The sequence below is a fragment of the Fulvivirga ligni genome (assembly GCF_021389935.1).
In the GTDB taxonomy this organism is placed as follows: Bacteria; Bacteroidota; Bacteroidia; order Cytophagales; family Cyclobacteriaceae; genus Fulvivirga; species Fulvivirga ligni.
In genome coordinates, this window is sequence record NZ_CP089979.1 from 57,672 (window position 1) to 288,357 (window position 230,686).

210 protein-coding genes, 6 tRNA genes, 2 pseudogenes and 1 riboswitch (2 of these 219 only partly in view) are annotated in these 230,686 nt (G+C 38.3%); of the genes and pseudogenes, 92 read left to right on the forward strand and 126 right to left on the reverse strand.

From position 1 onward, the window contains the following. On the reverse strand, positions 1-221 hold the 5' end (the start) of the coding sequence (locus LVD16_RS00235; protein WP_233771579.1) for an RNA polymerase sigma factor. 562 nt of this gene lie to the left of the window's left edge; only the first 221 of its 783 coding nucleotides appear in the window; it begins with the start codon at positions 219-221; its stop codon lies off the left edge, out of view. A gap of 131 nt (positions 222-352) precedes the next feature. Here LVD16_RS00235 and LVD16_RS00240 point away from each other — a divergent pair, with 131 nt between their 5' ends. From LVD16_RS00240 to LVD16_RS00250, 3 genes are all read left to right on the forward strand, one after another. Next, on the forward strand, positions 353-586 hold the full coding sequence (locus tag LVD16_RS00240) for a helix-turn-helix domain-containing protein (RefSeq protein ID WP_233771580.1): 234 nt from the start codon (positions 353-355) through the stop codon (positions 584-586). 238 nt (positions 587-824) lie between these two features. Beyond that, the gene (locus LVD16_RS00245; protein WP_233771581.1) at positions 825-2,021 is read left to right on the forward strand and encodes a hypothetical protein; all 1,197 of its coding nucleotides are present in this window, start codon (positions 825-827) and stop codon (positions 2,019-2,021) included. Positions 2,022-2,149: 128 nt separating this feature from the next. Continuing rightward, positions 2,150-2,776 carry a hypothetical protein gene (locus LVD16_RS00250; RefSeq protein WP_233771582.1) on the forward strand — a complete coding sequence of 209 codons (627 nt, stop codon included), beginning with the start codon at positions 2,150-2,152 and terminating at the stop codon, positions 2,774-2,776. Between the two features lie 76 nt (positions 2,777-2,852). Here the strand turns inward: LVD16_RS00250 and LVD16_RS00255 are convergent, their stop codons facing one another. The 3 genes from LVD16_RS00255 to LVD16_RS00265 form a co-directional block, all read right to left on the reverse strand. Continuing rightward, positions 2,853-4,079, reverse strand: a complete 1,227-nt coding sequence (locus LVD16_RS00255; RefSeq protein ID WP_233771583.1) for a site-specific integrase — start codon at positions 4,077-4,079, stop codon at positions 2,853-2,855. Positions 4,080-4,355: 276 nt separating this feature from the next. Beyond that, positions 4,356-4,430 (reverse strand) — tRNA-Pro (locus tag LVD16_RS00260). Between the two features lie 71 nt (positions 4,431-4,501). Further along, on the reverse strand, positions 4,502-5,152 hold the full coding sequence (locus tag LVD16_RS00265) for a carboxypeptidase-like regulatory domain-containing protein (protein ID WP_233771584.1): 651 nt from the start codon (positions 5,150-5,152) through the stop codon (positions 4,502-4,504). Positions 5,153-5,264: 112 nt separating this feature from the next. Here LVD16_RS00265 and LVD16_RS00270 point away from each other — a divergent pair, with 112 nt between their 5' ends. From LVD16_RS00270 to LVD16_RS00300, 7 genes are all read left to right on the forward strand, one after another. Next, a complete protein-coding gene (locus LVD16_RS00270) occupies positions 5,265-5,648 on the forward strand; it encodes an ArsR/SmtB family transcription factor (RefSeq protein WP_233771585.1) in 384 nt (127 codons plus the stop codon). 2 nt (positions 5,649-5,650) lie between these two features. After that, positions 5,651-6,343 carry a YjjG family noncanonical pyrimidine nucleotidase gene (locus LVD16_RS00275; RefSeq protein ID WP_233771586.1) on the forward strand — a complete coding sequence of 231 codons (693 nt, stop codon included), beginning with the start codon at positions 5,651-5,653 and terminating at the stop codon, positions 6,341-6,343. A 75-nt stretch (positions 6,344-6,418) separates the two neighbouring features. Continuing rightward, a complete protein-coding gene (pruA, locus tag LVD16_RS00280) occupies positions 6,419-8,053 on the forward strand; it encodes an L-glutamate gamma-semialdehyde dehydrogenase (RefSeq protein ID WP_233771587.1) in 1,635 nt (544 codons plus the stop codon). Between the two features lie 212 nt (positions 8,054-8,265). Then, a complete protein-coding gene (locus LVD16_RS00285; protein ID WP_233771588.1) occupies positions 8,266-8,817 on the forward strand; it encodes a response regulator in 552 nt (183 codons plus the stop codon). 70 nt (positions 8,818-8,887) lie between these two features. Then, positions 8,888-10,846: a KUP/HAK/KT family potassium transporter gene (locus LVD16_RS00290; protein WP_306309378.1), complete on the forward strand. Its 1,959-nt coding sequence runs from the start codon at positions 8,888-8,890 to the stop codon at positions 10,844-10,846. Next, positions 10,843-11,766 carry a M90 family metallopeptidase gene (locus LVD16_RS00295; RefSeq protein WP_233771589.1) on the forward strand — a complete coding sequence of 308 codons (924 nt, stop codon included), beginning with the start codon at positions 10,843-10,845 and terminating at the stop codon, positions 11,764-11,766. The genes LVD16_RS00290 and LVD16_RS00295 overlap by 4 nt, the downstream gene beginning before the upstream one ends. Before the next feature lies 1 nt (position 11,767). Next, the gene (locus LVD16_RS00300) at positions 11,768-13,285 is read left to right on the forward strand and encodes an FMN-binding glutamate synthase family protein (protein WP_233771590.1); all 1,518 of its coding nucleotides are present in this window, start codon (positions 11,768-11,770) and stop codon (positions 13,283-13,285) included. Here LVD16_RS00300 and LVD16_RS00305 read toward each other — a convergent pair. Further along, positions 13,282-13,578 carry a hypothetical protein gene (locus tag LVD16_RS00305; protein WP_233771591.1) on the reverse strand — a complete coding sequence of 99 codons (297 nt, stop codon included), beginning with the start codon at positions 13,576-13,578 and terminating at the stop codon, positions 13,282-13,284. The genes LVD16_RS00300 and LVD16_RS00305 overlap by 4 nt on opposite strands. A gap of 179 nt (positions 13,579-13,757) precedes the next feature. Between LVD16_RS00305 and LVD16_RS00310 the strand changes: the two genes are divergently transcribed. Next, the gene (locus LVD16_RS00310; protein ID WP_233771592.1) at positions 13,758-14,696 is read left to right on the forward strand and encodes a hydrogen peroxide-inducible genes activator; all 939 of its coding nucleotides are present in this window, start codon (positions 13,758-13,760) and stop codon (positions 14,694-14,696) included. Here the strand turns inward: LVD16_RS00310 and LVD16_RS00315 are convergent, their stop codons facing one another. The 5 genes from LVD16_RS00315 to LVD16_RS00335 all read right to left on the reverse strand — a co-directional run bounded on the left by LVD16_RS00315 (position 14,697) and on the right by LVD16_RS00335 (position 19,091). Further along, a complete protein-coding gene (locus tag LVD16_RS00315; RefSeq protein WP_233771593.1) occupies positions 14,697-15,110 on the reverse strand; it encodes a nuclear transport factor 2 family protein in 414 nt (137 codons plus the stop codon). A 59-nt stretch (positions 15,111-15,169) separates the two neighbouring features. Continuing rightward, on the reverse strand, positions 15,170-16,981 hold the full coding sequence (locus LVD16_RS00320; RefSeq protein WP_233771594.1) for a glycoside hydrolase family 2 protein: 1,812 nt from the start codon (positions 16,979-16,981) through the stop codon (positions 15,170-15,172). A gap of 66 nt (positions 16,982-17,047) precedes the next feature. Next, positions 17,048-17,530: a hypothetical protein gene (locus tag LVD16_RS00325; RefSeq protein WP_233771595.1), complete on the reverse strand. Its 483-nt coding sequence runs from the start codon at positions 17,528-17,530 to the stop codon at positions 17,048-17,050. Positions 17,531-17,591: 61 nt separating this feature from the next. Beyond that, positions 17,592-18,224 (reverse strand): NAD(P)-dependent oxidoreductase, encoded by a 633-nt coding sequence (locus LVD16_RS00330; RefSeq protein ID WP_233771596.1) that lies wholly within the window; start codon positions 18,222-18,224, stop codon positions 17,592-17,594. 75 nt (positions 18,225-18,299) lie between these two features. Continuing rightward, positions 18,300-19,091, reverse strand: a complete 792-nt coding sequence (locus LVD16_RS00335; RefSeq protein ID WP_233771597.1) for a helix-turn-helix domain-containing protein — start codon at positions 19,089-19,091, stop codon at positions 18,300-18,302. A 134-nt stretch (positions 19,092-19,225) separates the two neighbouring features. Between LVD16_RS00335 and LVD16_RS00340 the strand changes: the two genes are divergently transcribed. Together LVD16_RS00340 and LVD16_RS00345 are read left to right on the forward strand one after the other, a co-directional pair. Then, entirely contained in the window at positions 19,226-20,404 is a 1,179-nt protein-coding gene (locus LVD16_RS00340; RefSeq protein ID WP_233771598.1) for a TlpA family protein disulfide reductase, read from the forward strand. A gap of 141 nt (positions 20,405-20,545) precedes the next feature. Further along, a complete protein-coding gene (locus tag LVD16_RS00345; RefSeq protein WP_233771599.1) occupies positions 20,546-22,924 on the forward strand; it encodes an ABC transporter permease in 2,379 nt (792 codons plus the stop codon). A gap of 165 nt (positions 22,925-23,089) precedes the next feature. Here LVD16_RS00345 and LVD16_RS00350 read toward each other — a convergent pair whose 3' ends face one another. The 9 genes from LVD16_RS00350 to LVD16_RS00390 form a co-directional block, all read right to left on the reverse strand. After that, positions 23,090-23,482, reverse strand: a complete 393-nt coding sequence (locus LVD16_RS00350) for a hypothetical protein (RefSeq protein ID WP_233771600.1) — start codon at positions 23,480-23,482, stop codon at positions 23,090-23,092. Positions 23,483-23,811: 329 nt separating this feature from the next. Continuing rightward, entirely contained in the window at positions 23,812-23,967 is a 156-nt protein-coding gene (locus LVD16_RS00355) for a hypothetical protein (protein ID WP_233771601.1), read from the reverse strand. Positions 23,968-24,430: 463 nt separating this feature from the next. Next, positions 24,431-24,709 (reverse strand): PASTA domain-containing protein, encoded by a 279-nt coding sequence (locus LVD16_RS00360; protein WP_233771602.1) that lies wholly within the window; start codon positions 24,707-24,709, stop codon positions 24,431-24,433. 52 nt (positions 24,710-24,761) lie between these two features. Next, positions 24,762-25,016 carry a Txe/YoeB family addiction module toxin gene (locus LVD16_RS00365; protein WP_233771603.1) on the reverse strand — a complete coding sequence of 85 codons (255 nt, stop codon included), beginning with the start codon at positions 25,014-25,016 and terminating at the stop codon, positions 24,762-24,764. Beyond that, positions 25,016-25,270, reverse strand: coding sequence for a type II toxin-antitoxin system Phd/YefM family antitoxin (locus LVD16_RS00370; protein ID WP_233771604.1), 255 nt, complete (start codon positions 25,268-25,270; stop codon positions 25,016-25,018). The genes LVD16_RS00365 and LVD16_RS00370 overlap by 1 nt, the downstream gene beginning before the upstream one ends. Before the next feature lie 189 nt (positions 25,271-25,459). Continuing rightward, positions 25,460-26,779, reverse strand: coding sequence for an IS110 family RNA-guided transposase (locus LVD16_RS00375; RefSeq protein WP_233770635.1), 1,320 nt, complete (start codon positions 26,777-26,779; stop codon positions 25,460-25,462). Positions 26,780-27,469: 690 nt separating this feature from the next. Beyond that, entirely contained in the window at positions 27,470-27,736 is a 267-nt protein-coding gene (locus tag LVD16_RS00380; protein WP_233769533.1) for a hypothetical protein, read from the reverse strand. After that, the gene (locus LVD16_RS00385; RefSeq protein ID WP_233769731.1) at positions 27,714-28,793 is read right to left on the reverse strand and encodes an IS110 family RNA-guided transposase; all 1,080 of its coding nucleotides are present in this window, start codon (positions 28,791-28,793) and stop codon (positions 27,714-27,716) included. Before LVD16_RS00385 ends, LVD16_RS00380 begins: the two co-directional genes overlap by 23 nt. Before the next feature lie 572 nt (positions 28,794-29,365). After that, positions 29,366-30,709, reverse strand: coding sequence for a serine hydrolase (locus LVD16_RS00390; protein WP_233771605.1), 1,344 nt, complete (start codon positions 30,707-30,709; stop codon positions 29,366-29,368). A 136-nt stretch (positions 30,710-30,845) separates the two neighbouring features. Between LVD16_RS00390 and LVD16_RS00395 the strand changes: the two genes are divergently transcribed. Further along, positions 30,846-31,400 carry a hypothetical protein gene (locus LVD16_RS00395; RefSeq protein ID WP_233771606.1) on the forward strand — a complete coding sequence of 185 codons (555 nt, stop codon included), beginning with the start codon at positions 30,846-30,848 and terminating at the stop codon, positions 31,398-31,400. A 58-nt stretch (positions 31,401-31,458) separates the two neighbouring features. On the opposite strand, the gene LVD16_RS00400 is transcribed toward LVD16_RS00395, so the two are convergent. Further along, entirely contained in the window at positions 31,459-31,905 is a 447-nt protein-coding gene (locus LVD16_RS00400) for a DUF1572 family protein (protein WP_233771607.1), read from the reverse strand. A gap of 1 nt (position 31,906) precedes the next feature. Next, entirely contained in the window at positions 31,907-32,470 is a 564-nt protein-coding gene (locus tag LVD16_RS00405; RefSeq protein ID WP_233771608.1) for a sugar O-acetyltransferase, read from the reverse strand. A gap of 72 nt (positions 32,471-32,542) precedes the next feature. On the opposite strand from LVD16_RS00405, the gene LVD16_RS00410 reads away from it, so the two are divergent. Together LVD16_RS00410 and LVD16_RS00415 are read left to right on the forward strand one after the other, a co-directional pair. Next, positions 32,543-33,142: a pentapeptide repeat-containing protein gene (locus LVD16_RS00410; RefSeq protein WP_233771609.1), complete on the forward strand. Its 600-nt coding sequence runs from the start codon at positions 32,543-32,545 to the stop codon at positions 33,140-33,142. Positions 33,143-33,337: 195 nt separating this feature from the next. Then, complete coding sequence (locus tag LVD16_RS00415; RefSeq protein WP_233771610.1) at positions 33,338-33,703, forward strand: hypothetical protein; 366 nt, start codon at positions 33,338-33,340, stop codon at positions 33,701-33,703. Between the two features lie 19 nt (positions 33,704-33,722). Here LVD16_RS00415 and LVD16_RS00420 read toward each other — a convergent pair whose 3' ends face one another. The 6 genes from LVD16_RS00420 to LVD16_RS00445 form a co-directional block, all read right to left on the reverse strand. Then, positions 33,723-34,532 (reverse strand): TraB/GumN family protein, encoded by an 810-nt coding sequence (locus LVD16_RS00420; protein WP_233771611.1) that lies wholly within the window; start codon positions 34,530-34,532, stop codon positions 33,723-33,725. Positions 34,533-34,541: 9 nt separating this feature from the next. Further along, the gene (locus tag LVD16_RS00425) at positions 34,542-34,991 is read right to left on the reverse strand and encodes a hypothetical protein (protein WP_233771612.1); all 450 of its coding nucleotides are present in this window, start codon (positions 34,989-34,991) and stop codon (positions 34,542-34,544) included. Between the two features lie 73 nt (positions 34,992-35,064). Continuing rightward, complete coding sequence (locus LVD16_RS00430) at positions 35,065-35,283, reverse strand: DUF4287 domain-containing protein (RefSeq protein WP_233771613.1); 219 nt, start codon at positions 35,281-35,283, stop codon at positions 35,065-35,067. A gap of 89 nt (positions 35,284-35,372) precedes the next feature. Next, positions 35,373-35,861, reverse strand: coding sequence for a DUF3592 domain-containing protein (locus tag LVD16_RS00435; protein ID WP_233771614.1), 489 nt, complete (start codon positions 35,859-35,861; stop codon positions 35,373-35,375). Positions 35,862-35,997: 136 nt separating this feature from the next. After that, positions 35,998-36,555, reverse strand: a complete 558-nt coding sequence (locus LVD16_RS00440) for a hypothetical protein (RefSeq protein WP_233771615.1) — start codon at positions 36,553-36,555, stop codon at positions 35,998-36,000. Positions 36,556-36,685: 130 nt separating this feature from the next. Then, the gene (locus LVD16_RS00445; protein ID WP_233771616.1) at positions 36,686-37,243 is read right to left on the reverse strand and encodes a hypothetical protein; all 558 of its coding nucleotides are present in this window, start codon (positions 37,241-37,243) and stop codon (positions 36,686-36,688) included. A gap of 420 nt (positions 37,244-37,663) precedes the next feature. On the opposite strand from LVD16_RS00445, the gene LVD16_RS00450 reads away from it, so the two are divergent. Then, positions 37,664-38,215 (forward strand): hypothetical protein, encoded by a 552-nt coding sequence (locus tag LVD16_RS00450; RefSeq protein WP_233771617.1) that lies wholly within the window; start codon positions 37,664-37,666, stop codon positions 38,213-38,215. A gap of 107 nt (positions 38,216-38,322) precedes the next feature. On the opposite strand, the gene LVD16_RS00455 is transcribed toward LVD16_RS00450, so the two are convergent. Together LVD16_RS00455 and LVD16_RS00460 are read right to left on the reverse strand one after the other, a co-directional pair. Continuing rightward, entirely contained in the window at positions 38,323-38,694 is a 372-nt protein-coding gene (locus tag LVD16_RS00455) for a hypothetical protein (RefSeq protein WP_233771618.1), read from the reverse strand. A 35-nt stretch (positions 38,695-38,729) separates the two neighbouring features. Beyond that, positions 38,730-38,882, reverse strand: coding sequence for a hypothetical protein (locus LVD16_RS00460; protein ID WP_233771619.1), 153 nt, complete (start codon positions 38,880-38,882; stop codon positions 38,730-38,732). 181 nt (positions 38,883-39,063) lie between these two features. On the opposite strand from LVD16_RS00460, the gene LVD16_RS00465 reads away from it, so the two are divergent. Then, positions 39,064-39,783 (forward strand): VIT1/CCC1 transporter family protein, encoded by a 720-nt coding sequence (locus tag LVD16_RS00465; protein ID WP_233771620.1) that lies wholly within the window; start codon positions 39,064-39,066, stop codon positions 39,781-39,783. Between the two features lie 103 nt (positions 39,784-39,886). After that, positions 39,887-41,347, forward strand: a complete 1,461-nt coding sequence (locus LVD16_RS00470; RefSeq protein ID WP_233771621.1) for a TlpA family protein disulfide reductase — start codon at positions 39,887-39,889, stop codon at positions 41,345-41,347. A 79-nt stretch (positions 41,348-41,426) separates the two neighbouring features. On the opposite strand, the gene LVD16_RS00475 is transcribed toward LVD16_RS00470, so the two are convergent. Next, positions 41,427-41,900, reverse strand: a complete 474-nt coding sequence (locus tag LVD16_RS00475) for a hypothetical protein (protein ID WP_233771622.1) — start codon at positions 41,898-41,900, stop codon at positions 41,427-41,429. A 269-nt stretch (positions 41,901-42,169) separates the two neighbouring features. Between LVD16_RS00475 and LVD16_RS00480 the strand changes: the two genes are divergently transcribed. The 3 genes from LVD16_RS00480 (at position 42,170) to LVD16_RS00490 (ending at position 44,177) form a co-directional block, all read left to right on the forward strand. Continuing rightward, the gene (locus LVD16_RS00480; RefSeq protein ID WP_233771623.1) at positions 42,170-42,823 is read left to right on the forward strand and encodes a class I SAM-dependent methyltransferase; all 654 of its coding nucleotides are present in this window, start codon (positions 42,170-42,172) and stop codon (positions 42,821-42,823) included. Between the two features lie 77 nt (positions 42,824-42,900). Further along, positions 42,901-43,659 carry a helix-turn-helix transcriptional regulator gene (locus tag LVD16_RS00485; RefSeq protein ID WP_233771624.1) on the forward strand — a complete coding sequence of 253 codons (759 nt, stop codon included), beginning with the start codon at positions 42,901-42,903 and terminating at the stop codon, positions 43,657-43,659. 44 nt (positions 43,660-43,703) lie between these two features. Beyond that, entirely contained in the window at positions 43,704-44,177 is a 474-nt protein-coding gene (locus LVD16_RS00490) for a YybH family protein (protein WP_233771625.1), read from the forward strand. Between the two features lie 38 nt (positions 44,178-44,215). Here LVD16_RS00490 and LVD16_RS00495 read toward each other — a convergent pair whose 3' ends face one another. The 3 genes from LVD16_RS00495 to LVD16_RS00505 all read right to left on the reverse strand — a co-directional run bounded on the left by LVD16_RS00495 (position 44,216) and on the right by LVD16_RS00505 (position 46,007). Then, the gene (locus tag LVD16_RS00495; RefSeq protein ID WP_233771626.1) at positions 44,216-44,497 is read right to left on the reverse strand and encodes a GIY-YIG nuclease family protein; all 282 of its coding nucleotides are present in this window, start codon (positions 44,495-44,497) and stop codon (positions 44,216-44,218) included. A 100-nt stretch (positions 44,498-44,597) separates the two neighbouring features. Further along, positions 44,598-44,671 (reverse strand) — tRNA-Asn (locus LVD16_RS00500). Positions 44,672-44,768: 97 nt separating this feature from the next. Beyond that, a complete protein-coding gene (locus LVD16_RS00505; protein WP_233771627.1) occupies positions 44,769-46,007 on the reverse strand; it encodes an Nramp family divalent metal transporter in 1,239 nt (412 codons plus the stop codon). 208 nt (positions 46,008-46,215) lie between these two features. Here LVD16_RS00505 and LVD16_RS00510 point away from each other — a divergent pair, with 208 nt between their 5' ends. After that, positions 46,216-46,632: an Hsp20/alpha crystallin family protein gene (locus LVD16_RS00510; RefSeq protein ID WP_233771628.1), complete on the forward strand. Its 417-nt coding sequence runs from the start codon at positions 46,216-46,218 to the stop codon at positions 46,630-46,632. Between the two features lie 77 nt (positions 46,633-46,709). Here the strand turns inward: LVD16_RS00510 and LVD16_RS00515 are convergent, their stop codons facing one another. Then, positions 46,710-47,597 (reverse strand): hypothetical protein, encoded by an 888-nt coding sequence (locus LVD16_RS00515; RefSeq protein WP_233771629.1) that lies wholly within the window; start codon positions 47,595-47,597, stop codon positions 46,710-46,712. 62 nt (positions 47,598-47,659) lie between these two features. Further along, positions 47,660-48,937, reverse strand: coding sequence for a CHASE2 domain-containing protein (locus tag LVD16_RS00520; RefSeq protein WP_233771630.1), 1,278 nt, complete (start codon positions 48,935-48,937; stop codon positions 47,660-47,662). Positions 48,938-49,049: 112 nt separating this feature from the next. Here LVD16_RS00520 and meaB point away from each other — a divergent pair, with 112 nt between their 5' ends. After that, complete coding sequence (gene meaB, locus LVD16_RS00525) at positions 49,050-50,027, forward strand: methylmalonyl Co-A mutase-associated GTPase MeaB (protein WP_233771631.1); 978 nt, start codon at positions 49,050-49,052, stop codon at positions 50,025-50,027. A 46-nt stretch (positions 50,028-50,073) separates the two neighbouring features. Then, on the forward strand, positions 50,074-50,832 hold the full coding sequence (locus LVD16_RS00530; protein WP_233771632.1) for a sterol desaturase family protein: 759 nt from the start codon (positions 50,074-50,076) through the stop codon (positions 50,830-50,832). On the opposite strand, the gene LVD16_RS00535 is transcribed toward LVD16_RS00530, so the two are convergent. The 7 genes from LVD16_RS00535 to LVD16_RS00565 all read right to left on the reverse strand — a co-directional run bounded on the left by LVD16_RS00535 (position 50,825) and on the right by LVD16_RS00565 (position 56,737). Continuing rightward, the gene (locus LVD16_RS00535) at positions 50,825-51,532 is read right to left on the reverse strand and encodes a Dph6-related ATP pyrophosphatase (RefSeq protein WP_233771633.1); all 708 of its coding nucleotides are present in this window, start codon (positions 51,530-51,532) and stop codon (positions 50,825-50,827) included. The two genes, LVD16_RS00530 and LVD16_RS00535, sit on opposite strands and share 8 nt — an antisense overlap. A 128-nt stretch (positions 51,533-51,660) precedes the next feature. Further along, positions 51,661-52,050: a four helix bundle protein gene (locus tag LVD16_RS00540; protein ID WP_233771634.1), complete on the reverse strand. Its 390-nt coding sequence runs from the start codon at positions 52,048-52,050 to the stop codon at positions 51,661-51,663. A gap of 246 nt (positions 52,051-52,296) precedes the next feature. Next, entirely contained in the window at positions 52,297-52,443 is a 147-nt protein-coding gene (locus tag LVD16_RS00545; protein WP_233771635.1) for a C1orf53 family protein, read from the reverse strand. 9 nt (positions 52,444-52,452) lie between these two features. Beyond that, complete coding sequence (locus tag LVD16_RS00550; protein WP_233771636.1) at positions 52,453-52,845, reverse strand: acyl-CoA thioesterase; 393 nt, start codon at positions 52,843-52,845, stop codon at positions 52,453-52,455. Positions 52,846-52,849: 4 nt separating this feature from the next. Then, positions 52,850-53,764: a BtuF-related (seleno)protein gene (locus tag LVD16_RS00555; RefSeq protein ID WP_233771637.1), complete on the reverse strand. Its 915-nt coding sequence runs from the start codon at positions 53,762-53,764 to the stop codon at positions 52,850-52,852. A gap of 6 nt (positions 53,765-53,770) precedes the next feature. Beyond that, entirely contained in the window at positions 53,771-54,868 is a 1,098-nt protein-coding gene (locus tag LVD16_RS00560) for a YncE family protein (RefSeq protein ID WP_233771638.1), read from the reverse strand. A 6-nt stretch (positions 54,869-54,874) separates the two neighbouring features. Next, positions 54,875-56,737: a TonB-dependent receptor gene (locus LVD16_RS00565; protein ID WP_233771639.1), complete on the reverse strand. Its 1,863-nt coding sequence runs from the start codon at positions 56,735-56,737 to the stop codon at positions 54,875-54,877. Between the two features lie 129 nt (positions 56,738-56,866). After that, positions 56,867-57,076: riboswitch (cobalamin riboswitch) on the reverse strand. Positions 57,077-57,172: 96 nt separating this feature from the next. Here LVD16_RS00565 and LVD16_RS00570 point away from each other — a divergent pair. The 3 genes from LVD16_RS00570 to LVD16_RS00580 are packed head-to-tail and all read left to right on the forward strand — an operon-like array spanning position 57,173 to position 60,392. Next, positions 57,173-58,321, forward strand: a complete 1,149-nt coding sequence (locus tag LVD16_RS00570; RefSeq protein WP_233771640.1) for an ABC transporter substrate-binding protein — start codon at positions 57,173-57,175, stop codon at positions 58,319-58,321. A 2-nt stretch (positions 58,322-58,323) separates the two neighbouring features. Then, positions 58,324-59,379, forward strand: a complete 1,056-nt coding sequence (locus LVD16_RS00575; RefSeq protein WP_233771641.1) for a FecCD family ABC transporter permease — start codon at positions 58,324-58,326, stop codon at positions 59,377-59,379. After that, positions 59,376-60,392, forward strand: coding sequence for an ABC transporter ATP-binding protein (locus LVD16_RS00580; RefSeq protein ID WP_233771642.1), 1,017 nt, complete (start codon positions 59,376-59,378; stop codon positions 60,390-60,392). The genes LVD16_RS00575 and LVD16_RS00580 overlap by 4 nt, the downstream gene beginning before the upstream one ends. Here LVD16_RS00580 and LVD16_RS00585 read toward each other — a convergent pair. The 4 genes from LVD16_RS00585 to LVD16_RS00600 all read right to left on the reverse strand — a co-directional run bounded on the left by LVD16_RS00585 (position 60,389) and on the right by LVD16_RS00600 (position 65,475). Beyond that, the gene (locus LVD16_RS00585; protein WP_233771643.1) at positions 60,389-61,108 is read right to left on the reverse strand and encodes a DUF547 domain-containing protein; all 720 of its coding nucleotides are present in this window, start codon (positions 61,106-61,108) and stop codon (positions 60,389-60,391) included. The genes LVD16_RS00580 and LVD16_RS00585 overlap by 4 nt on opposite strands. 211 nt (positions 61,109-61,319) lie before the next feature. Beyond that, entirely contained in the window at positions 61,320-62,729 is a 1,410-nt protein-coding gene (locus tag LVD16_RS00590; protein ID WP_233771644.1) for a BspA family leucine-rich repeat surface protein, read from the reverse strand. Between the two features lie 69 nt (positions 62,730-62,798). Continuing rightward, entirely contained in the window at positions 62,799-64,169 is a 1,371-nt protein-coding gene (locus LVD16_RS00595; RefSeq protein WP_233771645.1) for a BspA family leucine-rich repeat surface protein, read from the reverse strand. Between the two features lie 67 nt (positions 64,170-64,236). Beyond that, the gene (locus LVD16_RS00600) at positions 64,237-65,475 is read right to left on the reverse strand and encodes a BspA family leucine-rich repeat surface protein (protein ID WP_233771646.1); all 1,239 of its coding nucleotides are present in this window, start codon (positions 65,473-65,475) and stop codon (positions 64,237-64,239) included. Positions 65,476-65,710: 235 nt separating this feature from the next. Between LVD16_RS00600 and LVD16_RS00605 the strand changes: the two genes are divergently transcribed. The 3 genes from LVD16_RS00605 to LVD16_RS00615 are packed head-to-tail and all read left to right on the forward strand — an operon-like array spanning position 65,711 to position 69,172. Beyond that, a complete protein-coding gene (locus LVD16_RS00605) occupies positions 65,711-67,039 on the forward strand; it encodes an NAD(P)/FAD-dependent oxidoreductase (RefSeq protein ID WP_233771647.1) in 1,329 nt (442 codons plus the stop codon). 7 nt (positions 67,040-67,046) lie between these two features. Continuing rightward, positions 67,047-68,837, forward strand: a complete 1,791-nt coding sequence (locus LVD16_RS00610; RefSeq protein WP_370687633.1) for a 4Fe-4S binding protein — start codon at positions 67,047-67,049, stop codon at positions 68,835-68,837. 38 nt (positions 68,838-68,875) lie between these two features. Next, positions 68,876-69,172, forward strand: coding sequence for a hypothetical protein (locus tag LVD16_RS00615; RefSeq protein WP_233771648.1), 297 nt, complete (start codon positions 68,876-68,878; stop codon positions 69,170-69,172). A 5-nt stretch (positions 69,173-69,177) separates the two neighbouring features. On the opposite strand, the gene LVD16_RS00620 is transcribed toward LVD16_RS00615, so the two are convergent. The 5 genes from LVD16_RS00620 to LVD16_RS00640 all read right to left on the reverse strand — a co-directional run bounded on the left by LVD16_RS00620 (position 69,178) and on the right by LVD16_RS00640 (position 75,491). Further along, a complete protein-coding gene (locus tag LVD16_RS00620) occupies positions 69,178-71,106 on the reverse strand; it encodes a tetratricopeptide repeat-containing sensor histidine kinase (protein ID WP_233771649.1) in 1,929 nt (642 codons plus the stop codon). Between the two features lie 171 nt (positions 71,107-71,277). Next, positions 71,278-72,276: a flotillin-like protein FloA gene (floA, locus tag LVD16_RS00625; protein ID WP_233771650.1), complete on the reverse strand. Its 999-nt coding sequence runs from the start codon at positions 72,274-72,276 to the stop codon at positions 71,278-71,280. Between the two features lie 2 nt (positions 72,277-72,278). Then, positions 72,279-72,749 carry an NfeD family protein gene (locus tag LVD16_RS00630; protein ID WP_233771651.1) on the reverse strand — a complete coding sequence of 157 codons (471 nt, stop codon included), beginning with the start codon at positions 72,747-72,749 and terminating at the stop codon, positions 72,279-72,281. A gap of 33 nt (positions 72,750-72,782) precedes the next feature. Then, entirely contained in the window at positions 72,783-74,918 is a 2,136-nt protein-coding gene (locus tag LVD16_RS00635) for a WG repeat-containing protein (protein WP_233771652.1), read from the reverse strand. A 267-nt stretch (positions 74,919-75,185) separates the two neighbouring features. After that, positions 75,186-75,491 (reverse strand): hypothetical protein, encoded by a 306-nt coding sequence (locus LVD16_RS00640; RefSeq protein ID WP_233771653.1) that lies wholly within the window; start codon positions 75,489-75,491, stop codon positions 75,186-75,188. Positions 75,492-75,869: 378 nt separating this feature from the next. Here LVD16_RS00640 and LVD16_RS00645 point away from each other — a divergent pair, with 378 nt between their 5' ends. The 3 genes from LVD16_RS00645 (at position 75,870) to LVD16_RS00655 (ending at position 79,364) form a co-directional block, all read left to right on the forward strand. After that, the gene (locus LVD16_RS00645; protein ID WP_233771654.1) at positions 75,870-76,697 is read left to right on the forward strand and encodes a DUF817 domain-containing protein; all 828 of its coding nucleotides are present in this window, start codon (positions 75,870-75,872) and stop codon (positions 76,695-76,697) included. A 161-nt stretch (positions 76,698-76,858) separates the two neighbouring features. After that, positions 76,859-78,994, forward strand: coding sequence for a glycoside hydrolase family 97 protein (locus tag LVD16_RS00650; RefSeq protein ID WP_233771655.1), 2,136 nt, complete (start codon positions 76,859-76,861; stop codon positions 78,992-78,994). 7 nt (positions 78,995-79,001) lie between these two features. Then, a complete protein-coding gene (locus LVD16_RS00655; RefSeq protein WP_233771656.1) occupies positions 79,002-79,364 on the forward strand; it encodes a hypothetical protein in 363 nt (120 codons plus the stop codon). 79 nt (positions 79,365-79,443) lie between these two features. Here LVD16_RS00655 and LVD16_RS00660 read toward each other — a convergent pair whose 3' ends face one another. The 4 genes from LVD16_RS00660 to LVD16_RS00675 are packed head-to-tail and all read right to left on the reverse strand — an operon-like array spanning position 79,444 to position 81,915. Beyond that, positions 79,444-79,896 carry a c-type cytochrome gene (locus tag LVD16_RS00660; protein WP_233771657.1) on the reverse strand — a complete coding sequence of 151 codons (453 nt, stop codon included), beginning with the start codon at positions 79,894-79,896 and terminating at the stop codon, positions 79,444-79,446. Beyond that, positions 79,896-80,537 (reverse strand): SCO family protein, encoded by a 642-nt coding sequence (locus LVD16_RS00665; protein WP_233771658.1) that lies wholly within the window; start codon positions 80,535-80,537, stop codon positions 79,896-79,898. Before LVD16_RS00665 ends, LVD16_RS00660 begins: the two co-directional genes overlap by 1 nt. After that, the gene (locus tag LVD16_RS00670; protein ID WP_233771659.1) at positions 80,524-81,063 is read right to left on the reverse strand and encodes a CopD family protein; all 540 of its coding nucleotides are present in this window, start codon (positions 81,061-81,063) and stop codon (positions 80,524-80,526) included. The genes LVD16_RS00665 and LVD16_RS00670 overlap by 14 nt, the downstream gene beginning before the upstream one ends. 30 nt (positions 81,064-81,093) lie before the next feature. Then, positions 81,094-81,915: an MOSC domain-containing protein gene (locus LVD16_RS00675; protein WP_233771660.1), complete on the reverse strand. Its 822-nt coding sequence runs from the start codon at positions 81,913-81,915 to the stop codon at positions 81,094-81,096. A gap of 56 nt (positions 81,916-81,971) precedes the next feature. Here LVD16_RS00675 and LVD16_RS00680 point away from each other — a divergent pair, with 56 nt between their 5' ends. Beyond that, complete coding sequence (locus LVD16_RS00680; RefSeq protein WP_233771661.1) at positions 81,972-82,652, forward strand: Crp/Fnr family transcriptional regulator; 681 nt, start codon at positions 81,972-81,974, stop codon at positions 82,650-82,652. Here the strand turns inward: LVD16_RS00680 and LVD16_RS00685 are convergent. From LVD16_RS00685 to proS, 5 genes are all read right to left on the reverse strand, one after another. Beyond that, entirely contained in the window at positions 82,647-83,249 is a 603-nt protein-coding gene (locus LVD16_RS00685; RefSeq protein ID WP_233771662.1) for a TIGR04282 family arsenosugar biosynthesis glycosyltransferase, read from the reverse strand. The genes LVD16_RS00680 and LVD16_RS00685 overlap by 6 nt on opposite strands. Continuing rightward, positions 83,221-84,591 (reverse strand): MptA/MptB family glycosyltransferase, encoded by a 1,371-nt coding sequence (locus LVD16_RS00690; RefSeq protein WP_233771663.1) that lies wholly within the window; start codon positions 84,589-84,591, stop codon positions 83,221-83,223. The genes LVD16_RS00685 and LVD16_RS00690 overlap by 29 nt, the downstream gene beginning before the upstream one ends. Next, positions 84,584-86,038: a cellulose synthase family protein gene (locus tag LVD16_RS00695; RefSeq protein WP_233771664.1), complete on the reverse strand. Its 1,455-nt coding sequence runs from the start codon at positions 86,036-86,038 to the stop codon at positions 84,584-84,586. The genes LVD16_RS00690 and LVD16_RS00695 overlap by 8 nt, the downstream gene beginning before the upstream one ends. Then, entirely contained in the window at positions 86,035-86,727 is a 693-nt protein-coding gene (locus tag LVD16_RS00700) for a glycosyltransferase family 2 protein (RefSeq protein WP_233771665.1), read from the reverse strand. The genes LVD16_RS00695 and LVD16_RS00700 overlap by 4 nt, the downstream gene beginning before the upstream one ends. 137 nt (positions 86,728-86,864) lie before the next feature. Next, complete coding sequence (proS, locus tag LVD16_RS00705) at positions 86,865-88,340, reverse strand: proline--tRNA ligase (protein ID WP_233771666.1); 1,476 nt, start codon at positions 88,338-88,340, stop codon at positions 86,865-86,867. Between the two features lie 146 nt (positions 88,341-88,486). Between proS and LVD16_RS00710 the strand changes: the two genes are divergently transcribed. Both LVD16_RS00710 and LVD16_RS00715 read left to right on the forward strand, forming a co-directional pair. Further along, complete coding sequence (locus LVD16_RS00710) at positions 88,487-89,848, forward strand: hypothetical protein (RefSeq protein ID WP_233771667.1); 1,362 nt, start codon at positions 88,487-88,489, stop codon at positions 89,846-89,848. 35 nt (positions 89,849-89,883) lie between these two features. Continuing rightward, positions 89,884-91,527: an OmpP1/FadL family transporter gene (locus LVD16_RS00715; RefSeq protein ID WP_233771668.1), complete on the forward strand. Its 1,644-nt coding sequence runs from the start codon at positions 89,884-89,886 to the stop codon at positions 91,525-91,527. Positions 91,528-91,566: 39 nt separating this feature from the next. Here the strand turns inward: LVD16_RS00715 and LVD16_RS00720 are convergent, their stop codons facing one another. From LVD16_RS00720 to LVD16_RS00730, 3 genes are read right to left on the reverse strand one after another with little or no spacing between them, the layout of a single operon-like run. After that, complete coding sequence (locus LVD16_RS00720; RefSeq protein ID WP_233771669.1) at positions 91,567-92,073, reverse strand: shikimate kinase; 507 nt, start codon at positions 92,071-92,073, stop codon at positions 91,567-91,569. Next, entirely contained in the window at positions 92,063-93,181 is a 1,119-nt protein-coding gene (locus LVD16_RS00725) for a BT_3928 family protein (protein ID WP_233771670.1), read from the reverse strand. The genes LVD16_RS00720 and LVD16_RS00725 overlap by 11 nt, the downstream gene beginning before the upstream one ends. Next, the gene (locus LVD16_RS00730) at positions 93,165-93,719 is read right to left on the reverse strand and encodes a DUF1599 domain-containing protein (protein ID WP_233771671.1); all 555 of its coding nucleotides are present in this window, start codon (positions 93,717-93,719) and stop codon (positions 93,165-93,167) included. Before LVD16_RS00730 ends, LVD16_RS00725 begins: the two co-directional genes overlap by 17 nt. Positions 93,720-93,757: 38 nt before the next feature. Between LVD16_RS00730 and folP the strand changes: the two genes are divergently transcribed. Together folP and cdaA are read left to right on the forward strand one after the other, a co-directional pair. Further along, a complete protein-coding gene (gene folP / locus LVD16_RS00735) occupies positions 93,758-94,612 on the forward strand; it encodes a dihydropteroate synthase (RefSeq protein WP_233771672.1) in 855 nt (284 codons plus the stop codon). A gap of 6 nt (positions 94,613-94,618) precedes the next feature. Continuing rightward, positions 94,619-95,503, forward strand: a complete 885-nt coding sequence (gene cdaA, locus LVD16_RS00740; protein WP_233771673.1) for a diadenylate cyclase CdaA — start codon at positions 94,619-94,621, stop codon at positions 95,501-95,503. Positions 95,504-95,539: 36 nt separating this feature from the next. Here the strand turns inward: cdaA and kbl are convergent, their stop codons facing one another. Together kbl and LVD16_RS00750 are read right to left on the reverse strand one after the other, a co-directional pair. Next, positions 95,540-96,736, reverse strand: coding sequence for a glycine C-acetyltransferase (kbl, locus tag LVD16_RS00745; RefSeq protein ID WP_233771674.1), 1,197 nt, complete (start codon positions 96,734-96,736; stop codon positions 95,540-95,542). 3 nt (positions 96,737-96,739) lie between these two features. Next, positions 96,740-97,549, reverse strand: coding sequence for a hypothetical protein (locus tag LVD16_RS00750; RefSeq protein WP_233771675.1), 810 nt, complete (start codon positions 97,547-97,549; stop codon positions 96,740-96,742). Between the two features lie 77 nt (positions 97,550-97,626). Between LVD16_RS00750 and LVD16_RS00755 the strand changes: the two genes are divergently transcribed. Continuing rightward, the gene (locus tag LVD16_RS00755; RefSeq protein ID WP_233771676.1) at positions 97,627-98,574 is read left to right on the forward strand and encodes an NAD-dependent epimerase/dehydratase family protein; all 948 of its coding nucleotides are present in this window, start codon (positions 97,627-97,629) and stop codon (positions 98,572-98,574) included. Here the strand turns inward: LVD16_RS00755 and LVD16_RS00760 are convergent. Beyond that, a complete protein-coding gene (locus LVD16_RS00760) occupies positions 98,560-99,699 on the reverse strand; it encodes a T9SS type A sorting domain-containing protein (RefSeq protein ID WP_233771677.1) in 1,140 nt (379 codons plus the stop codon). The genes LVD16_RS00755 and LVD16_RS00760 overlap by 15 nt on opposite strands. A 279-nt stretch (positions 99,700-99,978) precedes the next feature. Here LVD16_RS00760 and LVD16_RS00765 point away from each other — a divergent pair, with 279 nt between their 5' ends. The 16 genes and pseudogenes from LVD16_RS00765 (at position 99,979) to LVD16_RS00840 (ending at position 123,465) form a co-directional block, all read left to right on the forward strand. Beyond that, positions 99,979-100,761, forward strand: a complete 783-nt coding sequence (locus tag LVD16_RS00765; protein ID WP_233771678.1) for an enoyl-CoA hydratase/isomerase family protein — start codon at positions 99,979-99,981, stop codon at positions 100,759-100,761. A gap of 18 nt (positions 100,762-100,779) precedes the next feature. Continuing rightward, complete coding sequence (locus tag LVD16_RS00770) at positions 100,780-102,261, forward strand: lipopolysaccharide biosynthesis protein (protein WP_233771679.1); 1,482 nt, start codon at positions 100,780-100,782, stop codon at positions 102,259-102,261. Between the two features lie 43 nt (positions 102,262-102,304). Then, on the forward strand, positions 102,305-103,312 hold the full coding sequence (locus LVD16_RS00775) for a sugar phosphate nucleotidyltransferase (protein WP_233771680.1): 1,008 nt from the start codon (positions 102,305-102,307) through the stop codon (positions 103,310-103,312). A gap of 8 nt (positions 103,313-103,320) precedes the next feature. Beyond that, complete coding sequence (locus tag LVD16_RS00780; protein WP_233771681.1) at positions 103,321-105,051, forward strand: tetratricopeptide repeat protein; 1,731 nt, start codon at positions 103,321-103,323, stop codon at positions 105,049-105,051. Continuing rightward, on the forward strand, positions 105,044-105,799 hold the full coding sequence (gene lolB1, locus LVD16_RS00785) for a lipoprotein insertase outer membrane protein LolB1 (protein WP_233771682.1): 756 nt from the start codon (positions 105,044-105,046) through the stop codon (positions 105,797-105,799). The genes LVD16_RS00780 and lolB1 overlap by 8 nt, the downstream gene beginning before the upstream one ends. Further along, positions 105,771-106,979, forward strand: a complete 1,209-nt coding sequence (locus tag LVD16_RS00790; protein WP_233771683.1) for a murein hydrolase activator EnvC family protein — start codon at positions 105,771-105,773, stop codon at positions 106,977-106,979. Before lolB1 ends, LVD16_RS00790 begins: the two co-directional genes overlap by 29 nt. Positions 106,980-107,157: 178 nt before the next feature. Then, positions 107,158-107,448 (forward strand): Sec-independent protein translocase subunit TatA/TatB, encoded by a 291-nt coding sequence (locus tag LVD16_RS00795; RefSeq protein WP_233771684.1) that lies wholly within the window; start codon positions 107,158-107,160, stop codon positions 107,446-107,448. Positions 107,449-107,496: 48 nt separating this feature from the next. Next, positions 107,497-108,921 (forward strand): Asp-tRNA(Asn)/Glu-tRNA(Gln) amidotransferase subunit GatA, encoded by a 1,425-nt coding sequence (gene gatA, locus LVD16_RS00800; protein ID WP_233771685.1) that lies wholly within the window; start codon positions 107,497-107,499, stop codon positions 108,919-108,921. Beyond that, entirely contained in the window at positions 108,918-110,387 is a 1,470-nt protein-coding gene (locus LVD16_RS00805) for a lytic transglycosylase domain-containing protein (protein ID WP_233771686.1), read from the forward strand. Before gatA ends, LVD16_RS00805 begins: the two co-directional genes overlap by 4 nt. Positions 110,388-110,555: 168 nt before the next feature. After that, the gene (locus tag LVD16_RS00810) at positions 110,556-111,647 is read left to right on the forward strand and encodes a DUF4837 family protein (RefSeq protein ID WP_233771687.1); all 1,092 of its coding nucleotides are present in this window, start codon (positions 110,556-110,558) and stop codon (positions 111,645-111,647) included. Between the two features lie 122 nt (positions 111,648-111,769). Beyond that, on the forward strand, positions 111,770-114,052 hold the full coding sequence (locus LVD16_RS00815; RefSeq protein ID WP_233771688.1) for an NADP-dependent malic enzyme: 2,283 nt from the start codon (positions 111,770-111,772) through the stop codon (positions 114,050-114,052). Next, positions 114,049-114,643: pseudogene (gene ruvA / locus LVD16_RS00820) on the forward strand (Holliday junction branch migration protein RuvA). Before LVD16_RS00815 ends, ruvA begins: the two are co-directional and overlap by 4 nt. A gap of 18 nt (positions 114,644-114,661) precedes the next feature. Next, complete coding sequence (gene sov / locus LVD16_RS00825; RefSeq protein WP_233771689.1) at positions 114,662-121,906, forward strand: T9SS outer membrane translocon Sov/SprA; 7,245 nt, start codon at positions 114,662-114,664, stop codon at positions 121,904-121,906. A 58-nt stretch (positions 121,907-121,964) separates the two neighbouring features. Then, on the forward strand, positions 121,965-122,342 hold the full coding sequence (gene gcvH / locus LVD16_RS00830; RefSeq protein WP_233771690.1) for a glycine cleavage system protein GcvH: 378 nt from the start codon (positions 121,965-121,967) through the stop codon (positions 122,340-122,342). Next, on the forward strand, positions 122,343-122,708 hold the full coding sequence (locus tag LVD16_RS00835; RefSeq protein WP_233771691.1) for a VanZ family protein: 366 nt from the start codon (positions 122,343-122,345) through the stop codon (positions 122,706-122,708). It begins immediately after the preceding gene. 82 nt (positions 122,709-122,790) lie between these two features. Continuing rightward, positions 122,791-123,465 (forward strand): energy transducer TonB, encoded by a 675-nt coding sequence (locus LVD16_RS00840; protein WP_233771692.1) that lies wholly within the window; start codon positions 122,791-122,793, stop codon positions 123,463-123,465. A gap of 93 nt (positions 123,466-123,558) precedes the next feature. On the opposite strand, the gene chrA is transcribed toward LVD16_RS00840, so the two are convergent. The 7 genes from chrA to LVD16_RS00875 form a co-directional block, all read right to left on the reverse strand. Next, a complete protein-coding gene (gene chrA / locus LVD16_RS00845) occupies positions 123,559-124,728 on the reverse strand; it encodes a chromate efflux transporter (protein ID WP_233771693.1) in 1,170 nt (389 codons plus the stop codon). Between the two features lie 10 nt (positions 124,729-124,738). Beyond that, a complete protein-coding gene (locus LVD16_RS00850; RefSeq protein WP_233771694.1) occupies positions 124,739-125,710 on the reverse strand; it encodes an isopenicillin N synthase family dioxygenase in 972 nt (323 codons plus the stop codon). Between the two features lie 75 nt (positions 125,711-125,785). Further along, on the reverse strand, positions 125,786-126,418 hold the full coding sequence (locus LVD16_RS00855; protein ID WP_233771695.1) for a chemotaxis protein CheC: 633 nt from the start codon (positions 126,416-126,418) through the stop codon (positions 125,786-125,788). Positions 126,419-126,423: 5 nt separating this feature from the next. Continuing rightward, positions 126,424-128,064, reverse strand: a complete 1,641-nt coding sequence (locus LVD16_RS00860) for a chemotaxis protein CheA (RefSeq protein ID WP_233771696.1) — start codon at positions 128,062-128,064, stop codon at positions 126,424-126,426. Positions 128,065-128,068: 4 nt separating this feature from the next. Continuing rightward, a complete protein-coding gene (locus LVD16_RS00865; RefSeq protein WP_233771697.1) occupies positions 128,069-128,431 on the reverse strand; it encodes a response regulator in 363 nt (120 codons plus the stop codon). 21 nt (positions 128,432-128,452) lie between these two features. Then, positions 128,453-128,968: a chemotaxis protein CheW gene (locus tag LVD16_RS00870; protein WP_233771698.1), complete on the reverse strand. Its 516-nt coding sequence runs from the start codon at positions 128,966-128,968 to the stop codon at positions 128,453-128,455. Positions 128,969-128,970: 2 nt separating this feature from the next. Further along, positions 128,971-133,905: a HAMP domain-containing protein gene (locus tag LVD16_RS00875; protein ID WP_233771699.1), complete on the reverse strand. Its 4,935-nt coding sequence runs from the start codon at positions 133,903-133,905 to the stop codon at positions 128,971-128,973. Between the two features lie 118 nt (positions 133,906-134,023). Here LVD16_RS00875 and LVD16_RS00880 point away from each other — a divergent pair, with 118 nt between their 5' ends. Then, positions 134,024-135,721, forward strand: a complete 1,698-nt coding sequence (locus LVD16_RS00880; protein ID WP_233771700.1) for a PAS domain-containing sensor histidine kinase — start codon at positions 134,024-134,026, stop codon at positions 135,719-135,721. A gap of 3 nt (positions 135,722-135,724) precedes the next feature. Next, positions 135,725-136,075, forward strand: coding sequence for an Hpt domain-containing protein (locus LVD16_RS00885; RefSeq protein ID WP_233771701.1), 351 nt, complete (start codon positions 135,725-135,727; stop codon positions 136,073-136,075). Between the two features lie 74 nt (positions 136,076-136,149). On the opposite strand, the gene rpsJ is transcribed toward LVD16_RS00885, so the two are convergent. The 20 genes from rpsJ to recF all read right to left on the reverse strand — a co-directional run bounded on the left by rpsJ (position 136,150) and on the right by recF (position 154,791). Continuing rightward, complete coding sequence (rpsJ, locus tag LVD16_RS00890) at positions 136,150-136,455, reverse strand: 30S ribosomal protein S10 (RefSeq protein ID WP_009581876.1); 306 nt, start codon at positions 136,453-136,455, stop codon at positions 136,150-136,152. 11 nt (positions 136,456-136,466) lie between these two features. Then, a complete protein-coding gene (gene fusA, locus LVD16_RS00895; protein WP_233771702.1) occupies positions 136,467-138,581 on the reverse strand; it encodes an elongation factor G in 2,115 nt (704 codons plus the stop codon). A gap of 12 nt (positions 138,582-138,593) precedes the next feature. Continuing rightward, a complete protein-coding gene (rpsG, locus tag LVD16_RS00900) occupies positions 138,594-139,061 on the reverse strand; it encodes a 30S ribosomal protein S7 (protein WP_233771703.1) in 468 nt (155 codons plus the stop codon). 14 nt (positions 139,062-139,075) lie between these two features. Continuing rightward, positions 139,076-139,450, reverse strand: coding sequence for a 30S ribosomal protein S12 (gene rpsL / locus LVD16_RS00905; RefSeq protein WP_202242120.1), 375 nt, complete (start codon positions 139,448-139,450; stop codon positions 139,076-139,078). Between the two features lie 165 nt (positions 139,451-139,615). Then, positions 139,616-139,945 (reverse strand): DUF3467 domain-containing protein, encoded by a 330-nt coding sequence (locus LVD16_RS00910; RefSeq protein WP_233771704.1) that lies wholly within the window; start codon positions 139,943-139,945, stop codon positions 139,616-139,618. 3 nt (positions 139,946-139,948) lie between these two features. Then, complete coding sequence (gene rpoC, locus LVD16_RS00915) at positions 139,949-144,250, reverse strand: DNA-directed RNA polymerase subunit beta' (RefSeq protein WP_233771705.1); 4,302 nt, start codon at positions 144,248-144,250, stop codon at positions 139,949-139,951. A 64-nt stretch (positions 144,251-144,314) separates the two neighbouring features. Beyond that, complete coding sequence (rpoB, locus tag LVD16_RS00920) at positions 144,315-148,187, reverse strand: DNA-directed RNA polymerase subunit beta (RefSeq protein WP_233771706.1); 3,873 nt, start codon at positions 148,185-148,187, stop codon at positions 144,315-144,317. A 166-nt stretch (positions 148,188-148,353) separates the two neighbouring features. Next, a complete protein-coding gene (gene rplL / locus LVD16_RS00925; protein ID WP_233771707.1) occupies positions 148,354-148,731 on the reverse strand; it encodes a 50S ribosomal protein L7/L12 in 378 nt (125 codons plus the stop codon). 33 nt (positions 148,732-148,764) lie between these two features. Beyond that, complete coding sequence (rplJ, locus tag LVD16_RS00930; RefSeq protein WP_233771708.1) at positions 148,765-149,295, reverse strand: 50S ribosomal protein L10; 531 nt, start codon at positions 149,293-149,295, stop codon at positions 148,765-148,767. Continuing rightward, on the reverse strand, positions 149,292-149,996 hold the full coding sequence (rplA, locus tag LVD16_RS00935; protein WP_233771709.1) for a 50S ribosomal protein L1: 705 nt from the start codon (positions 149,994-149,996) through the stop codon (positions 149,292-149,294). Before rplA ends, rplJ begins: the two co-directional genes overlap by 4 nt. A gap of 14 nt (positions 149,997-150,010) precedes the next feature. Then, a complete protein-coding gene (gene rplK / locus LVD16_RS00940) occupies positions 150,011-150,451 on the reverse strand; it encodes a 50S ribosomal protein L11 (RefSeq protein ID WP_233771710.1) in 441 nt (146 codons plus the stop codon). A 4-nt stretch (positions 150,452-150,455) separates the two neighbouring features. After that, positions 150,456-151,013: a transcription termination/antitermination protein NusG gene (gene nusG, locus LVD16_RS00945; protein WP_233771711.1), complete on the reverse strand. Its 558-nt coding sequence runs from the start codon at positions 151,011-151,013 to the stop codon at positions 150,456-150,458. Between the two features lie 12 nt (positions 151,014-151,025). Next, on the reverse strand, positions 151,026-151,217 hold the full coding sequence (gene secE, locus LVD16_RS00950) for a preprotein translocase subunit SecE (protein WP_233771712.1): 192 nt from the start codon (positions 151,215-151,217) through the stop codon (positions 151,026-151,028). A 19-nt stretch (positions 151,218-151,236) separates the two neighbouring features. After that, positions 151,237-151,309, reverse strand: a tRNA-Trp gene (locus LVD16_RS00955). A gap of 156 nt (positions 151,310-151,465) precedes the next feature. Continuing rightward, a complete protein-coding gene (tuf, locus tag LVD16_RS00960) occupies positions 151,466-152,653 on the reverse strand; it encodes an elongation factor Tu (protein WP_233771713.1) in 1,188 nt (395 codons plus the stop codon). A gap of 170 nt (positions 152,654-152,823) precedes the next feature. Then, a tRNA-Thr gene (locus LVD16_RS00965) sits at positions 152,824-152,895 on the reverse strand. A gap of 126 nt (positions 152,896-153,021) precedes the next feature. Continuing rightward, positions 153,022-153,094, reverse strand: a tRNA-Gly gene (locus LVD16_RS00970). Between the two features lie 44 nt (positions 153,095-153,138). Continuing rightward, positions 153,139-153,221 (reverse strand) — tRNA-Tyr (locus LVD16_RS00975). A gap of 165 nt (positions 153,222-153,386) precedes the next feature. After that, a complete protein-coding gene (locus tag LVD16_RS00980; RefSeq protein ID WP_233771714.1) occupies positions 153,387-153,695 on the reverse strand; it encodes a DciA family protein in 309 nt (102 codons plus the stop codon). Continuing rightward, positions 153,676-154,791 (reverse strand): DNA replication/repair protein RecF, encoded by a 1,116-nt coding sequence (gene recF / locus LVD16_RS00985; RefSeq protein ID WP_233771715.1) that lies wholly within the window; start codon positions 154,789-154,791, stop codon positions 153,676-153,678. The genes LVD16_RS00980 and recF overlap by 20 nt, the downstream gene beginning before the upstream one ends. A 51-nt stretch (positions 154,792-154,842) precedes the next feature. Here recF and pdhA point away from each other — a divergent pair, with 51 nt between their 5' ends. The 3 genes from pdhA (at position 154,843) to ribH (ending at position 157,236) form a co-directional block, all read left to right on the forward strand. Further along, positions 154,843-155,877, forward strand: coding sequence for a pyruvate dehydrogenase (acetyl-transferring) E1 component subunit alpha (pdhA, locus tag LVD16_RS00990; protein WP_233771716.1), 1,035 nt, complete (start codon positions 154,843-154,845; stop codon positions 155,875-155,877). A gap of 94 nt (positions 155,878-155,971) precedes the next feature. Further along, complete coding sequence (locus LVD16_RS00995) at positions 155,972-156,685, forward strand: tetratricopeptide repeat protein (protein WP_233771717.1); 714 nt, start codon at positions 155,972-155,974, stop codon at positions 156,683-156,685. A 74-nt stretch (positions 156,686-156,759) separates the two neighbouring features. Next, complete coding sequence (gene ribH, locus LVD16_RS01000) at positions 156,760-157,236, forward strand: 6,7-dimethyl-8-ribityllumazine synthase (RefSeq protein WP_233771718.1); 477 nt, start codon at positions 156,760-156,762, stop codon at positions 157,234-157,236. Positions 157,237-157,303: 67 nt separating this feature from the next. On the opposite strand, the gene LVD16_RS01005 is transcribed toward ribH, so the two are convergent. Together LVD16_RS01005 and LVD16_RS01010 are read right to left on the reverse strand one after the other, a co-directional pair. Continuing rightward, the gene (locus LVD16_RS01005) at positions 157,304-160,390 is read right to left on the reverse strand and encodes a TonB-dependent receptor (protein ID WP_233771719.1); all 3,087 of its coding nucleotides are present in this window, start codon (positions 160,388-160,390) and stop codon (positions 157,304-157,306) included. A gap of 212 nt (positions 160,391-160,602) precedes the next feature. Beyond that, complete coding sequence (locus tag LVD16_RS01010) at positions 160,603-162,834, reverse strand: NADP-dependent isocitrate dehydrogenase (protein WP_233771720.1); 2,232 nt, start codon at positions 162,832-162,834, stop codon at positions 160,603-160,605. A 178-nt stretch (positions 162,835-163,012) separates the two neighbouring features. Between LVD16_RS01010 and LVD16_RS01015 the strand changes: the two genes are divergently transcribed. Next, positions 163,013-163,591, forward strand: a complete 579-nt coding sequence (locus LVD16_RS01015; RefSeq protein WP_233771721.1) for a CAP domain-containing protein — start codon at positions 163,013-163,015, stop codon at positions 163,589-163,591. A gap of 52 nt (positions 163,592-163,643) precedes the next feature. On the opposite strand, the gene panB is transcribed toward LVD16_RS01015, so the two are convergent. The 19 genes from panB to LVD16_RS01110 all read right to left on the reverse strand — a co-directional run bounded on the left by panB (position 163,644) and on the right by LVD16_RS01110 (position 183,618). Beyond that, positions 163,644-164,462, reverse strand: coding sequence for a 3-methyl-2-oxobutanoate hydroxymethyltransferase (gene panB / locus LVD16_RS01020; protein ID WP_233771722.1), 819 nt, complete (start codon positions 164,460-164,462; stop codon positions 163,644-163,646). 6 nt (positions 164,463-164,468) lie between these two features. Continuing rightward, positions 164,469-165,935 carry an ATP-binding protein gene (locus LVD16_RS01025; protein WP_233771723.1) on the reverse strand — a complete coding sequence of 489 codons (1,467 nt, stop codon included), beginning with the start codon at positions 165,933-165,935 and terminating at the stop codon, positions 164,469-164,471. Between the two features lie 78 nt (positions 165,936-166,013). After that, positions 166,014-166,517, reverse strand: coding sequence for a phosphoribosyltransferase family protein (locus LVD16_RS01030; protein WP_233771724.1), 504 nt, complete (start codon positions 166,515-166,517; stop codon positions 166,014-166,016). 3 nt (positions 166,518-166,520) lie between these two features. Then, a complete protein-coding gene (locus LVD16_RS01035; RefSeq protein WP_233771725.1) occupies positions 166,521-166,997 on the reverse strand; it encodes an Lrp/AsnC family transcriptional regulator in 477 nt (158 codons plus the stop codon). Positions 166,998-167,079: 82 nt separating this feature from the next. Next, complete coding sequence (locus LVD16_RS01040) at positions 167,080-170,625, reverse strand: PKD domain-containing protein (protein WP_233771726.1); 3,546 nt, start codon at positions 170,623-170,625, stop codon at positions 167,080-167,082. Continuing rightward, positions 170,594-171,550 (reverse strand): glycosyltransferase family 2 protein, encoded by a 957-nt coding sequence (locus tag LVD16_RS01045; RefSeq protein WP_233771727.1) that lies wholly within the window; start codon positions 171,548-171,550, stop codon positions 170,594-170,596. Before LVD16_RS01045 ends, LVD16_RS01040 begins: the two co-directional genes overlap by 32 nt. Further along, on the reverse strand, positions 171,547-172,377 hold the full coding sequence (locus LVD16_RS01050) for a sulfotransferase (protein WP_233771728.1): 831 nt from the start codon (positions 172,375-172,377) through the stop codon (positions 171,547-171,549). Before LVD16_RS01050 ends, LVD16_RS01045 begins: the two co-directional genes overlap by 4 nt. Continuing rightward, the gene (locus LVD16_RS01055) at positions 172,374-173,561 is read right to left on the reverse strand and encodes a glycosyltransferase (protein ID WP_233771729.1); all 1,188 of its coding nucleotides are present in this window, start codon (positions 173,559-173,561) and stop codon (positions 172,374-172,376) included. Before LVD16_RS01055 ends, LVD16_RS01050 begins: the two co-directional genes overlap by 4 nt. After that, positions 173,558-174,370, reverse strand: coding sequence for a glycosyltransferase family A protein (locus LVD16_RS01060; protein ID WP_233771730.1), 813 nt, complete (start codon positions 174,368-174,370; stop codon positions 173,558-173,560). The genes LVD16_RS01055 and LVD16_RS01060 overlap by 4 nt, the downstream gene beginning before the upstream one ends. Continuing rightward, positions 174,349-175,419: a glycosyltransferase family protein gene (locus LVD16_RS01065; protein WP_233771731.1), complete on the reverse strand. Its 1,071-nt coding sequence runs from the start codon at positions 175,417-175,419 to the stop codon at positions 174,349-174,351. The genes LVD16_RS01060 and LVD16_RS01065 overlap by 22 nt, the downstream gene beginning before the upstream one ends. Before the next feature lie 5 nt (positions 175,420-175,424). Beyond that, positions 175,425-176,534, reverse strand: a complete 1,110-nt coding sequence (locus LVD16_RS01070) for a glycosyltransferase family 4 protein (RefSeq protein WP_233771732.1) — start codon at positions 176,532-176,534, stop codon at positions 175,425-175,427. A 2-nt stretch (positions 176,535-176,536) separates the two neighbouring features. Then, positions 176,537-177,487, reverse strand: coding sequence for a glycosyltransferase family 2 protein (locus tag LVD16_RS01075; protein ID WP_233771733.1), 951 nt, complete (start codon positions 177,485-177,487; stop codon positions 176,537-176,539). Further along, on the reverse strand, positions 177,472-178,254 hold the full coding sequence (locus LVD16_RS01080) for an FkbM family methyltransferase (protein ID WP_233771734.1): 783 nt from the start codon (positions 178,252-178,254) through the stop codon (positions 177,472-177,474). The genes LVD16_RS01075 and LVD16_RS01080 overlap by 16 nt, the downstream gene beginning before the upstream one ends. Further along, positions 178,251-179,225 carry a glycosyltransferase family 2 protein gene (locus LVD16_RS01085; RefSeq protein WP_233771735.1) on the reverse strand — a complete coding sequence of 325 codons (975 nt, stop codon included), beginning with the start codon at positions 179,223-179,225 and terminating at the stop codon, positions 178,251-178,253. Before LVD16_RS01085 ends, LVD16_RS01080 begins: the two co-directional genes overlap by 4 nt. Before the next feature lie 103 nt (positions 179,226-179,328). Further along, positions 179,329-180,264, reverse strand: coding sequence for a glycosyltransferase family 2 protein (locus LVD16_RS01090; RefSeq protein ID WP_233771736.1), 936 nt, complete (start codon positions 180,262-180,264; stop codon positions 179,329-179,331). Further along, positions 180,264-181,028 (reverse strand): class I SAM-dependent methyltransferase, encoded by a 765-nt coding sequence (locus LVD16_RS01095; RefSeq protein ID WP_233771737.1) that lies wholly within the window; start codon positions 181,026-181,028, stop codon positions 180,264-180,266. Before LVD16_RS01095 ends, LVD16_RS01090 begins: the two co-directional genes overlap by 1 nt. Beyond that, positions 181,025-181,561, reverse strand: a complete 537-nt coding sequence (locus LVD16_RS01100; RefSeq protein WP_233771738.1) for a CatB-related O-acetyltransferase — start codon at positions 181,559-181,561, stop codon at positions 181,025-181,027. The genes LVD16_RS01095 and LVD16_RS01100 overlap by 4 nt, the downstream gene beginning before the upstream one ends. Before the next feature lie 46 nt (positions 181,562-181,607). After that, positions 181,608-182,789: an ABC transporter ATP-binding protein gene (locus tag LVD16_RS01105; protein WP_233771739.1), complete on the reverse strand. Its 1,182-nt coding sequence runs from the start codon at positions 182,787-182,789 to the stop codon at positions 181,608-181,610. Between the two features lies 1 nt (position 182,790). Continuing rightward, a complete protein-coding gene (locus LVD16_RS01110; RefSeq protein WP_233771740.1) occupies positions 182,791-183,618 on the reverse strand; it encodes an ABC transporter permease in 828 nt (275 codons plus the stop codon). Here LVD16_RS01110 and LVD16_RS01115 point away from each other — a divergent pair. Next, positions 183,613-184,701: a glycosyltransferase gene (locus LVD16_RS01115; protein ID WP_233771741.1), complete on the forward strand. Its 1,089-nt coding sequence runs from the start codon at positions 183,613-183,615 to the stop codon at positions 184,699-184,701. The two genes, LVD16_RS01110 and LVD16_RS01115, sit on opposite strands and share 6 nt — an antisense overlap. Here LVD16_RS01115 and LVD16_RS01120 read toward each other — a convergent pair. Both LVD16_RS01120 and LVD16_RS01125 read right to left on the reverse strand, forming a co-directional pair. Then, positions 184,647-185,990 (reverse strand): hypothetical protein, encoded by a 1,344-nt coding sequence (locus LVD16_RS01120; protein ID WP_233771742.1) that lies wholly within the window; start codon positions 185,988-185,990, stop codon positions 184,647-184,649. The genes LVD16_RS01115 and LVD16_RS01120 overlap by 55 nt on opposite strands. A gap of 8 nt (positions 185,991-185,998) precedes the next feature. Continuing rightward, on the reverse strand, positions 185,999-187,174 hold the full coding sequence (locus tag LVD16_RS01125; RefSeq protein ID WP_233771743.1) for a tetratricopeptide repeat protein: 1,176 nt from the start codon (positions 187,172-187,174) through the stop codon (positions 185,999-186,001). A 135-nt stretch (positions 187,175-187,309) separates the two neighbouring features. Between LVD16_RS01125 and LVD16_RS01130 the strand changes: the two genes are divergently transcribed. Both LVD16_RS01130 and LVD16_RS01135 read left to right on the forward strand, forming a co-directional pair. Next, positions 187,310-187,945 carry a sulfate ABC transporter permease gene (locus LVD16_RS01130; RefSeq protein WP_233771744.1) on the forward strand — a complete coding sequence of 212 codons (636 nt, stop codon included), beginning with the start codon at positions 187,310-187,312 and terminating at the stop codon, positions 187,943-187,945. Positions 187,946-188,064: 119 nt separating this feature from the next. Next, positions 188,065-191,025 carry a glycosyltransferase family 117 protein gene (locus LVD16_RS01135; protein WP_233771745.1) on the forward strand — a complete coding sequence of 987 codons (2,961 nt, stop codon included), beginning with the start codon at positions 188,065-188,067 and terminating at the stop codon, positions 191,023-191,025. A 67-nt stretch (positions 191,026-191,092) separates the two neighbouring features. On the opposite strand, the gene LVD16_RS01140 is transcribed toward LVD16_RS01135, so the two are convergent. Next, a complete protein-coding gene (locus LVD16_RS01140; protein WP_233771746.1) occupies positions 191,093-191,866 on the reverse strand; it encodes a class I SAM-dependent methyltransferase in 774 nt (257 codons plus the stop codon). Positions 191,867-191,997: 131 nt separating this feature from the next. Here LVD16_RS01140 and LVD16_RS01145 point away from each other — a divergent pair, with 131 nt between their 5' ends. Both LVD16_RS01145 and rlmB read left to right on the forward strand, forming a co-directional pair. Beyond that, a complete protein-coding gene (locus LVD16_RS01145; protein WP_233771747.1) occupies positions 191,998-193,167 on the forward strand; it encodes a GWxTD domain-containing protein in 1,170 nt (389 codons plus the stop codon). 4 nt (positions 193,168-193,171) lie between these two features. Continuing rightward, positions 193,172-193,915, forward strand: a complete 744-nt coding sequence (gene rlmB, locus LVD16_RS01150; RefSeq protein ID WP_233771748.1) for a 23S rRNA (guanosine(2251)-2'-O)-methyltransferase RlmB — start codon at positions 193,172-193,174, stop codon at positions 193,913-193,915. Positions 193,916-193,917: 2 nt separating this feature from the next. Here rlmB and LVD16_RS01155 read toward each other — a convergent pair whose 3' ends face one another. Together LVD16_RS01155 and LVD16_RS01160 are read right to left on the reverse strand one after the other, a co-directional pair. Next, complete coding sequence (locus LVD16_RS01155; RefSeq protein ID WP_233771749.1) at positions 193,918-194,988, reverse strand: mannose-1-phosphate guanylyltransferase; 1,071 nt, start codon at positions 194,986-194,988, stop codon at positions 193,918-193,920. 24 nt (positions 194,989-195,012) lie between these two features. Then, complete coding sequence (locus LVD16_RS01160) at positions 195,013-195,981, reverse strand: KpsF/GutQ family sugar-phosphate isomerase (RefSeq protein ID WP_233771750.1); 969 nt, start codon at positions 195,979-195,981, stop codon at positions 195,013-195,015. A 161-nt stretch (positions 195,982-196,142) separates the two neighbouring features. Between LVD16_RS01160 and recQ the strand changes: the two are divergent. From recQ to sdaAA, 7 genes and pseudogenes are all read left to right on the forward strand, one after another. Next, positions 196,143-198,336: pseudogene (gene recQ, locus LVD16_RS01165) on the forward strand (DNA helicase RecQ). Positions 198,337-198,464: 128 nt separating this feature from the next. Then, on the forward strand, positions 198,465-199,754 hold the full coding sequence (gene purD / locus LVD16_RS01170) for a phosphoribosylamine--glycine ligase (RefSeq protein ID WP_233771751.1): 1,290 nt from the start codon (positions 198,465-198,467) through the stop codon (positions 199,752-199,754). A 52-nt stretch (positions 199,755-199,806) separates the two neighbouring features. Then, positions 199,807-200,976, forward strand: a complete 1,170-nt coding sequence (locus tag LVD16_RS01175) for a PSP1 domain-containing protein (protein WP_233771752.1) — start codon at positions 199,807-199,809, stop codon at positions 200,974-200,976. Further along, positions 200,973-201,452 carry a gliding motility lipoprotein GldH gene (locus LVD16_RS01180; protein ID WP_233771753.1) on the forward strand — a complete coding sequence of 160 codons (480 nt, stop codon included), beginning with the start codon at positions 200,973-200,975 and terminating at the stop codon, positions 201,450-201,452. The genes LVD16_RS01175 and LVD16_RS01180 overlap by 4 nt, the downstream gene beginning before the upstream one ends. A 6-nt stretch (positions 201,453-201,458) precedes the next feature. Further along, complete coding sequence (gene trkA, locus LVD16_RS01185) at positions 201,459-202,799, forward strand: Trk system potassium transporter TrkA (RefSeq protein WP_233771754.1); 1,341 nt, start codon at positions 201,459-201,461, stop codon at positions 202,797-202,799. A gap of 31 nt (positions 202,800-202,830) precedes the next feature. Then, positions 202,831-204,285, forward strand: a complete 1,455-nt coding sequence (locus LVD16_RS01190) for a TrkH family potassium uptake protein (protein WP_233771755.1) — start codon at positions 202,831-202,833, stop codon at positions 204,283-204,285. Between the two features lie 88 nt (positions 204,286-204,373). Then, positions 204,374-205,282, forward strand: a complete 909-nt coding sequence (gene sdaAA, locus LVD16_RS01195; protein ID WP_233771756.1) for an L-serine ammonia-lyase, iron-sulfur-dependent, subunit alpha — start codon at positions 204,374-204,376, stop codon at positions 205,280-205,282. 2 nt (positions 205,283-205,284) lie between these two features. Here the strand turns inward: sdaAA and LVD16_RS01200 are convergent, their stop codons facing one another. From LVD16_RS01200 to upp, 3 genes are read right to left on the reverse strand one after another with little or no spacing between them, the layout of a single operon-like run. After that, the gene (locus LVD16_RS01200; RefSeq protein ID WP_233771757.1) at positions 205,285-205,740 is read right to left on the reverse strand and encodes a hypothetical protein; all 456 of its coding nucleotides are present in this window, start codon (positions 205,738-205,740) and stop codon (positions 205,285-205,287) included. A gap of 1 nt (position 205,741) precedes the next feature. Then, positions 205,742-206,698, reverse strand: a complete 957-nt coding sequence (locus LVD16_RS01205) for a calcium/sodium antiporter (RefSeq protein ID WP_233771758.1) — start codon at positions 206,696-206,698, stop codon at positions 205,742-205,744. Positions 206,699-206,707: 9 nt separating this feature from the next. Beyond that, entirely contained in the window at positions 206,708-207,352 is a 645-nt protein-coding gene (gene upp, locus LVD16_RS01210) for a uracil phosphoribosyltransferase (RefSeq protein ID WP_255697939.1), read from the reverse strand. A gap of 118 nt (positions 207,353-207,470) precedes the next feature. Between upp and LVD16_RS01215 the strand changes: the two genes are divergently transcribed. From LVD16_RS01215 to atpC, 12 genes are all read left to right on the forward strand, one after another. Then, positions 207,471-208,385, forward strand: a complete 915-nt coding sequence (locus LVD16_RS01215; protein WP_233771760.1) for a M20/M25/M40 family metallo-hydrolase — start codon at positions 207,471-207,473, stop codon at positions 208,383-208,385. A gap of 87 nt (positions 208,386-208,472) precedes the next feature. Continuing rightward, entirely contained in the window at positions 208,473-209,000 is a 528-nt protein-coding gene (hpt, locus tag LVD16_RS01220; RefSeq protein ID WP_233771761.1) for a hypoxanthine phosphoribosyltransferase, read from the forward strand. 39 nt (positions 209,001-209,039) lie between these two features. Continuing rightward, a complete protein-coding gene (locus tag LVD16_RS01225) occupies positions 209,040-209,624 on the forward strand; it encodes an adenylate kinase (protein WP_233771762.1) in 585 nt (194 codons plus the stop codon). A 6-nt stretch (positions 209,625-209,630) separates the two neighbouring features. Next, positions 209,631-210,623 carry a GTPase ObgE gene (gene obgE, locus LVD16_RS01230; RefSeq protein ID WP_233771763.1) on the forward strand — a complete coding sequence of 331 codons (993 nt, stop codon included), beginning with the start codon at positions 209,631-209,633 and terminating at the stop codon, positions 210,621-210,623. Positions 210,624-210,706: 83 nt separating this feature from the next. Next, positions 210,707-211,303, forward strand: coding sequence for a nucleotide exchange factor GrpE (locus tag LVD16_RS01235; RefSeq protein WP_233771764.1), 597 nt, complete (start codon positions 210,707-210,709; stop codon positions 211,301-211,303). Between the two features lie 27 nt (positions 211,304-211,330). Next, positions 211,331-212,458, forward strand: a complete 1,128-nt coding sequence (gene dnaJ / locus LVD16_RS01240; RefSeq protein WP_233771765.1) for a molecular chaperone DnaJ — start codon at positions 211,331-211,333, stop codon at positions 212,456-212,458. 109 nt (positions 212,459-212,567) lie between these two features. Continuing rightward, entirely contained in the window at positions 212,568-213,458 is an 891-nt protein-coding gene (locus tag LVD16_RS01245; protein ID WP_233771766.1) for a toast rack family protein, read from the forward strand. 174 nt (positions 213,459-213,632) lie between these two features. Beyond that, complete coding sequence (locus LVD16_RS01250; protein WP_233771767.1) at positions 213,633-214,547, forward strand: ABC transporter ATP-binding protein; 915 nt, start codon at positions 213,633-213,635, stop codon at positions 214,545-214,547. After that, complete coding sequence (locus LVD16_RS01255) at positions 214,540-215,832, forward strand: ABC transporter permease (protein ID WP_233771768.1); 1,293 nt, start codon at positions 214,540-214,542, stop codon at positions 215,830-215,832. Before LVD16_RS01250 ends, LVD16_RS01255 begins: the two co-directional genes overlap by 8 nt. A gap of 77 nt (positions 215,833-215,909) precedes the next feature. Then, positions 215,910-217,133 carry a sensor histidine kinase gene (locus LVD16_RS01260; protein WP_233771769.1) on the forward strand — a complete coding sequence of 408 codons (1,224 nt, stop codon included), beginning with the start codon at positions 215,910-215,912 and terminating at the stop codon, positions 217,131-217,133. A gap of 118 nt (positions 217,134-217,251) precedes the next feature. Continuing rightward, entirely contained in the window at positions 217,252-218,757 is a 1,506-nt protein-coding gene (gene atpD, locus LVD16_RS01265; protein ID WP_233771770.1) for a F0F1 ATP synthase subunit beta, read from the forward strand. 59 nt (positions 218,758-218,816) lie between these two features. Beyond that, positions 218,817-219,074 (forward strand): ATP synthase F1 subunit epsilon, encoded by a 258-nt coding sequence (gene atpC / locus LVD16_RS01270; RefSeq protein WP_233771771.1) that lies wholly within the window; start codon positions 218,817-218,819, stop codon positions 219,072-219,074. Positions 219,075-219,127: 53 nt separating this feature from the next. Here atpC and LVD16_RS01275 read toward each other — a convergent pair whose 3' ends face one another. The 3 genes from LVD16_RS01275 to LVD16_RS01285 are packed head-to-tail and all read right to left on the reverse strand — an operon-like array spanning position 219,128 to position 221,693. Then, positions 219,128-219,430, reverse strand: a complete 303-nt coding sequence (locus LVD16_RS01275; protein WP_233771772.1) for a DUF6787 family protein — start codon at positions 219,428-219,430, stop codon at positions 219,128-219,130. Beyond that, positions 219,427-220,107: an RluA family pseudouridine synthase gene (locus LVD16_RS01280; protein WP_233771773.1), complete on the reverse strand. Its 681-nt coding sequence runs from the start codon at positions 220,105-220,107 to the stop codon at positions 219,427-219,429. The genes LVD16_RS01275 and LVD16_RS01280 overlap by 4 nt, the downstream gene beginning before the upstream one ends. Positions 220,108-220,112: 5 nt before the next feature. Further along, positions 220,113-221,693 carry a peptide chain release factor 3 gene (locus LVD16_RS01285; protein WP_233771774.1) on the reverse strand — a complete coding sequence of 527 codons (1,581 nt, stop codon included), beginning with the start codon at positions 221,691-221,693 and terminating at the stop codon, positions 220,113-220,115. Between the two features lie 330 nt (positions 221,694-222,023). Here LVD16_RS01285 and LVD16_RS01290 point away from each other — a divergent pair, with 330 nt between their 5' ends. The 6 genes from LVD16_RS01290 (at position 222,024) to LVD16_RS01315 (ending at position 229,106) form a co-directional block, all read left to right on the forward strand. Next, complete coding sequence (locus LVD16_RS01290) at positions 222,024-222,704, forward strand: hypothetical protein (RefSeq protein WP_233771775.1); 681 nt, start codon at positions 222,024-222,026, stop codon at positions 222,702-222,704. A gap of 408 nt (positions 222,705-223,112) precedes the next feature. Continuing rightward, positions 223,113-223,772, forward strand: coding sequence for a hypothetical protein (locus tag LVD16_RS01295; protein WP_233771776.1), 660 nt, complete (start codon positions 223,113-223,115; stop codon positions 223,770-223,772). A 55-nt stretch (positions 223,773-223,827) separates the two neighbouring features. Next, the gene (locus LVD16_RS01300) at positions 223,828-224,496 is read left to right on the forward strand and encodes a hypothetical protein (RefSeq protein ID WP_233771777.1); all 669 of its coding nucleotides are present in this window, start codon (positions 223,828-223,830) and stop codon (positions 224,494-224,496) included. A 178-nt stretch (positions 224,497-224,674) separates the two neighbouring features. After that, positions 224,675-226,606, forward strand: coding sequence for a molecular chaperone DnaK (dnaK, locus tag LVD16_RS01305; RefSeq protein WP_233771778.1), 1,932 nt, complete (start codon positions 224,675-224,677; stop codon positions 226,604-226,606). Positions 226,607-226,780: 174 nt separating this feature from the next. Next, positions 226,781-227,671, forward strand: a complete 891-nt coding sequence (locus tag LVD16_RS01310) for a DUF4382 domain-containing protein (protein ID WP_233771779.1) — start codon at positions 226,781-226,783, stop codon at positions 227,669-227,671. A 118-nt stretch (positions 227,672-227,789) separates the two neighbouring features. Further along, entirely contained in the window at positions 227,790-229,106 is a 1,317-nt protein-coding gene (locus LVD16_RS01315) for an aspartate kinase (RefSeq protein ID WP_233771780.1), read from the forward strand. A 78-nt stretch (positions 229,107-229,184) separates the two neighbouring features. Here the strand turns inward: LVD16_RS01315 and LVD16_RS01320 are convergent, their stop codons facing one another. Continuing rightward, positions 229,185-230,686, reverse strand: the 3' portion of a protein-coding gene (locus tag LVD16_RS01320) for a sodium:proton antiporter (protein ID WP_233771781.1). Its footprint extends 19 nt past the window's final position; 1,502 of the gene's 1,521 nt are visible here — the last part of the coding sequence; the start codon falls outside the window, past its right edge; its stop codon occupies positions 229,185-229,187.

The following is a 230,686-nucleotide window of genomic DNA, read 5'->3' on the forward strand; positions in this document are numbered from 1 at the left end:
AACCTCAAGAAAAAGAAAATATGCTCAGGAGATTGAATATTCTCTCTGTTTACCCACAACCTCAAAAAAGCATCCTGCAATAATGAATCTACAATAAAGCTATCATTGATTAGGTTCATGCCGATCCAGAAGATGCGGCGACTGTATTGAGAGTAGATTTTATCTAAGGCGGAAATGTGACCCTTTATAAAGCTCGAATAAGATGTGCTTAAATGACTCAAATTTTAATTCTTATTATTAAAAATTGAAAACAAGAAACTTATAAACTAAACGATTAGTTCTACTTTAAACTTATTTGCTTAGTTATAACTAAGCATAAATGTAATGATCTTTTCCCTAATTGCAAAAGGTCATGAATAAAAAAAGCGATTTTGAAATGGCTGTGGTCAGCAGGGTAAAAGATCTACGGGTAGCAAGGAATCTGTCTCAGGATGATTTAGCTATTTTTCTGGATCTTTCTCGTGGTTTTATTGGTCAGATTGAAAGCCCGAGATACCCTAGTAAATACAACCTAAACCATCTTAATACCCTCGCTAAACATTTTGGATGTTCACCAAAAGATTTTCTTCCAGAAAATCCTCTATAAAACTATTTTCTTTTATCTCAATAGTAATAGGATCTAATCTCAAAAATGCCTGAAAAAGCATTTAATCAACTAATATTATGGAGAAATCTTCAAAAATACCCAATGTTGGGTATTGATTTCCTTTATCAATAGACTTAATTTTTCAAGTATAAAATTCAATAAATACTTTATTGATTTCATTATCCAGGCAATAAAGCCACATCAAAATTTTTATTCCTGCACATACAATGATTCAATTATGAAAAACTATTTATTCTTTCTTTACCTCATTATCCTTATTGTTTCCAACGAAACAGAACTTGTGGCACAAGAACCAATATCTGAAAAAATAAATCAGTTTCTGACCGAACTTGCAAATGAGTCAAATACGTTAGATTCTTTACTTAAAGAACATAATTCTAAAAAACCAACACCTATTCGAGAAAAACTGAACAAAACGTATGACTCTATAGCTAATCTGATAATTGACCACAAATTTCAAATTACAGATTCCGTAGCCCTATATAGCAAGAGAAATGAACTATTAGCCATTTTGAATTCATTAACAAAATGGGAAACAGAACGTGCTAGATTATTAAGTAGAAAACAAAATATATCTAAGCAAATAATTCAATATTCAGCGATAATTGATTTAAGTAACGCTACTGAAGCATTAAGAAATGAAATTGACAGTGCTGGAATTTATAATAAAAAATACAGCCAAGATGTTCTTGTATCATTTGCAGCATCTGTTCGACATATTAGAGATCAGGCATATTCAGAATCGGCCTATCATTCCTTGGCAGAATCTATGGTCATCTTTGAGCCAGGAACAAATGAAAAGGCACACGACTGGATTAGAAATGGTATGAATATTCTTGGGATAGCAGGTGGAGTTACAGCATATTCAGGATTTAGCAATAACAACCAAATTGCTGGTTTATCTTCGATTGCTATTACCTCCTTAATTTATGTAGTAGGTCAAAAAATAATTACAAAAAACAAAGACAATGACACTGAAATAAAAAGATCTTTCGAAGCTTTATCAAGAAATGTACTTTACGGAAATATTATAAGAGAAGACTCGTCAAATTTGATTAAATTCAGAGTCATTGCGGATACCTTATTTAATCTTATTGATTATGTTCCAAATACTGAGGCCGGAGAGATAATAGGAGATTGGCAACCTAATTCAAAAATTATTGATCATGGATATCTTTTACTGTCTTGTATGGAGAATAGTTTAGTTTTTTGGAATAAAATAATATTAGCATCTAATGAGATGTTATTCAGTACTGACACCTTTTTAACTGGCGATGGCAGACAGAACCTTGAGAATAATAAACTAAGAGCTCAAACTTTGATATCAGTAAGAGAGGACAATATAATTAGGTTTCGGTCAAAGTTATATTACCTGCAAAAACAATTCGGTGACAATAATATAGGAGAAAACTAAATATATCATCAAATTAGACCTTTAGCCTTGGCATAATATAAATATACACGGACGAATACAGGCTGTAACTACCTAAAGTGCTATGAGGGAAATTACCAAGATTAATAATTATAAAAAATTACCAACCAGTGTATTATTTAATAAATAAGGATGAAACTCAACGGTTTCCGACAAATGATGATAGTTTTTTTATCGAAAATGGCGATAACGATGAAATTGCTCTATTGCATAAAGCTTTTCAAGAATTTGGTGGATATGCTGACAGTTACCAATCTGGTGCTTTATGCTTATTGGATTCTACTCTATCATTAAATAAAAGCTTAAGAGATTACAATGTTTATCCAATAATCTTTCTTATGAGGCATTATATTGAGTTAAGATTAAAAGAATTAATTATAGGTATAAACTATTGCCGTGATCAAACCAATGTTTTTCCATTACATCATAACATACTTGAGCTTTGGAAGGACTTTAAAATTAAGTATGAGTCTATTGGCGAGAATATAGATGATTCTCGTTTCTTAGTGATCGAAGGGTTATTAAAAGAAGTTAATTCAAATGATCCAAATTCAATGATTTTTAGATACCCTATGGATAAAAAAGGAATAAGGACTCAAAAGTTGCGGAATATCAATCTTAAAAATTTAAGAGAAACATTCGTAAGAGTATGTTTTGTCCTCGATGGAATTGCTGCTCAAATTGAATCTTATGTAGATTGGACGGAAGATGCTCTAAGTAACTTGTATGGCGGATAATATAAAAATTAAATTAATTAATTTTTATATTATCCTATTTCTAATAAGGTGATAATTTCAAAGTACGCCTAATTCATTATGCTTGGAACAACTTCTCGCGAAGCATCCCCATATCTTCACTCACCTTATGTTCTACCACTTTAGCATAAATCTGGGTTGTAGTAATTTTAGTATGACCTAACATTTTACTAACTGATTCTATTGGTACCCCATTACTTAAAGTGACTGTAGTAGCAAAGGTATGTCTGGCTAGGTGAAAGGTGAGGTTTTTCCGTATTCTACACAAATCAGCTATTTCCTTTAAATATGAGTTAAGCTTCTGGTTTGATATGACAGGAAATAGGGTTCCATTAATTTCAGCTCTGGGATGTTCTTTGTATTTACTTATAATATCCATCGCCTTGGGTAAAATCGGAATACTTACTTTCTGCTGCGTCTTTTGCCTAGTGGTCATTATCCATAATTTACCATCTACCCCCTTACCTAGATTTTCTGGTGCTAACTTCATTACATCAATATAAGCTAAGCCGGTATAACAGCTAAAAACGAATAAATCCCTAACCCAATCTAACCTGGCTATCTCGAACTTCTTATCCTGCAACCTTATCAACTCATCCTGATCGAGAAAACCTCTCTCAACTTTATTAAACTTCAGCTGATATCTTTCGAACGGGTCTTTTGCCATCCACTCTAACCGTACTGCCAACCGTATCAACTTCCTTAATCTTTCAAGGTGCTTCATCACACCATTATTTGATAAGGGTTTCTGATGATCTGTTGGCTGATATGCCCTCAAATAAAGCTCAAACTCTGTAATAAACTTGTAAGTAAGCTCAGACAAATACATATCTGATTTTCTGTAACGCTTCTTGAGGTAGCGTAGAATATATTTCTTGGTAGTAAAATAATTCTTTAAGGTGCCATCAGACAAAACATTTTTGAAATTGGTATTATGATAATCAACTAACCGAGTAATAGTATGTCCATCTTCATCCAGACCAAGAGCCATGTTCTTGAGAGCTTCTGCCGTAATCAATTTTTTCTCAATCTGCATTTGCTGATAGCTATTAGTAATGCCAGATCTAAATTGTTCCAGATAATGATTTAGTTTCTTTACTTCCATAGCATTACCTTTCGCCCGACCACCTAATTCATTCCAATTGGTGACTTTAATTCTTTTTTTCATGGAGATCTCTACTCTTTCAGAATCTACAGTAATACGGGCATAAATAGGCACCAGACCATTTTTAAGCTTATTCCTTCTGATAATAAATTGTACTCCGAATGTTTTTGAACTTCTCATAATGACTTCTTTTAGTTGTATTTGATAAATAGTTCACCAGAAAGTGGTGAATTCACTAAAAAATCGAGTCAAATGCCTTTAAATAAAATGATCACTATTATCTGAATATCAGATAGTTAACGCCTTTCTGGTGACCTAAATATAAAAAATAAAAAAGGTCACCGTATAGGTCTCATTTTCATTGATAATAAACGTATTACATTGGAGAGATAAAATTAAAAAACCCTCCAAATCGTGAAATTTGGAGGGTTTTGTACTTAGATGGTTATCTAATCGTCGGGATGACTGGATTCGAACCAGCGGCCCCCACTACCCTAAAGTGGTGCGCTAACCGGGCTGCGCCACATCCCGAGCCCTAAATTTGGGTTGCAATTATAATAAAATTTTTATTTTCTAACACAAAAGAACGGTATTCCTTGTGCTTACTTTTTCTTACTTTTCAAGCTTTTAAAGAAACGAGCCCAGTTAAATGGATTCAGCAACGGATTGGGTCTTGGGCCAAAGCGATCGTTTTGATAGGTAGCCCAGTTATCCATGTAAAACCTGTAGTTAGCATAGCCGTCCATCGGGGTGGTTTGCACCATCAGAGCCAGTAGCTCGTCATTCAGATTTTGTGAATTTACATCTTCATCTACCGGCAAGTTCAACGCCAGCACAGCTTCTTTAAATATCTCTTCTGTGGGAAACGGCATAATCTCCACTGTCTCCAGGAAGGTGGTGTCAGATACCAGCTCAACCAAAATAGTGAGGTTATCTGTCTCTGTATCTGGTATGGTGTAGTACTGCTTTCTATAACCTACCGCACTGATTACTATCTCATCTCCTACCAGCGTGGGCATAGAAAAATAGCCTAAACGATTAGTGGATGTCCCTCTTCCGGCCTTAGGCACATATACGTTTACCCCTGGCACTCCTGCTACACTGTCTTCTCCTAATACGATACCTGAAAGCTGAATAACCTTCTTTTTACCCTGAGCCTGAGCCTGGCTGGAAACCATGATGGCCACTACACTTAGCAAAACACATAGGATAAAAGGTGATAATCGTTTATAGAAGGCTTTCTCTTTTGTCATCTAAACACACATTGTCGAAATTCCGAAGTTATCAATTGAACGGCAAATTTCCTTATAATGTTCACTAATTATTTTTAAATTTGGTTTTATACTTTTCCATTATTCTGATATTATGAGGTTAAAAAATTTTAGTTTGTCTTTCGGCTCACAAATCTTCAAAGCCTGCTCAGATGAGTCAAGAGTAAGAATTCTTCACCTCATATTTCAAAACAAGGAAATGTGCATCTCAGACCTGGAGCAGATTCTGGATTTCACTCAAACCAAAACGTCGCGGCACCTTATTTATTTGAAAAACTCAGGAATTCTCAGTACCCGAAAACATGATCAGTGGGTTTTTTATTATCTAAAGGATGAAGTATATGATATCATTAATCAGATATTTCAGTTTTTACAAAAAGATCAGGTGCTCCGCGGTGACTTACAGACCTACAAAACCATGTATTCTAACCGTGAGCTTGCTCTTAACAAGTTAGAAACCAGAAACTGGCAGCGCTAAACATGAAGTACAACACCATTTTCTTTGATCTGGACCACACGCTGTGGGACTATGAGAAAAATTCTTCTGAAGCTCTTACTGAGCTTTATGATAAATATAACCTCTATAAATTAGGAGGCTTTTCATGCACTGCCTTTATCAAACGATTCTCCATCATCAACTATGGTTTGTGGGATCAGTTTAACCATGGCATTATCGGCAAAGAAGAGATCAGAAGAAATAGGTTTACTAATATCTTTAAGCATTTTAAGGTAACAGAGCCGAGCTTGTCATTAGAAATATCTGATGAGTACCTAAAGCTTTGTCCTACCAAAACCAATTTGTTTCCCCACGCTCATGATGTGCTTACTTACCTTCAAGGTAAATACAAGCTCTACATCCTGACTAACGGCTTTAATGAGGTGCAGCAAATAAAGGTTAGCAGCAGCAACATTGGCAACTACTTTCAGGGTATGATTACCTCAGACACCACTGGCCATAAAAAGCCAAACCGAGAAATTTTTGACCACGCTCTGCAGGTAGCTGGAATAAAATGTAGCGAAGGTGTTATGATTGGCGACAGTCTTAATGCTGACATCGTAGGTGCCCAAAATGCTGAGATAGACGGCATCTTTTTCAACCCCGCCAGGGTAAAGCATAAGGAAAAACCCAGCGCAGAGATCAATTGCCTTAGTGAGCTCATGAATATTCTGTAACAGCCGGCTTATTAGCTCAGTATTACCTAAATTTGCAGCCTCAAACGAATTGTAATACTAAAAATATTAATAAGCATGCCTAAAGGAATATACAATATACCTACTCCTGTTAATGAGCCGGTATTATCTTATGCTCCGGGATCTGCCGAAAGAGCAGCTGTACAACAAGCGCTTAAAGAGGCCAGAGCCGAGGAAATAGATGTACCTATGTACATTGGTAGTGAAGAGGTGACTACAGGAAACAAAATATCTTTAAACCCTCCACATGATCACCAGCATGTTCTTGGTTATTTCCACGAGGGAGATACTACGCACGTAGAGCAGGCAGTAAATGCCGCTTTAGGAGCAAAAGAAGCTTGGGCTAGCCTAAGCTGGGAGCACAGAGCCAGTATTTTCTTAAAAGCTGCTGATCTGATTGCCGGCCCTTACAGAGCGAAGATCAACGCGGCTACTATGCTAGGACAATCTAAAAATGCTTTCCAGGCTGAAATTGATGCCGCTTGTGAGTTTATCGATTTCCTTAGATTTAATGCTTACTTTATGTCTCAGATCTATGCTGAGCAACCACAATCTTCACCAGGTATCTGGAATAGAACAGAATACAGACCATTAGAAGGATTCATATTCGCTATTACTCCATTTAACTTCACTGCTATTGCTGGTAATTTACCTGCATGTGCTGCCTTAATGGGCAACACCGTGGTTTGGAAGCCTGCATACACTCAAATTTATGCGGCTAACGTAATCATGAAGGTGTTCAAAGAAGCCGGTCTTCCTGACGGTGTAATTAACCTTATTTATGTTGATGGTCCTGTAGCCGGAGACGTGATCTTTAACCACCCTGATTTTGCTGGCCTTCACTTTACTGGTAGCACAGGCGTGTTCAAGCAACTTTGGAAAACTATCGGTCAGAATATCGATAAGTATAAAACTTACCCTAGAATAGTGGGTGAAACCGGAGGTAAAGACTTTATCATGGCGCATAAATCAGCTAATGCCAAGCAACTGGCTACCGCCATTGTAAGAGGGTCTTTCGAATATCAAGGACAGAAGTGTTCTGCAGCATCTAGAGTATATGTGCCTTCTAACCTTTGGGAAGAGGTGAAAGGATACATTCAAGAAGATGTGAAGACCTTGAAAATGGGTGGCACTGAAGACTTTACTAACTTCGTAAACGCAGTTATTGACGAGCGTGCTTTCGATAAGATTGCAGGATTCATTGATAAGGCTAAAGCCAACGATATGAATGAAATCGTAACTGGTGGTGGATATGATAAGTCTAAAGGATACTTCATAGAGCCTACAGTGATCGAAACTAAAGATCCACAGTCATTAACTATGTGCGAAGAGATCTTCGGACCAGTAGTGACTATCTATGTGTATCATGAAGAAAACTTCGAAGATACTTTAGAATTAGTAAACAGCACTTCACCATACGCGCTTACTGGATCTATTTTCTCTACTGACAGATATGCTATAGACCTGGCAGCCAAGAAATTAGTACATGCCGCTGGTAACTTCTACATCAACGATAAGCCAACAGGCGCCGTAGTAGGACAGCAACCGTTCGGTGGAGCCAGGGGTTCTGGAACTAACGATAAAGCAGGATCTGCTATGAACCTATTGAGATGGGTTTCTGCCAGAACTATCAAAGAAACATTTGTACCACCAGTAGATTATCGCTATCCTTTTTTAGCAGAAGATAACTAGTACTGAGTACAGAATATTCCCATGTTAGGGGCTGTATTGAAAGTGAGCTTTTAAACCACTTTTAATGCAGCCCCTTTTTTATTCCACTAGGTTACATTACTTCACCATTCAAATAAAATCTTATAGATAATTAATGAATTCTATTATTTTTGTGTTAACCTAAGATTAATTAACAACCTGCCCATTATCATAACTTAAACCTACTATAGCAAATGTCTGGCTTCACCTTTAGTAAAGTGGATCATTACAGAATCAACAGGAAATCTACAGAAGATATTATCGATCTGAAATTCCCTTCTGAAATTGATGACTCCACCGAAGAAACTCCTAGTAAACCACTGCTTGTCTTCATCATTGAAGATGACCCTCATTTCCTTCAAATTCTCAACACCCACTTTAGCAAACTGAAATTAAAAACATCTGGTGAAGCGCCTTTACTGGAGTTTAAAATCAGAAATTTTGCCACCGGCATGAGCGCCATTCAAAACCTGGAGTTGGAACCGGATATCATTTTGCTTAATTATTACATCAATCATGGCTTACCGAATGCACTTAGTGGCAGAGACACTTTGGAGCAGATACAGGAAAAGCGCCCGCACCAAAAAGTGATTGTGCTCAATGATCTTTCCTTTGATATTTCCCATGCCTTTGTAGAAAATGGCCTTAGGGATTATATCATTCAAGATCAGGATGCGCTAAATCATTTGAATGCTCTTATCACTGACATCTTAAAAGATGTTAAAAACACCGAAGATTCAGAATAAATAGCTGATTAGGCAAAACATCCGTTTGCGCCCCATGTTTCTCTTATGATTTTTAATAAAGAGAACCAAGGTGGGTAAATCACAAGATGTAGCTCAGAAATTTTCAATGGCCGGCCTCCTCATCACGCTAGGGATCGTGTATGGAGATATCGGTACTTCGCCTTTGTATGTAATGAAGGCTATCGTTGGCGATCAAGCCATCGAAAAGAGCCTTGTTTTAGGTGGTCTTTCCTGTATCTTTTGGACGCTCACTATACAAACTACTGTTAAATACGTCATCATCACGCTCAGAGCAGATAACGATGGCGAAGGTGGCATACCTGCTCTTTATGCTCTTGTACGCCGAAAAGCCAGATGGCTGGTGGTTCCTGCTATTATAGGAACAGCGGCTTTGCTGGCTGATGGCCTGATTACACCTCCTATTTCCGTAACATCGGCCATAGAGGGACTAAGACTGATCCGTGAAGACATCCCTGTGATTCCGATTGTAGTCATCATCATATCCACTTTGTTCTTCTTTCAGCAATTCGGGACCAAGTTTGTTGGTAAAGCTTTTGGCCCTATCATGCTGTTATGGTTCGGCACTTTAGGCACGCTTGGTGCCCTTCAGATTTTACAACATGCTGATGTACTGGCAGCCATTAATCCATGGCATGCCATAGAGCTGCTGATGAACTATCCTGGAGGTTTCATTTTACTGGGCGCTGTATTCCTTTGTACTACCGGAGCAGAAGCCTTGTATTCTGACTTGGGGCATTGTGGCGTAAAAAACATTAGAATAACCTGGGCTTTTGTAAAAACAGCCTTATTGCTTAACTATTTTGGACAAGGAGCATGGTTGCTTTATGATGCTGGCGATAAACTGGGAGACAAGAATCCTTTTTATCAGATCATGCCAGAATGGTTTCTTATACCAGGAATTATCCTGGCTTCGCTAGCCACCATCATTGCCAGTCAGGCGTTAATCAGTGGGTCTTACACACTGGTACAAGAAGCCATGAAACTAAAATTTTGGCCTCGATTAAAAGTAATCTACCCTACAGATGTAAAAGGGCAATTATATATTCCTTTTGTAAACTGGAGCTTGCTAGCTGGCTGTTTATTCATCGTATTTTTCTTCAGGGAATCAGAAAACATGGAAGCGGCCTATGGTCTTACCATCACCATTACTATGATCATGACCACCGTGTTGCTTATGTTCTACCTCAGAAAAATAGGAACCGCCTGGATATGGATCATACTGTGCGGCATTCTCTTTAGCGTAGTAGAATTTGCTTTCCTTTATGCAAACCTCAACAAGTTTATGCATGGTGGATATGTCACCATCATTATTGGTGCACTGCTTTCTTTAATGATGTGGGTGTGGTACAAAGGTCATAAAATCACCCGCAGGTATGAAAAGAACGTGGACATTGCTGATTATTATGAGATGTTTAAGGATCTAAGTGCTGATGAAAGTGTGCCCAAATTCGCCTCTAATCTGGTGTACATAGATTCACAACCCATGGATGTAGTGGAGCATAAAATTCTCTACAGCATCTTTAATAAGCAACCAAAACGAGCAGACACCTATTGGATCATTCACGTAAAATATACTGACGAGCCTCATACGCGGCAATATTCTGTAGATGAGCTGATTCCCGGGCTGCTCATAAAAGTAGATTTTAAGCTGGGCTTTCAGGTAGAGCCCAGAATAAATATGTTCTTAAGAAATGTAATCAAGGACCTGCAGGAAAATGAAGAAATAGACCTGACCAGCAAGCACGAGAGCATGAAAAAGCATGATATCCCGAGCGACTTTAGGTTCGTCATTATTGAAAAGATACCAACGTATGATTATCAATTACCTGTATTTCAGGAGATTGTAATGAGCATATATTATTTCATAAAAAGAATTTCATTAACAGATGATAAAGCTTACGAACTGGATACCAGTTTAGTAACAAAAGAGAAAGTACCTTTGATTATATCCAGAACTACTGACGAAAAACTAGAAAGAGTATCCCTAGAGGAGATTAAAAAACAATGAAGAAAAAATTTAAACCTGACACTTTTGACTATTTCATTAGCATAAGCTTATTCATAGGCGCCAGCATATTTTCATATCCGCTGTATAGTGAAGACCCATCCATGCTCATGATGGTTTTGCCAGTCTGTGCTTTAATTTCATACTTGGTGTTCAAGCACATGACCAAAGAAGTAGCCATTAAAAACAAGAAATTAAAAGAGGAGTTTCCAGAGGCCTGGAAGGCTATACTTGAAGATAAGGTGAAATTTTACCGTAATCTTTCGGCTGATGATAAGGAGCAGTTTGAGCAAGAAGCCAACCTGTTTATATCGAGCAAAAAAATAACCGGTATTAGCACCGAAATTGATGATACCGACCGATTGTTAGTGGCCAGCAGTGCCATTATACCTGTATTTGCCTTTCCGAATTGGAATTATGATGATCTTTCAGAAGTATTAATCTACCCGAACTCATTTAACCATGAATTTGAAACTGAGGGTGAAGGCAGAAATGTATTAGGGATGGTAGGCAATGGTGTATTAAACGGAAAAATGATCCTTTCGAAAAAAGACCTTCACTATGGTTTTGAATACCCACAAAGCAAAAGTAATGTTGGTATTCATGAATTTGTGCACCTCATAGATGACTCTGATGGCTCTATCGATGGTTTACCTGCCCTGCTCATGGAGCACAGCTACGCCAAGCCCTGGATGGAAGCTATTAAGAGAGAAATTGATAAAATAAGAAAAAATAAATCAGACATTAACCCCTACGGCGGCACCAGTGAAGAGGAATTTTTCCCTGTACTGAGTGAATACTTCTTCCAGCGCCCCAGGTTGCTTAAAAGAAAACATCCGGAGCTTTATAAAATGATGAATAAAGTATTCAGACAAGATCCTGTAAGCCGCATAAAAAGGAAGATGTCATTAAAAAAGAAGTAAGATGAGAAATGTGTTTGTTGTTGGAAATCTGATTATTCTGGCCATAGTGATTGGCCTCTACTTTATATGGTCTCCTGTAATCTGGACGCTGGCAATTTTGGCTCCGTTTACCCTGCTGGGGCTATATGATATATTCCAAAAGAAACACTCGATTCTTCGAAACTTCCCTGTTTTAGGTCATTTCAGGTTTTTGTTTGAGATGATAGCACCAGAGCTGCACCAGTATTTTGTAGAAGGTGATACCGATGGCAAACCTATAGACAGAAATCATAGAGCTTACATATACCAAAGGGCAAAGCTGCAAACAGAAACTCATCCATTTGGTACTGAGCTGGATGTAACCTTGCCCAACTATGAATATATGCACCACAGCATATATCCGGCAAAGAAACAGGAAGAGCTTCCTAGAATAACCGTGGGCGGACCAGACTGCAAACATCCTTATTCGGCCAGCATATTCAACATTTCAGCCATGAGCTATGGCGCTCTAAGTAAAAATGCTGTAATGGCTCTTAACATTGGCGCTCGCGAAGGCAATTTCTTTCATGATACTGGCGAGGGTAGCATCTCACCTTACCATCTGCATGGGGGTGATCTGGTATACGAAATAGGAACTGGCTATTTTGGCTGCCGATCTGATGATGGTAATTTTTCACCTGAAAAATATAAAGCGCAAGCCGCTAAGAAAGAGGTGAAGATGATTGAGATTAAGATCTCACAAGGTGCAAAACCCGGTCATGGTGGAGTACTTCCTGCCGCCAAAAACAATAAAGAAATAGCTGAGATCAGAGGTGTAGAACCTCACACCACCGTTTTATCACCTCCGGGCCACAGTGCTTTTAATAATGCCGAGGGGCTGTGCGCATTCATCAAACAGCTTAGAGATCTATCTGATGGCAAACCGGTAGGGTTTAAACTAGCCATTGGTAATAGAGATGAGTTTGTAGAGATCTGCGAAGCCATGCTTAAAACAGGCATAAAACCAGATTTTATCACAGTTGATGGTGCTGAAGGCGGAACTGGAGCAGCTCCTATTGACTTCTCTAACTATGTAGGCATGCCATGGGAAGAGGCGCTTGTATTTGTAGTAGACACGCTCAATGGCTTTGATTTAAAGAAAGACATCAAAGTATTGACAGCCACTAAAATCTTCACCGCTTTTGATATATACAAAGCCATTAGTATAGGTGCTGATATTTGTAACTCAGCAAGAGGCATGATGCTGGCCCTGGGCTGCATTCAGGCTTTAAAGTGCGACACTAATGAATGTCCCACAGGTGTAACTACTAACAAACCTCACCTTATGAAGGGGTTAGTAGTATCAGAAAAGTGGAAAAGAGTTAAGAACTATCACCATGAGACGTTGAAAGACTTCATGGAACTATTAGCGGCCTCAGGCAATACGTCTACCGAGCAACTCAACCGGTCGCATGTATATAAAAGAAGCTTTAATAATAACTTACTAAGCTTTGAAGAAATATACCCTTCTCAAGCAGCAGGTAGCTTCCTGAAAAACTAAACTTGACCAAAAGTACGATTTCTTCGCAGCGTGATTTTTACAGAAGAACGGTCGGTCTCCTGTTTAATTTCGCTCTGCATGAAATTGATAAACTTATGCAGCAGCTTATGGCAGTTGTAAAATTTATCATCGTATTTGATGGCGTCATACTTGGCCAGCTGAGCATTGAAAGACATCTCCTCTTTATGTGAAGCCTCTATGTATCGGTTCACATTGAAAGTCAGTTCATTACCATCAGCAGATATTTCAACCATAAATTTAAGTGAGGGCTTTTGAATGATAAGTTTATCCATAGTAGTGCGTTTTATTCATGGGGTATTCACTCAGGAATGGTGCTTAATCTTAACTGCAATCGATTTCTGTCATCCAGCAAAAAATAGTGGATTTCTCCACCATGCACCTCTTATTTAAGTTCGTGAATTTATTTTTATAATCAAAATTGATTCTTATTATAGCTGTATAAACTCCGCTTATGACCTTAACCCAATTGGAATACCTGGTAACGCTGAATAAGACCAAAAGCTTCTCTAAAGCAGCTAAACAATGTCATGTTACCCAGCCTAACCTCAGCATGCAAATACACAAGCTGGAGCAGGAACTGGGTGTACTGCTACTGGACAGGTCTAAGAATGAAGTGATACCCACCAAAACTGGGAAGGTGCTCATTGAGAAGGCTCAAAATATACTTAGAGAGGCCAACGGCTTTATGGATTATCTAAAGTCAGAGAAAAATGATTTGACAGGTACTTATAGAATAGGCATAATACCTACTCTGGCTCCTTATCTGGTACCGCTTTTTCTGCCAGAGTTCATGGAGAAATATCCTAAAACCAGGCTGATCATAGAAGAGATAAAAACTGATGACATCATAGAACTATTACATCAGGATAAGCTTGACCTGGGCGTGGCTGTTACACCCCTTAAAGAAAAGAAAATCAAGGAGATACCCATTTTCATGGAACCTATTTACGCATACATCTCCAAAGGCCATGCACTATCAAACCATAAGACGATCAATGAAGAAGATTTGCGAGAGCACCAGGTGTGGCTTTTGAATCATGGTCATTGTTTTAGAAATCAGGCCCTCAACCTCTGCAAACAAATCTCTACTCAGCTTGATGATTACGAATTTGTTTATGAAAGCGGCTCTCTGGAAACCCTGAAGAATCTGGTTTCCATGAACCACGGCATTACTTTGCTGCCCGCATTAGCTGCCTATACTAATGTGGAAAGCCTGGAGATGGTGAAGAAATTTGCTGCACCAGAGCCTGTGAGAGAAGTGAGCCTGATTGTGCATCAAAACTGCATTAAAGACCATCTGATCAAGGCTTTATATGAAACCATCATTGATAAGATCCCAAATGAGTACCAGGTGAAGTATAAAAACAACCGGGTCATTCACTGGCGCTAATCATTGATCATAATAACTGGCATCTTTCACAATCTCACCATTCTTGAGCGTAAATACTGTGCAAATAGGTAAATACCATTTGTTGCCATCCTCACCTTTGGCGGAAGCCACGAATTCTACTACCACCTGATCTCCCGAAACAATGAAAGTTTTCACTTCATCCTGCACATCAGGAAATTGCTGGTGAAGCTCAGAATAGTAATCAAATATAGCTTTACGGGTCATCCAAACAGGCTCTGTGCCTCTTAGCGGATCAAGCATCAAGGCAGAATCTGCATAGCATTCGGCCATGGCAGTTATATTATGATTATTAAAGGCCTCATACAGCTTTTTCACAATTTGACTGTTCTGAGCAGTTGACTCGCAGGCCATGATAAGGAAAATAAAAAGGAAGTAGAAACATGTCTTTTTCATAGTAATGGATTTGTGTTTTACTATAGACAGCTGCTACTTACTTTTGAGGACAATTGATGTCAATTATTTTTAAACTCGGCTTCTTTATCATTATAAAAACCCTGAAGTACATAAAAAGCCTTTTTCTTCTTTCCGGTGTTGGAGATTAAACCCTTGCGGTTCCAGAAGTTCTGATAAACCGGATGCGGCCTTCGTGGTGACTTGAAATCCACCAGGATCCAAGGCGTCATGCCTCTTAAAGTCTCCACTTTCGAAAGCATCTTCACCTGATTCACATATAATTCTTCCTGATACTCTTCTGACCACCTTACCTTGTCTTCACTATGAAACCCTGGTGTAGCACCTGCCCCAAGCTCTGATATAAACACCGGCTTATCCGTTGAAAAGTTAAACTTCAGCCCTGGCAGATCTTCGGGTTTACCCCAATACCAGCCTGCATACTCGTTAAAGCTTACCAGATCAATCTTTTCCTGCAAAGGATCATCACAAGTAACTACTCCATCTTTTTGATGTACTTCAAGGGCAGCAGCCACAATTCTTGTATCATCTAAAGACCTTACCTTATCCACCAAGCTTCCCATAAATTTAAGTCTGGGCTCACTAACTGGAGTTTCATTACCTACTGACCAAATCACTACTGACGCACGGTTTTTATCCCTTACAATCATGTCTGTGAGCTGCGCCTGAGCATTATCAAAAGTAGGCTGATTTTCCCAGGAGATGGTCCAGTAAACAGGCACTTCACCCCAGATCATCAGCCCCATTTCATCTGCAATACGGAGCGCCTTTTCGCTATGCGGATAATGCGCCAGGCGAATAAAGTTGCAGTTCATCTCCTTGGCCCACTGAAAAAGCATTCTTATATCTCCCTCACCTCTAATTCTTCCTGGGATCAGTGGATTTTCTTCATGCATAGAAATACCTCGAAAGAATACCGATTTACCATTCAAGAGAATGTTATGACCTGACGTAACAATGGTTCTAAAGCCGATTTTATCTTTCACATTATCTGCTCCAGCACTGAGCTCTACATCATACAATTTAGGATTTTCAGGACTCCAATAGCTGATCTTTTTCACTGGTAATGAGATGTTTACCAATCCATTAGTATCAGCCGAAAACGACTGACTTACCTTTAATTCAGGGATGCTTACTGTAACCTTATTAGCACCACCGGCCAATTGTACAAAGCCTTTGATTTCTTTATTATTCTCTCTGTTCAGTTGAATTTTATAATCCTGAATGTAGCTTTTTGGTGTATTCAATAACAGCACATCTCTGGTGATACCTCCATAGTTCCACCAGTCAGTGTTCACGGTGGGCACTTCATCCTGATGGCGGCTGTTGTCGACTTTAAGCACTACGGAATTCGCTCCGTTTTTCAGCAGATCGGTAACGTCAAACTGAAAGGGTGTGAAGCCGCCTTTGTGCATACCCAGCTTTTTCCCATTCAGATAAACATGTGCCTCATAGTTAGCCGCTCCGAAGTAAAGCCAGTATTTTTTATCCTTCTCCAGCTTTACATTGAAATCTCTTTGATACCACACCGTGCCTTCATAAAATTCCAGCGTAGGATCTTGCGAATTCCAGTCACCAGGAACATCGAGGGTGGGTGAATGGTCAAAATCATATTCTATTAATGCCATGGGATCAGTCTGCTCCCGATCGTCATAGTAGCCGCCGGTTTTGTTGCCAATCTGATCGAAAGCCTGCCTTCGGTAGTTGTAATATCCATTTTCATAAGGATCTATAATATAATGCCAGCGACCATTGAGGCTGAGATGCTCTCTGCCCTCGGGGTTTTGTAAAAGCTGAGCATGAGTAGTAAAGGCAGTCAAAATCATGGCCAGAAGTAGTAGTGTAGGTTTCATGAAGCTTAGTTTATATTCTATGTACTTTTTACACGTTAAATATAATAAACAATTATCAAGACCGCCTTATAAATATGCCTCCACCTCCTGAACCTGGCTTTTATAGTCTATCTGCAAATCTGAATGAAGCTTACCATAAGCCGCTTTAATCTTCTTCACCTGCGATTGGTACATATTTCTGAGCACGCTGCCACCATGGATATTGATTCTATGCTCTTTCATGCCCAAACACAAATGAATGAGAAGCTCCAGCTCCGTCCTTTTCTGACCTGAATAGCGAATGTATTTATTGAGTTGTCTTAATACCTTGCGAATATTTTTCTTGGTGTAATAGTAGGAATGCTTGTTCACCTCCTCCAGCTCATCATCTATAAACTCTTTGATCAAAGAGATATACTCATCCTCATCCTGAGCTTCGAAAATAAGATAGGTGAGCAGTTCTTTGTTATCCTTTTTAAACTTAGCCAGGCGCAGCAGCATTTCCGCCATCTGCTGCGTGTCCATGTGCTTCAATTCCTTTTTTATATCTACTAAACTTGCTGCCTTCATACAATTTCACTCTTTCCAACAAATAACCGGAAATTCTGCAAAGAGTTGGCAATAATTGGGCTTAGTATGACAAACCTGGCGTTTTAAACAGATACCGATCACTGCTAAGCTGCTTCACCATGAAATCGGCTACATCTTTTCTTGAGATTTTTAATTGTGTGCTCTTATCCTGAGGAGAAAATCCATGGCGATATTCTCCGGTTTTGGCTCCGTCAGTGAAAGCTCCGGGGCGCACGATCACCCAGTTCAGTCCACTCGCTCTTACATAATCCTCCTGCAGCTCATGATCTAAGAATACCTGCTTCAAAAACCAGCCAAACATAATCCTCTTCCAGAAGAAATTGAGATTACCATTGCTATCCCCCGCTCCCAAAGTAGTCTGACAAACCAGACGATCAACACCTTCTTCCTTCATCGCCTTGATAATATTCTGCGTGCCAACCGATCTCACGGTGCTTTTTCTGCTCTTTCCTGATCCTAATACAATACACACTGCATCATGCCCATGAACGGCCTTTTTTACATCTGTAAACTGGAATACATCTCCTTCCATAGTGGTGAGGTTAGCATGTTTCAAATAAGAGAGCTTAGAAGCATCTCTGCAAAATGCCGTTACCTGGTGACCTTCGGCAAGTGTTTGCTCTACCAAATGTTTTCCTACGGTTCCTGTAGAACCAAATACGATTACTTTCATAGTTATTTTGATTTAATTGACTAAAGCAAAAGTATTGGGTTCCCTATCTGAAAAATTGAACAAAACCGACAATCGCTAGGCCAGGGAAGTCATCTGTTTTACGTATTGGCCCGGATTGAGGCCTGTGTATTTTTTAAAAGTGCGGATAAAGTGCGATTGATCAGCAAAACCACTATCAAGCCCTATATCATTGAATTTCTCATGATTACCAGCACCGAGCTTATCCAGAGTAGACTGAAATTGAATGATTTTGGCAAATTGCTTTGGCGTAAGCCCCACTTCCTGCATAAAATTTCGTTCCAACGTACGCTCAGTAACATAAACCTGGTCCTGAACATCTTTCATCATTACCTGACCTTCAGCCTCCATGATCAGCTGAATAGCCTTTTGGACAGTATCATTGGTCGGCACCTGATGAACATCGATAAGCAACTCAATAAGATCAGACATGATTTCAATTTGGTTGGAAAAATCCTCCGTTGAATTGAGCTGTTGTAAATATTGATCAGGCTTTAAATGATGAAGTTGTAGTAGGTCATAGCAGTCGTCATTCAGTATTTTCGGATCCACGTTCAAGAGATATTTTGAAGCGAATGGATAGAGCTGCATCACTACAAACCTATACGTGCCATCGGCAGTAATTGTGATAGGATCAAGTGTTTGCCCATAAAGAAATAGCTCTGATAGCTTCTTGTTTCTGGGAAGTAAAATAAGACCATTAGTAGAATTTTGAAACATAATTCCCGGATAACCATCTGCATAGAGCGGCATATTTAACTTGCCAGCTGGGTCTTTGCTCTCCCCTACCATAATGCAATTGACATAATGCCGAAGACTTTTACGAACCGTGAATTGAATGTTTTGCATACCCTTTCACTATTTACGATTTGTAAGCAATTAAGATTTCACAGAAATTAAATGAAATTAATTATGGAATTTTTATAATTAATGCATCATATTGTTGTTTACCAGATAATTAACCGACAACCAACCTCTCCACCATGAAAAAATATGCCTTTCTCATATTCCTATTCATTCATTTTCAAACCTTCTCCCAGACCTTAGAAATTGGTGATCAGCTTCCTGAATTTTCAGTTGAGGTATTGAACCGTGATAAAGAAAGTATTGGTTCGGAGGATTTGAAAGGCAAGGTAGTGCTACTAGATTTTTGGGCCACCTGGTGTAGTCCGTGCGTAGCTGGCATGCCTCATTTACAAGAGTTGCAGGATGAATTCAAAGATAAACTAGTAGTGATCACCGTGAGTGATGAAGCAAAAGACAAGCTGGAAAAGTTTATAGCCAAAAAACCATATAACTTTACTTATGCTCGTGACCTACAGACACTAAGGTCATTCTTCCCGTTTAACTCCATCCCTCACAGCGTACTCATTGCGCCCAACGGCACAGTCAGCGCTCTTACAGAACCTCAGAACATCACCAAGAAAGTGATCGAAACCTTGATCAAAAGAGGCACTATTGACCTGCCTGTGAAAAAAGATATGTCATTCGAGCTCGCTAAAGACTATTTTCAACTCGATACTACAGTAAAAAGCTCATTCATTATACAGCCATATAATCCGGACATTCCCAGCTTTTCATTCAGTGCCACAAAAGGCCCATTTAAGGGTAGAAGAATTACTATGCTGAATGCACCGATAAGCCGCATGTATAAGTTCGTCTATGATGTGGGTTCACCAAGGGTCGTTCAAGAGGGAGCTGAAGAATATTTCATTTTTGAGAACGCTCAATACCGATATAACATGGATATAGTAGTAGAAAATCCTGATTCTCTGTACGCAGAGTTAAAAGACAAATTAAATGAAGTGTTGCCGATAAAATCGAAAACCGCTAAGAAAACCATGAAGGTAGCGGTCATAAAAAGAATTCCCAACCAGCCGTTTCCACTTAAAAAGACAGACCATATAGGCAATACCAATTCGGATGGATCATCATACCAAAGCACGGGAAATACTCTGGAGCATTTTGGTAAAGATTTAGAAAGCAGAAGTGTTTTTGGTAAACCAGTAGTAAATGACACTGATCTGAACGGCTTTTATGAGTTTGACTTCACCTACATGGCCGATGATTTAAATAGCCTGAAAGAAGAGCTCAATAAGATAGGACTGGACTATGCTTATGAGGAAAGAGAGATTGATGTACTGGTACTATATGAGGAATAGTCTTGTTTCATTCTGACACAAATAATTGTATCATTGTGAGACAATAGAGCAGAGCTTACAACATAAAACACTCATTATCAATAACATAACTTATTGGTATAGCTATTGGCAAGTGAATATCATTACTTATTTACATGAAGAATGCTATTTAACTTACTGAAGATCTCATATCGACAAATATTTAAAAACAGGTTTTATTCTTTGATCAATATCCTGGGGCTGGCCTTTGGGTTAACCTGTGTAGTGCTCATTTCCCTTTGGGTCTGGGATGAGCTCAGACACGACCAGTTCCATTCCAATAACAACAACATATACCAGCTCTATGCAGAACTGCGAAGTGATGGAGAAGCTAACATAGTGCCTTACTCCCCTTCTGCGTTGGCTACTCCCCTACAGGATCGTCTGCCTGAGATCAAAGACATCAGCAGATCATTTCCTGCCAATGCTGTATTTAACAATGGCCAGGCTAAGTTTGAAGAACAAGGACTTTATACTGATCCTGCATTCACCAATATTTTCACCTTCCCTCTGTTAGCAGGTAAAAACCAGCTTGACCAACCAAACACAGTAATGGTCACTGAAACTTTGGCTAAGAAATACTTTCCTCATGAAAGTGCCATTGGTAAAACTATCGCCATCACTCAAGGCAAAAACAGCACTACCGATTATGTGGTGACAGGTGTCCTGCAGGATATTCCCAAACAGTCGTCTATACAATTTAGCTTTTTGATGTCATACAGTGATTTTGAAGATGCTTTCAGGCCATGGTGGCAGCCGGCCAATTCGCGTGGTGCGTATACCAACTTCAATGTCACCACCTATGTCTCTCTGAATGAACAAGCTAACATTTCAAAGCTAAACGAAAAGCTAGGCACCTTCATCAGTGAGTTTACCGATCAGAATATTAAAGATGGGCTATTCGCATATCCTTTCAATCGCACGTATTTATATGGAGATTTCTCAGAAGGTAGACATGCCAGCGGCCGTATTAAATATGTGAAGCTGATGAGCATCATAGCTTTGGTAGTGCTGCTGATTGCCAGCATCAACTTTATAAACCTATCTACCGCCACAGCGGGCAGAAGAGCTAAGGAAGTAGGCCTAAGAAAAACTGTTGGTGCCCACAGACATCAACTGATATTTCAGTTTATGCTGGAAAGCATTTTTATCACGCTGATCTCCACGGCATTAGCGCTTACATTCGCTCACCTGATATTACCATTCTTCAATTTACTTACGGAAAAGCATATTGAAATACCTTTTACCTCGATGGCTTTCGTGCTCACCTGCCTGGGTGTAAGCATTTTCACCGGAATTTTGGCAGGGGTCTATCCGGCATTCTATCTCTCAGGCTTTGCACCGTCAAAGACTTTAAAGAACGCCATGTCTCCCGCGGCCGGGCTGAACTTCCTACGTAAAGGCCTGGTGATCTTTCAATTCACGCTTTCTATAGTGTTTATCGTGTACACCATTGTGGTGTACAATCAAATCTCTTTCATACAGCAAAAAGACCTGGGCATAAAAAAGGATAATATAGTGCATCACAGCCTGCACAGCATATCAGATCAGCCCGATGCATATAGAAATGACCTGTTACAACTACCTGATGTCAAGTCAGTTTCATTTACGGAGCATCATCCGTTGAGCGTTTCTAATGGCAACCGCTTTGTTAACTGGGATGGGAAACCAGAAGATGCTGTGATCTACTTTAATGTGATGCAGGTGGATAGAAATCTATTGGAAACTTTTGAATTGAAATTAATGGATGGGAAAAATTTCCCAGAGCATTATCAGAAAGAGGGCGAGCAATATTTCATCATCAATCAATCTGCTGCCCGCGCTATAAACAAGCCCGACATTATTGGAACTGAGATAGTAGTTTGGGGAAAGAAAGGAAAAGTGGTTGGTGTGGTGGCTGATTTCAATCACCAGTCGATTACCAAAGCTATAGAACCCGTGATTTTGCTTTATAATCCGAAAGAAATTTGGCGAGCATTTATCAACATATCCGGAGAGCATAAGCAAGAAACTTTAAAACAAATAGAAGCCGTTTATGCCAAATACGAAAGCGAGTATGCCTTTGACTATTCTTTTGTAGAAGATGACTACCAGGCCACCTACAGCGAAGTGAACACCACCGGCAGGCTCAACTACATTTTTGCAACCGCTGCCATTCTAATCGCCTGCATAGGTTTATTTGGCCTCTCCTCCTACCTCACAGAACAGCGCACAAAAGAAACAGGCATTAGAAAAGTACTGGGAGCCAGCGAATTAAGCCTAATAAAACTCTTCTCCAGTGATTTCATCAAGCTGGTTTGTGTGGCCTTCGTTATAGCCATTCCCATAGCCTGGTACTACAGCACCCACTGGCTCTCAGACTTCGCCTACCACATCGACCTGGGCATAGCACCATTTGCCATTGCCGGAGTATCCGCCATTACCATCGCCTTGATTACCGTGAGCTATATCACTTTGAAAGTGGCTTTGAAGAATCCGGTGCAGTCATTGAAGTATGAGTGATTTATGAAAGCTAAAAGACTTTAATACTGCTGTTTGGAGTGTTCCGCAAGGATCACTTCAAACTTTTAGTGAATATGAAGTCTGTGACTTCATCGCTGATCTTTATCAAATAAGAACTGAATCCATACTTATTATGCCAAATCACAAACCTTATTTAATAGCCGTTTATTTTTTAGAGGCCCGACGTATTTGCTTCAAAAATCTTATCAATGGAGTATCTAACCGTGAGTTTAACCTATCATAGACTTCTTGATTATAAAATGTTAAGCTCAAGATTTCAGTTTCAGCAACTACCACTGAAACAAGGGTGTTTGAGTGATTTTTCTCATAAACATTTAGATTATAATCCTTCACTAAGCGAATATCCATTTTATCATCACGATATCCGCTGTAGAATAGAACCAATCTAACAAAAGAAGACTCAGGGTGAGCTTCGTGCAATTCAGATATAAGACCGACATATACCTTCCCATTCTTTAAGGTTATCATCACAATTCTGTCATAAAAAAAACTTTCCAGAAAATCCTTTTGTAACGAGTTTCCAGTTTTTTCTATCACTTCCGCTAAATACCAGTTTTTATTATTTCGCTTAAAATAGTTAAAGGCGAATGTAAAAAGGGTTGACAGTACAATTGAAATGATTGAAGGTGGTAAATACTTTATATTAAGATCAAGCTTATTTAGAATGAAGTTTATTTCAAAGGGCCATTGCAACAAAATTAATACCCAAATAACATAACTAATGGTAAAGAATATTAGCCCTACAATTATAGAATCAAAAACGAGTCTTTGTCGCTCGGTTCTTTTATAAAAGTACTTAAACCAAATACATTTGGTTAATAAAATATATCCACCTAGAAGAGGGAGTAATAAAATACTCCAAGACATTATCTATTGAGTGACTCTACAGGTTTAAGGCTGGCAACTATATTTTTGAAACTATCTGAATTGATAATATCCTTATCTTCTTTCGTGAAAGTACCTGACTTAGTAATCTTATACTTTCCTTGGTTCACTATTTCTTTCGTGTAAGCAGCAGCCATAAATTCAATTATTGATATACATGAATTAACGTAAATTAATAAAAAAAGATCGTACTATAGTACCGTATCCTATACTTTTTTTACATCAATACCCCCTAAATTTGGCTTCGCCCTTCGTAAGACTCCAAATAGCAAAGAGAAAGTCATATTGAAACGGCAGTGAGATATCTATAAATTAGAAGGTGGGCGACAGGTTAGTACTACTCACTACATAGATCTCCCCTAACGTCCAGATGACTTTAAAACGAGTCAATTTGAGTATGCATAAAACAAATCTTGCTGCCCAGTCGTGCGGCAAAAGAACATTGAAAAGCAGTCTTATCTCAAGTCCTTAGTGGCAGTTGTGGTCTATGAAATACTCCAGCTCTCGGAAGACCTTGCAGCAAGAAAGACTTTTTTGTTACTTTTTTGGTCGACTGCAAAAAAGTAAAGAACTGTGGCAAAGGAATGGCGAAAACGAATGTTAATTAGGGCTTAGAGTCACAAATAGAGTATCACTCCATTCATGCTCCTTACCGGGCTTTTGTGCCACAACCAAAAAATCATCCCTGTATTCTGAGTTATTAACAATCAATACTCCTCCTCGCTTAATTATTAGTTCATTTGCCTCTGAAAATGTTAATCCTTCTAAATCAGGCACATACATAACGCAGTGAGTGGAAGCATATTCTTGCTTAATTAATAAAAGAGGTACTAGTAAGATAACGCCTACAACCAAAACAATTAACCATTTATTCTTCATAGATACCCCAAATACAATTATTAGTACGATAATTTTTCTTAATCATATCTACTCAATAATGCCTTCTACACTGTAAAATATAAAGACTTTCATTTTCCACCTTATAAACTAATCGATGTTCATGGTTTATTCGCCGTGACCACCAACCGGAAAGATTGCCCCTTAAAGGCTCAGGTTTTCCGATGCCTTCAAAAGGTGTCCGTTGGCATTGCCTGATGAGCTCATTAATTTTCCTTAAGATTTTCTTATCGGTTTGCTGCCAGTAGATATAATCCTCCCAAGCGGGAGACAGAAAAATAATTTCCATTAATCTTCAATAAGGTCTTTTTTCAAGCCTTTTCCATGCTCATATTCTTCTATGCCTTTAGCCAACCGATCGGCATTTTTTGGGCTACTTAGAAGATAAAGTGTCTCCTGAATACTTTCATAATCAGATTTCGACATGACCACCACATCTTCACCATTAGCTCGAGATACGTATAGTGGATCGTGAGATACGAAGACTTTATCTAAAAAGCTCTTTAGGTTTTGCCTGAAGTTAGAATAATTAGTTACTTCCATATTCTAAAATAACTGATTCGTTCGTATTGTACAACATTATGTACAATAAAGTTTATGCAATATTGGCGAAATGAGTTTTTTCAGAATGTCATATTGAAAGGCAGGAGATATCTATGAATTTGAAGGTCGGCGACAAATCAGTACTACTCACTAAATAGATCTCTCCTAAGGTACCAATGACGTAATAAACTAAATAGGTATTTGTTCAAGCTCATAACCTAATTCTTTAGCTGTTTTTATTAGCCACTTTTCTCTATGAAGCTGCATTTTTTCTTCATATGCTTTGATCCCTTTTTCTGTGTAGTCAAGACCTTTTACCATAAGCCGCCAGTAGAGTACTGCCAGTTTTCGTGCTGTGGCTTTAGTCGCTATTCCAGGACCTCTTTTGCTTTTTAATCTGCGCCCAAAAGCACCTAGTGCTATCTTTTTGCTTTCAATTAAACTTTGGGCAAGTTGCCTAAATATTTGTCCAGCCTTCGGCCTGTACTTTCTGTTTCTGGTTTTGTTTTTCTTGCCGGACTGGTGTTGACCTGGAGATAACCCTAGCCATGAAGTGAAATGTTTCTCGCTTGGCCAATTATAAAGTTCCAGACCTATTTCCGAATACAATTGTAGCCAGGTATAATCGGTAATGCCCGGCAAACACGTAGCATCTTTGCCTGAAAAAATTTTGAGTAGGTGTCCTCCTAAGTGGTCAATATCAGGCTTATTATGCCTAACTGGTTTTCGGTCTTTAACAGACTCTATTTCATTTTTGCTTTGCATATCTGAATCGTAATTATTGACCCGTTTCATAACTTCCTCTAGTTTATGGTCACATGCCTGTATTTGTTGCTTATAAAATTTATAACCGCTGAATGCCTGTTCCAAAGCAAACAACCCAGCCTCGGTATAATAGCCTGAAAGCGCCTTGAGGACTTGAGATGCCTTTTTTTCTCTAATACTGCTATGGCACAGGGATAAGAGCTTTTGGGCATCACGTTCTCCTGACAGGATAGCTTCTATGATTGCCAGACCACTGGCTCCATGTACCTGACTGAGCACCTCTTTGAGTCGAATATTCATCTCAATTAGTGACTTTTGCATATGATTTACATGCATAGAGGCTGTTCTCAGATGATCTTCTCTCAAGCGCTGGTAAGCACGAACTTCCTTTACTTGAGCATCGGGAACAAAACAGCGATTCAACAAACCATGACTATGGAGTTGCTGAATCCATTGACAGTCCTTTACATCAGTCTTTCGACCTGGTACTTGTCTAGTCTGGCGCCCATCTACTAACCAGACATCTAAACCTGCTGATTCAAGGATCTCATAAAGGATGATCCAGTAAACACCTGTAGCTTCCATAGCCACTGTCTCGATCCCCTCTGATAATAAATAGGAAGATGCCTCTCGAAAACTTTCAGTGAAGGTCTCAAAAACTCGAACATCCTTGTTTTCTAAGGACACAAAAATGTGCTTGGCACCTATATCTATGCCTGCAGCATTTGCTCTCATCTTTTTCATGACTAAAATATTTAAAAGATAAACAAAGACCTGTAGGATGAAATATTGTACACGACAGACTACCAATCGGACATTCCTAAACAAGGAAGTACCATACTTTGTGACTCCTTTCTATCCAACCATGCTCGAGGACAGGCAAATTGCACTATACGAGGTACGGCTATATTGTACAGGCCACTTCTATCTTAACGTCATTTCGTTTTGTGCGGTTGGGTACCAAATGTTCGGTCTCGAGATGACTGTGGCACGAGTCAATTTCAGCATACATAAAACAAGACTTGCTGCCCAGTCGTGCGGTGAAATAATATTGAAAAACAAGCTCATCTCAAGTCCTTAGTGGTAGTGACTGTCTATAAAATGATCCAGTTCTCGGAAGACCTTGCAGCAAGAAAGACTTTTTTGTTACTTTTTTTGGTCGATTGCAAAAAAGTAAAGCAACCGTGGCGATGGAATGCCAAAGTGATAATCGCATTACAAATGCGGAGCTCTACAAATCCTCGTTATAAATAAGGATTAAGTTGGATCAGTGAGCAGTTTCGTAAGTGGAGACACCTACGAAGGCGAAATGAGTTTGAGTTTTTTAGAATGTCATACCGAACGGCAGTGAGGTATCTATGAATTTGAAGGTGGGCGACAGGTTAGTATTACTAACTGCATAGATCTCTCCTTACGTACCAATGACGTAATAAACTAAATAGGTATTTGTTCAAGCTCATAACCTAATTCTTTAGCTGTTTTTATTAGCCACTTTTCTCTATGAAGCTGCATTTTTTCTTCATATGCTTTGATCCCTTTTTCTGTGTAGTCAAGACCTTTTACCATAAGCCGCCAGTAGAGTACTGCCAGTTTTCGTGCTGTGGCTTTAGTCGCTATTCCAGGACCTCTTTTGCTTTTTAATCTGCGCCCAAAAGCACCTAGTGCTATCTTTTTGCTTTCAATTAAACTTTGGGTGGGCAAGTTGCCTAAATATTTGTCCAGCCTTCGGCCTGTACTTTCTGTTTCTGGTTTTGTTTTTCTTGCCGGACTGGTGTTGACCTGGAGATAACCCTAGCCATGAAGTGAAATGTTTCTCGCTTGGCCAATTATAAAGTTCCAGACCTATTTCCGAATACAATTGTAGCCAGGTATAATCGGTAATGCCCGGCAAACACGTAGCATCTTTGCCTGAAAAAATTTTGAGTAGGTGTCCTCCTAAGTGGTCAATATCAGGCTTATTATGCCTAACTGGTTTTCGGTCTTTAACAGACTCTATTTCATTTTTGCTTTGCATATCTGAATCGTAATTATTGACCCGTTTCATAACTTCCTCTAGTTTATGGTCACATGCCTGTATTTGTTGCTTATAAAATTTATAACCGCTGAATGCCTGTTCCAAAGCAAACAACCCAGCCTCGGTATAATAGCCTGAAAGCGCCTTGAGGACTTGAGATGCCTTTTTTTCTCTAATACTGCTATGGCACAGGGATAAGAGCTTTTGGGCATCACGTTCTCCTGACAGGATAGCTTCTATGATTGCCAGACCACTGGCTCCATGTACCTGACTGAGCACCTCTTTGAGTCGAATATTCATCTCAATTAGTGACTTTTGCATATGATTTACATGCATAGAGGCTGTTCTCAGATGATCTTCTCTCAAGCGCTGGTAAGCACGAACTTCCTTTACTTGAGCATCGGGAACAAAACAGCGATTCAACAAACCATGACTATGGAGTTGCTGAATCCATTGACAGTCCTTTACATCAGTCTTTCGACCTGGTACTTGTCTAGTCTGGCGCCCATCTACTAACCAGACATCTAAACCTGCTGATTCAAGGATCTCATAAAGGATGATCCAGTAAACACCTGTAGCTTCCATAGCCACTGTCTCGATCCCCTCTGATAATAAATAGGAAGATGCCTCTCGAAAACTTTCAGTGAAGGTCTCAAAAACTCGAACATCCTTGTTTTCTAAGGACACAAAAATGTGCTTGGCACCTATATCTATGCCTGCAGCATTTGCTCTCATCTTTTTCATGACTAAAATATTTAAAAGATAAACAAAGACCTGTAGGATGAAATATTGTACACGACAGACTACCAATCGGACATTCCTAAACAAGGAAGTACCATACTTTGTGACTCCTTTCTATCCAACCATGCTCGAGGACAGGCAAATTGCACTATACGAGGTACGGCTATATTGTACAGGCCACTTCTATCTTAACGTCATTTCGTTTTGTGCGGTTGGGTACCAAATGTTCGGTCTCGAGATGACTTTAACACGAGTCAATTGGGGTATGCATTAAACAAGCCTTGCTGCCCAGTCGTGCGGTGAAAGGGGATTGAAAAACAGGTTCTTCTCAAGTCCTTAGTGGTAGTTATGATATATGAAATACTCCAGCTCTCGGAAGACCTTGCAGCAAGAAAGACTTTTTTGTTACTTTTTTGGTCGACTGCAAAAAGGTAAAGAACTGTGGCGATGGAATGCCGAAAGCGATAATCGCATTACAAATGCTGGGCTCTACAAATCCTCGTTATAAACAAGGATTAGGTTGGATAGGCAAGCAGTTTCGTAGGTGGAGACACTACGAAGGCGGCATTAATAAATTAATCCGCTGCCTTAAAATGAAAAGTTCTGCCCATACGCTCTGCTGAAAGTCCTGTTACTTTTTGCTGGCTGGTTTCAAAAACCATTTCAATTTCGATTTTCTTACCATAAAATTGATGATCTCCTTTGGGATAAATTTCAAAGGCAGGATTGCCGGCTAATTGAGCGTATAAATGATTATTGGAGCTAGAAATGGTCAGTATCATCTGGCCTGAGTCTGAAATATATTTACCACTATACGTATCCAATGGTAAAACTGACGCCTGCGCCTCTTGGACCACCGGCATCTCAAAAGGTTGGTTGAAAACTATCTTTTCAATATCGTCAGCCATATCTGAAACGGGTAATGTAGATACATTGCTCAGAAGTATGATACTGATCTGGCTCTCAGGATACATAGCAATACTTGAAGAGTAACCCCAGGTGCCGCCACCATGATAGTATTTTAGTCCATCTTCAACATACCACCCTAACCCATATTTCCCAGCATTGACATTAGGTGAAAAAATAATGGGCTTTTGTTTTTGATCTAAGAGCTCATTTTGAAAAAAGCTATTGGCCCATTTTAAGAGATCCTGTGCCGATGAATACATGTCTCCCGCACCCTTAAGCATAGAATAGTTTCTGTAAGGCGCCACCACCAGACTATCATCCGACACCAAATGGTACCCTGCCGCCATACCTTTGACTATGGTAAGAGAATTAACGGCCCCGGTTTCAGTCATATCTAAAGGCTGCAGTATCTTTTGCTTAAGAACATTGGCATAAGCATCGTGATAAACTCGCTCAATAATGGTAGCAAGCAGAAAATATCCCAAGCTGGAATAGTGAAACTCTGACCCTAGAGTAGAAAGTAATGACAATTGATTGATTTCATTAATCACCTCATTAACAGACATTTGCAACTTTGATTTCACTTGCCAATATTCTTTGATCCCCTCATTATGTGGCAGCCCGGAAGTATGCGTAAGCAGCTGCCTGATGGTAATATCCTTAAACTGAGGTGATAGCTCAGAAATGTAATCAATGGCCTTGTCATCCAGCTTTAATAAACCCTCCGATTGTGCCATAAGCAGCAGTGTACCCGTAAAAGTTTTAGTGATAGAAGCTATTTTATATTTTGCTCCCGGCTTTAGTTCCAGCTGATTTTCATAGGAAGCCATTCCTATAGCTTTTTGAAAAAGAATTTTCTCACCTCTGGCAACTAGTAACTCCCCGCTAAAAACCTTCTTCCGGTGAATGACTTGAAGGTAACTAGCCAGTTTTGCATTAAGCTCAGGTTCTTGTCCGTAAAGGTTAAGCTGATAACATAGGAATATAAAAAGAAGAATAGATCGCTTCATGAGACAGTCGTTTTAGTGATTGTTTTCTAATGAGTTGTCTTATGATGCTGAAAACTTACAGTGGGGATTTAAAATTTGTTAGATTAGGAGAAAAAAGATAATAATGGCTAATAGAACCTGATCAAGCGAATAAGGAATGAAAAAAATCCATCTATTTTTATTTAGTCTTATACCTTTAATCTGCTATTCTCAGACTGATTCACAAAACAAAAACAACCAAGATCAAATCTTCTTAAAAATTAACAAAACCCTTTTTGAAAATTTTGTTAACGGAAATTTCGGTCCATATGAAACTAAAAACGAGCAAGGCTATTACATCTTGAACACGCAATCTTATTTTTCATATTTAAACCGACTAGATATTTTCTCCCAAGAATTCTATCAAAAGGAAAAAGAAAGGCTCAGAGAATGTCAACAAGACTTAGAAGAATTAAAATGGACTGGCATCACAGACCTCGGTTGGGAGCCCAGATCCTGCTCTTTCTTTAATTATATGTATTGGTTAAAAAGTCAAGAATCACCTCATGCCTATGAAGTTAGTGAATTGTCGATTAAGAGTAATTCTGCACAATCTAGACTAAGATTTTATGACAATTATAATAATGAAAAATCCTATTGGCACGAATCATTGTTGATAAAGTATAGGAAATTTGATGACATCTGGCGGATAATAGAAATCTCGGAAGAATAACATTCTGTTTATTGCTTCTGTAATAAACACTAAAAAACTCTAGAATATGACCAAACCCCTAACTATCCAACAACCTCCTATGATAATTGATCTGACCTAAATGATAGCTGAGGTGAGTAAGCAGGTGCACCAGGGTGTATTCCATTTCGGTGGGTTTCTCCCAAATTTGAATGGGGAAATCTGATTTAAGATCATCCATAGACAAACCATCAAGACCTTGATTCACAACCTTTTGTACCGCCTCAATTTTCTGTAGAAGCTCCGCCCTGGGAACATTTTTTTGAGAAAATTCCAAGTCTCGCTCTCTAATATAGCCTGTCTTCGCCAAGCCATTGCCGATATAATAATTTAGATTGCCCAACAAGTGCAAGCATAAATTACCAGCACAGTTAGATATCTGAGCATCTGTAAGCCAAAGATTTTCTTCATTTTGATATTGCTCTATTTCGTATTTGAGCTTTTGAATGTCTCTGCTGAATAAGGTTTTAAGTGTTTCAATGATCATATCACTTCTTGTCCAGTTCTCTAATCACCCTACAAGGATTCCCCGCCGCAAATACATCAGACGGAATGTCTTTAGTTACCACGCTGCCTGCACCGATCACCACGCGGTCTCCGATAGTTACACCTGGGCAAATAACTGCGCTACCACCTACCCAAACATCTTCACCAATAGTGATGGGTTTAGCAAACTCCAGGCCGCTGGCTCGCTCTTTATAGTCCATTGGGTGGGTGGCGGTGTATATTTGTACATTTGGTCCGAATAGGGTTCGGTCTCCCACTTTAACCTCCATTACATCCAGCACCACACAGTTGAAATTGAAAAACACCTTTTCTCCCAGCGTGATGTTGGTACCATAATCACAATAGAAAGGCGGCTGAATCCACAGGCCCTGGCCGGCGTGAGGAATGAGCTTCTGGAGTATCTCCGCTCGTTCCTTTTCCTGATCTTCGCTGGAGTCATTGAGGGCCTTTAAATGTAGACGGGCATCGAGTCGCATTTGAGATAGTTGTTCATCTAAAGCGTTATACAACTCTCCGGAGAGCATCTTTTCTTTTTCTGATTTCATGGGTAGCTATTTAGTTTTTTAATGCCCAATTTTGCGGCTTTGGGCAATTGATTAAAGTTAAGATTTAATAGCATGGGAACCGCGAACCAACCTGATGAGTATCGTAAAAAAACCTTTAATGGCACTAACCTGGCAGAGAAGAAGCTGAGTAACAGGGAGTTTATAGAGTGCCAATTCATCTCATGTAATTTTCATAAGGCTACTCTTCATGACAACGACTTCGAAAACTGCGTTTTTAAGCAATGCGATCTTTCCATGAGCTCTCTGGAAAGCACAGGTTTTAAAGACTGCATTTTCATAGGCTGCAAAATACTTGGCGTAGACTTTACCCGCTGCAATTCTTTCCGTTTCTCTTTTGCCTTTAAAGATTGCTTTCTTGATTATAGCATTTTCTGTGGCACCAAAATGAAAAAGACACAGTTTACTAATTGCTCATTAAAAGAGGCCAATTTCTCCAACACCGACCTTACTTTATCCTCTTTCGACAATTGTGATCTATCAGACGCTGTTTTTTCACACAGCATTCTTATCCGGGTGGACTTTCGTACGGCCAGAGGTTTCGTCATCGATCCTGCGATCAACAAAATGAAACGTGCAAGATTCTCAAGCCTCAATCTGCAAGGGCTACTCTACAAGTATGACTTGGAGGTAGATGATAGTTTGATAGGGTAATCTATTTACCCATTATCTTCTCTCTGCACCACACCCCAATCCGTAATATGGGTAATGATGGTTTGCAAAGTATTACCGTGCTTAGCCGCCTGGGTATGCTGGGTGGCTGACTTCTCCCCCTCAAGATCAGAGTTAGATTACATTGGTTTAAATATTCAATAAAAATACTTAGGTTGTAAAACCAAATTCAAACTAATGGAAATTCAAAACTTATCTAACTATGATCTCTATGTTCTAATAATGGATCAATCCATGAAGGAGGACAAATTACTAGCCGCAGAAGATGAATTCAAAAATCGACAATTGTCTTTCCAGGAAATTGATGCTTTGAGCCTAAAATATGAGCAAGCAAAACGAAACGTTAAACCTCAAGAATTAACTACTGCTACAAAGATTACACTTATCATATTTCCATTTTTTCTCTTACCCCACGTATTTGTTTCAATACAACATTTAAAGACAGGTCATGCAGAAAAATGGAAGCAATATTGGAGATTCGTGGCATTGGGGCATTTATTCTGGACAATTCTAGTCATTACCATTTTTAGATACCTAACATAGCCATTCTCTTCTATACACCTCAATCAACTACCAAAGGCCTAGAAGCACTCACTTTATCAAAATACAGAAATCCGCTGTACCCTCCTCTAGGCTCATCTGGGTAGACTAGCATGTAATTCTTTCCATACTCACTCAACTCTTTGTTGCCGGACACAGCTCTTTCCTTGCAACCATCACTCATACAGTTCCAATAAGTACCTTCTCCAAAATAAGTATTTAACGAAATGAGCTGATTATCAAAGCCTTTCATCTGATTAAAATGATAAATAGCCGATTTGAAAGTAGGCCGCCAGAATCCTTCTTTTAGATTGGCATGAAGATTACCTGTGAGCACAATTAATCGGCCTTCTTTATAACCTTGGCTTAGATTAACACCCATCAAACTATCTCTTTCATTGGTAGAAAGGCCTAACCCTGACTGTACATCGAAGCAAATAACCTCCACATTTTTCAATGCTCTAATTCCTTTAATGAGCTCGCCAATAGCTTCACTGGTTCTGCCATCCTGAGTTTTGAAGTAATCCAGGGCAATGAGTTTTTCAAAATCACCGCTCTTCATATATTCATCGAGGTCCTTTTGATAATTGCTATTTATTTCAAGTCCTACTGTCAATTTTTGATCTTCCTGGCTGAACTGTTGCAGTAATTCCAGCACAAACAATGGCACCTCGGTAGTCCCGTGCATTTCACCCACCACTATCACTTTTTTACTATCTATGAATGATTGGAAATCGGCACTATCTAATTTATCTAACTGGAAAATGCTGGACTGTGCAAAAGCCGCATGGACAGTAAGACAACTGATTAAAAGGAGAAATTTAAATTTCATTTTTAACAATTAAAATTTTATACCCAGCTCATTGACATCTCTGTTAACCTTTACCCATTCGCTATTATCGTAATCTGTCTTTATGTTTAAAGTATCAACTAGCATAAATAAGCTGGTCAAATATATGACCTCCACATTTCTCCGGTTATACCCTAAAGCACCAACATTTTGCATTTGAAATTCAACTTTCTTAAATTGAAGTTGTCCGTTTTGATAAATAATTTTTTGAGTTTTCCATGCTGATGAGGATTGAATGATTTGCAATGGCCCTGTAGCAAAAACCATTATTAAAGTTATCAATGGGATTATTATCAAGATGATTTCCCATTTAACCATTTTGATTATCAAAATATTCCAAAGCAAAATGAGTGGAGCTCCAATCATTACACCGAAATAAACGCAAGATTTTATAAACTGATTTTTGATTTCAAAACTTGTAGCTACATCCAGAATAAACATTAGGAGAAGTATGATGAATATAGCGTTAAGTAAGACAGATGACTTTTTCCTCCAATCCATTTCTAACAAATAGCTACTCCTTCTTCCCTTTAAAAGTAGCATAGATAGCCATGGCGTGACCATGCCCCAGCTCAAAATCCTCCGTCAGCCAATTCGTAACTTCGGTTGCCTTCACTTTCGGATTTAATTTACCATCTATGATAAACCCCTTTTCTGTGGCTAATGACTTAAAATCTTCCGGGGTTTTCCCGGTTTTGGCTTTGATGTTATCGATATAGGCTTGAAAAGACATAGCTTTTAGGTTTAAGTGGTTGGTGTTGGTCTATAATCAAATATATTAAATTTTGAATATTTAATTACATTTAATATTAAGCCATTGAATTAAGAGGATAGGCCTTTTACATATATAACGATGAGTGCACTAAAAAATGCTACGGTAAGTATTAATGGAACATAAAATACTAAGCCAATGGCTGGATTCAATGTGGAGAAGGAAGGATTGTTAATAGAATAATAGACCATAACCTTCTTACCCATAGCGAGTCTACCATAAAGAAAGATACTTGCAGTCTCAGAACCTTGATAGCACCCTTTATGCCCCGCATAAGTAAACCCTTTAATATTATCACCTGTATATAACTGATTATCAACCTGATACTCATATCTGAATACAAAGCAATCATCATCTTCATTTACCATTGAATGTGTAATAATTCCAGTAGTTTGTCCTCCATTTTTCAAAATGAAAGAAAAATAACCTGTTATGCAGGTAAGGGACAAGATAATTAAAGTTACAGGGGCAAGTAGCTTAATGGCAAGCTTCTCCTCTCTGGTTTTGCTATTCCATGACAGCCGTTTAAAAAATGACATTCTTCAATATTCTTCAATACTCTTCAAATACAATAAAAAAGCCACCCCAACAGGGCGGCTTAAAGATATTATATTTTAAATAAAATCAGTGTGAAGTATTATCCAAGGGAAAGATTTTAAAGCCTAACCAACGCCATCAATCTTTTTCCCCCGTAGAAGTACCTCGTAAACGCAAAGGAGAATAAGTACCTCTTGACATAAGAATATCATATTCAATCTCTATCTCATCACCATTAACCTCTCCAGACAGCTCTACTTGAACGTTGAATAAAAATAAATCTCCACCTTCAATCATAATAGGCATTCGAAAATCAAATTCATCTAGACTAAACTCTTCACCTTGTATTTCAGCAACTGTTTCTCGTTCATCAATATCCACATTAACTATGATAGCAGCATTCCCTAAAACGGTTATTAAGGTATTTTGGATTAATTTTTCAACAAAAACATTAAGATTCAACTGTAGCTCATCCTTATCCAGATAATCATAAACGTCCAGACTAATTTTTGCATCCAAATCTATAGCCATAGTACTATCCAAAGCAGGGGTGGCCTGGGTTATCCTCACCTCAGAGTCATCCATATCATACTTACCTTCAAGGGCTTGTCTTGTATCTGGTTCATCTTCTTCATCACAGGCGGCAAACAATAGGCCCAAGGCCAGTATTGCTGTAAATAGGCTATAAGTTTTCATGGTGTGCAGTCTTAATTAGGTTTAAATTGTTCTACCAATTTAAATTACAGAACACCACATGATATGGTCTATTTGATTAGGTAAGCTTTTGGATTGACGTTAGAGCCCATTAAATTGATAGGCCGATATTTTAATGCCTTTTCCCCATGGCAGTACCGCGCAATCTTATAGGACTGTCATTGGCTGTAAATGCTCCAGCGGCGATATCAAATTCAATTTCATGCTCATCGCCATCCATTTCACCATCAATATCTATTTTCACCACTACGGTTGATTCACTGCCCCCAATAATTGAAAAAGGCATATCAAACTCAAACTCTTCAATGCTATACTTACCATCCTCCCCTTTCGCCACGGTATCGTCACCGTCAATATCCACCTCTACCAAAACCTGATCATTAAAAATCCTCAATACTTCCTTAAGTAATTTCTCAATAAAATCATTTAGATCTACTTGCAGCTCATCAGAATCAAGTTCATCATCTATTTCAAACTCTATTTCAGAATTAAAATCCAGATAAACTGTGGTATCCATTATGGGATTAGTGCGAGTAAACCTCACCTCTGCATCCTCCATATCATATGTACCAGTGAGGGCCAGGCGCGCATCTGGAGTTTCTTCATCATCGCAGGCGTTTAGCGACAACATTAACACAAACAGCACAAATAGTAGTCTATAAACTTTCATGGTATATCCTTAATTAGGTTTAAATTGTATAGGCTTAATTTACACTGCATTTAGCGCTTGCAGGAAATAAATTGATTCATACAGGCTGTTATTTGATAACACGCCTCAGAAAATTGACAGTGAACATCACTTAGAATCAAGTTTGGCTTTCAGATCATTCATAAACTCCGGAGTCCACATACTCATATGTCCTCCCTCCAACTTTATAACTTCTACTCCTTTATCCTTTAGGAAATATCCTAACCTGCACAATTCTTACACTCAGAATAAAGCCTTGATAATCAAAGCATAACACACAAAATCAAAATATAGGAGAGAAAACCTATGCACGAATTCTCAATGTAAAAACTTTTTCTTCCATTCATGTTTACACATAAGAAAATCAGGGTATGAAGCTGAAATTTCAAACAATCAATCATTATGAAAAAGCTTTGGCTATACCTACCCTTCGTATATCTATGTCTTTTAGGCTGCGGCAAAGATGAGGGCGAAGCAAAATTTGCATCAAGCAATTACGACATCACATTATCAGTAAACTCAGATGTGAAGTATGAGTTTAAAGGAGACGAGCCTAGATTTTTAGGTAAATTATTCTCTGGCAAGTCTGGCGTGGATAAATATTCATTCCAAGTACTCACAGGCTCAGATCCTTCAAATATCATGGTAATTAACTTTTATATGCCTTCCGGCGAAACTCCATTTCAGGAAGACATGAGTTATCCTCTAACCTATGTAGATGGTATTACTTTAAATGAGGTTTTACAATATGGTCCCGTGGCTGAGCTTTATTTTGAGAATACCGAAGGATTCACCGACGGTCCATCTTCTACCACAGTTGCTTATTCAGGGGAACTAGAAACAAAAATTGGTGGGACTTACGGGTTCACGGTAGAGCTTGGGGGTCATATCACTGATAAGGTAAAGCTAAAGCATGATATAGATGGCTCTGTTAAATTCTTAGAAACACCCTAAAAACCAAAAATCAACTCAACCATAATACCTAACCTAAAATGGGGCTGACTCAACAAGATGCAACATCATATTGAGTCAGCCCCATAACTTTTAAGGCAATAAAGGCATTAATCTATTTTTTCACCCTTAGCCTCTCCCTCAAATACAAATGCAACCTGCTTGGTGCCTGCATTTTTAATTGTTGCTTTATAATCAAATTCCATCTCTCCGTCTTCTACCTCGCCATCCAAACGTATACTAGCTGTATAATTAGTGGCGGCTTCCAAACCTAGCCCGGCTTTCACTTTAACATTGAATTCATAGGTTTCAAATTTTTCATTATCAAACTCAACGGGGATCAAGCCATTTACTACATCAACCTGCACAATAAGCTTATTGGTACCATTGTAATGTGCCCAGAATGAAACCTCAATCATACTCTCCAAAAACTCGGTCAGGGTCATGATAATGGTATCATCAGAATCTTCAGACTTTGCCAATTTTATTTTAGGCTTTATATCAAAAGTATATTGTGTCAATTCGTCACGGCCCAGATGTCTTGTTCCACATCAGTAACCACGTAAACTCCTTCAACTTCCACCTTAGGATCAACGGGATCTTCAGAATCTTCGCTACAGCCAAAAAATGCCAGAGCCATACCCATACATAAAACTTGAACGTACTTCATGAATTTATAATTTAGATTGAATAATATCCAAGCTATAAACTCTTATGAGACCAGACCACTCAGATTTGATAGTGAGGGTTGGTGAATTGATGAGATAATAATATGACTTGATAGCCGAAATAACGTTATTTAACTATTAGCAGGAAATGATGCGAATACTTGATAATTTAGTTGAGGCATAATGAATGACCTTATGGATGAAACCACAGATGACTACGGGAGTAATCATTACATACACAGAAGTAACTGGTTACGTGCAGCTGTATTAGGTGCGAATGATGGCATTTTGTCTACCGCCAGTTTAGCTATTGGCGTAGCCGCAGCCAGTGCTACCCGTGAACCCGTTTTACTTTCCGCCACAGCAGGTTTAGTGGCCGGCGCTCTTTCTATGGCGGCTGGAGAATACGTTTCTGTAAGCTCTCAAACTGATATGGAAAAATCAGACATTAACCGTGAAAGAGAAGAATTGCGGGATATGCCTGAATTAGAACTACAGAGGTTAGCTGAGATTTATGAGGAAAGGGGCCTATCAAAAGAAACCGCCATGAAAGTAGCCATGGAGCTCACTGAGCATGATGCTTTGGCTGCTCATGTTAGAGATGAACTAGGAATTAATGATGTAAACAGACCTAACCCACTGCAAGCTGCCTGGGCATCTGGAGCAGCATTTAGTGCCGGCGGTATTTTACCAGTGCTGGTAGTTTTGTTTATGCCTCTGGAGCATCTTGAATATTATCTCTACGGATTCTCCATCATATTTCTGATGACCTTGGGATTGTTCGCTGCCAAAAGCGGAGGCTCCAGTAAGAAAAAGGCCATTCTCAGAATCACTTTCTGGGGCACTGTAACTATGGGATTGACGGCACTTGTTGGCTATCTGTTTGGCGTTGGAGTAGCATAATCAACTCTACAATAAAACAAAAAGAAGAAAAATTATACCTCTAAAGATACAGGTTCATTAAAAACGTCGTTACTTCAAGACTTACTTGATTAACAACATATTTATGAACTCAAAATTTTATCAACTACTATCATGGTTGCTTCTCGCATCCGCTATCATCAGTTGTTCCGAAAAAAAAGAAGAAAAATCTGATCTGGTGGAGATTAGTTTTAATGCTCCTTCTTTCAAGAATGCATATTTAGAGCTCAATAGGTTTAACATGATAAGCTTCGATCCCACTTCACTTGACTCAATCACATTGGACTCATTAGGCAAAGGGAGTGTTAAATTCAATCTTAGCAAACCCACTTTTGCAATTCTGAGAATAGATGAAAACTACTTTGATATATATCTGGAAGGCGGTTATAAGTTAGACGCTACATTAAAGACTGATGATGATTTGCTCACTATTGCGTATACAGGTAAAGGCGCTGATACCAACAATTATTTGTCAGGCAGCTCTTCCATCAGACAGAAGTTTTATGCTAAAAATCCCACCTGGTGGACAAAAAGCAGGACTGAAGCAACGGAAATTTTTAAAAATTTCAAGCAAAATCAGGACGATTACCTCGCTGGTTATTCTGATACCGCTTCTTTAGAGCCGGACATGAAAAAAACGCTCCAAGACAAAATTATAACCAGCCTAATTAGTCTAAAACAGCAATACGGTTTAGTTAATGCTCAGCACACCAAAGAAAGTAGCTCTGACTCAACTTCTGATTATATGAAAGTTAATTTCGAAGATATTCCGGCAAACGCTAAATATCTGGAATTGGGCATACTTGAATACGCACAAACACTCGATCTATATTTAAGAACAGAGGTTCATGGCAAGCTAGGTGAAAATATGGACATTAAACACATAGATTCTCTTTCAAAACAAAACACAATAAAATCTAACGAGATCATCAAGGATTATACAGTACCTAATAATATAAAAGAATTACTTCTTGCCAAAAACATTATGTATTGGCTTGGGTCCGACGGAATAACCTGGAGTTTAGACAGCATATATAATGAGTATAAAAAACATTATCCAAACTCCGATTACACCGCTGATATTCAGGAGAAATATGAGGAATGGGTGAAAATTTCAAAAGGAAAACCTGCTCCAGAAATAACGGGCATTACCCAAGCAAATGACACCGTTTCACTAAATCAGCTGAAAGGAAAGGTAGTTTATGTAGATGTATGGGCCACCTGGTGCCGGCCATGTATAGCGGAATTTCCTCATTACAAAGAGCTCCAGGCACAATTTGAAGGCAATGAAAATGTAGCGTTCTTATTTGTATCTGTTGATGAAAACCAAGATCAATGGCGTAATTATCTTCAGCAAGAAAAATTACCCGATGGCATATACGTGAATGAAATTCCCATAGCAGGACAGACTGGTATAATGGAAGCATATAACATGTGGGGCATTCCAAGGTATATTCTTATTGACAAGGATGGAAAAATAGCCAGCGCCAATACAAAAAGGCCTTCATCTGGAGATGTACCCCAGCTTATCCGAGAGCTGTTGTAGAAGTTTAAAGCCCATGATTAAAGTGCCTATTTCAAGGCTCCTTAATCATGGGCTTTCACTATCCCCACATCACACTCTCTCAATTATAATATATCTGATTATCAGGCACCCTGAGTAATATATAGGCATGCTGATAATCATCCTGAAATTCCATTTTAGCACCGAGCCGTTTCATCAGCCTCTCCAGTATATAGCACTCAGCAAAATCATCTGAAATGCACTTGCCATTAGCACGCTTAAAGGAGCCTAACTTTTTCGAAGTCTTCTTAATAGTGCTTATAATCAGATTATCAGGCCTTTCCTTATCTACACTTAATTCCGAAACACTAGAGTCAGCCATGCTAATAGATCGATTGATCAATATTTGTTTCACAGTAAGCTCCAAAACATTCTCATTTACCTGCCAGTGCAAGTCAGGCTTTATGAGGTTATTAACCTTGATATCATAATATCTACTTGCCTTGAGTAGTTTTTTCACGTTTTCCACCGCGGCCTTAATATTCACAAGCCTCTCCATAATTACCACTTTCAATCGTAATCTATTCTTTGCCAACCAACCACTTCTGATTTAAAACACGCTTATTCCATATCCAAATTTTATACCTTGATATTCTATGATATGCAATCAATAATTTTCGGGGCTAAAAACGATTTAGTAGAATAGACATTTCGACTCATCATGTTCCGAGAAATAGAAAATTTCCATTATATGGACAAATACCTCCTCTTTTTGTAATTACAATACACCTGAAAATGTCGCGTTTTTACAATTCCCTCAAAAACACTATCGCCATCTTTGGAATAAATTAATCTCCTCAAACCATGGAAACTTTAAGTAAGAGCGAACTTCAAGAACTAGAAAAGCAACTGAGCTGTCCATCGGGCGATATGGGGCTGGAGGTTGGAAGGCGAATGCATGACTCAAATATTAATATGACTTTGAACACCTTATCTGAAATGCAGCTGGCTGCAGGAATGAAGATATTGGAGATAGGTCATGGAAATTCTCAACATGCACATATGGCACTCAAAGAAGCCAGCAACCTTCATTACTGCGGACTAGAAATCTCTGTTACCATGCATAATGAAGCAATTAAGATAAACAAGGAGTTAATTGGAAAGGGAAAGGCCAGCTTTCACCTTTACCAGGGAGACAAAATACCCTTTAAAACCAATAGTTTTGACAGAGTTTTCACCGTGAACACCATCTATTTCTGGAGAAACCCTACCGCTCTGCTACAAGAAATAGAAAGGGTACTAAAGCCTGGAGGGCAATGCCTTATCACCTATGCTCAGAAAGACTTTATGAAAAAGCTCCCTTTTGTCGGGCATCAGTTCTGGCTTTATGACAATGAAGAGGTGAGGAAATTGGTTGAGGGTACTGACATGAATATTTCCAAGATTATTAACATTACAGAAGATACTCCAGCTGGTGGAAATCGAAGGTACTCTATTGCCAAGCTCATAAAGTCATAACTCTTATCATCTTCTACAGTCGTTATTTCGTTAATAAGAGACTAGATCAGCATTAAAATTTTAATCTTTTTGAAATTATGACGGATGCTTTTGCTAAAAAATATTTTGACGATATCTTAATCATTGAAAACAATAGCAATGATTCCTTCACTCAGATAGTTTATCCCGAGAATCGCGTAATTCTTGGCTGCATCATCAAAAACGACATCTCCGAGATTATAAATGATCAGTTACTTCAACTACCCACTTTCACAATTGATGGCCAGTTAACACATCACAAAAAATATTTAGTTTCACCTGGAAATAAAATTTTACTCGTAAAATTTAAGCCATATACCGCTTCTTTATTTTTCCCTAACCTTCATGAGACCGTCAACCTAACGGTTTCATTGTTAGAATTCATTTCTACTTCCAGGTATAATAGATTGGAAGATGCATTTATGAATAACAGCAATCACACCAGTGTCATTGTTGATTTTTTACAACGACATTTAAAATCTGGTCAGGCAGATGAATCCATAATTCAGGCCATCAAGCTTGCAGCGTATACCAAAGGACAAATGAATGTGAATGAATTAGCTCGCTGCATTGCCCTTAGTAAAAGAAGCTTCCAGAGAAGGTTCAAAGCTAGTACTGGAATCACAGCGAAGATATTTTTAAGAAATATTAGGTTTCAACACTCCGTAAACCTTCTTCAAACTCAGCAAAACCTAAGTGACATAACACATTTCAGCGGTTACTACGATCAACCTCACTTTATCCGTGAATTCAAAAGTATTACAGGAATCACACCAAGAAAATATAAATCCGAATTTGTCACTTCTGTACAATTATAACTTTAACCCTGTCTGTAATTTAAGGACAACAAAATTCAAGAGTTATGAAAAAACTGATCCTTATAATACTGATGATCTTACAAATCACCAGTTGCACTGACATTACCTCAAACAACGAGAAAGAAGATCCAACACTTCAAGAAGCAAGGCTGGAGATAAAAAACAGTAATACACTTTATTGGCAAGCATTCTCAAAAGGGGATCCAAATCTATTCATTAATCGCTATGCCTCTGATGCATGTATTATGGCACCGAATGCAGCTTCCATGTGCGGCAAAGATGCTGCTAAACTCTTTTTTCAGATTGCATATGACTCAATGGCTGTTCGAGATGGAAAATTCACTACCACCGAGCTCTATGGTATGGGTAATTATGTTGCCGAAAATGGACTTTTCGAATTAAGAGACGCAAATGATGGGATTATTGACAATGGCAAATACCTTGTTCTATGGAAAAAAACAGATCAAGGATGGAAAATGTACCGGGATAGTTTCAGCAGTAATAATCCGATATATTAATCCCCATGCTTCCCCGCCACTTCACCTAAAGAATAACTTTAGCTATATCTTTCAAATAACTTCTCTTGCATTTCAGGGTATCGCACCAAATTGGATATATATTTAATAGATTTCATCTTCTTAATATGTTTTTCAATTTGGAGTGCCTGAGATTTACTCATGCCTTCCATCTTAAAATACAGCTCCCAAGGTCTTCCTCGTTTAGTCCAATTATTATTAATTAAGGAATTATGGTAATCCAGACGCAAAGATACATCAGATGAATATCCGATATAAAACTTATCTATAGATGCGGAGTATAAAATGTAAACGCTATACATAACGTGAAATGCAAATCTTCACATTAAGTTAGTAAGAAAATAGAAAGCCGTAAAACAAAAAAGCCTGATTCCGATAGCTATCGAAATCAGGCTTTTTTTGCTCCCCCTCTTGGGCTCGAACCAAGGACCTACTGATTAACAGTCAGCCGCTCTAACCAACTGAGCTAAGGGGGAGTGATGTGTTTCCCTCAAATGGGAGTGCAATTCTACGTCTTCGTTTTTTAATTTGCAACAATTATTTTCAAAAAATTTTAAAAATTTTTTTTTGTTGTTACAAGAGGATATAGAAATACACTAGCGAGAACAAAATTAAGAATATAAGACCTAAAATACCTAATATTTTCAGCCATTGTGGTGGTCTAAATTGCTCATCCACTTCAGATGAAAAGATGGCCTTGTAATTAAGAAATGCAGCAAATGGCGCAATGATGAATGATACAATGGTTGCCATATCCACCAGACTCTTTAAATCATTCAAAAAACGAGATATAATTAAATAAGAACCCACCGCCAGCAGGATGATCCATACATAATAGCTTACCCTTCTTTTTCCTTCAAACAGCAATAAAACGATGCGATCCATAGTTCTCCCATAACCATCTAGCACAGTGATAGAAGTACTGAACATTGTGCTAAAAGCAGCACTAGCTATAATGATATAACTCCAATCGCCGATGGATTCTGTATAAAGACCGATTAACTGCCCCGCAAACAAAGAAGCACTATTAGAAAACTCTATCCCTGATCCATACATTACCAAAGCACCTAGTGATAAAAAGATCACAGCTAGTACGGCGGTAATAATATAGCCTAAATTAAAATCCAGCAATGTTTCCTTTTTGGTAGGCCTATAACCGGTTTGCTCTACTCTTGCCTCTGCCCACAGGCCCGTCCACACAGACATATCTACGGCAGTAGGCATCCACCCCATCAGCGCTATCAGGAAAACTATTCCTCCGGTAGACATCACCTCCATAGGTACAAAACCATTGACAGGCTCACTTCTTCCATTGAGCAATGCGGCTACCACGGCAGTAATGGTAGAAATTAAAAGCACTATGCTTACCACCTTCAACAATCCATCCATGGCGCTGTATTTTCCACTGGCTAATATCAGCACACTAACAGCGAATATTATAGCAGCCCAAATATCTGCGGAAAGATCTATTCCGAGTAAATTACCTAGTAAGCCGGCAGCCACAAAAGTTACTGCTGCACTCACGATGAACATGGTGGCCAGTGTCATAAAAGCATAGATCCATAGAATCCATTTACCCTGTTTATAATAGCCATCTAATATACTCTTGCCAGTGGCGCTGGTATAGCGAGATGAAAATTCAAAGAAGGGGTATTTAAATAGGTTGGCAGCTAATACCGCTATTAAGAGGGTAAAACCATAATCTGCACCTGCTCTGGTAGATTGAACTAAGTGAGAAACACCGATACACATACCAGCAAACACAATCCCAGGACCTAATGTCTTGAGAAAGTTCTTAAGCTTATAATTCATGAGAGTAGCTAAAATTAAAAGCTGAATATAGAAATTATAATTTTGACATCAAATAAGACATTATGTCATTATTTATTTTGCGTAATTACGATAAATCAGACTTTATGTCATTAAATATCGTGAAACTTCTTAGAAAATTGGCTTGGTACAGTTTTCACTATAGATGAATTAAACATTAAAAATTTAGAAACTAAAAATATTAAATATCATGACATTAGTAAGATACAACCCGCTTAACGATTTCGTTTCAGGAACATTTGGTGATGTTATCGAAAATTTCATCAAAGAAGGAAATAGAGGAAAATCATTTACACCTGCTATTGATGTATTCAAAACTGAAAACAACATTGAGCTACACGTTTATGCTCCAGGGGTTGACAAAAACAATTTTAATATTGATCTGAACGATGAGATTTTAACCATCTCTGGTGCCAGAACTATCAGTGATGACTTAAAGAAGAATGCTACTCAAATAGAGTCACACTACGGTGAATTCAAGAGATCATTCAAATTATCAGGTGAGATTAACACTGAGAAGATTGAAGCAAAATATGAAAATGGTGTATTGATTTTAAACTTACCACTTACACCTAAGAAAGAAGCAAAAGTGATTAAGGTTAGTTAATAGAGTTGTTGAGATGTTGAGTAAAAGAAAAGGCAGCCTAAGGGCTGCCTTTCTTCATTTCAAATATGATTGATAAACTAGTTTGCTAAATCATTTCTTACCGCGAAATCCAGATAAGCAATTTTATAGGTCTCCACATCAGGAGCTAACTCAATGGCATTTTCATAGCTCGATACCGCATCAAGTATAAGTCCATTTTCCTCATAAAAGCCAGCCAAAATAAATTGGTTCAATGCACTTTTCTCATCTATCTGACTTTTGAGATCATTTAAAGAGGTCTCCACTTTCTCAAGATCATCTCCCTTTAAACGTTTGATAGCAAATACAGACGACTCCCTGGAACCATCTTTAGTTGAAACGTAAACAAGAATCACATTTTGATTCTTCAACTTTTCACCATTTAAATCTAAGTCAACCTTAGTATCACTTGTAGTAAATGTTTGAAGAACATCATCAAACATGTTAGTAAGTGTAACTACATACTGAGCAGAGTTATTTAAAGAGTCCCATCTAATCAAGACTGAATTGTTATACACATATCCAGTGCTAGGTAGATACACTTTTATATTGGATATTTCTCGAGTTACTGATCCAGTGCTCTTTAATCTGTTTTTTTGACTTTCCGCCGTCATTTTACTGAGCACAAAATCTGCATACTTACTGGCAACGCTCGATGAGCTCTTTCCAACTTTCTCCTCAAGCTCCTTCACTTTATAAGTGCCTGCGGTTTTTAACTCTAAGGTTTTACCAGTACTGTGTACCAAACCTAGATACGAGTCTTTAGCTAGTGTTACTTCATCAGCCGAATGCAAAGACGCCCCTGTTTTAACGGACATCCATTCAGAACCACTTTTAAATTTATTATCTCCTTTATTCGCTAATACCTTAAAAGTATAATTCTGTCCATGAGCCAACCCTACTATAAATAGCAGTAGAACCAGGTTTAAAAGACTAAATTTCTTCATGGAAGTTATATTTAAATATTTTGTTATTTTGTCAAACAATATTACATTGCAAGGTTACACATCTATACAGCTTTACGCTTTATGGTAAACAGCTGTCTTCTCTTTTCTTTATTAAAGATATTCTTCACCACACCATAGTAAATTTCCAGTGCATCTCCCGCTAAAGCAATGGCTGCCAATGATATAACAAGATTCAATTTGAAACTGTAATGGCTAAATAATAGCACTATTAAGAATAAAATAAGACCGATTTCAACCAACTGAACCGTTTTAGTTATCCCATCATACCAATCTGGCAAACGATGATATATAAAGGAAAATAGTGACACATTAAGAAAGCAGATAAAGACAGCCACTAAGATGCCAAACCCCTCTTTATCATTAACATCATTCACATAATCTTCATTCAGAATCATTGAAATGATATTAGCATGCACCACTACGCCGTACATATCAGGATTGGCCTTCCCTGCATACTTCTTATTTAGAGGCGTGAAGAATTTATCATCCCATGATGTATCATCAAAATCTCTCCCCATATATCCGAATAGAACGATCTTATCCTTGATCATCCCTGGAGTAAAATTTTCAGTTATAACATCGTTTACATCCAAAGCATAAAATCTGTTAGGGTAATCGGTACGACCATAAAGATCAACAACGTTACCCCGATAGTTAATTACCTCACTAGAATTTTTCCTTTCTAATATTTTATTAGCTTTTTCCGCATCATACAATTGGGCTACTTTCACCGCAAAAGCTACATTTTCTTCCTTTCCTACTTTTCGCATGGGTGGGAATGATCTACAAGTTTTAAAATCCTCCTGAGAATCTGCGTCTGTAAACAAATTTGCGAAACCGTTATGTGCATTCTGACTAAAAATTGGGTGTGATACATGAAGAGAATCGAACAAATCATCACCTTTATTTTTATTAGCGAAGTCAGGTGTTTGAAGTAATTCAGACACTAATACCAAGCTATCTACATCACTAAGCACAGTACTCAAAAACATGTCGCCGAGAGTGTCTTGCTTTAACCCATCAAATAAAATATCAATACCGATGACTTTAGGGTCATACTGATTGATAATGGCAACCTCTTGAGCCAATTCTGCTCTGCTGAGATAGCCAATATTTATCACCACAATATTAGTGTCAGGCACAGGATCCTCCCTCAGGTTTGAGAAAGCCACATCAGTAATATCCATATCTTCCAAAGCATCTCCTACAGGATCAAAAGCATCGAAAATTTTAAACTGAGACACATTGAATATGATCCACATGATGGAAAACACGAAAACTGTGGCAAGGACTGAGTCGATCCAGAAACGCTTTTTCATTTAAGCTGAATGGCTGTTAAAACAAAAATTGATTACATGTAAGGAGAGTAAAAATATAAAAATAAAGCAGTTTTAGATAATATAATTTAATTTAATGAGCTGATTTAAGCTTATGCGATTGAAACGAAAACGACTGGAAATCAATGAATATGCTGATGGAATATTGTCTGGCGACAAAATTATTCTGAGCCGGGCTATTACATTGATTGAAAGCAACTTAGATACAGACATTGAATTATCGGAAAAAGTACTTGAACTTATTCTACCACATACTGGAAACTCCAAAAGGATAGGCATAACAGGTGTTCCTGGTGTAGGGAAAAGCACTTTCATAGAAGCCTTGGGCATTTTACTAGCTGATCAGGGCAAGCAGCTGGCCGTACTTGCCGTCGACCCCAGCAGTCAGCGCACTGGGGGCAGCATACTGGGAGATAAGACTCGAATGGAGCAACTATCGCATCATCCCAATGCCTACATCAGGCCTTCCGCCACTGGAAATTCATTAGGTGGTGTAGCCAACAAAACCCGGGAAACCATGCTTTTGTGTGAGGCCGCGGGGTTTAATCATATTCTTATTGAGACAGTGGGTGTTGGCCAATCTGAGATAGCGGTAAAGGGAATGGTAGACTTCTTCCTCCTACTTATGCTTGCCGGCGCAGGTGATGAACTCCAAGGCATAAAAAAGGGCATTATGGAAATGGCTGATGCTATTGCAATCACAAAAGCGGACCATGATAACATACAGGCTTCAAAAAGAGCAAAGGCAGAATATCAAAATGCTTTGCATTTATTTCCGCTGGCAGACTCTGGCTGGCAACCTAAGGTGCTAACGTGCTCATCAGTAGCCAAAACAGGACTTGATGATATACTTCATTTAATAGAGACGTATTACGATCACATGGAAGGCAAGCTAGATAAACTGAGAACTCAACAAAATATCAGTTGGATGCATGAAAGCATTGGTTTTATGCTAAAGCAAAACTTTTATGGTAATAGTGAAGTAAAAACAGACTTACCTGAAATAGAGCAACAAGTGGGAGCCGGAATGATCACGCCGCAGGCAGCTGCCAGAAAACTATTAAACCTTTAGGAACGAATTTCATCTAAGCGTCATTAGTTATTAAAATCTGAGATACATGACTATTCCATGGACACAAGTAGCTTCTGTAATGCTGTTAAGATACCTTTTAGCAGCTGGAATTTCCTTTATCATATGGTATGTTCTTAGAAAATCAGCCTGGTCGTATAAAAAAATACAGTTGAAATTCCCGACTGGCAAAGACTACTTGAGAGAGGTAGGATATTCACTTCTTACCATAGTCATTTTTACCCTAGTCGCGATCATACTTTTCAGTCCCTTTGTAAAACCTTATACTTTAGTTTACTCAGAGATAAGCACATACGGCTATGGTTATTTAGTCCTCAGCATTTTCATGCTAATACTTTTGCATGACACCTATTTTTATTGGACTCATCGCCTTATGCACCACAAAAGATTATACAGACTATCTCATTTAATTCATCACAAATCTACTAACCCAAGTCCATGGGCGGCCTTTGCTTTTCACCCTATTGAGGCTTTGTTTGAGGTAGGCATTATTGTGCTGGCTGTCTTTCTTTTTCCACTCCATCGCCTGGCAATAGCTGCCTTTTTAATCTTCATGATTATCTACAATGTGTATGGACACCTCGGTTATGAGCTTTATCCAAAAAGGTTTTACAAGCACTGGTTAGGCGAATGGCTGAACACCTCCACCAATCATAACATGCATCATGAATTTGTAAAAGGAAATTATGGGCTATATTTCACCTTCTGGGATAGAATAATGGGGACAACCCACAAAAAATATGAAGCCAGATATGATGAAGTGAAAGGTAGGTCACGCCCTAGCTAAGATCTGCAAAGTAAAAAGTTGACTTTTGGTCTGTCAATGAACCGTCGTCATTTTTCACCTTAAACTCATATGATTTCTCAACGATCTCCCCAACTTGGTGCGCCACCGGATTTTTGAAAATAGGACCGTCATATACAAAAGAATGAAATTCTCCATTTTCACCACAGATATCAATGCCTTCAGGAGCTGATCTTATCCACTGATCATCAATAGTTTGGCCGACTTGTGACTTATCAAAATGTTTTTTATCCGCTGCGCAAATCCTGGTTTTATATCCTTTCTCTAAAAATTCAGCTAACAACTCCTCAGACGGCTCCTTCCATATGGGATAAACCCCGTGCATCTCTGCGCTCGCTAGCTTAGTATCACGAAAGGCCTTTAAGTATTCCAGGAAAATATCACCGTACATAATTAACTCCACTCCTTCGCTTTTGAGGCCTTGAATGTAATCAGAGATCAGTTGATTATAAGTATCATGACTATCATCTTTTCTTAAGTACAATTTATGCAAGGGAATACCCAAAGATTCGGCTTGCCTCTCAATAAGATGTTCAGGCACACCATGCAAACCAACACGCTTAAGATCAGCATCAATTACCGTATGTAGATGATGAATACTATATTTTTCACTTCTCACAATACGATCTAGTGCTAACATTGAATCTTTTCCGCCGCTCCAGGAGATGGATATTTTTTTCATTGATTTTGTTATTGGTTATTGGTTATTGGGTTATTGAGTTATTTGGTTATTTGGTTATTGGGTTATTGGTTATTGGTTATTGCTTATTGAGTTATTGGTTATTTGGTTATTGGTTATTAGTTATTGGGTTATTGCTTTGAGGCTTTTTTAGCTCGATTGAGGTAAGAGATATAGCCATTAAGTATTTTCAGGCAATTATTAAAGTCATTCTTGTATGCTACTAATTGATCGTTGTTAATGTACCCTTCGTCGTAAGCACAGATTACATGATCCAAGGTTTCAAATAAAGAACCTCTTGCCTGTCTACAGAATTGAATGTTCTCTTGAAAGTGAAATCTCCCAAAGCCTTCTGCAATGTTATTTGTGACTGACCGACTGGATCTCACTATTTGATCAACTAATTTATATTTTTCATCAAGCGGAAAAGATTTTGCCAGATGAATGATTTTGATCTTGAATTCCCTACAAATCTGCCAGGCCTGTAAATCTGTGAAACTCTTCAGATTAGATGACATCATAGTATTCACTTAAAATAATATTTAACTGAAATTAACCCTGCCTCCCAAAAATAAAAAGCTCTACTTCACCCAAAAACTACATCAACAATCAATAACCCAACAACCAACCCAGAATTAATAAAATCAACAAAAAGAAAGAGCACCAATCAAGCAAAAGCCCACCCCAATAACCAACAACTTACCTTCAAACAACCCCAGCAACACTCAGACGCACTAACAATAGAGAAGAACTCACAGACCAGCCAATCACTTTCTCTTCCTAAAACCATAAGGACAATGTCGGCAGCCATTTTTGCAGCAGTAGCCGCGTTTGAGATGGTAGGCTTCGGTAAAAACGTAGAGGCCGTTTTCTATGTAAAATAAGGGTTCGTCTTCGTTTGCTTTTTTAGCCATAAGCCAAAGTTATAATACGCTCACCGGATTCTTATCTTCATCGATGGCCACAAATGAAAATTCACCTCTAATGGCTCGCTCTCTTTCTTCTGAATACATCTGCTCAATGAATATTTCGACCTTCACTTTCAAACTAGTATTTCCCACCTTAGTGACTTTCCCCATCAGCTCCACCAAGGTTCCGGCAGGAATAGGCTGTTTGAAATCTACTCTTTCTGATGATACTGTAACCACTCTTTTGCGTGAAAACCTGGTAGCTGTAATAAAGGCCACCTCGTCCATTAGCTGCAAGGCGGTGCCTCCGAAAAGTGTGTCGTAGTGATTTACGGTATTAGGAAAAACTGCTTTGAATAATGAGGTTTTTGAGGCCTCTATTCGCTGCTCTATTTCTGGTGAATGCATAGTTTTAAAATTTAATATATCCTGTTCCGCGATGCTGAGCAGGGAATAAGTTAGGATGGAAAATTTCGCTCAAAATTTCTGCTGAGTCAGCCACTCGTGGGCCAGGTCTGTTGAAGAAATGATTACCATCTGCCACATACACCTGATTATTCTTTACCGCTTTCAGCCGTTTCCAGCCTGGCTTTTTGGTGAGCAAGTGCATCTCATTCATGGAGCGATCTATTCCAAAACCGCAGGGCATTACCACTATAATATCTGGATCAGCATCTGGGATTACGGACCAATCAAAGTAATGTGAATGCTCACCGGTTTCGGCTAGCAAACTTTCTCCACCGGCCAGCTCAACTAATTCAGGAATCCAGTTGCCTCCCAGCATTATGGGTGAGAGCCATTCTACCATAGCCACCAAAGGCCGGTTTTGAGTGGCAGCGACTCTTAATCTTATGCTATCAAGTCGGTATTTTATCTCATTCACCACCTGCTCAGCTTTTTCGGATACACCAAGCGCCGCACCTACTTTGATAATATCGCCATAGATATCTGCTAGCACATTGGGCTCCAGACTGATGAGCTGAGGGTTAGATGAAGTGAGCTTACAGATGGCGTTTTCCACATCTTGTAAGCTCACTGCGCATATATCGCATAATGACTGGGTGATAACAAAATCTGGATTGAGCTCCTGCAAGAGCTCTTCGTTGATTTTGTAAACTGACAGTCCATCTTTAAGCAAATCAATCACACTATTGTCTATCTCTTCGCTGGATCGGTTAGTATCAAACTTGGGAGCTGTGAGAATAGGTAAGCTATTCACCCCCAGAGGGTAATCACATTCATGTGAGCGCCCTACCAGCTGATCGCCTAATCCTAAAGAAGTGACTATTTCCGTACTACTAGGAAGAAGAGAAACAATACGATTCATTTGATTTTAGTTATTTCTAAACACAAAACTGTTTGGTCCTATGCCCACTGACTCTGAACCGGTTTCTACACCAGAAGTATTGTAGAAATACATAGTACCCGCAGAACTAAAGTTTGGAGCTTCACCACCTATGATCTCTTTAGATACAGGGTCGAAACCTAAACCATAAAAAGATTTACTTACTAAAGCTGATGCTGGCAACTCTGTAGCAGAAGTAGATAATTTATACACTCCGCCTGCATGAGAATAATATAACTCATCACCGGCTTCATTAATGGTAAGTCGATTGATGTCACCTGTACCTTCGGTAGCTTCCCAAATAAAATCAACTTCATCATCTTCACCTATTCTAGCAATATATCCGGGTGTCTGTCTGATTATTTCCGTGTAGTCAGCATTATAAATAGTTATACCGTTTCCAGCAACCCATATGTTACCATCGGCATCAAGCTGAAGGCTTTCAGGATTTCCTTTTACCTCTATTTTCTTTAAAAGCTCATCCGTGTTCACATCAATTACAGCAATAGTGCTATCTCTGCTATAGCCTCCTTGATTAGCCACATACACTTTATCACCTCTTTTAATGAGCTTATTGGCACCATTTCCAGTACTGATGGTTTTAGTGATTTCATAAGTATTTAAATCTAAAACCTTTACGGTACCATTTACACCTGTAGATCCCCAATCTGTGATATAGGCCTTATTTTCATTTACCCCTAAAACATAACGTGGCGACTCCAAGCCATCATCCCCATCAATGGTAGTCACTGAGGTGAACTTATAAGCGTGAATCACTTCGATTTTTACTGAGTTTTGAACCACTATAAAACCAAGAGAATCAATAAGCGACATAGACTGTGCCTGATCTCCAAGCGGACGCCCTGCATAAGTCTGGAATATATCATTGTAAACTTCTGAAGAATCACGGTTATAGTATGAAAGACTGGCATCTCCATTGCCCCAGCCGCCTTCATTCACTATAAAAAATCCATTCTCCCCAATAGGAAAATTATGTACAACCTCAGGCTCAGGGTCATCATCAGAACAAGATGTCATTAAAAGCGCCCCGATAAGAATGGCCAAAAAGTAAATGTTTGTCTTCATAGATATTTAATTAATTTGATATTGAATACTTAGTTGATAATACCTGCCGGGCATGGGCCTGGCATTTCTTATTTCATACTGCTTGTTAAAAGCATTTTTCACAGATGCCTGAAAGTTTATCTTTTGCTTACCAAAAGCTTTACCGTAGCCCAGTGAAATGTCACTGATCAGAAATGATGGTATGGTTTTCTTGTTATCGCCGGTAACAAATTGCTCACCGGTATAACTGAGTAAATAGAGGAGAGAAACACCGTTATAATTACTAAAAACAGAAAATACTCCCTGATTCTTAGGAGTGTAAATGGCCTGTTTGTGAAGCTCCTGTTCCTCAGCATTTTCACCCACTTTTTCCTTAGTAGCTTTGGTGTAGGAATACTTCAGGCTGGCCCCAAGCTCCCAATTCGGCTTTAGCTGTAAACTGTAAGACAAGTTGCCTTCCACCCCGCGAGATTGTAACTGCTCCACATTTTGAGGAGACCATCCATTTGCAAAAGGCACCCATTGAATCCAGTTATCGATAATATTATAAAATCCAGTTATCTCAGTTTTAAAACCACTCTTCTCCATCACGAGTCCCTGCTCAAAACTCCAACCTTCTTCAGGCATCAAATCCATATTTCCTGAACTGCCTCCACCCTTCCAGTACAAGTCGTTAAAAGTGGGAATACGATAGCTTCTGGCTACTTTTGTTTTGGTGTAAATATGGTTAGAAGCGAAATATTGAACTCCCAGAGAAGGTAAGAACGGCGCAAAATAATCATCTACATAAAGTTGTCTGGCTGAAACATTTACTTCCATCTTATTGAATAACAACCATTTAGAGCCGAGAAAGGCCGAGATTCTATGCCTGTCAGAAATATTATCTCCGTAATTCTGTGTTTCAGCATGGTCAAAAGTATAATTAAGACCTACCTGAAATTCATGATTATCACTGATTTTGCTCACTTTGTGAATTTCGTTAATCCACGTGCTGGACTGGCTGATCGAAGGCTCTGCTACCTGATCGGTGTAAGTGAGCTCATGGCTCACCAGGCCAGAACGAGCCTCGAGCACTCCATGCTCAGAATTACGTTGCCAATGGATTACCGCTCTATGAAATTCATCTTGCTGATTTTCAACGGCTTCTCCACCCGCAGAAGCTGGCCTAGGTAGGTTAACATTGTTAAACTGATACCAATATTTTGCGGAAATCCTTTGATTATCCTTGATCTGATAACGCCACTCCGCCAATACACCATGCTGATCAATTTCTGAATTCTCCTGTGTTTCTTCTTTATTGGAAAAGCGATTAAAATATTGAAAATCATTATCCGAGTGATGCAAAAAGCCCTTTACACTTACCTCGCTTTTCCCTGATCCGTAGGAGACGTTCAACCCAGTATAACTTTTACCAAAGCTTCCTGTCTGCTGAAATAACCCGGCACCAAAACCATGAGAAATATTGGAGTTGCTACTCATATGGATGGCGCCACCCAGCGCTCCAGACCCCATGGTGGTGCCTGCAGCTCCGTACTGAATAGATAGATTACTGATAAACGAAACGGGAACAAGGGTAAGATCTAAAGATCCGTTCATAGGGCTTTGTAAATTTAAGCCCTCCCAAATAACTGCGGTATGGCTACTTCCTGTTCCTCGCAATGACGGTGTAGAAAGGCCGCTAATTCCGTAAGAGCGAACATTTACCCCGCCTGTTTTCATAAGCAATTCGGCAGCACTACCACCTTGCAGACCATTGATATATTCCGGGCTTACAGCATCTATTTTCTCACCCGTCTGGAAATCTTCAATTCTTTTATCCTGTATTTCAATACCATGGAGCTGCTTTACCGCCAGGCTATCCTGGGCATAGAGCAAACTCATGCTTGTCATAAAAAAAAGGATACAACTAAAGAGTGTCTTCATAAACCATTATTCATGAAGCTTTTTAAATACGGAACAGGAAGGTGCACCAGAAAATGTAATGGGTCATCTGCCTGAAGCCATAACTCCCGAAAGCTTCTTAGTAAAAGAATGATGGCAGGTCTCCTGGCTTGCTCTTCATCATCGGCCTTCCCATCTATTTCTAGACAGTGGCTCTTGAATTGAATGATGAATTCTACGAGCTTACAGTTGCGGGGACAGCTCCGGATTTTTCTCAGAATCACCGGATTCCCTTTTAATTGCTACACCTTCAGAAAGAGGTAACAAACCACAATTCACTGCAAAGGTAGCTAAAGATTTATTTAAACCAACATACTGCTAACAGTTGCACATTAAATTCATAAAAATGTATGTTTGCCATGATCAACCCATGCTTATTTAACTATGAATCGCTTTATTGCCCTATTTCTGACACTCTGCTTTGCCCTTGTTTCTTGCGAGCAGAAACCTCAAAACAACAGCTCTGAAAACCTTGAAATAGCAGAAAAACAGGAAATATTGATAGAAGATGCAGTCAATTTTTCTATGTGGAAACAAGGCAATAATACCTACATTGAAGTACCCCAATCATACAAAGGTGCACCAACCTCCACCAAATATTTATTGGTGCCGAAAACAGATACTGTTCCAGATCATGATGAAGATATCATTATCATAAGAACTCCGGTAGAAAGAATGGTTTGCACGGCTACGGTTCACCTGCCAGCTATTGAAATGCTGAATGAGATAGACGCATTAGTAGGTTTTCCCAGCACAAAATTCATATCCTCTGAAAAGATTAACCAACGGGTAAAGTCAGGCAACATTCAGGAGCTGGGAATGGATAGCAAGCTGAACATGGAAACTTTAACTTCGCTGGAGCCGGAAGCTGTTTTTGGTTATACGTTGAATGGTAATTCTCAAGATTTGGAGCAGGTAAACAGGCTAGGAATACCTGTAATTTTGCAAGCGGCTTATTTAGAAAAAACGCCTCTGGGCCGCGCTGAATGGGTAAAATTTATTGGGGCATTTTTCAACAAACAAGAGCTAGCTGAGCAAAAATATAAAGAGATTAAATCAGCCTATTTAGCCGTAAAAGAAAAGGTAAAAACCACAGAAAATAAACCGACAGCCTTTACAGGTGTTGTTTATAACGATGTATGGTATGTACCTGGTGGTGAAAGCTGGCCAGCAAAACTTCTAGACGAGGCCGGAGTCAACTACTTATGGGCTAATGACAGCAGCTCAGGCAGCATGTCTATGGCCTTTGAAGCGGTTTATGACAAGGCCGCAGAAGCAGATAAGTGGATTGGAGCAGCTCAGTATAAAAGCCTTCAAGAGCTTTTACAGTCCAACGAAAGATATGCTCAGTTTAAGGCCTTCAAGGAAGGTGAAGTATATGCCTATATCAAACGCATTAACGAAAACGGCGGCAATGATTACTTTGAGGCTGGAACAGCAAGACCAGACCTGATCCTCAGCGACTTAGTAAAAATTGCTCATCCTGAGTTATTGCCAGATTACGAAATGTATTTCTACGAAAAATTGAAATAAAGTTGAAGACTGCACTATCCTCTCAGCGCTCATTTAAACTTACTCTGTGGGTAGTGTTACCGCTCTGTATTGCTGCTCTTTTTATTTTAGACCTGGTACTTGGAAGCGTTTCTATTCCTTTAAAAGATATCATTCATATCATACTTGGAGGTGAAGGTTCAAAAACCAGCTGGACCAATATTATCTGGGAATTTCGAATGCCTCGAGCCATTACCACCTTACTGGTAGGAGCAGCATTATCTGTTAGCGGACTGCAGCTACAAACATTATTTAGAAATCCTTTAGCCGGCCCTTTTGTGCTCGGCATAAGCACAGGCGCCAGTCTTGGTGTAGCGATCATTGTGCTGGCCGGATCCATGATTGGAGCCGCCATTTCATTTTATATGAACAGCTGGGCCATCATACTGGCTTCTACTGTGGGCTCATCATTGGTTCTTTTCATGGTGCTGGCCGCTTCTTTCAGGGTAAGAGACAGTATGACTTTACTCATTATAGGCCTCATGTTTGGTTCCTTTACTGGAGCGTTAGTCAGTGTACTTCAGTTTTATAGCAACTCAGAAGAAATTAAAATCTACCTCATCTGGACTATGGGCAGCCTGGGGAGACTGTCATGGGAGCAGATCACTTTGCTAGTTCCCATTGTTATAGCAGGAATAGCCATTTCATTTAGCATGATAAAGCCGCTTAACACTTTGCTTCTCAGTGAAAATTATGCTCAAAGTATGGGTGTTAACATTAAGAAGGTGAGGTTATCCATCATTCTCAGCACCAGTATTTTAGCAGGTAGTGTCACCGCTTTTTGCGGCCCTATTGCTTTCATAGGTTTGGCTGTACCTCATTTGGTGAGACTACTGGTAAATACCTCTGACCATAAATATACTTTGCCAGCCGTAGCCATGGGTGGAATGATCATTATGCTGGTGTGTGATATTGTATCTCAGGTACCAAATAGCGAATTCATATTACCAATCAATGCCGTCACCTCACTGATAGGTGCCCCGGTAGTGGTATGGGTACTGTTAAGAAAAAGGAACGTTAAACAAGCCTTTGGAAGATGACCCCTATCGATAACAGCGATATTGCCCTGAACCTGAAGAACCTGGCGGTGGGCTACGTTTCTAAGAAGAAAGAAATACGAATTATTCAAGGTATTAATCTGGCGCTACATTATGGCGAGTTGGTTTGCTTTATGGGGCCTAATGGCGTTGGTAAATCAACCTTACTTCGATCTATCACAGGAGTACAAAAACCCCTGGCGGGAGATTTTTTTCTGGAAGAAACTAATGCTAAAGCACTATCTACAGCTCAGCTGGCAAAGAAAATCAGTCTGGTACTTACGGATAAAATCAATGCTGGCAACCTAACCGCCGAGGAAGTGGTAGCTCTGGGCAGGTATCCATATGTGGGTTGGAATATTTCATTCGATAAGAAGGATCTGAAAGCTATAAAAAAGGCCATTGAACTCACTGGAATTAAGCCTTTCATCCATAAAAAGACTTTTGAACTCAGTGATGGACAGCTTCAGAAAGTGATGATTGCCAGAGCATTAGCTCAGGATACGCCTATTGTCATTTTGGACGAACCCACAGCTCATCTGGATCTGAATAATAGGGTGGGAATCATAAATTTATTGAGAGATTTAGCCAAGAATACAGGCAAGGCCATACTCATGGCTACCCATGAACTGGACCTGGCCCTACAAACGGCCGACAGGCTCTGGCTAGCCGGTTATCATTCGCCTATAGTTTCTGGAATACCTGAAGATCTGGTGCTTAACGGCGCTATTGATGATGTTTTTGAACTCAAAGGTTATGATTTGCGAACAGGCCTGTTAAAAAAACAAAGTCTGGGTAAAAAAGTAATGCTTAAAGGTGAGGGACATAATTACCTCTGGACCAAAAATGCTCTGGAAAGAAATGGCTATGAAATATCAGAAACATCCGATTATACCATAACCATTGAAATTGAAGGAGAGAAACCTTATTGGCAGGTGGAAGGACCGGGAGTGGCTTTTACCAATACCCTGGAAGAACTCATCCTCCACCTGAACCAAATAAATTTCCAGGTTTAACTTTCGTTCAAATTCCAATCATATTCGTAATAACCTACTTTATATGAATCTGGGATTTTCTTGGTTCGGTATTGATTAATAAAGCTTATCACTGATTTAGCTCCGTTCATGGAGAAGTCATCTTTATACCATTCAAAGATTTTAGAAAGTTCCACGCTTTTCTGTGAGGCGTGCACTTTTAGCCAGTCTGGATTATTTACTGACTTTTTAGTTCTTTCATCCAGCTGCTGATTTAAGGTAGCTGGTTTATAGGCAAAACTTGCTAAAGGCGGGCAACTCACTGCTGCACAGGCCAATGCGAAATGAATACGTGGATCTTTATAAGTCAAAATCAACTTTTTGATTTCCAGTGCATTGAGCGTCAAAGACTCGCCAGCTACCTTGTGTTTTACTTTATTAAAAAAGCCACTTTGATCTAATGGCGATTTTAACGGATAATATTTAGACACCTGATAAATTACCACCAGATTATAAGCGTTGATATAAAAAGCCTTTTTATCTTCTGCTGAGGCACCAGAAAGGTTCATTTCACCAATAGCCTTGTAAAGTCCATTGATCTTCACATCATCACCCATAACAGCCTTGTAATCAACCCGACCGGCCTTTACATATTCACTAAAGAAATTATCTGCCTGCGTAATAAAACTGCTAAGCGAGGTCTGAGCTGAAGCAGTATAGGATAGGATAAAAAATGATAAAATCAGTATTGCTCTCATATTATGACAATGATTTGATAAACCACAATATAAAGCAGATTGCAGCAATTAATTCTGTCATAGAACTGACATAGAGAATGAATTAATTTGTCAGCTTGATTACATTAAAGAGCATAAAAAAAAGAATGCCTCATCAGCAGTGTAGGGAATAGACTACTTAAACTTTTCCCATACAGCTACTAATTGAGACATTCAATTTATTATGTGTGTGCTAGTCGCAGCTTTCAGATTTAGAGTGGCCTAAAAATTTCCAACCCCTATCAACTAAAGTATTAAGAGCACTTTCATTACAATATGTAAGCCCATACATCTGTATACTAATATCAGAAAGACCAGAATTTTGAGCCCATCCGCTTAATGTAGCATCATAAGCCTCGGTAGACATACCAGTGTTAGACATAAAATAATTTAAATTTTCGATGCTTACTAAATTCCAATCACCTAAGTCCTGACTAAATTTAGCTGCACCAGGAAACATTTCCGACATGTCAGTAACGCTGCTCACATCCCAGGTGCCGATAGGCTGATTAAAGTCCTTTGCGTAATAAAACAGCCTTTTCATGTTTGTTACTTTTGAGACATTCCATCTGCTTATATCTGCGTTAAAAGCATTGGTATTAGCAAACATGCCAGACATATCAATTACGTTACTTACGTCCCAACTACCTAAATCTTGATTAAACTTCTCAGCGCTGTAAAACATCCTTCTCATGTTTTCCACTTTGGAAGTATTCCATTCACTTATGTCATCATTAAAAGAAGTGCCTTTAAACATGTATGACATGTCAGTAACATTGCTTACATCCCAGCTACTGAGACTTCCATTGAATAATACAGCCTCATAAAACATTAATGACATATCTGTCACCTCACTTAAATCAGGGGCATCAGTGAAATTACCAACCACCTTAGAACATCCTGCAAATGCTTCTTTAAAACTTTTCCACTGAATCTCACCCCATTGATCAATACTGGTTAAACTGGAATAATTTTCTGTTACTTTAAATGCTGGAAAATCTCCAATTATTTCAATCTGATACACACCTGGTTCACTATAAGTATGAGAAACCGATTCCGTCTGGTTGATACTTTCTGTACCATCTCCCCATGAAACATTGAAGTTATAATCACTGCTAAAATCTGCTTCTGTAACAGTATGTAAGGTGAAGTTAGTATCTTCTATATTCCATGTAGTGATAAACGGAGCATCTTTAAGGTCATTTAAATTGATAGTAACATTAGCTTTCTTATCATCTGCTCCTGGCGCAGATACCGTTACAACAGCTTCTAAACTTTCATTCACCTCATGGTCGAAAAACTCTGCATTCAAAACAGAAAGCTCTCCCGTTTCTTTATTGATGACCATGGCACCTTCTACAGTCTGAGAAGTTATGGCATAACTAACCTCTCCTTCAGATACCTCCGCTTTTATAACGCCCAAAACAGCTCCGACTTCAGGATTTTCGTCTATAACAACTAGCAAATCCTCTACGGTAAGCTGCAAAGGCACTTCAGGACCTAAAACAGGGGGCGTTGGATCCTCAGCATCGTCATCACCACAGCTGGATAAGAACATAGTGCCTACCAGGCATACTAGAATAAAAAAGTAATTGAATTTCATTTTTTAAGATATATAGTTTGCAAAAGATGAACAGGAGAGGCTTCTCCTGTTTATGATGAAATTGACTGTTTAATTGCACTCTTCAGATTGAATATCTCCCTCTATGCTCCAGCCTTTGTCTATCAAAATATTCCTTGCTGCTATGTTGCAGTATTTAACCTGATGGGCTCCTAAGACAATATTTGATGGCACTGCCTTTTGCGACCAGGCCTCTAAAGTGGCATCGTAATCATCAATGGATATTCCACTATAAAATAAGAAATAACTCATATCCTCTATACTCTCAATATTCCAGCTACCCAAATTTTGGCTAAATGCATTGGTCTTTGATAACATCCCAATCATATTAGTAACATTGCTTACATCCCAACTGCTAATATTCTGATTAAATACTTCTGTCCCATAGAGCATATATGACATCGTGGTTACGCTACTCACATCCCAGCCAGCAATGTTTTGATTAAACTTGGTAGCGTCATAAAACATATGATTCATGGTTTCAACCTTACCCACATCCCAGGTTGAAAGATTACCATTGAAGTTTTCAGCCTTGTAAAAAATATGGTTCAGGTAGACAACATTACTAACATCCCAGTTACTCAGATCAGCATTGAAAGACTTTGCTTCTGAAAACATATGAGACATATCAATAACTTCACTTAAATCTGGAGCATCTGTGAAATTAGCTCCTACATTAGAACAGCCTTCAAAAGCTCTATTGAAGCTTAGCCACTTGATATCTCCCCACTGATCGATGCTTTTGAGCTTAGACCTGTGCTCTTCTTTTATTGTCCAGTTTGCAAACTTCCCTGTAATTTTTACCTGATAATATCCGGGTGAGCCATACTCATGGGTTGCAGTTCCAGTGTAAGCTTCTGCCGCTGTACCATCTCCCCATGAAATGACGTAGTCATAGCTTTCAGGAAAACCACTGTAGTAGGTAATTTCTAATGTTGGTGCATCAGCGGTTATTCCCCATGTGGTAACAAAAGGTACGTCTGATACATTATTGATCGTAATCATTATCGCTACCTCCACATCATCCGCACCCTCAGCTGATACAGTTACTGTTGAACTTATGCTTTCATTCACCTCATAATCAAATGGTTCTACATTCAGCACACTGAGCTCACCGGTTTCTTCATTTATAGCTAAAGCACCCTCTACATCCTGAGAAGTAATTGCATAGCTGATAGTGCCTTCAGTAACCTCTGCTTTAATTGTACCTAACACTGCTCCCTCTGCCGGATTTTCATCGATAGTGACAGCAAAATCCTCTGCTGTAAGCGTAACTGATGTTTCAGGGTCGGTGTCCGGATCATCATCTTTAGGATCACCAGAAGATGGTGGCGTGGGATCTTCAGCATCGTCATCACCACAGCTGGATAAGAACATAGTGCCTACCAGGCACACTAGAATAAAAAAGTAATTGAGTTTCATTATTAAGAATAAGTAGTTTGAAAAATGAGCAGGAGAGGATTCTCCTGCTTATGATGAAAATTTGTATTTAATTACAGTCTGCAGATTTTGAATCACCACTGATAGTCCACCCTTTGCTAATAAGCGCGTTGCGGGCTGACTCATCACAAAATTCTAAGCCTGAGGCTCCCAGTTTGATACTACTTTTATCTTGCTTTGACCAACTGAATAATATTTTATCGTAATTGTCTTTAGAAACTCCGGAACCATCAAGCATGTAACTCATACTTGACACCGACTTAAGATCCCAACTACTCAAATCCTGGTTAAATGATGAAGCATATTCGAACATTGAGTTCATATTAGCTACATTACTAACATCCCATTTAGATAGATCTCCATTAAATTTACTTGCCCGGGTAAACATAAAAGACATGTTAGTAATGTTATCCACACTCCAGTCAGACAAGTCTGCATCAAATTCCTCCGCATACAGAAACATCTTAGACGCACTTTTTACTTTAGTCATAGAGGGTGTATCTTCACTTCTATCCTGTATTTTAGCGCAGTAAGCAAACATTCCTGAAAAATTTTCCCATTGTATATTGCCCCATTGATCCAGGTATAATAAGCGTTCTTCCAGATTATCATGATAATAGTCCTCAGAACTGCCGTCCATATTCATAGCTGGAAAAATCCCGGTCACTTCTATTTGGTATTCTCCCGCCTCATTGTACGTGTGTTCAGCATCACCTTCGTGATTTCTACTGGTAGTGCCATCTCCCCAATTTACTGTATAGTCATAGTCATAATCGGTGTTAATTGGTATAAGTACTGTTTTATCCTCTTCAGTAATTTTCCAGGTAGTGATAAAACCTACTTGATCATCTAAGTCCTGCAAAGTGACTGCTATTTCAATTTCCACATCTTCTGCACCTTCGGCTGACACTACCACTACTGCACTGAGACTTTCATAAGCATCATAATCAAAGCGGTCAGGGTTTAGTACAGTTACTTCACCTGTTTCTGCATCTACAGATAATGCCTCCTCTTTTTCCTGAGAAGAAATAGCATAGCTGATGGTTCCTTCAGTAACCTCTGCTTTAATTGTACCTAACACAGCTCCTGCGTCAGGATTCTCATCAATAGTTACTGAAAAATCTTCTGCTGTAAGTGTAACAGATGTTTCAGGATCGGTGTCCGGATCATCATCTTTAGGATCACCAGAAGATGGTGGCGTGGGATCTTCAGCATCGTCATCACCACAGCCGGATAAGAACATAGTGCCTACCAGACATACTAGAATAAAAAAGTAATTGAGTTTCATGTTTGTTGTATGTTAAAAAAATATGGAGCCGAAACAGCTCTATTAAAAATTATTTCTAGCCTCAGATTAAAAGACAATCATGGGCTCTAAATCCCCTATGGAGTTTTGATGTTTTTTGAAATAATTTTTGACATGTAATATGTATGTAAGCCAACCGACATATTTCTGATAACTTATCCAGAGTATTTTCATTTAATGAATCTAGTAGGGATATTTACCTGATAAGAACTCATGTATGAAAAAGGTAGTCATAATAGGTAATGGTATTTCGGGCATTACTGCTGCACGTCATATTCGTAAGCGAAGCAACTATGATATAACAGTTATATCTGCCGAGTCTGAACATTTCTGGTCGCGTACAGCTCTGATGTACATTTACATGGGCCACATGAAATATGAACACACCAAGCCCTATGAAGATAGCTTTTGGAAGAAAAACAACATTTCTTTGATTCATGATTATGTTCATACTATCGATTTTGATTCGAAAACATTATCACTTCAATCCAATGCGCCCGTTCATTATGACAGCCTGATATTAGCTACCGGATCAAAGCCTAACAAATTTAATTGGCCTGGACAGGATTTGGAGGGAGTTTGTACCATGGTAAGCCTGCAAGACCTTGAAAATATAGAAAAGCAAAGCAAAGACGCTCGAAAGGCGGTGGTAGTAGGAGGCGGCTTGATAGGTGTAGAAATGGCAGAAATGTTAAGATCAAGAAATATTGACACCACATTTTTGGTGCGTGAAAAGCACTTTTGGGGTGGAATTCTACCTCAAAAAGAGGGTTCATTAATTGAAAATCATATTCGTGAGCATCATGTAAACTTATTGCTTGGCACTGAGCTAAAAGAAATAAAGTCTGATAATTCCGGAAAGGTGAAATCACTAATCACCTTAGAGGGCAAAGAAATTGAATGTGACTTTGTAGGGCTCGCAGTAGGTGTACACCCAAATCTGGACTTAGTAAAAAACACTGCTCTAAAAACGAATAAAGGAATTTTAGTTAATGAATATCTGGAGACAAATCTCCCTGATGTTTATGCGGTTGGAGATTGTGCAGAGCGAATTGAGCCTTTGACAGACCGCCCGCCAGTGGAGCAAGTTTGGTACACCGGCAGAATGATGGGTGAGGCAGTTGCCGCCACCATTTGCGGAAGTAAAACAGCGTATCAACCTGGGCCCTGGTTTAACTCAGCCAAGTTTTTTGATGTAGAATACCAGACTTATGGCCAGGTGAAAAATCTGCTAAAAGAAGGAGAAACCGACTTTTACTGGCAGCATGACACTAAGCATTTGGCTATGCATTTTGTATTTGACCAACAGTCGGAAAAGTTTTTGGGCGTGAACACTTTTGGCATAAGATTAAGGCATGAATACTTTGACAGGTGGCTTAAATCTGGCAAAAGCATTCGATTTGTGCTGGAAAATTTAAGGGAAGCCAATTTCGACCCTGAATTCTATTCTTCATACGAGGAAGAAATTATAAGCGCATTTAACCAGCAGCACCCACAGTTAGCAGTATCTGTGACAAAACGAAAGAAAATTTTAGGGCTATTCTAATTTAACGATGATGAAAACTTCAATGCTTCAAAAAACCGGGATGGCCATATTTATATCCGCTTGTGCGATATTAATAGCTGTGCTATTCATTAATCACTACAAGCTTGATTCCCATAAGCTAGAAGAGGCGGTTAACGAAGAAGAGTACCAACAACTGGCATCAATATTAGAGCCTATCTTTAATAAAAAATACAGCGAAAGCTTTTCATTTAATGCGGCTACAAAAGAACGGCTTCAAAATGCCAATAAAGAGATCATTTCAACTTACTCTGTTACAGAACAAGACATCGACCTCAGCTTAAAAAGTTTTGAAAAGGAGAACATCACTTATGACAATACTCTCGTAGCTAGCTCATTTCCAGCCAATAACATCAGTGATTTTAAAAAAGAAAAACTACAAGCTTACACCAGCTGGATGAATGGGAAAGTCTATGCTAATAGTGATGATTTAAAAAAAGAACTACTAACCACCGCTCAAAACATTAACAATAGTATCATCAACGATAAAGGATTTAGTGATTATAAAATCAGCAATCTACAACTTACTATTACACGAGCTGCCAGTGAAGGTCCGGTCAAATCCAACCCCATCTTATGGTTCCTACTTACTTTCGGACTAGGTATTATAGGAGCGCTTATTTACATTTTACCCAAGCTAAAGCTACTTCCGGGCATTAAAAATGATGGCATTTTCCATAGCGCTCACACAGGTAGAGGATGGATTGGGATCACCATCGGAGTATTACTCATTTTGTTCTATGTGATTTTATATTGGTTCCCTGAGTATATGACGGGATGGATGCAACTGGTTGACCCTGTAAGCTATTTACTCAATGGTGGAGCCGCCAGCCAATGGTTCTTTTATGGTTTCCTCTACACGATAGCTATAGCTGTAATGGGTGTACGTATGCTGATCAAATATCGACACAGCAAATACCATATCATCAGAACATCATCAATCATTTTCTTTCAAACGGCCTTTGCTTTTATTATCCCTGAGATATTAATTCTGCTTAATAAGCCTAGCATGGACTTCAAAAACATATGGCCTCTTAACTACACCTTCTTCTTCGATTACAACATCCAAAATCTGGTTAGCAGTGGTGCTTTAGGTCTTTTTATGCTGGTTTGGGGAATAATTTTGGCTGTGGTGGCGGTCCCAGTGATTACATATTTCTATGGTAAAAGATGGTATTGCTCCTGGGTATGTGGTTGCGGCGGACTGGCAGAGACGCTGGGAGATCCATATCGTCAACTGTCGGATAAGTCAACCAAAGCCTGGAAAGTAGAAAGATGGATGATTCATAGTGTGCTGGTATTTGCAGCGGTGATGACCGCCGGCACGCTATATACATATTTTTCAGGTAGCAGCTCGCTGTTGGGGATTGACACTTATTCTCTGCGCTCGACCTACGGCTTTTTGATCGGCTCTGTGTTTGCCGGAGTAGTGGGTGTAGGCTTCTATCCTTTTATGGGTAGTCGAGTTTGGTGCCGTTTTGGCTGTCCACTGGCGGCATATTTAGGAATTATCCAGAGGTTTAAATCCCGATTCAGGATCACTACTAACGGCGGGCAATGCATTAGCTGTGGTAACTGCAGCACCTATTGCGAAATGGGAATAGATGTGAGATGGTATGCCCAAAGGGGGCAAAATATTGTAAGAGCCTCATGTGTAGGCTGCGGTGTGTGCTCTTCAGTATGTCCAAGAGGTGTATTAAAACTAGAAAACAACGACCCTAATGATAGATTTAATGAGCCTATTATCATTGGTAGTGAGCAGGTTAAAATTGTAGAATAAGTATTTTATTACTATTTTAATAAAAAACTAAAAGTAGTATGTCAGGAGGAGCTGGTCATCTTATGGATATGATTAACCGCATGAAAGCTAACAACGGCAAGCTTTCTCGCAATGGTTATTTCGGTTTAAATGACAGATTACTTAAAGTTGACTCCAATGCAACCTACAAGTTTAAAAAAGCTTCAAAAGGTGAGTTAAAAATTATACGTAAGAAGCTCAAAGATCAGAGCAAAAAAGAATTGCTAAGAATGTTTATGGTGATAGGCATTTCCATTTTAGTAGCCGCAGTAATTCTGGGAGCTATCACCACAATCCTCACTAAGTATTACATTTAGGTCAATCAAGCCACATATCTAGGTAAAGTAAAAGTAAATGTACTGCCCTTACCAGGCTCGCTATTCACATAAAACTCACCCTGGTTTTCACGGATCAGCTGCTGGCTTAAAATAAGTCCCAGTCCGCTACCTTTTTCATTTGAGGTACCTACTTTAGTTTCTGTTTGGGTGATATCATAGAGCTTTTCAATACTTTCTTGCGTAAGGCCTATTCCTTCATCCACCACAGAAATCTGAATTTTATCCTCTCTCTGCATAGCTTGAATTTTAATTTCGCTATCAGGATAAGAGAATTTGATGGCGTTACCTATGAAATTTCTTAGCACTGTATGAATGGAATTACTATTAGCCAGAGCAACTATATTCTCATCGCTATAGTCTTTAATTTGGATATTTTTAGAGGCAGCGGTTAAGGCATAGAGCTCAATATTTTTCTGAATGAGCTCATTCACGTCTACTTTATCTATTTCAAGCTTGTGAGACTTGGTCTGATTGATAGACCAGGCCAATAAATTATCTAGCAACTCACTTAGGTTATTTAGAGAATCATTGATCTTGCCTCCCATGAGTTGAATATCATCCTTACTAAGCCTGTCTATATTATTTACAAGAAGGTTCGAAAAGCCTTTAAGCGAGTTCAGAGGACTTTTAATATCATGAGAAATAATGGAAAAAAGCTGGTCCTTACCTCTATTAATTTTAATTAAATCAGCTTTTTGAGATTGTATTCGAGCATTTTTATAGGCCAGGAGATCCTTTTTATTCTTATTAAGCTGATAGGATCTGTATAAAAGCACTAGTATGATTAGCACCAATATAAAACCACCAAGAAGTGCGTAAGTCAGTAGATCTTTCTGTCTTAAGTTAGCATCCTGAATCTGCCGATCCATTTGCAATATGGCTATTTCATTTTCCCTGTTCTCAGCATTATACTTCTGTTTCAACTCCTGCAAATGCTCCATATTGTTCTTCTTCTGAACAGAGTCTTTTGCCATAACATTCATTTTGAGGTATTTGTAAGCCTCAGAATAATTGCCAGATTCTTCAGATAATGAGATTAACAGATTTGTCGCATTTCTCACCGAGATATAAGACTCAATCTCCCTGCCTACCTTCAATGCCTCCTCAGCCAGGCGTTTAGCCCTAAGTGGCATTTTTTGTTTTCTTCTAAGATTTGCCTGGTCTAATAAGTTGGTAACCAGGAATATCTGATCATCCACCTCCCTAAAAAGAGATTCAGCCGTTTGGTAATATTCCAAAGCAGCATTGAACTTACCGTTCTCCTCCATGATCTTACCCAGATTTCCGTAAGTAGAGCCCAGATCCTTTTTATCGCCAAGCTTATTTTTTATCTCAAGTGATTTCAGAAAATAGTCTTCCGCAGTTTTCAGATCATTAAAAAACTGCAGGTAAACCAAACCAATATTATTCAATGCCTGAGCCTCCCCTTTTAAACCTCCTGTTTTACTGAAGATTTCTAAGGCTTTTTTGAAGTATTGGAGAGATTTTTTACCATCGCCAGAATAGGCATAAATAATACTTATGTCATTGATAGCATTTGCAATCTGCACACTATCCTTTATTTCTCGATATATTTTTAACGAAGCAAAGATATGATCAAGCGCAGCATCATAGCTACCATTATCACGCTCCAATCGCCCCATGTTGATATAGGCATCGCCTAAATTCTTCATCCCACCTTGCTCTTTGGCTTCCTTCAGACAAAGCTTGCCATAATACATGGCCGAGTCTGGCTGAGAATATTGCAATGTCATGGAAAGGGAATAATAGATCTGCACTCTGAGAGAATCAGAGGCGCCGGAAAGCTCTTGAAGAAGACTATCTACCTTACTGGCTTTCTCCTGTGCTTGTGCACCCACAGCAGATAGCAGCCAGCATAACAAAAATTTTGTATAAAGGAAAGACCTAGGCATTAGTCATAATTCTACTTAAGAAATATGATGAAACTACTTTCACCTTGACACTTACGGCTTTTAAAGCCCCAACTAAAGACATAACGCAAATTAGGGGACTTTCATATAAATATAAAAAAGAAAGGCCGCCAGATTCTCTGACAGCCTATCTTTTTTTGAGCAAAAATGATCTTACTTTTTGCTGCCTTTATCTTTAGAACTGGAAGAACCTGGCTTAGCGATAGATTCTCTCATTTCTGTATCTGCTTTTATGTTGTCCATTTTATAGTAATCCATAATTCCCAGATTACCATTTCTAAAGGCCTCAGCCATAGCTTTTGGTACTTCTGCTTCTGCTTCAATAACCTTTGCTCTCGCTTCTTGCGCTTTAGCTTTCATTTCCTGCTCATGGGCTACAGCCATCGCTCTTCTTTCCTCAGCTTTAGCTTCCGCCACCTTAAGGTCAGCAGAGGCCTGATCGGTCTGTAATTTCGCGCCGATGTTAGTACCAACATCTACATCAGCAATATCAATGGAAAGAATTTCAAATGCTGTTCCGGCATCTAACCCTCTCTGTAACACAAGCTTAGATATTTTGTCAGGATTTTCAAGTACTTCTTTATGCGTACCAGCAGAACCGATGGAAGTTACAATACCTTCACCAACCCTGGCAAGAATAGTATCTTCTCCGGCACCACCTACTAATTGTTGAATATTTGCCCTTACCGTTACTCTGGCAATGGCAATCAACTGAATACCATCGGCAGCAACTGCAGCCACCTTAGGCGTAGTGATAACCTTCGGATTTACAGATATTTGCACCGCTTCAAACACATCTCTACCTGCCAAATCGATAGCAGTAGCTTGTTTGAAAGTAAGGTTGATGTTCGCCTTATCTGCAGATATGAGCGCCTTAATTACTGAAGGCACATGACCACCCGCCAAATAATGCGTTTCCAGCTCTTTAGTAGTTACAGTAAGTCCTGCTTTGGTAGCTGTAATTAATGAATTTACTACTACCCCTGGAGGCACCTTACGAATCCTCATGAACATAAGCTCAAAAAGACCCACTTTTACATTTGAAAAACGAGCCGTGATCCAAAGACCTACGGGTATAAAATAAAGAAATACAAAAAAGACTACAATCCCCAGTACAATAATGAGGATGAGGCCTACACCGGTTAATTCCATGGTTAAGTAATTGGTTCTACAAAAATGTTATTAGTATTAATTTTAATGATCTTGATCTTAGTGCCGCTATCCAGGTAATTACCCAGAGACTTTACTTCATAAAGCTTTTCAGAAAACTCGGCCTTACCAAAAGGCTTAAGGGTAGAAACAGCTATACCTTCATCGCCAACATGCAAGGCGCCGGCATAACCTTCATTTACCTTGCTGGATATTGTCTCTTTGAGAGAAAACTTATCCCAGGTTTTACCTTTGAAGCTAAAATAAAGTGATATAGCAAGAACAACGGAGCTGCCAGCAGTAAGCCAAATACCTGGTTCCATACCGAAATAGGTAAACCCAAGATATAAGCCAAAAGCTACAGCTATAAAGCCCAATACACCTACGAATGTAGTGCCAGGCACAAATAAAACCTCAACTATAATAAATCCTAAGCCTACTATAATGAGGGCAATAACAGTAATCCATTCTATCATAAGTGAGCACTTAGTGAGTTAAATGTAGTAAAATTATGGAATCTGTATGTCCTTCCAGCCGGATTTTTTCATGGCCAGGTAGCAAGACTTGGTGCTATCATAGGTAAGCTGATCATACATTAATGGGATCACATCCACACCATTTAGATCCAAAACGCCATATTTACCAAACTTCTTCACTATCACATGTCCATTTCCTACATCTACTAACTCATCATATTTAGGGTTCACGATTAGTCGCCCTTGTTTATTGATAAGACCTTTTTTATCTCCTTTAAGAACTACATACCTACCATTAGCTTCATGATAAATAGAGTCGTAATCGAAGGCAGAAACTTTATCTCCATTGTAGTCAATAAGCCCGAAACCTTTCTCTGTAGATGCAATGGCAAGACCATCCATGAATTCACTTACTGAAGAGTATAATGGCTGCACCACTATTCTTTCTCTTTTATCTATAAAACCCCAATGGCCTATAAGTTTAATGGCTGCGAAACCTTCCTTGAAATTCCCTACATCATCATATCTATTGGCTATACGTAATCTATTTTGATTGTCAACAAATCCATACTGACCATTGATCTTTACCGGATAATAGCCTTCAGAAGGAGCTCTAACCTCCTCATACCTGTCATTAGTGGCAGACTTATTAAGTATTCTTCCACTAAAGTCTACCTTCCAAACGCCTCCATCACTCAGATGCTCAACCAGGTAACTATCAAATACTTCCACCTTATTTTCTGTGAAATAAATAGTGCCTTCTTCAAAACTCTTCAGATTAGTCAGCGCACGATCCAGCTCCAGATAGAATTTATCATTGATCACCTTCAAAAATTTCTTTTGAGGAAAAACTACCCAGCGCCCTTGCTTATCTATAACTCCATACTCACCATGAAATTTCACAGCTAATAGTCCGTCTACTGCTGGTTGTATTTCATCATAAACACAATGTATTACTTCCTCTCCTTGCCTGTTGATACAGCCCCAATACTCACCCTTTTTAACCGGATACAAATAGCTGGTTTCCTCTCCAATGGCATCATATAACTGTACTGATTTTTTTATTCCATGGGCATCATAAAGTGACCATTTATTTACCGAAGATATATGCTCTCTACAGTAAAGCATCTCTTTATTGAAATAAACAGAATCGAACTTAGCGGGCAAAATCACCTCTGAGTTCTTCTTCATTACTCCCCAGTGGCTACCTTTTTTAAAGGCATACATTTCACTTTGTATCGATAAAAGATCGTCATAAGAACCTAACGTCACCATGGAACCAGTACTATCTATTAGCCAAGTTTTGTTATTGGCCACCAGCTGCCAGGTATGATTATCAATAGGAATGACCTTATCTGCCCGAAGGGTTTGCTGGTCTTTTTGATTTTGCTCATCTAAAATATGCCATTCATCAAAAGCTACTTTTTTTGGTGTGGAGCCAGTAACATCGAAATCCCTACTCTCTATTGGAGCCACCAAAATACCCGAAGAGTTGATGAGCCCTCTCAGATGGTTTTCGAAAACCACGGCATATCCGGATTTAAAATTGCTGATGCTATCCAGCTCAAATCCAACCACTTGCTTTCCTTTATCATTATAGATGGCCATTTTACCATCTGTATTTCTCACACCAAAGCGAAGGTTACCCAACGGTACTATTTCCTTATATTCTATCGGAATTACTTCCTTACCTCCCAGGTCCACCACTCCATATTGATATTTATTACCCGATTTGTTAGAGACAATAGCCCTTAGATCAGACACATCTATAGAAGCATACTTAAAGGGCAAGACTACTTTGCCGCTAGTAGATATTACACCTAAAAAGTCGCGCTGAGAGATTTTACCTTTTCTGGCAGCAATGAGAAGCTGACCTCTGGAAGGGTAAATTTGAGTGTATTCTGGTGGTGTGATTATTTCGTTAGCCAAACTTATCAACCCCCAACCCTCAGGAGTTTTATAGCCGATGGTATTATTGACTACTTGCAGTTTACCGCGGGTCCAACCTAATGATTCATACTTGGCGGGAATCACTACACTACCTTCATCATTTTTAAGGCCTTGCTTTCCATGATCAGAGAATAGCTCATAATCATTTCCAGCTGATGAAAATGATGTATTGAAGAAGAGAAATATAGTTAGATAAAAAAATATAAAAGTATGTTTCATCCTCGCCTGTGTCTTCATCACAAAATAGCACTTCTTGTGACAGATCTTTAGTTTAAAAGGTTAATAATCTTAAGGTTAGTGATTTGTATTTGCAATATAAAAAATGGTTTTGAAGAATGCCGAAACAAATACCAACTAATCCTTCAAAACATCACAATCTCATAAAAAAGCACCATAACCTGCGCTAGAAACACAATTTAGCAGCATTTTCGTTTCCTCATAAGAGAATTTTAACAAAAGATTTTCGAAAGTAGGAAATGTAGGCAATCAACAAGGCACAGGGAAGGCAATGATCTTGTAGAATTTATCCCTTTCTATCTTATTTCTCTCGGTAGGATTACGAATGTATTTTTCTGTGGCGGACACAGCACATAGTTCGTTTAAAGAGTATCTTTCACCTATTACTTCATTAGGAAGATAGTCGTATTCGCGAAGTAAGTATTTGTAAATTTTTGCCAGTTTCTCCTTACTAGGCACAGCTGCATAAACCTCTAACAAATCCCAAATAGGGCCTGTTTCTCCGAGTATTTTATGTATAGACTCTGCTAAAAAGCGACTTTTCTGTGTTGGCATCTAAATGCAGTTACTGAATATTGGGCACCCAATAACGTAATATTCGATGTAACTTTCAATAAAAATCTGATAATTAAAATTAGTATTCATATTAAATGATCGATGAGTTAAATTTTAAAAACCTTCTTATTTCATCTGACGTAATATGACTTATGAGATTCCTTATTTCCATCATACTTTGGTTCATATTGTTAGCCCTGTGCTGGCCATTGGCCATACTTGCCTTTTTCGTGTGGTTGATCCTTTTACCGTTTCAACTATTAGGATTTGCCATCGGCGGTGTGTTTAAATTAGTTACAGCTATCATCATGTTTCCTTTTAAGATTGCCAGTAGTCTTACAAGATAGTTCTATATTCAGGGTTTTATTTTGATTAACCTTGAATATTCACAAACAGATTACCAGCAAATTAGCGCTTAACGGCTCCGAAGAAAGAACCATCAAGTTCCTCAAACAGCTATTACTCTTCGGCTACCTTCAGGCCATTTCCTGTATTTTCCCTGCAATCATATTTGCTGCGCTAGCCTTTTCATCAATGGCCGGGCTGGATATACCCAAATACGATCTTTTACTCATCATTTGTATAGCATCACAGCTCATCATGTATTTTCTAGGGCTGGAAACGAAAGATGAAGTACTGGTAATCACCATGTTTCATATACTCGGGCTTATTATGGAGGTCCACAAGGTTTATCATGGGTCATGGTCTTACCCGGAAGAAGCTTACACCAAGTTTTGGGGCGTGCCGCTATATTCCGGATTTATGTATGCCAGTGTAGGGAGTTACATCTGCCAGGCCTGGAGGAATCTTGATTTAGAAACCGTAAAATGGCCAAAGAAGATATTAGCTATTCCAATAGGTGCTGCCATTTATCTTAATTTCATTACCAATGCATTCATTCAGGATTTACGTGTTTTTATCATTGTTGCCTTACTTTTTATATTCTGGAAAACACATTTCCTATTCCGATTAGGTGATCGCCAATATAAAATGCCTGCCGTTGTCTCCTTTATTCTTATCGGATTCTTTATTTGGCTTGCTGAGAACATAGCCACGTTCTTTGGTGCCTGGCGCTACGCCTATCAGCACAATGGCTGGCAAATGGTAGAATGGCATAAGATCACATCATGGAGTTTACTGGTAATAGTGAGTATAATCATTGTAGGCCAATTGAAAATCTTTAAAAAAGAGATGGTTGAACATTAAATTCTGCTCTCTCTACTCAACCGTTTGCGCCAGCCTAAAAGCCGATAAATAGCTTAAAATGATTGCTAAACATAGATTTTCGCCCCGAATTAAGTGTTTTTAGCTCCACATTATTGACTTTAAATCAATATATTAGTGTAGAAAACAAAACCTATTACTCAATGTTAAAACGATCAATTGCTGTTCTACTGCTGGCATTTCTAATCATAAACACATCATGTCAAATGGCCGTAGAATCCGAAGCACCAATAGTAGCAGACTCACCGTCAGGAAATAACTCAGTATCCTTTTTCCTGAATAGCGAAGGAACTCCCGGATACATAGTTAGCCACAATGATAAAGTAGTGATAGATACCTCGTGGATGAGTTTCGACTTCACCAACATGGCATCTATTAAAGGTGATTTAAAAATCTTGAATTCCTCCACAGACTCAAAAAAGGAAACATGGACCATGCCTTGGGGTGAGCAAAAAGAGGTAGAGAATAATTACAACTCACTTACTGTAGACTTACAGGAAAATGGAGAGCAGCAAAGAAAGTTCTCTGTAATCTTCAAAGTGTATGATGATGGAATTGGATTTAGATATCATTTCCCCGAGCAAGAAAACATGAAGGAAGTGCTTATTGCCAATGAAAACACTGAATTCCAGCTAATGGGTGACCACAAAGTGTGGTGGCAACCTGGCGACTGGGATATTTATGAGCACCTTTATAATGAAACCAGCTTCTCTGGAATAGATGCTTTAAGCAAGCAGAACCATCCTAACCTGGCACAGACTCACATTCCGGTAAACGCTGTGAACACACCCGTAACTATGAAAACTGCCGACGGTCTATATCTAAGTTTTCACGAAGCAGCCTTACTTAACTATGCTGACATGACGCTTCAGGTAGACCCGAAAACTTTCCAAATGAAGAGCAACTTAGTGGGGTCTGAAAATACGGAGTACAAGGTGAAGCAACAAACACCGTTTAGTACTCCTTGGCGTACCATACAAATATCAGATAAAGCTGGTGATCTCATTGAATCTAAGCTAATTGTAAACCTTAACGAGCCTAATAAATTAGGAGATATGTCATGGTTTAAGCCTACGAAATATGTAGGTATCTGGTGGGAAATGCACTTAGGAAAATCTACCTGGGACATGAGCGCACAGCAAGATATGAACTCATTCTCTGGCGAAGCCAAGCCTCATGGCAAGCACGGTGCTACTACAGAAAACGCAAAATATTACATTGACTTCGCCGCTAAAAACGGCATTCATGGTATTCTTATAGAGGGCTGGAACACCGGCTGGGAGCACTGGATTGGCTTTGAAGATAGAGAAGGTGTTTTTGACTTTGTTACACCTTACCCTGATTATGATCTTCAGGAAGTAGTAAAATATGGAAAAGAAAAAGGCGTAGAACTCATTATGCACCACGAAACATCTGCCGCTCCTCGCACATATGAGCAGCAAATGGATTCTGCTTACAGTTTAATGAAAAGCCTTGGTATTCATTCTGTAAAAACTGGTTATGTAGGCAAGATCATCCCTAAAGGAGAATACCACCATGGCCAGTGGATGGTAAATCATTACCAAAAAGCACTGGAAACAGCTGCAAAATATCAGGTAGCGATTGACGCTCATGAGCCAATTAAAGCAACAGGACTAAGAAGAACATATCCTAACTTCATTTCAAGAGAAGGTCTTAGAGGCCAAGAATTTAATGCCTGGGCTAGCGACGGCGGAAACCCTCCAAACCACTTGCCTACCATAGCTTTCACCAGAATGCTGGCAGGCCCGATTGATTATACTCCAGGTATTTTCAATATAAAACTGGATCCTTGGAAAGCTGAAAACCAGGTGAATACTACTTTAGCTCAGCAATTAGCCCTTTATGTGGTAATTTACAGCCCGGTGCAAATGGCGGCTGACTTACCTGAATACTATGAAGAGCATGATGACGCCTTCCAATTCATAAGAGATGTAGGTGTAGACTGGGATGAAACAGAAGTATTAAATGGCGAAGTAGGTGATTTCGTGACTATTGCTAGAAAAGAAAAAGGAACTGATAAGTGGTTTGTAGGAGCCATCACTGATGAGAACGCCAGAGACCTTTCTATTACCCTTGACTTTTTAGATGAAGGTAAAGAATACACTGCAGCAATATACGCTGATGGTGATGATGCTCACTGGGATAACAACCCTACCTCATACAAGATTTCTAGCGAAGTTGTAAATAAAAACACTAAATTGGACTTAAAGCTGGCTCCAGGTGGAGGTGCCGCTATTAGTTTAATTCCGGTAGAATAATCAACTTATGAACAAAGGAACGAAAGTTATCATTGGCCTGCTCACCATTTTCCCATTGGTGCTGGGCTTTATTTATGCAGCTTCAATATTTGGGATCATTTTCACAAAAATGAACCACGGACCTCATTTTGAGCCTGATGATGAAGTATTCATAAGAAGCTTTCTTCCTTTCTTTTTCATTTTGATAGGCAGCGGCTTTGTAAGCCTGGTTATGCTAGTGTATTACCTAGTACACGCCGCTAAAAATGAAAGATTTGAAAGCACTCAACGATTGATCTGGATTCTGATTATCGTATTTGGTAATTCCATAGGGCAATTGGTGTATTTCTTTATGGAAATATGGCCTGATAATCCCAAGTCCAAGTTTTAGAGGGCATATTTGAATAAAAAAAAGACGGTCTCAGAAGTAAATTAAGTCAGGTTGACTTTACTTTTGAGACCGTCTTTTTTTATTTCTCTTCTTTAGAGCAATTAGGAATAATTTTATTGACTTCCATCACATTTAAAATACCTTCAGATCGTCCCCAGGAATTATAAATGTAGGTGGTAATCTCAGCAATTTCCAGATCTGTGAGTCTGGTATTAGCAGGCATAACCTGGTTAAAAGACTTACCATTGACTGTTATTTCGCCCTCCAATCCATTTTTGATAATGCAAGGCAATTCCCTCATCTTACCATCTAAGAAATCAGAACCGCTAAGCGGTGGATACAAAGAGGCAAGCCCCTGTCCCTCAGGTTGATGGCAATTACTACAATGCTGTATATACAAGTCTTTACCTGCATAAATGTATTGATTCAGCTTAAGGTCATCTGATCCGGCTGATGATTCGGCGTCGCCAGACTTTTTACCACAAGCTATAATTGTGGCCGATAGCAATATATAAAGGGTAAGTTTTTTCATCAGCCTTTTTCTCTTAACACTTGAATATCATGAAGCAGAATATTCACTTTATCTGGTATGGTTCCATCATAAATACCTCTGATTCTTCGGTCTTTATCCACCAGAATGAAGGCACCACTATGGATATACCCACCTGGCTCAGATGGATCTTCAGAAGCATTTACCATGTAGCTGGTTTGCCCAAGCTTATAGATTTCATCTTTATTCCCTGTTAAAAACTGCCATTTATCACTGGTTACGCCAAGCTTCTCAGCAAACTCTCTCAGCACTGCCACACTATCATGCTTAGGATCAATGGTGTACGAAAGAAGTGCGATATCGTCATCATTTTGAATCGAATCGTAAATTCTCAGCATTTGAGCATCCATCTTCGGACAAATGGTTGGGCAGGTAGTGAAGAAGAAATCGGCAATATACATCTTGCCTTTAAAGGTTTCATTAGTCACCCAGTTACTATCCTGATTTAAGAATTTAAAGTCGGCAATAGTATGATAAACAGTATCATTAACACTGTAATCATGTCTTCCCATATAAGGCAACTTAGCATCTTCATGAGCCTGTTCCTTACCTCCACTGCAAGCAGCAATAGACAGCACAGCTATGGCAGCTATCACTAATATTTTAAGATTATTTACTCTCATCTTTCTCTCTTATTTTCTTGTATAATTTTATAGCAATCATCAGCAAAGCAGTAAAGCCTATGAGACCTGCGAGACCCCACATCATGCTAAGTGCACTTTTTAATATGATTATAAAAACAATGCCCACCAGCAATATGGTAGCCACTTCATTCCAAACTCTTAACTGCTGAGATGAATATTTATAGACATCCTTTTGCAAGGATTTATAAATGTTATGACAGATAAAATGATATACATAAAGCAAAAAGACCAGAGCTAATTTTATATGCATAAACCCCTGAGAGAGGTATGACGGGACATAACTGAGCACCCAGGAGCCAAAAATTAAAGTAAGAATGGCTGATGGCCAAGTAATACCAAACCACAGGCGCTTGCTATTTCTTTTATATTCTTTAACCAGAATAGACTTGTCCGGCTCCGGCTTTTCATTTGCCTCCACCTGATAAATGAATAGTCTTACAATATAGAATAATCCTGCAAACCAGGTTACTATGAAGATTACGTGTAGTGCCTTTACGTATAACATTGGCCGTAAAGTTAATGACCAATCGCTAGTTTAAAGCGGATCATAAGGAGAATCTTTGTATGAATTCACCTTAATATCATCGCCCACTTTTATTTCACCAAAATCAACTGCTACAGCATGCTGACCAAAGACCACTTTACCGTCTACCTTTTGTGTTGCCAAAGCGGTGAATGGCTCCTTCCCTTTTTCCCCTGTAACCGGATCTATGGTGGTAAGCACACAACGGACACAAGGTTTTAAGCCTCTAAATCTGTTCTCACCTATTACAAAATCTTTCCACCTGAACTCATCATACGCTTCTCCACCTGAAAATATAAGATTACCTCTGAATCTATCTACGCTCATAGGAGTTCCTATCTTTTCATTAAGGTTATGAACTGATTCTGAGCCGATTACTAATAATGGGTAGCCGTCAGCAAAGCTCACAATTTCATTATTGATTGACCAGTTCTGACCAATGGGCCTTTCAGAACTATCTGGCATATAAACCAACTTACAGTCAATACCCACACGCTCGCTAAGCCAACTTCCCCAATCCTCATCACAGATTACTGCATCTACTGTATCATCCCAGACTGTTACTTTTACCAGAGGACCTTTCCCTTGATATTCTAATGGTATATTTAAGCTATCACCAGATTCTCTATCCTTGATTTTAAACGAATTCTCTTCCATGCTAATGGTAAACATGAGCAGCTCTGGAAATTTCCTGGCCGTGATAAATCGATTATTTTCATCTACAAGCATATACCGGCGGTCATATTTTAAACCTCTGGGCTCAACCTTCGCCTCGTTTAGCCGTACACCTGCTAAGGATTTTATAGGGTAGATGATGATATCATTAAGGAACATAGCTTTCGTTTATAATCCATTTATTAATTTACAAGACTAATATACACACATAGGAAATGAATGAGCAAACTGATATATGGTATTTTCAAGATGTAGATTTGTTTAACCTCCTTTGTCCGCACAAGGTGAAAACAATGAATCAAAACCACAGTTTTAACCGCTACGAAAAAAATAATTTCATTTATTTCCCTGAGGAGCCTGCGAAGAACATTTATATGATTGCCGAAGGCCGGGTAAAAATAGGCCACTATACCACAGATGGGAAGGAAGTGACCAAAGCCATTTTAACCACTGGTGAAATTTTTGGTGAGCTGGCCCTAGCTGGAGAAACTAAGCGAGAAGATTTTGCCCAAGCCATGGACAATAATACAGTGGTTTGCCCCATCAGTATCTCAGACATGGAGGACCTGATGGCGGATAACCGAGAACTAAGTCTCAAAATTTATAAGCTGATAGGATTGAGAGTGAGGAAATTGGAAAGGAAAATTGAGTCTTTAGTTTTTAAAGATGCCCGAACCAGAATAATCGAATTTTTGAAAGATGCAGCAGCCTGGAAAGGAAAGAAAGTAGGTTTTGAAACTATGATCCCCACTAAGCTGACACATAAAGATATTGCTAACCTTACCGGCACCAGTAGACAGACAGTAACTACCATTCTCAACGAGCTTAAAGAGAAGAACTTAATTAATTTTGATAGGCGTCAAATTCTCATCAGAGACATAGACAAGCTATTATAAACCTGTCAATCTTTCAAGGTCTGTTCCTTTCAAATCTTCCAGTACGTCAATATCATTAAGCAATCTGGTTTGTCCATAAGTCAGGTTGTTCTTTTCGATCAGTTTTATTGTTTCACTAAAAACATTTGGCGTACTCCAGTGGCTCAAATCAAATACCTCATGCACCTTTTTCATCCCGATAAGATAATAGCCCCCATCCATGGCTGGACCAATAACTACGTCTTTGCCTTCCAGCTTCAAAAAGGCATTATGAATTACCTCCTCACTTAAATCATAAAGATCTGTACCAATAAGGCATATAGAGTCATATCCAGACTGGAAACCTCTGCGAAAAGCATTTTTCATTCTCTCGCCCAGGTCATTTCCTTGCTGAAGATGCTTGTCATAAACTTCATTATCCCACTGATCGTTTTCATCTACAAACCTTGAGTAGTAAAGTGCCTTATCTATAGGAAGCTTGTCCGCCACACTTTGTGTGTGAATGAGCAGGTTAAGGTATACATTTAGAGCCCTCTTATCACCAATGGCCTTGGCAAGCCTGGTTTTAACCTTGCCCATTTCAGGATTCTTAGCGAAAATGATCAGAAGCTTCTTCATACTTTTTAGGTGAAAATCTGAATGAAAACTGAATTCTATCTTTAAAATAACTCTCGTAAATGAGATATAAGGCCACCATCACATATTCCAGACCTGTAAACCACAGGTTTTCCTGAAAGCCAGCTTTCGTATAGCCCACATAGCTCAAAAATATGAAAAAAGACCACACCAAAACGAATCTGTAATTACTAAAAACAGAAAGTGCCAAAAGCGGGGTGATATACCAGGGATGTATAGTAGTAGATAGTAAGAGATAAATTACCAGGCACCACATGAGCACCGCTGGAGTAATCTGATTATACTTATGAACAAAAGTATAGGTTAGTACCGCTAAAAGAGTTACTAGTGGCAGTACTTTAGCCGTCATCCCAATGATATTGTATCCTACCACCTTAAATCCTACATATCGAATCAGATAATATATACTGGCATTAAATTCAAACTTCTCAAAGTATAAAGACAGGCTATTACTCATGCCTGTAATTAGATCCGGCCTGGCCATAGGCATGAAGATAAGTACGGTAAAAAGAAGTATCATTCCATAGTAAGACATGCATTTCTTCCATGGCAGGTATCTGAAAAAGACAGGAAGAAAAATCAAGGGAATCAGTTTAGTAGAAATAGCCAGAGCCATAAATAATGCTGATGGCCATAGCTTACCCAAGTCAAAAAAGTAGATACTGAGTAATAGAAAGAAAATCATGATTCCTTCAAAGTGAAGATTACCCGTTAACTCTATGATTACCAATGGGTTTAGGATATATATCAAGGATTTATTCAAATCCATTTTATGGCCTTTCAAAAGGGCCAACAGCAGCCACATAGATCCACATTCAGCCACGACGATGAATATTCGCATTACCATAGCGCTGCCTAAAATAGAATTAGGAAATATGCTTACCGCAATCCAAAATATATCTTGAGCGATGGGTGGATAAACCGTGTAATAATCCGGAGAATTTAATTGAGCGAAGAGACTGGTAGTTATTCCAGGTACATCAGAACTTCCGGCTTGCATATAATAACTAGGCAGCTGAGCAAAAGGCTCAATGCCATTTAAAAGAAGTCGCCCATCCCACACAAACCTGAATATATCATCAGAAAGGGCTGGCATATCCACCAAGAACAATAATCGGAATAGTACACCTGCAGCTAGCAGCCAACCGACTTTCAGGTCCTTTCCGAAAAACAGGAGCGCCCCGTAGCTACCAAAAAGGATGATATAACTAAATATTAATTGGAGAGTTTCATGTCTTTCTACATACCGAATAAGAAAGCCATAGGCTAAAAATGAAATAAGAACAGCAACAACAATGACAAAATACCTTTTGCCCTTACTCACTTTTTACTGATTTGATTGAATAAAAGAACACAATGGCAAAACCAAGGAATAACATAAAATGAAAAATTAATAATTTAAAATCATGAAGGCGCAGCCCCATGTAAATTCCAAAGCCAAAATACAAACTTAATAGTCCTTCAAAAAATGTTAGCACATTCCATTGAGGTTTTATGTAGGTATTACCTTGCCAAGAGTCTGATTTTGAGATGATATTAAATTTAGGTGTTCTCACAAAAGGTGTTTTTCTACCCAATAAACCTTCTATTACAGCCAATCCATTATGAAGGGATAATCCCATGGATACGACCAGAAAAGAAGGAAATAATTTGAAATACTTTTTCTTATAATCCACTGGATTAATTCGTTTTGTGGCAATCCAGTAATAAAGTGCGATAGAGAAAAAGCCGATTAAGAAAATCCAACCGAGATTGAATATCAATTTGTATTGAGGATTATTGCTGGTAATATAAAGTACCGGAACACTAAGAACCGCAGCCAATAAGAGACAAACAAACACAGAGCTGTTGAACAAATGAAAGAAAGCATGTAGTTTATTTGTAAGGCTTAAGGAAGACCTAAATACTTTCATTGAATTTTTTACGGCAGTTTCGGCTGCACCCTTATTCCATCTATATTGTTGAGATTTTATAGCAGCCATCAATACGGGTAACTCTGCCGGGGTTTCCGTTGATTCAAGGTATTTGAACTTCCATCCCTTAAGCTGGGCACGATAACTTAAATCTAAATCTTCAGTAAGCGTATCTGCAGACCAGCCTCCTGCATCTTCAATGCAGCTTCTTCTCCATACTCCACCTGTACCATTGAAATTAATGAAGCTACCCGCATGATTTCTACCCACCTGCTCCACCGTAAAATGAGCATCTAACCCAAAGGCTTGGAGCTTAGTGAGCATTGAATAATTCCTGTTTAGATGTCCCCATCGACACTGTACCATACCAATATGATCATCAAAATGATTCATGGACCTAATTAGGAAATCAGGATTGGGGAGAAAATCTGCATCAAAAATAGCTATAAATTCACCTTTAGCTATTTCCAGGCCATACTGCAATGCTCCCGCCTTAAATCCCTGTCTATCTTTTCGGGTAACGTGCTTTATATCAACTCCCTTTGCCTGCCATTCAGCCACTTTTTCACTTATTATGCTATGAGTTTCGTCATTAGAATCATCTAATACCTGAACTTCTAACTTTTCAGATGGATATTCAAGTTGGCAAACAGCATCTATGAGTCTTTCAACCACATATTTTTCATTATAAACCGGGAGCTGAACCGTGACTATTGGGTACTCTGATAAGCCTGGACGAGCCTCTTTTTTATTGGCCTTTAAATAATGCCAAGTCAGGTGCAACTGACCTGCGCTAAAGAGAAATATAAAAAATAGCGCCAGACAGTAAATGGTGAGTATTGAGATTTCTAAAATCATAAATACTTAAAAATAGTCCATATGATTTTGTAGCCAGCCATAATTGTTCCTTTTACAGTTCCCGATATTTTAGAAAACCCGATTCGTCTTCTATAGTTCACAGGCACTTCTACACATTTAATTTTTTTCTTAGCCGCCTTGAGCTGCATTTCTACTGTCCACCCGTAGGTTTTATCTTCCATTTGCAACTCCAAAAGCTTTTGAAACTTGATTGCTCTAAATGGCCCAAGATCAGTAAATCTTACACCGTAAAAGAGTTTCAGCAATCTGGTAGCCAGCCAATTACCAAAGACCTGCTGCGGCGTCATAGATCCTTTTTCCTTACTTCCTAATGCCCGGGAACCAATAACCAAATCTGCATTACCTTCTATGATGGGCTCGATCAACATTTTCAGTTCCTCAGGGTAATCCGAATGATCCGCATCTATAAAAACCAGGATATCAGTATCATTCTTTTGCTTCACATATTCTATGCCCTTCAAACAGGCTCGGCCATATCCTTTTTCACTTTCCTTAAGCACTGTAGCACCAGCCGCTCTGGCCACTTTAGCGGTAGCATCAGTAGAAGCATTATTAACAACAATGACCTCCTCCACCTCATCCATCGGAATCTCCTTGATTACTTCTCCTACTCCATTCTCCTCATTAAAGGCAGGAATTACAACTCTGACTAACGGCTTCGCTTTCATAAAACAGTCTGCAAATTAACTGACCCTGACCAATAAGAAAAGTCTCAGCAATGACATACGCTTATAAACAGAAAATGTCTTAACCATTAGATCACCTCTAACCATTAAGACATTTTAATTTATGAATCTATTATTTTTTAATATGCTCTCGCAAATATTACCTTTCTCTTAGAAGGCTTACCAGAGTAGATGCAAACACCTTCCTCTTCTTTAGCATCTAAAGGAATACACCTAATAGTAGCTTTTGTCTCCTCCTTGATCTTCTCTTCAGTTTCAGCGGTGCCGTCCCAGTGAGCTTCAATAAATCCGCCTTTTCCATCAAGAACTTCTTTGAATTCGTCGTAAGTGCTTACTTCAGTAGTAAGTCCTTTTCTGAAATCAAGCGCCTTGTTATAAATATTCTGCTGAATCTCTTCCAGCAAATTAGAGATGTAGGCTACGGCATCATCCTTAGCCACAACATTCTTCTCCTTAGTATCTCTCCTCGCTATTTCTACAGTACCATTTTCAATATCTCTCGGACCGATAGCAATACGCACAGGAACACCCTTCATTTCATACTCGGCAAACTTCCAACCCGGAGAGTTAGTATCCCTATCATCAAACTTCACACTTACGCCAAGTTTCAGTAACTCACTCTTAAATCCATCAGCTACCGCCCTGATACTCTCAAGTTGTTCTTCCGTTTTAAAGATAGGCACTATAACTACCTGAATAGGCGCCAATTTCGGAGGAAGCACTAATCCTTCATCATCAGAGTGAGCCATAATTAAGGCTCCCATAAGTCGTGTACTTACACCCCATGATGTACCCCAAACATGCTCCAGCTTACCTTCTTTATCTGCAAACTTCACATCAAATGCCTTCGCAAAGTTTTGACCCAAGAAGTGAGATGTACCGGCCTGTAGCGCTTTACCATCCTGCATTAAAGCTTCAATGCAGTATGTATCTAAAGCACCAGGGAATCTTTCACTTTCAGTTTTCACACCCTTTACTACTGGCATAGCCATAAAATCTTCTGCAAAAGTGGCATATACATCAAGCATCTGCTTAGTTTCTGCTACCGCCTCTTGCTTGGTGGCATGTGCCGTATGTCCTTCCTGCCATAAAAACTCAGCAGTACGTAAGAATAATCTGGTTCTCATCTCCCATCTCACAACGTTGGCCCACTGATTCACAAGAAGAGGCAAGTCTCTGTAAGATTGAATCCAATTTTTATATGTACTCCATATTACCGTTTCAGAGGTAGGACGTACAATTAGTTCTTCCTCAAGCTTTGCTTCTGGATCTACCACTACGCCACTGCCATCTTCTGCATTCTTTAATCTATAATGTGTTACTACTGCACATTCTTTAGCAAAACCCTCAACGTGATCAGCCTCTTTACTCAGGTAGCTTTTCGGAACAAATAAGGGGAAATAGGCATTGGTGTGCCCTGTATCTTTAAACATTTTATCGATAGCAGCCTGCATCTTCTCCCATATGCTGTAGCCATAAGGCTTTATAACCATGCATCCTCTTACTGCTGAATGCTCCGCCAAATCTGCCTTTTTTACTAATTCATTGTACCATTGAGAATAATCCTCACTTCTTTTTGGAAGTCCCTTAGCCATAGTAATTTTTGGTATAAAATTTGATGTAATTTGGATAAATAATCCAATTTGTGCGGCAAATATACAGATATTATCAGCTTAATATATATCTGTTTTTTGGAATTGTCGTATAATGATTTATGTTTATATATAAAACTAGGACAGCCATGAATACACATCTAAAAAAAATCGCAACATTATTTAGCTTAATGTTGGTTGTTTTTTCAACCACATTAGCTCAAGACAGAGAATATGATGATCTCTATTTTAGCTCTAAAGACAGAGTAAAGCCTAAAAAAGTAAAGGCGGAAGATAGAGTTGTTCAAGATGTTGAGCAGGTACAGGAATTCACCGCGGATCCTAGTCAAAGCTATTCAGCTAAAAATGTAAATCCAGAGTACATTGCAAGATATCAGTCAAAAACTCAGGAAGATTACAATTCTGACAGTGATTATTCTGAGGATGAATATTTCAATGAAGATTACAGCACTACAAATACTACTACCACAGCAAACTTTGTAAACGACTATCAGAACAATGCTCAAGTAGCAGTAAGAGACAGATACGGCAATACTACTTATTACAGCAATTATTCTGATGTATTTTGGAGTGACCCAGCACACTATCAAGGCAGCATGTTTGACCCCATGTATAGACCTTTTTATGGCTATAGCTCAATTTACGGAAGACCTTATGGATACTATAGCCCATATCGTTCTGGCTGGAACATGTCTATTGGCTTTGGTAACTCATGGGGTTGGAGAAGTGGATGGTATTCTGGTGTATCAGTAGGCTATGGCTGGGGATCTTATGGTTATTGTGATCCATTCTATTCAGGATATTACGGATATGGCTATCCTTCTTATTACGACAGATATTATGGATATGGTGGTTATTATGGTACCCCTTATAGAAACGTTGTAGTTATTAATAATTATGAGTCAAGATCTGATAGAAGCATTAGGAGAGGACCTTCTACATCTAGAAGCAGAGTAGCTTCTAATGGTAGAAATAGAACTACAACCACCACTAATGATGGAAGATCATCTGTCTCTAACGGTAGAACATCATCTTCAAGAGATTACACAAGTACTCAAAACAGATACTACAGAAGATCAAGAGAAGCAGTAACATCAACTGGAGATAGCAGAACATCTAGCAACTCCAGGTCATACTCTAGTACTCCTAGCTCTAGATCATCATCCAACTACAACACGAACAGTAGTCCATCAAGATCTTCTCGTTCTTATAACTTTAACACAGGTTCAAGATCTTCTTCAGGAAACAGCTCATATAGCACTCCAAGCAGATCAAGATCATCGAGTCCAAGCTATAATAACAGTCGTTCTTCCAGCAGAAGTAGTGGAAGTAGCTATAACTCAAGAAGTAGTTCATCTTCTTCAGGTTCTAGCAGCAGAAGTAGCTATTCCTCAGGAAGTAGCAGATCTAGCAGCAGCAGTAGCAGGTCTTCTTCTAGCAGTAGTAGATCAAGCTCATCTAGATCATCATCAAGAAGAGGCGGTAACTAAAAACCCTTTTATTTAGAACAGAACTAGCTTTTAAAATGAAAATATATAATAAGCTTATACTTATAAGCCTGGCGCAGCTTTGCCTAATCATGAGCGCAAATGGACAAGATAGTGGACCACTTAATATAGGCTATTTCGATCCAGGTAATTTCACAGCAACCACATTAGATTTCAGCAGAGCCTACATGGGAGGTAGTGCGCGAATGCAAGGTTTGGGTGGAGCTCAAACAGCACTTGGGGGTGATATTAGCTCAGCTTCGTCAAATCCCGCAGGCCTTGGCTTCTTTAATAGATCAGAGTTTTCTTTCAGTCCGACAATTAATTTTTTGAATAGTTTCTCAGATTATCTGGGCAACAATTCTACTGACTCAAGAGTGAATTTCAACTTTGCCAATTTGGGGGTCGTCTTCAATAAAACTAAAGGTGATTTAGCTGAAGGGAAATGGCGAGGAGGGTCTTTCGGTGTTTCACTTAATAGAATTGCTGATTTTCACAGACAAGTTTCCTATTCTGGTTTAAGCTACAATGACTTTATGAGGGATAATAATGGAAATATAGTAGTAGATGAGAATGATAATCCAATTCTTGAATTAGATGCAAATTCACCGCGTGACATCATTGAGTATGCAGTTCTAAACTCATCTGCTGATGCTGCAGGAAATCTTTCATTTAACAGCGATCTGGCAGAATTAGCTTATGAAGCATATTTGATAGATGCATTCGAAATTGATGATGTTATGCAACCAGACAGAGATATATATGCAGTGGATGAAAATGGCAACCTTTTAAACGACGATTACATTCCTGCATATCCTGAGCTCGGTTTGGAAACTGAACAAATGGAAACTATAAAATCAACGGGAGGTATCTATCAAACATCTTTATCTTACGGTGGTAACTACAATGACCGGTTTTACTTTGGGGCCGGCCTGGGTATACTTTCAGTAAGCAGAGATATAGAAAGAACATATACAGAAAGGCCTACACAAACTACGTTAAGAGAATTAAACTTAACAGATAAATATAGCACAAATGGTGTAGGCGTTAATGCTACACTTGGATTGATTGTAAGACCAATTAACACAGTTCTGCTTGGAGCACAATACACTTCACCGAGCTTGTATAGCTTGCAACAAACGCAGGAGACCACACTATCAGCCAGCTATCTTAGATCAACGGATTATCGTTCAAATTACGAAGAGTACGGTTTCGTCTATGATGCTTTCAATTACAATATGGTTACTCCCTCTAAGCTAAGCGGCGGTATAACCTATTTCTTCGGCAAAAGTGGTTTTATTACTGGAGATGTTGAACGCGTAAACTATTCAGGAGGCAAAGTATCTCAAGGAGATTCATATGACTTCTCGGTTGATAATGAGGAGATCAATAAATTCGAAAAAGTATTAAACTTCAGAGTAGGTGCAGAATTCAGATTAGATATATTCAGATTTAGAGGAGGATATTCTTACTTTGGAGATCCTGTTGATAATAATATAGATGAATCAATGAGTAGAGTTTCTGCGGGGGCAGGTGTTAGAACAAAAGATTACTTTATAGATCTCGGAGTTGCAACTAACCTGGGATTTGAGAATACTGTATCTCCGTATCCAGGTGCCGGAACAGCTGTGGTAAATAATAAAAACACAGCAGCTACATTTTCTGTAGGTTTTTTCTTCTAAAAGAAATACTTCAATAAACACAAAGGGCTGACAAAATTGTCAGCCCTTTGTGTTTATTCTTTTTATTAGCTCAGAAATAGATTCCTTAGCATTCCATTCTAAATGAGCCTTGTTGTAATAGTCCTTTCGTTTCAAGTGTAACTCTTTCAAGGTAGAAACCACATCTGACGAGGCTAGCTTAGGACGCTTTTCTAATTCATACCTATCCATTCTTGCCACTATCTCCTCCACTGTTTCATTTATAAAAACACTAATCCCTTTTTCATTAATAAGATCCATATTATTATGAAAACAAGGAGCTCCCCCACCTGTAGCTACCACCATTCCATCTACTAAAGATAGAAGCTCAGCGAGAACCTGATGTTCCAAACTCCTGAAATGTTCCTCTCCGTATTCGGCAAAAATGTCTGCCACACTTTTGCCTTCCCTTGAAACAATTTCTTCATCCATATCTATGAATGGAAGATTGAGTTCACTAGCCAGTTGCTTACCTACAGTAGTTTTACCACTACCTGGCATACCAACCAGCACTATTTTATTGAACATATGAATTGATTACATCAGCCGTAGGCACATCATTATAATGCCATTTCCCCAGAACCGTTCCATTATGCAAAAGCATTACCCCTGGGTTAGAACGAATCATTGCTTTAAGCACTGTAGCATCGGTAAGATAATACGGAGCCGCCAGTTGATACTCATGTCTAAAAACTTCAAAATCATCTGGATTAGCTGAGGTCAGCACCATTGGTTTAATAGTAGTATTAACACCATTAACTAAACCTGTAATTTCATCCATATGATCTTTGTCTGTCCTTTGAGTGTCATAAAACACCAAAATCAGTTTATAGCCGGTAAAACTTTCCTCAGTAAAGTCATCACCATCAACACTTATCGCCTGGTAATCAGTGATTTTAGGAGTTGACTCTTTCTCATTAATTACTTCAGAAGATATGTACTCATACCCATCATTAGGCATTAAAAACTTTTGAGACTTCACCTCTTTACCTTCCTTATCCTTAAAGGTATATTCAATGATAGGCGATTCTTCTGCTATCATTTTTTCGGGTAAGCTATTACCTATTTTATAAGGTCTAAAATCTATGTATGGCAAATGCTCGATGGCATAAATCCCCAGAATGAAACTTACTAAAGTTACTAATACAATGGCCGCATGACCAGCAACCTGTGGCAATTCCTGCTTGTAAAGTCTTCTGTACCAGAACAAATGAAGAACAAAGAATATCAAGATTACATCCTTATAGAAAGACTGCCACGGGGTCAAAGGAATAGCATCTCCGAAGCAACCACAATCTGTAACTTTATTAAAATAAGCTGAATAGAATGTTAAGAATGTAAAGAACACCATTAGCAGTAGTAATATCCAGGTGGTGATCTTCATTTTATAGTTGAGGAGCACAGCAAAGCCTAGCACCACTTCAAGCACAATCAAGAACAAGCCAATATATAATGCAGCAGGGATAAATATTTCAAAGAATGATCCAAAGTCAGAAGAGAACACCTCAAAATATTCTTCTAGCTTAATTTTGGTTCCAATAGGGTCATTAAGCTTTATAAGGCCTGAAAAAATAAACAAACAGCCTACAAATACCCTCGAAAAAATATCTATACCTTTTCTAATTGTTGTGAACATAATCGAGCTTTATCAATGAAAAAACAGAATAGTTAATCATATCCTGATAGTTTGCTTTTATACCTTCGGATACCAAGGTCTTACCTTCATTATCTTCTATCTGCTTCACTCTGAGCAGTTTCATTAAAATAATATCCGTAATAGAGCTCACCCTCATTTCTCTCCATGCTTCACCATAATCATGGTTTTTATTTTGCAAAAGCTCTAACGTTTCGGTAGCTACTCTGTCATAAATGGGCTCCAATCTTTCGTAAGGTATTTCCAATTCATCATCATTAACTAACTCCATCTGAATCACAGCCATGATACAATAGTTAATAATCCCTACAAACTCGGAAGTTATGTCCTCCCCCACTTTCTGCATTCCACCTTTTTCCTGAATAGAACGAATTCGTTGTGCCTTAATATAAATTTGATCTGTGATTGAAGGCAATCTCAAAATTCTCCACGCAGTGCCATAATCTTTTGTTTTCTTTTCAAAAAGTTCTTTACACTGCCTGATAACCTCCTTATATTCGCTGACGGTTTTATCTACCAATTTTCTACCTATTTTATTTATAGAACCTATTTTTTAGAGTGGCGAAAGATACAGTTTTTTCAAATAAAAGTACACTGAACATCAGTGGAAATCTATTGAGCCTGGAAAAGCCAGTAGTCATGGGCATACTAAATATCACCCCTGATTCCTTTTTCGATGGAGGCAAGCATAATGACATTTCGGAAGCCTTAAAGCAGGCTGAGCAGATGATTAATGATGGTGCTGAAATCATTGACATTGGTGGCTACTCATCAAGACCTGATGCTATTGACATCAGTGTTTCGGAGGAAATAAGCAGAGTCACACCTGTGATTGAAGCGCTTAAAGCTCAACACCCTAATCTGGCCATATCAATAGATACTTTCAGATCAGATGTAGCAGCGGCGGCCGTTAAAGCTGGGGCCAATATCATCAATGACATCTCTGGTGGTGATTTGGATGATAAGATGTATGACACAGTGGCTGACCTTGATGTGCCTTATATTCTAATGCACATGAGAGGAACACCGCAAACCATGAAGACTAAAACTTCCTATGACAACCTTTTGCTGGAAATTCTAGATTTTTTTCAGAAAAAAGTGAGCAATCTGCGTAAAAGAAGTGTTAAGGATATAGTACTAGACCCTGGATTTGGTTTTGCAAAAACGCCAGATCAAAATTATGTATTACTGAAAAATTTGCAGTATTTTAAATCTTTAGGGCTACCTTTGTTAGTAGGTGTTTCCCGTAAGTCCATGATTTACAAAAAGCTAGAGGTAGATGCTACCCAAGCCCTAAATGGCACTACAGTTTTGAACACCATAGCTCTAATGAATGGAGCCAGGATTTTGAGAGTACATGATGTAAAGGAGGCAGTAGAGGCGGTAAAACTTTTTAATTTGACATATAACTAGGCACACTTGATTTTATTATTCAGCATAGGTTTCTTAGAGGTAAGCTGGGTCGATATTTTCGACATTATGCTGGTAAGCGTATTGCTTTACCAGGTTTACAAGCTTATGCGCGGAAGTGTGGCTGTCAAAATTTTCTTAGGCGTTTTATCTCTCTATCTTTTATACCTGATTGTACGAGCCCTTCAAATGGAACTACTTGGATTAATCCTTGGTCAGTTCATGGGCGTAGGTGTATTAGCAGCCATTATTCTCTTTCAGCCTGAGATCAGGAAATTCTTATTACTTATCGGCAAAACCACTGATTTCAACAAAGGTGATTTCTTTAACAATCTTTTGATCTGGAAAAAGAAAGCCACTAAGGAGACTTATAATATTACACCTATCATAGAAGCATCTAAAACTCTGGGGGGGTCCAACACTGGTGCATTGATAGTTATTTCAAAAGACTCTGAATTGAAGTTCTACGCTGAGTCTGGTGATATTATAGAAGCTCAACTATCAAAAAGACTACTGCTTTCTATCTTCAATAAATATAGCCCTCTTCATGACGGAGCAGTAATTATCTATAAAGGAAGAATTAAAGCTGCCAGATGTGTACTTCCTGTGTCCGAGAGTGATAGCCTTCCGGCTCAGTTTGGCCTAAGACACAGAGCTGCATTGGGTATGTCTGAGATTACCGACACCATTGTACTTATTGTTTCAGAGGAAACAGGACAGTTTTCTTTAGCCAGAAATGGTAAGTTAACTCACAACCTTTCACCACAGGAGCTAAGAAAGACCATTAATGATTACCTCACCACTGAGGAAGAGAAGAAAAAAGAGGAAGTGAAAGAAGAAGCCTCTGAAAAAGAAACTTCCCAAATTAAAAGTGAAGCTAAAGCAGGCATATAAAAAAGGGTGACTTTTCTAAATCACCCTTCATTTTGATTATTTCAATACTTCTAATTCTTTACCCACTTCTGTAAAAGCTGCGATAGCTTTATCCAAGTGATGCTGATCATGAGCAGCAGATATTTGCACCCTAATTCTTGCCTGGCCTTTAGGCACCACCGGATAGAAGAATCCAATCACATATATACCTTTCTCTAAAAGCTTTTCAGCAAATTTCTGAGCGAGAGGGGCATCATAAAGCATAATAGGAACTATGGCATGCTCTCCAGGCTTAATATCAAAACCAGCTTCGGTCATAGCTTTTCTAAAATATTTGGTATTGCTCTCCAGCTTATCTCTAAGATCCGTAGTTTGGCTTAGCATATCAATAACAGCTATTGAAGCTCCTGTAATAGAAGGCGCCAACGTATTTGAAAACAAGTAAGGTCTTGATCTTTGTCTTAGGATATCCACTATTTCTTTTCTGGCTGCCGTGAAACCACCTGATGCTCCACCCAATGCTTTTCCTAAAGTTCCTGTAATGATGTCAACTCTTCCCATCACATCTCTGAACTCATGCACACCCCTTCCGGTCTTACCCATAAATCCAGTTGAATGACATTCATCTGACATCACTAAAGCACCGTATTTATCGGCCAAATCACAGATTTTATCTAGCTGAGCAATAGTACCATCCATAGAGAATACACCATCAGTAACTATAATTTTCTCTTTGGCTCCAGCCTCATTGGCCTCAATTAATTTAGCCTCCAAGTCGCTCATATCATTATGGTTATAACGATAGCGCATGGCCTTACATAATCTTACTCCATCAATAATTGATGCATGGTTTAATGCATCTGAAATGATAGCATCTTCAGGTCCTAATAAAGGCTCAAAAACTCCTCCGTTGGCATCGAAAGCTGCCGCATAAAGAATGGTATCTTCCATTCCTAAAAATTCGGATATCTTCTTTTCAAGCTCTTTATGAATATCTTGCGTACCACAAATAAATCTAACTGACGACATACCGAACCCATGGGTATCGATAGACTGTTTTGCTGCCTCTAATACTTTGGGATGAGATGACAAACCCAGGTAATTATTAGCACAGAAGTTAATCACTTCTTTTCCTTCAGTAGTTTTAATATCAGCACCTTGTGGGGTAGTGATCACTCGTTCACATTTGTATAAGCCAGCTTCTTTAATTGATTCCAGCTCCTTTTCTAATTTTGCCTTAAGTGTATCGTACATAAATTATTCTTCTTTATTAGGTCTTTTCTTTATTACTGGTCTTGGTTTTATTTTAGGTTTTTCAGTTTTTTCTTCGGCAGCATTCTCGTCTTCTAATTTAGACTTAGGCTTCATAACCGGCTTCACCATTTTGGGCTTCACTGATGGTTTCTCATCAGTAGTATTTTCTTCATCCTTAAGTTTAATCTTCGGCTTCACCATTTTTGGACGAACCTTTTTAACTTCTCCCGCGCTTGCATCCTCTGTAGAATCAGCAGGTTTCTGCATTTTCGTCTTCATCTTAGGTTTTATAACAGGCTTAGCCGGTCCAGACTTATCCTCAGTGCCAGAACCCATTTTCGGTTTCATCTTAGGCCTTGCCATTTTAGCCACTGGCTTCTTCTCCTCTGGATTTTTGTCAGCTGTTTCGCCTGTCATTTTTGGCTTAGCCATTTTAGGCTTAGCGGGCTTCGGTGAATCAGATTTTTCTTCTGCCTCATCATCCTTTTTAACCACTGGCTTCGGAGCAAACTTCGGTTTCCCGGTTGTGGCTCCAGTTGGCTTAGGCTTCATTGCAGGCTTCGGTTTGGCCGCTATTGTCTTTTTATCAGAAGCATTTTCAACCTCCACAATCTCATATGGATATTTGAGCCTAAGTGGATTAATTAAAAATCGCTTTTGAGCCGTAAAGCTATCTGGGTGCATTTCCTCAAATAACACCTTCAGGCTACCCCAGAGGGCAGCATCCTTCTCAAAAAATTGAGTCGAATCGATCTTCTTTTTATGCAGAAATTCTTCGAAGTTCATCAAGGCAAATATATAAACTTTATGCATGACATAAGGTTTGCTTCATATGATCATTTCCTTTTGAGGTTTTTTGGTAATTTCGCACCACGAAATATTTTGAAGAGATGGAAAAAGTTCTTGTTATAGGTGCCTGTGGGCAATTAGGATCGGAATTGACTTTAGCGTTAAGAGAGTTACATGGAAATGATAATGTGGTAGCATCAGATGTAAGGCCCGCGGAAGGCCAACTAGCTGATGGCCCTTTCGTTATCTTAAACGCTATGGACAAAGAAGGGTTGGAGGAGATAATTGATAATCACGGCATTAATCAAATATACCATCTTGCGGCTATCCTTTCTGCCAAGGGTGAAAATGATCCAAAGTTTGCCTGGGATCTTAATATGACCAGCTTACTGAACGTACTGGAACTGGCGAGAGACAAAAAGCTAAATAAAATCTATTGGCCTAGCTCTATTGCCGTATTTGGGCCAAATACACCAAAAGATAATACACACCAAAATACCATCATGGATCCTAACACCGTGTATGGCATCAGCAAATTAGCTGGTGAAAGATGGTGCGAATACTATTTTGAAAAGTATGGAGTGGATGTAAGAAGTCTAAGATACCCTGGATTAATTGGCTACAAAGCCAAGCCTGGAGGTGGAACCACTGACTACGCTGTTGATATTTTTTACAAGGCTCTTGAAGAGAATAAATACGAGAGCTTCCTTAGTGAAGATTCTTACTTACCAATGATGTACATAGATGACGCCATTAAAGCTACCATAGATTTAATGCAAGCTGATCCAAAAGACATCAAAGTAAGATCAAGCTATAATGTATCAGCCATGAGTTTCTCACCTAAAGAGATCGCAGAAGAAATTAAAAAGGCTTCTCCTGGCTTTGAAATCAGCTACAACCCTGATTTCAGACAGAAGATTGCAGACTCATGGCCTAACTCTATCGATGATTCCGAAGCTAGAGATCACTGGAACTGGAAGCCTTCTTATGATCTGTCAAAAATGACCACGGAAATACTAGATGGACTCAAGCAATTACTCCACTACTAAGCGAGTAGTTTTCACAACATTGCCTGTACTAAGCTTCACAATATAGAGACCTTTCTCGAAATTCGGGTTCAAGGTTAGATATCCTGTAGAAGCTTGTCCTTGCTGAGTATACACCAGCTGTCCTGATGTAGAATAAACAAAAAGGTTTAAAACTTCAGAATCATCAGCTCCGGTGAACACTTTTACCTCATCACCTTGCTTTGTAGGTGATGGGTAAATAGAAAATTCCGAGACCTGGCTATTAAACACGGTTATAAAACCAATCTTAGCAGTGGTACCGTCATAATCAGTTTGACTAAGCCTGTAATAGGATGTCCCAAATAAAGGATTAGAATCACGGTAAGCATATTGCTGAACTTCTACTGTGGTTCCAGCACCATAGGTTTTATTAATGACCTCAAAATCTACACCATTTGTAGATCTTTCGAGGGTAAAGAAATCATTATTCTCCTCAGAAGCTGTTGTCCAATTTAGCTGAACGGCTCCTCTCTCCATCGAATAACCAAATGATAAGAGTGACACAGGCAAAGGTGTAGCACCATTATTGGTTACAAAATCATAAATATCTGGCAAATCATTTCTAAGGTCATTACTTATATCTTTTTCTGATGCATCCGGCACGAACTGACTTGCTTTACCTGAATAAGAATCTGTATAAACATTGCCCGATCCAGTATAGCTACCCTGAGTTCCAGTTTTATTGAAATCACCGCTGATAATTAGGTTTCCAGATGATGCCAATTCAATTTTATTATCCATAGACAAATTGCCCAAAATAATCATCAAGCCATTAATTTTTAAGTTCATCGCTTTATTATTAAACTGAACATCTCCATAAATCACCAAAGTATCATTCACTTCAAATGTATAAGCCTCTTGATTGGCTGCAAAACCTAAAATCACTCCAGATCCAGCAGTCGGAGCCGGAGCAGTACCTACACTTATATAGCCATTAAGTAGATAATTACCATTTCCGGCAGGCAAACCAGTAGTTGTTGACACAATCCCATCACTCCATGATGATGAAGACGTCCAATTTCCTGAATAATTATCCAAAGTAGACTTTTGTGCCATGGCACTTAAAGTCATCGATAAACATAATATAACCCCAAATAATCGTTTCATATCAATACGTTATGTTCATTTATTCACATACGCTTACAAATGTAACCCATGTAATAATTCAACATATTATTCACATTTTGCAAATTCAGTCATTTTAAAAATCTCTATATCAATTACTTATAACAGAGTTATTTTCAGCAACTCGTTAATGATTCCCTTAAAAATAAAATTATTGATATCACAACCATTGTTTTTACTCAAAAAACATACACAAATAAGTATAGATTTTTCCTTTGCTCATTCTCTCGTATATTTGAAGCAAACATTCAAACAAGTGCTATGAGCTTATATCAAAACCTATCAGAGGCTTTGGAAAACGGTATTTTAACCATTACCATTTCCAGACCTGAAAGTCTTAATGCTTTAAACACAGATACTATTGATGAAATAAGGTCTGCCATTCAAGACGCTTATGACAATAAGGAAGTAAAAGGCATTATCATTACCGGGGCTGGAGAAAAATCCTTTGTAGCAGGAGCCGATATTAAAGAAATAGCTGACCTTAACGAATTAAATGCTCGTAAGTTTGCTGAAAATGGTCAGGAAACATTCTCATTAATAGAGCAGTGCGAAAAGCCAGTAATTGCAGCAGTTAACGGTTTTGCTTTAGGAGGCGGATGTGAACTTGCCATGGCATGCCATATTAGAATAGCCTCAGAAAATGCAAAATTTGGCCAGCCAGAAGTTACCCTAGGCTTAATACCTGGCTATGGGGGCACTCAAAGACTCACTCAATTAGTAGGTAAAGGAAAAGCGCTTGAACTCATCACTACCGGTGATATGATTACAGCCAATGACGCTAAATCTATTGGCCTGGTAAACCATGTAGTGGAAACTCAGGAAGAATTAATGGAGCTGAGTAAAAAAATAATGACCAAGATTATCTCCAAAGCTCCTTTGGCGGTAGGTATGGCCATCAATTGCGTAAATGCATTTTATGTAGAAGAAAACGGCTATCAAACCGAGGCCAATAGCTTCTCTAACTGCACTAAAACCAAAGACTTTCAGGAAGGCACTCAGGCCTTTATCGAAAAAAGAAAGCCGGAATTTACAGGCGAGTAAACCAACTAATTTTACTAAATGAGTAAAATAAAAAGCCTGGCCAGCCAAACCGCGGTTTACGGCATTAGCAGCATACTAGGAAGACTGTTAAACTATGCTTTAGTACCCATCCACACAGATCTATTCCCGCCGAAAGAAATGGGAATAGTAACTGGACTATATGTTCATACGGGTCTTCTTCTGGTGGTGTATACTTTTGGAATGGAAACCTCTTTTTTCAGATTTGCTTCCAAGGATAATAAAGATGAGGTGTACAACGGCACCTCCACCTTCATCATTATATTAAGCACTATTCTTTCTGCTTTAATTTATTTCTATGCAGAGCCCTTGGCGACACTGGCGGGTTACCCTACAGCCAGCACTTACGTAGGCTGGCTAGCAATAATTCTATGGATAGATGCATTAACTGCCATACCATTTGCTCGACTCCGTCTTGAAAATAAAGCAAGGATATTTGCCATTGCAAGAATGTCTAACATCATCATCAACGTTGGGCTTCAGGTATTTTTCCTATATGCTATACCATACATTATTAAAAATGAATACCCTGGTCATGAATGGTTAAGCTCAGTGTACCCTGATCTGGGTATAGGTTATATATTCCTGGCTAATCTCATTGCAAGTCTTCTGCTTATACCGATACTATGGAAATGGATAGCTATGATCCGGTTCCGTCTTGATTGGAGTAGATTTAAACCGCTTTTCATATATGCACTTCCCATCCTCATAACAGGGGTTGCTGGCATGTTTAATGAGCAGCTGGATAAAATCCTTATTGAACATTTCTTGCCAGACGGTTTTTATGAGGATATGGACAGCACCCAAGCTTTAGGTGTATATGGACAAACTTTTAAACTTAGCATATTTATGATGCTGGCCATTCAGGCCTTTAGATACGCTGGTGAACCTTTCTTTTTTAGTAACGCTAAAGACAAAAAAGCACCAGAACTTTTTGCTAAGGTGATGCACTATTTTGTACTACTTAGCTTACTTATATTTCTCTTAGTGAGCATCAATGTGAATTTTATCGGTTTCATATTCCTACGAGATGGAGCTTATCGCATGGCTTTATATATCGTACCTATTCTTCTTCTAGGAAAGCTCTTTTATGGAATTTATATGAACCTAAGTATCTGGTTTAAACTTACCGATGAAACTATTTATGGCACATATTTCAGTATCATTGGGGCTATAGTAACAGTTATAGGCAACATACTGCTCTTGCCATACATTGGCTTTATCGGTTGTGCCATCACATCCGTATTATGCTATCTCACTATGACAGTGATTTGCTATAGAATAGGAAATAAAAAATACCCCATCCCTTATAATTTTAGAATTTTAACGGTTTACATTCTGTTGGCATGTATAATTGCAGCTGGCAGTCAGCTTGTTAAGCTAGAAAATTTTTATTGGGATACTGCCGCAAGGTTAATATTATCGTTGGTTATAGTGGCTTTGGTCTATTTTAAGGAAAAACCTCAATTGAGTAAAAAATAGGCCTTATTTTAATTAATTTTAATATAGGAAAATAAACGTATCTATGAACATAGTAATACCTATGGCCGGTAGAGGAACCCGCCTAAGACCACATACACTTACAGTACCTAAGCCATTAATGCCCATAGCTGGTAAACCAATAGTACAACGACTAGTGGAAGACATAGCTAAAGTTTGTGACAGCAAGCTGGATAAGATCGGCTTTATCATAGATCGAGATTTCGGAAAGGAAGTTGAAGATAACTTATTAGAAATAGCCAAATCTGTTGGTGGTGAAGGAATTATCTGCTATCAGAATGACAAATTTGGCACTGCACATGCTATACTTTGTGCCAAAGATTTGCTTAAAGGAAATTTGGTAGTAGCATTTGCCGACACATTATTTAAAGCTGACTTTAAATTAGACACTTCCAAAGACGGTATCATTTGGGTACAGCAGGTAGATGATCCTTCTGCTTTTGGTGTGGTAAAGCTAAATGAAGAAAATACCATTACTGACTTCATAGAAAAACCAAAAAACTTTGTTTCAGACTTAGCAATTATTGGTATCTACTATTTCAAGAGCGGCGAAACGTTGGATGAAGAACTCCATTATCTTATTGACAATGATATTAAAGACGCCAAAGGTGAGTTTCAGCTTACTGTAGCACTGGAAAACATGAAAAAGAAAGGAACCAAGTTTGTTCCTGGTCAAGTTTCAGAATGGCTAGACTGCGGTAATAAAGACGCCACTGTTTTCACTAACAAGAGATACCTGGAATACATCAAAGATCAGAAACTAGTTGCCGATGATCTTAAACAGAAAAACAGCATCATAATACCTCCGGTTTACATTGGAGACAATGTAGAATTAGAAAATTGTGTTATCGGACCGTATGTATCGATCGGTGAAAACACGGTGATCAAAAACTCATTGATCCAAAATTCTATTATACAGACTCATGGTAAAATAAATAATGCTAACTTCAAAAACTCGATTTTGGGAAATTTCGTTACTTTTGAAGGTAAATCCGATGATTTTAGTATTGGTGATTACAATACTTTGCAATAGAATTTTAGATGGGAAGGAGTAAGAATAATATCATATTTCAAATTATAGTTTGGGCTATCATAATTGTTATAGCCCCTTCCCATAGTTTGGCTCAAAAAAATAAGGAGAAGAAAAGTCCTGTCGCCAAATTAAGAGACGCCGAATTCTACTTTACCGAAGGAGAAAAATATTACATCCTTGAAGATTACTCCAAGGCATTAGTTCTCTTCCAAAAATCTTTAGAAACAGCCCCTGAAAATGCAACTGTTTATTATAAAATAGCTCAGATATACGCGCAGGGTCAGGAGTTAGAAAAGGCCTTAGTAAATATTAAAGAGGCGCTGTCTAGAGAAAATGATAACAAATACTTCTATGTATTAGCCGCAGACATCTATACTCAAATGGGTGAATTCAAAAATGCAGCTGATACTTACGAAAAAATGCTCACCTCCATTGAAGGTGTTGATCAATACTTATTTGAGCTGGCAGCCATCTACCTGTATCAGCAAAACTATGACAAGGCCGTAGCTACTTATAATAGAATTGAAAAAGCATATGGTGTAAGTGAAGAAGTGACCAATCAAAAGCAAAAAATCTATTTAAAGACTAAGGAGTATGATAAGGCTTTAGTGGAAGGTCAAAAACTTATAGACACTTACCCAGATGAAGAAAGGTATGTCATAAATCAGGCTGAAGTGCTTCTATCAGCCAAAAAGAAAGAAGAAGCACAGAAATTACTTCAAGAGTTTGCTGATAGCAATCCTAACAGCATGAGGGCCAGACTTGTACTATCCGAATTGGATAGAGAAGAAGGTGACATAGCCGAAGCTATTAAAAACCTAAAGGTTCCCTTTGAAGATCCTACACTACCCATTGAAGAAAAGATTCAAATTCTGGCAGAATACAGGATGACTATGACTCCTGAGCAGTTAAAAACCTCTGGAGTTACACTAGCAGAAGCTCTTGTGAAGGTACACCCAGACATCGCTGAAGCATATATAATTTATGCTGACATGCAACAAGCTGCCGGGAATATGAGTGAGGCCAAAAAAGGCTATCTAAAATCCTTAGAATTAGATGAATCTAACTTTGCCGTATGGCAAAATGTACTGCAACTCTACATTACTGAAAATAAAATAGACAGTGTTTTACTGCTCTCAGATCAGGCTTTGGAGTTGTTTCCAAATCAAGGGTCAATCTATTATTTTAACGGAGCCGCTAACCTACAGAAACATAACTATGAAGAAGCGGTATATGCATTAGAGCAAGGCAAGAGACTTTCAAGTGCTAATCTTGCCCTAGTGAGCGCCTTCAACAGTATGTTGGGAGATGCCTACAATGGCACTGAACAATTTGCAAAATCAGACAAAGCTTATGAAGCTGCCCTTGATTTTGACCCTCAGAATTATGCCGTTTTAAACAACTACAGCTACTTTCTTGCTTTAAGAAAAGAGAAGCTGAATGAAGCTGAGAAAATGGCTGAAAAGGCAGTGAAAAATAATCCGGAAAATGCGACTTATTTAGACACATATGCCTGGGTTCTGTTTACGAATAAGAAATATAAAGAAGCCAAAAAAGTCATTGAAAAAGCCATTGACGCTGGCAATAAATCCGCCATATATCATGAGCACTATGGTGACATCCTCTATAAACTGGGGGAAGTTGACAGTGCGGTGAGGCAATGGCAAATAGCCAAGGGACTAAACCCTAACTCTGAACTTATTGATAAAAAGATTTCTGACAGAAAATTATATGAATAGAAAATTCTTATTGCTGGGAGTACTCAGCCTACTTATTCTTAGCTCCTGTAGTCAAAAAACAACCGGAATTAACTGGAATTTTCTAGATAGAAACAAACTGGATGTACAGCAAGTAGATTTTGAATACTTTTCAGGCAAGGCCAAGATAGATTATAAAGACAATGATAATGATGTCAAAGCCAAAGCCAATATCAGAATAAGAAAAGATAGCGTAATCTGGATTTCCTTTTCAGCCATAGGCATACAAGGTGCCAGATGTCTCATTAATCAGGATTCTATTACTATAATGAACATGGTTAAAAAAGAATACCATGTTTTTAATTATGATTCTCTAAGCAAGCAATTCAACTTTGAAATAAACTACCACACTATACAGGCCATGGCCTTGGGTAATCTCCTTCTTCCAAGAAGTAAGTCGGATGACGTTGAGAAGCAGGATGACTATTACATTTTAAAACAGAAAGAAAATTCTATATCTGTTACTAACTATGTGAATCCTAAAACCATGAAACTGGAGAAGGTAGAGATGGTAGAAAAGCCTTCTAAAAACTCTGCCACCATGGAGTATAGCAATTTTCAGATGATTGAAGATCATGCTTTCCCTTTCAGCGGTCTTGTTTCTATCCTTTACGAGAAAAATAAAGGAATGCTAAACACCGTTATTGAATTTGAATACAGCAAAGCAGAGATTGAAGACAAAGAACTTAAATTCCCTTTTAATGTCCCTAAAAAGTATGAGCGTAAGTAAGCTATTCTTCGCCGTTACTCTTTGTGTTCTTTTCTATGGTTTAACGCCTGCACTGGCTCAAAAATCTAAAGCTCAGCTTCAAAAAGAAAAGCAAGATAACCTCAAGAAGATTGAGGAAGCAGAAAAGATTTTGGCTGAAACCACCGGTAAGAAGCAAAATACTATAGGTCAGTTAAATGCACTGAATCAACGTATTAAAACTCAGGAAGACCTCGTTAGCTCTATTAGAAAAGAAATAGATTTACTCAATGAGGAAATTGAGGAGAACAATCAAATCATTTCTGCTCTAGAGTCTGATCTCACGAAGCTAAAAGAAGAGTATGCTGCCATGATATATGCCGCTTATAAGGCCAATCAGGGATTTAGCAAGCTCACATTTATATTTTCCGCCAAGTCATTCAACCAACTTTTCATGCGCTTGAAATACATGGAGCAATACAGCGACGCCCGTAAAAAACAAGCCGAAGAAATAGTTAAGGTTCAAGAAACCCTTGGTGCCCAGATCACTTCTATTGAAAATAAAATGGAAGAAAAAAACACACTTTTAGGTGAGCAACTGGAAGAAAGCAAAAGCCTTACTAGCCTGAAGCAAAACCAGAACAAGTTGGTTAAAAACCTCCAGAAACAAGAAAACAAACTGAAAGGTGACCTGGAAGACAGAAGAAAGGCAGTAGCAAGACTCGATAAGATTATCAACGACATTATAAAAGAAGAGCTTGCAAAAGCTAAATTGGCTGAAAAGTCTGACGCTGAAGCCAGCATTAAACTTTCCAATCAGTTTGCTGATAATAAGTCAAAACTTCCATGGCCTGTGGCAGGTTTCGTCTCTCAAAAATTTGGTAGGCAAAACCACCCTGTTTTAAAAAGTATTGTATTAAATAACACTGGAATCTATATCCAGACAAAGGAGAATGAAAAAGTTAAGACAGTATTTACAGGTGAAGTAAAAACAGTAGCTTTCGTACCATTAATTGGTAATACAGTAATTGTTACACATGGGGGTTATTTCACTGTTTATGCGGGTCTAAAGGACGTATTCGTAAAAAAAGGTCAGCAGCTAACCACTGGCCAGGAGATAGGAAGCATCCTCACTAACCAGGAAGGAGTATCAGAACTTAGGTTTGAAATTTGGAAAAATTCACAAGCAACTGATCCTCAGCAATGGTTAACCCGTAAGTAAACGAACTTTTTGTTTAAGAAATATCTTTATATCAAACAAACGCTTTTTCACATGGCTTTTTTATGTATATCTTTGTGATGAGGCAAAACGCTTAATTTCTTCCTATTTGCTTACGCAATGATGATTTTAAGCTAGATTTAACAAACGACTTAACGCATTAATTAAAATAAACAAAGTAATGAATAGCATTTTAGCATTTATGCCTGGGGGCTGGGAATGGGTTGTGATAATCCTAGTAGTACTAATATTCTTTGGTGCGAAAAAAATACCTGAATTAGCACGTGGCTTAGGTCGTGGTATCAGAGAATTCAAAGATGCTACTAACGAAATCAAAAGAGATATTGATGACTCTTCTAGAAGAGACGAGGAATACAGAAGAAGAGAAGAAGATAGAAGAAGAGACGAGGAATATAGGAGAAGAGAGGACGAGGCTAGAAGAAAAGACATTCCTCAGGAAAACGCCCAATAAGCTCTTTAACCTTCACCTAATATCCATACCGTAGAAAAAGTTAATTCCTTGAAACCATACACTTCTTTAAATCTTATTCAAGAAGATTTATCATCAGGTGCGCTCTCGTGTGTACAATTAGTAGAGTATTTTCTTTCAAATATTGAGAAGAAAAAGCACCTGAATGTATTTCTGGAAGTTTATGATGAAGAAGCAAAAGCAGCTGCCAAACTTATAGACTCTAAATTAAAAGAGGGTACTGCAGGTCCATTGGCAGGGTTGGTTGTTTCTATAAAGGATGTTTTATGCCATACAGATCACGGCTTACAAGGGTCAAGTCATATACTTGATGGTTTCAAATCTCAGTTTAACGGTACCGCTGTTCAAAGACTTTTAGATGCAGATGCCATAATCATAGGTAGAACTAACTGTGACGAATTCGCCATGGGTTCTTCCAATGAAAACTCTGCATTCGGCCCAGTATTGAATGATATTGACAACGACAGAGTTCCTGGAGGATCCTCAGGAGGTGCTGCCGTATCCGTTCAAGCGGATATGTGCATGATAGCATTAGGCTCTGACACAGGTGGTTCTGTAAGACAACCAGCAGCTTTCTGCGGTATTGTTGGCTTAAAACCTACCTATTCAAGAATATCCAGACACGGACTGATGGCATATGCCTCCTCGTTTGATTGTGTAGGTATTCTGGGTAAAAACATTTCAGACGTAGCTATCACCCTGGAAACTATTGCTGGTAAGGATGAATACGACAGCACAGTATCTCAAACGCCTGTTCCTCAATATTCAAAGAAGCTAAAGCCAGCTGACAGTTATAAGATTGCCTATATAAGAGAAACTCTAGAAACGGAGGGTATAAATCCTGAAGTAAAAGGTAAAACTCTTGAGGCTATAGAAAAACTTAAAAACAATGGCCATGAAGTTGAAGTGGTGGATTTCCCACTACTTGATCATTTATTGGCCACCTATTATATTTTAACCACTGCGGAAGCAAGTTCAAACTTATCCCGTTATGATGGGGTAAAATATGGATTCAGAAGTCCTAATACGACAGACTTAGAATCTATGTACAAAAAAACGCGAAGTGAAGGATTTGGGCATGAGGTAAAAACCAGAATAATGCTTGGCACTTTTGTATTAAGCGCCAGCTATTATGATGCATATTACACCAAGGCTCAAAAAGTAAGGAGGATGATAAGGGACGAAACGAAGAAAATCTTATCAAAATATGATTTTATCGTGTTACCTACCACACCCACTACAGCATTTAAGTTAGGAGAGCATAGTGAAGATCCTCTAGAGATGTATTTGGCTGATCTATTTACAGTTCAGTCATCTGTGAGCGGACTACCTACCATCTCAATTCCAAATGGAACAGATGAAGGTGGATTACCAATAGGTCTTCAGATAGTATCTGATGACTTTCAAGAAGACAAAATTCTAGCATTTTCTGAATATTTAATGAATCTTAATTGAGACTTAATTTAACGGCAGCTTTTATTTTTTGCGCATCTGTAGCGTTTGCCCAAGACAATAATTCCTATTTCGATGCTTCAATCTTTGACAGAACAATTCTGGTAAAAAAAGAAGATGTTAGTCAGGATTTCGATACATCAATAGATTTATCACTTTTTGAAGAAGACTCTTTAAACGGTTTTTACTTCCCTGAATCTGAATATGATTTTATTCCAGGTGAGGTAAACTTCGACGAAATCAAAGACAGACTTTCTTGCATTGAGAATATTATTCCTTTGCACTACAATGAGAGAGTACATGCCTTTGTTAACTATTTCGCAGTAAAAGACCGAGCTTATACTAAAATGATCCTTCAAAGGAGAAATGTATTTTTCCCTCTGTTTGAAGAATATCTAAAGAAACATAATATGCCTGAAGAGCTGAAATATCTTTCAGTGGTAGAATCAGGCTTAAATCCTGTGGCTATTTCAAGAGCCAGAGCAGTGGGTCTATGGCAGTTCATGCCTTTCACAGGTAGACACATGGGTCTACACCAGGATTGGTATCTTGACGAGAGAATGGATCCTGAAAAATCTACAGAGGCAGCTTGCAGATACTTAAAGCAGCTTTATAATATGTTTGATGACTGGGAACTAGCTATTGCAGCATATAATACTGGGCCTGGTAACGTGAGAAAAGCCATCAGAAGATCTGGTTATAAAAAGACATTTTGGGAAATCTACCCTTACTTACATAGAGAAACAAGAGCTTATTTACCTCAGTTTATAGCCATTGCCTACATCATGAATTATGCACATGAGCATAATTTCCTTGAAGATAATTTAGAGTATAGCATGGAGGTAGATACCTTGAACATTTCAAACTATCTACATTTCGAAACATTCGCGAATCAGGTAAACATCTGTTTGGATGATCTTCAAAAGCTGAACCCGGGATTGAGAAGAAATGTAATTCCTGAAACAGCTAAAAATTACCCATTCAAAGTTCCTGTTGATATTAAAACTGAATTTGAAACGAATATGGTAGCTATTTTGGATTCAGCATCCAGAGTAGGCAAAAAAGAACTGGAGTATCTTGCAAGAAACACCGTAGGAAGTACTTATGGTAGAGACAAGGTGGTATACAAGGTGAGGTATGGTGATGTTTTAGGAAAGATAGCCCAAAGATATAATGTAAGGGTTTCTGACATCAAAAAATGGAACAACCTTAGAAGTAACACCATTAGAGTAGGTCAAAGATTAGCCATATGGTCAAGAGATGGATACTCAGCTCCTGCCCCAGCTCAATCCGCTCCTGTGGTAGTGTCTTCAGCTAACGGTGCTAAACTATACGTAGTACAACCAGGAGATACTCTTTGGGACATATCTAGAAAATTCAATAACCTTACTCTCGCTGAGCTAAAGCAATTAAATCAGCTAAAATCTAACGATATCAAGCCAGGTCAAAAATTGATTGTTAGTAAATAGTAATCTTTTAGATTCAAACTACCAGAATCCATTCTTTTTTGACATTTTAGCGTGACTAAAATGTCAAAAACAGGTTATTACTATATACTTAATTATTAGCAATCATCGCGTGAGCTACAACCAAACTTTTCTTAGTGCGGTTAGCAAAGGCGTACAATAAACTATACCATGAGAAATATTAATGTACTGGCAATACTAATTTTAGTAATTGCCGGATGTTCCGGATCAGGCAAGAGGAATAAAAACTTACTTCCTTATGCCAGTGGCAAAGCAGGTGAGGTTTTAGTTATCATGGATTCTGCTGAATGGAAAGGTGAACTAGGAGATCAAATTAGGGCGACGTTCAGGCAGGATGTTAGTGGTTTGCCAAGAGAAGAGCAAATGTTTAAGATAAACCATGTGGACCCTCGCAAATTTAATAGTGTATTAAAGGCTGTGAGGAACCTCATTTTTGTAATGACCACGGACAATAATAACCCTGGCAGCAAGGTCATTAGAAGCTATTTCACAAAATCATCTTTAGATAAAATTAAGTCTAATGAAGATCTTTTTGTTTACACTGCCAATGACGAATATGCAAGGGGACAAAAAATAATGTATCTGTTTGGTCAAAGCTCTGATCAACTCACAAAAAACATCGAAGCAAATAAATCAAGTCTTCAAGATTACTTCAACAAAGCGGAAGAAGAGAGACTCAAAAGCAAGCTTTTCACTAACACGCCAAAAGGTTTAACAGAGATGTTGGAGAAAAAGCATGACTGCACCTTGCAATTACCTTTTGCCTACAAACTAGTAGTAGAAGAAGAGGGTTTCATCTGGTTTAGACAGATGAATTCTGAAAATGACAAAAATGTTTTCATCAGTTATGTTCCTTATACTTCAGAAAATGTGTTCACTCAAGAGGGTGTTATTCACCTGAGAGACTCTATTGCTAAACAACAACTTTTCGGTGACCCTGAAGAGCCAGATTCTTATTTGGTTACCGAAACCAATGTTCCTATGGTACCTGTAACTACTGAGCAGCTTACCTTCAAAGGTAAATATGCCATGAAGATGAAGGGCATCTGGAGAACCAATACTGTAACTATGGGTGGTCCGTTTGTTAGCTACATTATCCTAGATGAGGAACTCAACCGCATTTACTACATCGAAGGCTTTGTTTACAGTCCGGGTAAAAATCAGCGTGAATTCATGAGGGAGATGGATGTAATTTTATCTACTTTCGATACAAAAGGCGCTGCCCAAGCTTCGGCTAACTAACTTTATTCGTACCTTTACATTTACAAGAGGCAATTTATCCCCTCTAACTGCTTTCAGTGGCATAATCACTGAAAGCAGCGAGAGATAATTTGCCTATTTTTTTACTTTGCTAATCAGAATTTATGGCTATAAAAATAAGAAAAGAAGACGCTCTCAATTACCATATGCAAAACCAGCCTGGTAAAATTGAGGTGGTTCCTACCAAATCATTAAGCTCGCAGCTAGACTTAGCACTTGCTTATTCTCCAGGTGTGGCAGAACCGTGTAAAGAGATAGAAAAGAATAAAGACGATTCTTATAAATACACAGCTAAAGGAAATCTTGTTGGTGTAATTTCCAATGGAACAGCCGTTTTAGGTCTGGGAAATATTGGAGCCGACGCCTCTAAACCAGTAATGGAAGGTAAAGGGGTACTTTTCAAAAAGTTTGCAGGTATAGATGTGTTCGACATTGAAATAAATGAGGAAGACCCTGACAAGTTCATTGAGATTGTAAAATCACTGGAGCCAACTTTTGGTGGCATCAACCTTGAAGATATAAAAGCACCAGAAAGCTTTAAAATAGAGCAAGAGCTGAGAGATAAGATGAATATCCCTGTGATGCACGATGATCAGCACGGAACGGCCATCATCTCTGCCTCTGCCCTACTGAACGCTTTGGAAATCATTGATAAAAAAATCGATGAAATTAAAATAGTGGTTAATGGAGCAGGTGCTGCTGCCATTGCCTGTGCAAAGCTTTACATTGCATTAGGCGCAAGCAAAAAGAACATAATCATGTGTGACAGCAAGGGTGTGCTCAACAAAAAGCGCACTAACCTTGATGAAACAAAAGCTGAATTTGCTTCGGACACCGAGCTTGACACCTTGCAAGAAGCTATCAAGGGTGCTGATCTATTCCTTGGTTTATCTGTAGGAGATATCCTTCAACCAGAAGATATCAAAGCGATGGCCAAAGATCCGATTGTATTTGCTTTAGCCAATCCAAACCCAGAGATCAGTTATAATGTGGCTATGGATACCAGAGATGATATTATCATGGCTACAGGTAGATCTGATCATCCTAACCAGGTAAATAATGTGCTTGGATTCCCATATATTTTTAGAGGTGCCTTAGATGTAAGAGCCACTTCCATCAATGAAGAAATGAAGTTAGCAGCTGTGCATGCCATTGCTGACCTGGCGAAGCAGGCAGTACCTGAACTGGTAAACAAAGCTTATGGAGATAATAAGATTCAATTTGGCAAGGAATATCTTATTCCTAAGCCACTTGATCCACGCTTGATTACTACTATCTCTCCTGCTGTAGCCAAAGCCGCTATGGATTCAGGTGTAGCCAGAATTTCTATTAATGACTGGGACAAATATCATGTAGAGTTACAGCAAAGGATAGGGATTGACGAAAAGCTGATGTCACGAGTGATCAGCAGAGCCAAGAAAGATCCACAGCGTGTTGTTTTCGCTGAAGCGCATGATCTTAAAATTCTTAAGGCTGCTCAAGTTCTTCAAGATGAGAAAATTGCTTTTCCTATTCTTTTGGGTAACAGAACTGCCATACAGCAGCTCATTGAAGAACATCAATTAGATTTACAAGAATGCACTATTATTGATACTGCGGAAGAGAGCGAGAAAGTTGAAAAATATGCGCAAGCATATTATGAGAAGCGCAACAGAAAAGGAGTAACTCTTTATGAAGCTAAGAAGCTAATGAGAGAGAGAAACATGTTCGGTTCTATGATGGTAGAAAATGATGAAGCCGATGCTTTGATTTCAGGTCTTACTAAAGATTACCCTAAAACTATTTTACCCGCTCTTCAAATCATTGGTATGGAGCCGCAGGTAAAAAGAGTGGCGGGTATGTATATCATTGCTAATAAAAAAGGTACTTTCTTCTTCGCAGATACCACGGTAAATGTAGACCCAACGCCGGAAGAGCTTGTAGACATCATTGGTATGACGGCCCGCGGAGTAAAGTTCTTTGATATAGAACCTCGTATTGCGGTATTGTCATATTCAAACTTCGGTAGCAGTAAGGGTACCATACCTGCAAAAACGAAAAAAGCGGTAGAACTGGCGAAACAAAAATTCCCCGATCTTATCATAGATGGGGACATTCAGGCCAACGTTGCTGTAAATACTGAAATACAAAAAAGTAATTATCCATTTAGCTCATTAGCTGAAAAAGGTGCAAACACTTTAATTTTCCCTAACCTGGCCTCTGGTAATATTGCTTATAAACTCCTAATGGAAATTGGAGGAGCAGAAGCTATAGGACCGATCCTATTGGGAATGAATAAGCCTGTTCATATTCTACAGCTGGGCAGTTCTATCAGAGAAATAGTAAATATGGCTGCAATAGCTGTGGTAGATGCACAATCATACCATAAAAACCACCCTACAACATGATCACCTATTTAAAAGGGAAATTAGCCTATAAGGACCCTACTTATGTAGTAATAGATGTTAACGGAATTGGGTACCACGTGAATATTTCACTTGGTACCTATTCCCATATTAAAAATGAAGAGAGTATTCATTTACATACTTACCTACACGTAAAGGAAGACTCACACACTTTGTATGGCTTTGCTGATGAAAAGGACAAGAAGATGTTCTTAAACCTAATATCCATTTCCGGAGTAGGTCCAAGCACTGGCTTAATGATCCAATCATCTCTTTCTGCCTCAGAATTAAAACAAGCTATCTTAAATGAAGAGGTAAAGACCATTCAAGGTGTAAAAGGTATTGGTAACAAAACCGCTCAGAGAATCATATTAGAATTAAAGGATAAAATGAAAAAAGATGCTTTAATCGAAAACTCTGAAGAATTAAAACCAACACCACACAATACTATCAAATCTGAAGCGTTATCCGCGTTGACAACGCTTGGCATTAATAAAACCGCGGCCGAAAAAAAGTATAGACCGTATCCTGAAAAATTCAGGAAATACAATTACATTGGAAGAATTAATCAAGCTTTCATTAAAAAACGCCTGACCAAACCGACTTATAGTTTTGATATTAAGGAGATTTCATAAATCGCTATTCGCTGTATTATGTGCTTTTGTGATTTGGGTAGGAATAGACTATTCCGTTAACTCAAAGAATTTAGATTTTAAAACCATTGAGGATTTAGAATATGCTTTATTCCAAGAGCAAGACACCACAAGACAGGATTCTGTTAAGCAGGATTCCATACAAAATCAGCCATATGCGCCAACCAGAAAACCTACATATCAGCCAAAAGACAGATTTGGTGATCCGTTTAGTAATACAACAAGTCCTTCTCCTCTCCTTTTAGAAGATCCTGCAAGTTTAAAGCTGGATGTTGAAATAGACACCAGCATGAATTACACCATTTATGAAAAAATTGGTGATATCAACTACCGCCCTACTTCTTCGATGACTTTTGAGGAGTTCAAACAATATCAGGAACGTCAGCAACTAAAGCAGTATTGGAAAGGCAGATCTGAAGGTTTAGATGGAGAAAGTGCCGTGAGTGGTAGAAATTTAATTCCACCTATCTATGTAAGTCCTATCTTCGATAGAATTTTCGGTGGAACCTATGTAGAAATCATCCCCAGAGGTTTTGTGACCTTAGATTTTGGAGGTAGATGGCAAAGAATTAATAACCCAAACATTCCAATCCGCCAGCAAAGAAGTGGTGGTTTTGAATTTGATCAGCAGATCAGCATGAATGTGGTAGGTAAGATCGGTGAAAAACTACAGGTAACGGCCAATTTTGACAACAACAATTCCTTTGACTTTGAAAACAACTTAAAGGTAGAATACACTGGTTATGAGGAAGATATCCTTCAGAAACTAGAAATAGGTAATGTTAGCCTTCCTCTAAATAATAGCCTGATTACAGGAGCTCAGAACCTTTTTGGTGTAAAAGCTCAAATGCAGTTTGGTGATTTATATGTTACTACCGTAGCCTCTACTCAAAGAGGTAAATCAGAGTCTATCACTATAGATGGTGGAACAGGTGCTCAGGGAAGAGAATTTGAGATCCAGGGATCTAACTATGATGAAAACAGACACTTTTTCTTAGGCCATTTCTTCAGAGACAACTATGAAAAGTGGTTAAATACTATTCCAAACGTAAATTCTGGAGTAAGAGTAACCAGAGTAGAGGTTTACATTGCCCAAAGAAATGGAGATACTCAGACATTAAGAGATGTAGTGGGACTTATGGATTTAGCTGAGCCCAATTCAGAAAATTTATATAGAGCCTATAATACAACCAATGTTGAGGCTAACACCAACAACGCTAACTCTCTTTGGAGCGAACTTCAAAACTTAAACCGATCGTCTGACGCCATAGATGGAGAACTTAATAATCTTGGAAATTCACTTTTCGGAACACCTCTAAAAGAAGGCCTAGATTATGAGAAGATAAATAGTGCAAGGAAACTAGACCCAAGTGAATATACCTTCGATCCTGCTCTAGGGTATATCACCTTAAACAGGAAGCTACAAAACGATGAAGCTCTGGCTGTGGCCTATCAATATTATTACAGAAACCAGTCTTATACTGTTGGTGAATTATCTACCGACTACAGTAATCTACCAGAAGATGATGCTGTTTACCTTAAACTATTAAGACCTAAAAAAATCAGTATCACAGATCAGTCTGGCAAAGATATACCTACCTGGGATCTGATGATGAAGAACATCTATAACCTTACTGGTTCTAATATCGCTGAAGAAGGTTTTGATTTAAGAGTAATCTATAGAGATGATAATACAGGTATTGATAACCCACAATTACAAGAAGGCCGCACTGCCAGCCAGTTTCCTTTAATTAGAATACTAGGCTTAGATAAACTGAATCAAAACGAGGATCCACAACCCGATGGAAACTTTGACTATGTGGAAGGTGTAACCATTAACGCAGCCAATGGCTTGATTATCTTCCCTTACCTGCAGCCGTTTGCCGATCCGCTAAGAGAAGAATTTGAAAATGACGATGGAGCCAGACAACAGACTCTCATAGACAAATACGTTTATGATGAGCTCTACAATAGCACTAAAAATGACGCTGAGTTAGTTACCACAAAAAATAAATATGTCATCGTAGGTCGATACCAGGCCGGCTCTTCCACGGAAATTGTTATCCCTGGATTTAACATTGCCGAGGGATCCGTTAAAGTTTTTGCTGGGGGATCGCCACTACAGGAAGGGGTTGATTATCAGGTAGATTATACTTTTGGAAAGGTTAATATTTTGAATGAAGGTGTATTAAATTCCGGGAAGGAAATCACAATCTCTTACGAAAAAGCCGATCTTTTCAACTTCCAGTCAAGAACGCTATTAGGAACTCGATTAGATTATAAAGTTGACGATGATATCACAATAGGTGCCACTTTACTGCACCTTAACGAGAGGCCATTGATCTCAAGAATCAGCGTAGGTAGCGAGCCTACCAGAAACACTAAATATGGTTTTGACATCAACGTGCAGAAAGAGTCAAGATTCTTAACCAAAATGTTGGATAAGCTTCCCCTTATTCAAACCAAAGAACCATCAAGTATATCATTTAATGCAGAGTTTGCTCAGTTAATTCCAGGTACATCAAACATCATAGATGGCGAAGGAACATCGTACATTGATGATTTTGAGAACTCAGCAACACCATATTCATTGAGTAACCCTACCAGTTGGAAGCTCGCTTCGACACCTAACACCAATAGCCAAAGATTTAATGGTGACCAGTCTGGTTTAGAGAATGGATTCAGAAGAGGTAAGATTGCCTGGTATACAATTGACAATTTATTCTACCGAAACGATAGAAGAAAGCCTAGCAACATTACTGACGAGGCTTTGCAAAACAACTACATTAGACAGGTTATTCCTCAGGAAATTTTCCCTAACCTCGATCGTAATATCATTAATATTCAGCAGACTTTTGACATTGCCTACTACCCGGCAGAAAGAGGTCAATATAACTTTAACACGGGCGAGACTAACAACGAAGGGATATTCACTAGTCCATCTGCTATCAGAAACAACTGGGGTGGTATGACTAGTGCCATCAGATCTGAGGTAGATTTTGATAAGGCAAACATTGAGTACATCGAATTTTGGCTAATGGATCCGTTTATCAATGGACCAAATGGTAATATTGATGATGGTCGAGGTAATGTAAAACCTAACAGTACCGGTGGTGATCTTTTCTTCAACCTTGGAAGTATATCTGAAGACGTAATTCCAGATAAAAAACATGCCTTTGAAAATGGATTACCGGCTAGTGGCTATTCATTCGAAAATCCGACAAGTGTTTCTGAGTCAGACCCTTGGGGTTATGTAACCGATCAGCAGTATTTAACTAATGCGTTTGACAACTCTGAATCGTCACGCGGTAATCAGGATGTTGGTCTTAATGGTATGAGTGATGAGAAAGAAAGATCTTACTCTCAATACCCAGATAAGTTCAGACAACTTGAAGACCCGGCAGCTGATAATTTCAATTACTTCTTAGGTGATGATTTAGACAGCAGAAATGCAGGTCTTTTAGAAAGATATAAGAATTATAATGGTCTGGAGAATAACTCTCCTGTGGTTTCTAGTCAGAATTCACTTTATACACCGTCCGCCACTACCATTCCTGATAACGAAGATCTTAATAACGATAATACACTTAGCTCTCTAGAAGAATACTATGAGTACAAAGTAGACCTGGACCCAGGAAATCTCGAAGGCAATAAATATGTGGTAGATCAGGCAACTACCGAAGATGGAGTAAACTGGTATCTATTTAGAATTCCGATCAGACAGGCTAACCTGCCAACTTACGGAGAAATATCAGGCTTCAAATCCATAAAATACATAAGAACTTACCTTACTGACTGGCAAGAGCCTGTGGTACTGAGAATGGTAAATTTCAGATTTGTAGCCAGTAGATGGAGAAAATATAACTCACCAATAGAAGACCCTGACTTTGGTTCTGTGTCTGATCAAAACCTAGGTTATGATAACCTAACAGTATCCGTGGTAAACGTTGAGGAAAATGGTAGTGGTAGCGAAACTATGTCTCCTTATGTTTTACCTCCAGGATTAAATAGAGATAGAGACAATACATCTTCATTACAAAGAAGATTAAATGAGCAATCACTTCAAATTTGTGTAGATGGCTTAGAAGATGGTCATGCTGGTGCTGCTTTTAAGCAAGTAGGACTTGACCTGATCAACTATGGTAGAATTAAAATGTTCTTCCATGCTGATAGTGAGATAGCTGAAGATGATGAAGTAACAGCATTCTTAAGACTAGGCTCTGATGTAGATTCTAACTATTACGAAATAGAAGTGCCTCTTAAAATTACCCCTAAAGGATCCGAAACTGCGGAATCTATCTGGCCAGCTGCCAATGAGATTGATCTGGATGTCGATCAACTGTATGCTTTAAAAGCAGGTAGGGCAAGAGATGGTGTCTCAATAAGAGAATTATATCCTTTAAATGGTCCTAAAGAACTAGATGATCAACATAGACTACGACTAAGAGGAAATCCTGATATGAGTGCCATCACCTGGCTAACCATTGGGGTAAGGAATACCAAAGACGATGGACAAAACCAGGATATATGTATTTGGGCCAACGAATTGCGTGTTACGGACTTTGACAGAACTAAAGGTTGGGCGGCAAATGCGACATTAAATACCAAGTTGGCTGACTTCGCTAATATTACAGCAACTGCCAGACATACTACTTTTGGTTTTGGTGGTTTACAATCAAAAATAGCCGAGAGAACTCGAGAAGAAACTACAGCTTATGATGTATCTGCTAATGTAAACGTAGATAAGCTTTTGCCAGAGCAACTTGGTTTAAAAATACCGATGTATGTCAGCTATGAAAAGACTACTATTAAGCCAAAGTACGACCCAGCAAACCCTGACATAACCCTGGAAGCTTCCTTGTTAGATTTTGAAGACGAGGAGAGTAAAAGAGAATATGAAAAGATGACAACAGACATCACCACCAGGAAAAGTATCAACTTCACAAACGTCAGAAAGGTCAAGGTAAAACCAGATGCCAAGAAACATATATATGACATAGAGAACCTTTCTTTCAGCTATGCTTACAGTGAAATGGAGCGTAGCAACTTTAACCTGGAGCAGCAATTATTTAAAAACTATAATGCAGCCGTAGCTTATAACTACAGCACGCAAATAGAACCCTGGGAGCCATTCAAAAATTCAAAGTTCTTAAAGTCTAAGTACTTGCAACTGATTAAAGATTTTAATGTCAATTTCTTGCCTAATAGCATCGGTGTAAGGGGTGAATTACAAAGAAGGTTAGAAAAAACTGCTTATAGAAACAGTGAGAACGTTATTCAGCAAACCAACTTTGAAAAATATTTCTACTTCAATAGAAGCTATAACCTTCAGTGGGATTTAACTAAGAGCCTCAGCATTGATTACTCCGCTAGAGCGGCCGCGGTAATTGATGAGCCGGATTCAGACCCTAACGGTGGCTTTAGTCAATCAGAAAGCAACCGATTTATCTCGTCTGGAGAATATCAGGATTCAATCATGACCAACTTAAAGCACTTAGGTAGAATGAAAAATTTCGACCAGAGCATCAGTGCTAATTATAGTCTTCCGCTGGATAAAATTCCACTTACTGATTGGTTAGATACTGACTATCAATATCAAGTAGGGTTTAACTGGAAAGCAGGTCCGTTATATACCGATCCTGACGATCAAAATTTGAATTTTGGTAATACCCTTCAAAACAGCAGAGATAACACGGTAAGAGGAAAGCTTGATATGGTTAAACTTTATAATAAGGTTAACTTCCTTAAAGAAATAAATTCTCCTCCAAAGAATAACAGAAGAAGCTCCCTAAGACCCAACCAAAAGGCAGATACTACCCAAACTCAGAAGTCTGAGAACAAACTAGCTAAAGGATTTTTCAGATTATTAATGTCTTTAAGATCTGTGAATGGTACTTATTCGCTTAGAGAAGGAACCATGTTACCTGGATATACGGGGCAGCCTTTCTTATTCGGTATGGACAGCAGCTTTAATGAGCCTGGTTGGGGATTCATTTTAGGTTCTCAAGATCCTTCAATCAGAACGAGATTAGCCAGAGAAGGTCTTATCACCAGAAATCCGGAACTCACCACGCCATTTACCCAAACCCAGACGGTAGATTATAACATCAAGGGTAATCTGGAGCCATTTAAAGATCTAAAAATACAACTGGACATACAGAAAACTAAGAGTAGCTCTTATCAGGAAATATTCCATTATAATGATACCCTAAGCGTATTTGAAGGTATATCAAGAAACAGAGGCGGAGCTTACTCCATTTCCTATATTGCCATCAAGTCAGCATTCCAAAAAGATGATGATCAGAACAACTCTCCTGTATTCCAAGACTTTGAAAGAAACAGAGAGGAAATCTTAAGAAGATTTGAGCAAGAGACAGGGCTAAAGTATGACACTAACTCTCAGGATGTTCTTATACCGGCGTTTATGGCTGCCTACTCAGGTAAGGATGTTTCAAGCACAGGTCTAAGTCCTTTCCCTAGTACGCCATTACCGAACTGGAGAATCGACTATGCAGGGTTAGGTAAAATCAAGGCGTTGGCAAATATTTTCCAATCAATAAGTATCACCCACGGTTATCAGTCAGATTATACTATCTCTAACTATGTAAATGAAGTAACCTATTCTGATGGACTAGGACTTGAAAACGACATTGAATCATACAATAGAGATCAATTTTCACAAGAAATAGATGGCAATGTAAAACCGAAGTATATTATTGACCAGGTTATCATTAGAGAGCAATTCTCTCCACTTATAGGTGTAAATGTTAGAACGAAAAGCAGAATGTCTGTAAGGGCAGAATATAAAGTAAGTAGAGATGTAGCCCTGCAGGTAACTAACGCACAGGTAACAGAGGTGAAAAGTAATGATGTAGTGCTTGAAGTTGGTTTTACCAAATCAAATTTCAAACTACCATTCAAGTCTCAAGGACGAGTAATTACACTTAAAAATGACCTGACATTTAGAATGAATGTGACTGTAAGAGATACACAAACTATTCAAAGAAAAATTGATGATACTAACACAATCACAGATGGAAATCTCAACTTCCAACTACGACCAAACATCAATTATGTATTGAATGAAAAGTTAAATATTCAATTCTACTTTGAGAGAAGTATCAACGAACCTAAGATATCATCTACCTACAGACGTACTACTACAAGAGCTGGTTTTCAATTAAGATTTAGTTTAGCTCAGTAAAATTTTAGCATTAAAAAATTAGAATGTATTTTTGGTGCAGAAAATTAAAACTAGAACTATGAACATACCAGAATCATTAAAGTATACTAAAGATCACGAGTGGGTGAAAATTGACGGTGACACTGCCACAATTGGTATCACTGATTTCGCACAGGGCGAGCTTGGCGACATTGTTTATGTTGACATTGAAACTGAAGGCGAAGAAGTAGAGCAAGGTGAAGTATTTGGTACAGTGGAAGCTGTAAAAACCGTTTCTGATCTATTTATGCCTATTACTGGTACTGTAGAAGAAGTGAACGAGGAGCTAGAATCATCTCCTGAGCTTATCAACGAAGATCCTTACGAAAAAGGATGGTTGATTAAAGTAAAGATTACTGATGCTGACACTGCTGAGTTGTTATCTGCAGATGAGTACAAAGATATAATCGGAGGATAATTGAATAAATACCTCATAGGTGCCGCAGCCTGGGCTATACTAATATTAGTGCTCACGCTTACGCCTGGAGAATCCGTACCCGATGTAGCACTTTTTGATTATGACAAGTTAGGACATGCCTTCATCTTTTTTGTGCTCTCCTTCCTACTCATAAATGGTGTATTTTATCACCCAAAATCAGAAGCTAAAATTCTTCTGGCTGTGCTTGTAGGCGTGATTTTCTCTGTGGTCTATGGTATCGCTATAGAAATGGTTCAGAGCCTAATTCCTGGCAGATCTATGGATCTGTATGATGCCATTGCCAACACAGCGGGATCTTTATTGGGATTATCTTTGTTCTACATAATGAATAAGCTGAGAACTTAACTCAGTAATTAATTTAATTTTGTATATTTGGGTAATAGACTCATTTAATTTTTAATAGAAAAACGAGTAGAAACAACTAATAATGGAAGCTAAAAAGACTAAAAAAGCTGACTTAAGAGGAAAATCAGGTCTTTTCTTCAACATAGGTCTGTTGCTTACCATGAGTCTCGTAGTTTTTGCATTTGAATTCAAAAAATACGATGACGGTGAGCAGTTAGACATAAGTCAAGCGAGCGATGATTTTGAAGATTTGTTGGAAATTCCACCAACAGAACAGCCACCTCCCCCACCACCAAAGGTGCAGCAGCCTGAAATCATTGAGGTACCAGATGAAGAGGAAATCGAAGAAGAAATTGATGTGGACCTTGATGTGGAAATTACCGAAGAAGAAGTAATTGAAGACATTATTGTAGAAGAGGCTCCTGAAGAAGAAGTTGCTGAAGAAATCTTCCAAATTGTTGAAGATCCTGCAATGCCTCCTGGTGGGTATCCAGCATTCTACAAATTTGTTGGAGATAAGCTTAAATACCCTGCGCAAGCAAGAAGAATGGGTATCGAAGGTAAAGTTTTCGTTCAGTTCGTTGTAGATAAAGATGGTTCACTTACTGATGTAAAAGCAGTAAAAGGTATCGGAGCTGGTTGTGACGAAGAAGCTGTTAGAGTAATCAAAACAGCACCAAAATGGAGTCCTCCAAAGCAGCGTGGAAAACCTGTTAAGCAAAGAATTATTTTACCTATCACATTTAAGTTAGGTTAAGAATAAAGAAAATAAAAAAAGCTCGATGATTTTTCATCGAGCTTTTTTTATGCCCTTTCCATAATCATAACTGCCATCAGTTAATCAGTTGAATTAGAATATAAATCCGATTACAAGACCAATCAGGATTATTACTGGCGGCGGAATCTTAGTAAACACCAGCAGTAAGAACGTAGCCAATGTTACTGATATATTTAAGGTATTTATCTGCAATGGTAAGAACATAAGTATAGCAGCAGACACCACCATACCAGCACTAGCTGCATTGATGCCCTCCAGAGAAGCTTTTACGATCCTATATTTCTTTAGATTTTCCCAAAAACGTATGACAAAGAAGATGAGGAACGTTCCAGGTAGAAAGATACCAATGGCTGCTGCCAGAGCACCAAGAATTTGGTAGCCGATACCATAATCATTCATAGAGATAGCTCCGATATAAGCGCAAAAGGAAAAAACCGGACCAGGTACTGACTGTACTAAAGCATAGCCTGACAAAAACTGCTCTGAAGTAAGATAGTGTTTGAACTCAACGAACTCACCATATAGAAAAGGAATTAACACCTGCCCACCGCCAAAAATCAAACTACCATTTCTATAAAAGTTTTCAAGAAGAAGTACCGGACGGAACCTTGTGAAATGTCCCATTATGGCTATAAAAACAAAAAATCCTGCCCATAACAGAAAGTTAGCCCAATGGATTTTTATACCCTTTTTCTCTTCAATAGGTTGTGCTTTATATTTTAGAGCCGTAAAAGCACCTCCAATTAAAAGCATAATAGGAAAAGCGAAGGGTGACCCTGAACCGAAGAACAGTGAAGCTATAAATGACAGCACCCATAACATGGCAGCTGTCTTAGTTTTTATAACCTTTTGAGAGATCCTTAAGCCTGCAAAGCCTACAAAACCTACGGCCATCGGCTGTATGAAACGGGTAAACTCTGTAGATTCTAATGAAGAAATGGTAATTCCAGCCACCGTCATAATAGTAACGGCGGGGATCATCCACACAAGCAAGGTTAAATATGCCAGGTTGGGACCACCTATTTTAAAACCTATTGCAGTAACGGTTTGCGTGGAAGTAGGACCTGGAAGTATTTGACAGAGAGCATTTAACTCGATCAAATCTTCCTCCGTTAGATATCCTCTTTTCTTCACCATGAGGTCAAACATCATGGCTATATGAGCCTGAGGGCCGCCAAAAGCACTAACAGCCAATAAGAGAACGTCCCTCAGGAAAATGAAATATCTAACTCGCTTAAACAAGAGTTAAAATTTACTTTTTAAGCCCTATCTCTGCCAGTCTTTGATTTAAAAATTCACCAGCAGTAATATCTTCAAACTCTTTTGGATTATTCGCATCAATACAGCTATCCAAACAAGTAAGATCCATTTCAGATCTTGGGTGCATAAAGAACGGGATAGAATATCTTGAAGTGGTCATCTGATCCTTTGGAGGGTTCACCACTCTGTGAATAGTAGACTTCAATTTCTTATTAGTTAACCTTTCAAGCATGTCTCCTACGTTCACTACAAGCTGCTCAGGAAGCGCAGTAATAGGAATCCACTCTCCATCTCTTCTTAACACTTGCAATCCATCTGCACTTGCACCCATTAACAAGGTAATAAGGTTTATATCTCCATGTTCAGCTGCTCTAACGGCATCATCAGGGACCTCATCAGGGTTTTCTATAGGGAAGTAATGAATTGGTCTTAAAATGCTATTACCATTCTTTACTCTGCTATCAAAATAATTTTCCTCAAGGCCAAGATAAAGGGCTATCGCTCTTAACATCTCAACTCCGGTCTGCTCTAGTCTTTTGTAAACTTCTACACCTATCTCCAATAACTCCGGAACCTCATCCACACTTACGTTATCAGGATATTCACTTTTTATCGGGTCTCCATCTGTCACTTCCTGACCTACATGGAAAAATTCCTTTAAGTCACCAGTCTTACGACCTTTAGCATGCTCCTTCCCTTTTCCAATGTAACCGCGCTGACCTGCTAAGCCAGGAATTTCATATTTCTCTTTTACTCCGTCAGCCAGAGAGAAGAATTTCTTAATAGCCGCATAAAGTTTCTCGGAAAGTTCATCAGTAAGGTAATGCCCTTTGATAGCTACAAAACCTATATTATTGTAAGCATTCCCTAGATCCTCTACAAACTTCTTTCTTTTAGCCTCGTCTCCACCTGTGAAATCATTCAAATTTAGTGAAGGCACCTCATCATATAATATATCTGGCATAGTAGTTCACGTTTTAGTTTAACATTGCTAAAATAAGGTAAATATTCATGAATTCAACGGATGGATGCCGGTAAACTACAGTTTTAGCAGCCTGAAATCATCCTTGTTAATTTCTCTTATAAGGTGTAAAATCTTTTCCATATTTGGAATGTCAAATATGAGAATCATAGGCAGACTTATTTGGCTTTCACTCGGCATAAATAGTGCATTAACTGTAAATAGCACTGGGCGTGTTACATCTAAATCTAAAAGCAGCTCATTCCCCTTTAAAGAATCCCTATAAATGGGTTGCATTGGCACTGAACCGTAAATATTTACCTTCAAGAAATTGGCCAGATGAGTCACCATAGTGCCTGTAAGGATATTACTCCATTCCAAAAGCAGTGACTCTCTCATTTTTTTAGAAGGTTGAATTCTTTTGAAGAATATGGATTCAACCTTGCTCATGTGTTCATCAGAAAACAGCAATAAAGTATGAGCATAAATATCTCCCTTTACCTCGGACTGAATAATGACTTCTACGTTATTTTGAATTAGGAGCTCTTCAAGCGCCGTCTTGCTTTCGGCTTCTTTCAGCTCAGGAACATTGATCAACACCTCTTCTTTTGAAATTTTCGCAAAAGAATCAGCCGCCTTGGCCAAAATGATATTCATCAATTCCTTTAATATATCTTTTTCCAGTGAAGTCATATTATGTAAAAGCATCATGCTAATTAAAATTGTACTGTACTCTCTCTTTGTTCATAAATTTTCGCAATGCTGGCCACATCCAGCACATAACATATCTCACCAGAACTAAGCAAGGTTATGCCACTGAATAACTCACTGTCATCCAATGGCTTCTGTAATGGTTTAATCATTATCTCCTGCTGCCTATACATCTGATCTACAATAAGGCCATACTTCCGGTTGTTATACCAAACTATAACTATATCAATGGCCTCACGTCTGAGGTTGATCATATTCACATTGGGCTCTTCTGAAAACAGAAAATCATGTAAATAAATGAGTGGAATCCTTTCTTCTCTATAATCCAGTATAAGCTCACCGCTTAGATGATGTATTTCCTGCTGCTTAGCGGTATGCACCGAAAACAAATTCAGCAATGGAACTGCAAAATGGTCCTGATCTACTTTAAATAATAGCGCCGCTTTCACTGAAAGTGATATAGGTAACGACATCTTAAAGGTGGTTTTCTTACCAACCTCTGAGAGGATTTTAAGATCGCCACCAATGGAGTCAATTACATTTTTCACGATATCTAACCCTACGCCGCGGCCTGCAAACTCTGTTATTTTAGAAGCCATGGAGAATCCTGACATGAAAAGTAAACCCAGGGCCTCATCATCATTTAAAGATTTAGCCTTTTGCTGAGTGATCAGTTTTTTATCAACTGCCTTCTTTTTAATGGCACTGGGATCTATTCCACGACCATCATCAGTAGTAGAAATAATAACCTGCCCCTTTTCGCTGGTAGCTTTAATCCTTAATAAACCTTCTTCTTTCTTTCCATGTTTTGCCCTTTCCTCCGTTGATTCAATGCCATGGATCACAGCATTTCTTATCAGGTGAATCATAACATCTGAAATCACGGAGAGCACATTTCTATCAATAGTAGTATCTGCACCTTCTAGAACAAGGTTGATCTTCTTGCCTTCACTAGTAGCTATATCACGAACTATACGAGGAAATTTATTAAACAATGAGCTCACCGTTACCAATCTGGCCGTCATGATACTTTCCTGTATGCGGTCAGCAATACGAAAGATGTTTGAAATATTATTGCTCACTTGTGGATTATTGGCAGCTTCTGCGAATTGCACCAGTAAATCTCTACCAGTATTTAACTCTCCAACAAGGTTCAGGAGATCATCCAGACGCTTTAAAGAAATGGAAACCGTGTCTGAAAAATGAATTTTACTTGATGTAAATTCACTCTTTTCTTCTTCAATCTTTATTAACTCTGTAGGCTCGTTTTGAATAATGGCATTGATCTGATTAATCAAATCAGCATCTACCTCCTGTAATTTGGGCTCGTTGATATTAGTAATCAAATAACCCATGTGATCTATACCTCTGAAGATGACAGAGGTATTATTCCCTTGAAAAGTAATTTCTTTATCTCGAATGGCACTAAAAACATTCTCCAACGCATGAGCTAAAGTGGAGATAGCATCAAGTTTCATCGCAGCCGTATTGGCCTTCATATTGTGCAGTAACCGGAAGATATCAGCAATCAACTCTTCGTTGCCTGGTGATTTCTCCAGATTAACAATGCCAGATGAAATTTGATCGTAGCTCTGCTGTGTTTCAGCCAGAAATATTGCTCTTAGTTCCTTTTCTCGATTAGTCATGAACCTACATGAAGACGTTGTTAATTACTTTCACCACCTCTTCATCTTCAAAAGGTTTTGTAATGTAAGCTGCAGCACCTATTTCTTCCGCCTGCTTTACTATACTCTCTTGCCCCACGGCACTTACCACTACTACTTTCTGGTCTGGTCTGTTCTGTTTGATTGTTTTTAAAACATCGAGACCGGAATTATCAGGTAAAATTAAATCTAATGTTACCAGATCAGGCTGATCGTCCTTTGCGCACTGAATAGCCTCTTGTCCGCTGGCCGCTTCATTTACCACAGTATATCCCGCATCTTCAAGAATAATTCTCAAAACTGCGCGCATGTAATAAGAGTCATCGACCACTAGAATGTTTTTACTCATAACTTATTTTCTTAACAATAATTATTTTGATATCTGTCTTATTTCACTTTCTGACAATACTTTAAGAATATCAAGGAGGATAATGAGATCACCTCCTACAGCCTTCCCTACACCATCAATAAACCTGTTTCTTATTTTCGCTTTCTCTACCACATCAGCTGAGCGATCGATTTGAGAATCAGTTAAAATCAATGTATTAGGAACTTCATTTACTGTGAAACCTATGGTGTAAGTGTCAGCATCTATCACAATGGTATAGGTTTTACTATTTAAACCACTATTTAAACTAAGAACCGGCTTCATATTGAAACGCTCCTCTAAATCAACAATGGCAATAAGTTCACCTCTCACATTAGCCACCCCCTTAATAAAAGAAGGTGTGCGAGGCATTTTAGAAACTTTTGGCGTAACAGCCACTTCCTTCACATGCTCTATTTTAACAGCATGGTGCTCACCACCCAAGACAAACGTGACGAACTGGTAGCTCTGCTCTTCTTTGACTTTTTTAGCCTTTGCTGCAACCTCCTTTACACTCATGGCTATTTCTTACCTCCCTTGGTGTTCTTTCTAGTCGTAGCTGGCTTAGTAGTCTTCGAACCAGTACCTGTCACTTTTTTAGATCGAGGTGTAGAAGTCGAATCTTTCTTAGGTGTAGCAGTTGTCTTTTTGGTCGCTGCGGATGCCTTTGTAGATTTTGGTTTCTCTGCCGGCTTTTCCTTAGCATCTGACATTTTAGACGCCATCAATCTCTTGGATGGAGATGAGATAGCTCTACTTTGATTACCACCTTTATTCAAAGTACTGGAAGTTCCCTTTAGCACGCTCGAACTGGTTTTAGGAGAAACCTCTCTTATTGTTCTTCGAGACACGCTAATATTAGCCCTTTTACTAATAATCTGTGGAGAGAAGTAGTCGCCATTATTATTTTGGTATAACCTGAACGCAGCAATACCCATCTGTAAGTCTTCTGCAATGAATTTCATGTTCTGGCTAGACTCAGTAAACTCTTCCATTGAAATAGATAATTGCTGAGCTGTAGTAGCAACACCATCCGTGGTAGAAGCTGTTTGTTCAGCGATATCCACTACCTCTTCCACATATTTCACTACATCAGAAATCTTTTTCTTTTGTAACTCAGTGGCCACCTTAATGTCTTCTGCTGTTTCCAATGTTTTACTACTTGAATCAGCAATGTTTTTAAAGGCTTCCGTGGCTTCGAATGTAGCTTGCTTACCTTTATCAACCATCTCTGTCATATTAACAATAGCCGTAGATGCAGACGATGAATCTTTCTTTACATCTGCTACCAGTGTTTCAATTTCATTAGCAGACTTCCTGGAACCCTCAGCAAGTTTTCTGATCTCTTCCGCTACTACGGCGAAACCTTTACCTGCTTCTCCTGCACGAGCAGCCTCGATCGCTGCGTTAAGTGCAAGTAGGTTGGTTTGAGCAGAGATGTCGGTGATTACACCAAGGTATTTAGAAATTTCCTGAGAACGCTCACTTAAGATTTCAATGGTTTTTGTAGTTAAAGCTGCTGAAGCAGAAATTTGCTCCATGTTTTTCACCACCTGCGAAACCGTTTTCATACCCATCTGAGAAGTGTTCACACCCAGTGCTGCAGCATTGTTCACAATTTCTGCTTTTCGTGCCGTCTCTTCAGTCACGGTCATGATTTCCTCTATCAATTTAAAGGCCTGATCCGTTTTACCCGCCTGATTCTTAGCACCTTCCGCCATTTCCTGCATAGAGATTGCCACATCAACCGTAATTTCATTCATATCCAGACCTTTGGCAGCCATCTCCTCTGAGGACTCACCCACTACCATCGAACTCTCGTTGATATTCAATAGAAGGGTATTCAAATTACTTACCGCAGTGTTAAGTGCATTTGACATAGAATGAATATCTCCAGCAGTTGCGATCTCCACTCTCTGCGTAAGATCTCCCTCAGAAATGGCTCGTACTATACGGCTTACCTCCAATACTGGTGATACAATTGAACCCAAAAGGTTATTTAGCGTATCAACCAATTCTTTCCAGCTTCCACTGATATCGGTCATGGCTACACGTTCCGTAAGTTTACCTTCCGTACCAGCCACTCTTGCCACCCTACTTACCTCTTGAGCTAGGGAGTTAAGCATAGTCACCATTGAGTTGATTGTTTCTGCCAGCTCAGCTACCTCACCTCGGGCATCCAAGGTGAACTTTTGAGTCAAATCTCCTTTCGATACCGCCGTTACTAATCGAACAATCCCCCGCACCTGAGTGGTAAGGTTGTTCGCCATTATATTTACATTTTCAGTCAGTTGCTTCCATACGCCTTCTACACCCGGTACATTAGCCTGACCACCTAGTTTACCTTCAGTTCCCACCTCACGTGCCACACGAGTTACCTCGCTGGAGAATACGTTAAGTGAGTCCACCATCTTATTGAGGTTTTCTTTCAATACTGCTAACTCTCCGTTTACATCCACTGTAATCTTTTTAGTCAGGTCACCTCTCGCCACTGCGGTTGCTACCTGGGCAATATCTCGCACTTGTAAGGTAAGGTTGCTAGCCATGGTGTTCACGTTCATGGTTAATTCCTTCCAAATACCTTCAACACCTGGTACATTGGCCTGACCACCTAGCTTACCTTCAGTTCCCACCTCTCTGGAAACCCTGGTTACCTCACCAGCAAATATGTTCAGTGAGTCCACCATCTGGTTGATGATGTTTTTAAGCTCTAGAACCTCTCCCTGAACCTCTACAGTAATGGTTTGAGTTAGGTCACCCCTTGCTACAGCCGTTGCTACTCCTGCAATTCCACGCACCTGAGTAGTCAGGTTATTCGCCATGATATTCACATTCATAGTGAGCTGCTTCCAAACACCTTCCACACCTGGTACGTTAGCCTGACCACCTAGTTTACCTTCGGTACCCACCTCACGCGCCACACGAGTTACCTCTTCAGCAAATACGTTAAGTGAATCCACCATTCGGTTTAGGTTTTCCTTCAGATCAGCAATTTCACCTTTTACATTTACTGTAATCTTCTGACTCAGGTCACCCTCAGCCACGGCAGTTGCCACATTTGATATATCTCGTACCTGAGCAGTAAGGTTGCTACCCATGGTATTCACATTATCAGTAAGTTCTTTCCAAACACCTTCAACACCTGGCACTTTTGCCTGACTACCCAAGTTACCCTCTGTACCCACTTCACGAGCCACACGCGTTACCTCATTAGCAAATATATTCAGGGAATCCACCATCTGGTTGATATTCTCCTTCAGCTCAAGTATCTCACCTTTTACATTTACTGAGATTTTCTTTGTCAAATCACCCTTTGCTACGGCTGTTGACACCTTGGCAATATCTCGTACTTGCTCGGTAAGGTTGCTGGCCATGGTATTTACATTGTCAGTAAGCTCTTTCCATAGTCCTTCAACTCCTGGCACTCGAGCCTGACCTCCTAGATTACCTTCCGTGCCCACTTCACGAGCCACACGTGTTACCTCACTGGCAAATATGTTCAGTGAGTCCACCATCTGATTCAGATATTCCTTCAGTTCTAAGAACTCACCTTTTACATCTACCGTAATCTTTTGAGTCATATCACCTTTTGCCACAGCTATAGCTACATCGGCAATATCCCTTACCTGAGAAGTAAGGTTACTGGCCATGGTATTTACATTGTCAGTAAGCTCTTTCCATACACCGGCTACGTTTGGCACATTCGCCTGCCCTCCCAGCTTACCTTCGGTACCCACTTCACGTGCCACCCTGGTCACCTCATCTGAGAATATGTTCAGTGAATCCACCATGAGGTTTATATTCTCCTTTAGATCAGCAATTTCGCCTTTGGCATCCACCTTAATTTTCTGAGTCATATCCCCTTTAGCCACAGCAATAGCTACATCGGCAATATCCCTTACCTGAGCAGTAAGATTACTGGCCATGGTATTTACATTATCGGTTAGCTCCTTCCATACGCCAGCCACGTTAGGCACATTCGCCTGACCTCCTAGTTTACCCTCTGTACCCACTTCACGAGCTACACGAGTTACCTCATCGGAGAAAATGTTAAGCGAGTCTACCATTCCGTTAATATTGGCCTTCAAATCAGCAATCTCACCTTTTACGTCCACCATTACCTTTTGCGACAAGTCTCCTTGAGCCACTGCAGAGGATACTTTTGCAATATCTCGTACCTGGGCAGTAAGATTACTTCCCATGGTATTCACATTATCCGTAAGATCTTTCCAAACACCAGCCACGTTGGGCACATTTGCTTGTGCTCCCAGCTTACCTTCAGTACCCACCTCACGGGCCACTCTGGTCACCTCATTACTGAATATATTCAGCGAGTCAACCATTTTATTTATATTTTCCTTTAGATCGGCTATTTCACCTTTTACATCTACGGAAACCTTTTGCGTTAAATCTCCTTGTGCAACGGCCGTAGATACTTTTGCAATATCCCTTACCTGTGAGGTAAGGTTGCTGGCCATCATATTCACATTTTCGGTCAGTTCTTTCCATACGCCTTCTACTCCCGGCACTCGTGCCTGTCCACCAAGATTTCCTTCCGTCCCCACTTCACGAGCCACCCGAATAACCTCATCTGCAAAGGTATTTAGGGAATCAGTCATCTGGTTAATGTTCTCCTTTAACACCAAGAACTCACCCTTCACATCTACCGACACTTTCTTAGTAAGATTACCCTTTCCTACTGCTGTAGCTACGTTGGCAATATCCCTCACCTGATTGGTAAGATTACTAGCCATAAGATTCACGTTGTCCGTGAGGTCCTTCCATACACCGGCTACATTAGGAACAGTAGCCTGACCACCTAACTTACCTTCTGTACCCACCTCAAGAGCCACACGCGTTACCTCTCCGGCAAATAGATTAAGGTTATCAATGGTTCTGTTAATGGTTTCGGCCATCACCTTAAAATCACCAGTTACAGGAATTTCAAATTTCTCATATAGATTACCGCCTGAAATATTCTTCAGTACTTTACCCACCTCCAATACCGGTATGGCAATAGAATCTACAAGACCATTGATATTATTAATAATATCTTTCCAGAAGCCTGACGCATTTTCCGCAGAGGCCCTGGCTGTAAGATTTCCTTCAATACCAGCTACCTTAGATATTCTGGAAACCTCTCCACCCACTCCGGAAATCATTTCCACCATACTATTGTAGGCTTCAGCTATTTCGGAGAAAATATCATCTTCTTCTTTATTCAGCCTTACGGAAATGTCACCTTTCTTAAAGGCATCAAGAGCAAAAAGTATCTTATTTAATCGTTTAGTAGCATATTCTTCGTCCTTTAAAGTTTCTTTAATAGGAATGGAATAATTCTCGATGGTATGAGAGGGAGGTTCATTTTGAGATTTGGAGGGTTGCTTTCCTTTGCTATCTTTCAAGGTAGAATTTTCCTTCTCGCCTTCAGGTTGAGGCTTCTGGGTTGATCTCATAAAATTTTAGTTAATGTAATCCAATAACCTTTCATGATCAAAATTGTTATCATCTGACATTCTTTTTTAATCTCAAAATCTCATTGAGTTTTAACAAACTTTATTCATCGCGGCAACCGTGGAAGAACCTAAAACCCAAAATACTGAACTGCTTCAGCAAAGCTTAAGTAACTCATTACTGGATAATTGTGTAGATGGAATTATCGGTTTTGATCGTGATTTAAGAATCATTGAATGGAATAAGATCATAGAATTGCATTATGGCATTTCTAAAGAAATAGCCATCAATAATTACATCTTTGATTATTTCCCTGAACTTTCAAAAGATGAAGATCATAAACTACTTGCAGAAGTCTTAAAAGGGGGTAGCATATATCTTAAAGACAAATGCTATAAAAACAGACCTGGTTTTTACGAGATTCTTATAGCTCCCGTACACGATTATGAGAAAAATGTAATAGGAGGAACAATTACTCTGCATGATATTACAGAGGTAAAAGAAATGCTTGAGCGGGTAAGCCTTCAGAATAAAAAATTGATGCGCTCTAATGAGCAACTTCAGGTAGAGATCAACGATAGAAAAAAAGCAGAAGATGACCTAAAGCAAGCGCATAATCACTTAGAACAGAGGGTACAAGAGAGGACTGCTGAGCTCGCCAAGGCAAAGCAGGAAGCAGAAAACGCTTCTAAAGAGAAAGATAAGTTCCTGGCTAATATGAGTCATGAAATACGGACTCCTATGAATGCCATTATTGGTATGGCTCAATTATTATCAGATACGCGTCTTACTAAACAGCAGCAAAAATATGTAGAAACAATTAACTCTGCATCTGACAATCTACTTTCTCTAATTAATGATATACTGGATTTCAGCAAGATTGAAGCTGGTATGATTACTTTCGAGAATAAGGAATTTGATATTAATAAGCTAGCAGCCGAGGTACTTGAAATTACCGCCTTTAAATGTGAAGGGGAACAGATTCAACTTAATAAAAATATCTCTGAACATCTTCCTGCAATTATTAAAGGAGATAAGTATAGACTGAATCAAATTCTTCTCAACCTACTCAGTAATGCAGTTAAATTTACTTCTCACGGCAATATTAGTCTTACATTAAATCTCGAAAAAGAGACTGATCAACAAGTATTTGTCAACTTTAAAGTAAAAGATACAGGCATAGGCATTCCTGACGATAAATTAGAAACCATATTTCACAATTTCACACAAGCAAGTAGCGAAACTACCAGAAAATATGGTGGAACTGGACTCGGCCTATCGATTGTAAAATCCTTAGTGGAACTGCAAGGTGGAAATATTGAAGTTCGTAGTAAGGAAGGTCTGGGCTCAGAGTTTATATTCACTATACCCTATGATAAAGCACAGCCACATAATAATAAAACAACCAGAGAACCAAAACCCACCTCTCAGAAGGCACAGGTCGAAGGTAAAAAAATACTGGTAGTTGAAGACAATGAATTGAATCAATTCCTGATTAAGTCCCTACTACTAAAGCAAAAGGCAGAAGTGCACATTGCCAATGATGGTCAGAAAGCTGTTGAGCGATTAAAAATTGAGACTTTCGATTTGGTACTCATGGATATCCAAATGCCCAATATGGATGGATATGAAGCCACCAAGCAAATCAGAGCCGGCATAGAATCAGACATCACTATCTTACCTATTGTCGCAATGACCGCTCATGCATTAGTAGGTGAGAAAGAAAAGTGCTTAGCAGCTGGAATGAATGACTACATTACTAAGCCAATTAAAATAATAGAACTAACCGATTGTTTAAAAAGAGTTTTAAATAGATAATTAATGACTAACTATACTAACCTAGATTATTTAATAGATTTTACAGATAACGATCCAGATTTAATCAAGCAGGGAATTAGCACCTACATGAGTAGATCACCCGAACTACTTGATAAATTAGTAACAAGTGTGAAAACTCAAGATTGGAAAGGGATTCATGACAGCGCACACAGTCTTTATACCTCAACCCAAATAGTAGGATTGAGCTGTCTTGCTAAGCCAATAAAAGAAGTTGAAAGTCAGGCAAGAGAAGAAAAAGGTATGCCTGAGGTATCTGAAAAGGTAGATTACATTAATAAAATAATGCTTCAATCCTACGAAGAACTTGCAGAGAGTCTTAAAAGGTATGAGTAAATTCTAGAAACACATTAAAACAAAAAAGCCATTTTGAAATTCAAAATGGCTTTTTTGTTTCGGTTATAATAACCTTATACTTTGATCTCTACATCAACTCCACTTGGTAATTCAAGTTTCATTAATGCATCAACAGTCTTAGTGCTGTTAGAGTAGATATCAACTAGTCTTTTGTAAGTACAAAGTTGAAACTGCTCTCTTGACTTCTTGTTCACGTGTGGTGATCTAAGTACTGTAAACTTCTCCTTTATAGTAGGAAGAGGAATAGGACCGCTAACCACAGCGCCAGTAGTCTTTACTGCTCTTACGATCTTCTCTGATGACTTATCCACCAAGTTATGATCGTATGACTTTAATTTTATTCTAATTTTTTGATTCATAGCTTAATTAATTAAACAGCTGCTCCCTTTACTTCTTCTATAACTTTATCTGCTAAGTTCTTAGGAACTGGATCATAGTGAGAGAACGTTAATGAAGCTGTTGCTCTACCTGAAGTGATAGTTCTTAAGTCAGTTACATAACCAAATAGTTCTGACAAAGGAACATCAGCCTTAATTACCTGAGCAGCACCTTTAGTATCCATACCTCTCATTAAACCTCTTCTCTTGTTAAGGTCACCAGTAACAGATCCCATGTACTCTTCTGGAGTCACTACTTCAACTTTCATAACCGGCTCAAGAAGTTGAGGACCAGCTTGTCTAGTTGCAGCTTTGAAACCTAATCTTGCCGCCATTTCGAAAGAAAGAGCATCCGAATCCACGTCGTGGAAACTACCGTGATAGACCTCAACTTTCATAGCTTCGATAGGATAACCAGCTAAAGGTCCGTTCTGCATAGCAGACTCAAATCCTTTCTGGATAGCCGGGATAAATTCCTTAGGAATAGCTCCACCAGTAATGCTGTTTACAAATTGTAAACCTGGTTTGATAGTACCATCTTCAGCAGGATCAGCAGGTCCAAGCTTGAATACGATATCAGCGAACTTACCTTTACCACCAGACTGCTTTTTGTAAACCTCTTTGTGATCAACCAATGAAGTAATATCTTCTTTATAAGCCACCTGAGGAGCACCTTGGTTAACCTCTACTTTGAATTCTCTCTTCAAACGATCCATGATAATATCAAGGTGAAGTTCACCCATACCTCTAAGGATAGTTTGTCCAGTTTCTTCGTCAGTATTAACTTGTAATGTCGGATCTTCCTCTACAAGTTTAGCAATAGCCATACCCATTTTGTCAACATCGGCCTGAGTTTTAGGCTCGATAGCATAACCAATTACTGGCTCAGGGAAATCCATAGATTCTAATACAATCTTAGCATTCTCCACACAAAGGGTATCACCAGTTTTAATATCTTTAAATCCTACTACAGCGGCGATATCACCAGCATGTAATTGGTCAATTTGATTCTGCTTGTTAGCGTGCATCTGGAATATTCTAGAAATACGCTCTTTTTTATTCGTTCTTGTATTGAAAACATAAGAACCAGAATCCAACAGACCAGAGTAAGATCTTACAAAGCAAAGTCTTCCTACAAATGGGTCAGTAGCAATCTTAAATGCTAGAGCACTGAAAGGCTCACTCGTTGAAGGCTTTCTTGAAATTTTTTCTTCTGTATCAGGGTCAGTTCCAACAATGTTATCTCTATCTAAAGGAGATGGTAACAACTCCATTACATAGTTCAACATAGTTTGAACACCTTTATTTTTGAAGGCAGAACCACACATCATAGGAACGAAAGCTAAATCGATAGTAGCTTTTCTTAAAGCTGCTACCACTTCGTCTCTTGAAATAGATTCAGGATCCTCAAAATATTTCTCCATAAGGCTCTCGTCGTATTCAGCCACAGCCTCCAATAACTGCTCTCTGTAGCTATTTACGTCGTCAACCATATCAGCAGGTATCTCTACCTCACTGAAAGTCATACCTAGATCTTCCTCGTTCCATACCATTGCCTTCATCTCCACTAAGTCAACTACACCTTTGAAGTTAGCTTCAGCACCAATTGGCAATTGTAAAGGAACAGCTTTAGTTCCAAGCATTTCTTTAACTTGCTTACAAACATTTAAGAAGTCAGCTCCGTCACGGTCCATTTTATTTACGAACCCAACTCTAGCAACTTTATAGTTATCAGCAAGTCTCCAGTTAGTTTCAGACTGTGGCTCTACACCATCAACTGCACTAAAAAGGAAAACTAAACCATCCAATACTCTTAAAGATCTGTTTACTTCTACTGTAAAGTCAACGTGTCCTGGAGTATCAATGATATTAATGTGATATTTTTCACCGTTATATGGCCAGAATACAGTAGTTGCAGCAGAAGTAATTGTAATACCTCTTTCCTGCTCCTGCTCCATCCAGTCCATGGTAGCAGCACCGTCGTGTACCTCACCGATTTTGTGGCTAACACCAGTGTAATACAGAATACGCTCTGTAGTAGTGGTCTTACCAGCATCGATGTGTGCAGCGATACCTATATTTCTTGTTAATCTAAGATCTCTTGCCATTTTTAAAAGATATTAAAATCTAAAGTGTGAAAATGCTTTGTTTGCTTCCGCCATCCTGTGCGTATCGTCCTTCTTCTTCACAGCTGCTCCTTCACCCTTAGATGCAGAGATGATTTCACCTGCTAGTCTATCTCTCATGGTTTTCTCTCCTCTCATTCTGGAATAACGAATCATCCATTTGATACCAAGAGTGACCTTTCTGTCAGGACGCACTTCCATAGGAACTTGAAAAGTTGCACCTCCGACTCTTCTACTCTTCACCTCTACTGAAGGCATAATGTTATTCAATGCTTTCTTCCAGGTTTCAAGACCATTTTCACCAGTCTTACTTTCCACTAGCTCAACAGCCTCATAGAAAATATTGTATGCTATACTTTTTTTACCATCAACCATAAGATAGTTCACAAACTTGGTAACAAGCGTATCTTGGAACTTAGGATCTGGTAGAATGTACCGTTTCTTTGGTTTAGCTTTTCTCATTCTATTCTACTTATTTATTTTTTTGGCCTTTTTGCACCGTACTTAGATCTTCTTTGCAGCCTACCATTAACTCCGGCTGTATCTAAAGCACCACGAATAATGTGATACCTTACACCTGGTAAATCTTTTACTCTACCACCTCTTATAAGAACAATAGAGTGTTCTTGCAAGTTGTGACCTTCACCAGGAATATAAGCGTTAACTTCCTTACCGTTTGTAAGTCTAACCCTCGCTACTTTTCTCATAGCCGAATTCGGCTTCTTTGGGGTAGTCGTGTAAACCCTTGTACATACTCCTCTTCTTTGTGGACATGAGTCAAGAGCTGGTGACTTAGATTTGCTCACCAATTTCTTTCTACCCTTTCTTACCAATTGTTGAATAGTAGGCATTTATATAATCTTTAGTTTTATACCTTTTTAAAATTCGGACTGCAAAGGTAAAAAATACAGTCTAATTATTCAAATAGTTTAATTAAATAAATTCTCAAATAAATAAGACTTCCTTGCATTTTTGACAAGGAAGTCTTATTGCTTAATATATTTTTTCGAGAATCATCATGCTTCACCTACAGTTCCGCCGAAATTCAGCGGAAATTTAGGAGCCTCTTCTGTCTTCTTTATTGGACCAAAAGTCTCTTCATATCTTTGAATATTGTCATTCAAAGCATTTAAAAGTCTCTTGGCATGCTCTGGTGTAATTACTATCCTGGACTTAACTTTAGCCTTTGGAACACCTGGCATCAAACGAATGAAGTCAATCACAAACTCACTATTAGAGTGAGCTATCATAGCCAAATTAGAATATATTCCTTCCGCAGTTTCCTCGGAAAGTTCTATATTAATTTGATTAGGATTATCCTTCTTGTCTTTGCTTTCGTCAGCCATATTTTAGTTCTGTAATTCTCTCTGCTTAGATTCCTCTTTTGAAGAAACTAACTCATCATACTCGTCTTGAGAACCTACGATTACATCTTTAAATGATCTCTGTCCAGTACCTGCAGGGATTAAGTGTCCTACAATTACGTTTTCTTTCAATCCTAATAGATGATCCGCTTTACCTCTAATAGCCGCCTCACTCAGTACTTTAGTTGTTTCCTGGAACGACGCTGCAGATAAGAAGCTTTCTGTCTTCAATGAAGCTTGTGTGATACCTTGTAAGGTTGGTTTAGAAACAGCAGGCATAGCCTCTCTTACTTCCACCAATTTAAGGTCTTTACGCTTCAATGTAGAGTTCTCATCTCTTAACTCACGAGGTGTAATGATTTGTCCTGGTCTGAAGTTTTCAGAATCTCCTGCATCAGTAACAACTTTCTTATCTAATACAAGGTCATTCTCTTCACCGAACACAAATTTATCAACAATCTCATTAGTCAAAAAGCTAGTGTCTCCTGAATCAAGAATCTGAACTTTCTGCATCATCTGGCTAACGATAGCTTCAATGTGCTTATCGTTGATCTTCACACCTTGCAGACGGTATACTTCCTGAATTTCATTCACCAAGTATTCCTGAACTGCAGTTGGCCCTTTGATAGCCAAGATATCAGCTGGAGTAATCGCTCCATCAGATAATGGATAACCTGCCTTCACAAAGTCATTATCCTGTACAAGGATGTGCTTAGATAAAGAAACAAGGTATCTCTTCTTAATTCCGTCTTTCGACTCGATAAAGATTTCTCTATTACCTCTCTTAATACCACCGTAAGTCACAACACCATCAATCTCACTTACTACAGCAGGGTTAGAAGGGTTTCTAGCTTCAAAAAGCTCAGTTACTCTTGGAAGACCCCCGGTAATATCTCTCGATTTACCCATTGTTCGTGGAATCTTAGCCAAAATCTGTCCGGCTTTAATCTTAGCTCCATCTTCTACCGCCAAGTGAGCACCTACTGGTATGTTATATGATTTACCATCATTCTTACCATTAATTTTAATGGCAGGGTTCTTAGTCTTATCTTTTGTATCAGTAATTACTTTCTCTCTGTGACCAGTTTGCTCATCAGATTCTTCTTTGTAAGTAATACCTTCAATAATAGATTCGAATTCAATTGTACCATCAAACTCACCAAGGATTACAGCATTGTAAGGATCCCAGTATACTAACTCTTCACCTTTCGCCACTTTTTGTCCTTCTTTCACCTTAAGGAATGCTCCATAAGGTACGTGGTTAGTCATTAAGACAGTACCTTTCTTTTCATCTACTACTTTGACCTCACCAGTACGTCCCATGATTACTTCAACACTTTCGCCGTCTTTGTCAGTAGTCTTAATGGTTCTAATACCTTCAAACTCTATCTTACCGTCAAATTTAGCCTTAATGTTAGCATCTACCGCGATGTTAGATGCAGTACCCCCAACGTGGAAGGTTCTTAAAGTAAGCTGTGTACCTGGTTCACCAATTGATTGTGCCGCGATAACTCCTACAGCTTCCCCTGCATGTACCATTCTTCCGGTAGCCAGGTTACGTCCGTAACATTTAGCACAACCACCTTGCTTAGTTTCACAAGTTAGAAGAGATCTAATCTCTACCTCTTCAATATTACTTTCGTCGATTGTTTTAGCAATCTCCTCAGTTATCTCAGTTCCTGACTCACAAATTAATTCGTCAGTAATTGGATCATATACATCATGTACAGATACTCTACCTAGAATTCTTTCAGATAATGCCTCTACAATATCCTCATTATCTTTCAGAGCAGTAACTGTAAGTCCACGAAGTGTTCCACAGTCATCCTCAGTGATAACAAGATCCTGAGCCACATCCACAAGACGTCTAGTTAAGTAACCAGCATCCGCTGTTTTCAAGGCGGTATCTGCCAGACCTTTACGAGCACCGTGTGTTGAGATGAAGTACTCAATTACATCTAGCCCTTCTTTAAAGTTTGAAAGAATAGGGTTTTCAATAATCGCACCTACAGATCCTGCAAGGTTCTTTTGTGGCTTAGCCATCAAACCTCTCATACCACCAAGCTGACGAATCTGCTCTCTAGATCCCCTCGCACCGGAGTGCATCATCATATAGATTGAGTTGAATCCTTGCTCGTCTTCAGCCAACTGAGTCATCAGGGTGTTTGTAAGCTGAGTGTTAATTCTTGTCCAGATATCAATTACCTGATTGTATCTCTCATTATCAGTAATAAGACCCATCAAGTAGTTATTCCAAACTGCATCTACCTCTTCCTTAGCTTGAGCTACTAGAGCTTCTTTCTCTTCAGGGATAGCTACATCATTAAGTCCCATTGATAGACCACCTTTGTAGGCCATTTGGAAACCTAATTCTTTAATATCATCAAGGAAGTGAGCTGTTCTAGCCATTCCTGATACTTTAAATACATCAGAAATAATCTGCTGAAGCTTTTTCTTAGTCAATAGCTCGTCAACATAACCAACCTCTTCAGGTACATGCTGGTTGAATAAAACTCTACCCGCAACAGTTTCAATAAGCTTATCTTCTAACTCTCCCTTTTCGTTTCTAACTTTTCCTCTCACTTTAATGTAAGCATGCTTAGAAAGCTGCTTCTCATTAATAGCGATGATTACTTCTTCTGCGCTATAGAAGGTCATTCCTTCACCCATAACTGGAACTTCCTCAGTACCTCTTCTTCCCTTAGTCACATAATACAAACCAAGAACCATGTCCTGAGAAGGTACTGTAATAGGTGCACCGTTAGCTGGGTTAAGTATGTTATGAGATGATAACATTAATAGAGAAGCTTCCAATACAGCCTCTTGTCCTAGCGGTACGTGAACAGCCATCTGGTCACCATCAAAGTCAGCGTTGAATGCTGTACATACTAATGGGTGCAACTGAATAGCCTTTCCTTCAATAAGCTTTGGTTGGAAAGCCTGAATGCCTAAACGGTGAAGCGTAGGAGCCCTGTTAAGTAATACTGGATGTCCTTTCAATACGTTTTCAAGGATATCCCATACCACAGGATCTTTTCTATCAACAATCTTCTTAGCTGATTTCACAGTTTTAACAATACCTCTTTCAATCAGTTTTCTGATAATAAATGGTTTGAAAAGCTCAGCTGCCATTGATTTAGGTAAACCACACTCATGTAGTTTTAATTCTGGACCTACCACAATTACAGATCTACCAGAGTAATCTACCCTTTTACCAAGTAAGTTTTGACGGAAACGACCTTGCTTACCTTTAAGCATATCACTTAAAGATTTCAATGCTCTGTTACCATCAGATCTTACAGCATTTACTTTTCTTGAGTTGTCAAAAAGTGAATCCACAGCTTCCTGAAGCATTCTCTTCTCATTTCTAAGAATAACTTCTGGAGCTTTAATATCGATAAGTCTTTTCAGACGGTTATTTCTGATAATAACTCTTCTGTAAAGATCATTCAAATCTGAAGTAGCAAACCTACCTCCATCAAGAGGTACTAATGGACGCAATTCTGGTGGTATAACCGGCACCATTCTAATCACCATCCATTCTGGTCTGTTCTCGATTCTTGTTTTAGCTTCTCTGAATGCCTCAACTACTTTCAGTCTTTTCAAAGCTTCCGCTTTTCTTTGCTGAGAAGTATCCGTAGCAGCCTGATGTCTCAAGTCATAAGAAAGAGTATCAAGGTCAGTTCTAGCTAATAGCATTTCAAGAGCCTCAGCTCCCATTTTTGCTATGAATTTGTTAGGATCATCATCATCTAAAAGCTGATTCTCCCTAGGCATTTTATCAAGAATATCTAGATACTCATCCTCTGTAAGGAAGTCCATTTTAGCAAGACCATCCTCTTCTTTAACACCAGGTTGAATAACTACATATCTTTCATAATAGATAATTTGATCAAGCTTCTTAGTTGGTAAGCCTAATAAATATCCAATTTTGTTTGGCAAAGACTTGAAATACCAGATGTGAGCTACAGGAACCACAAGTTCAATGTGTCCCATTCTTTCTCTTCTTACCTTCTTCTCAGTAACTTCAACTCCACATCTGTCACAAATTATACCTTTATATCGTATCCTCTTGTATTTCCCGCAGTGACACTCCCAGTCTTTCACAGGCCCGAAAATACGCTCGCAGAACAATCCACCCATTTCAGGCTTATATGTTCTGTAGTTAATTGTTTCCGGTTGAGTAACTTCACCATGAGAGCTTTCTAAGATAGACTCAGGTGATGCCAAACTGATAGTAACCTTAGAGAAATCGAGGTTTAGCTTTTTATTCTTTCTGAATGACATAATTTGAATATTTGATGTCTATGACCAGAAAGGACAAGCCTTCTGGTCATAAGTTATTTTTATATTAGTCTAAAGTGATCTCCAATGCTAATCCACGTAATTCGTGAACTAATACATTGAATGACTCAGGTATATTTGGCTTTTTCATATTCTCGCCTTTCACGATAGCCTCATATGCCTTAGCTCTACCGATAACGTCATCCGACTTAATGGTAAGTATCTCCTGTAGAACGTTAGATGCTCCGAATGCTTCAAGAGCCCAAACCTCCATCTCACCAAATCTCTGACCACCAAACTGAGCTTTACCTCCAAGTGGCTGTTGAGTAATTAATGAGTAAGGTCCGATAGATCTCGCGTGCATCTTATCATCTACAAGGTGACCTAGTTTAAGCATGTATGCAATACCAACGGTTACAGGCTGATCAAATCTTTCTCCTGTTAAACCATCATACAAATATGCTCTACCGTAATCTGGTAAACCTGCATCTGACAATTCTTTAGCTACTTCTTCCATAGTAGCACCATCAAAAATTGGAGTAGCGTATCTTCTTCCTAATTCTAACCCGGCCCAGCCTAAAACAGTTTCATAGATCTGACCAAGGTTCATCCTAGAAGGTACACCAAGAGGGTTCAAACAGATATCAACCGGAGTTCCATTTTCAAGGAAAGGCATATCCTCGTCTCTAACGATTTTAGCCACAACCCCTTTGTTACCGTGTCTACCAGCCATTTTATCACCTACTTTAAGTTTTCTCTTCTTAGCGATATAAACTTTAGCAAGCTGAACAATACCAGCAGGTAATTCATCACCTACCTCAAGAGTAAATCTTTCACGCTTGAATTCACCAGCGATCTCGTTTCTCTTGATGTTATAACTTTTCACTAATTGGAACACCATGTCATTGATATGCTCATCTGATGTCCAGTTGTCAAGAATCACGTCTGAAATCAAGTTAACTTCCTCAGGAACATTATAAGTACTTTCGTCTTTATAAATATTCTTTTCTGGGAACAAGTTATGCTCAATATTCTTTCCAGTGAACTTAACCCCTTTACTGATTAGCTCGTCTCCAAATTTGTGCTTAATGCCCTGACTTGAATGACCATCTAATAAAGTAGTGAACTTCTCAATCATTTGAGATCTAAGAGCTAAAAGTTCCTTGCTATACTTACTCTTAAGTATCTCAACTTCTTTTTTAGATTTAGCTCTAAGTTCTTTATCCTTCTTAGGTCTTGAGAATAATTTAGTGTCGATAACCACACCTCTTAATGAAGGTGAAGCTTTCAATGAAGCATCTTTAACATCACCAGCTTTATCACCGAAGATAGCTCTCAATAGCTTCTCTTCTGGCGTTGGATCAGTTTCACCTTTAGGAGTAATTTTACCGATTAGAATATCGCCTTCTTTTACATCAGCTCCTACTCTAATGATACCATTCTCATCCAGGTGTCTTACAGCCTCTTCACTTACGTTAGGGATTTCAGAAGTTAATTCTTCCTCACCTCTCTTAGTATCTCTTACCTCTAACTCATATTCATCTATGTGAATAGAAGTATAAATATCATCTCTTACTACCTTTTCAGATATAACGATCGCATCCTCGAAGTTATATCCTTGCCAAGGCATGTATGCAACTCTTAAGTTTCTTCCAAGAGCTAACTCACCACCTTCTGTAGCATAACCTTCTACTAAAGGCTGACCTTTTACTACTCTTTCTCCCTTTTTAACAATAGGAGTCAGGTTAATACAAGTATCCTGGTTAGTTCTTCTAAACTTAATTAAGTTGTAAGTTTTAGAGTCCTCATCAAAACTGATTAATAAATCATCATCAGTCATATCGTATTTTACAACGATCTTCTTAGCATCAACGAAATCGATAACTCCATTGCCTTCAGCTAATACAAGGGCCCTAGAATCTATAGCTACTCTACCTTCTAAGCCTGTTCCTACAATAGGAGCTTGAGGCTTCAATAAAGGCACAGCCTGACGCTGCATGTTTGATCCCATCAACGCTCTGTTCGCATCATCATGCTCCAAGAATGGAATAAGAGATGCCGCAACAGATACAATCTGGTTAGGAGCAACGTCCATATATCTTACTTCTGGTGGCTCAACAACAGGGAAGTCACCTTCAAATCTGGCCTTCACTCTATCGTTAACAAATTCACCAGTATCTTTCAATGGTGCATTGGCCTGAGCAATGTTGTGAGTATCCTCTTCTTCAGCAGTTAGATACTTAACATCACCAGTCATATCCACCTTACCTTCACTTACTTCTCTATAAGGAGTTTCGATGAATCCCATGTTATTCACTTTAGCATGAACACATAAAGATGAAATTAGACCAATGTTTGGACCTTCCGGAGTTTCAATCGTACAAAGACGACCATAGTGAGTGTAGTGAACGTCACGAACCTCGAAACCTGCTCTCTCTCTAGATAAACCACCAGGACCTAAGGCAGACATCCTTCTCTTGTGAGTAATCTCAGCAAGAGGGTTGGTTTGATCCATAAATTGAGATAGCTGGTTAGTACCAAAGAACGAGTTAATTACTGATGACAAAGTTCTAGCGTTGATCAAATCAACAGGCTTGAAATCTTCGTTATCACGTACGTTCATTCTTTCTTTGATGGTTCTAGCCATTCTAGCTAAACCTACACCAAATTGAGTATATAACTGCTCTCCAACAGTTCTAACTCTTCTATTACTTAAGTGGTCAATATCATCAACTACAGCTTTAGAGTTGATCAAACCAATTAAGTATTTTACAATTAAGATAATATCTTCTGTTGTAAGTACTCTTTGTTCAGAATCAATATCAAGACCTAATTTCTTGTTAATTCTGTAACGACCCACTTCACCAAGATCATATCTCTTCTCACTGAAGAACAAGCTCTGAATAATATCACGAGCAGTTTGCTCATCAGGAGCTTCAGTATTTCTTAATTGTCTATATATCTGCTCAACAGCTTCTTTCTCAGAGTTCGAATTATCTTTAGAAAGCGTGTTGAATATGATTGTAAAATCAGTGACGTTAACGTCTTCTCTATGTAAAATTATTGACTTAGAACCTGAGTCTACAATTGTCTCTATGTCCTCGTCAGTAAGAATGTGATCTCTTTCTAATAGAACTTCATTTCTATCGATAGATACAACTTCCCCAGTATCTTCATCTACGAAATCTTCAGTCCATGTTTTAAGAACTCTAGCAGCCAATCTACGACCTTCAGCATCTTTTAAGTCCTTTTTGGTGGCCTTAACTTCCTCTGATAACCCGAATAGATCTAAGATATCCTTATCTGTTCCGTAACCAATAGCACGTAACAAAGTAGTTACAGGGAACTTTTTCTTTCTATCGATGTAAGCATACATTACGTTGTTTACATCAGTAGCAAATTCTATCCATGAACCTTTGAAAGGAATAATTCTTGCAGAATAAAGCTTTGTACCATTGGTATGCTTACTTTGAGCAAAGAATACTCCAGGAGATCTATGTAGCTGAGATACAATAACACGCTCGGCACCATTGATCACAAAAGACCCCTTCTTGGTCATGTAAGGTATGTTACCTAAGAAAACCTCTTGCTCAATAGTCTCGAAATCCTCGTGATCCTCATCGTTACAAGTAAGTTTTAATTTTGCCTTTAGAGGCACAGAATATGTCAGACCTCTGTCGATACATTCGTCAACAGAGTACTTTGGAGGATCAACGATATAATCAATAAACTCCAACTCAAAGTTTTCTCTGGAATCGGTGATTGGGAAATTTTCAGAAAAAACTTTGAATAACCCCTCTTGCTCCCTCTTTTCGGCAGGGGTTTCCAACTGAAAGAAGTCTTTAAAGGATTGTAACTGTATATCAAGGAAATCAGGGTAATCTATTATCTTCTTAATGGAAGAAAAACTGATTCTTGCGTTTTCTTTATTACTAGCCAAAGCTTTCAAATTTTAAATTACAAGATTTTGTAAGTGGCCTTAAACCGTTAAGCGAGTTAAGACCTATTTTTGTACTGAATGTAAAGTATCTACAAACAGCAAAAGACCCCGATTAACACCGGGGTCTAACGATTCTGTTAGACGACCTAGAATATGTCGCCAAGGCTTACTTTAACTCAACCTCAGCCCCAGCTTCTTCAAGCTGCTTCTTAAGACCTTCAGCCTCGTCCTTAGATACGCCTTCTTTGATAGCTTTAGGAGCTCCATCTACAACTTCCTTAGCTTCTTTAAGACCTAATCCTGTTAATTCTTTTACAAGTTTAACGATAGCTAACTTAGCTCCACCTGGTGATTTAAGGATAACATCGAATTCAGTCTTCTCAGCTCCACCTTCACCACCGTCAGCAGCAGGTGCCGCTACGGCTACAGCTGCAGCAGCTGCAGGCTCAATACCATGCGTTTCTTTTAGGTACTCTGCTAGTTCATTAACCTCTTTTACTGTAAGTTCAACTAGTTGATCTCCTAGTGCTTTAACGTCTGCCATTTTATTCTTATTTAGTCAATTATTCTTTTTAAATTAATTTTCTCGTTCGGATAAAGTTTTGATTAAACCTCCCAATATATTCTTTCCGCTTTGAAGCGCAGAAACAACATTCTTAGCAGGAGATTGTAACAATCCAATAACCTCACCAATGAGTTCTTGCTTAGATTTAAGCTCACTCAATATCTTAAGGTTCTCTTCACCAAAGAAGAAATCCTTGTCTATGGAAGCAGCCTTTAACAAAGGCTTTTTAGCCCCTTGTTTTTTTCTATATTCAGTGATTACTTTTCCAGGAAGGTTTGCAACCTCATTTGAAAATATAATACCAGAAAAACCTTTTAAACTCTCATCAAGACCGTCGAATTCACCTTCAACATTGGCTAAAGCCTTTTTAATAAGAGAGTTTTTGTATACTCCATACTCAACACCTTTTTCAAAACACACTCTTCTGAATGCATTCACTTGAGCAACAGATAAACCTGCAGCATCAGTGATATAAAAGTGAGGGTTATTGTTAAACTTTTCAGTAAGAGAATCTATAATCTCTGCTTTTTCTTGCCTTGTCATGATTTTAATCCTGAAATTGATGATTTGTCAATAGTTATCGAAGGACTCATAGTAGAAGAAATGTTAATACTTCTGAAATAAGTACCTTTTGCAGAGGCAGGCTTAAGCTTCGCAACAGTACTAATCATCTCTTGGATATTCTCTCTGATTTTCTCAGGAGTGAAAGATGCTTTTCCTACGCTACAGTGAATGATTCCAAACTTATCTACTTTAAAATCAATCTTACCAGCCTTAATATCCTGAACCGCTTTACCTACTTCAAGAGTTACAGTTCCAGACTTAGGGTTTGGCATAAGACCTCTTGGACCTAATACTCTACCTAAACGACCTACTTTAGCCATAACGGTTGGCATAGTGATGATAACATCAACATCAGTCCATCCGCCTTCTATTTTCTTGATGTAATCATCAAGACCTACATAGTCAGCTCCTGCTGCTTTTGCTTCTTCCTCTTTATCAGGAGTACACAAAACAAGAACTTTTAAATCTTTACCAGTACCGTGAGGTAAAGTTACAACACCACGTACCATCTGATCAGCTTTCTTGGGATCAACTCCCAATCTGATATCTAAATCTACTGAAGAATCGAATTTCGTTAAAGAAATCTCTTTCACTAGATTTGAAGCCTCTTCTAAAGCATACTCTTTAGTAGAATCTACCTTTTCACGAGCTATTTTCTGATTTTTTGTCAGTTTTGCCATTGTTGCTTCTATTTTTAACTCCAAGGAGCTGTTCCTGTTACTTTTAATCCCATACTTCTGGCAGTACCTGCAACCATTCTCATCGCAGACTCTATTTCAAAAGCATTTAAATCAGGCATTTTAGTTTCAGCGATAGTTTTAACCTGATCCCAAGTAACACTACCCACTTTAGCCCTATTTGACTCAGCTGAACCCTTTTTCTTCTTGGCAGCCTCTAATAGCATAACTGCGGCAGGAGGAGTCTTTACTACAAACTCGAAAGACTTATCTGTGTAAATTGTTACTAGCACAGGTAATATCTGACCCTGCTTTTCTTGAGTTCTAGCATTAAACTGCTTACAGAAGTCCATGATATTCAAACCCTTTGAACCTAGGGCTGGACCTACTGGAGGTGACGGGTTAGCCTGTCCTCCTTTTACCTGTAATTTCAAGTATCCACTAATTTCCTTAGCCATTATCTTAATCTAATTTTTCTACTTGCATATAGTTCAACTCAACAGGAGTATTCCTGCCAAATATCTTCACCATAACATTAAGTTTCTTTCTTTCTTCGAAAACTTCTTCAACGGTTCCTGTAAATCCACTGAACGGTCCGTCCATTACCTTTACAGATTCGCCTACTATGTATGGTGTTTCTAATTTCTCTTCAAATTCATCAATCTCATCTACCTTACCCAATATTCTATTCACCTCTGATTGACGAAGTGGAACAGGATCTTTAGATGAACCAGTACCATTATTACCTAAGAAACCAATTACTCCCGGGATACTTGTTACTAAGTGGTTTGCTTCACCATTACTTAGATCTGCAGACACTAAAACATAACCAGGAAAAAAGTTTCTTTCCCTTACTCTCTTCTTTCCATTCCTCATTTCGTAAACCTTCTCAGAAGGAATAAGCACCTGAGGGATAAAGTCCATTAACTTCTCACGCTCCACCTCGGTCTCAAGATAGGTCTTAACCTTCTTCTCTTGACCGCTAACAACTCTAACTACGTACCATTTAAGTTCACTCATCACTTTATATAATTAAAATGCGTCGTAAAACAGGTCCATGCTAGTTTGGAAAGCGTAATCCATTAAACCTATTAGCAAAGCAAAAATCAAAGAAGCTACAAGAACTAGAACTGAGTTTCTTTGCAACTCACTATATTTAGGCCATGTAACCTTATTTTTCATCTCGTCATACGACTCAAGAATAAAGGACTTTAACTTTTGCATAGACTTTTAATTTATTTAGCACGGGTGGAGAGACTCGAACTCCCAGCCAATGGTTTTGGAGACCACTACTCTACCAATTGAGCTACACCCGTAAGTTTCTTTACTTCCAAATCAAAGCTAATCAGTCTACTATTTACACAGTTTTCCAATTGCTCGGCTCCAAAATGGTCTGCAAAGGTAATATAAACTTTTAGAAAATAAAAGCGTTCCGAAAAAATTCGAAACGCTTTTTATATAATTCGTATATCTTACTCGATAATTTCAGTAACCTGACCAGAACCTACAGTTCTACCACCTTCTCTGATGGCGAATCTAAGTCCTTTTTCCATAGCTACAGTGCTGATAAGCTCAACAACGATAGATACGTTATCACCAGGCATTACCATCTCTACTCCTTCAGGAAGCATGATTTCACCAGTAACGTCAGTTGTTCTTAAGTAGAACTGAGGTCTGTACTTGTTAAAGAAAGGAGTGTGACGACCACCTTCTTCTTTAGAAAGAACGTAAACTTCAGCTTTGAACTTTTTGTGAGGAGTTACTGAACCAGGCTTACAGATAACCATACCTCTTTTGATATCAGATTTCTCGATACCTCTAAGAAGTAGACCTACGTTATCACCAGCTTCACCTCTGTCTAATATTTTTCTAAACATCTCAACACCAGTTACTGTAGACTTAAGTCCTTCAGCACCCATACCTAAGATATCAACTGGATCACCAGAGTTGATTACACCTCTCTCGATTCTACCAGTAGCAACAGTACCACGACCAGTAATAGAGAATACGTCCTCAACAGGCATTAAGAAATCTTTGTCGATCAAACGTGGAGGAAGTGGAATGTAGTTATCAACTGCATCCATTAACTCTTCAACTTTAGATACCCACTCAGGCTCACCGTTAAGTGCACCAAGAGCAGAACCTTGGATTACAGGAATATCATCACCTGGGAAATCATAATCAGAAAGAAGCTCTCTGATTTCCATTTCAACAAGCTCTAATAATTCAGGATCATCAACTAAGTCTACTTTGTTCATGAAAACAACAAGAGCAGGAACACCTACCTGACGAGAAAGAAGGATATGCTCTCTAGTTTGAGGCATTGGACCATCTGTAGCAGCAACTACGATGATAGCTCCGTCCATCTGAGCAGCACCAGTTACCATGTTCTTTACGTAATCAGCGTGACCTGGACAGTCTACGTGAGCATAGTGACGGTTCTCAGTAGCGTACTCAATGTGCGAAGTATTAATTGTAATACCTCTTTCTTTTTCCTCAGGAGCATTATCGATAGAAGAGAAATCTCTGTTATCTGCAAGTCCTTTGTCAGACAATACTTTAGATATTGCCGCAGTTAAAGTAGTTTTACCGTGGTCAACGTGACCGATTGTACCAATATTCACGTGGGGTTTTGAACGGTCAAAATTTTCTTTAGCCATATTTGAAAATCCCTAGTTTAGTTAAAATTATGTTCGTTATTTAAATTACTTTTTCTTCCTAAATGAGTATAGAGAATCATTTTACCGAAATTATCTCTAATTCACGGCAATGATCCCTAAACATCATCCGACTTACTCTAACGGCTAAGAAATACATCCTAAACCACAAGAGCCAAGAAGGGGATTTGAACCCCCGACCTCTTCCTTACCAAGGAAGCACTCTACCCCTGAGCTATCTCGGCTAGTAAACTTATTGAGCCAGGAAAATCTAAACAGATTACATCAGACAAATCCAATGACCTGCTTCTTGGCAGGCATCTTGGCTACTTACCGAGAAATGGCAGGCACTTTACCTTGAACTCAAAATGAGCGGGAGACGAGGTTCGAACTCGCGACCTATAGCTTGGAAGGCTATCGCTCTACCAGCTGAGCTACTCCCGCTTGAATTCATGCAAAATAACTTTGCACTCATTAAATTAAAAGAGTGGGGGGAGCAGGATTCGAACCTGCGTAGGCTTGCGCCAACGGATTTACAGTCCGTCCCATTTGGCCGCTCTGGTATCCCCCCAAAGCATCTTTTGTTAAAAGAACTTCTCTGATTTTTGGGGTTTTGATATCCCCTTTTGATCAAAGAGAGTGCAAAATTATACGCTTTTTTCTTTTAATCAAATTTTCGCAAAAAAAAGATGATATATTTTTTAAAGGCTTCCTCAAATGAAGCCAGAGGCCGTTTTTAGTAGAAAATAATTTCATCAATCATTTTGCTGCCTAATTCCTTTTCAAAAATTGCCATGATTTTACTTTTGGAGTGATTCAATTTCTGCTTCAGAGGAGCAGAAAGAATTTCAACAAATAAAACCTGGTTCTTGATGTAGATCTTACCTGTTCTATCTGCTATGGTTTTACCCATCATTTTAGGCCAGCCTTCTATAAGCCTGGCTTCATTAAATTTACCTTTGAGCTTATAACTATTGAGCAAGTCGCCAATGGCTTCTTGCACCGATGAGATATCTGATTTGCGCTTATCGATTGGATCCTTCATAATTAACAGTTCCTCTTTCCACTTTATAAAACTCAGCTTTAATATTTAGTTCATTTAGAATGGCCTTTGTCCTTTCTTCTCTGGCTTCCGTAATAAATACTTGCCCGAAATCATGATTGACGACTCGCTCCATCAAATGCTGTATGCGACGGGTATCCAATTTATCAAAGATATCATCTAATAATAAAATGGGGTTAAATTCCTTTATCGACTTTATAATATCGAAATGCCCCATTTTAAGAGCCACTAAAAATGTCTTTTGCTGACCTTGCGAACCATACTTCTTTAGAGCCTTGCCTTCAATAGTAAATTTGAAATCATCTTTATGAACTCCCATGGTGGTTCTCTCCAAAGCTAAATCTTTTTTAAGAGCTTCTCTGTATTGAATTTCAAAATCATCACTCAGCACATCAGACTGGTAAATAATATCTACAATTTCTTTTCTTTCTGAAAGCTCATTATAGTGATGCATAAAGGCTTTTAGGAAATCGCTGTTAAACTCCTGCCGCTTAGCTCCAATTCTCTTTGAGAGGGCTATGATTTGTTCGTCATAAATTTTTAATAGCTCATAATCTGTACGACCGGTAAATCCAAACTTTTTTAATGCACCATTTCTCTGCCTCAAATATTTACTATACACAATGAGGTCATTTAAGTATTCCTCGTTGGTTTGACTAATAATTGCATCAAAAAACTTCCTCCTGGCCTCGCTCCCATCTCTAATAATATCCACATCATTGGGCGCAACCAGAACTAAGGGCAACCTCCCTACATGCTCACTGAGTTTTTTATATTCTTGTTTATTGACCTTAAAAGATTTACCAGTTCCTTCCTTGTAGGAGCAGAGTACTTGTAGCTTTTTCTCGGCCACCTTAAAATCACCTTTAACAGAAAAGAAATCTTGCCCGAATTTTACATTCTGGCTATCGAGGGGGTTAAATGCACTTCTAGTCATTGATAGATAATGAATAGCATCCAACAAGTTTGTTTTCCCGCTTCCATTCTCCCCCACAAGGCAATTTACTTCCTCAGAAAAACTAAGAGTGGCTTCTTCGTAATTCTTAAATCCAAACAAACTTAATTTTTCAATGTGCATTAACTTTTTTTACTTATTTTCGCAGTCCAAATTGGATTCAAAAATACTATTATGGCAACTACAACAAAAGGAAAGTCTAAATCAAAATCCTCAGCCAAATCCAAATTCGACAAGGAAACGTACATGCAATGGTTTGAAAGCATGTTACTGATGAGAAAGTTTGAGGAAAAAGCCGGTCAGTTATATGGTCAACAAAAGATAAAAGGATTTTGTCATTTATATATAGGACAGGAAGCTTGCGTAGCTGGTTCAGTATCAGCGCTTAAAAGAGGTGATAAATATATCACTGCTTACAGAGATCACGCACACCCTATCGCTCTAGGATCAGATCCTAAGGCAATCATGGCAGAGCTCTTTGCTAAAGAAACAGGTATTTCTAAAGGTAAAGGTGGTTCTATGCACATGTTTGACAAAGAAAATCACTTTTTCGGTGGACACGGTATTGTAGGTGGACAAGTTCCTTTAGGTGCTGGTATTGCCTTTGCTGAAAAATACAACAAAACTGATAACCTATGTATGTGCTACATGGGTGATGGAGCTGTTAGACAAGGTGCTTTCCACGAAGCTTTAAACCTGGCTATGACCTGGAAACTTCCTGTGATATTTGTTATTGAAAATAATGGATATGCCATGGGAACTTCAGTGAAGAGAACTTCTAACGTAACTGAACTTTATACTTTAGGTGAATCTTACGATATGCCTTCTGAGCCAGTAGATGCTATGTCTGTAGAGGCTGTGCATGAGGCTGTGGAAAGTGCAGCGGCGAGAGCTAGAAAAGGAGATGGCCCTACGTTATTAGAATTCAGAACTTACCGTTACAAAGGACACTCTATGTCTGACCCTGCTAAGTACAGAACTAAGGATGAATTAGAAGAGTACAAGCAGAAAGATCCTATCGAAATGGTTAGAGCTACTATTCTTAAGAATAAATATGCTACTGAGAAGGACATTGAGGCTATTGAGAAGAAGGTAAAAGAAGAAGTGGCGGAATGTGTGAAATTTGCAGATGAGTCAGATTTCCCTAAGCCAGAGGAAGCTTTCAGAGATGTTTACGCTCAAGAAGATTATCCATACATTACAGACTAAACTTGACTAAATAATGGTGAAACAGGATTTTTCAAATTCCTGTTTCTATTATGTAAAGTTATTATTAGCTTTGCAGCCTTAAAATTTTTTTGCAATGGCAGATAAAAATCAAACTAATGCTCCTGAACACCACACAGGAGATTACCTGGAAAACCCTGAAGCAATAGCAGGACAGATCTCTAAAACAGAGCAATTTGTTGAAAACAACAAAGGGCTTGTACTTGGAGTTGTAGCTGTAGCAGTGCTAGTAGTTGCTGGCTTCTTTGGTTTTAAATACTACAAGACATCTCAGAATGAGAAAGCTCAAAGTGAAATGTTTCAAGCAGTTTACTATTTCGAGAATGATAGTTTAAATCTAGCTCTTAATGGTGACGGAAACAGCCTTGGCTTTTTAGACATCATTGATGAATATGGCATTACTGATGCTGCTAATCTTGCTCACTACTACAGTGGTGCTGCATATTTAAAGCAAGGTAACTATGATGAAGCTATAGCTCAGCTAAAAGACTTCGGAGCTGATGATCTACTGATCCAAGCAAAAGCCTATGCTCTTATTGGAGATGCTTATATGCAAAAGAAAGATTTTGAAAGTGCTGCTTCTTACTTTAAGAAAGCTGCAGACTATAAGCCTAATAAGTACTTTACACCAGGCTACTTGCTTAAAGCTGCTATAGCTTATGAGAAGTCTAACAACATAGAGGCTGCAAAAGAATCTTATACTGAAATAATTGAAAAGTACTGGGAATCAGCTCAAGTACAACAAGCTAAAAAATACAAAGCAAGATTGGGTGGCAACTCTGCTTCTTAAGCTTTCTTTATAAAGAATATGGAGGGATAAGGTTAATCTTTATCCCTTTTTTTATTTTTGAAAAAATTAAAAATATGGCATCATCACAGAAAAACCTGAGCGATTATAGCTCTAAGAATATACAAGATATCTCTAATAAGAAATTCGCTATTGTAGTTTCTGAGTGGAATGACGAGGTGACAGAAGCACTTTATTCTGGTGCTTATGAAACACTACTACAAAACGGAGCGAACAGAGAAAACATTATAAGAAAGAATGTACCTGGTAGCTTTGAGCTTACCTTAGGAGCACACTGGTGTGCGGCAGATGATAGCATTGATGCGGTAATCTGCCTGGGCTGTGTAATACAAGGAGAAACCAGACATTTTGATTTCATATGTAATGCAGTAGCTAATGGAATTACACATGTGAACTTACAGTTTGCTAAGCCGGTAATCTTTGGGGTTTTAACTACTGACAACCAGAAGCAGGCACTTGATCGTGCTGGAGGTAAGCATGGAAATAAAGGCGATGAAGCTGCTATTACAGCTATTAAAATGCTCGGATTTTAATATTTGAAAGCTAAAAAACAAAAAGGAGTGCCAACGCACTCCTTTTTTTATGATTTCACTTTCTGAATTAGAAAGTATATCTTAAGCCCAACTGCATCTGCCATCTGGATATAAGGCCAGTATCAGTTACAAAGGTACTGTTAAGAGATTCGTTGAAAGTATAAGTTGGATTACCTCCACCATCTACAGCAACACTCAACGGCTGTACACTTCTAGGGATTTGTCTGATGCCCCAGTCTGAGCTGATCAAGTTACCCGCGTTAAGTATATCAAGACTGAACTGAATTTTATTACCGTTATTCAATTTATAATCTTGCAATAGCCTGAAGTCAAACCTAGAATACCATGGGCTCAGTGCGCCATATCTTTCGGCATAAGCCCCTCTGTTCTCTTTTAAGTAATCATCTTGCTCTATATAAGCTCGGTACGCTTCTCTATTAGCATCAGAAACAAAATCCATTTGGTTTAATTCTGCATCTGTTGGAATATAAATCAAATCATTTAATCCTGAACCATCTCCATTGATATCTCCAGCATAAGTGTAGCTATATCTTCCTCCTCTTGCATATTCAAAGAATAGCGATACGGTAGTAGCCCAATGATCATTACCGTAATTAAAGGTCTTATTCAAGTTACCCACTACTCTATGCTTATTTCCATACAAAGAAGGTGAAAGCACGGCTTTGTTCGCATTAGTCACAATCGGGTTAATAGAGAAAGCGTCACTTGAAATTTCAGATTCAATTGAACTTACTGATTTAGCATCTAAGTAGTTATAGGCCAAACTAGCGTAAAGGCCGTTTTCCCATTTTTTCTTTAACTCTAATGTAAGGTTGAAACTTCTACCTTTATCAGTATTGGTAAATACATAGTTAGCAGCTCTACCTCCACCAAAAGTAACTATATCAGCTCCGGTATAGGTGCCTCTTTGATCTACACCTTGCAACTGACCTGTAGGAGTTCTTAAGCTATAATCACGTACTAGCATGGAATTTAAGTCTTTCGTATAACTCAAATCTACGGTTGCCACCAATCCAGATGCTATTACTCTATCTATGCCCAAAGATGATCTCCATACTTGTGGAAATTTAAAGTTAGGTGCAGTTACATTTAGAAACCCTGTGAATGGATTAGCTACCTGATTACCTATCCACACAAAAGGTAATCTTCCTGTAAAAATTCCACTACCACCACGAATCTGCGTTTTACCATTATTTGCCACATCCCAGTTAAAGCCTAATCTAGGAGAAACTAATAAGTTGTTATTAGGTAAATCTGTATTGTCGAAAATTACGGGATCATTATCTTCATCATAGTAAATCACCACATCTTCATTCTTAACTATATTATCTGAAGTATTGAAATACAATGGCTTATCAAATCTTAGCCCAAGCGTTAAAGTAAATTTATCGCTGATTAACCATTTGTCTTGAGCGTAGAAAGCAAGCTGACCAACCTCTGTTTCGGCAAGCGCCCAACTATCATTAGCATTATTAGTCTCAAAAGTGTTGATGGCATCCTGAACAGGACCATCCCACTCACCATTATTAACTTGTGTTATAAAGTCTTCCAAATCAGTAGATCCGAATACACTAAAGCCGTAAGATGTTAAGTTAAACGAGTTTGCAAAACTGAATTTCTCAAATGACGCACCCAAAGTAAAGGTGTGGTCTCCTGAGTAGATCTCAAAGTTATCGCTCAACTGTAACACCTTTTGCTCCAACCTATTGTTAATTGAAAAAGGCTCATGTCCTACAATGATATAGTTACTTCCATCCTTTGTTAAATTAATTGGAGGAAATGGAGTACTGAAAGGATCTCTGGAATCATCAAAGAGTGTATAACCTGCCTGGAATTTGTTGGAAAATCTATTACCAAATAATGATCTTAATTCTACTAACCAAGAATCAATGTTGTTATTGATAGTATAACCTGAGTTCTTAAACTGTAATGTATTGGCATCTGGTCCTCTTCGTCCTAGAGCTGTAGGGTGAGCAGGTTTTTCTTTTGATGCTCTTAAGAAGTTATAGGTTGCTGTAAGGGTGTGACTATTATTAATGTTATAATCTAGCTTCACAATACCCTTTTCATTTCTAGTATCTAATGTAAAATCTTCATAAGGACCTGTGATGTAGCCAAACCTATCTTCTAAAAGGTCGCTTACTCTTTCTAGATCTGTGGCTAATACTCTGGATTCATTAGCAGCGCCTGTGCCTCTGTTGGCTACGAAACTTGAGCCCAGATCCTGACGACGATCTAATTCAAAGTTGGTAAAGAAGAAAAGCTTATTCTCTATAACTGGACCACCTAAACTGAAACCTGCTTGTACCTGAGATAAATCTGCCTGAATTACATCTTCACCTTCTACTTTTCCTCCAATCATGTCGTTATTTCGGAAGAAACCGAACACCGTACCATGGAAATCATTGGTTCCACTTTTAGTAACAGCGTTAACGGATGCTCCTGTAAAGCCAGATTGGGTAACGTCATAAGGTGCAACAGCCACCTGAATTTGATCAATGGCATCAAGTGAGATGGGTTGTGCATCTGCCTGGCCACCAGGGGTAGCAGCGTCAAGCCCGAAAGGGTTGTTGAATATGGAACCGTCTAATGAAAAGTTGTTGTACTGATCATTTCTTCCTCCGAAAGAATTACCATCAGAAGATGGAGTAAGTCTATAGATATCACCTGCTGAACGGGTAATGGTAGGAAGCTTTGTGATTTGTTCATTAGAAAAAGCTATTTCGGCACCAGTTCTGTCTGCATTGAATGTATCATCATTTTTACCTGATACTACAATTTCTTCCAGTGTCTTTACATCAGGGTCAAGTATTGGGTTCAAAGTGAAGGTTTCTCCTAAAACTAGTTTAATGTTGGTGAACTCCTTTGGTTGATACCCCACAAAGCTTACGGTAACTTTGTATGGACCGCCCACTTTTAAGTTAGGAAGATTAAAACGGCCATCTAATCTGGTAGAAGTACCATATTCTACACCTGTAGGCTCATGAATGGCAATCACTGTTGCCCCTGGGAGCACTTCTCCACTAGCATCAGTTACCGTGCCTCGCATACTGGCCGTGGTTACCCCTTGCGCAAGAGAGTACTGCAATGACAGCATGACCATCATTACAGATAAAAAGATAAATTTCTTCATTGGTTTTGTTATGTTGGGTTTAATTGAAAGCGCAAAATAGGTTATAACTTACCAGATGATCAACATAAAGGCTAAAAATCAGCCAATAAAATAAGAAATTCACCACTGAAATATCAATTTCACCCTTAAAAACACTACAACATCAAACTAATGACATAAAAAAAGCATTCCCGGATAGGAATGCTTCTTATAATATTAATTAGAGTATCAGCTTAAGCTAAGCTATCCAAAATTGCATTTAATGTTGCACTTGGTCTCATAGCATTTGAAGTAGTCTGATAATCAGGATTGTAGTATCCTCCAATATCCTGCGGCTTACCTTGAACACCGTTTAATTCTGATACAATTTCAGACTCCTTAGCATTGAAATCAGCAGCTACCTTAGCGAAGGTCTCCTTCAGACTAGTATTGTCTGACTGCTCTGCTAAAGCCTCAGCCCAATACATAGCCAGATAGAAATGGCTTCCTCTGTTATCTAGCTCTCCCACTTTTCTAGAAGGCGATTTACTATTTTCTAAGAATTTACCAGTAGCCTTATCTAAAGCATCAGCCAATATCTGAGCTCCTTGGTTATTAAATGCTCCACTTAAATGCTCTAATGACGCTGCTAACGCTAAAAACTCTCCCAGAGAATCCCATCTTAGATGGTTCTCTTCTAAGAATTGTTGTACGTGTTTTGGAGCAGACCCACCGGCACCCGTTTCGAACAAGCCTCCACCATTCATTAATGGTACTATTGAAAGCATTTTGGCACTAGTTCCTAATTCAAGAATTGGGAAAAGGTCAGTTAAATAATCTCTCAGTACATTACCTGTTACTGAAATGGTATCTTCTCCTTTTTTAATTCTCTCAAGTGTATATTCCATAGCCTCTTCTGGAGATTTGATAAGAATCTCAAGACCAGAAGTGTCGTGCTCTGGTAAATATTTATTTACTTTTTCTATTAACTGCGCATCATGACCACGATCCTTATCTAACCAGAATACAGCAGGTGTATTTGAAGCTTTTGCTCTTGTAACGGCAAGCTTCACCCAATCCTGGATAGGAGCATCTTTGGTCTGACACATTCTCCAGATATCACCTTCCTCTACATCATGTTCGATTAGAGTGCTACCAGAAGCATCTACTACCTTCACTTTTCCAGCACCTGAAATCTCGAAAGTTTTATCGTGAGAACCATACTCCTCAGCTTTTTGAGCCATAAGCCCAACGTTCGGCACAGTACCCATTGTAGTAGGATCAAACGCGCCATTCTTTTTACAGAAATCAATTACTGTCTGGTAGATTCCTGCATAACTGCTATCTGGAATAACAGCTTTGGTATCTTGCTGCTTGCCCTCTCCGTTCCACATCTGACCAGAAGTTCTGATCATGGCTGGCATAGAGGCATCAATAATAATATCACTTGGAACATGTAGGTTAGTGATTCCTTTATCAGAATTCACCATAGCCAAGTCTGGTCCATTTTCTAGTGCTTTTTCAATATCAGCCTGAATCTCAGCTTTTTTATCAGCAGGAAGAGACTCTATTCTTGAAAGAACATCACCAAGACCGTTGTTAACGTCCGCACCAACTGATTTTAAAGTTTCACCATGCTTTTGGAATACATCATTGAAATAAACCTTTACAGCATGACCGAAAATAATAGGATCTGAAACTTTCATCATGGTTGCCTTCATATGCAATGAAAACAATACTCCCTGCTGCTTAGCCTCAGCCACTTCTCTTTCAAGAAATTCTATTAGCCTTTTCTTGCTCATTACAGTGGCATCAATTACTTCGCCTTCAAGTAGAGCTATTTTTTCTTTTAGAACTGTAGCATTACCAGATGCATCTACAAATTCTATTTTTACACTACCCGCTGCAGGTACGGTTACAGACTTTTCGTTAGATCTGAAATCGCCGCTGGTCATATGAGAAACATGAGTCTTAGAGTCAGAACTCCATGCACCCATGCTGTGAGGGTTTTTCTTTGCATACTGCTTCACTGAACCAGGAGCTCTTCTATCTGAGTTTCCTTCCCTAAGCACTGGGTTTACTGCGCTACCCTTAATTTTATCATATCTGCTTTTTATATCTTTTTCTTCATCGTTCTTAGGCTCCTCCGGATAGTCTGGAAGGACATAACCTTGAGCTTGTAATTCTTTGATGGCGGCTACAAGCTGAGGAACCGAAGCACTAATATTAGGAAGCTTAATGATGTTTGCTTCCGGCTTCTTGGCTAAATCACCTAATTCAGTAAGTGCGTCCGCAATTTTTTGCTCATCAGTTAGTTTTTCCGGGAAGTTTGCGATTATTCTACCAGCCAAAGAAATATCTCTGGTTTCGATATTTACACCACTTTGTCCAGCAAAGGCTTTAATGATGGGTAAAAATGAATGAGTAGCCAATGCAGGTGCCTCATCGGTTATGGTATAAATAATTTTCGCTTTGTTTTCACTCATGATATCTTATGCCATTTTTATGGTTAACGAAATATGTCTAAAACCTCATTTAAAGGGGTGCTAAATTAACAATTTTACCCTTGCAATCTAAATATGATACTACATTAATGCACCCCATTCACTGAACTTAATTCCAGTGTAAACTGTATTATTTCAAAATTTAATTATTGGAACACTTATGAGTTACCTTTTTATTATCTTGACCTATCTGTTCAGTGTATTTTCATTGCCTTTAACTGCTGATGTGGATGTTTGTTTAAACACTGAAGAGAAAAAACTGTATTCAATGATTAATGAATATAGAAAGCAGAAAAAATTGCCTCCTATCCCCTATTCAGCCAAACTTACTGTAGTGGCACAGGCCCATGCAAAAGACTTAGCTAATAATTACCATTTCGACCCTCAAGGTGAATGCAATCCGCACAGCTGGTCTGATAAAGGCGATTGGACATCTTGCTGCTATACAAATGACCATAAGCAAGCCAAGTGCATGTGGGACAAGCCCAAAGAAATAGCAGGATATGAAAGTGAAGGCTATGAAATAGCTTATTATAACAGCGGCGGAGCCACTGCAGACAAAAGTTTAAGCGGATGGAAAAAAAGCCCATCGCATAATCCACTGATTATAAATTCAGGTATGTGGGAAAAAGCAAAATGGCAAGGCGTAGGCATCGGAATATATGAAGGCTATGCAGTAGTATGGTTTGGACAACTAGCCGATAATCAGAATCAGATTTCTTCTTGCGAGGTCAATTAAACAAAAAAGGGAGCCAATAAATTAGCTCCCTTCATTTTAATATTTTTAAAGTCTAGTAGGATTCACTTTCATTTGGAAAGTCACTGGCTTTAACGTCATTTACAAAACCAACCACTGCATCTGTAATCACCTGATCCAGGTCTGCATATCTTCGGAGGAATTTAGGCTTAAATTCCTTATTCATCCCTAACATGTCTTGAACTACAAGCACCTGACCATCTACACCTCCACCAGCTCCAATACCGATAATTGGAATAGAAACCTTTTCAGCCACCTTCTGTGCTAGTGCTGCCGGTATTTTTTCAAGCACTATAGAGAAGCAACCTAACTCTTCAAGAAGCTTAGCATCGCTCACTAATTTATTGGCCTCCTCTTCTTCTTTAGCCCTCACAGAATAAGTTCCAAACTTATAAATTGACTGAGGAGTAAGGCCTAAATGCCCCATAATAGGGATGCCCGCACTTAAAATTCTTTTTACCGAGTCCTCTATTTCTTTGCCCCCTTCAATTTTTACAGCATGAGCACCAGATTCTTTCATAATTCTTATGGCCGACCTCAATGCTTCAGAAGAGTCTCCTTGATAAGATCCAAAAGGTAAATCAACTACAACAAAAGCTCTATCCACACCCCTTACTACAGAAGCGGCATGATAAATCATTTGGTCTAAAGTAATAGGCAAAGTAGTTTCATGCCCCGCCATAACATTAGATGCTGAATCTCCTACCAGGAGAATATCAATCCCTGCCTGATCCAAAATTCTGGCCATGGAAAAATCATAAGCGGTAAGCATAGAAATTTTCTCACCCCTATTTTTCATCTCCTGGAGCTGATGAGTAGTAATCTTTTTTATATCTTTTTTATGAACTGACATTACAAATTATTTAGTATTTGGAATTACAAACTTAAAGGTTGTACCTTCTAACTCCTCACTTGTAACGTGAATTTGAGCTTTAAGTTTGTCCGCCACTCTCTTTACGATATAAAGACCAAGGCCTGAGCCTTCACTCTTTTCTGTGGCTCTGTAAAACATATCAAAAATATGCGGAAGCTTAGATTCTTCAATACCTTCACCATTGTCAGTTACTTCTATGGTAGCCTTATCGGCATCCACAGTCGCTTCAATTTTTATGAATGACCGCTCTTTATGAAAGGAACGATATTTTATAGCATTGGAAATGAGATTATTGAGAATAATTCTCACCCTGGTTAAATCAGAATAAAAATCTACAGGCTGCTTTATATTGGTTAAAATTTCTAAACCTTCTGTATTAGAAGCATTATAATAGCTTGAAATACTATTATTTATTTCAACCATAAGATTAATGAATGTATGAGGATCATTTACCCTATCATTTCGGGAAATACTCAATAGCTCCACCACCAAAGAGTCAAGTCGCTTTACACTACCCTCAATCTTCTCAATACATTCTTGCCTTACCCTTACATCAGTTTCTATTCTAAATAGATCTATAAGACCTAAAATAGACCTTAGCGGAGAGCGCAAATCATGAGAAGCATGATATATAAAACTGTCTAGTTCAAAATTTACCTTCTGAAGTTCAATAAGGCTAGATTTCGTTTCGGTTATATCTTTTATAATACAATCCACCACCTCTTCTGCCGGATAAAGCACTGCACCTAGAGAAATCCATAATGTACCTTCTGAAGTTTCTACCTTAAGCTCAAGGTCATCTATACTTCCGTTGGCGTCTAAAAGCTTATATATAGTTTTAGTATTCTTTCTGCCGATAATGCTTTCACAAGTAGTAACATGCCTTTCTTCATTAGGAACATTAAACAAATGCCAAAATTTTTCATTGGCTTCCAGTATGTTACCTGTGTTAATGTTACTTCTCACCATGGCTATCATGGAGTTTTGAAACAGGTTTTTATACTTGTCTTCGCTAATCTTTATCTGACTCACCTGCTCCTTCTGCTCGGTGATATCTGTATACACTCCCGTTATACGATCAATATCCCCATTCTCGTCTCTGTATAACTCAATTCTTGAATTGACCCAAAGATATTTACCACAGGTATGTCTTAGCTTAAACACTTGCTCATAAAAACTTACAAAACCGTTTAAGTAATCTATGAAGTGATTTACTATTTTACTTCTATCATCGGGGTGTATTAAACCTCGCCAAAAACCTTTGGCCGGGAGAGGTTCCTGCGGATCATGTCCAAGAAGGCTCTTGAGCTCCGGAGAGAAATAAATCTTATTATCCTTAAAAAACCATTCCCAGCTACCACTTTTGGGTGAAGCTTCTTTCAGAGCATCATTATTTTTAATGAGCTCTACGGGATTTTCAAGCTTATCAAGAATATCCTTTACTTGAATCATGTATAACGTAATGGCAGATTAAAAAATAAATTAAAGCATGTAATATAAGATGCTAAAACGTTTAATTCAAGCAATTAGCTATTGAAGATAAACGGCGGTCTTGTTCTTATCTAATTCAACCGCAACATGATCATTTATGGTAGTAGCCAATTCATATCCGGCATACTTAGTAGAAATAGGGAACTGAGTATGACTTCTATTCACTAAAACCGCTGTTTCAATTTTTTTGACTTTAACGTTTAGAAAGGGTTTTAGACTGTAAGCCATGGTACGACCTGTGTTCATTACATCATCGATAAGCACTATGCATTTGCCTTTGATGTCTTTGGTGTCACAATCTAAAGAAATGTCACTTTGTGTTGGAGCGAACTTATCAAGAGTCACTCCTATCAATGAAACTTTAAAACTGGCTATTTTAGTTAAATCTGATTGTAATAACTTGGCTAATTGGTAGCCTTGCTCGTGAATGCCTGCAAGTATTACTTCCTTTTCCTGAAAGTTATTTTCGTAGATCTCATAGGCCATGCGCTTTATTTTTTGACGCACCTGATCATCAGCCAGTATTAAACTTTTATCTTCCATAAATTACTGTGGTATAGGCATTACTTTACTATCCTTAAAGGTAGAAAGTATTACTAAAGACTGCATATTATCTACCACCTCAATATTGGTAACTTTTTCAAGCATAAGCTTTTGATAGGCTGCAATGTCTTCAGCTATGATTTTCAAAATAAAATCTCCAGAACCTGTAACATGGTGACACTCAATAATTTCATCAATTTCATTGATACTCTGAGTGAAAGATTCGATGTTATCTTTATTATGCCCCTTAAGTGAAACCATCACAAAAGTACTTACTCCCAGCCCTACCTTCTCGGTATTTAATTTCGCGTGATAGCTCTTAATTATTCCAGACATTTCCAGCTTCTTTACTCGCTCTAATGTAGGAGCCGGAGACAGTCCAATTTCCTGAGCCAACTGCGCATTAGTAATTTTGGCGTTGGCTTGTAAAATTTTTAATATCTTAAGATCTATCTTATCTAATTTAACCTTGTCTTTCATCAATATACCAAATAATATTTGGTGCGAAGATAGTTAGAAAATATAAGTATACAGAAATAACTAGGAAGTATTAGTAAATATATTAGTGATTTATGGCCACTTTAAATGTATCTGAAGAGCCTCCAACGTTGGTTTTCAGGATATAAAGGCCATCCTCAATTCCCTTCACGCTGAACTGAATTAATTGATAACTATTGACTAAACTGAACTCCTCCTGATACACCAGCTGTCCATTGAGATTATAAAGGTAAATTTCAGCCTGCTGATCTGTTTTAGTTACCACTCTTAAAGACATTTGGTTATCAGCGGGGTTAGGCTGTGGAGCCAAAACCACTACGTCGGCCGCCGATGCAGAGCTTATACAGATATTGTTATTGGCAGGATCACTATCCGATATACCGCTAATGACACTTTCAACATTAATACATAAATAAGGGGCACTTAGCGAATTAATGGTCAAGTCTAATGTTATATTGCTTTGCTGCCCAGGTAACAGCTTCATTTTCTTCACCTGTTGTATAATGGCAGCATTACCTAAATCTATTTCGACTTTGATACTATCTAATGATATGGTTCCATTATTTCTTAAGCCCAAGATAACCTGCCCATTTTGATAAAAAGCATTTACGATTTCTAACTCAAGATCAGGAAACAAAACATTGACTATCTGTCGAGCGGTGTCAGAACACTGATTTAAATCTGTAGCCACTAGTTCTACTGTATAGTCAGCCTCTTCGTTGAATGTATGTTGAGCATCTTCAGTAGTTAAAGTATCTTGATCAGAGAATGTCCATTGGTATGTACTGGCCCCTTCAGATTCATTAGTAAAGGAAACATCTAAGGGCGGAGCACCAAATGCTAAAGATGAAGTAAACGCTGCAATTGGCGATTTGAAGATTTGGATATTGGATGTAGCACTATAATTACACCCATTTACAGTTTCCAATAATAGGTCAACATCATAAGCACCTTCATTCCCAAATGCATATCTAAAGGAAGAATCCTGACCAATTGTTTCGCCATCTAACAACCAGTTTCTAGACGCTACTGCATCTCCTACAAAATTGGTAATATCAGAAATAAGTGTTTGTGCATTATCACAATTAAGCTCTGTACTGACATTAATGTCTAGCAATGGACTGATCTGAATACTTTTATATAAAGTAGATGAGCACAGATTCTGAGAAGTAGCCGTGAGGCCAACATTATAGGTTATTGGAAAGTCAAAAGTAATGCTCGGGTTTTGATCAGCACTAAACACACCACCCAAATCCCAGGCCCATGATGTGATACCTTGCCCGGGCACAGGCTCCGTTTCATCCAGAAATTTCACTTCTTCACCTATACACAATTTATCATAACTGAAATCTACCTGCGGAGCTGGCTTAACATCTACAGCCCTTTCTGTTGAATCAGCACAGCCATTAGTAGTGGTGACCACCAGCTTTACATCGTAGCTGCCCTCTTCCTCAAAATTATGTACAGGATCACGGTCAGTAGAAAAATAACCATCATCAAAATCCCAACGCCATGACTGCAGGTTAGCATCTGCCACCTGGCTCTGGTCTATAAGTTGCGTTAATGAGCCTTCACAAGATAGTTCATTACTAAACTGCACTTGGGGCAACTGATAAACGCTCACATTCTTAGTAATATCAGACTGACAACCAACAGCATTAGAAACCATAAGTGTAACGCCATAGGTGCCTGCGGCGCTGTATTCAAATAATGGATTTTCAAGATTAGAAGTATATCCATTTCCGAAATCCCAACTGTAGCTATCAATAGTACCTGTAGACTCATTTGTAAACTGTAGAGATTGTCCTTCGCAGTCATCATTCACCTGAAAAGATGGGATGGGGCCTTGCTGCACATTATTAACCACCTGTGCCGTTTCTGCTGAACATCCAGGAATACTAGCAATTAACTTCACTTCCTGATCACCAGAAGTAGTAAATTCATAATTCAAGTCCCTGGTGTTGGAGATAGAATCACCCTCTATCTGCCATTCCCAGGAAATGTTACCATTGTAAACATCAGCAGTGTTATTAATAAAAATCTTAGCATCATTAGTACAAATGGGAGCAGCCGGCAGAGTAAAATCCGGTACAGGCTCATCATAGATAGTAATATCCTTCTCCACAAAATTACTACAGCCATTAGAGCTTTCTACCGAAAGGTTCACTGTATAATCTCCAGCTGAAGAATACAGGTGACTTGGATTGGCAGTGGTCGAAGTATTGGAGTCTCCGAAAGACCAGTTGTAGGAGGTGATATCTCCGGAGCTGTTTATGTTACTGAATTGGACTGGAGTTGTGGAGCAGATGGTTTCGTTTGTGAGGTCTACGTCTGGGGCTTGGGAGTTTGTTATGGTGATGGTTTTTGTGATTTGGTCGGAGTTTCCGTTTTCGTCGTAGGCTGTTAGGGTTATGGGGTAGACTCCTGGCACTGAAAATTGTATATAGGGGTTAACTAATGCATTAGAAGTTCTTAAAGAGCTATAACACTGTCCTGAAAAATTAAATCGATATAAAGCAGAATTGGCAATTGATGTCATCAGTACAATAGGCTCATCTCTTTCTACTGCCGATAATGTTATAACATTGTCACTGCCAACTGATAGTTCCCTTACGAATACCCAACCTTCATCTTCCTCAACTAAAACATCAATTCTATCCCCCAAATTAAGGACCAACAGAACATTTCTACCTTCATCCCTAATGAAAGAAATTCTATAAGGAGAGTTAAGATTATGATTTTCTAGAATAACATTCTCAACTAAAGGTGGTTGGTCTAAACCCTGGGTGAAAACGAGTTTTAATAACAGATTTTGGTCATTACTGACAACAAAAAACTCCCATATCCCATTTCTTTTTCTTTTAGATATGCTCTGAATTTTAGTGAGTCCATTCAAGCTAAAAGTATATTGACTTGTAGCTTGATTTAAAAAACCGTTGGAAAAGTTTACAACATTTATTTCACCGTTACTATTTTTAATGGTTATCAAAGTTTTTTGATCATCCTCATTAATTACCTCAAGCGAGGATGTACCAGTCAATGGTGATGCTCCCTCAATAAAATCAAAACTTTCAAGAGATGATCCTACTTCTTGTCCGAAAAAGAGTCTACTAACTCCAGATGTCCCCGATTCATTTGCGACAAAGCCAACCCACCTTCCATCTTCCTTAACAACTTTCACATCATTTGGAGAAGAAAATGATCCCCCGCTATTCGCTATAGCTTGAACTGAACTTATTGATTCCAAAAAATCATTTTCAAAGCTTACCTTTCTTAAAGAACCATTGGAGAAAAATACAGCAACTGAAGTATCTGGCAGTATTGCAAATGCATTTGAACGATAAACGTTGGAATTACCAATTGAAATGTTACTGTAATCATAGGTTAGCAAATGGGGGCTACAAAAATTCCATTTTAAGCTATCGTAATCACTGCTTTGGTTATTTATTAAAATATTTTGATTCAAACAAGAATTAGCCGGTAAAGAAAAGGATGCAACTTGTGCATGACCAATAGTAGACAGGAACAATATATATGTGAATGCTACCAGTTCCTTAAACCAAGTAAGACCTTTACATTTATACCACCAGTGAATTATCTCTACTACCATACTTATTTGAATATCTCGGAATGTCAAAAAAAACTCTATACACGAACTTCCATCTAATTTTTACAATCCTAAAGTATCTTTGTCTTTCAATCTTAGACATTAATGGTAAAAGAAAGATGGTAAATATGGAGTTAAAATATACCCCAATCACATACACCCAATATGCCTGATAACTGATCTTATACCAGTATAAAAAATCAGACAATAAATTCTGATCATTAATGATGGTCTGCCTACTACTACCTCCTCCATAATGAACTACTGTTGATCTTTCACATAGCTTAATCCGGTAGCGGTCCTTAATTCTATTCCTAAACCATTCTGTTTCTTCGCAGTACATAAAAAAATCAGGATCGAATCCTTTTGTCTCCTCAAACACAATCCTATCCAAAAAAATATAAGCTCCATACAATCCTCCGACCTCTGTAGAGTCAGCTTTAGGAAGTGCGTTAAGATACTTATAGAAAAATGGATTAGAATTAATTACCCCAATCTTAAATGCCATCAAAACATCATCCCTTCTTCTTGAGAAGAAAGATCTTTGGGATGATAAATCACTATTTCTAATATCTGCCCCGTAAATTTTGTACTGCTTTTGATTTTCATCAGCAAATGCCACAGCGTTGGTTAATACGTCATTTAAGAAATAAGTATCCGAATTTAACAACAAATAATATCTACCTTTAGCAAAATTCATCCCTTGATTATTGGCTATGCCAAAACCAACATTCTTAGAATTTTGAATAAGCTTAATCATTGGAAATTTATTAACAAGTTCTTCACCTTCTTTATTTTTAGAGTTATTATCAACAATAATAATCTCATATTTAACACCTAATGATGTATTCTCCACTATACTATTAATACATGCGGTAGTAAGGGGTAAAGTGTTATAATTAACTATGATCACAGAAACATCAATCATATACTCAATGACTTCAATTGCTTGTAAATGTCAAATGCTTCCTTTAGGACCTTATTTTTGTTTTCATCCGAGGTCTTATGCAGAATGTCTTCATCGTAAATTTCTTTAATCGTGGCTTTAATCTCTAAACCAATATTATCCTTTAACCACCGCACTAGTTCGTTCTCATTTCCAATAAAATCATTTACTTCGGTTATTATTATGTCTTTGGGATTTTTATACTGGAAATCTATAATGCTTTTATTATATTCAATGTAAGTTTTTTGGAATGTTGAAATCCACTTATTCCTATTGAGATCTATATCGATATACCATGCTAATCTCTTAATTGGATTCCGGGTATAATACCATTTATTCTTACGTAATCTCTTATATAAAGACTCTATCACCTCAATTGGATTTCTAAAAACAGCGACAACTTTAAGATTTGGAATATAATGCTCCTTTATATCATTCATGAATAGTGTAAACCGGGGTTCTTTCCATCCCCAAATTTCATGATTGTGGTTTCTTTCATTTATCAATCTAGATAATTCTATCTTATAATGATTAAATTTAAATTTATCACCCTCCAGAATAAGTCCTGTTGAGTGCAATCCCATTTTTGTCAGCTCATTACTCGATAATCTTAGAAAATCAAGATCTTCAAAATGACCATATTTATTATCACTATATCCACTCAACAGCATATCACCCATAAATAGATTATTTTGATTAAGCCATTGAGAAACTAAAGAAGTTCCTGATCGATGCATCCCAGATACGAATAATACTCTATTACTAGGTTCGCCTGCTATTACAGACTGAAAATTAGGAGAATCTATCATAGCTTATTTATTACCTGTTTATATACCCTTGTCAAATTCTCAATTGATCTGTACTTCTTAGCCAATTGATTTGACACGTTATTAATCCTATCAACATTATAATCTTTAATAATTTGCTTTATTTCAAGAAAGTCTTCATCGGAAATATATTCTTCAAAGTCAACTACTTTACCCCCTCCTTTAACTTCCTCAATAATGGTTGAATCATCGCCAATTTGAGGTGACATAATGATAGGTAATCCATTTGCCCAATATTCACCATTTTTTATTGGAGAAAATGCCATAGACCATCTAGTTCTTCGATGCAAGCAAAGTCCAAAATCAGCAACACTCAAATAATCTTTAACGGTGTAATGAGGTACATTTGTAATAAATACCATTTTCAAATCTATATGATGCTTTGATAATAGAGCATATAGTTCTGTTTTTTCCTGAGGAGTTAATATTATTAAGTAAACATTTTGTTGTTCAATAAAATTCTTAAATAGATTGAAGGCTACATCATCATAATATAAGCCGCCAAACTTCCCTACATATACTCCAACTACCGCCTCATGAGAAATCTTCATTTTTCTTCTTAACTCATTGCGAGCTTTATTACTAAACTGGAAACTTTCGCCATCTACGACGCAAGGAATAGCCTCGATATTGCTATTCCCGTAAGTATTTACTAAATAATCTTTATAACTATTAGAAACCGTAATTAATGTCTCTGCAGTTCGAATTTGTTTATACTCATAATACTTTTGAATGAGGTATCTTATATCCCATTTTTTCCAAACATCACTAGCTGCCATATAACTTGAATGCGGCTCAAAAGACTCAACGATAAATGGAATTTTTGTCTTCTGCCAAATGAGATAACCCAGAGCCCCAGCGGGAGCACCTCGGCAAATAATCTTATCAAAATTCCACTCTCTACAAAGAAGGATTAGTTGTTTAGGCAAAACATTAAAATCTCTTATTTTATCCCTAAAAAAACTTTTATATGGTGAATAAAATGGTTTATGTATTACTTTATCCAGCTCCCAATTACACTCAGCCTTTGCAACATTTCTTTCTATTGAAACATAAACAATATTCTGAACTACCTCAAACTGATTTAATACAGCTAAAGTAGGCCTTATACTGGCCTCACTCAACCCTTCATAGACAGACCAGTACCCTATATACAGAATATTCATCTAAGTAATACGTTTAATGCCCTAAGCACTTTTCCTCTACCTAGATAGGATTTAAACATAATTTTTTTAATCCTTCTTAAGAGATATTTCAATTGAACCTGGTTGATCTCAGGCCAATGACATAAAATATTATATATATTAAAATATCCGTTTTCTAATGACGTTAATGAGGACATGGCGGATTCATGACCTATTCTTCTTTTGTATATTACCTTGTCTGTGGATTTATATAATTTACCAGAACATATCGAAAGGTAGAACAATAGGTCCTCACCATGTGTAAGATTTTCGCGAAAGTTATAATACACATGAGCACTATTCTTAATCATCCAGGTTATTCCAAAAAAGCATTCTTCAGATAATTTTAACAGACTATTAAATGGATCACCTTCAAATGTAGGAACATATTCTCTTACGACATTATCTACATTTTGATCAAAGATCTGAACACGCCCATCAACAAAATCGACACGATCATCATCGAAAAAAACAGAAAGCCTATCCTTAATACTGTTAAAAGAAAGTAAATCATCGCTATCTAAAAAACAAAAATACTTTCCTCTCATATTTTGTAGACCTACATTTCTAGCAGAACTAACTCCATTGTTACTCTTCTTAAAATAACAAATTCTTTCATCATTGAATAAATTAATAATTTCCTCTGATTCATCGGTGGAACCGTCATTTATTATTAATAACTCCCAATTTGAATATGACTGACTTATAACCGAATTTATACTGTCATACAAAAAATCCCTGGCATTGAAGACAGGCATAATGATTGTGACTAAAGGATTTCTGTCAAGCATTCTTCAACTTCTTGAATTTTTCTCTCATATGAATTATCTGCTGCCAAGGATTTTCTTGCTAATATCAAATCTTCAGTATTGTGATTAGCTAGATTCTCAATTACTTCTCCAATTAATTGACACCAACTTTCAGAAGTTCTTGCCATATAAATCAAATCCTCAAAAGGCAAGTATTCCTTTGTATAAGAAGTAATTATAGGCTTCCCTACTGCCAAGTATTGCCAAAATTTATGCGGCGATGCATATGTCACATAATATTCTTTCGAATATGCCAACATCAGAATATCTGCAGCATTCAAATACGACCATAGTTCGGCAGGAGGAACAGCTTCTAAAAGATATGTATTTTCATAAGATTTAAAAGGTTCAGGAACAAAATCCATGTTACTCCCCAAAAAAATAAAATCTGTTTTAGGTTGACTTATTACGGCCTGCTGCAATAGGTTCCAGTCTATAAATGGCATAGCCAAATTCCCCACGTATAAGGCCTTAATTCCGTTGGTCCCTGGAAGAGTAACTATGTCCGACGAATATTCTGAAAGATTTACTCCATGAGTAATTAGATACGTATTTGTATTATACATAAAAAGCTTTTCTACAATATCAGGTATTACACCAAAACAGATTTTAGCAGTAGTTGCAGCTTGTCTAGTATTAAAATCTTGATTCAAATCCACAATATGAGAGATACATAATACTTTTTCGGGTAACGCATAAAAATCAAAGAACACTGAGTTATCAAAAGACCATACAATGTCAAAATCAACTCCGCACAATTTTTGCAAATTATTGAATTTTATGCTGATAAAATAACGCTGCAGCCAGGTCGGAAGGAATCTAAGTCCTTTCACAAATCCTGAATAATTGATTATAAAGAGATCCTCATATCTAGAATTAGTAATCTTATACTTACTGCCAGAGGGGGGATTAAGAAAAAACACTTTATTCCCTTTTTTTGACAAGTTAACTGCGTAATGGTGTTTTGAAACAAAAACATGATTCCAAGGTTCAGGAGAAATTAGTAAGATATTTTTGTTGGATAAGGTCACTATAATTAATTATTATCGATTATTGATTCCATCATATTTTTGTAAAGCGAGCCAATCTTTTGATGAGTATATTTAGAGGCATATGATTCCCTCTTCAAGTCATCACACTGAACACCCTTACAGAGAGCGTTGAACCAGTCTTCTTCACACCATGAAGACAACAACCACCCAGATTCACCTATAACCTCAGGTATTCCACCGATTTTGGGGGCAATTACCGTAGCCCCACAGCTAATAGCCTCCGCACAAACCACTGAGAAAGTTTCATAATTGGTAGGATGTAGAAATAGAGCGCACGTTTGCATCTTATCTACAATCTGATTTTCATTCATTTTCCCCAAAAAAATAAGCCGCCCGTACTTATCATTCTTATTTTTCCATTGTATCATATCATCATACAATGTACCATACCCTCCAATTTGCAACTCATACTTATTCTCATTTTTGCTGTTAAAAGCTACGAAAGCATTAAAAAGAGGGAAAGGATCCTTTGGTGGCTTCCATTGACTAAGCATAAAAAAAAACTCTCTTCTCTTTACTCTATTATTATTTAAAAAAACATTGTCTACAATATTAGGAACAATGAAAGAAGGGAAGTTAGCTCCAGAAAACCTTTTTATATCTTCCGACAAAGCCTTTGAAACAGAAATCACCGGAATATTTTGTCGAAATATATGTTGTATCCTTGGTACATCATCTGCCGATGCCATTCCAAAATTATTATGATAAGCACTCCAATGTTCAGTAATAACAATTGGTGTTTTCACCCACCTTTTAATCCAATGCCAATATGTTAAATTGGGATAAGCAATATGAAAATTGATGATGTCGAACTTGCTTTTTCTCTCACGAAAAAGCACCAGAATTACCATCACAATCGCTATTAGTTCTAATAAAAACCAAGGTGTCATTTGGGATGAAAAGAGATATTTCTTATTACCTAGCAATTCTTTTTTCCCAAAAGCTACTTCGAATAAACTTCGGGCTGATTCTACATGATATACTGTATTTTCACAGCCTACCAAATTTAAAGACTCAATATGCCTATAAATCCATAATGCGGTTTTTGGATTATTATAGGATGGATACCAAGAAGTAATGTGAAGTACTTTCAAAACTAAAACAAACTTTTTCTAATACAATATTGTAAAGTTCGCCAATTGATAATATACCATGGCCTCTCTTTTACAGCATAAAGAGAATTTAGAATAGCCTCTTTATTAAGACCGGAAAACATCAAGTTTTCGGCCTTTTTCCTGTAAAATAAAGAAGGGTCTTCTTCGAAAGGAATTTTTAATTCATTGATATATCTAACCAGTCCAGACAGATCATTTTTTTCAATAGAGTCAGATTCAGAGTTTTTTCTTTCTTTAGCTAAAAACCTAACAATATCATGACCTAGAAATTGAGTAGGGTTTTTAAACCCCTTCGTCATCGCCGTGCCTACTGACCGATAGAGGTATAATGGCTGATGATAGTTTATATTACTCATCTTATATCCGCTTTCATTAATTCTCAACAACCAATCATAATCTTCACTGATAATTCCAAGCGGTTGAAGTTGTTCCCTAAAGCCCCCAACTCGTTTCAAAACTTCCCTCCTGAACATAATAGAGGGCTTTTGAAAAAAATTACATTTTATCAATTCCTCTTGTATTCGAGCAGTATTCTCCTCCTGATTTAATTGTTTACGGATTATATTACCCTTTGGATCAATCACGGCATAATTAGTCCCAATCAAATCAAGTCCCTTATTCAGTCCTTCTAATTGTAATTCCAACCTTTTACAATGTGATACGTCATCAGCATCCTGAAAAGCTATAATATCACCCTCAGCCTTTTTAAAAAGAAAATTGATTGTCCTTTGATAACCGAGATTACTTGAATTTCTATAAACCTTAATTCTTTCATCATAAATCTTCGATACAATTTCCCAGCTTCCATCAGTTGAGTGATCATCACATACAATCACTTCTAAATTATTATATGTTTGATTTAGAATAGAGACTATTGACTCTTCAATAAAATTAGATGCATTGTATACAGGAATAATTACTGAAACTCGCATAACTTTTTATTAACACCAAACACGGTTTCCCCCTTTGAATATAATTGAAATCCAGCCTTACTTAAAAAGTCACAGATTTGAATTCGAGATGCAACTTCGTCATGGATTTCAATACATAAAAGCTTGGTCTTATCGATTACATTAATAAATGAAGGTTCTTCAATAATTATTTTTTGTTCAGCTCCTTCAATATCAATTTTAAGCACATCTATTTCATGCCATTTGTGGTCTTTCAAAATATTAAAAAGTACTGCTGATTCGACCAATTCCAAGTCTGAATCGGATTCCTTAGCACTTAATGACCATGACTGCCCGTCCCTGAAAGTTCGATCTATAACAACCCCATCTGAATGAATCCAAAGCGCCTTGTTTACGACTATATGATCACTAAAACCAGTTAAGTTTCTTTTCAGCACCTGGAGGTTCTTACTATCCATTTCTATGAGCATTAATTGTACGTGTGGATATTTTCTTAGAAAATACAAGCTTGTCAGGCCGATATTTGCACCTGCATCAACGAAATTCTTAACTGAACCATTTAAATAATAATTTATGAGATGATTAAAAAACGAATATTCCTCGTCAATTAATACCTGTTTAAACACCCTATAATCGGATCCTGAATTCCTCAAGTAGATGGGTGAGTCGTTCCAGCAGAATTTTTCAGAATCTACTTTATATTCTTTCAGCTCTTCCCTCAGAAAAAAGTCTTTATCAATTCGCAGTATTTTGACGAGGACTCTTCTAACCACATCAATCAAATTCATTTTTTATTAATTTCATGAATATTCAAAAATCTCTTTTTACTAGATATCAAGTTACGAATTTCAGACTTTATGGTAAGTAAGCTAATTTCCATAAAACAAACATAATTCTTGAAATCAAGAGGATTATTAGTAATTGATTTTACACTTAATAACCAACTATTCACATTAAGTCCCTGATGGTATAAATAATTAGCACCAAATCTAAATGGATATGAAGGATCTTTTATTGTTTTCTGCAGCAGTTCCAACTTAATATCTTCCAATTTTTCAAGATCGTTTATATTGGGAGTTCTTAATCTAATTCCATGCAATTTATATATTACGTCACTGTTGATTACTCTCTCATTATTAAAATAACCGATACTCTTTGTTAGTGAGGTTTTGCTCATCCTGTAATAATATAAGGGATCACGTAAATTCTTAGCCTTGAAGTAACCTATAAATCTTAAATTAAAATCAATGTCTTCTCCATGCGTGAAATTTCTATATAAAGGCCCTACTTTATCTAAAACTTTTATTCTTAATATCGTGGTAGGTCCATGAAGAGCCGGTTTCCTATCTTCCAAAAATGAACTGATCATTTCGCTATCAAGCGGCAAATTAGAGGTTGACATCAGCCTATTGCTCATGAATGAGATATAGTTTGACCCAACCATATCTATTTGACAATCATCAACCAAAGCAGCTATCTGTAATTCGAACCGATCCAGACGAGAAATATCATCTGCGTCATGTATAGTTAAATATTGACCTCTGGCTTTTTCAATAAGCCTATTTACCGTAGCAACTTTACCCCTGTTAAATTGATTATGACTTATAACTATTCGTGGATCAGTATATGAATCAATAATCTTTCTAGTTTTATCATTAGATCCATCATCAGCGATTATTAGCTCAAAGTCAGTATATGTTTGATTTAGAACACTGTCAATAGCAGCACTGACATATCTTTCTGCGTTATATGCAGCCATTATCACAGTTAATGAAGTCATTCTAAAAATTATGGTTATTAGCCGTTTGTTTTAATACAAAAGGTGCTTTGAAAATTAATTGTAAATACTAATCGGAAGAAAATTATAATTGAGGATCAAACCCGCTTTGCTTATATTTACTTACGATAGAGCTTCTTTTATTATATAACTCACGTTTCTCTCTGTAAAGCTTGAATCTATTTATGGATTCAGTAAATTGTATTTTAAGTATAGCCTTAATTACATCTTCCAATCCCATAAATATTTCATTCTTTAAATCTTTAGAATTATAACTTTCAGATATATCTAACGCACAAACCTTGAATTTTTTAATAGCTATATGACGCTTAAAGTTTTTATCATTGTGTTTCCCTTCTCTATCTTCTGTATCATGATAGGCAAAAGAAGAAGGCACTAAACCCACCTTTAGATTAAAGTATTTAAGCCTTTGTAAATAATTATTATCCTCTCCATAATGCGGAAAATTTAATGAATCGAATAAACCTACTAATTCGATTGTTTTAATAGGTATCAACCAAGCTGCTGCATTTATAAAATTAACTTCATAAACATTTTTTATAGGGTGTTTTAAAACTAAATCTGAATAAAACTTTCTCCCTCCATCTGAAGGATTACTTATGAAAGTGCTGAAGAGAAACTCTAACATTTCGCCACTTGCGTTCAAATGTATTGGACTCAACACTCCATAATTTGAGTTTTCTTTGGCTCTCAACACCAAATTTTCGATGGTATCACTTCGAACCCAAGCATCATGATTGAGCAAAAAAACAAAATCAGAGCAAGAAGTTTGAGCAAGTTTCAGTCCTATGTTATTTGCTGCTGCAAATCCCAAATTTTCATCATTACTGATAAGAGTTATTTGTGGATAATTACTTTTTATAAAATCAATTGTTTCATCATCAGATGCGTTATCCACTATTACAACGTTAACTTCTACTGTACTCGACAGTAAGCTATCGATACACTTTTGAATCCATTTAATCGAATTATAAGTTACAACTACGGCAGTAATCCTCATTAACGGTCAAACATTAATTTAAACTCATCAAAAGAAATCAAATTTAAAACCTCTTTACGACTCAAACTCAATGCGGAGTATTCATAAAATTCGTCATCCATTGAGGTAGGCGCTCCAATATTTTTACCCTTTGAAATAAGACCAACCCCCCAATCTATATCAATACAACAGCTGGATAAATCATCCATTTTCCTATACTTCACAAATGCCTTCCATGTCGATCCGTTCCAATACTTGTTCGCAGGCGTCCACTCATATGAATATTGATCCCTCGCATGCCATTCTGTGGGCGGGTTGCAATCATGTAATACAATAAACCCATCATCCTTTACATATCTTAAAGCATTAGAGATATCTCGATCAACATATGAAGCCAGATGCATACCATCTATAAATACTACATCAAATTTTATAGACTTCGATAATAGAGCTCCTTGATCCAACTGCTCGAAGAAATCATCACTAGTTAATTTAAAATCGACAGGGTTTTGGGTATATTCTAAACCAGGGTCCACACTATATTTAACATTTGCGTTAATTAAGGCAAAATTATCCTGAGGGTTTCTCACACCAATTTCAAGATACAATGTTTCTCGGTTTAATGATGCTAATAAGTGATTTATTACATCATATCGCTTTTTGTCACTAGTTACTTGATCTATAGAACCTTTCTGAGCATCTAAATAATGCTTATTTTTAAACACAACTTCTTCGTAATACTCACCAAGCTTATATCTTCTATATAGTTTTTTAAAATATTTCATATTTTAGGAACTGACATCAAATACTCAATTTTTTCCTCAATTTTGGTCATGTCCCACTCCCACCAAGAATCTTGCAGAAGCCGAATAATTATTTCATCAGAAAATCTGCTTTTAATTTTTTTCGCCGGATTTCCTCCCCAAATCTCATAGTGACCGACATCTTTAGTTATTACACTGCCTGCTGCCAAAACAGCTCCATTACCTACATTCACACCTGACATGATAGTAACACCTCTGCCGATCCAAACATCATTTTGAATAACAACGTCTCCATTCGTACTCGGATGCCCTTCTATATGAAAGGACTTTTCATGGAAATGAGGAATTTTATTAAATGGATAAGTCGTAATCCAATCATACCGATGATTTCCCCCTAAAAAAATAGTCACGTCATCGGAGATCGAGCAAAACTTTCCAATATGTAAACTGGCGCCACTATCAGCAAATAGAACTGATGGTTTTCCATAAGTAAATTCTCCTATATGAAAATTATCATGAGTAAGAATTTCTCTTGTGAAAAACAGACTCTTCATTTCACTCTTTTTTCTGAATAGGTGGCTCAGGCGTGCTCTGATGTTGCTAAATAATTTCATCAAACTTTATAATACCAACATTAAAATCTTCTAAATGTGATAATTTCTTTGAGTTCTCTTGAACTTCAAATTGACAACATTCTTCAACTTTGTCATACACTTCTTGACCTGGTTTATACAATATTAGATTTAAATAATACTGCCCTTTATTAAAAATTTCACTTGAAAATTTCACCATGAACTCTTTCTCATCCGAACTAATAACTTTATCTAGTGCACCAACTGCGACATTATCATAATTAAAAACCCTTAGTAATAAGTGTAAACTATCATCCAGAACCTTCTTATTAACAGTTACTTTAACTATAAGCAACTTTTGTCCTGAATGATCTGTAAAATCTAAATGAACTCGTTTGATATAATTTACTTCTTCCGAAAATGAACCCTCCGCATTAAATTCATGGGTATTATGCTGATTGCCGATAGACATGTATTTATTTAATACATCTCCTATCTTGCTAGACATCTCCACATTGCCATTATGGAGTAAAATCCCCTTGGTGCAAAGATGCCTGATAGAAGAAAGGTTATGACTAACAAACAAAACAGTCCTCCCCTCATTCTTGCTAACCTCATCCATTTTACCGAGACACTTTTTCTGAAATTCAGCATCCCCTACAGCTAAAACCTCGTCTACAATCAAAATTTCTGGTTCCAAATGAGCTGCCACACTAAAAGCAAGACGGACTTTCATGCCTGAGCTATAGTGCTTTACAGGTGTATCTATAAACTTCTCCACACCACTAAAGGCCACAATCTCATCGAACTTGGCTTTAATCTCAGCCCTTTTCATTCCTAATATGGTACCATTAAGATAAATATTTTCTCTACCACTAAGCTCCATATGGAAGCCTGTACCAACTTCGAGTAGAGAAGACACTCGACCATTAATTTCAAACCTACCAGTTGTGGGTTCGGTAATCCTGCTGAGAATTTTCAAAAGAGTACTTTTACCGGCACCGTTTCGACCTATGATACCTACAGCTTCACCTTTTTTTATCTCAAAATCTATATCTCTCAGTGCCCAAAAATCTTCTTTGGAACTATTGCCTTTACCAAATAAGCTTGACAACTTAGTTCCAAAAGCACTTCTGAAATCGCCTTCTTTTTTATGGCCAATTTCATATTTCTTTCCGAGCCCTTCGACTTTTATTGCTATATCTCCCATATTAAACCACATCAGCCATTATCCGCTCTACCTTCTTAAAGTAAAAGAGCGATGATATAAACAAAATAATTATTATTGAAAAAGAAATCAAGCTATATACTGATGGGGCTTGTTGTCCAAGCAAAGTCCACCTGAACCCTTCAATGACACCTACCATAGGATTAAGATAGTACAATATGCTAGCCCAATCAGGAAGATTATTTATTACTAGGGAGGAGGGATATCCTACTGGAGTAGCATATAACCCAAACTGCACAAGAAATGGGACCACATGCTTAAAGTCACGATAACGAATGGTTAATGCACTCATCCAAATACCAACTGCCAAAGCTGATATTATGGTCATTATTAAAAATAAAGGAAAATAAACGATATTAATTGAAGGGGTGAACCCATATACCATCATTAATACAATCACCAAAAATAACCCAATGCAAAAGTCCACCAGCCCTACTACTGCTTTAGATAAAGGGATTACCAGGCGAGGGAAATATATTTTCTTAACCATCTCCTGAGCAGAAATGATGGAATCTCCCGCTTGTGCTAGTACAAAAGCAAAATAACTCCAGGCGGCCATTCCTGAAATAGCAAAAAGAGCATAGGGCACACTGCCCGTATCTACTTTAATCGCCTTCCCAAATACCAAGATAAATATTAGTAGAGTTGCTAATGGCTGAATAACAACCCAGATAAGACCCAGAGCTGTCTGAGCATATCTCACCCTCAGATCTCTGTAAGCTAGTATTAAAAATAAGTCTTTATATTGAAATAATTCTTTAAGATTTAGGCGTAAACCTTTTTTATTTGCATCAACGATTAACTTATGCATTCTAAATCAATTCTTTTTATAACTCCCTACCCTCAAGGACAAGCCCCAAGCCAACGCTTCCGCTTTGAACAGTATCTCCCAATCCTAAAAAAGAATAATCATCAGTTTAAGATCTCCCCATTTTTGACTAAAAAGGCCTGGGATACACTCTACAAAGATGGTAAAATCATTTCCAAGTTGTATTATTTTTTTCAAGGTTTTGTAACCCGTTTGATTGATATTGTTCGGACACCTTATTATGACTTCATTTTTATACACAGAGAAGCAACACCTGTAGGGCCCCCATTTTTTGAATGGATAATCTCAAAAATATTAAGAAAAAAAATAATCTACGATTTTGATGATGCTATATGGCTTGAGGATCCAGATGAAAAAGGCTCAATCAAAAGCATGGTGAAATGGAAAAGTAAAGTAAGTTCCATTTGTAGATGGAGTTATAAGGTAAGTACCGGTAATGAGTATTTGGCAAAATATGCCGCTAATTTTTGCACAAACGTCATTATTAATCCCACTACAATTGACACCGAACACTTACATAATCCAGATATAACAGTGAACCCTAAAAACGATGAAAATTTAGTTATAGGCTGGACTGGAACACATAGCACTTTACAATACCTGAATCCGTTGGTTCCGATTATAGCTGAGTTAGAAGAAATTTTTGACTTTAACTTTATTATTATTTCAAATAAAGCTCCTTCGTTCAAGCTTAAATCACTAAAATTTATTCCATGGAACAAAAACACTGAAATTAAAGACCTACAACGTTTCGATATTGGAGTCATGCCCTTAACAAATGATTTATGGTCACAAGGAAAATGCGGATTTAAAGCTCTTCAATACATGGCCTTGGGTATACCTGCCATAGCATCGCCAGTTGGAGTAAACTCCCTAATTATAGATGACAATGAAAATGGATTTCTTTGCCATACCAGGGAAGAATGGAAGAAAAATATAGAGACACTAATTATCAATAAGGATAAAAGAAAGTTATTTGGCAGATCAGCTAGGAAAAAAGTTGAGAATTTTTATTCAGTATCTTCCAATTCAGACAACTTCCTATCCTTATTCTCTTTGGAGTAATAATATAGTATGATCATACCGACGATGTAGAAAGGCATAAGTGGAATCTTGTATCGTGCTAATGTTCCAAAATTGGAGGTCGAGATACCTACTGCAAATGCAAAAATTAATGAGAAAAGAATACAAAAAAGAACTTCAGGTTTCATTAGAAATTTGAAAAAATTTGCAACTCCAAATTTCCAAAGCATCCATAATGTTAACCCAAGCATAAACAAAGACTCTAGCGACGATAATAACATCAAGGGATTTCTTACCTCCCAAAGATACGGCCTGAATAATGATACGTTAATGGCTTCAGGAGCAAGTCTGATCATACTTCCGACTGTCCCATCCAAGTCTCCCAATGTATATCCAGAGTTATCTCCCATTCTTGCCCCCCAACCATAGCGAATGTCATATGCAGTCATTTGAGCGGTAGTCGCAATATTATCAAGAGCATATTTTGAATTTTGTTCACCTACTTGGTTAATGGCTAAATATCCAATTGCAATTGCGGCCCCCAACATAAGAGGTGTTACAAAAAACTTCGTAATAGGAGACTTTATCTTTCCTATATTATTAACAAAAAACCACAAAATTAATGCTGGTAAAAAAGAGAGAAGTATATAAACCTTAATATTAAGTATAAGCCAGCCACTCAAAATTAAAATTATGAAATTGAGCACATTGAGATTCTTTCGAAATAAAAGTTGATAGAAGGAATAAGTTAACCACCCCAGCGCCCCCATAGTCACCGTATCCTTCAAGATACCTGAACCCCAAAAAAACACTGAAGGCATAAAAAAGATAGCTAAAGCTAACCACTTATGCACAGATGGATACAGCGAGTAGAACACTAAAAATAAAGCCCACATTCCTGTGAAAGAAAATGCTGCAAACAGGACAGCTGTAGCACTGTAGGTGGAAAAGGTTAGTATATCAAGGAGCGTCACTATCTTGATCAAGAAATAAGAATGCTCATCTCTATAATACCATATATTTTTAGCGTAATCGTAGACACCTTCATAATCTCCATTGGCCATTAACATCTTAAGGCCTTTAGATATATCATCATTAAAAGCTAGCCAAATCCAGCGGCTTCCGTGGGTGTGGTATGCAAAGGTGTCTCCTCCACCATAGTAAAACTGATAAACCAGACCTACACAGATGGCACCAATTATTTTAACAGTAAGGGCGGGAATAAAATATTTTGAAGTGATTTCGTCAGACACATAAGGCCTTGCTATGTACGCGATTACATACACAATTAGCAAGACTATAGGTGTTACTACAAAATCTTTTAACTCCATTGGTTTATTTAAAAATCACGAAGCTTTTCACGGGCACTTTTATGCACGCTATCACCTCTCTTGGCCTGCTTCTTCACTAGCTTGTAATATCGCTTGGATTCGCGATCATTTCCTTCCTCCTTATAGATATCTCCCAGGGCAAGTAAAGAGTAATGATAATATCCAGTGTCTGTAGCTTTTATTTCTTCTGAGTAGGTCTTCGCTTTCAAGTAATAGTATTTTGCCTTTTCATTATTTTTTTGCGATTCGTAAATCTGCCCAAGAAAAAAGGCTGCATATCTTCCACTAGTTCCCTCATAACCTATCATGCCATCATCAATTCTTTTAATAATGTCTTCGGCTACAGGTCTTGCTGCATGAAACTTACCGGATGAATATAACAGCCTGGCGTAATAACGGTGGAAATAAGGATTATCCGGATAGGTAGTATGCAGATATTCTCCTATCTGCAACGCGCGAGGTTTATTGTTTTCGTAACTATTTAGTATCCTCATTAAGAATACCATGGCCTCAATTCTGGTGTAGAAGGCATTATAAGAAACCTCAGTCAATTGCTGAATGCCTAACTTTTTATCTCCTTTAGGAAAGAATGCTATAATTGGCTTTAACAGCGGATAATTTTCCGGCACCCACACTGAGAAGTAATTATAAAGGGCTTTTCCAAACAATAGCTCAGGACTTAGATCAGAGTCATCTTCTATTTCCTGCATATAGTTTAGGGCATTTTTACCCACAAAAGCAGATTTAGTCCATTTACCACGCTCTTCTGTAGAATATAGCCTCCCCTCAAAACCGTAGGCTGCTGCCAAAAAGAAGGTGGCCTCCACTTTGTGCTTGGGTTTCTCATAGAGATTTTCTGAAATAAGAATTACAGAGTCCATATAGGCCAGAAATTTCTCATCATGACTGGTGTTGTTCATGTCAGGCATGATTTTCCACCATTCGCTAAGTCCCAATAAAAAGTATGGTAGCGGATGCCATTTATATTTTTGTTTCAGCCATCGAAACTGCTGTTCTGCCTTATCAAATTTAAAATTATACAGATCATTCATGGCCTGGTTTATCTCAATTTGCAATTGCATATCCGAGATAAGAATAACCTGCTTGTCATCCTCCGCCTCTTCCTGAGCCAATGAAAGTGTAATAGATAAAAATAGAAATGTTAGTGTTAAAAACGACCTCATAATTAGTGACATAAAGATATATCTTTATTTTTTCTTTGCATTAGGATATTCATAATCCTTGACATAAACGGTTAAAAGGTCTGGTCTAGTTCTTAACGGTGAAAATTTTATTTTCTTGTTTAGTATCTTTCCGGCATGAAAGCCACTGCTGAATCTGAAAGCTCATTTTTTGATATCCCTAAATGGAGGGCGTTTTTCTTAATTACTCTGGTCACCATCTTTATGCTTATAGCCAAAAAGGTGTTTTTGGAAAATGATACAGCAGCCTTTGAAATTTTGGAGAGCAGAGGTCAAATGGGCGTTTTTCACACATTAAATACGCTTCAGTATGTTTCTGTTCCGCTCATTTACCTGATCAAATTCACAGTAATAGCATTTATACTTTGGGTGGGCTGCTTCATGTTTGGCTACAAAGTAACTTTCGGACAGGTTTGGCAGGTTGTGGTAATCTCTGAGTTCATATTTTTTATACCTGAAACCATAAAGCTCCTATGGCTACTACTCGTAGAATCCGACCCTGACCTTCATCAAATCAAAGCTTTCTATCCTCTTTCCCTAATAAACCTCACTGATACTGATGAACTTGCTGGCAAATGGTTTTACCCATTAAAGGCCTTAAACGTATTTGAAGTTATATATTGGTTCCTACTTGCTGCCGGTATTCATCATATGGCAAACAAAAGAAAAGAGATAGCTTATGCCATAGTTTTCTCTTCTTATGTTCTAATGTTTATCCTTTGGCTGGGCTTTTTTGCCGTGGTTTACAAATAGTGAATAAGCGAAATTCTCTAAAGGTTAAAATTTCTTAAAAAGAGACTAATCCTTCATGAATATGGTTAATTACACATAGTTCGTTATTTTCGCTTTCTAATTTATAATTTAACATCCTAATGGAATTTAAAAGAGTCAATAATATTGCTGGCTGGATTGTGTTTGCCATAGCAACTATTGTGTATTTATTAACCCTGGAGCGAACTGGAAGCTTTTGGGACTGTGGCGAATTCATTGCAGTATCATATAAGTTAATGGTTCCTCACCCTCCTGGTGCTCCTCTTTTCTTATTAATCGGTAGAATATTTTCTTTTTTATCTTTTGGAGATGGCACCGAAGTAGCATACTGGATAAACGTTTCCAGTGCTCTTAGCAGTAGCTTTACCATTCTTTTCCTTTTCTGGACTATCTCTATGTTTTCTAGAAAAATGTTAAAGATTAACATAAATGACAAGCTGAATGCTGAGCAAACCTGGTTGATCATTGGTGCCAGTGCAGTAGGATCGTTGGCTTATACATTTTCAGATTCATTCTGGTTTTCCGCTGTAGAAGCTGAGGTTTATGCCATGTCTTCATTCTTTACCGCCTTTGTATTCTGGGCCATTTTAAAATGGGATTTAATAGAAGACGAAAGCAAAGCTAACAGGTGGCTCATTCTTATTGCCTATATGATGGGCCTTTCCATTGGAGTCCACCTTCTGAACTTAGTAACAATTCCTGCTTTAGGACTTATATATTATTTCAAAAAGTACAAACCTACACAGTGGGGCCTTGTACTAACCATGATTATAAGTGGTTTCCTTGTAATTTTAGTGAATAACCTCATTATTCCAGGGCTGCCTAGCTTAGCAGGATCATTTGAGATTTTCTTCGTGAATAGCCTTGGTCTACCTTTTGGTTCTGGAGCTATTTTCGTGGGAGGCTTACTTATTGCTGGATTAATTTTGGGTATTCAATACTCATTAAAACATGAGAAAGCAATACTAAACACTGCTTTATTAGGACTTACTTTTATACTCATAGGTTACTCATCTTATGCCATTATCGTTATCAGGTCTAATTACGATACACCTATTGATGAGAACAATCCTGAGGACGTTATCTCTTTCGTAAAATACTTAAAACGTGAGCAATACGGCAGTAGACCTCTACTTTATGGTCAATATTATACTGCTCAGCCTACGGGAATTGAAGATGGACCCGCACAGTATGTCAAAGGTGAAGATAAATACGAAGAGACTGACAAGAAGCAATCGTATACTTATGATGCCGCTGATAAGACTTTATTCCCTAGAATGTACAGTGCCGACCCCAGGCACATACAGAGGTACCGCGAAGTAGCCAACATCCCTGAAGGGCAAAAACCTACTTTTGGAGACAATGTTGAGTTCATGGTAAAACATCAGCTAGGGTGGATGTACATGAGATATTTCATGTGGAATTTTGCAGGTAGAGAAAGTGATATTCAAGATGCAGACTGGATGAAACCAAGTGATTGGTTTCAGGATGTTCCGCAAGAAATAGCCGAGAACGAAGGTAGAAACAACTTCTTTATGATTCCTCTTATTTTAGGAATCATTGGCCTTGTTTTCCATTTACAAAAGGATAAAAAGAACTTTGCCGTGGTGGCCATGCTATTCTTCCTTACGGGAATTGCACTTATATTATATCTAAACTCGCCACCGATAGAGCCTCGTGAAAGGGACTACATCTATGTGGGTTCATATTATGCCTTTGCAATTTGGATTGGATTCTCCGTGTTGGCCATAGCCGAACTGTTAAAGAAAATTACCGGAGCAAAATTGGCAGCCATCATTTCAACAGTATTATGTCTTTCTGCTCCAGCCATTATGGCTCAGCAAGGCTGGGATGATCACAATAGAGATAATCGTTTCTTCTCTGTAGACTCAGCTAAGAACTTCTTGGCCTCTACAGCAGAAAACGCCATATTATATACCGGTGGAGACAATGATACTTTCCCTCTTTGGTATGCTCAGGAAGTAGAAGGCTACAGAACTGACGTAAGAGTAGTGGTACTTAGTTACTACAACACTGACTGGTACATCTGGCAGACCATGAGACCAGTTTATGAATCTGAGGCATTCCCTTATACACTTACCATTGAGAACTATAAGCAAGATGGCCTGAATGACTATTTACCATATCAGGATCTTGGTCTGAAAGTAATTGATCTAAAGCAATATCTGCAACTGATCAAAAACAATGATAAGCGACTAAGAACTAAATATGCTTCTGCTAACGTATTGCCAAGCAAAACTTTCTCTTTAAATGTAGATAAAGAAAAAGTAAGACAGCTAGGCATTGTTCCTAAAGGTATGGATAGTCTGGTAGTAGATAAAATGGTATTTAGCCTGAAAAAAGGTAAATCAGCCATCATGAAAAATGACCTGGCCCTACTTGATGTTATCGCTACATCTAACTGGGAAAGACCTATTTATCTGAATAACACATCAATGCAGCAAATAAGCATTGACTTAAGTCAGTATGCTATTCAGGAAGGTAACGCCTACCGTATATTACCAGTGAAGAATCCTAATCCAAGAATGGATTTTGTAGACACTGAAATAATGTACGATAATTTGGTGAACAACTTCCAGTACAGAGAACTTGACAATCCGGATGTATATTATACTCAAGATTATAGAAACTTTGTACTCAACCATCGTACAAGCTTTAACACATTAGCTACGGCATTAATTAACGAAGGCAAAACTGAAAAAGCTAGAAAAGCTATCTTGTTCAGCTTGGAAACTATGCCGGATAAAGCGGTTCCTTATGATTATACTGCTACACGTACAGTCGCTTTATTATTCGAAATAGGAGAAAAAGATAAGGCTTTGGAAATAGCAAAAACTATTGGTGACCGCTCTGTGGAAATGATCCAATACCTGACTCAGGAAGATATAGAGTTAGGCATGGAGCTTCAGCGTAATCTTTTAGTACTTGGTGAACTACAAAGAACATTAAACGAGTACGGTGAAGATGAACTAGCTCAGAAATATGAAGAAGTTTACAGCCAGATTGTAAGCGGTCTTCAGCTGAACAGAAGAAATATGTAGGCCACAGCCTACACCAACAAAAAAGGCGAGCAATGCTCGCCTTTTTTGTTTTAATACCTTTTTAAAATTACTTTTCCATAATGCAGAAAAGATCTAAAGATTCATCTGCATTGTCTGATAGAATATAATCTGTATGATGAATTTGGTTCACCAAACTATCATTACTGGTCTTCAGCTTATTTCTATTCACCCTATTCAAAATATCATAAGGAATTCTCAATAGAGGCGCTGGTAATCTGTACTGGAGATTCAAAACATCAAAACGAGTGATTTTCTGTACACTCTTTTTGTTCATCTCATAATACTCCATCACCTTTTCATTTCCAGCTACACCTTTCATATCTACTTTAGAGAATATACTTTTAGCCAAAGCTTCTAATTCACCAGCTTTATACTCCCTGATATGCCATGGATTTCTGGTAAGTGTTTTCTTAATATTGGGTGTGGTAATTAGGGCCTTTCCACCAGGCTTCAACACTCGTCTAATTTCTTCCAGGTATAACCTGTCATTCTTAATGTGCTCTATCACCTGAAAGCTGATGATAACATCAAATGAATTATCTTCAATTTTATTTAAAGGAGGAATATTATCCTGAATGAACTTCACGTCAGGGTACTCAGCGGTAAGCTGATCTATCACTTCCTTTATTTTATCTATAGCAGTATAGCTATCACATTTATCTTTTAATAAGGTTATTCCTCTTCCTTCACCGCAGCCAATTTCAAACAAATCACCTTTTACATAGTCTTCAGCTAAATAATATGCCTTTAATAATCGTTGATGAATAGGATTATCTGATGCTATTTTGTCTGAAGCTATTTCCGTTGTATAAACACTCATGTCATGAAAATTTACAACAAAGTAAACGAATTATAAACAAATACCTTTTACCCTGTTTTTATTTTAAACGGCAAAACATGTATATTCCCTGCCGCATCTATTAACCTAACCGTTTCCGATAGACATAAATTATGCGCTCACTCATATTCATTTTCACATTCTTACTGGTCTCCACTTATTTATTTGCTCAGAATACTATCCGTGATATTAATTTCTCATATAGGTATACCCCAAATTACGAGATAGAAGTCACCCAAAAGGCATATAAGAAGCCTGACTTTGTGCAACTAGACTTGAAATTGCTGATTAACAAAGCGGGAGCGACTAAAGATGACTACACTTTCTCTTACTACACTACCACCTCAGTGCAGGCAGAGTTTAAAGCCGTTCCCCTGATACATGTAGACACAATCAACCATGTTGAGATAAAAGGAGGTCATATGCTCCACCTCAGCTTCCCAAAAGAAATAGATGGAGAGATTATAGTCACTGAAATCTTAAGCAGAATAAGTGGCAAGAGTTATTTCTACTATTCCAGACCTGCAGCTGATGTTAGTTATAGTAATTTATTGGCCAATAATTCTCTTAACGATTGGCTAGCCAATGGCATTTATAACATCTCCGCTTCTAATACATTGTATGCATATTATTATGATCAGGACTTTCCGATAGCGCGGCCTCCTATGCCAGTAAGCACTGACACTCCTGAAATGACCATGACCTATAAGTCTGTAGACAAAATAGATACTAATCAACTAGTTTTAGGAGAAAAAGGCCTTTATCTAATTCAAAAAGATACCACATCCTCTACCGGTCTTAGTTTTAGAGTTGAAGACAAATACTATCCCAAGTTAGTAAGGCTGGAAGATTTGATTACTCCACTTCGGTATATCACCACTAAAGAGGAATATGAAAGCTTATCAAGAGTGGATGGAGATAAGAAGAAGTTCGATGCATTTTGGCTTAGGCTTACTAATTCAAAAGACCGGGCTAAATTAATTATTAAGAAATTCTATGATCGCGTGGAAAGTGCTAATTACTTCTTTACCAGCTATAAAGAAGGGTGGAAAACAGATATGGGCATGATCTACATTATTTACGGGGCTCCGGATGCGGTAGAAGTGGCTGATGACGGTGAAACATGGATTTACAACGCTAGTCCGCAGCTTCCTAAACTGGAGTATAAGTTCCTAAATGCAGATAATATATTCTCTGATAAAAATTTTGTTCTAATTAGAGAGAAAAAACATGCGGCAAATTGGTACAGAGCCATAGATTTGTGGAGAAAAGGAAGATTTTAGAATAATGGAGAATCAAAAGGAATATATTTTCGGCACCAGAGCAGTTATAGAAAGCATTCAAGCTGGTAAAGAAATTGACAAATTAATGGTACAAAAAGGCCTATCTAATGAGCTCACTAAAGAGCTTATAACTGTGGCCCGTGCTCATAATATTCCTATCTCTCAAGTGCCTCTGGAAAAACTAAATAGAATTACCAGAAAAAATCACCAGGGAACCATTGCCTTCATTTCTGCAGTAAGATATGCCTCGTTGGACAATGTTATCACAGAAGTATATCAGAACGGCAAGGAGCCATTCTTCCTCATTTTAGATAGAGTGACTGACGTAAGAAATTTTGGAGCAATAGCCCGTACTGCAGAGTGTTCAGGAGTCGACGCTATCATCATACCTAGCAAAGGTAGCGCTGCTATTAATAATGATGCCATGAAAACTTCAGCCGGAGCACTGAACTACATTCCAGTGTGTAGGGAAGATAACTTAAAAAACACAATCTCCTATCTGCAGCAAAACGGCATACAGATCGTGGCCTGTACTGAAAAGACAGACCACCACATTTATGATGTTGATTTCAATCAACCCATAGCTATACTCCTAGGATCTGAAGAAAATGGAGTTTCACCAGAGTATTTAAAGCTGTGCGATTTTAAAGGAAAAATACCAATGAGCGGAAAAATCGAATCATTAAATGTTTCAGTATCAGCCGGTATAGCTATTTATGAGGCAGTAAGACAAAAAAGCAAGAGCTGAAATTATAAAAATTCAGCTCCTTTTTGATCTTTTACATCGGCCACAAAATCTCTAAACTTAGCTTCTAAATCTTTTTTACAAATTAGAAGCACATTGTCGCACTCCGCTACTAAGTAGCCGTCTAGACCATGCGCAATGATTAATTTATCTTTAGGCCCTTTTACAATACTGTCTGTGGTTTCATAAAGCAGTGCATTAGCTTGTACCACATTATTATCTCCTTGTTTATCAGACAATTCGTGTAGTGAGTTCCATGAACCAAGGTCTGACCAGCCAAACTCACCTAGTACTACATATACATTCTCAGCCTTCTCCATAATGCCATAGTCAATAGAAATGCTACCGCACTGGGCGTATGTGGTCTGAAGTACCTGATTTTCTTTTTCGGTATAGAAAACGTCATTCATTTCCTCAAAAACCTCGGCCATTTCGGGCAGACTCTTTTCAAACGCTGCTTTAATGGCTTTTACACTCCATACGAAAATCCCCGAATTCCATACGAAATCACCGCTTTCTATAAACTTCTCCGCGAGTGATCTCTCTGGCTTCTCAGTGAAAGTTTTCACCTTTTTTACTTCATCTGCAGATTGATGATACTGTATGTATCCAAAACCAGTTTCTGGCCTGTTAGGCTTTAGACCAATGGTAATGAGCTTATCCTGAGCAGAAGCCGCCTCCATGGCCACATTAATTACAGAGCGAAAGGCATCTTCATTAAATATTACATGGTCGGCTGGAGCTACCGTGATAACGGCGTTCGGGTCTTTCTGAGCAATTTTATAAGAAGCATATGCCACACAGGGAGCTGTGTTACGTCTCATCGGTTCTCTCAAAACCTGATCATCACCCAACTCAGGCAGCTGTAATTTTACTTGCTCAGCGTAAGTTTCATTGGTAACAATATATATTTTCTCTTTTTCTATTAAGGGCAGAAAGCGATCGTAAGTCATCTGTAATAATGACCTCCCTGTACCCAAAATATCTAAAAACTGTTTTGGGCGATTGTTACGGCTATATGGCCAAAAGCGGCTACCAATTCCGCCCGCCATGATTACCAAGTACTTACTTTCCATGAATGATGATAATATTTTTATTAATTAAATAATTCCTTCTCGTAGCAGGTCATGAAGGTGCACAAAGCCCTCCACCTTTTTTTTGTCTAATATAACAATTTGACTAATACTATTTTGCTGCATAATGTTCAAAGCTTTCACAGCAAATTCACCTTTTTCCATAGTTTTCACCCCAGTGGACATAATATTTTTAGCCACATCATTCATTAAATCAGTACCTCTTTCTATGGCTCTTCTAAGATCTCCGTCAGTAATTATTCCCAACAATTCCCTCTCATCATTCACTACGGCCGTAGCACCCAACCTTTTAGAAGACATCTCCATGATCACATCCTTTACCGTGGTATCACTTTTCACCAATGGCAATTCATTATGGCTGTAAATATCATCTACTTTGAGATATAATTTTTTTCCCAGTGCCCCGCCAGGATGGTATTTAGCAAAATCATTACTTGAGAAATTTCTCAGCTCTAAAAGGCAAACTGCCAGGGCATCGCCCATTGCAAGGTGAGCCGTAGTGCTGGTAGTTGGCGCCAGATTATTAGGGCACGCCTCCTCTCCTATGGTGGCGTTCAGTACATAATCACTCTGCTGTGCCAGATAAGAATCTACATTACTCACTAAACCTACCAGTTTTGCGCCGGTTCGCTTTATCAATGGTACTAGCACCTTAATCTCTGGCGTATTTCCGCTTTTAGAAAGACATATTACCAGATCGTCTTTTTGGATCATACCTAAATCGCCATGAATAGCGTCAGCAGCATGCATGAATAAAGCTGGTGTGCCTGTAGAATTGAAAGTAGCAACCATTTTATTGGCTATAATGGCACTTTTACCTACCCCGGTCACTACTACCCTACCGCTTAAATCAAATATCTCCCGTACACATTGTTCAAAATCATTATCGATAAAGTCCAATAATTTTTTTATAGCGTCAGCTTCATTTAGAAGTACCTTTTTCGCTATTTTTTGAATATTTTTTGTTACCTTCAATCTCCTTTTGTATTAGTGGTGTTGGAAAACGCTTCAAAGATAAAAAAATCATGAATAAATGCCCATGTGGGTTTCTATACTGAGTTAAATCGGATATAGGATTAAAGTGCTTGTTAATAATTTAAAATACTGATGATTTAATTAACTCTTATCAAAAGATTATGACGCTGGTTGAAGAGAAGGAAATTTTAAGGAGTAAGCTGAAAGAGATTTTTGGCTACAACCAATTTAGGGGGAATCAGGAGGCGATTATTGAGAACATACTTAAGGGAAAGAACACGTTCGTAATCATGCCTACCGGTGCTGGTAAATCATTATGTTATCAGTTACCTGCACTTATCACAGATGGGCTGGCAATAGTAATATCTCCTCTCATTGCATTAATGAAAAATCAGGTAGATCAGCTAAATGCATTTGGCATCAACGCTCAGTTCCTGAACTCTACACTTTCTAAAGGTGAAATTAACCGAGTAAAAAGAGAATGTCTGGACGGATCTATTAAATTATTATACGTTGCTCCTGAGTCACTTACAAAAGAAGATAACATTGCCTTCCTTCAGAAAGCTAACGTTTCTTTTGTAGCCGTAGATGAGGCTCACTGTATTTCAGAGTGGGGTCATGACTTCAGACCTGAGTACCGAAGAATTAAAGAAATTATCGGATTATTAGGCAACTTGCCTATCATAGCACTTACGGCTACGGCCACTCCTAAGGTGCAAATGGATATTCAGAAAAACCTGCAGATGGAAAATGCAGATGTTTTCAAATCTTCATTTAACAGAACTAACCTTTACTACGAAGTTCGCCCTAAAAAACATGCTAAGAAGCAATTGATTCAGTTCCTTCAATCTCATAAAGGCAAGAGTGGAATTATATATTGCCTCAGCAGAAAGAAGGTAGCAGAGATCGCAGAACTTCTAAATGTAAATGGATTTAAAGCTGCTCCATACCATGCCGGTTTAGAGCCCGCTGTAAGAGAAAAAAACCAGGATGACTTCCTAAATGAGAACGTCGACATAGTTGTAGCTACCATTGCATTCGGTATGGGAATCGATAAACCGGATGTAAGATTTGTAGTTCATTATGATGTTCCTAAGTCATTAGAAGGGTATTACCAGGAGACTGGTCGTTCAGGTCGTGATGGACTTGAGGGTCAATGTCTCATGTTCTATAGTCATAACGACATTAATAAGCTGGAGAAATTCAATAAAGACAAACCTGTGCAAGAGCGTGAAAACGCCAGAATACTTCTACAGGAAATGTCTTACTACGCCGAATCTCCGGTATGTAGAAGACGCCAGCTACTGCACTACTTCGGTGAAGAATTTGAAGTAGAAAATTGCGAAGGCTGTGATAACTGTCTTACTCCTAAAGAAAGATATGAAGCACAGGATTTTGCTCAAATCGCTATTGAAGCGGCCATGGCCACTGAAGAAAGGTTTGGACTAAACCACCTGGTAGATGTAATCAGGGGTGTAGCTAACCAATATGTAAACTCATATAATCACGATCAACTAGAAGTATTCGGAAAAGGGAACCAGGAGACTCAGGATTTCTGGAAATCTGTAGTTCGCCAATCTCTGATCTATGAATTACTTCAAAAGGATGTGGATAACATCGGAGTACTTAAGGTATCAGACAAAGGTCGTGAGTTTTTAAAGCAGCCACAATCTATATTCTTTGCCAAAGATCATGAGTATCTTGATGCAGGAGGTGAAGAAGAAGAAAGCGAGAAAGTAACTCCAATGGCTGCCAATGCGCATGACCAGAAGTTATTTGATATACTCAAGGCCTTAAGAAAAAAGAATAGCACAGGAGAAAGAACTTCCTCCTTATGTTATTTTCCAGGACCCTTCTCTGGAAGAAATGGCCACTACCTACCCTACTAACGAAGCTGAACTAGCTCAAGTAAATGGAGTAGGAATGGGTAAGGTTCAAAAATTCGGAAAAGAATTTCTTAAGACTATCAATAAGTATGTTGATGATAATGATATAGTTACGGCATCTCAGGTAGTAGTAAAATCTTCAGTGAATAAATCTAAAATGAAGATTTTCATCATCCAGCAGATTGATCGTAAAATTGATTTAGATGAAATAGCTGAAACTAAAGGCATCACTTTCGATCAGTTATTAGATGAGATAGAACACATTTGTTATTCAGGTACTAAGCTAAATCTTGATTATTATATAGATGAAATTTTAGACGAAGAAAGACAGGAAGATCTATACGACTATTTCCTAAATGCTGAAACTGACAGCATTGAAGACGCTTTGTCTGATGAAGATAATGAAGAATATTCTGAAGAAGAATTGAGATTAATGAGAATTAAGTTTCTCTCAGAATATGCTAATTAACCCTAAATAACCCCTAATGAAAGGCCGCTTAACAGCGGCCTTTTGCATTTATATGCATTTCATATTCCAAACCTTACTTTAGGCCTAAATAATTTCATAATTTTGGCGCTACATTAAACCCATTTAGAATGAACATACTAATTCTTGGTAGCGGTGGAAGAGAATATACACTAGCTTGGAAAATAGCTCAAAGTGTAGACTGTGATAATCTGTTTGTGGCTCCTGGCAATGCAGGTACAGGACAAATAGCCAAAAACGTAGATATAAATGTAAATGATTTTGATGCTATTGCCTCTTTGGTAATAGATGAAAATATAGAGCTGGTTGTAGTAGGCCCTGAAGACCCATTAGTAAATGGTATCAGAAACTATTTTCAACAACATGAGCAACTCAAAAATATATCCTTCATTGGCCCTGATAAAACAGGAGCTCAACTAGAAGGGAGTAAAGATTTCTCTAAAGCTTTCATGGAAAAGCATAATGTGCCGACAGCAAAATCTAAAACTTTTACTGTAGAGACATTACCTGAAGGCCTGGCCTATCTGGATACTTGCAGCATGCCAATAGTTTTAAAGGCGGATGGCCTGGCTGCAGGAAAAGGAGTGCTTATTTGCCAAAGCCTACAAGAGGCTAAAGACTCACTAACCACCATGCTGGCCGACAAGCAATTTGGAGCGGCGAGTGAGAAAGTACTTATAGAAGAGTATTTAGATGGTATAGAACTTTCTGTGTTTGTACTTACTGACGGTGAAAATTATGTTCTTCTACCTGAAGCTAAAGATTATAAAAGAATTGGTGAAAACGACACTGGCCTTAATACAGGTGGAATGGGAGCTGTATCACCAGTGAGCTTTGCTGATGATGCATTTCTTCAGAAAGTAAAATCTAAGGTGATTAATACTACAGTTGCTGGACTTAAAAAAGAAGGAATAGACTATAAAGGTTTCATCTTTATCGGCCTGATGAATGTAGACGGTGAACCTTATGTTATTGAATATAATGTAAGAATGGGTGATCCTGAAACTCAAGTAGTGTTCCCTAGAATTAAAAATGACATAGTTGACCTGTTTACAGCGGCAGCAGAAGGCAACCTCAAAAATTATAAGCTGGAGATTGCTGATGAGTATGCTACCACAGTAGTTTTAGTGGCAGGTGGATATCCTGGCAGCTATGCAAAAGGTAATGAAATAACCGGATTGGCTGACACTAATGATGCTTTGGTGATTCATGCTGGCACTAAGCAAGATGACTATAAAGTGCTTACTAACGGTGGCCGTGTAATAGCTGTGACCGGTATGGCAAATACCCTTGAGGAAGCCCTAAAAAAATCGTACACTGCTGTAAATCAGATCAAATGGCAGGATATGTACTTCAGAAAAGACATTGGAAAAGATATTTTAGCCCTACGAATAGATTAGTATGCTATATTCTTTATCTTTAATGTGTATGATTGAACATAAACTGTAAGCTATGGCGGGATGTAGTTCTTGCGGATCCGGTGGTGGAAAGGCGGCAGGGTGTAACAACAATGGCGGCTGCCAAACCGGAGGCTGCAATAAAATGAATGTTTTTGACTGGTTGTCTAATATGGATTTACCAGTAGTAGATAAATTTGATATAATAGAAGTTAGGTTTAAGGGTGGTCGTAAAGACTTTTTTCAAAACTCTGAGAACCTGGAACTCCACACTGGAGATGCTATTGTAGTAGATGTGCCTAATGGTCATCATATTGGCCATGTTTCATTGCAAGGAGAGCTGGTAAGGCTTCAGATGCAAAAGAAAAAAATCGGTCAGGAAGAAATACGCAAAGTATACCGACTTGCACATCAAAAAGATCTTGAAAAGTATGAAGAGGTACAAAAAAGGGAAATGCCCACACTGTACCGAACCAGGCAAATCATAGATGAGCTTAAGCTAGACATGAAGCTGTCAGATATAGAATATCAGGCAGATAACAGCAAGGCCACCTTCTATTACTCAGCTGATGACAGAGTTGATTTTAGAGAACTCATTAAGCACTTAGCTGGTGAATTTAAAATCAGGGTAGAAATGCGACAGATCAGCCTAAGGCAGGAAGCCGGCAGGCTGGGAGGAATTGGCTCTTGCGGAAGAGAGCTATGCTGCTCTACCTGGCTCAGCGATTTCAAGAGTGTATCTACCAGTGCAGCGCGATATCAAAACCTTTCTCTTAACCCCAGTAAGCTTTCAGGCCAATGTGGTAGACTAAAATGCTGTCTCAACTATGAGCTAGACACCTACATGGAAGCCCTGAAAGACATCCCTGAGCTAGAAAAGCCCCTACTAACCGAAAAAGGTGTGGCTAAGCTTCAGAAAACGGACATTTTCAGAAAAATCATGTGGTTCGGATATGATGATGAAAACACTTGGCATCCTATTGATGTTGAAAGGGTTAATGAAATCATTAAGCTGAATAGCAAAGGAAAAAAACCAGCGTCACTGCAAGAAGATGATGTTCCCGGTCAGGGAGAGCACTTCTCGCTTAACAGTGATCTGGAAAAGATGGACAAAAAGTTCAAGAAAAAATCTGGCGGTCCTAAAAAGAAAAGCGGCAACAATAACAGAAACAGAAACAAAAGAAGGAACAACCGCAAACCAAGTAGCAATAGAAACAATAAATGACACGTATCGCATTTATCATTATAATTATTTTTCTAGGAGCCCTTACTGCATGTGATGATAGCAGGGTGTATGAAAAAAACTCAGACTTAGAAAATAAAGAATGGATAGCAGACTCAACAAAGGCATTTGAGTTTGAAATTAAAGACTCCACAATTAGCTATAATATTTACTACAATATTCGGAATACAGTTTCTTACCCATTTCAAAACATCTACGTGCAGTACGCACTTAAGGATAGTACAGATAAGGAACTGGATTCGCAGTTAATAAATAATAATCTCTTCGATGCAAAAACAGGTAAACCATATGGAGATGGCCTGGGAGATGTTTTTGATCATCAATTTCCTATTCTTGAAAATTACAATTTCAAAAGTAATGGCAAATACACTGTAACTTTACAGCAGTTTATGCGCAGAGATACATTGCCTGAAATAATTTCGGCAGGAATAAGAGTAGAAAGAGCAACTGTAGACTAATTTAAGATGAGAATAATTATTGCCGGTGCTGGTGATGTAGGTTTTCACCTGGCTAAGTTATTAGCCTATGAAGAACAAGATATCATTCTTATTGATATGGACGGGGACAGACTACGGCAAGCAGCCAGTAGCTTAGATGTGGGCACCATCAAAGGCAGCAGTACTTCCTACACCATTTTAGAGGAAGCTGATGTGGCCAATGCAGATCTTTTGATCGCTGTAACGGCCTCAGAAGAAACTAACCTTACTACAGCAATTATCGGCAAGCATTTAGGTGCAAAAAAGACAATCGCCCGAATTCAGAACGTTGAGTATCTTTTAAATAAAGAAAAACTTGACCTTCAAGATCTGGGTATTGATGAAATCATCTCTCCGGAATCTTTAGCCGCGAAGGAAATTAAGCGTTTGCTTAAGGAAATAGCCTTAACAGATACCTTTGACTTTGATGAAGGAAAATTATCATTAGTAGGTGTAACTGTAGACGAGAACAGCAAGCTCAAGGATAAAACCCTCATTGAAGCTGCGCATCTCAATCCAAATCAAAATTTTGTTACAGTAGCCATTCTGAGAAATAATCAAACCATAATTCCTCATGGCCACAACAAATTTATTGAAGGAGATCACGCCTATTTCATAGCTCAGCCAGACGGTATAAACACTGTTCTTCAGCTCTCTGGAAAACAAAAGCAGGAGATCAAAAATATTATGATCCTGGGTGGTAGCAAGGTGGGCTTTCATGCTGCCAAAAGGCTAAGCAGGAAGTTTAACGTAAAACTTATCGAGCGAGACAGGGAAAAGTGTCATGAGCTGGCAGATCAGTTAAGAAATGTAATGGTTATTTGTGGTGATGGAAGAGATGTAGATCTTTTACAGGAAGAGGCTATTGAAGAAATGGATGCATTTATTGCCGTTACGGGTAATTCTGAAACTAACATTATATCCTGTCTGGTTGCGAAAAACAATAACGTTAAAAAGACCATTTCACTAGTTGAGAATATTGATTATATACACCTCTCTCAAAATATTGGTGTAGATACCATGATCAATAAGAAGCTGATCGCTGCCAACTTTATCTTCAGATATATAAGAAAAGGTGATGTTATATCACTGACCAGTATTCACGGTGTGGACGCTGAAATCTTAGAATTTATAGTAAAAGCAGGATCTAAAATTACCACCCGAGAGATCAAAGCACTGGAGTTTCCTCCTGGAGCCATCATAGGTGGAGTGGTAAGAAATGGCGTAGGCTATACTACCATGGGAGATTTTCAATTCAGGCCGAAAGACAGAGCAGTGGTATTATGCAGACCTGAATGTATCCATGCAGTGGAAGAATTTTTCAAGTAATCCTTTATATTGAACAGGGAAAAACAGCTCAATGCGTTTTAACATAAAACTAATACTGAACATACTAGGAATACTCTTAGTCTTCAACGGTGTGTTCATGCTCTTATGCGTGCCTTTCTCTCTTTATTATCGAGAAAGCTGGTGGCACCTCACCGCCTCAGGGTTTATTACTGCAGCTGTTGGAGGTCTTATGGTGCTGGGCACTCATAAAAACACTAACAAGGAGCTAAAAAAGAAAGATGGGTACTTAATCGTTACATTGGGCTGGCTCATTATGTCATTCTTTGGAACCATCCCTTACCTCCTTTCCGAATCAATTCCTGACCTTACAAATGCTTTCTTTGAAACTATTTCAGGTTATACTACTACAGGTGCGTCTATTCTAAATAACATAGAAGGGGTTCCTAAAGGCATTCTTTTCTGGAGAAGCCTTACCCAATGGATCGGCGGAATGGGAATCATCGTTTTGGCCGTTGCTATACTTCCTATATTAGGTATTGGCGGTATGCAGCTTTTTGTAGCTGAAGCTCCCGGAATTTCACCTGATAAAATGAAACCCAGAATAAAAGAAGTAGCCAAAAGGCTCTGGTTCATTTATTTGGGTTTAACCGCTGCTGAAACTTTACTCCTGGCACTAGGCGGAATGACTTTCTATGACGCCATCAACCATTCATTAACAACTATGGCTACCGGTGGCTTTTCTACAAAAAACGCCAGTGTAGCCTACTATGAGTCTGCTTACATTCAATATGTAATCATCATATTCATGTTTTTGGCTGGCACTAACTTCACCATCACCTATTTCGGGTTGAAAGGCAAGTTTAGAAAGGTGTGGGATAATGAAGAGTTTAGAAACTATCTCTATATCACGGTAATTCTATCTGTATGCATTTCTTTCTTTGTATTCTCCTCCAAATGGGAAGGCTTCGAAAAATCATTTAGAGATTCATTATTCCAAGTAGTTAGCGTAATTACCACTACTGGATTCGTTAGTGCAGATTACACGGCTTGGGCACCATTTTTAACTATAATTTTCTTTCTCCTCATGTTTACCGGCGCCTCAGCAGGTTCTACAGCAGGTGGAATAAAAATAGTAAGACACACCTTGCTCTTCAAAAACTCTTTCCTGGAAATGAAGAGACAACTACACCCATCAGCCATTATTCCTGTAAGACTAAACGGTATGGCTGTTAGTAGGGACATCACGTATAATGTCCTGGCTTTCATTATGATATATCTATTAGTATATGGTGTAGGTGTATTCCTTTTATCCTTTACCGGAGAAGAATTTGACACCGCGCTTGGTGCAGTTGCTACCTGTTTGGGTAACATAGGACCGGGGCTTGGAGCTGTAGGACCGGTGGATAATTTTTATAACATCACACCTTTCGGTAAATGGTTATTGTCATTCCTTATGTTACTGGGTAGACTAGAGCTCTTCACTGTATTGATGCTATTCAATAAGAACTTCTGGCAGAAGTATTAAACCCGTTCATTTGAGACATTCACAGGATTGATCTCTATCTTTGAACTCAAATTTCTGAAAAGTGTTTTGCAACTAAAACGTAATTGAAATGGCTTTTTTATTCACAGATTTTGAAGGTTGGAAAAAATACACCGAGAAGCATGACATGAAGCTTTTCGAAACAGTATTAGAATACGAAGAAGATCAAAAAGGAAGGTCTGTCAGTGAGATTCAGGCTGGTTTACAAAGGGCCTATCAGGTGATGAAAGAGGCCGTTGAAACAGGACTTACCGAGGATATGAGCTCCAGATCTGGCATGATCAATAACGGAGCAAAAAAGGTTTTTCAACATGACAAAACCGTACTTTCGAAAGAATTTCAAAACCTAATATCAAGAGCACTTGCTGCTAAAGAAGTAAACTCATGCATGGGCAGAGTGGTAGCCGCTCCTACTGCTGGAGCTTCAGGCATTCTACCCGGCACGCTATATACTTTACAGGAAATCCATAACCTGGATGATGACAAAATCATAGAAGGCTTACTTGTAGGAGCTGGAATAGCCTTAATCATTGAACAAAAGGCATCACTAGCCGGAGCTGTTGGTGGTTGCCAGGCAGAAACGGGAAGTGCGGCGGCTATGGCATCCGGAGCTATAGTTTATTGCCTTGACGGCTCTATCGATCAGATATTTAATGCAGTAGCCATTACCATTCAGTGTATGCTTGGCTTAGTTTGCGATCCTGTGGCAGGACTTGTAGAAGTACCTTGCGTGGTTCGAAATGCAAGTGCGGCTGCCATAGCAAACTCATCTGCTCAAATGGCTCTGGCCAACCTAAGCGGCGTGATTCCTGTGGATGAATGTGTGGATGCCATGGGTGAAGTAGGCCAAAGCATGGAAAGTAAATACAAGGAAACTGCTCTTGGAGGTTTGGCTGCTACGCCTACCGGTCAAAAGATTTCTAAATCTGTACTGATTCAAGACATAGAAATGCTGCCTGACGAAGACAGTAAAGACTAATTCTATTGCATAAAGCTGGGTAGTATCTGAGCACCGAAAAAGTGGATGATGCTAGAAAAGAAGCAGGCCCAGAAAATCGCACTGAGCAGCATTACAAAAATGATTTTTTCCTTCGGAGTGCCCATACTACTCAAAAGTATAGTGCCTCCTATGGGGGTAAAGATTATAGGCGTTAAGGCAGCAACGCCAATAATTCCGTACTTCTTCCAAATAGTAACGAACCTGCGACTGCGCTTACTAAATTTTCGCTTTTTCCTAAAGAAACGTGGAAACACTTTTTCTCTTAAAAGCTTTCCTAAAAAAGTGAAAATGAAAACGGAACACATCATTCCTGTAATGGTAATGAGAATAGTAGAAAGCAAGCTAAAACCACCGGCAAACCCCAATGTTGGGCCCGCAATAAATTTTAGCATGGTAAGTAAAATAATGGTTACTACTTTCAGAATCTCCTCTTGCATCTTAGATGATCACAGTATAGGTGTACACTACGTACAAAACTAATAATATAGCCCCTGAGATTCTACCTACTGAGCGTTTATATAACATCATCGGTAATAAAATAAGTGTAACGATGAGCATGGCTACCATATCATGATGTATGATCTGCTTACTCACATGTATATCCTGGATGATACTGGTAATACCGAGTATAGAAAGGATGTTGAAGATGTTTGACCCCATGAGATTACCCAGGGCTAAATCTGTTTCTTTTTTTACAGAGGCCACAATAGCTGTAACCAATTCAGGCAAGCTGGTTCCCAGAGCTAACACAGTAATGCCAATTACCCTTTCGCTCACACCAAGTGAAGTAGCCATAGATTTGGCACCACCTACAAACCATTCTGCACCGAAATATAATCCCAAACAGCCTAGAGCAATTCTGAAAATATCTTTCCACAAACTTCTGGAGGGAGCAGGCACATCCACATCGGCCTCTTCCAAGCCCATTTTTGCTTTTGTCTCCCTACGAGATTTTCGAATGATAAAGACGGTGTAACCAATAAGAAGAATGAGAAATATTATTCCTTCATAAGTTTTTATCATGGCTACGTCTTCCTTCACCACAAAGTATAGTAGCAGTGAACTACCCATAGTTACAGGCCAATCAATCTTTATACTGTCAGCCTGTACTTTTATAGGACCTATAATTGCGGTGATACCCAGAACCAAACCAAGATTACAAATATTAGATCCCACCACATTACCCATGGTCATGTCCGGGCTACCATCTAATGCTGCTTTTATGCTTATAAGAAGTTCTGGCGCTGAAGTTCCAAAGGCTACAATAGTAAGCCCAACCACCAGTGGAGAAATGTGCGATCTTAAGGCTATGCTGGAGGCTCCTCTCACTAGCAAATCTCCTCCTACTATAAGGATGAAGAGCCCGACTATAAGCATTCCTATTTCTACTAGCATGAAACCTATTTACAATTTTGGACCAAAACAAAGATCACCAGCATCACCTAAACCGGGAACGATATAAGCTTGTTCATTCAGCTTCTCATCTACTGCTGCCGTCCAGATAGTATGATCCATTTTTAAATTCTGCGAAATATAGTCAATTCCCTCCGGTGCAGCAACCGCTGCCGCAATGTGTATATGAGATGGCTTCCCGCTCATAGCCAGGGTGTTAACTGATGTTAGCAATGATTTTCCTGTTGCCAACATAGGGTCCACCAGTATCACAGTTTTGTTGTCTAAAGAATTAGTCGCTTTATACTCTAAGGTGGCTTCTATTTCATCTCCATCCTCTACCCGATAAGCACCAATAAAACCAACATCAGAAGTATCAAAAACTTCCATAAACCCATCCAAAAATGGAGTTGCGGCTCTCAAAATTCCAATGATTACCGGCCTTGAATTAATCAGATCTATACTTGTATCAGAAAGCGGCGTAGTTACCTGAGTTGCTTCATATTGAAGACTCTTAGATATTTCATAAGCCATGATCATTCCTAACCTTTTTAAGTTATTTCGGAATTTCAATCGGTCCTTTTGAATATCTTTATGCCGCATTTCATACAAAAAATGATTGATTGCGGACGGTGAGTTGTTGAGGATATTTAACATGCAGCGATACTGTGTATTCGGGGTTTCAGTATTCAAAACTTTGAATATAGGTAAAATTAAAAAATATACACATCTTACCCCTCTTAAATAAAATTATATATCAATATTAACCTTTTTTATGGAGCTTCTTCATACCCTATGTAAAATTCACTCTCCTTCTGGAAACGAAGGACCGATTAAAAAATTTTTACTGGACTACATAAATAAAAATAAAAGCACCTGGAAACAGGTTCCTGAAGTGTATGCTGATGATGAGGAGCTCCAAGATTGTATCATCCTAAAATTTGGCAATCCTAGAACTGCAGTTTTTGCACATGTAGACTCCATCGGATTTACGGTTAGGTACCAAAACCAACTTGTGCCAATAGGTGGACCAGATGCTCAGAGTGGATACAAACTTGTAGGTGAAGACAATTTCGGCCCAATAGAATGCGAACTTGAAGTAAATAAAGATCATCAGCTCTTTTATAAGTTTGGCCGCCCTATAACTACCGGCACAGATCTCACCTTTAAATGTGAGTTTGATGAAACAGAAGAATATGTCACCTCCTGTTACATGGATAACCGCTTAGGAGTTTATAATGCGCTAAAACTAGCTGAGGACCTGACAGATGGCGTTATAGTATTTAGCACCTGGGAAGAGCATGGTGGTGGTTCAGTACCATTTCTGGCAAAATTCATCTATGAAAACTGGAAAGTAAGACAAGCTTTAATTGCTGATATAACCTGGGTTACTGACGGCGTGCATCCAGGAAAAGGTGTGGTAGTCTCTATGAGAGATAGAAACATCCCGAGAAAAGCCTTCATTAACAAAATATTAGAAAATGCCACAGACTCTGGCATCGATTTCCAGCTGGAAGTAGAAGGCAGTGGCTCCAGTGACGGCAGAGAGTTACAGACATCGCCCTACCCTTTTGACTGGTGCTTTATAGGCGCTCCGGAGGAAAATGTACACTCTCCATATGAGAAGGTTCATAAACATGACATTTCCTGTATGATTGACATGTATAAATACCTCATGAAGGTACTTTAGAGCATAAAAATAGAGGTCATTACTATTTAAAATTTAATTTTTATATTTGCAGGCCTTTTGGAAACAAAAGGCTTTTTTATTCACACTATGATTATCAAGGACAAAGAATTTGTAAAGTATATCAGTGCTCAAGACCTTACCGGCAGGATTAAAGAGCTGGCAAGTGCTATAAACACTGACTATGAAGATAAGCGCCCCTTGTTTATAGCCATACTTAATGGCTCATTCATGTTCGCGGCAGATTTGTTGAAAGAGGTAGATGTAGCTTGTGAAATCTCCTTTGTTAAGGTAGCCAGCTATGAAGAGATGGAAAGTTCTGGAAATGTAAAACAACTCATCGGCCTTAACGAACCTATCTTTAACAAAGATGTTATCATTATCGAAGACATAGTTGATACAGGTAGAACCATATCTAAGATATTAGATGAGTTTCTTTCTCTGGGAGCTAATTCTGTAGAAGTGATCACTCTTTTACAAAAACCAAACTCCAATGAATTAGGTGACAAGATCAAATATATTGGTTTTGATATCCCTGATGCGTTTGTTCTGGGCTACGGCTTAGACTATGACGGTTTGGGAAGAAACTTAAAAGACATTTATCAACTGAAGGTCTAATACCTTTATTTCCGTTATATTTAAGTAAAAATTCAACTCATGTTAAATATAGTATTATTCGGCCCTCCCGGTGCAGGAAAAGGCACGCAAAGCGAAAACTTAATTAACAAATACAACCTTACTCACATTTCTACAGGTGATTTATTTAGAAAACACCTGAAAGAAGGGTCCGATTTAGGCAAGCTTGCCCAAAAATATATGGATGACGGCTTCTTAGTCCCTGATGAAGTAGTTATCGGCATGGTTGACGACAAGATAAAAAACACACCAGACGTAAACGGCTTTATTTTCGACGGTTTCCCAAGAACTGTAGCTCAGGCTAAGGCTTTAGATGAGCTTATGAGTAATAAAGGCACCCCTATTTCTGGCATGATTGCGTTAGAAGTTCCTTTCGAAGAGCTGAAAACAAGATTATTAGAAAGAGGAAAAGTTTCTGGCCGTGTAGATGATCAGAACGAAGAAAAAATAGACAACAGAATTAAAGTTTATTTAGACGAAACTTTACCTGTTTCTGAATATTACAAAGAACAAGATAAGTTTAGCGCTATAGACGGTGTAGGTAGCATAGATGGAATCTTTGAGAAGATTTGTGAAGTGGTAGATTCATTAAGTGTAGAAAAATAAGCCTGCGTGTCATCATCAAACTTTATTGACTACGTAAAATTTTGCTCCCGCTCCGGTGCGGGAGGTGCTGGTTCGGCGCATTTCCGTAGAGAAAAGCACGTACCTAAAGGTGGACCTGATGGCGGTAACGGTGGTCGTGGTGGCCATATCATTGTCAGAGGGAATGCCCAACTATGGACTTTACTCCATCTAAAATATAAGAAGCACGTAATAGCCAGCGATGGTAAACCCGGCGAAGGTGGCAAAAGAAGTGGTGCCGAAGGAGAAGATATTATCCTTGAAGTACCTCTCGGCACTGTGGCCAAAGATGCTGAAACAGGAGAAATCCGTTTTGAAATAACTGCTGACGGTGAAGAGAAAATCCTGACAGAAGGTGGACGCGGTGGTTTAGGAAATGAGAATTTCAAAACCGCCACTAACCAGGCCCCTCGCTATGCGCAACCTGGAGAAAGCGGCCAGGAAGAATGGATTATCCTGGAATTAAAACTACTGGCCGATGTAGGTCTGGTAGGCTTTCCAAACGCGGGTAAATCTACTCTCCTTTCTGTTTTGTCAGAAGCAAAACCTGAAATTGCTGACTATCCTTTCACCACACTTACTCCTAACCTGGGTGTGATTCCATACAGAGATTATAAATCTTTTGTAATGGCTGATATACCAGGAATCATTGAAGGGGCTGCTGAAGGTAAAGGGCTAGGCATCAGATTCCTACGGCACATAGAGAGAAACTCCATACTTCTTTTTATGGTACCTGCAGACGCCAAAGATGTAAAGGAAGAATACGAAGTACTTTTAAAAGAGCTTAAGAAATACAACCCTGAGCTACTGGACAAAGAGCGTCTTCTGGCTGTTACTAAATCAGACATGCTAGATGATGAACTAATAGCTGAAATGAAAACCGAACTTCCTGAAGGCATCCCTCATATATTCATTTCTTCCGTGGCTCAAAAAGGCCTGCTAGAGCTTAAAGACATGCTCTGGAAATCCCTGAATAAATAATTGTGTCATAATGTCATAGATTACTGTTTGGCAGCATAATTGTCCAACACAGTAATATTCATTAAGAAAGAACTACATTAACCATGAAAAAGGAGAAAATAGATAAAAACGAGACAGAAGAAAACGTTAAATCAGGCACCGAAACGGCAGAGGTGAATGAAGCTCCTGACAATAAAGAACAAGAAGCTACTGAAGCTAGCACTGATGAAGACAATACGGCAGATGCTGAATTGGAGCGTTTAAAAAGTGAATTAGCGGAAAGCAAAGATAAATATTTGAGGTTATACTCTGAGTTTGAAAACTATAGAAGAAGAACTTCAAAAGAGAAATTAGACCTGGTACAAACGGCTAATGAAGATTTAATGCAGGCATTATTGCCAGTTATGGATGATTTTGAAAGAGCAGAAAAATCCTTTGATGACGAAAGCACAAATCTTGACTCCGTAAAAGAAGGTATTGGTCTTATCTCAAATAAATTCAAGAAAACGCTGGAGCAAAAAGGCCTTAAACCTATGGAAGGTAAAGAGGGAATGGAGTTTGATTCAGAATTACATGAAGCAATTACACAAATACCCGCTCCTAAAGAAGAGCTGAAAGGCAAAGTGGTAGATGTAATTGAAAAAGGATATTTATTAAAAGAAAAAGTTATTCGCTACGCCAAAGTGGTAGTAGGCAATTAATATTTTCTTTAACAGAGACTAAATAATATGGCGACGAGAGATTTTTACGAGATACTAGGTGTAGATAAATCTGCTTCACAGGATGAAATAAAAAAGGCTTACAGAAAAGTAGCCATTAAATTTCACCCTGATAAGAACCCAGACAATCCGGAAGCGGAAGACAAGTTCAAAGAAGCAGCCGAAGCCTATGAAGTATTAAGCAATCCAGAAAAGAGGCAGCGATATGACCGATTCGGACATGCTGGCATGAACGGCGGTGGCGGTTTTGGCGGCGGTGCTGGTGGCATGAACATGGACGATATATTCTCTCAATTCGGTGACATATTTGGAGGTGGAGGCGGAAGCCCATTTGATAGTTTCTTTGGTGGCGGTGGCGGCCGAAGACGTCAAAGAAAAGGTTCTAACCTTAGAATAAAGCTTAAACTTACCCTTCAGGAAATTGCCGAAGGTGTAGAGAAAAAAATAAAAGTAAACCGATTAGTTAAGGCTGATGGTGTTACTTTCAAAACTTGTGGCACCTGCCAAGGAACTGGTCAGGTAAGAAAAGCTGTAAATACCATGCTGGGACAAATGGTATCTACAAGCACCTGCCCTACTTGTGGTGGATCAGGACAGCTGGTAGATCAAAGACCTCCAGGTGTTGACAGCTCAGGTTTACAGTCTAAAGAAGAAGTAATCAGCATTAAAATTCCTGGCGGTGTAGCTGACGGCATCCAGCTTTCTATGTCAGGAAAAGGTAACGAAGCTCCTGGTGGAGGCATTCCTGGCGACCTTTTAATCGTTGTAGAGGAGAAGGAAGATGATCAGCTGATTAGAGAAGGAAATAATGTGATCTTTGACTTATACATCAGCTTTGTTGATGCTGCCTTAGGAACGTCTGTAGAAGTACCAACAATAGGTGGTAAAGCAAGAATAAAGATAGATCCAGGTACTCAAAGTGGTAAAATCTTGAGACTCAGAGGAAAAGGTATTTCAGACCTAAATGGTTATGGCAAAGGAGATCAGCTGATTCATGTGAACGTATGGACTCCTAAAACATTAAGTTCTGATGAAAAAGCTACCTTAGAAAACCTTCGGGATTCGGATAACTTTAAACCAAAGCCAAGTAAGAGCGATAAGAGTATCTTCGGAAAGATGAGAGAATTCTTTGAATAATCTCATATAGCATAAAATTGAAGGGGCGATGTAAGATATTGCCCCTTTTTTTATGAAAAATTTTTAAGTCTTCTGTAACTCAAGCCTTTAAACACCGTATTAACTCTTCATGCGGAGAAGACTTTTTTTATTAGGTGTTGGCCTTATCAGTGCTACAACTTCGTTTTCACAGATAAAGAAGCAGTTTTCTGTCGATGATGACAGTAAAATTGAAAAGGTAGAACTGAATTTTAGTATGAAGAGCGGTAGCTGTATCGTAAAACCGAGCATCAACTCTCAATTACTAAATGTATATACAAATCAGAAAGAGGACAATTACTCACACACGTATAATAAATCTACTGAAAACGGCATTTGCAATGTCAACCTTCATTTAGACGGCAATAGGTCTGAAGGTTTAAGCCAATCTATCTCCTACCGCATGTTCGGGGGCTCTGATGACAATGATCAGAAACTCTGGAAAGTTTACCTCAAAGAAGAAAGACCATACGATTTATTACTCAAATATGGTATCGGTCAGGCCAACATAGACCTTTCAGGCCTTTCCGTAGAAAAATTAAAAGTTTATACAGGCAGTGCAGACATTAATATTGGTTATTTATCTGGTAAAGATAATGCCGTAGTTATGGATACCTTTTATGTAAAGGTAGATTTAGGCTCTGTAAATGTAAAGCAGCTCAATTTATCAAAATCAAAGCATGTAGTAGCTGATATCGGCTTTGGAAACTTGCTGCTAGATTTTAGCGATAAACCACAAGTAGCCAGCACCATTAAAGGTAGTGTAGGCGCAGGAAACCTTCTCATCATGCTGCCTGAAGATAACATCCCCGTTATTGTAACAGTAAATGACTCCTGGCTTTGCCGAGTGAAACTCACTAAAGCATTCAAAAAACTAGATGATAATACTTTTGTAAACGAAGCCTATGACGCTGATGCCAAAAACCTGCTTAGCTTTAATTTAGATGTAAGCATGGGTAGCATCGTCTTTCAACAGAAGTAGTTCACCGTCAGCCCAATTAATCTTCATTTAGTTATTTTTAAAACCGCTTAATCAAGGTTTGTAGGTCTTTCTATTTTATTTTCTGAAGTTTAAGAAAAGTTTTTCTTTAAAAGTGTAATATTATTTTCACTTTGGAGACTAACACCAAGACATCAATCTTAAACTTGAAGTATATTGGAAGCACTAATAGCAAAGAACATCACCAAAAAATATGCTGAACACACAGCATTGGATGATGTGAGTATCAGTATTTCTCCCCAACGCATTTATGGATTGTTAGGCCCCAACGGCGCCGGCAAAACCACCCTGATCAGAATTATTAATCAAATAATAGCAGCTGATGAAGGTGAAGTACTTGTGCATGGAGAAAAACTCAGCCAAAAACATATAGCCATGATCGGCTACTTACCGGAAGAACGTGGCCTTTATAAAAAGATGAAAGTTGGCGAGCAGCTAGTTTACCTTGGCCAACTTAGAGATCTTTCCAGAAAAGACGCCATCTTAAAAAGTAAAGCCTGGACCAAAAAACTAGGCATTCATGACTGGTGGGATAAAAAGATAGAAGACCTTTCTAAAGGTATGGCTCAGAAAATTCAGTTTATCTCTACTGTACTACATGAGCCTAAACTGATCATTCTAGATGAACCATTTTCAGGCTTTGACCCTGTTAATGCAAACCTCATAAAAGATGAAATACTAGAGCTGAGAGAAAAAGGAAGCACCATTATTTTTTCCACTCACAGAATGGAATCTGTAGAGGAGTTATGTGATGATATAGCACTGATCAATAAATCCAAGCTCATATTATCTGGCACTAAAAAGGATATTAAAAACTCTTACAGGTCCAGCACCTACATAGTAGATCACAAAGGGCCGATCCAAGGACTACCTGCGGAATATATTATTAAAGGCGAAACTTCTTTAGATGATGGCTTACTTCAAACCATAGTACAAATGCCTAAAGAGTATAGTCCAAACCAATTACTCTCTACTATGATCGGCACTACAGAAGTGCATTCATTCGTAGAAAAAATACCAAGTGTAAGTGAAATATTTATCTCATTAGTAGAAGGAGGCAGCCATGAATAAAATGTTTTTAATATTACAAAGAGAGTTTTTAAGTAGGGTAAAGAAAAAATCTTTCCTACTTACCACTATTCTGGTTCCCTTAATTTTCCCTTTGCTTATTGGAGGAATAGTTTACCTAATAAGCAAGGAGGAATCCAATGCTAAAATAAAAACTGTAGAGGTACTGGATGAAAGCGGCAGCTTTAACATGGACAGCCTTAGCAAATACAAGTTCACACCTGTAACTGGCGATATAGAACAGGCTAAAACAGCATTTAAAGAAAGTGATGATTTTGCACTTCTCTATATCCCTAGCTATGACATTGAAGATCCCCAAGGATTCACGCTATATTCTAAAAGCAATACTCACTTCAGTATTATAAACGATTTAGAAGATAAAATTAGAGAATCGATAAAAGAAAAAAAGCTAGAAGCCTATCAGGTTGATCCTCAAATTTTAGAGAAACTTAAAACTAAAGTCAGTCTTAAGTCCCTAAACATCAGCGAAGACGTTGAAGAGGAAAGCAATGGAATGCTTTCTCTGGCCATTGGATACGGAACAGGATTTCTCATTTACATTTTCATGTTTGCCTACGGTGGACAAGTAATGCAAGGGGTAATTGAAGAAAAGAGTAATAAGATTGTAGAAGTAGTTGTCTCAACAGTAAAACCCTTTCATCTTATGATGGGGAAAATTCTGGGTGTTGCTGCTGTAGGTTTATTTCAGGTATTGATTTGGATAGTGCTTATGGGAACTATCTATTTAACCGTAACTAGCATCCTGGGATTAGAAATGCCACAAGCTGATCAAATATCTCAAGCCTCTGAAATGGCCGCTCAGTCATCACAAGGCGCCAAATTCATGCAAACAATGGCTTCCATTCCAATAGCTCAAATCATATTTACATTTATATTTTTCTTCCTAGGTGGATATTTACTTTATGGCTCTCTATTCGCAGCAGTTGGCTCAGCAGTAGATACTCCAGCTGAGGCTCAGCAATTCATGATGCCTATTATGCTTCCTTTAATTATAGGAATCGTGGGCATGAACAGTGTAGTTTCTAATCCTGATGGAGCAGTAAGCTTTTGGCTTTCAATTATACCATTCACCTCACCAATTATTATGATGGGTAGAATTGGCTTTGGTGTGCCATGGTGGGAGCTTGTACTCTCTATGGTCCTGCTAATAGCTGGTTTCATTGGTACGGTGTGGCTATCAGGCAGAATATACAGAGTAGGTATATTAATGCATGGAGTTAAAGTGAATTACAAAACTTTAGCTAAGTGGTTTATGATGAAGAACTAAAATTAGTCTTTCAATAAATGTCTAAACCGGATAGTGTTTTCTATCCGGTTTTTTTTATTTTAATTTTCCATGTTCATATGGCAAATAAAGGCACATCTCCGGGCGCAGAATTTTACTACGACAAATCAAAGCTTAAATGGATTGTTCTGTCGGTTTCACTGGTAATTAGTATTGCCTCCATTTATTACACTGACATACTCATTGACCAGCTTAAGGATAGAGAAAGGAAACAGATAGAGCTGTTTGCCAGAGCTTTAGAATACTCTGCCAATCAACCACTGGAAAGTGAAACCTACTTTTTTGTAACGGATCAAATCTTGTTTCAAAACAATTCTATACCGACCATTTTAGTTACTGAAAACGGAAAAATCAGCGCCGCCAAAAATATTGATATAGACTCCTCTAAAACTCAGGTACAGATTAATAAAGTGCTTTACACTGAGCTGGAAGAAATGCGTGAAAGCTATGAACCGATTGAAATCCAACTTCGCGATGATAAAACCGATGAAGTATATGGCATTCAATATGTTTATTATAAAAATTCCTTCCTCCTCAATCAGCTAATGTACTACCCTTACATTCAGCTTGGGGTTATAGCCATTTTCGGTTTTATAGCTTACATGGCTTTTAATTATTCTAAAGCTGCCGAACAAAATCGTGTATGGGTAGGGCTTGCTAAGGAGACTGCTCATCAGCTGGGTACTCCTATCTCATCACTCATGGCCTGGGTAGAATACTTTAAAGATCAAGCTTCAGCTGAAGACAAAGTACTGCTCAACGAGTTGGACAAAGACATATATAAGCTTCAAATCATTACGGAGAGATTCTCAAATATTGGGTCGGCGCCAGTGCTTACCGAAGAAAATATAGAAACCATTATCAGGTCCACTATAGCTTATTTAAAGCCTCGAATTTCATCCAAAGTGAATATGAGAGTGGATGCCATATCTCCGAATATTATGGCCATAGTAAACCCACCTCTTTTTGAGTGGGTTATTGAAAACCTCTGTAAAAACGCAGTAGACGCTATGGGAGGTGTTGGCTCGCTAAACATCCAGATACTACGTGGCAGTGACTACAGAGTATTTGTAGATATTGAAGACACCGGAAAAGGCATTCCAAAATCCAAAATAAAACAGATTTTCAATCCGGGTTTTACCACCAAACAACGCGGCTGGGGCCTTGGACTAACCTTAGCCAAGAGAATCATAGAAGTTTATCACGAAGGAAAGATTTTCGTGAAAAATTCCGAAGAGAATAAGGGCACCACCTTCAGGGTAGTTCTGCGCACTGACTCCTAAATATTAGGTATCAAGGCTTTTATTGTATTAAAAATAAGTTTGATTTATGTAGATTAAAGCTTAGTTTTGCGGACTGAAATTATAGAGGCACTAAATCATTTCTATCAAATAACATAAAATGGCAAATATTGGTAAAATTACCCAGGTAATCGGCCCGGTTGTAGACGTTAGCTTTGATGCTGAAGGAGCTAAGTTACCTAATATCTTAGATTCATTAGAAGTAACTAAAGCAAACGGCCAAAAAGTAGTACTTGAATGTCAACAGCACTTAGGAGAAGACCGAGTGCGTACCATTTCAATGGAAAGTACTGAAGGTCTGGTAAGAGGAATGGAGGTTACTGATACAGGAGCTCCTATTAACATGCCTACGGGTGATGACATTAAAGGTCGTCTTTTTAACGTGGTAGGTGAGGCAATAGATGGTATTGCTCAGCCAAGCGGAACGACTAGTCTTCCAATACACAGACCAGCACCTAAGTTTGAAGATCTTTCTACAGCTACAGAAGTACTTTTTACAGGTATTAAAGTAATTGACCTTATTGAGCCTTACGCAAAAGGTGGTAAAATTGGTCTTTTCGGTGGAGCCGGTGTAGGTAAAACTGTACTTATCCAGGAGCTAATCAACAACATTGCAAAAGCTTATTCAGGTCTTTCTGTATTTGCTGGTGTAGGTGAAAGAACTCGTGAGGGTAACGATTTGCTTAGAGAAATGATTGAAGCTGGTATTGTTAGCTACGGTGAAGGTTTCATGAAGTCTATGGAAGAAGGCGGATGGGATCTTTCTACAGTAGATAGCGAAAAACTTAAAGAATCTAAAGCAACCTTCGTATTCGGTCAGATGAATGAGCCTCCAGGAGCTCGTGCAAGAGTAGCCCTTTCTGGTCTTACTATTGCTGAGTACTTCCGTGATGGTGATGGCGAAGGTCAAGGAAAAGATATACTTTTCTTCGTTGATAATATATTCCGATTCACTCAGGCGGGTTCTGAGGTATCTGCACTTCTTGGACGTATGCCTTCTGCAGTGGGTTATCAGCCTACTCTTGCTACTGAAATGGGTGCTATGCAGGAAAGAATTACTTCTACAAAGAAAGGATCAATTACTTCAGTACAGGCGGTTTACGTACCTGCGGATGATTTAACTGACCCTGCTCCTGCTACTACTTTCGCTCACCTTGATGCTACTACAGTACTTTCAAGAAAGATTTCTGAGCTAGGTATCTACCCAGCGGTAGATCCATTAGATTCTACTTCTAGAATCTTAAGCGAAGAAGTACTTGGATCTGAGCATTATGGATGTGCACAAAGAGTAAAAGAAATTCTTCAGAGATATAAAGAACTTCAAGATATCATCGCCATCCTTGGTATGGATGAGCTTTCTGATGAGGATAAAGAAGTTGTTCACAGAGCTAGAAGGGTACAGAGATTCTTATCTCAGCCTTTCCACGTAGCTGAGCAGTTTACAGGTATCCCTGGTGTTCTTGTTGATATCAAAGATACTATCAAAGGCTTCAACATGATTATGGATGGTGAATTAGATCACCTACCAGAAATGTCATTTAACCTTGTAGGCTCTATAGAACAAGCTATAGAGAAAGGTGAGAAAATGCTTGCTGAAGCTAAATAATATAAATCTTTAATAGGTGCTCTTTAAGGGCACCTTTACCACATAACTGTAGCAGTAAAATGTTATTAGAAATAGTTACTCCAGCCAAAAAAGTATTCGAAGGTAGTGTTACCATAGCTACATTTCCAGGTGTAGATGGTTCATTCCAGGTTTTAAATGACCACGCTCCTCTAGTGAGTACTTTAGAGGAAGGGAAATTATCTTACAAAACTTCTGGTGGAAAAGAAGGCAGCATCACTATCACTGGTGGTGTAGTAGAAGTTCTTAATAATAAGATTGTAGTATTAGCTGATGGTTTGGTGGAAACACCTGCTTAAAGGTTAATAACAAAAAATATAAATGAAGCTCTGGATGAAAATTCAGAGCTTTTTTATTTCCTACCGGTCATGCGCCTGAACATACGCTTCTCAAAAGCCCAGAAAAACTGGAACTGACCAAATATAAATCCATATATCAAAAGGATAATATTATAGATTGGGAAGATGAGGATATAGTAAGTAAGGGTAAACACCCAGGTACGTTCACTTTCTGGAACAATTAAATTGAGTATGGGAGCTTTCAGAAAGAAAACAGTGAAGCCAGTACAAGCAAAAACCACTAGAATGAGAATAGCCCTGACAGTATTTACCTGCCATCTGTTCTCTAATCTATCTAGCCATTGAGGTTTTTTCATTTCCCCCCAAATAAACCCCAAATTTGATCTTTAGGCAAGGGAGCGGTTATATTTAAAGGTTCTTTTTTTACCGGATGCTCAAAGCTTACAAAACGACTGTGCAGATAAATATCATTACTATGGGCCTTGTCTCCTCCATACTTCAAATCACCAAGTATATTACAGCCAATTTTAGCCAGCTGAACTCTTATTTGATGCGGCCTACCAGTTTGAAGAGTGATCTCAAGCATATAATATTCAGCCACTCGGCCGATAAGTTTATATGACAAAACGGCCTGTTTGGCTCCACTTACCTTTTTATTGAAGGCAGAAGTTTTATTGATTTTAGTATTTTTCTTCAGCCAATGAGTAAGCTCATCCTGAGTTTGTGGCGGTCTATGTGTAGTGATAGCCCAGTATGTTTTTTGAATATCTCTTTCTTTGAAAATTTTATTCATCCTTTCCAAAGCTTTAGAGGTTCGCGCTAAAACTACTGCCCCGCTAACAGGCCTATCTAAACGATGTACCACGCCTAGAAAAACATCGCCAGGCTTATTATATTTCTTTTTGATGTACTCTTTAGCATCATCCCCCAGGGTTAAATCCCCAGTTTTATCTGCCTGAACAAGCTCACCCCCCTGCTTATTTATGATAAGCAGGTGATTATCTTCATATAAAACATTCTTAGAATCTAGCACAGCTCTTAAAATTCAGAAGTAAAATGAAACTCTATGTCAGGGAAGTTATCCTGCACCATGGTAAGCCATGATCTTGATTCAGCCATAAATACCCACTTACCGTCCTTATCCTTAGCGATATGTCTGAATTTGGATTTTATAAATTCGTTGAGCTGCTTTTTATCTTTACTACTAATCCAGCAAGCTTTGTAAAGATTCATCGGCATGAAATCACAAGATGCTCCATACTCATTTTTCAGCCTGTGCTGGATTACCTCGAACTGTAATGCTCCCACGGTACCAACCACCTTTCTAGCCCCAAGCTCATAAGTAAACAGCTGAGCTACACCCTCTTCCATCAGCTGATGTAATCCCTTATCAAGCTGCTTGGTCTTCATAGCATCCTTATTGATCACCTCTTTAAAAATCTCGGGCGAGAAACTAGGAATTCCTTTGTACATACCCTTTTCACCTTCCGAAATGGTGTCTCCAATCTTCAGGTTTCCAGTATCATAAAGACCAACAATATCTCCTGGCCAAGCTTCCTCCACCAATTCCTTTTCCTGAGCCATGAATGCGGTAACATTAGAAAATCTAATTTTCTTATCAGTTCTCACGTGATAATAGTTGGTACCTCTTTCAAACTTACCCGCACAGACTCTGATAAAAGCGATACGGTTCCTGTGGTTTGGGTCCATGTTAGCATGGATTTTAAAGATGAAGCCAGAGAATTTATTTTCATCAGGCTCTATTAAACGCTCTTCAGTTTCTCTGGACTTAGGCGCAGGAGCCAATTCTATAAAGCAGTCTAAAAGCTCTTTAACACCGAAATTATTAACAGCACTACCGAAAAATACCGGAGCTACATTTCCTGCCAGATATTCATTCACATCAAACTCTGGATATACTCCTTCTATTAGCTCTACATCCTCTCTAAGCTGAGCGGCATAATTCTCACCAACCTCCTCATCTATGCGAGGGTCATTAATATCTGCAATTTGAATACCGTCGCCCTCCACCTTTGTTTTACTAGCCGTAAAAAGATGCAAGCTTTTATTAAACAAGCTGTATACACCTTTAAAAGTCTTACCCATACTTATAGGCCAGCTTAAAGGACGAACCTTTATATTAAGTTTTTCTTCTATTTCATCTAAAAGATCATAAGGATCACGACCTTCCCTATCTAGTTTATTAATGAAGCAGAGCACAGGCGTATTTCTCATTCTACACACCTCCATTAGCTTCTCAGTCTGAATCTCTACCCCCTTCACGCAGTCTATTACCATGATCACGCTGTCAACTGCCGTAAGTGTGCGGTATGTATCTTCAGCAAAATCCTGGTGACCAGGAGTATCCAGCAAATTGATTTTCTTGCCGTTATAATTAAATCCCATCACAGAGGTGGCCACTGATATACCTCTCTGCTTTTCTATCTCCATCCAGTCAGAGCGGGCATGCATCTTAATCTTATTAGACTTTACCGCACCAGCAGTCTGAATAGCACCTCCAAATAAAAGTAGCTTTTCAGTAAGTGTGGTTTTTCCGGCATCCGGGTGACTGATAATTCCAAAGGTTCTGCGCTTCTCTATTTCTTCTTTCAGTGCCATGGGCTAATTCTATAATTTGAATTGATCTGCAAAGATAGATATTTCATAGAATCTTGGCAGGAACAGCATTAAATATATAAGATGTACTATCATATAATGGCCGATGGAAAAAACTACGCTTAAGCCATGATGATTGAATACTCAGATTAAGGAACAATTAGCCACCATTACCACACCAGAGGGTAACTTGCAAATTATTTTATAACCTGAAATTTCATAAGGGTTACTAAATTAAAATTACTAGTATAAAGCTTTGACTAGCAGTTACTTAACTCGCAAGCTCAAACATTTTTTAAAATAAAATATCCTAAAAAAACACGTATTTTTACAATGAAAAAACTTAGTTATTTATTTTTCGCATGTTTTATCTCTTTATCGTTAATGAATTGCGCTGAAGATGGTGAACCTGGACCAGCTGGTAAAGATGGAGTTGATGGCATTGATGGAGTAGATGGAGTTGACGGTGTAGATGGACAAGATGGAGAAGGTTTTGAAGAACTAACAAAAGATGGCTCTATCATTCTTTATTTTGATGGTACGAGACCTGATGGCATTGAATTTGAAGATTCTGTAGTATTTACATACTCTAATGATATTCCAAGTACAGTTGAACTGATTGAAGATGAAGAAGAAGGAACTTATTATGAAGTAGAATTAACCAAATTCACAACTCCAAGTTTGCCATTTTTTGAAGGAGGCGGGTATTTCGACTTCTTCTATAAGACCACTGACCTAAGTAATAACGCAGATTTCTCGCTTGATGGCTTATATTGGAACTCAACAGTAACTACCTCTGATAATAAAGCATTTAGAGTTACTGGCGGTATAGAAGGAGAACTAGATCTCACTATTACTGACTATAATTATGATGAAACTACTGGCCGTATTCAGTTTGGATTCTCATTTGTTTTAGACGATAATATGAACTCTACATACCATGAACTTAATGTTACTGGTAAAGTTGATGTTAACCTTTATGAAATAATCTACCCAGAAATGGGTCCAATGTAATTTGGAACAAAATAGTAACCAAAAAGACTGCCCTCTGGCAGTCTTTTTTTGTTTACGCCATGTAGTATTTAAAATTATTTAAATATTCTCTCGCCCCCTTTGCATCAATGCAATCCCTTCTTACTCTGTGGTCACATCACAAATCATCTTTTAAATATAATTTAGGGCAACCATTATCTAACTACTATTCTTCACCAGGCCCGAATCGCTCTCATAGAGCTCTTTTTCAATGACATATATTTTGAATAATTCACACATGTCATTGCATCCATATTAAATATTACATCTACAACTTCCACCTAAATTCGAGATTCTTAATAAGCAGAAGATAGCTAATTTCAATATAGCCCTTAACTGATCATGTTCAGCCCATTTTGAAAATCAATTAGCAATTAAATGTTTACAACAATGAGAATCATTAACTACCTTTTTTTAGCATGTATTATAGTATTTTCTTTCGGGAGCTGCGCAGAAGATGGCGATGTGGGACCAGCCGGAGCGGATGGCACTAATGGAACAAACGGCACTAATGGCACCGATGGTGAAGACGGTATGGATGGTGCTGGCTTCGATGAATTAACTAAATATGGAAATATCATGATATACCTGGATGGTACGAGACCAGATGAGGTAGCATTTAAAGATACTTCCAATTTCCGATTCGTACCCATTGAAGATATCTCTTCTGAAAATGTTGTATCCATATCAGAGTCAACCTATTCCTTTAGAGCTATGCGCTTCCTTAGTGCTCCTGATGATGTATTTCAGTATTCCGTAGCCAGACTAATCATGACCGTCGAAGACGGAGAAACACTGTCTTTCCCAAATTTCAGCTTGGAAATAGGAAAAGATGTGGTTACTACAGACTTTAAAGTTTTTGGCATTTACGATACCTACAGTTCTTCCAGTTATACAGATTTGGTTATTGAAGATTATAGCTATACGCCAAGTACTGGCACAATGCAATTCTCATTTTCATTTAATGTCACCGGAGCAAATAATGACACTGGAAATGATTTGAATGTATCAGGAGAGGTAGAGTTAGTGGTGCTTGAATACATTAATTAGTCTTCCAAACCTATTTCCAATTAGTGATAGAATTTTCAATTTAAAAGAAACCAAAATGAAGAATCATTTTTATATAATTATAATAATAGCCATGTGCATGTTCATGGCGTGTCAGGACGGTGAAGTAGGGCCAGCAGGACCAGATGGAGCCAACGGGACCAATGGCACTAACGGCACTAATGGTTTAGACGGTCAAGATGGAGAAAATGGTGAGGGTTATGATCAAATAGCCAAATATGGAAATATTATGGTTTATTTAGACGGAATGACACCTGAAGATGTAGTGTTTAAGGACACCTCAAATTTTAAATTTGCCTCAATTGGTTATTTACGCACTTATAATATAATTAATATTGGCGAAACAAGTAGTTCCATTAGCGTATATCGCTTTTTAAGCACGCCTGATGATATATACCAAGCATCGAGAGTCACTGTATCTGCAAATATTACAGAAGAAGATGGTAACTTCACGTTTGAAAACTTTTCAATTTTCTTCTTCAAAGATATTGTGACTACAGATTTTAAAGTTTTTGATATAGCCAATACCTTTAATAGTTCTACTTATACCGATCTAGACATTTCTAATTATAGTTATGATCCATCTACAGGTTCATTACAATTTACATTTTCGTTTAATGTAAGCGGTTCAAATAATGCCACTGGCAACGACCTTACCGTCTCAGGTGAAGTGGACATTATAATACTCGAGAATTTGGATTTATAAATTTCGATCTTTATATAACTCAATACTGCCGCTTCAACTACGGAGCGGCTTTTTTGTTCCCTTCTGTCAGCACCTTCTGCCATACTGTCAGCGTCTTTGATTTGGCACAACCATTGATAAGTTGTTATTACGAAATAAAAATAGAAATTATTAATTCATAAATAAGGACTTAATTATCATGGGAAAAATTATTGGAATTGACTTAGGTACTACCAACTCTTGCGTGGCCGTGATGGAAGGTAATGAGCCTGTAGTGATCCCTAATAGCGAAGGAAGAAGAACTACTCCTTCTATAGTAGCTTTTCTTGAGGATGGAAAAGGTGAAAGAAAAATAGGAGATCCTGCTAAGAGACAGGCCATCACTAACCCTCATAACACTGTAAGCTCTGTAAAGAGATTTATGGGTAAGAAATTCTCTGAAGTAAGCGAAGAGAAGAAATCTATGTCTTACCAGGTAGAAAAGGGAAATAATGATGTTGTTCGCGTAAAAATTGGCGACAGAAACTATACACCTCAGGAAATTTCAGCTATGATTCTTCAAAAGATGAAATCTACAGCTGAAGATTATCTGGGAACTGAGGTTAAAGAAGCGGTAATTACTGTACCTGCTTACTTTAACGATGCTGAAAGACAAGCTACTAAAGAAGCTGGTCAGATAGCTGGCTTAGAAGTAAAACGTATTATCAACGAGCCTACTGCTGCTGCTCTTGCTTATGGTCTTGACAAAAAAGATCAGGACATGAAAATAGCAGTGTATGACCTTGGTGGTGGTACATTTGATATATCTATTCTTGAACTTGGTGACGGCGTATTTGAAGTAAAATCTACTAACGGAGATGTTCACCTTGGTGGTGACGACTTTGACCAGAAAATTATTGACTGGTTAGCTCAAGAGTTCTTGAATGACGAGAACATAGATCTTAGAAAAGATCCTATGGCTCTACAGAGACTTAAAGAAGCTGCTGAGAAAGCTAAAATTGAATTATCTAGCTCTACAGAAACTGAAATTAACTTACCATACATTATGCCTGTGGACGGTGTTCCTAAGCACTTGGTAAGAAAATTAACCAGAGCTAAATTCGAGCAGATCTGTGATGATCTTATCAGAAGATCTATGGATCCTTGTAAAGCTGCTCTTAATGATGCTGGAATGACTGCTTCTGATATTGACGAAGTAATCTTAGTAGGTGGTTCTACCAGAATACCTAAAATTCAGGAAGAGGTAGAGAAATTCTTCGGTAAAAAACCTTCAAAAGGTGTTAACCCTGATGAGGTAGTAGCTATCGGAGCATCTATCCAAGGTGGTGTTTTAACTGGTGAAGTAAAAGATGTCCTTCTTCTAGATGTAACTCCGCTTTCATTAGGTATCGAAACTATGGGTGGTGTGTTCACTAAGTTAATCGAAGCTAACACTACTATACCTACTAAAAAGTCTGAAGTATTCTCTACAGCTGCTGATAACCAGCCTTCAGTGGAAATCCACGTATTACAAGGTGAGAGATCAATGGCTAAGGATAACAGAACTATTGGTAGATTCCACCTGGATGGTATTCCACCAGCTCCAAGAGGTGTGCCTCAAGTAGAAGTTACATTCGATATTGATGCTAACGGTATCATGAATGTATCTGCTAAGGACAAAGGAACTGGTAAAGAACAAAAAATCAGAATCGAGTCATCTTCAGGTCTTACTGATGAGGAAATCGAGAAAATGAGACAAGAAGCTCAGGCTAACGCTGATGCTGATAAAGAGGCAAAAGAGAAAATTGATAAAATCAATGCTGCTGACTCTTTAATCTTCCAAACAGAGAAGCAATTAAAAGAGTATGGTGACAAACTTTCTGATGATAACAAAGGCAAAATTAACTCTGCCCTTGAAGAATTGAAGAAAGCTCACCAATCTCAAGACCTTGCGGCTATTGAAACAGCTATGGAAGGATTGAATAAAGCATGGGAAGGTGCTGCTCAAGAGATGTATGCTGCTACAGGCGGTCAGCCAGGTGCTGATGGAGCTGGAGCTGCAGACGGAGCACAAGGACCTGAGGCTGAAGCTGGTGCTGACAGTGATGTTTCGGATGTTGAATTCGAAGAAGTAGATGACAACAAAAAGTAATCTACTGATAAACATAGATCGAAAAAAGGGGCTAGTTAGCCCCTTTTTTTGTGCCTAAAAATCAACTCATCGGCGTATAATCACACTCATCCTGCAAATAACTCCCTCCATAGTAATGCACATACAAAAGGCTCTCCCTAAAGCGTTTACAAAGAAAATTAATCACAAAAAATAATGATGAAGACGAGAATTTTAAGCTTAGTATTTATTGCATCAATCTTCTCTACATTTATAGCCTGTAACAAAGATGAAGAGATTGATGGCAGAGGGAAAGCAAATATCTATCTTACAGATGCACCAATTGATGACGCCAATATCGCAGGGGTAATTATTTCAGTAAGCAGTATAGAAGTAAATGGTCCTGCAGGATGGCAAATTATAAAATCATTTGACGAGCCATTACCTGTTGACCTTTTAAGCTATCAAAATGGCGAAAAGCTTCTGATCTCAGAAGAAAAATTAGATGCCGGGACCTACAGCGCATTAAGATTAAACCTTAACATACCACTTGAAGGGGAAGGAGAACCTTCTACGCCTAGCAGCTATGTACTATTTGCTGATGGCACATCCAAATCGCTTTATCTTCCAAACGATAATGCTCAGGAAGAATACAAGGTAGCAGGAAGCTTTACTGTACCTATGAATGGAGTAACTAATCTCACCCTTGATTTTGACGTGAGAAAAGCACTTGTGAAAAACTCACAAAGTGAGGCTTATATGCTGAAACCTACCATCAGATTAGTGTCAGCAGAAGAAGCTGGCACCATTCAGGGAGTTCTTACAGAAAACATTGATGTTCATCATGCTGTGGTTTTCGCCTACCCTAAAGAGACATTCTCTAATGGTGAAATCATTAAACCAAAAGCCAATAACTTAAGGTTTGCTAATGCGGCTTCCAGCACTGTGGTAAATGACAATAATCAATTCACCTTAGCCTTTATGAACAAGGGCGACTATGACTTATACGTTGTAGGATATGATGAATCTGGAAATTTTGAAGGTATAATTGGTGCTTACTATGGTTTGAATGTAGCTGCCATGAGCATTACAGAGATCGAATTATAAGACAAAATCATAAAGAAAGACAATAATTCTTCCTTTTAATTAAAAAAAAGCCTCTTAATGAGGCTTTTTTTATGCGAATCATATTAGTTTTGCACGCAAATATTAAAAATATCACAAAATGATTATCTACAAATTTGGAGGAACATCGGTCGGTTTACCCGAACGAATGCACACAGTGGCAGACCTCATTACAGCAGATAATGAACCTAAAATAGTGGTTTTATCAGCTGTATCCGGCACTACAAATTCTTTAGTTGAAATTGGCGAATTACTTCTTGCCAAGAAACAGAAGGAGGCCAAGGATAAGGTGGGTAATCTTAAGAAACACTACGATCAATTTATAGACAATTTATATTCTACAGAAGAAGGTAAATCTAAAGGAACCGAGCTTATTCATAGCTTCTTTAATGACATAGATGCTCTGACAAGTATTCCTGACTTCAATGAAGGTAATAACAAAACATTATTGGCCTTTGGTGAAATTATGTCTACCAACCTTTTTCACCAATACTTACTTGAGGCTGATATAGATAACGCTCTTTTGCCGGCTCTTGATTTCATGAGCATTGATGAAGATGCTGAGCCAAGAATTGACAGCATTTCTACCGAGCTTAAAAAAATATTAGACAGCCAGGACAAGAAGCAAATCTATATTACACAAGGATTTATTTGTAGAAACCACGAAGGTAAAACAGACAACTTACAAAGAGGTGGCAGTGACTACACAGCTTCCCTCGTAGGTGCAGCTATAGCAGCCAAAGAAGTACAAATTTGGACTGACATAGATGGTATGCATAATAATGACCCTAGAGTGGTAGACAGCACGTTCCCTATTTCAGAGCTTAGCTTTGATGAAGCTGCCGAGCTTGCATATTTCGGGGCTAAAATATTGCATCCATCGTCTATTCTACCTGCTCAAAAATTTGGTATTCCTGTAAGACTTAAAAGTACTCTTAACCCTGAAGCCGCTGGAACGGTAATACACAACACAACCGGCAGTGCAGATATAAAGGCTATAGCCGCTAAAGATGGTATTACGGCCATAAAGATTAAGTCTACGAGAATGCTATTGGCACATGGCTTCTTGAGAAGATTGTTTGAGGTATTTGAAAAATATAAAACTTCAATAGACATGATCACCACTTCAGAGGTGGCTGTATCCGTAACTATTGACAATGCCTCTCACCTTCAAGAAATTGTAGATGAGCTTTCAAATTTCGGCTTTGTAGAGGTAGATAATAACCAAAGTATTGTTTGTATAGTAGGAAGCATGCTCACCAATAAGCAAGGAGCCTTAAAGAAAATATTTGATTCTCTGGGTGACCTGCCTATTAGAATGGTGTCTTATGGTGGCAGCAAAAACAACGTATCCATTCTTATTGACAGTAAATTTAAGACAGATGCATTGGTGAAGCTAAATACTATCTTCGCTTAAGCAGATACTTTAATAAATTAAAAAGGCCATTTGATTCATTTCAAATGGCCTTTTTAATTATATTTTACTCCTAATCTTTTATATAAAGGCAAAGAATACCAGCCATACCAACACCAATAGAGGAAGAAGAAACGGGATCGAAAATCTTATTATATATCCAAAGAATGAAGGCATTTTAATACCTATTTGCTCTGCAATAGACTTCACCATAAAATTAGGTCCGTTACCTATATATGTAAATGCTCCGAAGAACACTGCAGCAATGGATATAGCTTTGAGGTCTAGCACACTATCATGAAAAACGCCTCCATTAGCAAAATCCACTACTTGAGAAATATTACTTATATCACCACCTTGAGAAGCCATTGCCGCCGTCAGGAAATTTAGGTAAGTAGGGGCATTATCTAAGAATCCAGACAACATGCCAGTACCCCAATATAATGTATTATGACTAATTAACTTAGATCCTTCCGGAGATGCCGCAAAACCACTCACTATCTCCAATGCAGGCATCATAGTACCAAAAATACCAATGAAGATAAAGGCCACTTCTCTTATGGGTTCGAAGCTAAATTCATTCCCATCTATAGCCCTTTTATTTGCAAACTTGTAGGAACAGAATGCAACTCCAAGCATGATAATTTCTCTTAGAAATGAGAACTTTTGACCATCATAATGAATGGCAGGCACCCAGCTTATAACATTAGGATCCAGAAATACGGAACCAATAACCACTGCCAGCCAAACGAAATTTCTAAAGCCTACCAGCTTAATTTTGTTGGTATAAGTTATCTCTTCATCAGAAAGGCCATAATTAGATTTGTTTCTCCTATCTAAAATATAAAACGCCACTAATAATAGTACCAATGCAAATAACCAGGCAACTATGTTATGCTCTAAAGTCCAGAAGAACGGTATTCCTTTTAAGAATCCCAGGAACAATGGAGGATCTCCAATTGGTGTTAATGAACCACCAATGTTACTTACCGAGAAAATAAAGAATATGATATGATATGCTTTTATTCTGGTCTTGTTCAATCTGATGTACGGCCTAACCAAAAGCATTGATGCACCGGTAGTCCCAATCAGGTTAGCCACAATAGCGCCCACAAATAGCAATATAACATTGGCCATTGGCGTAGACTTCTTGTCGATATCAATCATGATACCACCTGAGGCGATGTATAGCGATGCCAATAATGCTATGAACTGAACATATTCTGCCAAAGCGTGTATCGGTGCATGTGTATTATGAAGCCCAAAGAGGTAGTACAAAACCACCAGTACTGCCAGTGCAATGGCTACTATTGGATAGTTTTTATGCCAAAGGTGCTCATAAAACAACGGCCCAGTGGCTATCATTAACAATAGGATAACGAAAGGAATTATGGTCCAGCCCGGAGGTGCGTGATGAGCTGCCTCTGCATGCCCTTCTCCATGGCCTTCTGCGTGTTGAGCCTGCCCATGTTTCTCTTCTTCCTGAACTATTTCTGAGGTAGTGGTTTCTGATACCTTGGCGGACTCACTAGCGCCAAAGGAAGATAACGAGGCAGTAAATAAAAATAAAACCAGTAATAATC

Excerpts from the sequence above, each read along its gene's own strand:
- LVD16_RS01140 (WP_233771746.1), bottom strand. The coding sequence starts at position 191,866 with ATGAGTGTTTATACAACGGAAATAGCTTCAGACAAAATAGCATCAGAT.
- LVD16_RS01105 (WP_233771739.1), bottom strand. The coding sequence starts at position 182,789 with ATGGGAGATATAGCAATAAAAGTCGAAGGGCTCGGAAAGAAATATGAA.
- LVD16_RS00595 (WP_233771645.1), bottom strand. The coding sequence starts at position 64,169 with ATGAAACTCAATTACTTTTTTATTCTAGTGTGCCTGGTAGGCACTATG.
- LVD16_RS00460 (WP_233771619.1), bottom strand. The coding sequence starts at position 38,882 with ATGAAGTACGTTCAAGTTTTATGTATGGGTATGGCTCTGGCATTTTTT.
- LVD16_RS00635 (WP_233771652.1), bottom strand. The coding sequence starts at position 74,918 with ATGAAACATACTTTTATATTTTTTTATCTAACTATATTTCTCTTCTTC.
- LVD16_RS00695 (WP_233771664.1), bottom strand. The coding sequence starts at position 86,038 with ATGATTTTAGAAATCTCAATACTCACCATTTACTGTCTGGCGCTATTT.
- atpD (WP_233771770.1), top strand. The coding sequence starts at position 217,252 with ATGGCAAATATTGGTAAAATTACCCAGGTAATCGGCCCGGTTGTAGAC.
- LVD16_RS00285 (WP_233771588.1), top strand. The coding sequence starts at position 8,266 with ATGTCTGGCTTCACCTTTAGTAAAGTGGATCATTACAGAATCAACAGG.
- LVD16_RS01120 (WP_233771742.1), bottom strand. The coding sequence starts at position 185,990 with ATGGAGTTAAAAGATTTTGTAGTAACACCTATAGTCTTGCTAATTGTG.
- LVD16_RS00650 (WP_233771655.1), top strand. The coding sequence starts at position 76,859 with ATGTTAAAACGATCAATTGCTGTTCTACTGCTGGCATTTCTAATCATA.
- LVD16_RS01300 (WP_233771777.1), top strand. The coding sequence starts at position 223,828 with ATGAAGAATCATTTTTATATAATTATAATAATAGCCATGTGCATGTTC.
- LVD16_RS00795 (WP_233771684.1), top strand. The coding sequence starts at position 107,158 with ATGAATAGCATTTTAGCATTTATGCCTGGGGGCTGGGAATGGGTTGTG.
- nusG (WP_233771711.1), bottom strand. The coding sequence starts at position 151,013 with ATGAGTGAACTTAAATGGTACGTAGTTAGAGTTGTTAGCGGTCAAGAG.
- LVD16_RS00450 (WP_233771617.1), top strand. The coding sequence starts at position 37,664 with ATGAAAAAGCTTTGGCTATACCTACCCTTCGTATATCTATGTCTTTTA.
- LVD16_RS01290 (WP_233771775.1), top strand. The coding sequence starts at position 222,024 with ATGAAAAAACTTAGTTATTTATTTTTCGCATGTTTTATCTCTTTATCG.
- LVD16_RS00265 (WP_233771584.1), bottom strand. The coding sequence starts at position 5,152 with ATGACAAAAGAGAAAGCCTTCTATAAACGATTATCACCTTTTATCCTA.
- LVD16_RS00980 (WP_233771714.1), bottom strand. The coding sequence starts at position 153,695 with ATGAAGGATCCAATCGATAAGCGCAAATCAGATATCTCATCGGTGCAA.
- LVD16_RS00660 (WP_233771657.1), bottom strand. The coding sequence starts at position 79,896 with ATGAAAAAACTTACCCTTTATATATTGCTATCGGCCACAATTATAGCT.
- LVD16_RS00790 (WP_233771683.1), top strand. The coding sequence starts at position 105,771 with ATGTCCCTAAAAAGTATGAGCGTAAGTAAGCTATTCTTCGCCGTTACT.
- LVD16_RS01275 (WP_233771772.1), bottom strand. The coding sequence starts at position 219,430 with ATGAAAAAACCTCAATGGCTAGATAGATTAGAGAACAGATGGCAGGTA.
- gcvH (WP_233771690.1), top strand. The coding sequence starts at position 121,965 with ATGAACATACCAGAATCATTAAAGTATACTAAAGATCACGAGTGGGTG.
- LVD16_RS01110 (WP_233771740.1), bottom strand. The coding sequence starts at position 183,618 with ATGCATAAGTTAATCGTTGATGCAAATAAAAAAGGTTTACGCCTAAAT.
- LVD16_RS00300 (WP_233771590.1), top strand. The coding sequence starts at position 11,768 with ATGAGAAATGTGTTTGTTGTTGGAAATCTGATTATTCTGGCCATAGTG.
- LVD16_RS01145 (WP_233771747.1), top strand. The coding sequence starts at position 191,998 with ATGCGCTCACTCATATTCATTTTCACATTCTTACTGGTCTCCACTTAT.
- LVD16_RS00560 (WP_233771638.1), bottom strand. The coding sequence starts at position 54,868 with ATGAAGACAAACATTTACTTTTTGGCCATTCTTATCGGGGCGCTTTTA.
- LVD16_RS00700 (WP_233771665.1), bottom strand. The coding sequence starts at position 86,727 with ATGAAAGCGAAGCCGTTAGTCAGAGTTGTAATTCCTGCCTTTAATGAG.
- LVD16_RS00405 (WP_233771608.1), bottom strand. The coding sequence starts at position 32,470 with ATGAAATCAGAAAAAGAAAAGATGCTCTCCGGAGAGTTGTATAACGCT.
- LVD16_RS00755 (WP_233771676.1), top strand. The coding sequence starts at position 97,627 with ATGGAAAAAGTTCTTGTTATAGGTGCCTGTGGGCAATTAGGATCGGAA.
- LVD16_RS00615 (WP_233771648.1), top strand. The coding sequence starts at position 68,876 with ATGTCAGGAGGAGCTGGTCATCTTATGGATATGATTAACCGCATGAAA.
- dnaJ (WP_233771765.1), top strand. The coding sequence starts at position 211,331 with ATGGCGACGAGAGATTTTTACGAGATACTAGGTGTAGATAAATCTGCT.
- LVD16_RS01055 (WP_233771729.1), bottom strand. The coding sequence starts at position 173,561 with ATGAATATTCTGTATATAGGGTACTGGTCTGTCTATGAAGGGTTGAGT.
- LVD16_RS01050 (WP_233771728.1), bottom strand. The coding sequence starts at position 172,377 with ATGATAGATTCTCCTAATTTTCAGTCTGTAATAGCAGGCGAACCTAGT.
- LVD16_RS00865 (WP_233771697.1), bottom strand. The coding sequence starts at position 128,431 with ATGAGTAAAAACATTCTAGTGGTCGATGACTCTTATTACATGCGCGCA.
- lolB1 (WP_233771682.1), top strand. The coding sequence starts at position 105,044 with ATGAATAGAAAATTCTTATTGCTGGGAGTACTCAGCCTACTTATTCTT.
- LVD16_RS00515 (WP_233771629.1), bottom strand. The coding sequence starts at position 47,597 with ATGAAGAAATTTAGTCTTTTAAACCTGGTTCTACTGCTATTTATAGTA.
- LVD16_RS00855 (WP_233771695.1), bottom strand. The coding sequence starts at position 126,418 with ATGATGCTTTTACATAATATGACTTCACTGGAAAAAGATATATTAAAG.
- LVD16_RS01295 (WP_233771776.1), top strand. The coding sequence starts at position 223,113 with ATGAGAATCATTAACTACCTTTTTTTAGCATGTATTATAGTATTTTCT.
- rplK (WP_233771710.1), bottom strand. The coding sequence starts at position 150,451 with ATGGCTAAGGAAATTAGTGGATACTTGAAATTACAGGTAAAAGGAGGA.
- LVD16_RS00810 (WP_233771687.1), top strand. The coding sequence starts at position 110,556 with ATGAGAAATATTAATGTACTGGCAATACTAATTTTAGTAATTGCCGGA.
- rpsG (WP_233771703.1), bottom strand. The coding sequence starts at position 139,061 with ATGAGAAAAGCTAAACCAAAGAAACGGTACATTCTACCAGATCCTAAG.
- rlmB (WP_233771748.1), top strand. The coding sequence starts at position 193,172 with ATGGAGAATCAAAAGGAATATATTTTCGGCACCAGAGCAGTTATAGAA.
- ribH (WP_233771718.1), top strand. The coding sequence starts at position 156,760 with ATGGCATCATCACAGAAAAACCTGAGCGATTATAGCTCTAAGAATATA.
- LVD16_RS00750 (WP_233771675.1), bottom strand. The coding sequence starts at position 97,549 with ATGCATAAAGTTTATATATTTGCCTTGATGAACTTCGAAGAATTTCTG.
- LVD16_RS00620 (WP_233771649.1), bottom strand. The coding sequence starts at position 71,106 with ATGCCTAGGTCTTTCCTTTATACAAAATTTTTGTTATGCTGGCTGCTA.
- LVD16_RS00295 (WP_233771589.1), top strand. The coding sequence starts at position 10,843 with ATGAAGAAAAAATTTAAACCTGACACTTTTGACTATTTCATTAGCATA.
- LVD16_RS00255 (WP_233771583.1), bottom strand. The coding sequence starts at position 4,079 with ATGAGAAGTTCAAAAACATTCGGAGTACAATTTATTATCAGAAGGAAT.
- LVD16_RS00305 (WP_233771591.1), bottom strand. The coding sequence starts at position 13,578 with ATGGATAAACTTATCATTCAAAAGCCCTCACTTAAATTTATGGTTGAA.
- LVD16_RS01075 (WP_233771733.1), bottom strand. The coding sequence starts at position 177,487 with ATGCGAGTTTCAGTAATTATTCCTGTATACAATGCATCTAATTTTATT.
- LVD16_RS00355 (WP_233771601.1), bottom strand. The coding sequence starts at position 23,967 with ATGGCTGCTGCTTACACGAAAGAAATAGTGAACCAAGGAAAGTATAAG.
- LVD16_RS00510 (WP_233771628.1), top strand. The coding sequence starts at position 46,216 with ATGACATTAGTAAGATACAACCCGCTTAACGATTTCGTTTCAGGAACA.
- LVD16_RS00670 (WP_233771659.1), bottom strand. The coding sequence starts at position 81,063 with ATGTTATACGTAAAGGCACTACACGTAATCTTCATAGTAACCTGGTTT.
- LVD16_RS00765 (WP_233771678.1), top strand. The coding sequence starts at position 99,979 with ATGAGCTTATATCAAAACCTATCAGAGGCTTTGGAAAACGGTATTTTA.
- floA (WP_233771650.1), bottom strand. The coding sequence starts at position 72,276 with ATGGAATTAACCGGTGTAGGCCTCATCCTCATTATTGTACTGGGGATT.
- LVD16_RS00605 (WP_233771647.1), top strand. The coding sequence starts at position 65,711 with ATGAAAAAGGTAGTCATAATAGGTAATGGTATTTCGGGCATTACTGCT.
- LVD16_RS00680 (WP_233771661.1), top strand. The coding sequence starts at position 81,972 with ATGAATGAGCAAACTGATATATGGTATTTTCAAGATGTAGATTTGTTT.
- LVD16_RS00570 (WP_233771640.1), top strand. The coding sequence starts at position 57,173 with ATGAATCGCTTTATTGCCCTATTTCTGACACTCTGCTTTGCCCTTGTT.
- LVD16_RS00590 (WP_233771644.1), bottom strand. The coding sequence starts at position 62,729 with ATGAAATTCAATTACTTTTTTATTCTAGTATGCCTGGTAGGCACTATG.
- LVD16_RS01155 (WP_233771749.1), bottom strand. The coding sequence starts at position 194,988 with ATGGAAAGTAAGTACTTGGTAATCATGGCGGGCGGAATTGGTAGCCGC.
- LVD16_RS00440 (WP_233771615.1), bottom strand. The coding sequence starts at position 36,555 with ATGAAAACTTATAGCCTATTTACAGCAATACTGGCCTTGGGCCTATTG.
- LVD16_RS01215 (WP_233771760.1), top strand. The coding sequence starts at position 207,471 with ATGGAGCTTCTTCATACCCTATGTAAAATTCACTCTCCTTCTGGAAAC.
- LVD16_RS00760 (WP_233771677.1), bottom strand. The coding sequence starts at position 99,699 with ATGAAACGATTATTTGGGGTTATATTATGTTTATCGATGACTTTAAGT.
- LVD16_RS01225 (WP_233771762.1), top strand. The coding sequence starts at position 209,040 with ATGTTAAATATAGTATTATTCGGCCCTCCCGGTGCAGGAAAAGGCACG.
- LVD16_RS01080 (WP_233771734.1), bottom strand. The coding sequence starts at position 178,254 with ATGAATTTGATTGATGTGGTTAGAAGAGTCCTCGTCAAAATACTGCGA.
- LVD16_RS00345 (WP_233771599.1), top strand. The coding sequence starts at position 20,546 with ATGCTATTTAACTTACTGAAGATCTCATATCGACAAATATTTAAAAAC.
- LVD16_RS00445 (WP_233771616.1), bottom strand. The coding sequence starts at position 37,243 with ATGAAAGTTTATAGACTACTATTTGTGCTGTTTGTGTTAATGTTGTCG.
- LVD16_RS00540 (WP_233771634.1), bottom strand. The coding sequence starts at position 52,050 with ATGATGTCATCTAATCTGAAGAGTTTCACAGATTTACAGGCCTGGCAG.
- LVD16_RS01030 (WP_233771724.1), bottom strand. The coding sequence starts at position 166,517 with ATGGAAGATAAAAGTTTAATACTGGCTGATGATCAGGTGCGTCAAAAA.
- rplA (WP_233771709.1), bottom strand. The coding sequence starts at position 149,996 with ATGGCAAAACTGACAAAAAATCAGAAAATAGCTCGTGAAAAGGTAGAT.
- LVD16_RS00600 (WP_233771646.1), bottom strand. The coding sequence starts at position 65,475 with ATGAAACTCAATTACTTTTTTATTCTAGTATGTCTGGTAGGCACTATG.
- LVD16_RS00400 (WP_233771607.1), bottom strand. The coding sequence starts at position 31,905 with ATGATCATTGAAACACTTAAAACCTTATTCAGCAGAGACATTCAAAAG.
- LVD16_RS00780 (WP_233771681.1), top strand. The coding sequence starts at position 103,321 with ATGGGAAGGAGTAAGAATAATATCATATTTCAAATTATAGTTTGGGCT.
- LVD16_RS00770 (WP_233771679.1), top strand. The coding sequence starts at position 100,780 with ATGAGTAAAATAAAAAGCCTGGCCAGCCAAACCGCGGTTTACGGCATT.
- LVD16_RS01045 (WP_233771727.1), bottom strand. The coding sequence starts at position 171,550 with ATGATTGATGTTTCTGTGATCATAGTTAATTATAACACTTTACCCCTT.
- LVD16_RS00270 (WP_233771585.1), top strand. The coding sequence starts at position 5,265 with ATGAGGTTAAAAAATTTTAGTTTGTCTTTCGGCTCACAAATCTTCAAA.
- LVD16_RS00555 (WP_233771637.1), bottom strand. The coding sequence starts at position 53,764 with ATGAATCGTATTGTTTCTCTTCTTCCTAGTAGTACGGAAATAGTCACT.
- LVD16_RS00420 (WP_233771611.1), bottom strand. The coding sequence starts at position 34,532 with ATGAAATTTAAATTTCTCCTTTTAATCAGTTGTCTTACTGTCCATGCG.
- LVD16_RS00465 (WP_233771620.1), top strand. The coding sequence starts at position 39,064 with ATGAATGACCTTATGGATGAAACCACAGATGACTACGGGAGTAATCAT.
- LVD16_RS00320 (WP_233771594.1), bottom strand. The coding sequence starts at position 16,981 with ATGAAACCTACACTACTACTTCTGGCCATGATTTTGACTGCCTTTACT.
- LVD16_RS01175 (WP_233771752.1), top strand. The coding sequence starts at position 199,807 with ATGGCGGGATGTAGTTCTTGCGGATCCGGTGGTGGAAAGGCGGCAGGG.
- LVD16_RS01135 (WP_233771745.1), top strand. The coding sequence starts at position 188,065 with ATGGAATTTAAAAGAGTCAATAATATTGCTGGCTGGATTGTGTTTGCC.
- panB (WP_233771722.1), bottom strand. The coding sequence starts at position 164,462 with ATGTCAGTTCATAAAAAAGATATAAAAAAGATTACTACTCATCAGCTC.
- LVD16_RS01180 (WP_233771753.1), top strand. The coding sequence starts at position 200,973 with ATGACACGTATCGCATTTATCATTATAATTATTTTTCTAGGAGCCCTT.
- LVD16_RS01035 (WP_233771725.1), bottom strand. The coding sequence starts at position 166,997 with ATGAAAGACAAGGTTAAATTAGATAAGATAGATCTTAAGATATTAAAA.
- LVD16_RS00245 (WP_233771581.1), top strand. The coding sequence starts at position 825 with ATGAAAAACTATTTATTCTTTCTTTACCTCATTATCCTTATTGTTTCC.
- LVD16_RS01200 (WP_233771757.1), bottom strand. The coding sequence starts at position 205,740 with ATGCAAGAGGAGATTCTGAAAGTAGTAACCATTATTTTACTTACCATG.
- rpsL (WP_202242120.1), bottom strand. The coding sequence starts at position 139,450 with ATGCCTACTATTCAACAATTGGTAAGAAAGGGTAGAAAGAAATTGGTG.
- LVD16_RS01255 (WP_233771768.1), top strand. The coding sequence starts at position 214,540 with ATGAATAAAATGTTTTTAATATTACAAAGAGAGTTTTTAAGTAGGGTA.
- LVD16_RS01085 (WP_233771735.1), bottom strand. The coding sequence starts at position 179,225 with ATGGCTGCATATAACGCAGAAAGATATGTCAGTGCTGCTATTGACAGT.
- LVD16_RS00425 (WP_233771612.1), bottom strand. The coding sequence starts at position 34,991 with ATGTTTATTCTGGATGTAGCTACAAGTTTTGAAATCAAAAATCAGTTT.
- LVD16_RS00840 (WP_233771692.1), top strand. The coding sequence starts at position 122,791 with ATGGAAGCTAAAAAGACTAAAAAAGCTGACTTAAGAGGAAAATCAGGT.
- LVD16_RS00470 (WP_233771621.1), top strand. The coding sequence starts at position 39,887 with ATGAACTCAAAATTTTATCAACTACTATCATGGTTGCTTCTCGCATCC.
- LVD16_RS00340 (WP_233771598.1), top strand. The coding sequence starts at position 19,226 with ATGAAAAAATATGCCTTTCTCATATTCCTATTCATTCATTTTCAAACC.
- LVD16_RS01260 (WP_233771769.1), top strand. The coding sequence starts at position 215,910 with ATGGCAAATAAAGGCACATCTCCGGGCGCAGAATTTTACTACGACAAA.
- pruA (WP_233771587.1), top strand. The coding sequence starts at position 6,419 with ATGCCTAAAGGAATATACAATATACCTACTCCTGTTAATGAGCCGGTA.
- LVD16_RS00330 (WP_233771596.1), bottom strand. The coding sequence starts at position 18,224 with ATGAAAGTAATCGTATTTGGTTCTACAGGAACCGTAGGAAAACATTTG.
- LVD16_RS01005 (WP_233771719.1), bottom strand. The coding sequence starts at position 160,390 with ATGAAGAAATTTATCTTTTTATCTGTAATGATGGTCATGCTGTCATTG.
- recF (WP_233771715.1), bottom strand. The coding sequence starts at position 154,791 with ATGCACATTGAAAAATTAAGTTTGTTTGGATTTAAGAATTACGAAGAA.
- LVD16_RS00860 (WP_233771696.1), bottom strand. The coding sequence starts at position 128,064 with ATGACTAATCGAGAAAAGGAACTAAGAGCAATATTTCTGGCTGAAACA.
- LVD16_RS00565 (WP_233771639.1), bottom strand. The coding sequence starts at position 56,737 with ATGACAAGCATGAGTTTGCTCTATGCCCAGGATAGCCTGGCGGTAAAG.
- LVD16_RS00850 (WP_233771694.1), bottom strand. The coding sequence starts at position 125,710 with ATGCCAGATATATTATATGATGAGGTGCCTTCACTAAATTTGAATGAT.
- LVD16_RS00275 (WP_233771586.1), top strand. The coding sequence starts at position 5,651 with ATGAAGTACAACACCATTTTCTTTGATCTGGACCACACGCTGTGGGAC.
- meaB (WP_233771631.1), top strand. The coding sequence starts at position 49,050 with ATGCGATTGAAACGAAAACGACTGGAAATCAATGAATATGCTGATGGA.
- rpoC (WP_233771705.1), bottom strand. The coding sequence starts at position 144,250 with ATGTCATTCAGAAAGAATAAAAAGCTAAACCTCGATTTCTCTAAGGTT.
- LVD16_RS00430 (WP_233771613.1), bottom strand. The coding sequence starts at position 35,283 with ATGTCTTTTCAAGCCTATATCGATAACATCAAAGCCAAAACCGGGAAA.
- LVD16_RS00630 (WP_233771651.1), bottom strand. The coding sequence starts at position 72,749 with ATGATAGAATGGATTACTGTTATTGCCCTCATTATAGTAGGCTTAGGA.
- LVD16_RS01025 (WP_233771723.1), bottom strand. The coding sequence starts at position 165,935 with ATGATTCAAGTAAAGGATATTCTTGATAAGCTTGAAAATCCCGTAGAG.
- LVD16_RS00665 (WP_233771658.1), bottom strand. The coding sequence starts at position 80,537 with ATGAGAGTAAATAATCTTAAAATATTAGTGATAGCTGCCATAGCTGTG.
- LVD16_RS00815 (WP_233771688.1), top strand. The coding sequence starts at position 111,770 with ATGGCTATAAAAATAAGAAAAGAAGACGCTCTCAATTACCATATGCAA.
- LVD16_RS00335 (WP_233771597.1), bottom strand. The coding sequence starts at position 19,091 with ATGCAAAACATTCAATTCACGGTTCGTAAAAGTCTTCGGCATTATGTC.
- purD (WP_233771751.1), top strand. The coding sequence starts at position 198,465 with ATGAACATACTAATTCTTGGTAGCGGTGGAAGAGAATATACACTAGCT.
- LVD16_RS00995 (WP_233771717.1), top strand. The coding sequence starts at position 155,972 with ATGGCAGATAAAAATCAAACTAATGCTCCTGAACACCACACAGGAGAT.
- LVD16_RS00535 (WP_233771633.1), bottom strand. The coding sequence starts at position 51,532 with ATGAAAAAAATATCCATCTCCTGGAGCGGCGGAAAAGATTCAATGTTA.
- LVD16_RS01010 (WP_233771720.1), bottom strand. The coding sequence starts at position 162,834 with ATGAGTGAAAACAAAGCGAAAATTATTTATACCATAACCGATGAGGCA.
- LVD16_RS00315 (WP_233771593.1), bottom strand. The coding sequence starts at position 15,110 with ATGAAAAAGACATGTTTCTACTTCCTTTTTATTTTCCTTATCATGGCC.
- rplL (WP_233771707.1), bottom strand. The coding sequence starts at position 148,731 with ATGGCAGACGTTAAAGCACTAGGAGATCAACTAGTTGAACTTACAGTA.
- LVD16_RS00715 (WP_233771668.1), top strand. The coding sequence starts at position 89,884 with ATGAAAATATATAATAAGCTTATACTTATAAGCCTGGCGCAGCTTTGC.
- LVD16_RS00655 (WP_233771656.1), top strand. The coding sequence starts at position 79,002 with ATGAACAAAGGAACGAAAGTTATCATTGGCCTGCTCACCATTTTCCCA.
- LVD16_RS00520 (WP_233771630.1), bottom strand. The coding sequence starts at position 48,937 with ATGAAAAAGCGTTTCTGGATCGACTCAGTCCTTGCCACAGTTTTCGTG.
- LVD16_RS00395 (WP_233771606.1), top strand. The coding sequence starts at position 30,846 with ATGAAAAAAATCCATCTATTTTTATTTAGTCTTATACCTTTAATCTGC.
- LVD16_RS00610 (WP_370687633.1), top strand. The coding sequence starts at position 67,047 with ATGATGAAAACTTCAATGCTTCAAAAAACCGGGATGGCCATATTTATA.
- dnaK (WP_233771778.1), top strand. The coding sequence starts at position 224,675 with ATGGGAAAAATTATTGGAATTGACTTAGGTACTACCAACTCTTGCGTG.
- LVD16_RS00550 (WP_233771636.1), bottom strand. The coding sequence starts at position 52,845 with ATGCATTCACCAGAAATAGAGCAGCGAATAGAGGCCTCAAAAACCTCA.
- LVD16_RS01190 (WP_233771755.1), top strand. The coding sequence starts at position 202,831 with ATGCGTTTTAACATAAAACTAATACTGAACATACTAGGAATACTCTTA.
- LVD16_RS00385 (WP_233769731.1), bottom strand. The coding sequence starts at position 28,793 with ATGAAAAAGATGAGAGCAAATGCTGCAGGCATAGATATAGGTGCCAAG.
- LVD16_RS00415 (WP_233771610.1), top strand. The coding sequence starts at position 33,338 with ATGGAAATTCAAAACTTATCTAACTATGATCTCTATGTTCTAATAATG.
- LVD16_RS00725 (WP_233771670.1), bottom strand. The coding sequence starts at position 93,181 with ATGTTCACAACAATTAGAAAAGGTATAGATATTTTTTCGAGGGTATTT.
- LVD16_RS00360 (WP_233771602.1), bottom strand. The coding sequence starts at position 24,709 with ATGAAGAATAAATGGTTAATTGTTTTGGTTGTAGGCGTTATCTTACTA.
- LVD16_RS01245 (WP_233771766.1), top strand. The coding sequence starts at position 212,568 with ATGCGGAGAAGACTTTTTTTATTAGGTGTTGGCCTTATCAGTGCTACA.
- LVD16_RS00310 (WP_233771592.1), top strand. The coding sequence starts at position 13,758 with ATGACCTTAACCCAATTGGAATACCTGGTAACGCTGAATAAGACCAAA.
- secE (WP_233771712.1), bottom strand. The coding sequence starts at position 151,217 with ATGCAAAAGTTAAAGTCCTTTATTCTTGAGTCGTATGACGAGATGAAA.
- LVD16_RS00910 (WP_233771704.1), bottom strand. The coding sequence starts at position 139,945 with ATGGCTGACGAAAGCAAAGACAAGAAGGATAATCCTAATCAAATTAAT.
- LVD16_RS01040 (WP_233771726.1), bottom strand. The coding sequence starts at position 170,625 with ATGGTAGTAGAGATAATTCACTGGTGGTATAAATGTAAAGGTCTTACT.
- LVD16_RS00370 (WP_233771604.1), bottom strand. The coding sequence starts at position 25,270 with ATGGAAGTAACTAATTATTCTAACTTCAGGCAAAACCTAAAGAGCTTT.
- LVD16_RS01060 (WP_233771730.1), bottom strand. The coding sequence starts at position 174,370 with ATGCTTGACAGAAATCCTTTAGTCACAATCATTATGCCTGTCTTCAAT.
- LVD16_RS00485 (WP_233771624.1), top strand. The coding sequence starts at position 42,901 with ATGACGGATGCTTTTGCTAAAAAATATTTTGACGATATCTTAATCATT.
- proS (WP_233771666.1), bottom strand. The coding sequence starts at position 88,340 with ATGGCTAAGGGACTTCCAAAAAGAAGTGAGGATTATTCTCAATGGTAC.
- LVD16_RS01115 (WP_233771741.1), top strand. The coding sequence starts at position 183,613 with ATGCATTCTAAATCAATTCTTTTTATAACTCCCTACCCTCAAGGACAA.
- LVD16_RS00490 (WP_233771625.1), top strand. The coding sequence starts at position 43,704 with ATGAAAAAACTGATCCTTATAATACTGATGATCTTACAAATCACCAGT.
- LVD16_RS01100 (WP_233771738.1), bottom strand. The coding sequence starts at position 181,561 with ATGAAGAGTCTGTTTTTCACAAGAGAAATTCTTACTCATGATAATTTT.
- LVD16_RS01235 (WP_233771764.1), top strand. The coding sequence starts at position 210,707 with ATGAAAAAGGAGAAAATAGATAAAAACGAGACAGAAGAAAACGTTAAA.
- LVD16_RS01310 (WP_233771779.1), top strand. The coding sequence starts at position 226,781 with ATGATGAAGACGAGAATTTTAAGCTTAGTATTTATTGCATCAATCTTC.
- LVD16_RS00435 (WP_233771614.1), bottom strand. The coding sequence starts at position 35,861 with ATGTCATTTTTTAAACGGCTGTCATGGAATAGCAAAACCAGAGAGGAG.
- LVD16_RS00675 (WP_233771660.1), bottom strand. The coding sequence starts at position 81,915 with ATGTTCCTTAATGATATCATCATCTACCCTATAAAATCCTTAGCAGGT.
- LVD16_RS00545 (WP_233771635.1), bottom strand. The coding sequence starts at position 52,443 with ATGGCTAAAAAAGCAAACGAAGACGAACCCTTATTTTACATAGAAAAC.
- LVD16_RS00875 (WP_233771699.1), bottom strand. The coding sequence starts at position 133,905 with ATGAGATCAACCCAGAAGCCTCAACCTGAAGGCGAGAAGGAAAATTCT.
- LVD16_RS00580 (WP_233771642.1), top strand. The coding sequence starts at position 59,376 with ATGACCCCTATCGATAACAGCGATATTGCCCTGAACCTGAAGAACCTG.
- LVD16_RS01130 (WP_233771744.1), top strand. The coding sequence starts at position 187,310 with ATGAAAGCCACTGCTGAATCTGAAAGCTCATTTTTTGATATCCCTAAA.
- LVD16_RS01125 (WP_233771743.1), bottom strand. The coding sequence starts at position 187,174 with ATGAGGTCGTTTTTAACACTAACATTTCTATTTTTATCTATTACACTT.
- LVD16_RS00375 (WP_233770635.1), bottom strand. The coding sequence starts at position 26,779 with ATGAAAAAGATGAGAGCAAATGCTGCAGGCATAGATATAGGTGCCAAG.
- LVD16_RS01090 (WP_233771736.1), bottom strand. The coding sequence starts at position 180,264 with ATGAGGATTACTGCCGTAGTTGTAACTTATAATTCGATTAAATGGATT.
- LVD16_RS00710 (WP_233771667.1), top strand. The coding sequence starts at position 88,487 with ATGAATACACATCTAAAAAAAATCGCAACATTATTTAGCTTAATGTTG.
- LVD16_RS00505 (WP_233771627.1), bottom strand. The coding sequence starts at position 46,007 with ATGAATTATAAGCTTAAGAACTTTCTCAAGACATTAGGTCCTGGGATT.
- LVD16_RS00685 (WP_233771662.1), bottom strand. The coding sequence starts at position 83,249 with ATGAAGAAGCTTCTGATCATTTTCGCTAAGAATCCTGAAATGGGCAAG.
- LVD16_RS00240 (WP_233771580.1), top strand. The coding sequence starts at position 353 with ATGAATAAAAAAAGCGATTTTGAAATGGCTGTGGTCAGCAGGGTAAAA.
- LVD16_RS00365 (WP_233771603.1), bottom strand. The coding sequence starts at position 25,016 with ATGGAAATTATTTTTCTGTCTCCCGCTTGGGAGGATTATATCTACTGG.
- LVD16_RS00585 (WP_233771643.1), bottom strand. The coding sequence starts at position 61,108 with ATGAGAGCAATACTGATTTTATCATTTTTTATCCTATCCTATACTGCT.
- kbl (WP_233771674.1), bottom strand. The coding sequence starts at position 96,736 with ATGTACGATACACTTAAGGCAAAATTAGAAAAGGAGCTGGAATCAATT.
- hpt (WP_233771761.1), top strand. The coding sequence starts at position 208,473 with ATGATTATCAAGGACAAAGAATTTGTAAAGTATATCAGTGCTCAAGAC.
- LVD16_RS00325 (WP_233771595.1), bottom strand. The coding sequence starts at position 17,530 with ATGAAGGCAGCAAGTTTAGTAGATATAAAAAAGGAATTGAAGCACATG.
- LVD16_RS00640 (WP_233771653.1), bottom strand. The coding sequence starts at position 75,491 with ATGCCAACACAGAAAAGTCGCTTTTTAGCAGAGTCTATACATAAAATA.
- LVD16_RS00775 (WP_233771680.1), top strand. The coding sequence starts at position 102,305 with ATGAACATAGTAATACCTATGGCCGGTAGAGGAACCCGCCTAAGACCA.
- tuf (WP_233771713.1), bottom strand. The coding sequence starts at position 152,653 with ATGGCTAAAGAAAATTTTGACCGTTCAAAACCCCACGTGAATATTGGT.
- LVD16_RS01285 (WP_233771774.1), bottom strand. The coding sequence starts at position 221,693 with ATGGCACTGAAAGAAGAAATAGAGAAGCGCAGAACCTTTGGAATTATC.
- LVD16_RS00390 (WP_233771605.1), bottom strand. The coding sequence starts at position 30,709 with ATGAAGCGATCTATTCTTCTTTTTATATTCCTATGTTATCAGCTTAAC.
- LVD16_RS00480 (WP_233771623.1), top strand. The coding sequence starts at position 42,170 with ATGGAAACTTTAAGTAAGAGCGAACTTCAAGAACTAGAAAAGCAACTG.
- LVD16_RS00720 (WP_233771669.1), bottom strand. The coding sequence starts at position 92,073 with ATGTTCAATAAAATAGTGCTGGTTGGTATGCCAGGTAGTGGTAAAACT.
- pdhA (WP_233771716.1), top strand. The coding sequence starts at position 154,843 with ATGGCAACTACAACAAAAGGAAAGTCTAAATCAAAATCCTCAGCCAAA.
- LVD16_RS01205 (WP_233771758.1), bottom strand. The coding sequence starts at position 206,698 with ATGCTAGTAGAAATAGGAATGCTTATAGTCGGGCTCTTCATCCTTATA.
- LVD16_RS00530 (WP_233771632.1), top strand. The coding sequence starts at position 50,074 with ATGACTATTCCATGGACACAAGTAGCTTCTGTAATGCTGTTAAGATAC.
- atpC (WP_233771771.1), top strand. The coding sequence starts at position 218,817 with ATGTTATTAGAAATAGTTACTCCAGCCAAAAAAGTATTCGAAGGTAGT.
- upp (WP_255697939.1), bottom strand. The coding sequence starts at position 207,352 with ATGTTAAATATCCTCAACAACTCACCGTCCGCAATCAATCATTTTTTG.
- LVD16_RS01095 (WP_233771737.1), bottom strand. The coding sequence starts at position 181,028 with ATGAAATATTTTAAAAAACTATATAGAAGATATAAGCTTGGTGAGTAT.
- rpsJ (WP_009581876.1), bottom strand. The coding sequence starts at position 136,455 with ATGAATCAAAAAATTAGAATAAAATTAAAGTCATACGATCATAACTTG.
- trkA (WP_233771754.1), top strand. The coding sequence starts at position 201,459 with ATGAGAATAATTATTGCCGGTGCTGGTGATGTAGGTTTTCACCTGGCT.
- LVD16_RS01315 (WP_233771780.1), top strand. The coding sequence starts at position 227,790 with ATGATTATCTACAAATTTGGAGGAACATCGGTCGGTTTACCCGAACGA.
- rplJ (WP_233771708.1), bottom strand. The coding sequence starts at position 149,295 with ATGACAAGGCAAGAAAAAGCAGAGATTATAGATTCTCTTACTGAAAAG.
- LVD16_RS01015 (WP_233771721.1), top strand. The coding sequence starts at position 163,013 with ATGAGTTACCTTTTTATTATCTTGACCTATCTGTTCAGTGTATTTTCA.
- LVD16_RS00495 (WP_233771626.1), bottom strand. The coding sequence starts at position 44,497 with ATGTATAGCGTTTACATTTTATACTCCGCATCTATAGATAAGTTTTAT.
- LVD16_RS00410 (WP_233771609.1), top strand. The coding sequence starts at position 32,543 with ATGGGAACCGCGAACCAACCTGATGAGTATCGTAAAAAAACCTTTAAT.
- sdaAA (WP_233771756.1), top strand. The coding sequence starts at position 204,374 with ATGGCTTTTTTATTCACAGATTTTGAAGGTTGGAAAAAATACACCGAG.
- LVD16_RS00885 (WP_233771701.1), top strand. The coding sequence starts at position 135,725 with ATGACTAACTATACTAACCTAGATTATTTAATAGATTTTACAGATAAC.
- LVD16_RS00870 (WP_233771698.1), bottom strand. The coding sequence starts at position 128,968 with ATGAGTGTAAAGGAGGTTGCAGCAAAGGCTAAAAAAGTCAAAGAAGAG.
- fusA (WP_233771702.1), bottom strand. The coding sequence starts at position 138,581 with ATGGCAAGAGATCTTAGATTAACAAGAAATATAGGTATCGCTGCACAC.